At 67.2% G+C, this 229292-nt stretch carries 201 protein-coding genes and 3 pseudogenes (2 of these 204 cut by a window edge); 84 read left to right on the forward strand and 120 right to left on the reverse strand.

Annotation, left to right across the window (positions count from 1 at the left end):
* The 8 genes from AC04MD_RS13305 to aceE all read right to left on the reverse strand — a co-directional run.
* On the reverse strand, positions 1–547 hold the 5' portion of the coding sequence (locus tag AC04MD_RS13305; protein ID WP_475498160.1) for a DUF4231 domain-containing protein. The gene continues 329 nt to the left of window position 1, outside the view; the window shows 547 of its 876 coding nt (coding positions 1–547); its start codon is at positions 545–547; the stop codon falls past the left edge of the window.
* On the reverse strand, positions 547–957 hold the full coding sequence (locus AC04MD_RS13310; RefSeq protein ID WP_475497763.1) for a TIR domain-containing protein: 411 nt from the start codon (positions 955–957) through the stop codon (positions 547–549). The genes AC04MD_RS13305 and AC04MD_RS13310 overlap by 1 nt, the downstream gene beginning before the upstream one ends.
* A 158-nt stretch (positions 958–1115) precedes the next feature.
* Entirely contained in the window at positions 1116–2225 is a 1110-nt protein-coding gene (locus AC04MD_RS13315) for a DNA glycosylase AlkZ-like family protein (protein ID WP_475497764.1), read from the reverse strand.
* A 34-nt stretch (positions 2226–2259) separates the two neighbouring features.
* A complete protein-coding gene (locus AC04MD_RS13320; protein WP_475497765.1) occupies positions 2260–2646 on the reverse strand; it encodes an addiction module antidote protein in 387 nt (128 codons plus the stop codon).
* A 1-nt stretch (position 2647) separates the two neighbouring features.
* Entirely contained in the window at positions 2648–2944 is a 297-nt protein-coding gene (locus AC04MD_RS13325) for a type II toxin-antitoxin system RelE/ParE family toxin (protein WP_475497766.1), read from the reverse strand.
* 160 nt (positions 2945–3104) lie between these two features.
* A complete protein-coding gene (locus AC04MD_RS13330; RefSeq protein ID WP_475497767.1) occupies positions 3105–3317 on the reverse strand; it encodes a type II toxin-antitoxin system HicB family antitoxin in 213 nt (70 codons plus the stop codon).
* Between the two features lie 5 nt (positions 3318–3322).
* Positions 3323–3517 carry a type II toxin-antitoxin system HicA family toxin gene (locus tag AC04MD_RS13335; protein ID WP_284448672.1) on the reverse strand — a complete coding sequence of 65 codons (195 nt, stop codon included), beginning with the start codon at positions 3515–3517 and terminating at the stop codon, positions 3323–3325.
* A 91-nt stretch (positions 3518–3608) separates the two neighbouring features.
* Positions 3609–6302, reverse strand: coding sequence for a pyruvate dehydrogenase (acetyl-transferring), homodimeric type (gene aceE / locus AC04MD_RS13340; protein WP_475497768.1), 2694 nt, complete (start codon positions 6300–6302; stop codon positions 3609–3611).
* A 232-nt stretch (positions 6303–6534) separates the two neighbouring features.
* Between aceE and AC04MD_RS13345 the strand changes: the two genes are divergently transcribed.
* From AC04MD_RS13345 to AC04MD_RS13360, 4 genes are all read left to right on the forward strand, one after another.
* Positions 6535–8562: a SpoIIE family protein phosphatase gene (locus AC04MD_RS13345; protein ID WP_475497769.1), complete on the forward strand. Its 2028-nt coding sequence runs from the start codon at positions 6535–6537 to the stop codon at positions 8560–8562.
* Positions 8534–8971, forward strand: coding sequence for an ATP-binding protein (locus AC04MD_RS13350; protein WP_475497770.1), 438 nt, complete (start codon positions 8534–8536; stop codon positions 8969–8971). Before AC04MD_RS13345 ends, AC04MD_RS13350 begins: the two co-directional genes overlap by 29 nt.
* Positions 8968–9354: an STAS domain-containing protein gene (locus AC04MD_RS13355; protein WP_475497771.1), complete on the forward strand. Its 387-nt coding sequence runs from the start codon at positions 8968–8970 to the stop codon at positions 9352–9354. Before AC04MD_RS13350 ends, AC04MD_RS13355 begins: the two co-directional genes overlap by 4 nt.
* 111 nt (positions 9355–9465) lie before the next feature.
* Positions 9466–9849 (forward strand): STAS domain-containing protein, encoded by a 384-nt coding sequence (locus tag AC04MD_RS13360; protein WP_475497772.1) that lies wholly within the window; start codon positions 9466–9468, stop codon positions 9847–9849.
* 150 nt (positions 9850–9999) lie between these two features.
* Here the strand turns inward: AC04MD_RS13360 and AC04MD_RS13365 are convergent, their stop codons facing one another.
* The 4 genes from AC04MD_RS13365 to AC04MD_RS13380 form a co-directional block, all read right to left on the reverse strand.
* Positions 10000–12297 (reverse strand): NADP-dependent malic enzyme, encoded by a 2298-nt coding sequence (locus AC04MD_RS13365; protein WP_475497773.1) that lies wholly within the window; start codon positions 12295–12297, stop codon positions 10000–10002.
* A gap of 115 nt (positions 12298–12412) precedes the next feature.
* Positions 12413–13705: a hypothetical protein gene (locus AC04MD_RS13370; RefSeq protein WP_475497774.1), complete on the reverse strand. Its 1293-nt coding sequence runs from the start codon at positions 13703–13705 to the stop codon at positions 12413–12415.
* 25 nt (positions 13706–13730) lie between these two features.
* On the reverse strand, positions 13731–16808 hold the full coding sequence (locus AC04MD_RS13375; protein ID WP_475497775.1) for a TonB-dependent receptor domain-containing protein: 3078 nt from the start codon (positions 16806–16808) through the stop codon (positions 13731–13733).
* Between the two features lie 38 nt (positions 16809–16846).
* Positions 16847–18202 carry a dicarboxylate/amino acid:cation symporter gene (locus AC04MD_RS13380; RefSeq protein ID WP_475497776.1) on the reverse strand — a complete coding sequence of 452 codons (1356 nt, stop codon included), beginning with the start codon at positions 18200–18202 and terminating at the stop codon, positions 16847–16849.
* A 139-nt stretch (positions 18203–18341) separates the two neighbouring features.
* On the opposite strand from AC04MD_RS13380, the gene AC04MD_RS13385 reads away from it, so the two are divergent.
* Both AC04MD_RS13385 and AC04MD_RS13390 read left to right on the forward strand, forming a co-directional pair.
* Positions 18342–20984 (forward strand): PAS-domain containing protein, encoded by a 2643-nt coding sequence (locus AC04MD_RS13385; protein WP_475498161.1) that lies wholly within the window; start codon positions 18342–18344, stop codon positions 20982–20984.
* 22 nt (positions 20985–21006) lie between these two features.
* Entirely contained in the window at positions 21007–21921 is a 915-nt protein-coding gene (locus AC04MD_RS13390) for an AEC family transporter (protein ID WP_475497777.1), read from the forward strand.
* A 1-nt stretch (position 21922) separates the two neighbouring features.
* On the opposite strand, the gene AC04MD_RS13395 is transcribed toward AC04MD_RS13390, so the two are convergent.
* Positions 21923–22564: a response regulator gene (locus AC04MD_RS13395; RefSeq protein ID WP_475497778.1), complete on the reverse strand. Its 642-nt coding sequence runs from the start codon at positions 22562–22564 to the stop codon at positions 21923–21925.
* Positions 22565–22674: 110 nt separating this feature from the next.
* On the opposite strand from AC04MD_RS13395, the gene AC04MD_RS13400 reads away from it, so the two are divergent.
* Positions 22675–23928: an amino acid deaminase gene (locus tag AC04MD_RS13400; RefSeq protein WP_475497779.1), complete on the forward strand. Its 1254-nt coding sequence runs from the start codon at positions 22675–22677 to the stop codon at positions 23926–23928.
* A 48-nt stretch (positions 23929–23976) separates the two neighbouring features.
* Here the strand turns inward: AC04MD_RS13400 and AC04MD_RS13405 are convergent, their stop codons facing one another.
* Positions 23977–25218 carry a flavohemoglobin expression-modulating QEGLA motif protein gene (locus AC04MD_RS13405; RefSeq protein WP_475497780.1) on the reverse strand — a complete coding sequence of 414 codons (1242 nt, stop codon included), beginning with the start codon at positions 25216–25218 and terminating at the stop codon, positions 23977–23979.
* An 83-nt stretch (positions 25219–25301) separates the two neighbouring features.
* Here AC04MD_RS13405 and gltS point away from each other — a divergent pair, with 83 nt between their 5' ends.
* Both gltS and AC04MD_RS13415 read left to right on the forward strand, forming a co-directional pair.
* On the forward strand, positions 25302–26504 hold the full coding sequence (gene gltS / locus AC04MD_RS13410; RefSeq protein WP_475497781.1) for a sodium/glutamate symporter: 1203 nt from the start codon (positions 25302–25304) through the stop codon (positions 26502–26504).
* A gap of 9 nt (positions 26505–26513) precedes the next feature.
* Complete coding sequence (locus tag AC04MD_RS13415) at positions 26514–26828, forward strand: hypothetical protein (protein WP_475497782.1); 315 nt, start codon at positions 26514–26516, stop codon at positions 26826–26828.
* A 184-nt stretch (positions 26829–27012) separates the two neighbouring features.
* Here the strand turns inward: AC04MD_RS13415 and rsgA are convergent, their stop codons facing one another.
* Complete coding sequence (gene rsgA, locus AC04MD_RS13420; protein WP_475497783.1) at positions 27013–28137, reverse strand: ribosome small subunit-dependent GTPase A; 1125 nt, start codon at positions 28135–28137, stop codon at positions 27013–27015.
* Positions 28138–28239: 102 nt separating this feature from the next.
* Here rsgA and AC04MD_RS13425 point away from each other — a divergent pair, with 102 nt between their 5' ends.
* The 3 genes from AC04MD_RS13425 (at position 28240) to AC04MD_RS13435 (ending at position 30835) form a co-directional block, all read left to right on the forward strand.
* Positions 28240–29520, forward strand: coding sequence for a pyridoxal phosphate-dependent aminotransferase (locus AC04MD_RS13425; protein ID WP_475497784.1), 1281 nt, complete (start codon positions 28240–28242; stop codon positions 29518–29520).
* Positions 29521–29778: 258 nt separating this feature from the next.
* On the forward strand, positions 29779–30027 hold the full coding sequence (locus tag AC04MD_RS13430) for a DUF4926 domain-containing protein (protein WP_475497785.1): 249 nt from the start codon (positions 29779–29781) through the stop codon (positions 30025–30027).
* Between the two features lie 160 nt (positions 30028–30187).
* Positions 30188–30835, forward strand: a complete 648-nt coding sequence (locus AC04MD_RS13435; protein ID WP_475497786.1) for an SGNH/GDSL hydrolase family protein — start codon at positions 30188–30190, stop codon at positions 30833–30835.
* Between the two features lie 275 nt (positions 30836–31110).
* Here the strand turns inward: AC04MD_RS13435 and AC04MD_RS13440 are convergent, their stop codons facing one another.
* Positions 31111–31938 (reverse strand): polysaccharide deacetylase family protein, encoded by an 828-nt coding sequence (locus AC04MD_RS13440; RefSeq protein WP_475497787.1) that lies wholly within the window; start codon positions 31936–31938, stop codon positions 31111–31113.
* 39 nt (positions 31939–31977) lie between these two features.
* Here AC04MD_RS13440 and grxD point away from each other — a divergent pair, with 39 nt between their 5' ends.
* The gene (grxD, locus tag AC04MD_RS13445; RefSeq protein WP_475497788.1) at positions 31978–32907 is read left to right on the forward strand and encodes a Grx4 family monothiol glutaredoxin; all 930 of its coding nucleotides are present in this window, start codon (positions 31978–31980) and stop codon (positions 32905–32907) included.
* A gap of 182 nt (positions 32908–33089) precedes the next feature.
* On the opposite strand, the gene AC04MD_RS13450 is transcribed toward grxD, so the two are convergent.
* The 6 genes from AC04MD_RS13450 to AC04MD_RS13475 are packed head-to-tail and all read right to left on the reverse strand — an operon-like array spanning position 33090 to position 36964.
* Positions 33090–33629, reverse strand: coding sequence for a DUF924 family protein (locus AC04MD_RS13450; protein ID WP_475497789.1), 540 nt, complete (start codon positions 33627–33629; stop codon positions 33090–33092).
* Positions 33626–33886 carry a hypothetical protein gene (locus AC04MD_RS13455; protein WP_475497790.1) on the reverse strand — a complete coding sequence of 87 codons (261 nt, stop codon included), beginning with the start codon at positions 33884–33886 and terminating at the stop codon, positions 33626–33628. The genes AC04MD_RS13450 and AC04MD_RS13455 overlap by 4 nt, the downstream gene beginning before the upstream one ends.
* Positions 33887–33915: 29 nt before the next feature.
* Positions 33916–34287: a VOC family protein gene (locus AC04MD_RS13460; protein ID WP_475497791.1), complete on the reverse strand. Its 372-nt coding sequence runs from the start codon at positions 34285–34287 to the stop codon at positions 33916–33918.
* A gap of 47 nt (positions 34288–34334) precedes the next feature.
* Positions 34335–34856 carry a hypothetical protein gene (locus tag AC04MD_RS13465; RefSeq protein ID WP_475497792.1) on the reverse strand — a complete coding sequence of 174 codons (522 nt, stop codon included), beginning with the start codon at positions 34854–34856 and terminating at the stop codon, positions 34335–34337.
* 10 nt (positions 34857–34866) lie between these two features.
* A complete protein-coding gene (locus AC04MD_RS13470) occupies positions 34867–36183 on the reverse strand; it encodes a hypothetical protein (protein WP_475497793.1) in 1317 nt (438 codons plus the stop codon).
* Positions 36184–36187: 4 nt separating this feature from the next.
* Positions 36188–36964 (reverse strand): AMP nucleosidase, encoded by a 777-nt coding sequence (locus AC04MD_RS13475; protein ID WP_475497794.1) that lies wholly within the window; start codon positions 36962–36964, stop codon positions 36188–36190.
* 115 nt (positions 36965–37079) lie between these two features.
* Here AC04MD_RS13475 and AC04MD_RS13480 point away from each other — a divergent pair, with 115 nt between their 5' ends.
* Together AC04MD_RS13480 and AC04MD_RS13485 are read left to right on the forward strand one after the other, a co-directional pair.
* The gene (locus AC04MD_RS13480; protein ID WP_475497795.1) at positions 37080–38501 is read left to right on the forward strand and encodes an amidohydrolase; all 1422 of its coding nucleotides are present in this window, start codon (positions 37080–37082) and stop codon (positions 38499–38501) included.
* A 128-nt stretch (positions 38502–38629) separates the two neighbouring features.
* Complete coding sequence (locus AC04MD_RS13485) at positions 38630–39880, forward strand: amidohydrolase family protein (RefSeq protein ID WP_475497796.1); 1251 nt, start codon at positions 38630–38632, stop codon at positions 39878–39880.
* Positions 39881–39893: 13 nt separating this feature from the next.
* On the opposite strand, the gene AC04MD_RS13490 is transcribed toward AC04MD_RS13485, so the two are convergent.
* Positions 39894–41570: a sensor domain-containing diguanylate cyclase gene (locus AC04MD_RS13490; protein WP_475497797.1), complete on the reverse strand. Its 1677-nt coding sequence runs from the start codon at positions 41568–41570 to the stop codon at positions 39894–39896.
* 262 nt (positions 41571–41832) lie between these two features.
* On the opposite strand from AC04MD_RS13490, the gene AC04MD_RS13495 reads away from it, so the two are divergent.
* From AC04MD_RS13495 to AC04MD_RS13505, 3 genes are read left to right on the forward strand one after another with little or no spacing between them, the layout of a single operon-like run.
* Positions 41833–42780: a DegV family protein gene (locus AC04MD_RS13495; protein ID WP_475497798.1), complete on the forward strand. Its 948-nt coding sequence runs from the start codon at positions 41833–41835 to the stop codon at positions 42778–42780.
* A gap of 56 nt (positions 42781–42836) precedes the next feature.
* Complete coding sequence (locus AC04MD_RS13500; protein ID WP_475497799.1) at positions 42837–43181, forward strand: hypothetical protein; 345 nt, start codon at positions 42837–42839, stop codon at positions 43179–43181.
* On the forward strand, positions 43178–43864 hold the full coding sequence (locus tag AC04MD_RS13505) for a Dph6-related ATP pyrophosphatase (RefSeq protein WP_475497800.1): 687 nt from the start codon (positions 43178–43180) through the stop codon (positions 43862–43864). Before AC04MD_RS13500 ends, AC04MD_RS13505 begins: the two co-directional genes overlap by 4 nt.
* Here the strand turns inward: AC04MD_RS13505 and AC04MD_RS13510 are convergent.
* From AC04MD_RS13510 to frmR, 5 genes are read right to left on the reverse strand one after another with little or no spacing between them, the layout of a single operon-like run.
* Positions 43846–44208: a putative quinol monooxygenase gene (locus AC04MD_RS13510; protein ID WP_475497801.1), complete on the reverse strand. Its 363-nt coding sequence runs from the start codon at positions 44206–44208 to the stop codon at positions 43846–43848. The genes AC04MD_RS13505 and AC04MD_RS13510 overlap by 19 nt on opposite strands.
* Positions 44205–45035: an S-formylglutathione hydrolase gene (gene fghA / locus AC04MD_RS13515; protein WP_475498162.1), complete on the reverse strand. Its 831-nt coding sequence runs from the start codon at positions 45033–45035 to the stop codon at positions 44205–44207. Before fghA ends, AC04MD_RS13510 begins: the two co-directional genes overlap by 4 nt.
* A gap of 7 nt (positions 45036–45042) precedes the next feature.
* Positions 45043–45357 (reverse strand): DUF3658 domain-containing protein, encoded by a 315-nt coding sequence (locus tag AC04MD_RS13520; RefSeq protein WP_475498163.1) that lies wholly within the window; start codon positions 45355–45357, stop codon positions 45043–45045.
* A 37-nt stretch (positions 45358–45394) separates the two neighbouring features.
* Positions 45395–46504, reverse strand: coding sequence for an S-(hydroxymethyl)glutathione dehydrogenase/class III alcohol dehydrogenase (locus AC04MD_RS13525; RefSeq protein WP_475497802.1), 1110 nt, complete (start codon positions 46502–46504; stop codon positions 45395–45397).
* 30 nt (positions 46505–46534) lie between these two features.
* The gene (frmR, locus tag AC04MD_RS13530; protein ID WP_475497803.1) at positions 46535–46810 is read right to left on the reverse strand and encodes a formaldehyde-responsive transcriptional repressor FrmR; all 276 of its coding nucleotides are present in this window, start codon (positions 46808–46810) and stop codon (positions 46535–46537) included.
* Between the two features lie 159 nt (positions 46811–46969).
* On the opposite strand from frmR, the gene AC04MD_RS13535 reads away from it, so the two are divergent.
* On the forward strand, positions 46970–48223 hold the full coding sequence (locus AC04MD_RS13535; protein ID WP_475497804.1) for a hypothetical protein: 1254 nt from the start codon (positions 46970–46972) through the stop codon (positions 48221–48223).
* 271 nt (positions 48224–48494) lie between these two features.
* Here AC04MD_RS13535 and AC04MD_RS13540 read toward each other — a convergent pair whose 3' ends face one another.
* Together AC04MD_RS13540 and AC04MD_RS13545 are read right to left on the reverse strand one after the other, a co-directional pair.
* The gene (locus tag AC04MD_RS13540; protein WP_475497805.1) at positions 48495–48983 is read right to left on the reverse strand and encodes an ECF-type sigma factor; all 489 of its coding nucleotides are present in this window, start codon (positions 48981–48983) and stop codon (positions 48495–48497) included.
* Positions 48984–49185: 202 nt separating this feature from the next.
* Positions 49186–50661 (reverse strand): glutamate--cysteine ligase, encoded by a 1476-nt coding sequence (locus AC04MD_RS13545; protein WP_475497806.1) that lies wholly within the window; start codon positions 50659–50661, stop codon positions 49186–49188.
* 55 nt (positions 50662–50716) lie between these two features.
* Between AC04MD_RS13545 and AC04MD_RS13550 the strand changes: the two are divergent.
* Positions 50717–51432: pseudogene (locus AC04MD_RS13550) on the forward strand (VIT1/CCC1 transporter family protein).
* Between the two features lie 8 nt (positions 51433–51440).
* On the opposite strand, the gene yihA reads toward AC04MD_RS13550, so the two are convergent.
* The gene (yihA, locus tag AC04MD_RS13555; RefSeq protein ID WP_475497807.1) at positions 51441–52043 is read right to left on the reverse strand and encodes a ribosome biogenesis GTP-binding protein YihA/YsxC; all 603 of its coding nucleotides are present in this window, start codon (positions 52041–52043) and stop codon (positions 51441–51443) included.
* A 129-nt stretch (positions 52044–52172) separates the two neighbouring features.
* On the opposite strand from yihA, the gene AC04MD_RS13560 reads away from it, so the two are divergent.
* The 4 genes from AC04MD_RS13560 to AC04MD_RS13575 all read left to right on the forward strand — a co-directional run bounded on the left by AC04MD_RS13560 (position 52173) and on the right by AC04MD_RS13575 (position 55453).
* Positions 52173–52955 carry a c-type cytochrome gene (locus AC04MD_RS13560; protein WP_475497808.1) on the forward strand — a complete coding sequence of 261 codons (783 nt, stop codon included), beginning with the start codon at positions 52173–52175 and terminating at the stop codon, positions 52953–52955.
* 131 nt (positions 52956–53086) lie between these two features.
* A complete protein-coding gene (locus AC04MD_RS13565; protein WP_475497809.1) occupies positions 53087–53737 on the forward strand; it encodes a thiol:disulfide interchange protein DsbA/DsbL in 651 nt (216 codons plus the stop codon).
* 98 nt (positions 53738–53835) lie between these two features.
* Entirely contained in the window at positions 53836–54660 is an 825-nt protein-coding gene (locus AC04MD_RS13570; RefSeq protein WP_475497810.1) for a thiol:disulfide interchange protein DsbA/DsbL, read from the forward strand.
* A 22-nt stretch (positions 54661–54682) separates the two neighbouring features.
* Positions 54683–55453 carry an endonuclease/exonuclease/phosphatase family protein gene (locus tag AC04MD_RS13575; protein ID WP_475497811.1) on the forward strand — a complete coding sequence of 257 codons (771 nt, stop codon included), beginning with the start codon at positions 54683–54685 and terminating at the stop codon, positions 55451–55453.
* Between the two features lie 10 nt (positions 55454–55463).
* Here the strand turns inward: AC04MD_RS13575 and AC04MD_RS13580 are convergent, their stop codons facing one another.
* The 7 genes from AC04MD_RS13580 to AC04MD_RS13610 all read right to left on the reverse strand — a co-directional run bounded on the left by AC04MD_RS13580 (position 55464) and on the right by AC04MD_RS13610 (position 65583).
* Positions 55464–56813: an EAL domain-containing protein gene (locus AC04MD_RS13580; protein WP_475497812.1), complete on the reverse strand. Its 1350-nt coding sequence runs from the start codon at positions 56811–56813 to the stop codon at positions 55464–55466.
* Between the two features lie 137 nt (positions 56814–56950).
* Positions 56951–57292 (reverse strand): DUF3325 domain-containing protein, encoded by a 342-nt coding sequence (locus AC04MD_RS13585; RefSeq protein WP_475497813.1) that lies wholly within the window; start codon positions 57290–57292, stop codon positions 56951–56953.
* Positions 57285–58955, reverse strand: coding sequence for a PepSY-associated TM helix domain-containing protein (locus AC04MD_RS13590; RefSeq protein WP_475497814.1), 1671 nt, complete (start codon positions 58953–58955; stop codon positions 57285–57287). Before AC04MD_RS13590 ends, AC04MD_RS13585 begins: the two co-directional genes overlap by 8 nt.
* Before the next feature lie 16 nt (positions 58956–58971).
* On the reverse strand, positions 58972–59286 hold the full coding sequence (locus AC04MD_RS13595; protein ID WP_475497815.1) for an iron uptake protein: 315 nt from the start codon (positions 59284–59286) through the stop codon (positions 58972–58974).
* Between the two features lie 40 nt (positions 59287–59326).
* On the reverse strand, positions 59327–61501 hold the full coding sequence (locus tag AC04MD_RS13600; protein WP_475497816.1) for a TonB-dependent siderophore receptor: 2175 nt from the start codon (positions 61499–61501) through the stop codon (positions 59327–59329).
* Positions 61502–61754: 253 nt separating this feature from the next.
* The gene (locus tag AC04MD_RS13605) at positions 61755–64595 is read right to left on the reverse strand and encodes a TonB-dependent receptor plug domain-containing protein (RefSeq protein ID WP_475497817.1); all 2841 of its coding nucleotides are present in this window, start codon (positions 64593–64595) and stop codon (positions 61755–61757) included.
* A 214-nt stretch (positions 64596–64809) separates the two neighbouring features.
* Positions 64810–65583, reverse strand: coding sequence for a sulfite exporter TauE/SafE family protein (locus AC04MD_RS13610; protein ID WP_475497818.1), 774 nt, complete (start codon positions 65581–65583; stop codon positions 64810–64812).
* 87 nt (positions 65584–65670) lie between these two features.
* On the opposite strand from AC04MD_RS13610, the gene AC04MD_RS13615 reads away from it, so the two are divergent.
* From AC04MD_RS13615 to AC04MD_RS13625, 3 genes are all read left to right on the forward strand, one after another.
* Entirely contained in the window at positions 65671–67647 is a 1977-nt protein-coding gene (locus AC04MD_RS13615; RefSeq protein ID WP_475497819.1) for a transglycosylase SLT domain-containing protein, read from the forward strand.
* A 142-nt stretch (positions 67648–67789) separates the two neighbouring features.
* Positions 67790–69019: a multifunctional CCA addition/repair protein gene (locus AC04MD_RS13620; RefSeq protein ID WP_475497820.1), complete on the forward strand. Its 1230-nt coding sequence runs from the start codon at positions 67790–67792 to the stop codon at positions 69017–69019.
* An 84-nt stretch (positions 69020–69103) separates the two neighbouring features.
* A complete protein-coding gene (locus AC04MD_RS13625; RefSeq protein ID WP_475497821.1) occupies positions 69104–69766 on the forward strand; it encodes a DUF3011 domain-containing protein in 663 nt (220 codons plus the stop codon).
* Between the two features lie 58 nt (positions 69767–69824).
* Here AC04MD_RS13625 and AC04MD_RS13630 read toward each other — a convergent pair whose 3' ends face one another.
* The 3 genes from AC04MD_RS13630 to AC04MD_RS13640 are packed head-to-tail and all read right to left on the reverse strand — an operon-like array spanning position 69825 to position 72488.
* Positions 69825–70481, reverse strand: a complete 657-nt coding sequence (locus AC04MD_RS13630) for an MliC family protein (RefSeq protein WP_475497822.1) — start codon at positions 70479–70481, stop codon at positions 69825–69827.
* Between the two features lie 59 nt (positions 70482–70540).
* Positions 70541–71800: a sensor histidine kinase gene (locus tag AC04MD_RS13635; protein ID WP_475497823.1), complete on the reverse strand. Its 1260-nt coding sequence runs from the start codon at positions 71798–71800 to the stop codon at positions 70541–70543.
* Positions 71784–72488, reverse strand: coding sequence for a response regulator transcription factor (locus AC04MD_RS13640; RefSeq protein WP_475497824.1), 705 nt, complete (start codon positions 72486–72488; stop codon positions 71784–71786). The genes AC04MD_RS13635 and AC04MD_RS13640 overlap by 17 nt, the downstream gene beginning before the upstream one ends.
* 134 nt (positions 72489–72622) lie before the next feature.
* On the opposite strand from AC04MD_RS13640, the gene AC04MD_RS13645 reads away from it, so the two are divergent.
* The 5 genes from AC04MD_RS13645 to AC04MD_RS13665 all read left to right on the forward strand — a co-directional run bounded on the left by AC04MD_RS13645 (position 72623) and on the right by AC04MD_RS13665 (position 77957).
* A complete protein-coding gene (locus AC04MD_RS13645; RefSeq protein WP_475497825.1) occupies positions 72623–74329 on the forward strand; it encodes an ArnT family glycosyltransferase in 1707 nt (568 codons plus the stop codon).
* A 127-nt stretch (positions 74330–74456) separates the two neighbouring features.
* Entirely contained in the window at positions 74457–75182 is a 726-nt protein-coding gene (locus tag AC04MD_RS13650; RefSeq protein ID WP_475497826.1) for a phosphatase PAP2 family protein, read from the forward strand.
* Positions 75179–76846, forward strand: coding sequence for a phosphoethanolamine transferase (locus AC04MD_RS13655; protein WP_475497827.1), 1668 nt, complete (start codon positions 75179–75181; stop codon positions 76844–76846). Before AC04MD_RS13650 ends, AC04MD_RS13655 begins: the two co-directional genes overlap by 4 nt.
* A 2-nt stretch (positions 76847–76848) precedes the next feature.
* The gene (locus tag AC04MD_RS13660; RefSeq protein ID WP_475497828.1) at positions 76849–77604 is read left to right on the forward strand and encodes a glycosyltransferase family 2 protein; all 756 of its coding nucleotides are present in this window, start codon (positions 76849–76851) and stop codon (positions 77602–77604) included.
* Positions 77605–77609: 5 nt separating this feature from the next.
* Positions 77610–77957, forward strand: coding sequence for a lipid-A-disaccharide synthase N-terminal domain-containing protein (locus AC04MD_RS13665; RefSeq protein ID WP_475498164.1), 348 nt, complete (start codon positions 77610–77612; stop codon positions 77955–77957).
* Here the strand turns inward: AC04MD_RS13665 and AC04MD_RS13670 are convergent, their stop codons facing one another.
* From AC04MD_RS13670 to AC04MD_RS13695, 6 genes are all read right to left on the reverse strand, one after another.
* Positions 77958–79037 carry a PQQ-dependent sugar dehydrogenase gene (locus tag AC04MD_RS13670; RefSeq protein WP_475498165.1) on the reverse strand — a complete coding sequence of 360 codons (1080 nt, stop codon included), beginning with the start codon at positions 79035–79037 and terminating at the stop codon, positions 77958–77960.
* Positions 79038–79299: 262 nt separating this feature from the next.
* Positions 79300–80370: an acyltransferase family protein gene (locus tag AC04MD_RS13675; protein WP_475497829.1), complete on the reverse strand. Its 1071-nt coding sequence runs from the start codon at positions 80368–80370 to the stop codon at positions 79300–79302.
* A 7-nt stretch (positions 80371–80377) separates the two neighbouring features.
* Complete coding sequence (gene nagA / locus AC04MD_RS13680) at positions 80378–81523, reverse strand: N-acetylglucosamine-6-phosphate deacetylase (protein WP_475497830.1); 1146 nt, start codon at positions 81521–81523, stop codon at positions 80378–80380.
* Positions 81520–82578, reverse strand: coding sequence for an SIS domain-containing protein (locus tag AC04MD_RS13685; RefSeq protein WP_475497831.1), 1059 nt, complete (start codon positions 82576–82578; stop codon positions 81520–81522). Before AC04MD_RS13685 ends, nagA begins: the two co-directional genes overlap by 4 nt.
* Positions 82575–83642, reverse strand: a complete 1068-nt coding sequence (locus AC04MD_RS13690) for a LacI family DNA-binding transcriptional regulator (protein ID WP_475497832.1) — start codon at positions 83640–83642, stop codon at positions 82575–82577. Before AC04MD_RS13690 ends, AC04MD_RS13685 begins: the two co-directional genes overlap by 4 nt.
* An 11-nt stretch (positions 83643–83653) precedes the next feature.
* Positions 83654–84973, reverse strand: a complete 1320-nt coding sequence (locus AC04MD_RS13695) for a sugar MFS transporter (protein ID WP_475497833.1) — start codon at positions 84971–84973, stop codon at positions 83654–83656.
* A 396-nt stretch (positions 84974–85369) separates the two neighbouring features.
* Here AC04MD_RS13695 and AC04MD_RS13700 point away from each other — a divergent pair, with 396 nt between their 5' ends.
* The 3 genes from AC04MD_RS13700 (at position 85370) to AC04MD_RS13710 (ending at position 91694) form a co-directional block, all read left to right on the forward strand.
* A complete protein-coding gene (locus tag AC04MD_RS13700; RefSeq protein WP_475497834.1) occupies positions 85370–86383 on the forward strand; it encodes a glucokinase family protein in 1014 nt (337 codons plus the stop codon).
* Between the two features lie 144 nt (positions 86384–86527).
* Entirely contained in the window at positions 86528–89254 is a 2727-nt protein-coding gene (locus AC04MD_RS13705) for a TonB-dependent receptor (RefSeq protein ID WP_475497835.1), read from the forward strand.
* 100 nt (positions 89255–89354) lie between these two features.
* The gene (locus AC04MD_RS13710) at positions 89355–91694 is read left to right on the forward strand and encodes a beta-N-acetylhexosaminidase (RefSeq protein ID WP_475497836.1); all 2340 of its coding nucleotides are present in this window, start codon (positions 89355–89357) and stop codon (positions 91692–91694) included.
* A 61-nt stretch (positions 91695–91755) separates the two neighbouring features.
* On the opposite strand, the gene AC04MD_RS13715 is transcribed toward AC04MD_RS13710, so the two are convergent.
* Together AC04MD_RS13715 and AC04MD_RS13720 are read right to left on the reverse strand one after the other, a co-directional pair.
* Positions 91756–92178, reverse strand: coding sequence for a VanZ family protein (locus AC04MD_RS13715; RefSeq protein ID WP_475498166.1), 423 nt, complete (start codon positions 92176–92178; stop codon positions 91756–91758).
* Positions 92166–93350, reverse strand: a complete 1185-nt coding sequence (locus AC04MD_RS13720; protein ID WP_475497837.1) for a class I SAM-dependent methyltransferase — start codon at positions 93348–93350, stop codon at positions 92166–92168. Before AC04MD_RS13720 ends, AC04MD_RS13715 begins: the two co-directional genes overlap by 13 nt.
* Before the next feature lie 120 nt (positions 93351–93470).
* On the opposite strand from AC04MD_RS13720, the gene AC04MD_RS13725 reads away from it, so the two are divergent.
* Positions 93471–94301 carry a proteasome-type protease gene (locus AC04MD_RS13725; RefSeq protein WP_475497838.1) on the forward strand — a complete coding sequence of 277 codons (831 nt, stop codon included), beginning with the start codon at positions 93471–93473 and terminating at the stop codon, positions 94299–94301.
* A gap of 169 nt (positions 94302–94470) precedes the next feature.
* On the opposite strand, the gene AC04MD_RS13730 is transcribed toward AC04MD_RS13725, so the two are convergent.
* Together AC04MD_RS13730 and AC04MD_RS13735 are read right to left on the reverse strand one after the other, a co-directional pair.
* A complete protein-coding gene (locus tag AC04MD_RS13730) occupies positions 94471–95412 on the reverse strand; it encodes an alpha-E domain-containing protein (protein WP_475497839.1) in 942 nt (313 codons plus the stop codon).
* Positions 95412–96866 carry a circularly permuted type 2 ATP-grasp protein gene (locus AC04MD_RS13735; protein ID WP_475497840.1) on the reverse strand — a complete coding sequence of 485 codons (1455 nt, stop codon included), beginning with the start codon at positions 96864–96866 and terminating at the stop codon, positions 95412–95414. The genes AC04MD_RS13730 and AC04MD_RS13735 overlap by 1 nt, the downstream gene beginning before the upstream one ends.
* A gap of 182 nt (positions 96867–97048) precedes the next feature.
* Between AC04MD_RS13735 and AC04MD_RS13740 the strand changes: the two genes are divergently transcribed.
* Positions 97049–97789: a pteridine reductase gene (locus tag AC04MD_RS13740; RefSeq protein ID WP_475497841.1), complete on the forward strand. Its 741-nt coding sequence runs from the start codon at positions 97049–97051 to the stop codon at positions 97787–97789.
* Between the two features lie 6 nt (positions 97790–97795).
* Here the strand turns inward: AC04MD_RS13740 and folK are convergent, their stop codons facing one another.
* The 4 genes from folK to tsaD all read right to left on the reverse strand — a co-directional run bounded on the left by folK (position 97796) and on the right by tsaD (position 101134).
* Entirely contained in the window at positions 97796–98287 is a 492-nt protein-coding gene (folK, locus tag AC04MD_RS13745) for a 2-amino-4-hydroxy-6-hydroxymethyldihydropteridine diphosphokinase (RefSeq protein ID WP_475497842.1), read from the reverse strand.
* A gap of 4 nt (positions 98288–98291) precedes the next feature.
* Positions 98292–98651, reverse strand: coding sequence for a dihydroneopterin aldolase (gene folB, locus AC04MD_RS13750; protein WP_475497843.1), 360 nt, complete (start codon positions 98649–98651; stop codon positions 98292–98294).
* Positions 98652–98703: 52 nt separating this feature from the next.
* The gene (locus AC04MD_RS13755; RefSeq protein ID WP_475497844.1) at positions 98704–99966 is read right to left on the reverse strand and encodes a mechanosensitive ion channel family protein; all 1263 of its coding nucleotides are present in this window, start codon (positions 99964–99966) and stop codon (positions 98704–98706) included.
* Between the two features lie 124 nt (positions 99967–100090).
* Positions 100091–101134, reverse strand: a complete 1044-nt coding sequence (gene tsaD, locus AC04MD_RS13760; protein ID WP_475497845.1) for a tRNA (adenosine(37)-N6)-threonylcarbamoyltransferase complex transferase subunit TsaD — start codon at positions 101132–101134, stop codon at positions 100091–100093.
* Between the two features lie 135 nt (positions 101135–101269).
* Here tsaD and rpsU point away from each other — a divergent pair, with 135 nt between their 5' ends.
* The 4 genes from rpsU (at position 101270) to AC04MD_RS13780 (ending at position 103611) form a co-directional block, all read left to right on the forward strand.
* The gene (rpsU, locus tag AC04MD_RS13765; protein WP_002808376.1) at positions 101270–101485 is read left to right on the forward strand and encodes a 30S ribosomal protein S21; all 216 of its coding nucleotides are present in this window, start codon (positions 101270–101272) and stop codon (positions 101483–101485) included.
* A 108-nt stretch (positions 101486–101593) separates the two neighbouring features.
* Positions 101594–102040: a GatB/YqeY domain-containing protein gene (locus tag AC04MD_RS13770; protein ID WP_475497846.1), complete on the forward strand. Its 447-nt coding sequence runs from the start codon at positions 101594–101596 to the stop codon at positions 102038–102040.
* A 61-nt stretch (positions 102041–102101) separates the two neighbouring features.
* A complete protein-coding gene (locus AC04MD_RS13775; RefSeq protein ID WP_475497847.1) occupies positions 102102–102596 on the forward strand; it encodes an N-acetyltransferase family protein in 495 nt (164 codons plus the stop codon).
* Positions 102597–102654: 58 nt separating this feature from the next.
* Positions 102655–103611, forward strand: a complete 957-nt coding sequence (locus tag AC04MD_RS13780; RefSeq protein ID WP_475497848.1) for a YihY/virulence factor BrkB family protein — start codon at positions 102655–102657, stop codon at positions 103609–103611.
* On the opposite strand, the gene dld is transcribed toward AC04MD_RS13780, so the two are convergent.
* Entirely contained in the window at positions 103532–105262 is a 1731-nt protein-coding gene (dld, locus tag AC04MD_RS13785; RefSeq protein ID WP_475497849.1) for a D-lactate dehydrogenase, read from the reverse strand. The two genes, AC04MD_RS13780 and dld, sit on opposite strands and share 80 nt — an antisense overlap.
* A 53-nt stretch (positions 105263–105315) precedes the next feature.
* Here dld and dnaG point away from each other — a divergent pair, with 53 nt between their 5' ends.
* A complete protein-coding gene (gene dnaG, locus AC04MD_RS13790) occupies positions 105316–107055 on the forward strand; it encodes a DNA primase (protein ID WP_475497850.1) in 1740 nt (579 codons plus the stop codon).
* Positions 107056–107065: 10 nt separating this feature from the next.
* On the forward strand, positions 107066–107566 hold the full coding sequence (locus AC04MD_RS13795; RefSeq protein ID WP_475497851.1) for a protein tyrosine phosphatase family protein: 501 nt from the start codon (positions 107066–107068) through the stop codon (positions 107564–107566).
* 141 nt (positions 107567–107707) lie between these two features.
* On the opposite strand, the gene cyoE is transcribed toward AC04MD_RS13795, so the two are convergent.
* From cyoE to AC04MD_RS13815, 4 genes are read right to left on the reverse strand one after another with little or no spacing between them, the layout of a single operon-like run.
* Positions 107708–108646: a heme o synthase gene (gene cyoE, locus AC04MD_RS13800; protein WP_475497852.1), complete on the reverse strand. Its 939-nt coding sequence runs from the start codon at positions 108644–108646 to the stop codon at positions 107708–107710.
* Positions 108646–109791 (reverse strand): COX15/CtaA family protein, encoded by a 1146-nt coding sequence (locus AC04MD_RS13805; protein ID WP_475498167.1) that lies wholly within the window; start codon positions 109789–109791, stop codon positions 108646–108648. The genes cyoE and AC04MD_RS13805 overlap by 1 nt, the downstream gene beginning before the upstream one ends.
* A gap of 25 nt (positions 109792–109816) precedes the next feature.
* Entirely contained in the window at positions 109817–110389 is a 573-nt protein-coding gene (locus AC04MD_RS13810) for a hypothetical protein (RefSeq protein ID WP_475497853.1), read from the reverse strand.
* 26 nt (positions 110390–110415) lie between these two features.
* Complete coding sequence (locus AC04MD_RS13815) at positions 110416–111147, reverse strand: SURF1 family protein (RefSeq protein ID WP_475497854.1); 732 nt, start codon at positions 111145–111147, stop codon at positions 110416–110418.
* A gap of 86 nt (positions 111148–111233) precedes the next feature.
* Between AC04MD_RS13815 and AC04MD_RS13820 the strand changes: the two genes are divergently transcribed.
* Positions 111234–111455, forward strand: coding sequence for a twin transmembrane helix small protein (locus AC04MD_RS13820; protein WP_192274268.1), 222 nt, complete (start codon positions 111234–111236; stop codon positions 111453–111455).
* A 95-nt stretch (positions 111456–111550) separates the two neighbouring features.
* Here AC04MD_RS13820 and AC04MD_RS13825 read toward each other — a convergent pair whose 3' ends face one another.
* From AC04MD_RS13825 to AC04MD_RS13850, 6 genes are read right to left on the reverse strand one after another with little or no spacing between them, the layout of a single operon-like run.
* Positions 111551–112429 (reverse strand): cytochrome c oxidase subunit 3, encoded by an 879-nt coding sequence (locus AC04MD_RS13825; RefSeq protein WP_475497855.1) that lies wholly within the window; start codon positions 112427–112429, stop codon positions 111551–111553.
* Between the two features lie 28 nt (positions 112430–112457).
* Positions 112458–113036 (reverse strand): cytochrome c oxidase assembly protein, encoded by a 579-nt coding sequence (locus AC04MD_RS13830; RefSeq protein ID WP_475497856.1) that lies wholly within the window; start codon positions 113034–113036, stop codon positions 112458–112460.
* Positions 113033–113167 (reverse strand): hypothetical protein, encoded by a 135-nt coding sequence (locus tag AC04MD_RS13835; RefSeq protein ID WP_475497857.1) that lies wholly within the window; start codon positions 113165–113167, stop codon positions 113033–113035. The genes AC04MD_RS13830 and AC04MD_RS13835 overlap by 4 nt, the downstream gene beginning before the upstream one ends.
* Positions 113168–113186: 19 nt before the next feature.
* The gene (ctaD, locus tag AC04MD_RS13840; protein WP_475497858.1) at positions 113187–114818 is read right to left on the reverse strand and encodes a cytochrome c oxidase subunit I; all 1632 of its coding nucleotides are present in this window, start codon (positions 114816–114818) and stop codon (positions 113187–113189) included.
* Between the two features lie 34 nt (positions 114819–114852).
* The gene (gene coxB, locus AC04MD_RS13845) at positions 114853–115797 is read right to left on the reverse strand and encodes a cytochrome c oxidase subunit II (RefSeq protein WP_475497859.1); all 945 of its coding nucleotides are present in this window, start codon (positions 115795–115797) and stop codon (positions 114853–114855) included.
* A gap of 18 nt (positions 115798–115815) precedes the next feature.
* Complete coding sequence (locus AC04MD_RS13850) at positions 115816–116292, reverse strand: DUF2244 domain-containing protein (RefSeq protein WP_475497860.1); 477 nt, start codon at positions 116290–116292, stop codon at positions 115816–115818.
* A 262-nt stretch (positions 116293–116554) separates the two neighbouring features.
* Between AC04MD_RS13850 and putA the strand changes: the two genes are divergently transcribed.
* The 3 genes from putA to AC04MD_RS13865 all read left to right on the forward strand — a co-directional run bounded on the left by putA (position 116555) and on the right by AC04MD_RS13865 (position 122147).
* Entirely contained in the window at positions 116555–119770 is a 3216-nt protein-coding gene (gene putA / locus AC04MD_RS13855; protein WP_475497861.1) for a bifunctional proline dehydrogenase/L-glutamate gamma-semialdehyde dehydrogenase PutA, read from the forward strand.
* A 249-nt stretch (positions 119771–120019) separates the two neighbouring features.
* Positions 120020–121180 carry a GGDEF domain-containing protein gene (locus tag AC04MD_RS13860; RefSeq protein WP_475497862.1) on the forward strand — a complete coding sequence of 387 codons (1161 nt, stop codon included), beginning with the start codon at positions 120020–120022 and terminating at the stop codon, positions 121178–121180.
* 13 nt (positions 121181–121193) lie between these two features.
* Positions 121194–122147, forward strand: coding sequence for an SMP-30/gluconolactonase/LRE family protein (locus AC04MD_RS13865; RefSeq protein WP_475497863.1), 954 nt, complete (start codon positions 121194–121196; stop codon positions 122145–122147).
* Between the two features lie 134 nt (positions 122148–122281).
* Here AC04MD_RS13865 and AC04MD_RS13870 read toward each other — a convergent pair whose 3' ends face one another.
* Positions 122282–123661, reverse strand: a complete 1380-nt coding sequence (locus tag AC04MD_RS13870; protein ID WP_475497864.1) for an OmpP1/FadL family transporter — start codon at positions 123659–123661, stop codon at positions 122282–122284.
* A 350-nt stretch (positions 123662–124011) separates the two neighbouring features.
* Between AC04MD_RS13870 and AC04MD_RS13875 the strand changes: the two are divergent.
* The 3 genes and pseudogenes from AC04MD_RS13875 to AC04MD_RS13885 form a co-directional block, all read left to right on the forward strand.
* Positions 124012–124575, forward strand: a pseudogene (locus tag AC04MD_RS13875) (rhomboid family intramembrane serine protease); the annotation flags it as partial.
* Positions 124576–124593: 18 nt separating this feature from the next.
* Positions 124594–124914: a DUF1820 family protein gene (locus tag AC04MD_RS13880; RefSeq protein WP_475497865.1), complete on the forward strand. Its 321-nt coding sequence runs from the start codon at positions 124594–124596 to the stop codon at positions 124912–124914.
* 84 nt (positions 124915–124998) lie between these two features.
* The gene (locus AC04MD_RS13885) at positions 124999–126264 is read left to right on the forward strand and encodes a cation:proton antiporter (protein ID WP_475497866.1); all 1266 of its coding nucleotides are present in this window, start codon (positions 124999–125001) and stop codon (positions 126262–126264) included.
* Between the two features lie 24 nt (positions 126265–126288).
* Here AC04MD_RS13885 and AC04MD_RS13890 read toward each other — a convergent pair.
* From AC04MD_RS13890 to gpmI, 3 genes and pseudogenes are all read right to left on the reverse strand, one after another.
* A pseudogene (locus AC04MD_RS13890) lies at positions 126289–127620 on the reverse strand (S41 family peptidase); the annotation flags it as partial.
* A 117-nt stretch (positions 127621–127737) separates the two neighbouring features.
* Positions 127738–128988, reverse strand: coding sequence for a murein hydrolase activator EnvC family protein (locus AC04MD_RS13895; RefSeq protein ID WP_475497867.1), 1251 nt, complete (start codon positions 128986–128988; stop codon positions 127738–127740).
* On the reverse strand, positions 128988–130544 hold the full coding sequence (gpmI, locus tag AC04MD_RS13900; RefSeq protein ID WP_475497868.1) for a 2,3-bisphosphoglycerate-independent phosphoglycerate mutase: 1557 nt from the start codon (positions 130542–130544) through the stop codon (positions 128988–128990). Before gpmI ends, AC04MD_RS13895 begins: the two co-directional genes overlap by 1 nt.
* 138 nt (positions 130545–130682) lie before the next feature.
* Here gpmI and AC04MD_RS13905 point away from each other — a divergent pair, with 138 nt between their 5' ends.
* From AC04MD_RS13905 to AC04MD_RS13915, 3 genes are all read left to right on the forward strand, one after another.
* Positions 130683–131342: a DUF4097 family beta strand repeat-containing protein gene (locus AC04MD_RS13905; protein ID WP_475498168.1), complete on the forward strand. Its 660-nt coding sequence runs from the start codon at positions 130683–130685 to the stop codon at positions 131340–131342.
* 115 nt (positions 131343–131457) lie between these two features.
* On the forward strand, positions 131458–133158 hold the full coding sequence (locus AC04MD_RS13910) for a M28 family metallopeptidase (RefSeq protein ID WP_475497869.1): 1701 nt from the start codon (positions 131458–131460) through the stop codon (positions 133156–133158).
* 330 nt (positions 133159–133488) lie between these two features.
* Positions 133489–133881 (forward strand): MAPEG family protein, encoded by a 393-nt coding sequence (locus tag AC04MD_RS13915; RefSeq protein WP_475497870.1) that lies wholly within the window; start codon positions 133489–133491, stop codon positions 133879–133881.
* 175 nt (positions 133882–134056) lie between these two features.
* On the opposite strand, the gene AC04MD_RS13920 is transcribed toward AC04MD_RS13915, so the two are convergent.
* Entirely contained in the window at positions 134057–134785 is a 729-nt protein-coding gene (locus tag AC04MD_RS13920; RefSeq protein ID WP_475497871.1) for a pseudouridine synthase, read from the reverse strand.
* Positions 134786–134867: 82 nt separating this feature from the next.
* Between AC04MD_RS13920 and AC04MD_RS13925 the strand changes: the two genes are divergently transcribed.
* Positions 134868–137660, forward strand: a complete 2793-nt coding sequence (locus AC04MD_RS13925) for a M16 family metallopeptidase (protein ID WP_475497872.1) — start codon at positions 134868–134870, stop codon at positions 137658–137660.
* On the forward strand, positions 137657–137923 hold the full coding sequence (locus tag AC04MD_RS13930) for a hypothetical protein (protein ID WP_475497873.1): 267 nt from the start codon (positions 137657–137659) through the stop codon (positions 137921–137923). The genes AC04MD_RS13925 and AC04MD_RS13930 overlap by 4 nt, the downstream gene beginning before the upstream one ends.
* A gap of 1018 nt (positions 137924–138941) precedes the next feature.
* On the opposite strand, the gene AC04MD_RS13935 is transcribed toward AC04MD_RS13930, so the two are convergent.
* A complete protein-coding gene (locus tag AC04MD_RS13935; protein WP_475497874.1) occupies positions 138942–139790 on the reverse strand; it encodes an endonuclease/exonuclease/phosphatase family protein in 849 nt (282 codons plus the stop codon).
* Between the two features lie 75 nt (positions 139791–139865).
* Between AC04MD_RS13935 and AC04MD_RS13940 the strand changes: the two genes are divergently transcribed.
* Entirely contained in the window at positions 139866–140180 is a 315-nt protein-coding gene (locus AC04MD_RS13940; protein WP_475497875.1) for a hypothetical protein, read from the forward strand.
* A 3-nt stretch (positions 140181–140183) separates the two neighbouring features.
* Positions 140184–140561 (forward strand): hypothetical protein, encoded by a 378-nt coding sequence (locus AC04MD_RS13945; RefSeq protein ID WP_475497876.1) that lies wholly within the window; start codon positions 140184–140186, stop codon positions 140559–140561.
* Positions 140562–140585: 24 nt separating this feature from the next.
* Here the strand turns inward: AC04MD_RS13945 and AC04MD_RS13950 are convergent, their stop codons facing one another.
* Positions 140586–141152 (reverse strand): type 1 glutamine amidotransferase domain-containing protein, encoded by a 567-nt coding sequence (locus AC04MD_RS13950; protein WP_475497877.1) that lies wholly within the window; start codon positions 141150–141152, stop codon positions 140586–140588.
* Between the two features lie 132 nt (positions 141153–141284).
* Here AC04MD_RS13950 and AC04MD_RS13955 point away from each other — a divergent pair, with 132 nt between their 5' ends.
* The gene (locus tag AC04MD_RS13955; protein WP_475497878.1) at positions 141285–141683 is read left to right on the forward strand and encodes a hypothetical protein; all 399 of its coding nucleotides are present in this window, start codon (positions 141285–141287) and stop codon (positions 141681–141683) included.
* Here AC04MD_RS13955 and AC04MD_RS13960 read toward each other — a convergent pair.
* The 6 genes from AC04MD_RS13960 to oleC form a co-directional block, all read right to left on the reverse strand.
* Complete coding sequence (locus AC04MD_RS13960) at positions 141666–141983, reverse strand: hypothetical protein (RefSeq protein WP_475497879.1); 318 nt, start codon at positions 141981–141983, stop codon at positions 141666–141668. The two genes, AC04MD_RS13955 and AC04MD_RS13960, sit on opposite strands and share 18 nt — an antisense overlap.
* A 16-nt stretch (positions 141984–141999) precedes the next feature.
* A complete protein-coding gene (gene ubiB / locus AC04MD_RS13965; RefSeq protein WP_475497880.1) occupies positions 142000–143652 on the reverse strand; it encodes a ubiquinone biosynthesis regulatory protein kinase UbiB in 1653 nt (550 codons plus the stop codon).
* Positions 143649–144290 (reverse strand): ubiquinone biosynthesis accessory factor UbiJ, encoded by a 642-nt coding sequence (locus AC04MD_RS13970; RefSeq protein ID WP_475497881.1) that lies wholly within the window; start codon positions 144288–144290, stop codon positions 143649–143651. The genes ubiB and AC04MD_RS13970 overlap by 4 nt, the downstream gene beginning before the upstream one ends.
* Positions 144291–144406: 116 nt before the next feature.
* The gene (locus tag AC04MD_RS13975; protein WP_146388387.1) at positions 144407–144565 is read right to left on the reverse strand and encodes a DUF1328 domain-containing protein; all 159 of its coding nucleotides are present in this window, start codon (positions 144563–144565) and stop codon (positions 144407–144409) included.
* Positions 144566–144855: 290 nt separating this feature from the next.
* Positions 144856–145857 (reverse strand): 2-alkyl-3-oxoalkanoate reductase, encoded by a 1002-nt coding sequence (gene oleD, locus AC04MD_RS13980; RefSeq protein WP_475497882.1) that lies wholly within the window; start codon positions 145855–145857, stop codon positions 144856–144858.
* On the reverse strand, positions 145854–147497 hold the full coding sequence (gene oleC, locus AC04MD_RS13985) for an olefin beta-lactone synthetase (protein WP_475497883.1): 1644 nt from the start codon (positions 147495–147497) through the stop codon (positions 145854–145856). Before oleC ends, oleD begins: the two co-directional genes overlap by 4 nt.
* Positions 147498–147589: 92 nt before the next feature.
* Here oleC and AC04MD_RS13990 point away from each other — a divergent pair, with 92 nt between their 5' ends.
* Positions 147590–147970, forward strand: a complete 381-nt coding sequence (locus tag AC04MD_RS13990) for a YkgJ family cysteine cluster protein (RefSeq protein WP_475498169.1) — start codon at positions 147590–147592, stop codon at positions 147968–147970.
* 164 nt (positions 147971–148134) lie between these two features.
* Here AC04MD_RS13990 and AC04MD_RS13995 read toward each other — a convergent pair whose 3' ends face one another.
* From AC04MD_RS13995 to AC04MD_RS14015, 5 genes are all read right to left on the reverse strand, one after another.
* A complete protein-coding gene (locus AC04MD_RS13995; RefSeq protein ID WP_475497884.1) occupies positions 148135–149025 on the reverse strand; it encodes an alpha/beta fold hydrolase in 891 nt (296 codons plus the stop codon).
* A 121-nt stretch (positions 149026–149146) separates the two neighbouring features.
* Complete coding sequence (fic, locus tag AC04MD_RS14000) at positions 149147–150268, reverse strand: protein adenylyltransferase Fic (RefSeq protein WP_475498170.1); 1122 nt, start codon at positions 150266–150268, stop codon at positions 149147–149149.
* A 120-nt stretch (positions 150269–150388) separates the two neighbouring features.
* Positions 150389–151405 carry a 3-oxoacyl-ACP synthase III gene (locus tag AC04MD_RS14005; RefSeq protein ID WP_475497885.1) on the reverse strand — a complete coding sequence of 339 codons (1017 nt, stop codon included), beginning with the start codon at positions 151403–151405 and terminating at the stop codon, positions 150389–150391.
* 123 nt (positions 151406–151528) lie between these two features.
* On the reverse strand, positions 151529–151846 hold the full coding sequence (locus AC04MD_RS14010; RefSeq protein ID WP_475497886.1) for a DUF4156 domain-containing protein: 318 nt from the start codon (positions 151844–151846) through the stop codon (positions 151529–151531).
* A 105-nt stretch (positions 151847–151951) separates the two neighbouring features.
* Positions 151952–154816 (reverse strand): M16 family metallopeptidase, encoded by a 2865-nt coding sequence (locus tag AC04MD_RS14015; protein WP_475497887.1) that lies wholly within the window; start codon positions 154814–154816, stop codon positions 151952–151954.
* A gap of 142 nt (positions 154817–154958) precedes the next feature.
* On the opposite strand from AC04MD_RS14015, the gene AC04MD_RS14020 reads away from it, so the two are divergent.
* The 4 genes from AC04MD_RS14020 (at position 154959) to AC04MD_RS14035 (ending at position 157270) form a co-directional block, all read left to right on the forward strand.
* The gene (locus tag AC04MD_RS14020; protein WP_475497888.1) at positions 154959–155663 is read left to right on the forward strand and encodes an SDR family oxidoreductase; all 705 of its coding nucleotides are present in this window, start codon (positions 154959–154961) and stop codon (positions 155661–155663) included.
* A gap of 399 nt (positions 155664–156062) precedes the next feature.
* Positions 156063–156443 carry a hypothetical protein gene (locus AC04MD_RS14025; RefSeq protein ID WP_475497889.1) on the forward strand — a complete coding sequence of 127 codons (381 nt, stop codon included), beginning with the start codon at positions 156063–156065 and terminating at the stop codon, positions 156441–156443.
* A 110-nt stretch (positions 156444–156553) separates the two neighbouring features.
* Positions 156554–157033, forward strand: coding sequence for a tRNA (uridine(34)/cytosine(34)/5-carboxymethylaminomethyluridine(34)-2'-O)-methyltransferase TrmL (gene trmL / locus AC04MD_RS14030; RefSeq protein ID WP_475497890.1), 480 nt, complete (start codon positions 156554–156556; stop codon positions 157031–157033).
* Positions 157034–157108: 75 nt separating this feature from the next.
* The gene (locus AC04MD_RS14035) at positions 157109–157270 is read left to right on the forward strand and encodes a DUF8066 domain-containing protein (protein ID WP_475497891.1); all 162 of its coding nucleotides are present in this window, start codon (positions 157109–157111) and stop codon (positions 157268–157270) included.
* A 3-nt stretch (positions 157271–157273) separates the two neighbouring features.
* Here AC04MD_RS14035 and AC04MD_RS14040 read toward each other — a convergent pair whose 3' ends face one another.
* The 7 genes from AC04MD_RS14040 to AC04MD_RS14070 all read right to left on the reverse strand — a co-directional run bounded on the left by AC04MD_RS14040 (position 157274) and on the right by AC04MD_RS14070 (position 169509).
* A complete protein-coding gene (locus AC04MD_RS14040) occupies positions 157274–158533 on the reverse strand; it encodes an NAD(P)/FAD-dependent oxidoreductase (protein WP_475497892.1) in 1260 nt (419 codons plus the stop codon).
* On the reverse strand, positions 158530–159234 hold the full coding sequence (locus tag AC04MD_RS14045) for a M15 family metallopeptidase (RefSeq protein ID WP_475497893.1): 705 nt from the start codon (positions 159232–159234) through the stop codon (positions 158530–158532). Before AC04MD_RS14045 ends, AC04MD_RS14040 begins: the two co-directional genes overlap by 4 nt.
* Position 159235: 1 nt before the next feature.
* Positions 159236–160780 carry a serine hydrolase gene (locus tag AC04MD_RS14050; protein ID WP_475497894.1) on the reverse strand — a complete coding sequence of 515 codons (1545 nt, stop codon included), beginning with the start codon at positions 160778–160780 and terminating at the stop codon, positions 159236–159238.
* Between the two features lie 110 nt (positions 160781–160890).
* Positions 160891–163782, reverse strand: coding sequence for a TonB-dependent receptor plug domain-containing protein (locus AC04MD_RS14055; protein WP_475497895.1), 2892 nt, complete (start codon positions 163780–163782; stop codon positions 160891–160893).
* Positions 163783–164104: 322 nt separating this feature from the next.
* Positions 164105–164866 carry an N-acetylmuramoyl-L-alanine amidase gene (locus AC04MD_RS14060; protein ID WP_475497896.1) on the reverse strand — a complete coding sequence of 254 codons (762 nt, stop codon included), beginning with the start codon at positions 164864–164866 and terminating at the stop codon, positions 164105–164107.
* A 136-nt stretch (positions 164867–165002) separates the two neighbouring features.
* On the reverse strand, positions 165003–168038 hold the full coding sequence (locus AC04MD_RS14065) for a TonB-dependent receptor (RefSeq protein ID WP_475497897.1): 3036 nt from the start codon (positions 168036–168038) through the stop codon (positions 165003–165005).
* A gap of 49 nt (positions 168039–168087) precedes the next feature.
* On the reverse strand, positions 168088–169509 hold the full coding sequence (locus AC04MD_RS14070) for a transglutaminase-like domain-containing protein (protein ID WP_475498171.1): 1422 nt from the start codon (positions 169507–169509) through the stop codon (positions 168088–168090).
* Positions 169510–169808: 299 nt separating this feature from the next.
* On the opposite strand from AC04MD_RS14070, the gene AC04MD_RS14075 reads away from it, so the two are divergent.
* The 5 genes from AC04MD_RS14075 to AC04MD_RS14095 are packed head-to-tail and all read left to right on the forward strand — an operon-like array spanning position 169809 to position 175289.
* Positions 169809–171233, forward strand: a complete 1425-nt coding sequence (locus AC04MD_RS14075; protein WP_475497898.1) for a C40 family peptidase — start codon at positions 169809–169811, stop codon at positions 171231–171233.
* Complete coding sequence (locus AC04MD_RS14080; protein WP_475497899.1) at positions 171230–172327, forward strand: dipeptide epimerase; 1098 nt, start codon at positions 171230–171232, stop codon at positions 172325–172327. The genes AC04MD_RS14075 and AC04MD_RS14080 overlap by 4 nt, the downstream gene beginning before the upstream one ends.
* Positions 172328–172381: 54 nt before the next feature.
* On the forward strand, positions 172382–173239 hold the full coding sequence (locus AC04MD_RS14085) for a MurR/RpiR family transcriptional regulator (RefSeq protein ID WP_475497900.1): 858 nt from the start codon (positions 172382–172384) through the stop codon (positions 173237–173239).
* Positions 173239–174030, forward strand: a complete 792-nt coding sequence (locus AC04MD_RS14090; RefSeq protein WP_475497901.1) for a L,D-transpeptidase family protein — start codon at positions 173239–173241, stop codon at positions 174028–174030. The genes AC04MD_RS14085 and AC04MD_RS14090 overlap by 1 nt, the downstream gene beginning before the upstream one ends.
* Entirely contained in the window at positions 174027–175289 is a 1263-nt protein-coding gene (locus AC04MD_RS14095; protein ID WP_475497902.1) for a dicarboxylate/amino acid:cation symporter, read from the forward strand. Before AC04MD_RS14090 ends, AC04MD_RS14095 begins: the two co-directional genes overlap by 4 nt.
* 10 nt (positions 175290–175299) lie before the next feature.
* Here the strand turns inward: AC04MD_RS14095 and AC04MD_RS14100 are convergent, their stop codons facing one another.
* The 7 genes from AC04MD_RS14100 to AC04MD_RS14130 all read right to left on the reverse strand — a co-directional run bounded on the left by AC04MD_RS14100 (position 175300) and on the right by AC04MD_RS14130 (position 184082).
* On the reverse strand, positions 175300–175497 hold the full coding sequence (locus AC04MD_RS14100) for a hypothetical protein (protein WP_475497903.1): 198 nt from the start codon (positions 175495–175497) through the stop codon (positions 175300–175302).
* Between the two features lie 48 nt (positions 175498–175545).
* Positions 175546–175968 (reverse strand): transposase, encoded by a 423-nt coding sequence (locus AC04MD_RS14105; protein WP_475497904.1) that lies wholly within the window; start codon positions 175966–175968, stop codon positions 175546–175548.
* Between the two features lie 899 nt (positions 175969–176867).
* Positions 176868–177953, reverse strand: a complete 1086-nt coding sequence (locus tag AC04MD_RS14110; protein WP_475497905.1) for a hypothetical protein — start codon at positions 177951–177953, stop codon at positions 176868–176870.
* Positions 177954–177984: 31 nt separating this feature from the next.
* Entirely contained in the window at positions 177985–179655 is a 1671-nt protein-coding gene (locus AC04MD_RS14115; RefSeq protein ID WP_475497906.1) for an N-acetylmuramoyl-L-alanine amidase, read from the reverse strand.
* A gap of 852 nt (positions 179656–180507) precedes the next feature.
* Positions 180508–181494, reverse strand: a complete 987-nt coding sequence (locus AC04MD_RS14120; RefSeq protein WP_475497907.1) for a M23 family metallopeptidase — start codon at positions 181492–181494, stop codon at positions 180508–180510.
* A 525-nt stretch (positions 181495–182019) separates the two neighbouring features.
* Positions 182020–183036, reverse strand: a complete 1017-nt coding sequence (locus AC04MD_RS14125; protein WP_475497908.1) for a DUF6896 domain-containing protein — start codon at positions 183034–183036, stop codon at positions 182020–182022.
* Between the two features lie 134 nt (positions 183037–183170).
* Positions 183171–184082, reverse strand: coding sequence for a hypothetical protein (locus AC04MD_RS14130; protein ID WP_475497909.1), 912 nt, complete (start codon positions 184080–184082; stop codon positions 183171–183173).
* A gap of 556 nt (positions 184083–184638) precedes the next feature.
* On the opposite strand from AC04MD_RS14130, the gene AC04MD_RS14135 reads away from it, so the two are divergent.
* The 3 genes from AC04MD_RS14135 (at position 184639) to AC04MD_RS14145 (ending at position 189447) form a co-directional block, all read left to right on the forward strand.
* Positions 184639–187059, forward strand: a complete 2421-nt coding sequence (locus tag AC04MD_RS14135) for an integrase catalytic domain-containing protein (protein ID WP_475497910.1) — start codon at positions 184639–184641, stop codon at positions 187057–187059.
* On the forward strand, positions 187059–188084 hold the full coding sequence (locus AC04MD_RS14140; protein WP_475497911.1) for an ATP-binding protein: 1026 nt from the start codon (positions 187059–187061) through the stop codon (positions 188082–188084). Before AC04MD_RS14135 ends, AC04MD_RS14140 begins: the two co-directional genes overlap by 1 nt.
* A 127-nt stretch (positions 188085–188211) precedes the next feature.
* The gene (locus tag AC04MD_RS14145; protein WP_475498172.1) at positions 188212–189447 is read left to right on the forward strand and encodes a TniQ family protein; all 1236 of its coding nucleotides are present in this window, start codon (positions 188212–188214) and stop codon (positions 189445–189447) included.
* Positions 189448–189628: 181 nt separating this feature from the next.
* Here AC04MD_RS14145 and AC04MD_RS14150 read toward each other — a convergent pair whose 3' ends face one another.
* Together AC04MD_RS14150 and AC04MD_RS14155 are read right to left on the reverse strand one after the other, a co-directional pair.
* The gene (locus AC04MD_RS14150; protein ID WP_475497912.1) at positions 189629–190591 is read right to left on the reverse strand and encodes an O-methyltransferase; all 963 of its coding nucleotides are present in this window, start codon (positions 190589–190591) and stop codon (positions 189629–189631) included.
* Complete coding sequence (locus tag AC04MD_RS14155; protein ID WP_475497913.1) at positions 190591–191928, reverse strand: ATP-binding protein; 1338 nt, start codon at positions 191926–191928, stop codon at positions 190591–190593. The genes AC04MD_RS14150 and AC04MD_RS14155 overlap by 1 nt, the downstream gene beginning before the upstream one ends.
* Before the next feature lie 165 nt (positions 191929–192093).
* Here AC04MD_RS14155 and AC04MD_RS14160 point away from each other — a divergent pair, with 165 nt between their 5' ends.
* The gene (locus AC04MD_RS14160; RefSeq protein ID WP_475497914.1) at positions 192094–193011 is read left to right on the forward strand and encodes a DNA-methyltransferase; all 918 of its coding nucleotides are present in this window, start codon (positions 192094–192096) and stop codon (positions 193009–193011) included.
* A 421-nt stretch (positions 193012–193432) separates the two neighbouring features.
* Positions 193433–194020 (forward strand): OmpO family porin, encoded by a 588-nt coding sequence (locus tag AC04MD_RS14165; RefSeq protein ID WP_475497915.1) that lies wholly within the window; start codon positions 193433–193435, stop codon positions 194018–194020.
* Positions 194021–194174: 154 nt separating this feature from the next.
* On the opposite strand, the gene AC04MD_RS14170 is transcribed toward AC04MD_RS14165, so the two are convergent.
* From AC04MD_RS14170 to AC04MD_RS14190, 5 genes are all read right to left on the reverse strand, one after another.
* Entirely contained in the window at positions 194175–195212 is a 1038-nt protein-coding gene (locus AC04MD_RS14170) for an NAD(P)H-dependent glycerol-3-phosphate dehydrogenase (RefSeq protein WP_475497916.1), read from the reverse strand.
* Between the two features lie 52 nt (positions 195213–195264).
* Positions 195265–195783 (reverse strand): protein-export chaperone SecB, encoded by a 519-nt coding sequence (secB, locus tag AC04MD_RS14175; protein ID WP_475497917.1) that lies wholly within the window; start codon positions 195781–195783, stop codon positions 195265–195267.
* Between the two features lie 99 nt (positions 195784–195882).
* On the reverse strand, positions 195883–196326 hold the full coding sequence (locus AC04MD_RS14180; protein WP_475497918.1) for a rhodanese-like domain-containing protein: 444 nt from the start codon (positions 196324–196326) through the stop codon (positions 195883–195885).
* A 63-nt stretch (positions 196327–196389) separates the two neighbouring features.
* Positions 196390–196812: a hypothetical protein gene (locus tag AC04MD_RS14185; RefSeq protein WP_475497919.1), complete on the reverse strand. Its 423-nt coding sequence runs from the start codon at positions 196810–196812 to the stop codon at positions 196390–196392.
* 26 nt (positions 196813–196838) lie between these two features.
* Positions 196839–197297, reverse strand: a complete 459-nt coding sequence (locus tag AC04MD_RS14190) for a YiiD C-terminal domain-containing protein (RefSeq protein ID WP_475497920.1) — start codon at positions 197295–197297, stop codon at positions 196839–196841.
* A gap of 16 nt (positions 197298–197313) precedes the next feature.
* Between AC04MD_RS14190 and AC04MD_RS14195 the strand changes: the two genes are divergently transcribed.
* Genes AC04MD_RS14195 through AC04MD_RS14205 form a run of 3 tightly spaced genes read left to right on the forward strand, consistent with a single transcriptional unit; the run spans position 197314 to position 200413 of the window.
* Positions 197314–198084: a uroporphyrinogen-III synthase gene (locus AC04MD_RS14195; RefSeq protein WP_475497921.1), complete on the forward strand. Its 771-nt coding sequence runs from the start codon at positions 197314–197316 to the stop codon at positions 198082–198084.
* Positions 198085–198128: 44 nt separating this feature from the next.
* Positions 198129–199157 (forward strand): uroporphyrinogen-III C-methyltransferase, encoded by a 1029-nt coding sequence (locus tag AC04MD_RS14200; RefSeq protein WP_475497922.1) that lies wholly within the window; start codon positions 198129–198131, stop codon positions 199155–199157.
* The gene (locus tag AC04MD_RS14205) at positions 199154–200413 is read left to right on the forward strand and encodes a heme biosynthesis HemY N-terminal domain-containing protein (RefSeq protein ID WP_475497923.1); all 1260 of its coding nucleotides are present in this window, start codon (positions 199154–199156) and stop codon (positions 200411–200413) included. Before AC04MD_RS14200 ends, AC04MD_RS14205 begins: the two co-directional genes overlap by 4 nt.
* A gap of 2 nt (positions 200414–200415) precedes the next feature.
* On the opposite strand, the gene AC04MD_RS14210 is transcribed toward AC04MD_RS14205, so the two are convergent.
* Positions 200416–201411, reverse strand: a complete 996-nt coding sequence (locus AC04MD_RS14210) for a DUF4349 domain-containing protein (RefSeq protein WP_475497924.1) — start codon at positions 201409–201411, stop codon at positions 200416–200418.
* Positions 201412–201499: 88 nt separating this feature from the next.
* Positions 201500–202399: a hypothetical protein gene (locus tag AC04MD_RS14215; protein ID WP_475497925.1), complete on the reverse strand. Its 900-nt coding sequence runs from the start codon at positions 202397–202399 to the stop codon at positions 201500–201502.
* A 120-nt stretch (positions 202400–202519) separates the two neighbouring features.
* Here AC04MD_RS14215 and ggt point away from each other — a divergent pair, with 120 nt between their 5' ends.
* Positions 202520–204265, forward strand: coding sequence for a gamma-glutamyltransferase (gene ggt, locus AC04MD_RS14220; protein WP_475497926.1), 1746 nt, complete (start codon positions 202520–202522; stop codon positions 204263–204265).
* A gap of 316 nt (positions 204266–204581) precedes the next feature.
* Here ggt and AC04MD_RS14225 read toward each other — a convergent pair whose 3' ends face one another.
* Positions 204582–205862 (reverse strand): acetyl-CoA C-acetyltransferase, encoded by a 1281-nt coding sequence (locus AC04MD_RS14225; RefSeq protein ID WP_475497927.1) that lies wholly within the window; start codon positions 205860–205862, stop codon positions 204582–204584.
* Positions 205863–205968: 106 nt separating this feature from the next.
* Here AC04MD_RS14225 and AC04MD_RS14230 point away from each other — a divergent pair, with 106 nt between their 5' ends.
* Positions 205969–206853, forward strand: coding sequence for a hypothetical protein (locus tag AC04MD_RS14230; protein WP_475497928.1), 885 nt, complete (start codon positions 205969–205971; stop codon positions 206851–206853).
* 76 nt (positions 206854–206929) lie between these two features.
* Here the strand turns inward: AC04MD_RS14230 and AC04MD_RS14235 are convergent, their stop codons facing one another.
* From AC04MD_RS14235 to glnA, 6 genes are all read right to left on the reverse strand, one after another.
* Positions 206930–207502: a superoxide dismutase family protein gene (locus AC04MD_RS14235; protein WP_475497929.1), complete on the reverse strand. Its 573-nt coding sequence runs from the start codon at positions 207500–207502 to the stop codon at positions 206930–206932.
* Between the two features lie 79 nt (positions 207503–207581).
* Entirely contained in the window at positions 207582–209015 is a 1434-nt protein-coding gene (gene ntrC / locus AC04MD_RS14240; protein ID WP_475497930.1) for a nitrogen regulation protein NR(I), read from the reverse strand.
* Positions 209005–210057: a two-component system sensor histidine kinase NtrB gene (locus AC04MD_RS14245; protein ID WP_475497931.1), complete on the reverse strand. Its 1053-nt coding sequence runs from the start codon at positions 210055–210057 to the stop codon at positions 209005–209007. Before AC04MD_RS14245 ends, ntrC begins: the two co-directional genes overlap by 11 nt.
* Positions 210058–210118: 61 nt before the next feature.
* A complete protein-coding gene (locus AC04MD_RS14250) occupies positions 210119–211516 on the reverse strand; it encodes an ammonium transporter (RefSeq protein WP_475498173.1) in 1398 nt (465 codons plus the stop codon).
* Positions 211517–211604: 88 nt separating this feature from the next.
* Positions 211605–211943 carry a P-II family nitrogen regulator gene (locus AC04MD_RS14255; RefSeq protein ID WP_055941078.1) on the reverse strand — a complete coding sequence of 113 codons (339 nt, stop codon included), beginning with the start codon at positions 211941–211943 and terminating at the stop codon, positions 211605–211607.
* A gap of 561 nt (positions 211944–212504) precedes the next feature.
* Entirely contained in the window at positions 212505–213914 is a 1410-nt protein-coding gene (gene glnA, locus AC04MD_RS14260) for a type I glutamate--ammonia ligase (RefSeq protein ID WP_475497932.1), read from the reverse strand.
* A gap of 246 nt (positions 213915–214160) precedes the next feature.
* On the opposite strand from glnA, the gene AC04MD_RS14265 reads away from it, so the two are divergent.
* The gene (locus AC04MD_RS14265) at positions 214161–214451 is read left to right on the forward strand and encodes a DUF6916 family protein (RefSeq protein WP_475497933.1); all 291 of its coding nucleotides are present in this window, start codon (positions 214161–214163) and stop codon (positions 214449–214451) included.
* Here AC04MD_RS14265 and AC04MD_RS14270 read toward each other — a convergent pair.
* The 4 genes from AC04MD_RS14270 to AC04MD_RS14285 form a co-directional block, all read right to left on the reverse strand.
* On the reverse strand, positions 214444–214956 hold the full coding sequence (locus AC04MD_RS14270) for an N-acetyltransferase family protein (protein WP_475497934.1): 513 nt from the start codon (positions 214954–214956) through the stop codon (positions 214444–214446). The two genes, AC04MD_RS14265 and AC04MD_RS14270, sit on opposite strands and share 8 nt — an antisense overlap.
* Positions 214957–214999: 43 nt before the next feature.
* Positions 215000–215539 carry a phage tail protein gene (locus tag AC04MD_RS14275; protein ID WP_475497935.1) on the reverse strand — a complete coding sequence of 180 codons (540 nt, stop codon included), beginning with the start codon at positions 215537–215539 and terminating at the stop codon, positions 215000–215002.
* A 65-nt stretch (positions 215540–215604) separates the two neighbouring features.
* Positions 215605–216141, reverse strand: a complete 537-nt coding sequence (locus AC04MD_RS14280) for a phage tail protein (RefSeq protein WP_475497936.1) — start codon at positions 216139–216141, stop codon at positions 215605–215607.
* A 36-nt stretch (positions 216142–216177) separates the two neighbouring features.
* Entirely contained in the window at positions 216178–216720 is a 543-nt protein-coding gene (locus AC04MD_RS14285) for a phage tail protein (protein WP_475497937.1), read from the reverse strand.
* 278 nt (positions 216721–216998) lie between these two features.
* Here AC04MD_RS14285 and AC04MD_RS14290 point away from each other — a divergent pair, with 278 nt between their 5' ends.
* The 5 genes from AC04MD_RS14290 (at position 216999) to AC04MD_RS14310 (ending at position 228546) form a co-directional block, all read left to right on the forward strand.
* Positions 216999–223424: a putative Ig domain-containing protein gene (locus AC04MD_RS14290; RefSeq protein ID WP_475497938.1), complete on the forward strand. Its 6426-nt coding sequence runs from the start codon at positions 216999–217001 to the stop codon at positions 223422–223424.
* 45 nt (positions 223425–223469) lie between these two features.
* On the forward strand, positions 223470–225089 hold the full coding sequence (locus AC04MD_RS14295; protein ID WP_475497939.1) for a flavin monoamine oxidase family protein: 1620 nt from the start codon (positions 223470–223472) through the stop codon (positions 225087–225089).
* A gap of 81 nt (positions 225090–225170) precedes the next feature.
* Entirely contained in the window at positions 225171–225968 is a 798-nt protein-coding gene (locus AC04MD_RS14300) for an undecaprenyl-diphosphate phosphatase (RefSeq protein WP_475497940.1), read from the forward strand.
* Positions 225969–226208: 240 nt separating this feature from the next.
* The gene (locus tag AC04MD_RS14305; protein ID WP_475497941.1) at positions 226209–227030 is read left to right on the forward strand and encodes a DUF4377 domain-containing protein; all 822 of its coding nucleotides are present in this window, start codon (positions 226209–226211) and stop codon (positions 227028–227030) included.
* 94 nt (positions 227031–227124) lie between these two features.
* Positions 227125–228546, forward strand: a complete 1422-nt coding sequence (locus AC04MD_RS14310; RefSeq protein ID WP_475497942.1) for a hypothetical protein — start codon at positions 227125–227127, stop codon at positions 228544–228546.
* Between the two features lie 6 nt (positions 228547–228552).
* Here AC04MD_RS14310 and AC04MD_RS14315 read toward each other — a convergent pair whose 3' ends face one another.
* Together AC04MD_RS14315 and AC04MD_RS14320 are read right to left on the reverse strand one after the other, a co-directional pair.
* Positions 228553–228870, reverse strand: a complete 318-nt coding sequence (locus AC04MD_RS14315) for an RDD family protein (RefSeq protein WP_475497943.1) — start codon at positions 228868–228870, stop codon at positions 228553–228555.
* 61 nt (positions 228871–228931) lie between these two features.
* On the reverse strand, positions 228932–229292 hold the 3' portion of the coding sequence (locus tag AC04MD_RS14320) for a YbhB/YbcL family Raf kinase inhibitor-like protein (protein ID WP_475497944.1). 254 nt of this gene lie beyond the right edge of the window; the window shows 361 of its 615 coding nt (coding positions 255–615); its start codon lies beyond the right edge, outside the window — the gene reads right to left on this strand; the stop codon is at positions 228932–228934.

A 229292-nucleotide genomic window follows, 5' to 3' on the forward strand; every position in this document is an offset into this window, starting at 1 on the left:
GCCGGTTCTTTCCAGCCTTCATCGCATACCAGCCGCGCTGCTCAACGATACGATACCGGCTGTAGTAGTCCCTTCGCTCTGCGAGAGAGAGTGCGCGAGCATCCTCCATCGACTGAGTTATCTGATCTTCCGCAGCGGAAGTCGGAGGAATTCTCTCACCGATATGTCTATTTGCTTCCAATATCGATCTGAGATGATTTCTGAACTCTTTTCTCGTGACCTGATCGGGATCCTGGCCGCCAAATGGCTCCGCGCGCATGCAATAGCGCCAACACGAAGTCTTTATCGACTCAGCGAGTGCTCGGCCCTTGTACCAATCTTGTTCCGGCTTGGTCCAGGCCCTCAAAATCAGAATGGCTAGAGATGCGATAACAACGACGGCACAAAAGACAAGATACCCTCTATCGACGAGCTGAAACATCGACAACACTGATGCCAGAAGCAGAAGAAGGTACTCAAATCGCATCAAAGAGTAGTACTTAGACTGCGAAATGCGCGAGAGCTCGCTAGCAGATGTATACAAGGCGGGATACTCGAAGGGCCGCATCACGGAACGAGCCGCCTAATCGCCGAAACAATCGATGCGGAATTCCAGCTAACCATTTCGTCAGCACAATCGACTATTGCTTGCGGCGTGCGCTGCTCTCCCCAACGCCGAATCCCCAGAATCGGCTTTCCTATCCTCTTCGCGAAATCCATCTCGTACTGGATCCAATCGCTGTGGTTAACGTACATCCCGGAGACGATGACAACACACTGCACTGGCCTGATTTGCCTTTGCATCGCCTCTCCCAGCGCCATCGAGCTCATGCGAGGAAAAGCGTCATCTACCGGCACCGAGTAATTAGTCCATTGAAAATTTGGCGCAGCATTCAAGAACTGAACTGCTCTCGTGTATCGCTCGCTGTAACTCCACGCATGACTAATGAATAGTCGATAGTTGTGCAGATATGGCATCCCGATACCCCATCCATAGTGAGAACAGCGACGTAAGTTTGCTGCTTTATTGCCAGATTTGAATCTAAAACTCAAACTCCAAGGAGGCTTTCCTTGTATCAATCCTGCATTACTCGATCACGGAGCTAGCTATCCTGAGAGGCCAACTGGCTGCCCCCTCAACGAGGCACCGATATCGCTTCCAGCCCAAGGAAGGCGCGAACATTATCCAACTCGACCTTAAGCAAAGTACGAAATGCGGCATCCTTTGGCCCACGGCCATCTACATACCCAAACGTCGATCGCAGTTCCCCGTCGACCACACTGAGATTCGCCCACCCGATCACCCGGTCACCCCATAGCACCGGTAACGCGTAATACCCCAGCTTCCGCTTCGGTGCCGGCGTGTACGCCTCGAAGCGGTACGTCCAGCCCCAGAACATCTCGAAGCGGCGCCGGTCCCATACCACCGGATCGAACGGCGTCAGCAGGCGCACCTGGTCGTCCAGCTTCCAACGACGCGAGCGCGGATCCTCGTCCGCCGGCCAGTACCAGTCCACCCCGTCGACCCGCGCCGTGCCCAAGCGCTGGCGCGCACGCTTCAGCGCCGCCGCACGCAGGCCCGTCCACTGCGGCACGCCACTGCGCAGATAGCCCAGCAACTGGCCCAGGCTGGCCGCCGGCAACGGCGCGTACGTGTTGACGATGATGTCGAGCAACGCATCCAGCCGCGCCTCCGCATCGGACACCGCGACCGGCGTCGCATCGCCGATGCGCGGCGCATAGACCCGCGTGCCGCCCTCGCGGCGCGCCACCCGCAACAGCCCGCGGTAATGCATGCCGTCCAGCAACTGCGTGCTCGCGTTCGACGAACCACCGAACCAATTGGTCGTCTTGCCATGCCCGAAATGCGCATCCACCTCGCGCGGATGCGCCGTGCCGCGCTCGCTGACGAAGTCCAGTACCGCGCACGCCTGCTTCCAGCGCGCCGGCGTCCACGCCTCGCGGGCCGTGCGCGGATGCATCAGCTGGTGATGCGCGCGCGGCAGGAAACCGTAGTTGACGAAGAAGTCTTCTTCCAGCGGCAGGCGTGGATACCGCCGCTCCAGGTCGCCGGCGCGATAGCCGGCGACGCGGTGGCGCAGGGTCAGGTCCTGCGCGCGTGCCGGCGCCCGGATCGGGTCGGCCTGCACGAACCCCAGCCGCTGGATCGCCCGCGGCAGCGTGGTCGGCTTGAACAGGCTGCGCGCGACGGCATAGCGGCGCAGGTGGTCGAGGGTCAGTGTCATGCCGACGCAGCACGACGCCGGGCGATGCGCGTACTCATCGCGGCCTGGCCTGCGCGACACGCCGCTTGCCTGCGCCGCCCGGCGCGGCCGGTGCCGCCGCACGCGTGCCCGCCCTGCCGCTCGGCTTGGCCTGCTTGCTGACCAGCGCGAACCGGTAACCCATCGCATCGGCCACCTTCAACACCGTGCCGAAGCTGGGATTGCCGCTGCTGGACAGCGCCTTGTACAGGCCCTCGCGGGTCAGGCCGGTATCGCGCGCCAGCTGGCTCATGTTGCGCGCGCGCGCCGCCACACCCAGCGCATGCACCAGGAACGCCGGATCATCGCCGCCTTCCTCGAAGCAGGCATCCAGATAGGCGCTGATGTCCGCCTCCGACTTCAGGTATTCCGCCGAATCCCACGGCGTGGTCTTCAGTGCCATGTCAGTCCTCCAACGCGTTCGCCAACGCCAATGCCGCCTTGATATCCGCACGCTGCGATGCCTTGTCGCCACCACACAGCAGCACGACCCAGGCATCGCCGTGGCGGGTGAAGTAGACGCGGTAGCCCGGGCCGCAGTCGATCTTCATCTCGCACACCCCGCCGGTCAGCACGCGGTGTTGTCCGGGGTTGGCGAACGCCAGCCGATCGATCCGGGCCTGGATGCGCATCCTCGCCTGCCGGTCGCGCAGTGCGACGAACCAGTCCTCGAACAGTCGCGTCTTCCTGACCTCGATCATGCAGCGTCATCCATGACGTCGATGCGGCCTGAACTGTGAACCTTGGTTCACGGGCCGTCAATCGATCGGTCAACAAAAAAGCGGCCGAGGCCGCTTGCATGATCGTGGGCGCACTGGTCGTGCCGGTTGTCTTGCCCTGCTTCACCTCGTCAGCGCGCACTCACGCCGCGACGTCGATGTACTCCACCTGGCTCGACGGCATCGGTATCGCCAACCCATCCTCGCGCATTCCTGCGAGATGCAAGGCAATGGCATCGTGGATCAGCACTTCCACCTCGGCCTTGGTTTCACCGGTGGCCACACAGCCGGGCAAGTCCGGCACATAGGCGGAGAACGCATTGCCTGCCTGCTCGATGACGATGGCGTAGCGCATGGAAGTCACCTCTTGATCCCGGCCTGTTTCAGGATGCTGCCCAACGTGCCGGGCGCCACATCATCACCCGGCTTGCCGGCGACTGTCACCCGGCCCGGAAGCGTCGGATGCTTGAACTGACGGTGGCTGCCTGTCTGGCCGACCTGCTGCCAGCCTGCATCCTTGAGCTGCTGCAAGACATCGCGGATCTTCGGCGGCACGTTCGCATTCCTTGCGAAGGATTTTTTATCGTCCTGACGGACCAGCGTCCACTGCTCCCTCTCCCGCACGCGGGAGAGGGAGTGCGCGACATCACACGGTCACCGGGTTCGCCTTGTCCACGTCGATCTTGTACTGCTTGATCGCGCGAGCGACGTCCTTGCCGGTCATCTTGCCTTCCTTCGCCAGCGCCGCGATGGCGGCGTGGGCGATGTAATAGCGGTCCACCTCGAAGTGGCGGCGCAGGTTGGCACGCGTATCGCTGCGGCCGAAGCCGTCGGTGCCCAGCACCGTGTACGACGCCGGCACGAACGCGCGGATCTGGTCGGTGTAGGCGCGCACGTAGTCGGTCGCGGCGATCACCGGACCCTGGCGGCCTTCCAGCAGTTCCGTCACGTACGCCTTGCGCGGCGTCTTCGCTTCCGGGTTCAGGCGGTTCCAGCGCTCCGCGTCGAAACCGTCGCGACGCAGCTCGTTGAAGCTCGGGCACGACCAGATGTCGGCGGTGACGCCGAAATCCTTGTCCAGCAGCTCGGCCGCCGCGATCGCCTCGCGCAGGATGGTGCCGCTGCCCAGCAGCTGCACGCGCAGCTCGCCCTTCTTCGGCTTGCCGGCGTCGGTCAGCAGGTACATGCCCTTGATGATGCCGTCGGCCGCGCCTTCCGGCATTTCCGGATGGCTGTAGTTCTCGTTCATCAGGGTGACGTAGTAGTACTCGTCCACCTGCTCCTGCAGCATCTTCTGCATGCCGTGCTGCAGGACCACCGCGACCTCGAAACCGAAGGTCGGGTCGTAGCTGCGCACGTTGGGGATGCTGCCGGCGATGACGTGGCTGAAGCCGTCCTCGTGCTGCAGGCCTTCACCGTTGAGCGTGGTGCGGCCGGCGGTGCCGCCCAGCAGGAAGCCGCGCGTACGCATGTCCGCCGCCTGCCACGCGATATCGCCGATACGCTGGAAGCCGAACATCGAGTAGTAGATGTAGAACGGCAGCATCGGCACGTTGCTGACCGAATAGCTGGTGCCCGCCGCCATCCACGACGACATCGCACCCGGCTCGCTGATGCCCTGCTGCAGCACCTGGCCGGACTGGTCCTCGCGGTAGTACATCAGCTGGTCGGCGTCGACCGGCTTGTACTTCTGGCCGAACGGCGCGTAGATGCCGATCTGGCGGAACATGCCCTCCATGCCGAACGTGCGCGCCTCGTCGGCGACGATCGGCACCAGCCGCGGGCCCACCTGCTTGTCGCGCAGCGCGATGTTCAGGCCCTGCACGAACGCCATGGTGGTGGAGATCTCGCGCTCGCCGGTGCTCTTCAGCAGGCGGTCGAAGGCTTCCAGCTTCGGCGTCTCGAACGACTCGCTGGCCTTGCGGCGGCGCTGCGGCAGGTAACCGCCGAGCGCGGCGCGGCGCGCCTTCAGGTACTGCACCTCCGGCGAGTCCTCGCCCGGGTGGTAGAACGGCACCTGCGCCGACTCTTCCAGCTGCTTGTCGCTGACCGGGATGTTGAAGCGGTCGCGGAACGTGCGGATGGCTTCGTCGTCCAGCTTCTTGGTCTGGTGGGTCGGGTTGAGCGATTCGCCCGCCGAGCCCATGCCGTAGCCCTTCACCGTCTTGGCCAGGATCACCGTAGGCATGCCCTTCGTGTTCACCGCCTCGTGGTAGGCCGCATAGACCTTGTGCGGGTCGTGGCCGCCGCGGTTGAGGCGCCAGATGTCGTCGTCGGACAGGTTGGCGACCATGGCCGCCGTCTCCGGGTACTTGCCGAAGAAGTTGTCGCGCGTGTACTTGCCGCCGAACGCCTTGCAGTTCTGGTACTCGCCGTCGACGGTTTCCATCATCAGCTTCTTCAGCACGCCGCTGGTGTCGCGCGCGATGAGCGGATCCCAGTAGCTGCCCCACAGCAGCTTGATGACGTTCCAGCCGCCGCCGCGGAACACGCCTTCCAGCTCCTGGATGATCTTGCCGTTGCCGCGCACCGGGCCGTCCAGGCGCTGCAGGTTGCAGTTGACGACGAAGATCAGGTTGTCCAGGCCTTCGCGGCCGGCCAGCGCGATGGCGCCGAGGGTTTCCGGCTCGTCGCTCTCGCCGTCGCCGATGAAGCACCACACCTTGCGGTCGGACTTCTCGATCAGGCCGCGGTGCTCCAGGTACTTCATGAACTGCGCCTGGTAGATCGCGGCCAGCGGGCCCAGGCCCATCGACACGGTCGGCGTCTGCCAGTAGTCGGGCATCAGCCACGGGTGCGGGTAGGACGAGATGCCCTGGCCGTCGACTTCCATGCGGAAGTTGTCGAGCTGCTGCTCGCTGATGCGGCCTTCCAGGAAGGAGCGCGCATAGATGCCCGGCGCGCTGTGGCCCTGGATGAACAGCAGGTCGCCCGGATGGCTGTCGCTCGGCGCGCGCCAGAAGTGGTTGAAGCCGACGTCGTACAGCGTCGCACCGGAGGCGAAGCTGGCGATGTGGCCGCCGAGGTCGCCGGGCTTGCGGTTGGCGCGCACGACGGTGGCCATCGCGTTCCAGCGGATGATCGAGCGGATGCGCCATTCCAGCGCGGCGTCACCGGGGCTCTTGGCCTCGTTCTGCGGCGCGATGGTGTTGACGTATTCGGTGGTGGGCGAGAACGGCAGGTAGGCACCGGCGCGGCGGGTGACTTCGACCATGCCTTCGAGCAACTGGTGAGCACGCAGGGCGCCGTTCTTCTCGATCACCGCCTGCATGGAATCGATCCATTCGCGGGATTCCTGCGGATCCGGATCGCTCTGCAACATCTCGTTCAACCAGTTCATTCCCACTCCTGTTGCGCCACGCGTGGGGCGCGGCGTGCCGTTTCTTGTAGAGCCTTGAAGTGTAACGCACGCACCCCGCGCGGCACCTGGCTACGCAGGCGTATGGAGAGGACATTGCGTGCCTGTCCCGGGACAGTGGCAACACCAAAATCAGACCTTTGGCTTATTGCGATGCAGCACGCGGCGCGGGCGTATGATCGGCGTCCAGGGGAAGGCAGCGATCGGGATCGGCATGCGCAACGCAGTGCCCAACGATGTCGTGCCAATGCAGGATGCCGGTGCTGCGCACTGGCGCAGCAGCCTGCGCACGCGCATCGCCCTGTGGGCCGGCCTGGTCAACGTGGTGCTGCTGGTGCTGCTGGTGCTGGCGCTGGCGTGGTTCGCGCGCCGCATGATCCTGGACGACGCGCGCCGCGACACCCATGCGACCGCGCAGGAAGCCGCCAAGCGCCTCGACGGCGCGCTGCACGTGGTGACCATCACCACCCACGGCATTTCCGACCTGGTCGGCAGCGCGCAACTGTCACACGACGAACTGGTCACCACCCTGCGCGCGATGGTGAAGGCCACGCCCGGCTGCGCCGGTGGACTGCTGGTGCTGGAACCGCGCGAGCGCGGCGATGCGCCGTTCGCACGCTATGTGGCCGCGGCCGGCAACGATCGCGACTTCATCGCCGACGGCTACCCGTTCCGCGACCAGGGCTGGTACCAGCGCACGGTGGCCTCGCCCGCCGGCTGGTGGTCCGAGCCCTACCTCAACCAGACCGCCGGCCGCGTGTGGATGGTCACCTACAACATGCCGCTGCGCGAACCCGGCCGCGGTGCGCGCACGCGCGGCATGGTCAGCCTGGACCTGCCGCTGGCCAGCCTGATCGACCCGGTCGAGTCGCTGGCCCACCTGCCCGGCTGGCGCGTGTCGCTGGTGGCGCCTGCCGGCACGCTGGCGATGAATCCCGAGGTGGGGATCGAACGGCGCGAGACGCTGGACGAGTACATCGCCCGCGCCGGCCGCACCGACCTGCAGCAGGCCGCGCAGGCGGTACGCCTGCGCCAGCACCTGCAGTACGTGCACGTGGACGCGATCAGCGGCGAGCGCCGCTACACCGTGGTCGAACCGATCGGCGACAGCGGCTGGAACCTGCTGGTCGCGCAGTCGTACGACCTGATCACCGACCGCCTGGCGCAGGCGCTGTGGCTGCTGGTCGCGATCGGCACGCTGCTGGCGCTGGTCTGCATGCTGGTGGTGCGCCGGCTGGCGCAGCACATCAGCCAGCCCGTGGAAGGCCTGTCGTCGGCGGCCGCGCGCCTGGCGCACGGCGACTACGAGATGCCGGTGCCGCACGTGCAGCGCGCCGACGAGGTCGGCCAGATGGCGCGCACGCTGGAACACGCGCGCGGGTCGATCCGCCAGCAGCTGCGCGAGATCGAGGACATGACCGCAGCGCGGCAGAAACTGGAGAGCGAGCTGTCGATCGCGCGCGAGATCCAGCAGGCGATGCTGCCGCCCGGCCGCGTGATCGACCGCGAACACGCGCACCTTGAAGCCTATGCGCGGCTGGAGCCGGCGAAGGCGGTCGGCGGCGACTTCTACTGCTTCATCCAGACCGATCCCGACTGCCTGTGGTTCGCCATCGGCGACGTGTCCGACAAGGGCGTGCCGGCGGCGCTGTTCATGGCGCGCACCGTGACGGTGCTGGAAGTCGCGGCCAGCACTCATCCGTCGCCGGAGCGCGTGCTGGCCGAGGCCTCGCGACGGCTGGTGCAGGGCAACGACGCCTGCATGTTCGCCACCGTGCTGTGCGGCCGCGTCGACGTGCGCAGCGGCGCCTGCGTGCTGGCCAGCGCCGGCCATGACGCGCCATTGCTGCTGCACGCCGACGGCCGCCACGAGCTGCTGCCGGTGCAGCCGGGGCCGCCGCTGGGCTTCGAGGTGGGCGACGCGTTCCCGCTGTGGTCGGGGCAGCTGCCCGCCGGCGCCACCCTGCTGGCCTGGACCGACGGCATCACCGAGGCCTTCGACAGCGGCAACGTCGCCTTCGGTGCCGAGCGCATTCCGGAGGCGCTGCAGCCCGGCGCGACCGCACGCGAACAGTGCGAGGGCCTGATCGCACGGGTTCATGCGTTTACCGATCCGGCACCGCAGTCCGACGACATCACCGCCCTCGCCATCCGCCGCCGGCTGGACAGTGCCGGCGCTTCGCCCGAAGCTCCGCCAACCCAGGAGAACGCCTATGCAGATGCGACTGTTCATCCCGCGTGAGCACGCCCGCGTGGATGACCTCAATGCCTCGCTGGAAGCCGTGCTGGCCAACAACGGCGTCAGCCGCGCGATCCAGGGCGACGTGCGGCTGATCGTCGAGGAACTGGCCAGCAATGCCATCGAGCATGGCGACCTGGCGCGGGTCGATGCCGAGGAGCACGAGCTGTGCGTGGACATCGCCATCCGCGACCACCTGCTGACGCTGGAATTCCGCGAGAGCGGTGCGCCGTTCAACCCGCTCGAACAGCCCGCCCCCGACCTGGACGCCGACATCCTGGACCGGCCGACCGGCGGCCTGGGCCTGCACCTGGTCCGCCAGGTGGCCGAAATGGCCTCGTATCAGCGAATGGGTAACTACAACATCCTGCGCCTGTCGCTGCGCATCCCCACCGAGGAGACCGCCACATGAGCCTCGAGATCGAACTCCACCCGCCGGGCAAGGGCAGCCAGCGCGCGAGCCTCCGCGGACGGTTGGACACGCACACCTACGAGGACCTGGACGAGGCGCTGGCGCCGCTGCTCACCCGCCAGCTGCATTCGCTGGTGCTGGACCTGTCGGGGCTGGAATACATCAGCAGCGCCGGCATCCGCTCGGTCTTCAAGGCGCGCAAGGCGCTGGCGCCGCACGGTGGCAAGGTGCTGCTGGTCAATCCGCAGCCGCAGATCCAGAAGGTGCTGGACATGGTCAAGGCGGTGCCGTTGAACGAGATCTTCTCGTCCACCGCCGAAGCGGATGCCTACCTGGACCTGATGCAGCGGAGAGTCCTCGATGCGGCGGAGGACGAGGATTGAGGTGCCACCCCGACACTGCACGTTCGTCTCACAATTGATTTACGATCCAGCGTCGCCTCCCTGCCTCCCCGGGCTCCCCCACCCGGCAGATCCGCTTCACCGAGATGCCCGATGACACTGGAGATTGAGGTCTACCCGCCGGTCAACGGCAACCAGTACGTGCTGCTGTCCGGCCGGCTGGACACGCAGAGCTACGCGCAACTGGACGACGCGCTGGCGCCGATGCTGGCCGCGCGCCCGCAGGCGCTGGTGCTGGACCTGGCGCACCTGGACTACATCAGCAGCGCCGGCGTGCGCAGCATCCTCAAGGCGCGCAAGGCGCTGGCCCCGCACGAGGGCCGCCTGCTGGTCGTGCACCCGCAGGAACAGATCCGCAAGGTCATCGAGATCGTGCAGGCCGTGCCGATGGACGAGATCTTCGAATCCAGTGCAGATGCGGATGCCTACCTGGATGCGCTGCAGCGGCGGATCCTGGATGGCGAGGATGAGGGCTGACGCTTTTGTAGGAGCGACGTAAGTCGCGACCGCACGCCATCGGACGCCCTGGAGCCTTGATCCACGCGGTCGCGACTCACGTCGCTCCTACAGGGACCCACAACGAAAACGCCCCGCATGCGGGGCGTTTTCTTTTACTGGCGCGACCGCTCAACCCGGCCCGTTGCGCTCGGCTTCGCGCTGCAGGCGGATCTGCGCGTCGACCGCGGCGATGGCGGTCATGTTGATCACGCGTCGCGGCGTGGCGCTGGTGGTCAGGATATGCACCGGCCTGGAGATGCCCATCAGGATGGGGCCGATCGCCACGCCGTCGGTCACCACGCGCACCATGTTGTAGGCGATGTTGGCCGCGTCCAGGTTCGGCAGCACGAACAGGTTGGCGCGCCCGGTCAGCGTGCTGCCCGGCATGATGCGGTTGCGTAGCACTTCGTCCCATGCGGTATCGCCCTGCATCTCGCCATCGACGTTGAGGTCGGGCTTGCGCTTGAGCAAGAGCTCGCGGACCTTGCGCATCTTCAGCGAGCCGGGTGTCTCGTGGCTGCCGAAGTTGGAGTGCGACAGCAGCGCGATGCGCGGCTCGATGCCGAACAGCTTCAGGCGGTACGCCGCCTGCAGCGTGGCCTCGGCGATCTGCTCGGCGGTCGGGTCGTCCTGCACGTGCGTGTCCAGGAAGAAGTACGCGCCCTGGTGGTTGATCACGCCGGTCATCGCCGAGGTCGACTGCACGCCCGGGTCCAGCGGGATCACGCTGCGCACGTAGCCCAGCTTCTTGTGGAAGCGGCCGACGATGCCGGTGATCATCGCGTCGGCTTCGCCGCGCGCCACCATCACCGCCGCGATCAGCGTGGGCCGCGAGCGCATCAGGTTCTTCGCCGCCGACGGCGTCACGCCGCGGCGCGAGGTCAGCGCGTGGTAGTGCTGCCAGTAATCGTTGAAGCGCGGATCGTCGTCCTGGTTGGTGATCTCGAAATCGACGCCGGCGCGCATGCGCAGGCTGAGGCGCTGGATGCGCGCCTCGATCACGTCCGGGCGGCCGATCAGGATCGGGAACGCCAGGCCTTCGTCGATCACCGTCTGCACGGCGCGCAGCACGGTCTCTTCCTCGCCCTCGGCGTAGACCACGCGCTTCTTGTCGGCGCGCGCACGGTCGTAGACCGGCTTCATCATCAGGCTGGTGCGGTAGACGAACTGGCCCAGCTTCTCGCGGTAGGCCCACATGTCGTCGATCGGACGCAACGCCACGCCGGAGTCCATCGCCGCCTGCGCCACCGCCGCCGCCACCTCGACCAGCAGGCGCGGGTCGAACGGACGCGGGATCAGGTATTCGGGGCCGAAACACGGCACGTCGTCGCCGTAGGCACTGCCGAGATCGGAGGCCTCGCGACGCGCCAGCTTGGCGATGGCGTGCACGCAGGCGACCTTCATCGCCTCGTTGATGACCGTCGCGCCCACGTCCAGCGCACCGCGGAAGATGTAGGGGAAGCAGAGCGCGTTGTTGACCTGGTTCGGGTAGTCGCTGCGGCCGGTGCCGATGATGACGTCCGGGCGCACGGCCTTGGCGTCGGCGGGCAGGATTTCCGGATTCGGGTTCGCCAGCGCCAGGATGATCGGCTTGTCCGCCATCGTGGCGACCATCTCCGGCTTCAGGATGCCGCCGGCCGACAGGCCCAGGAAGATGTCCGCGCCGGCGACGATCTCGGCCAGCGAGCGCTTGTCGGTATCGCGTGCGTAACGCGCCTTGTCCGGGTCCAGGTGCGGCCGGCCGGTGTAGATCACGCCGTCGCGGTCGAAGGCCAGGATGTTTTCCGGCTTCAGGCCCAGCGCCACCAGCATGTCCAGGCAGGCGATGCCGGCCGCGCCGGCGCCGCTGGTGGCCAGCTTCACGTCCTCGATCTTCTTGCCGATCACTTCCAGCGCGTTCACCACCGCGGCGCCGACGATGATCGCCGTGCCGTGCTGGTCGTCGTGGAAGACCGGGATCTTCATCCGCTCGCGCAGCTTGCGCTCGACGATGAAGCACTCCGGCGCCTTGATGTCTTCCAGGTTGATGCCGCCGAAGGTCGGCTCCAGCGAGGCGATGATGTCGACCAGCTTGTCCGGGTCGGTCTCGTCGATCTCGATGTCGAACACGTCGATGCCGGCGAACTTCTGGAACAGCACGCCCTTGCCTTCCATCACCGGCTTGCCGGCCAGCGCGCCGATGTTGCCCAGACCGAGCACGGCGGTGCCGTTGGTGACCACCGCCACCAGGTTGCCGCGCGCGGTCAGCTCGCTGGCGGCCTTGGGATCTTCGACGATCGCCTCGCAGGCGTAGGCCACGCCCGGCGAGTACGCCAGCGCCAGGTCGCGCTGGGTCAGCATCGGCTTGGTGGGGGCGACCTTGATCTTGCCCGGCGGAGACAGGCGGTGGTATTCCAGCGCGGCCTGCTTGAAATCGTCGTTCGTCATTGCGGAAACGGTGCCTGTGATGAAGGCGGGGGAGCGGCGATTCTACCCCTTCCCCGCCGGGGCCGGACCCGGCCGATTGCGGCGATGCGTCACGCCACGGTCATGCGTTGCGTGCTCACGGCGCGATGAAGCGGCACGCGGTGCGTGCCTGCGACACGCGGCCGCAGGTATCCGCGAACGCCGTGGCGGCAGGCCGCGTGCCGCTGTCCAGCCACTGCTCGAGCACCTGCAGTGCGCTGGCGTACGTCGCGTCCTGCAGGCGGCTGTGGTCGCTTTCGTCGGTCAGTGCCTGCAGCAGCAGATGGCCGCGCCCGGCCGCGTCCACGGTGGCCTTGTAGACCGCCTCGGCCTGGTACGACACGGTGGGATCGTGGCGCGCATGCACGGTGACGGTCGGCCGCACGATCAGGCCGGACAGGTCGGCGTCGTAGGCCAACTGGGCGACGGCGGCGGGATCGGCGCTGAAGCGCTCGACGCCCGCGTTGAGTGCGGCGTCATCGCGCGAGCCGCGGTACTGCGTCGTCGCGTTGTCGAACGGATTGCGCCCGCCCAGCCGCTTCTGCACCACATCCTGGAAATGGAACGTGCCCCAGGCGAGGTGCGCGACCAGTTGCTTCTCGGCTACGCCGGTGACGGCGAGGATGTCGCGCAGCTTTGCCGCCTGCGCCGGCGTACGCTTCGCCGCGGGCTGGTCGACGCCGGTGCAGGCATCGACGCGCATGCGCAACGCGTCGCGCGTCATCTTCGCGCCGGCCGGCAGCCCCTGCCACACCGGATACTGCGCTTCATCGGCGGCGGGATGGTTGCGGCAGTAGTACTGGTAGACCGCGCGCAGGTCGGCGCGGAAGCCGTAGCCACGCGTGCCGCCAGTCAGCAGTCCGTTGGTGGTCAGCACGCCGTCGTAGTTGGCGCGCCCGTCGAGGTCGAGCGCGTACAGCTCGGCCGCTTTCGCCGCTACGTTGCCGCCCCAGGACTGGCCGTGCAGCAGCGTGCGCTCCGGACGGCCCCAGCGGGACCAGAACACCCGACGGCTGACGTCCACGTCCGCCGCCGCCATGCGCACGCCGTAGCCGCCACGGCGGTAGGTGCTGCCGATCCATGCGTAGCCGCCGCGCACCATCACTGCGAAACGATCGAGATCCTCGGCCGAATCGCCCGCTTCCGGCGCACCCAACCGGGGCCCACCGTGCGCATGCACGATGAGCCGGCGGTTCCACCTCTTCGGCATCGCCACCAGCAGCCAGGCGCCGTTGGCATCACGCGCTTCGTGGCAGTCGACCTGCGGACCGACCGAGGCCGGACAGGCGACCGGTGCGAACGCCGCCTCGTCGTCGGCCGTGGCCGCAGTGGCCGGCAGCGCCGCCGTGCCCAGCACGGCGACCACGGTGGCGATCCAGCGGCGGCTCATGCTCCGCATCGTGCCTGTGTCCTCCTCAGAACGAACGGCTGATGTTGACGTACCAGTAGCGGCCCCACGGATTGTGCAACGAACCGCGGTAACCGCCATCGGCCAGCGACGGACCTTCGTCGGTCAGGTCGCGCACGCCCAGGCGCACGGCCGTGCCATCGGGGAAGCGGTACTGGCCGTACAGGTTGTGGGTCAGGCGCTGGTCGACCACCCACGGGTTGCCCGACAGGCCGAGCAGCTGCGGCTGTTCGAACGAGCTCATGTACTGCGCCGAATAGCCCACGCGCCATGCCGCCTTGTTCCAGGTCAGCGAACCGCTGGCGCGCCATTCCGGGCGGCCGTTCTGGCCGATCAGCTGGGTGGAATCCGGCAGCGGGGTCAGCGGATCGATGGTGCCGGCCGCGCGTGCCGCGTACAGCGCGTTGACGATGTCGCCCGGATCGCGGGTGAACTCCAGCAGGCGGGTCGCGTTGAGGTTGACCGAGAACGAGCCGAAGCGCGTGCGGCGCAGCGACCAGTCCATGCCGAAGTCCAGGCCGCCGGCCGTCTGCGGCTGCAGGTTGATGAAGCGGTCGTTGATGGCGATGACCTGGCCGACCGGCGCGATCCCGGTGCCGGCGAAGAAGTCGATGTCCTCCTGCGTCGGCGCGGAACGCACCACCAGCGCATTGCTGCCGCCGTCGACGCGGTTGAGGTAGTCCAGCGTCAGCGCGGTCTGCGCGCCGAGCAGGCCGACGATCTGCTCCTGCTTGATCTTCCAGCGGTCGACGGTGAAGGTGAAGCTGCCGAGGCGTTCCGGGATGAAGGTCGGCTGGAACACCACGCCGAACGAGGTGTTGGTGCTTTCTTCCGGTTCCAGGTCGGGATTGCCGGCCACCAGCAGCGAAGCGCCCGAGATGCTCTGGCCGCAGGCACTGAACGAGGCGATGCGGCCAGCGCGCAGGTCGGCTTCGCAGCGGATGTGGTCGGTGCCGCTGGCCAGGCGCGCGTACTGGGTCGCGTTGGTCTGTTCCAGGTTCGGCGCGCGGAAGCCTTCCGAGTACGAACCGCGCAGGCGCACGCCTTCCACCAGGTCCCACGCCAGCGCCACCTTGGGCTTGGCGACGGAGCCGAAGTCGGAGTAGTGCTCGTAGCGGCCGGCCAGCTGCATGTCGAGGCGATGCACCAGCGGGATGCCCATGTCTTCCGATACCAGCGGCACCGCGAATTCGACATACGCCGAGCCGACGTTGCGCGAGCCGCGCGTATCCGGGTTCGGGCTGACGGCCGCGACGTTGCTGAGGTTGGTCGCGCCGGTGACCATGTCGGTGAAGGTGTACGTACCGTCGAGGTTGGCATCGCGGTCGTCGCGCTGCGTCTCGCGGCGCGCTTCCGCGCCGAAGGCCATGCCGACATTGCCGGCCGGCAGCGAGAACAGGTCGCCGCGGCTCATCTTGAAGTCCGCCATCGTCAGCGTGGTGCGCGACTCGCGCACCAGGTCGAACACGATGCCGTCGATCGCCGCCTGCGAACTCGGCGAGCAGTCGCCGTAGGTCGGGGTGGACACGCAGCCGCCACTGAACGGGTTGTAGGCGTCCGGCGTGGCCAGTGCCAGCTGCTGCTGCAGCTTGGTCATGTTGATGTTGGGCGAACGGTCCTCGGCTTCGGCTTCGGAGTACAGCAGGGCGGTTTCCCAGCTCCAGCCGTTCCATTCGCCGCGCAGGCCGGCGAGGAAGCGCGCCTGGTAGTTCTCCACGCGCACGCGCTGGAAGCCGGTGTCGACATAGCGGTAGTTGCTCATCTGCACCGGCAGGCCGGCGGCGGGCACGTTGGTCAGGCCGGGCAGGCGGTTCGGGTTGGGCGTGCCGTCGGGCAGCGTGGCGGCGCCGAACGGATTCCAATAGTTGCTGGCGGGAATCCAGAGGCTGTTGAGGTTGACCACCGGCGGCTGGGTCGCTTCGCTGACCGCGTGGTAGAAGCCGACTTCACCGAAGGCCTCGACGTTGTCGCTGAGGTCGTGGTGGCCGGTCAGGTACAGGTTGATGCGCTCCACCGACGGCCGCACGCTGGTGCCGTGTCGCGTGTCGTAGCGCATCTCGCGGTTGGTGGTGTTGAAGTTGTGGTTGCCGCTGGCCAGGCACAGGTCGTTGCCCAGGCTGACGCCGCAGCCGAAGCTCGACGGCTGCACGCGGAACGCACCGGCGGTGTTCGTCACCGCCGTGCCGTTGGAGCGGATCACGGCGCGCGGGCCGACCGTCAGGCGCGCCCACGGCGTATGCGAGGAACGGCCGTCCAGCGAGGCCAGGCCGGCGAAGTCCGGATAGTCGGCGAACAGCGCGCGCAGGTCGTCGGTCGCGGTGTAGTCCTGCTCGTCCGCCATCAGCTCCGAGCGGTCGGTGTAGTTCAGGAACAGCGACACGTTGCCGCGGTCGTAGTTGTGACCGGCGAACAGGTTCACTTCGAACTCGTTCATGCCCGTGCCTTCGGCACCGCCGTAGCGCGTGCTGGCGCTGACGCCGTCGAAGTCGCTCTGCAGCACGGTGTTCACCACGCCGGCCACGGCGTCGGCGCCGTAGATCGCGGCCGCGCCGTCGAGCAGGATCTCCATGCGGTCCAGGCCGGAGACCGGCACTGCATTCGAATTGAAGCTCTGCACCGGCACCGTGCCGGTGTCCGACGTGCCCTGGCTGGTCGGGTGCTGCACCAGCCGGCGGCCGTTGAGCAGCACCAGCGTGTTGCCGACACCCAGCGAGCGCAGGTTGACCGAGTTGACGTCGCCGCGCGCCGCGTTGCTGGTCTGCGGATTGTTGGACGCATCGAACAGCACGTCGCCCATCTGCGGGATGGTGCGCATCAGCTCGTCGCCGGAGATCGCACCGGCGGCGTCGATCTGCTCCGCGCCCACCACCATCACCGGCAGCGCGTCGGTCGTCGACGCGCCCTGGATGTGCGAGCCGACCACGGTGACCTTGTCGAGCGTGGTGGGTTCCTCGGCGGGCGCCGACTGCGGCGCCGGTTCGGCCGGCGGCGTGGTGTCCTGCGCCGCGGCGGCGTGGATCACCGCCAGCAAGGCCAGGGTCAGGCTGCTCCGCAACGGCGCGGTGCGTCGGTTATGGGTATGCATCGTTCAGTCCCTCCTCTGAAGACGTGGTGTGGCCGGCGTCAGTCGGCCGTGAGTCGTGTCGGGTCGCCCGGGCCTGCGGCCGGATCGGGCGCAGCAGCGATCGGCGCGGACGGTCCGCCCAGCGCGCGCGCCAGCGCGTCGCGGTCGAGCGCGTTCTCCCAGCGCGCGACCACCAGCGTAGCCACCGCGTTGCCGGTGAAATTGGTCAGCGAGCGGCACTCGCTCATGAAACGGTCGATGCCGAGGATCAGCGCCATGCCGGCGACCGGCACTTCCGGGACGACGGCGAGCGTGGCGGCCAGCGTGATGAAGCCGGCGCCGGTGACGCCGGCGGCGCCCTTCGAGCTCAGCATCGCCACCAGCAGCAGCATGATCTGGTGACCCAGGCTCAGCTCGGTGTTGGTGGCCTGCGCGATGAACAGCGCGGCCAGCGTCATGTAGATGTTGGTGCCGTCCAGGTTGAACGAGTAGCCGGTCGGCACGACCAGGCCGACCACCGACTTCGACGCGCCGGCGCGCTCCATCTTCTCCATCAGCGACGGCAGCGCGGACTCGGACGACGAGGTGCCCAGCACCAGCAGCAGCTCGGCCTTGAGGTAGCGGATCAGCCGGAAGATCGAGAAGCCGCACCACCACGACACCAGGCCGAGGATGACGATCACGAACAGCAGCGAGGTCAGGTAGAACGAGCCGACCAGCCACGCCAGGTTGACCAGCATGCCGACGCCGTACTTGCCGATGGTGAAGGCGATGGCGCCGAACGCACCGATCGGCGCGGCGCGCATCAGGATGTGCACCAGGCGGAACACCGGGGCGGTCAGCGCTTCCAGCAGGTTCAGCACCGGCCGGCCCTTCTCGCCGACCAGCGCCAGCGACAGGCCGAACAGCACGGCGACGAACAGCACCTGCAGGATGTTGTCGCCCACCAGCGGGCTGACCAGCGTCTTCGGAATGATGTCCATGAGGAAGCCGACCAGCGACAGCTCGTGCGACTTCTGCACGTAGTCGTTGACCGCGGACTGGTCCAGGTCGGCCGGGTTGATGTTCATGCCGGCGCCGGGCTGCACCACGTGCGCCACGATCATGCCGACGACCAGCGCCAGCGTGGAGAAGAACAGGAAGTACGCCATCGCCTTGGCGAACACGCGGCCGACCGTGCGCAGGTGGGTCATGCCGGCGATGCCGGTGACGATGGTCAGGAAGATCACCGGCGCGATGATCATCTTCACCAGCTTGATGAAGGCATCGCCCAGCGGCTTCATCGATTCGGCCAGCGCCGGTTCGAAATGGCCGAGCGTGGCGCCCAGCACGATGGCCACGATCACCTGGACGTACAGCTGCTTGTACAGCGGCTGCTTCGGCGGCGGCAGGACGGGCGCGTCGGCCAGATGCATGGGAAGACTCCGGAAACGGACAGGGCGCCGCCCGGTGCGGCGGCCGGCATGTTGTACCCCCGCATCGCCGCCGCACCGATAACCTATTGGTACTAGCCGCCACGGATGCGGCAGCGCACCCGTAGACTGGGCGCCCATGCTGCGCACCCGCCGCCTCCGCCAGACCCTGCTGGTCCTGCTGTCGATCCTCGGCGGCGCGGCGCTGGTGATGGCGCTGGCCTACCACTGGGCGGGCACGCGCGCGCAGCAGGCGGAAACCGCGCAGCTGGAACGCCAGCTCGACCTGCACGCGCAGGCGCTGCAGCAGCGCATCGACCGCTACCGCACGCTGCCGCAGGTGCTGGCGCAGGATCCCGACCTGCGCGCCGCATTGACCTCGCCGGTCGACGACGTGCGCCGCAACGCGCTCAACCAGCGGCTGGAAGACGCCAACAGCGTCACCCGCTCGTCGACGCTGACGCTGATCGACCGCCACGGCATCGCGCTGGCGGCGAGCAACTGGCGCGAGCCGACCAGCAACGTCGGCGAGGACTACAGCTTCCGCCCCTACGTGAAGCAGGCGCTGCGCGACGGCCAGGGCCAGTTCTACGGCATCGGCCTGACCACCGGCGAGCCGGGCTATTTCCTGTCGCAGGCAATCACCGGCGACGGCCGCGACGTCATCGGGCTGATCGTCATCAAGATCGAGCTGGACGCGCTGGAACAGGAATGGCTGCAGACGCCGGACATCGTGCTGGTCAGCGATGCGCACGGAGTGATCTTCCTCGCCAGCCAGGATGCGTGGCGCTACCGCACGTTGCGTGCGCTGACCGACGCCGACCGCCGCGAGCTCGACGCCACCCGCCAGTACGCGCGCCAGACACTCGTGCCGCTGCGCTGGCAGGACCAGTCGGCGGCGGGCGACGGCGCGCGCCGCGTGCAGCTGCGCGACCCCGCCCTGCCCGCGCCGGTGCTGTGGCCATCGATGGCGCTGCCCGAGGAAGGCTGGCAGCTGCACCTGCTGCACGATGCGTCCGCGATCACGGCTGCGGGCCGCACCGCCGCCATCGCCGCCGGCGGTGGCTGGCTGGCGCTGGCGTTCCTCGCCCTGTTCGTGCAGCAGCGCCGTCGCACCGCGCTGCTGCAGCGGCGCAGCCGCGAGGAACTGGAGGCCGTGCTGCAGCAGCATGCGCAGGAACTGCGCACCGCCCAGGACGGCATCGTCGAGGCCGCGCGCTCGGCCGACGCCGGTTTGAGCCGAAGCCTCGAACACCTGCCGCAGGGCGTGGTCATCATTGACGCCGACCTGCGTCTGGTCGCCTGGAACTCGCGCTATATGGAACTGTTCCGCTTCCCGCCGGACCTGATCCACGTCGGCCGGCCGATCGAGGACGTGTTCCGCCACAACGCGCGCCGCGGCCTGCTCGGCCCCGGCCCGGTGGAAGAGGCGATCCAGCGCCGGCTCGAGCACCTGCGCAGCGGCAAGCCGCACATGCGCGAGAGCGAGAAGGACGACGGCGTGGTGCTGGAGATCCGCGGCAACCCGCTGCCAGACGGCGGCTTCGTCACCAGCTACGCCGACATCACCAGCTACAAGCACGCCGCGCGCGACCTGCGCTCGCTGGCCGACGCGCTGGAACACCGCGTAGAGGAACGCACCCGCGCGCTCGCCGCGGCGACGCAGGCCGCCGAGAACGCCAACCGCTACAAGACGCGCTTCGTCGCCTCCGCCGTGCACGACCTGCTGCAACCGTTGAACGCGGCGCGCATGTTCGTGTCGGCGCTGCGCGGGCGCCTGCACGAGGACGAAGCGCGCCGCATCGCCGACCACGTCGACAACGCGCTGGCGGCGCAGGACGCCATCCTCAACAGCCTGCTCGATATCGCCCGGCTGGAATCCGGCGCGCTGCCCCCGCGCGTGCGCGACTTCGCGCTGGCGCCGCTGCTGGAGGCGCTGGCGCGCGAGTTCGGCATGGTCGCGACGGAACGCGGGCTGGTGCTGGACAACGTGCGCACGCGCGCCATCGTACGCAGCGACGAAGCACTGCTGCGCCGCATCCTGCAGAACTTCCTGTCCAACGCGATCCGCTATACGCCGCGCGGGCGCGTGCTGCTGGGCGTGCGCCGCACCGGCGACGGCGTGCGCATCGAGGTGCACGACCAGGGCCCCGGCATTCCCGACAGCCTGCAGACTGAGATCTTCGAGGAGTTCCGCCGCCTCAATGACGGCGTCGCCAGCGACCGCGGCGCCGGCCTGGGTCTGGCGATCGTGGAACGGATCGGCCGCCTGCTGGGGCACCGCATCGGCCTGCGCTCGCAGCTGGGACGCGGCAGCGTGTTCTGGGTGGAACTGCCGCGTGGCGTGGCCGGCGCCGTCATCACGGACGCCACGCCGATGCCGGCGGACATCGACGACGGCTCGCCGTTGCGTGGCCGCCAGGTGTGGTGCGTGGACGACGACCCGCGCGTCTGCGAGGCCACGCGCGCACTGCTGCAGCGCTGGGAGTGCGAGGTCGGACTGGCGGCCGGGCCGGGCGAGGCGATGGCGACGGCCGCGCCGGGCCAGCCGCCCGACCTGCTGCTGCTCGACGTGCGACTGGGCGACACCGACGGACCGACGCTATACGCCCGTCTGTGCGAACGCTGGGGCAGCGCGCCGCCGGTGATCCTGGTCACCGCCGAGCGCGACGACGCCCTGCGTGCGCTGGCGCTGCAGCACGGCTGGGGCTTCCTGGCCAAGCCGGTGAAACCCGCGGCGCTGCGTGCGCTGATGACCCAACTCCACGTGCGCCGCGCGCGCTGAGGACCGACCCGATGCCGTGCCGATGCTGACCCATGTCATTCCCGTGCTCGCCATCGTGCTGCTCGGCGCGGTGCTGCGGCGGATGCGCCGCGTACCCGACGGCCTGTTCCCGGCGATGGAGTGGTTCTCCTTCTACATCGCGTTCCCCGCGCTGCTGTTCGTCGGCGCGGCACGGTTGAAGCTGTCCGCCGCCGATGCGCTCGACCTGTCGCTGGCCTCGCTGCTGCCCACCCTGCTGCTGACCGCCATCGTGCTGCTGGCGCTGCGCGTCGTGCCGCGGTTTCCCGGCCCCAGCCGTTCCTCCGTCGTGCAGGGCGCGGTGCGGCCGAGCAGTTACTTCGGCCTGGCGGTGGCGGCGCTGCTGTTCCCGCCCGAGACCACCGCGATGGTGATGCTGGCGCTGGCGATCTGCCTGCCGGTGGTGAACGTCATCGCCGTCGTCGCGCTGGCGGTGTGGGGCAGCGGCGATGCCAGCGCGCGCGGCATCGCGCTGGCACTGGCGCGCAATCCCATCATCGTGTCGACGCTGGCCGGCCTGCTCTACAACCTCGGCGGCCTGCCGCTGCCGGTACCGCTGGCCGCGGCGCTCGACATCCTCGCCGACGCCGCGCTGGCGCTGGGCCTGCTGTGCGTGGGCGGCGGCCTGCAGTTCAGCCGCGACCACGTGCGTCCGCTGCCGATCGCCGCCACCTCCGCGCTCAAGCTGCTCGCGCTGCCGCTGCTCGCGATGCTGGTCTGCCGCTGGCTGGAAGCGAGCGACGCGGTGACGGTCGCGGCCTGCTTCTACGCCGCGCTGCCGACCGCGTCGAACGCCTACATCATGGCGCGGCAGATGGGCGGCGATGCGCCACTGATGGCGTCGCTGGTGACCTGGCAGACGCTGTTCGCCGCCGCGACGGTCCCGTTGGCGATGCAGCTGCCGGCCTGGCTGGGCTGAGTCACTCGACCGGCGGGCCTTCCGGTTCCAGCGACTTCACCAGCACCGCCGCCTGCGTGCGGCTGTGGCATTCCAGCTTCTTCAGGATCGCGGTAACGTGCACCTTCACCGTGTTCTCGGCCAGGCCGAGTTCGTGCGCGATCTGCTTGTTGAGCAGGCCGTCGGCCAGGCACAGCAGCACGCGGAACTGCTGCGGCGTCAGCTGCGCCAGGCGCGCGGCGAGCGCGGCGTCCTGCTCCGAGCGCTCGACGGTCAGCGGCGGGAACCACGCGCCGCCGTCGAGCACCGCCGCCACCGCCTCGCCGATGGTCTCGGCCGGCGAGGACTTGGGAATGAAGCCGGCCGCACCGAACTGCTGCGCGCGCCGGATCACCCGCGGGTGTTCGTTCGACGAGATGACGACCACGGGCACCTCGGGGTGTTCACCGCGCACGTGCAGCAGCGCCGAGAAGCCGTGCGCCCCCGGCATGGTCAGGTCGAGCAGCACCAGGTCGGTGTCCGGCCGCGCATCCAGCGCCTGGCCCAGACTGGCCGCGCTGGCGGCCTCGGCCACGGCGGCACCGGGCAGCGCCTCGCGCAGCGCATGGATCACCGCGGTGCGGAACAGCGGATGGTCGTCGGCCACCAGGATCGTCGTGCTCATGCGCGGCAGTCTCGCATGCACCCGGCATGCCGTGCCGACCCTAGTACGAAAGCATCAGCCGAGGCGATGCCGTGGTAGAACGTCGCCATCGCGTCCGCATCGGCAGGCACATGACCGAACAAGCAGTTCTTACGACTTCCACCGGCAAGGGTCTTGGTGAAGGGGCGACCTCGGCAGAGGCGGTGGCGGCTGCCGGCTGGTCGATTCTCGACGGCGACGTCAGCCTGCCGGTGGCGGTACTGAAGGACACGGCCCTGCGCCACAACCTGGACTGGATGGCGCGCTTCATCGCCGCCTACGGCGTGGACCTCGCGCCGCACGGCAAGACCACGATGAGCCCGGAGCTGTTCGCCATGCAGCTCGAGGCCGGCGCCTGGGGCATCACCCTGGCGACCGCGCCGCAGGTACGTGACGCTCACCGGCACGGCGCGCGCCGCGTGCTGATGGCCAACCAGCTGGTCGACCGCGCCAACATGGCGATCGTTGCCGACCTGCTGCGCGACCCCGCGTTCGATTTCTGCTGCCTGGTCGATTCCGCCACCAATGCCGACGCGCTGGGCGCGTTCTTCGCCGAACGCGGGCAGCGCCTGCGCCTGCTGCTGGAAATCGGCGTGGCCGGCGGCCGCACCGGCGTGCGCGACGACGCGCAGATCGCCGACGTGGTGGCCGCGATCGGCCGCTGGCCGCAGTCGCTGGCGCTGGTCGGCGTGGAGACCTACGAAGGCGTGCTGAAGGACGAAGCCGGCGTGCGCGCGCTGCTGCGCCGGACGGTGGCGACGCTGCAGGCGTTGCGTGCGGAAGCTGCGTTCGCCGAACCCCGCGTGCTGCTGTCCGGCGCAGGCTCGGCCTGGTACGACGTGGTGGCGGAGGAATTCGCCGAGGCCGCGCAGGATGCCGCCGTGCACGTGCTGCTGCGCCCCGGCTGCTACCTGACCCACGACGTCGGCGCCTACCGCGAGGCCGCCGCCCGCATCCATGCGTCGAATCCCGTCGCGCGCCGGATGGCCGAAGGCCTGCAGCCGGCGCTGCAGCTGTGGGCCTGCGTGCAGTCGCGACCGGAGGCCACACGCGCCATCGTCGGCCTGGGCAAGCGCGATGCCGCCTTCGATGCCGGCCTGCCGGTGCCGGCGCTGCGCTACCGCGATGGCGACACCGCGCCGACTGCCGTACCGGCACACTGGCGGCTGGACGCGATCATGGACCAGCACTCGTTCCTCAGCGTGGAAGCGGACGACGACGTGCAGGTCGGCGACCTGCTGTGCTTCGACATCAGCCACCCCTGCCTCACCTTCGACAAATGGCGGCACCTGCTGCGCGTGGACGACGACCTGCGCGTGACCGGCCTGGTGCACACGTGCTTCTGACCCCACCGGACCGGAACCGGCGTCGGCACGCCAAACGTCGCCGCGGCATCAGCTGGCGACCGGATCCAGCTTGTCCAGGCGGATCCGGTTGGCGAACAGCGAGAACGCCAGCATGCCGGCCAGGCCGTTGGCGCGGCTGACCCAGCTCGGCAGCCAGCGCGGTGGCGCCAGCACACCGCTGTCGAACAGGGGCTCGAACATGCCCACGTCCTCCAGCGTCATCTTGCCGGCGAACAGGCGGCGGCACAGGCGCAGCCGGTCCTGCTGCAGTGAACGGCGGAAGAAGGTATGCACGCCGATCAGCCCACGCAGGTAGACCGTATCCTTGGTGAACGCCGCGCCACCCGACGTCGGCACGCCGCGGAACACGCGCTGCGCCGAGGAGAAGCTTTCCGCCGGATTCTGTCCCGCATCGGTGAAGTAGCGGAACACCTCGATGAAGTCGGCGCCGGCCAGCGCCATCGCCACCGCTTCGATGCGCAGGCTGATGCGCTTCATCCGCTCGATGTCGATGCTGCCGGTGATCTGCTCGGCGAACGTCGCCAGCCCTTCCTGCGTGGCGGTCACGCGCGGCGACGCCAGCGCCAGGCTCGGCAGCACCGCCTGCTCGCGCCCGTTCAAGGCGGTCAGCGAATGCACCAGCGCCTCGTGCTGCAGCAGCTGGCGACGGTCGTAGTCGCTGAAGGCGGCGCCGTGGCGCAGGCGGATGCGGGCGGCGCCGGCGGCGGCCTTGGCGATCAGCTGGCGATCCAGTTCCACCGTGATGACGCGGCCGTCGAAGAAATCGTCCAGATCCGCCTGCAGCTGCAACTGCAGCGCGGTCGCCGACACCGGGATCTGCTCCTCCGGCGCCAGCAGCTCGTGGTCGAGGTCGTTGGCGATGGCGATGAAGTGGCCGGCGGCGTCGCGCGTGGTCGGCCCGTCGCCCGGCAGACATTCCTCCGGCGTGCCGAACAGCGCGATCGAATGCGTCGTCACCGCCGGCGTGCCCAGCGATTCCAGCAGCTGCGCGGCGATGTCCCAGCTGTGCACCGACTCGCGCAGATAGCGGCCGAGCGGATGCGTGTCGTCGGCCGCAGCGGCGATGTCGGCGAGCTCGCGTCGTGCCTCGCTGAAATCCAGCCGTGGATAGTCGATGACCGGCAACACCGGCTGCCCGCGCGCGACGCCATCGAGGAACGGCGCCTGCACGTCGGCCGGCCAGCTGGCCAGGCTGAGCAGTTTGATGCCGCGCACGGCCTTGACCAGGCGCGCGTCGAGCGCGGCGTGATGGGCGATATCAGGCTGCATGGCGTTCCTCCCTGGCGCCACTGTAGCCCACGCGGCCCGCTACTCGACTATGCTCGGGGTTCTTCAACGGTTGCGGGGGCAGCATGCTGGAGCTCGATGCGGTGCAGACCCTGGCCTTCGCCGGCCTGGCGCTCTTCCTCGGCTATGCGCTGTGCCGCGTGGTCCCGCTGTTCTCGAAGTACAACCTGCCCGCGCCGGTGATCGGCGGCCTGGTGGTGGCGCTGGCCGTGCTGATCGCGCGCCGCTACGAGGTGACGCTGTTCACCCTCGACACCAGCCTGCAGACGCCGCTGATGATCGCCTTCTTCACCACCATCGGCGTCAACGCCAGCGTGGCGCTGCTGAAGCTCAGCGGACGCCAGGTCGTCATTTTCCTGCTGCTCGCCACCGCCTTCGCGGTCGCGCAGAACCTGCTCGGCATGGCGGTCGCGATGGGCTTCGGCCTGCATCCGCTGTTCGGCGTGCTGGCCGGGTCCACCACGCTCACCGGCGGGCCGGCGACCGGCCTCGCGTTCGCGCCGCTGTTCGAGCAGGCCGGCGTGGAAGGCGCCGCCACGATCGCGGTGGCCGCGGCGATGGCCGGCATCCTCTGCGGCGGCCTGATCGGCGGACCGGTGGCGACGGTGCTGATCCGCCGGCACAAGCTGTACGGCGGTGTGCGCCTGGGCGCACCCGACGAATCGGCGGCCGAACCGACCGGCGCGCGCGAAACGCTCGACTTCGCCGCGCGCGAGGCCAGCGCGCTGAAGAGCGTGGTGGTGATCCTGGTGGCGATGTGGCTGGGCGCCGGCGTCAGCCAGGGACTGGCCGCGCTCGGCCTGACTCTGCCGGCCACGGTGGGCGCGATGATGGTCGGCGCGGCGATCCGCTACCTGGACGACCGCACCGGCTGGATCGGCCTGCCGGTGGCGACGACCGACCTGATCGGCAACATCTGCCTCGCGCTGTTCCTGGCGGTGGCGCTGATGAACCTCAAGCTGTGGGAACTGGCCGGGCTGGCTGCACCGCTGTTGGTCAACCTGGCGCTGCAGGTGGTGATGGTGGCGCTGTTCTGCGGGGTGATCTTCCGCGTGATGGGCCGCGACTACGACGCGGCGGTGATGGGCGGCGGCTTCATCGGCTTCATGCTCGGCACCACCGCGAACGCGATGGCGGTGATGCGTACCCTGGTCGAACGCTACGGCATGGCCCCGCGCGCCTTCCTCGTCGCCCCGCTGGTCGGCGCGTTCTTCATCGACTTCACCAATGCGCTGATCATCACCGGCTTCATCAACCTCTGGGATTAGGCACGCGACATGGATGTTCCGCGCGGTTCCATCCTGGTTCTCGTCGGCCTGCTGCTGACGGGATGCATCGGATACCACGCCTCCAAAGGCCGGTACGCTCCCGGGTATTCGGAGGAGCAGGTCGCCAAGGACGCGTTCCGGATCACGTACAACGGCCCCGGACGGACGCGCGAGTCGCTGTTACGCGCCAACGTGGAGCGACGCGCGACAGAGGTCTGCCCTTCGGGATTCTCCCTGACGGACTACCGCTACGATGAAGTCGCCGTCATGCACGGCGACCCGCCGGTCTATAACGTCGCCACCGCGATCGCTCACTGCCGATGAGCCGGGGCTGGCGATCGCAGAAGCGTCGGGGCTAAAGCCCCTCCTACAACGGGCGTGTGCATCCCCTGTAGGAGGGGCCTTCAGGCCCGACCGGCAACCTTCCGACTGGGATCGTTGCTACGAAGCAGAAGCGTCGGGGCTAAAGCCCCTCCTACGAAGCTGGCCATGCCTCCTGCAGGAAGCCTCAGCGCTTGCCGTACTTGTCGGTGAGCCGCTTGTTCAATGCTTTGTTCTGCACCTTGGCATTGGCCTTGTCGGCCAGGCGCGAGGCGAGCTTGTCTGCGGCGGCGGCGACTTCGTCGCGCAGCTTGAGGTAGTTGAGGAAGCGGCCTTCGTCCAGCTCTTCGCGCTCGATCGCCGCGCGCACCGCGCAGCCCGGCTCGCGGTCGTGCGAGCAGTCGCGGAACTTGCACTGCTCCGCCAGCGCTTCGATGTCGGCGAAACCGCCGTCGGCCAGGTCTTCCTCGCCGGTCGGCTTCAGCTCGCGCATGCCGGGCGTGTCGATCAGGCAGGCGCCCGCCGGCAATGGAATCAGCGCGCGGAACGTCGTGGTGTGGCGCCCGCGCGAATCGCTCTCGCGCACTTCGCCGGTCTTCATGCGCTCGTCGCCGAGCAGCGTATTGGTCAGCGTCGACTTGCCCGCACCCGACGAGCCGACCAGCACCACCGTGTGACCCGGCTCCAGCCACGGCGCCAGCTGCGCGACGCTCTGCGGATCCTTCGCGTTGACGGTGAACACCGGCACGCTCTGGGCGGTGAGGTCGGCCAGCACCTCGACCGCATCGTCGGCGTACTCGGTGCGGTCGGCCTTCGTCAGCACGACCACCGGCTGCGCGCCACCGCCGCCGACCAGCAGCAGGTAACGCTCGATGCGGCGCGGATTGAAGTCGGCATCCAGGCCGCAGACGATGAACACCGTATCGATGTTCGCCGCGATCACCTGCTGGTGGTAATGCTCGCCGGCCGCACCGCGCTTGATGCCGGTGTGGCGCGGCAGCAGCGCGACGATGCGCGGGCGCTTGGAGGTCGCGTCTTCCAGCAGCACCCAGTCGCCGACGGCGGGGCGCTCATGGGCGGGAAAGCGCGGACGCTGCCACTCCGGCAGCGACTCGGCCTTCACCCCGACGTCGGGAGCATCGGCGACCACATAGCCGGAGCGGTGCTGCTCGCTGACCCGCGCCGGGGTGGCGGTCGGGTGCGCGGCCATGGCCTCGCGCCACACGGGGTCGGTCGGCTCGCCCGTGTACGGCCAGCCGATGGCGCGCAGAAGGGTGACGTCGGACACGCTGGGAGCAGGGGTTTCGGGCATGGCGCGCATTCTAGACGCGGGCTGAAGCCGGCGGGGCCGGGCAGGCTAAATATCCGTTAAGCTGGCCCTCCTCCCACTTCCAGCCCTGTTGCGGTCGCCGCCATGTCCACCCCGCCCGTCAAACCGCTCGCCACGCGCGAACGCCTGTCCGAAGTCCGCTACGAGATCCGGGGCGAACTGGCACGGCGAGCCAGGGAGCTGGAAGCGCAGGGGCAGAAGCTGATCAAGCTCAACATCGGCAACCCGGGCGCGTTCGGTTTCCGTGCGCCGGAACACCTGCAGCGCGCGATCGCCGACGACATGGGCCGCACCGATCCGTACACCCACCAGCAGGGCCTGCCCTCGGCGCGCGAGGCCATCGCCGCCGCGTACGCCAAGCGCGGCACGCCGGACGCGCATCCGGACCGCGTGTTCGTCGGCAACGGCGTATCGGAACTGATCGACCTGTCGCTGCGTGCGTTGCTCAACCCCGGCGACGAAGTGCTGGTGCCGTCGCCTGACTACCCGCTGTGGTCGGCCGCCACCATCCTCAACGACGGCCGCCCGGTGTATTACCGCTGCGATCCGGACAACGACTTCCTGCCCGATCCGAACGAGATCGAACAACTGATCAGCTCGCGCACGCGCGCTATCGTGCTGATCAACCCGAACAACCCGACCGGCGCGACCTATCCGCGCGAGCTGCTGGAGCGCATCGTGGCGATCGCCGCGAAGCACCGACTGCTGCTGATGGTCGACGAGATCTACGACCAGGTGCTGTACGACGGCGCCACCTTCGTGCCGGTCGCACCGCTGGCCGACGACGTGCCGTGCATCACCTTCAGCGGCCTGAGCAAGGTGCACCGCGCCTGCGGCTGGCGCGTGGGCTGGGGCGTGGTGTCCGGCCACGGCGACGTGGTGCGCGACTTCCTGCATGCGATGGACCTGCTCAGCGCACTGCGCCTGTGCGCCAACGTGCCGGGCCAGTACGCGATCGACGCCGCGGTCAACGGCCCCGACACCATCAGCGCGTTGTGCGCACCGGGCGGACGCCTGTACGAAACCCGCCGCGCAGTGATCGAGGCCTGCGAGGCCAGCACGCACCTGGAGCTGGTCAACCCGGCCGGCGCGCTGTACGCGTTCCCGGCGGTGGTCGGCGACGCGGCGAAGAACTTCGACGACCACGCGTTCGCACTGGAACTGATGGAAACCGAAGGCGTGCTGGTCGTGCCGGGCTCCAGCTTCAACGTGCCCTACCGCCACCACTTCCGCGTCACCTTGCTGCCGGAAGCGGCCACGATGCGCGAAGTCTTCGCCCGCATCGACCGCGCCCTGTCGCGCCGCGCCGAAGCGGCCACCAAGGTCGTGCCGATCAAGGGCAAGCCGCGGCCCGCGGCGGCGTAGGCGGCAGCTTGTTGTAGGAGGGGCTTCAGCCCCGACCGTCAGTCGCCAGGAAGGTCGGGGCTGAAGCCCCTCCTACCGCATCGCTCATGGTCCGAGCGGGCGAGATGATGCGGACGTTCCTGGCGACGTGATCGACGCAGGCCGGGGTCGATCATCGTGGGAGCGACGTAAGTCGCGAAGCGGTATCAGGAAGGCCCATCGCGACTTACGTCGCTCCCACGGGTAGGCTGCATCGCTCAGACAGGCAGGGGAGTGTCCATGGCATGGGATGTCTATGACGTCGTCCGCGTGATCGCACAGATGCCCGCTGACCGGATCGACGCGGGCATGTCCGGAGCGAAGGACATCCGCGTGGGCGACATGGGGACGATCGTGATGGTGCTGGCAGCGCCCGGTGCACGCACCGCGTATGAGGTCGAGTGTGTCGATCATGATGGTCATACGCGCTGGCTGGCGGCGCTGTTCGCAGACGAGATCGAGCGGGTATCCCCTGTAGGAGCGACGTAAGTCGCGACCGCACGCTTAGACGCATCCTTGCTCCTCGATCGGACGGAAGCGCGCCGCCATCGGCAGTGTTCCCGAGGATCGACATCGTCCTGCCTACCCAGGTTCACGGTCGCGACTTACGTCGCTCCTACAACAGGCGGGAAGGGCGCATGATGTCGCCATGACGACCACCACCCGCCTCCACACCACCGCCCTCACCACCGAGCTGCGCTACCTCGCGCTCGGCGATTCCTACACCATCGGCGAAGCGGTGGACGACGCCGGCCGCTGGCCGATGCAACTGGCGCGGCTGTTGCGCATGGAAGGCATCCTGCTCGGCGATCCGCGCATCATCGCCACCACCGGCTGGACCACCGACGAACTGGACGCCGCGATCACCGCTGCCGAGCCGCTGGGCGAGCACGACTTCGTCACCCTGCTGATCGGCGTGAACAACCAGTACCGCGGTCGCGACGTGGAGGAATACCGCACGCAGTTCGCCGCGCTGCTGTGGCGCGCGATCGGCTTCGCCCGCAACCGCCCGGACCGCGTGCTGGTGCTGTCGATCCCCGACTGGGGCGTCACCCCGTTCGCCGCGCAGTCCGGCCGCGACCTCGCGCAGATCGCGCGCGAACTGGATGCCTACAACCTCGCCGCGCGCGAGGTCTGCGCACAGCGTGGCGTCGCCTTCGTCGACATCACCCCGGTCAGCCGCGCGCGTGGTGGCGAAGCGGCAATGCTCGCCGACGACGGCCTGCATCCCTCCGCCGCGATGTACACCGAATGGACACGGCTGGCATTCCCGGTCGCGTACCACTTGCTCGCCTGAGCCCCTCTCCCATCGGGAGAGGGGCTGGGGTGAGGGGCCGGCGGCACCATCGGCGGTGAACCATCCCGATGTCGCCGCACCCTCATCCGGCGCTGCGCGCCACCTTCTCCCGCAGGGAGAAGGATTCAAACCATCAAGATCTCGCTTGAGTCCCTCTCCCATCGGGAGAGGGGTTGGGGTGAGGGGCCGGCGACACCATCGGCGGTGAACCATCCCGATGCCGCCGCACCTTCATCCGGCGCCGTGCGCCAGCTTCTCCCTGAGGGAGAAGGAACTCACGCCGTCACGATCGCCGCATCGCCGATGGAATCGGATTCCGGCACCACCGTGCGATAGCCCTGCGCGTCCAGCCACGCCAGCAGCTGCGACAGGATCGCCACGTTGTGGCCGTGCTTCGCGCCTTCATGCAGCAGCACGATGGCGCCGGGCGCGATGTCGCGGGTGATGCGCGCCAGCACCTGCTGCGGCTGGCAGTCGACGCCGTCGAAGCCGCGCGCGCTCCACGCCACGCGCGCCAGCGCATGCCGCTTCAGCGACAGGCCGACGAAGGGATTGGTCATGCCCACCACGCTGCGGTACCAGCGCGGGGTGTCGCCGGTGATGGCGGTCAGGATGGACTGGTTGCGGCCAATCTCGTCTTCCATCGCACCCGGGCCCAGCCGCCAGAAGCGCAGGTCCGGATGCGTGGCGCTGTGGTTGCCGATGCCGTGGCCGCGGTCGCGGATGGCCTGCACGACGTCCGGCTGCGCCGCCGCGCGCTCGCCGACCAGGAAGAAGGTCGCCTTCGCGCCATGCCGGTCCAGCAGGTCCAGCATTGCCGGGGTATCGGCCGAGGGGCCGTCGTCGATGGTCAGCCACACCACGCGCTCGCTGGTGGGCAGCCGCGACAGCGCGGGGCAGAACAGCGTCGCGCGCGGGTGGAGCGTGGCCCAGACCACCGACAGGTGGGTGGCGACCATGGCCGGCAGGCCGACCGAGCCACCGAACCGCCACCACAACCACGCCACGCCCACTTGCGACAGCGCCAGCAGGCCCAATATCAGGCCGGGACGGCGCGGCGGACGATGCAGTGTTCCTGTCGTGCTCATGCCCCATGATGCCACGGGGCGTAAAATCCCCTTCCCGCTTACCGGTAGCCGTTCATGTCCCTCGACCCCGCCCTGCGCTCGCGCATCGAATCCCTCCTGCAGTCCAACCGCGTGGTGCTCTTCATGAAGGGCCAGCCGACCATGCCGCAGTGCGGCTTCTCGGCCAAGGCGGTGGGCGCGCTGTCGGCGCTGGGCGTGGACTACGCCCATGTCAACGTGCTGGCCGACCAGGAGATCCGCGAGGGCATCAAGGTCTACGGCGACTGGCCGACCATCCCGCAGCTGTACATCGACGGCGAACTGGTCGGCGGCAGCGACATCATCGAGCAGATGACCAACTCCGGCGAACTGGCCACGCTGCTGGGCCTGGAAGCGCCCGACCGCACGCCGCCGGCGATCACCATTACCGCGGCCGCCGCCGAGATGCTGCAGAACGCCGTGGCCGACGCCGGCCCGGGCGCCGCGCTGGCCCTGTCGATCAACGCGCAGTTCCAGCCCAACTTTCAGCTGGCGCAGTTCGACGCCAATGCCATCGCCAGCGAATCCAACGGCGTGCGCGTCCAGTTCGACCTGGCCAGCGCGCGCCGCGCCGACGGCATCACCATCGACTGGGTCGACGACATCCGCGGCAAGGGCCTGGCGATCGACAACCCCAACGCGCCCAAGCCCGTACAGGCGCTGTCGCCGACGGACGCCGATGCGAAGGTCCGCGCCAGCGAGGTGCTGCTGGTCGACGTGCGCCCGGCCGACGAACGCGCCATCGCCTCGGTGAAGCTGCCTTTCAAGACCTTCGACGGCCAAGGCCGCGCCGAACTGGAAGCGCTGCCGAAGGACACCGCGCTTGCCTTCCTCTGCCGTAGCGGCGGCCGCAGCCAGCAGGCCGCGGAAGAATTCCGCGCGCTCGGCTTCTCGAACGTTCACAACATCACCGGCGGCATCAATGCCTGGGCCGATGACGTGGACGGCACGCTCAGCAAGTACTGATCCGACGCGTCAGCGGCAATCCACGGAAAGCGGGCTTCGGCTCGCTTTCTTTTTTGCTTCTGCACAAACGCATCGCACCCATGGGGCGCTCCTACAAAGCGGGGCTCTCTGCAGGAGCGCCCCATGGGCGCGATGCGTTTCCTTCATCACCTGCGACGCATCCGCAAGCCACCGCCACCTGCCTATCCCGAGAAGCCTCCGCCCGCCAGGTAGTCGCGCTCTTCCTGCGTGGAGATGCGGCCCACCGCGTCGTTGCGGTGGGGGAAGCGGCCGAAGCGGGCGATCAGGTCGTAGTGGAGTTGTGCGTACTTGATGTAGTTGGCGTCGCCGGTGGCGTGGAACAGATCCAGCGACCGCTGCTGGTCCTCCAGCGCTTCCGAGTGTTCGTAGGGCATGTAGAAGAAGATCTTCAGCGCCGGATCGACCTGCGCGTCGAAGCTGGCCTCGATCGCGCGCCCGGCGTAGTGCCGCGCCAATCCATCGGTGGCGTAGGAATGCGCGCTCTGGCGGAAGCAGTTGCGCGGGAACTGGTCCAGCAACAGGATCAACGCCAGCGCGCCCTCGGCATCGCCCATCCAGCCTTCAAGCTCGCGCCGCGCCGCACGGAAGTGCAATCCACGGAAACGCTGGTCGAAGTCGGCGTCGAACGCATCGTCGTTGGCGAACCACTTCTCGTAGCCCGCGTTCTTCCAGAAGGTGATGACGTCGTTGGATTCGTTCATGGCGTGACCTTCGGTTCGGTTGAAATATCAGCAGGCGTCGACCTGCGTAGTCGGCCCGCAAACCAGAGGACGATGCTGCCGACCACCAGCAAGGGAAGGCCGTAGACAAAGCCAACGTGGACCGCCGCCATCTGGGCCGTGCCTTCGAAGTCCTCCGGCGAGCGATCGAAAAACAGGATGGCGCAGAGGGCACAGACCAGCACCGCCGTCGACACGGTCATCCATCCGATGACGCGCAGGGCGATGACCAGCCTCATGCGCCACCTCGGCGCGTCGCTGGATGCGTTCATCGATCCGGAATGACATGCCCGATGCGCCACAGCACACCGGTCGGGTCGATCAGGGTGAAGTCGCGGAGGCCCCAGGGCCTGTCATCCGCTGTACTGAGGCGGACGGAGAACCGTTCGACGACACCCGAGGCTTCGACGTTGCGGTGCCAGTCGTCCGCGTTCTCGACCAGCAGGTGCATCACGAAATTCTCCGCGTGCTCGCGCAGGTAGAACTGCGACAGCAGGAAGGCGGTCTTGCCGTGGCGGACAAAGGCCAGGTCGTCCGACTCCATCGTCACCTCGAAGCCGATCGCCTGGTAGAAGGCGATGGACTCGGCCAGATCGCGCGCGGGCACGAAGGCCTTCATCTCGATCGTTTCAAGGTTCATGCGATCTCTCCCGTGGGATGCAGTATCGACGACTCGCTTCTCGCCGATCACTTTCGTGCGCCGGCCTGTTTCATGGCCTGCAGGGTCGGAAAGAACTCCGCGTGCTGGCGGTAATCATAGGCGCCACCTGCGGTCGCACTCGCGATCCGCGCGCAAGCAGCCGTGGTCACTTCGCCTTCGGGGAACATCGCGCGCAACGCCGTGGTGGCGGCGCCGGTGAACTCGGCCTCGCGTGCATCGGCGAACGCCTTGCCTTCCGCCTCGCCCGCCGTCGCGGTGACGGCATCGGTCAGCATGAGCACGCGCTGCAGCGAGGGCTCCAGGTAGCGGTGGTTGCGCTGCTGCCAGCCCTGCAGCGCCGCCCGCGCCTGGCTGCCGGCCTCGCCTTCGTAAGTGCCGCACTGCTTGCCCAGCGATTCCAGCAACGTGAGGCTGACGGTGATGGCGAATCCGGCGGCTGCGTTGCGGGCTTGGGTGTCCGCGGGCGTTTCCGCGGCGGTCGCCGTACCTGCCAACGACATGGCCAAGGCCATGGCGATCCATCGCTTGCACATGATGTAGTGCCGCATCCTTGCCTCCTCAGGGGTCTTCCAGCGCGTCCATCTGAGCGAAGGCCTGATGAAGCTCGCGTGCACGGCCTTCCCTCGGCCAACCCGTGACGGTCGCCACCACGCGTCCTTCGCGCATGAAATAGAACACCGGCGTGGCCCAGCTGTCGAACTGCGGCCAGTCGCGCATGGCGACCGCGTAACTGAGCCGCGCGTCGGGATGCGCGCGGTTCCACGCCTGGACATCGCCCAGGTCGAGCGATCCATTGGGCGGCGCGAGCCACAGTGCATCGCCCAGCCGTGCGGACAACACGGCGTCCGCCTCGATCGCGGCAATGGCGCGTTGCGAGAAGCCACAACGGGGGTGCGACAGCACGACCACGCGCGTCGGCACATCCTGTTCGACGACCTGCGCGGACAACGCCTCGGCATCGTCCGCCGGCCGCCACACCACGACGCGGCCCACCCCGGGAGCATCGGCAGTGGGGACCGGAGGCAATGCCTGCAGCTGCAAGCCGGGATGCCTGCGCGCCAAGGCATTGGCATTGTCGAACTGACGCGTCACCCCCCAGGCGCGGTACAGGTCGCGGCGATGCTCGTCGGTCAGTTTCGACCGCGTGTCTAGGGACTGCGCGGTCCGCTGCAGCAGTACCGCATGCGCCGGTCCATGCCCGTAGAAGACGACGCGGTTGGCAGCCTTGAACAGTTCCTCCAGTTCCTCGTCGGAGGCGGTCGCCAGACGCTCCGGTGCATAGGCCGCTGCGAGGTCGCGATCAAACGCCTCCGTCATCCGGCGGGCGCGCGCGCGGGCGTCGTCTGCCGTCTGCTTCTCCACTTCCTTCAGCCGGGCGTGAGCCACTGCGATCGGCGACAGTGGACGATCGTTCCCGATCATGGCGCTCCACGATGCCCTGGCAGGCACCAGCCAATAGTCCCCGCATTCCCGGACTTTGTTGTCCCAGCACACATGGATGGCAGGATGCTCACGTCGCGTCGCGCCCATCGCGGGAGTGACCATGTACTCGCGTGACTGCCCGGCACCAAGACGTGAATCGTGCGTCAACACGATGGCGTTGTCGCCGAAATCGAGGTCAGGCCGCGGCACGCGCCGGATGGTGGCGTCTTCCTGCCACACCAGGTCGTTGGTGCGTATCAGCACACGCCTGCGGGAATGGTTGGTGACGACCACCGTTCCGCTGCCGGCCACCGCATCGACCTTGATGGCGCTTATCCCGATGTCGGGCGGCACCGTGTCGCCGTGCCGCAGCGACGTGCACCCTGCGAGCACCATGGCACCGACGAACAGCATCATCCGCGGCACCGCCGGCACACGCATGGTCGCGACCATAACGCTATTCGTCGAACCGCAGATGCCGCACCGACTTGCCGTTGCGGCGGATCAGCTTCAGCGCTTCGATGCCGACGGTGATGTGGTTCTCGACGAACGAGGAGCTGACCTTGGCGTCGCTGGCTTCGGTCTTCACCCCTTCCGGGATCATCGGCTGGTCGCTGACCAGCAGCAGCGCGCCGCAAGGAATACGGTTGGCGAAGCCGGCGGCGAAGACGGTGGCCGTTTCCATGTCGATGGCCATGCAGCGCATCGCGCGCAGGCGCTCCTTGAAGGCGACGTCGTGTTCCCACACCCGGCGGTTGGTCGTGTAGACCGTGCCCGTCCAGTAGTCGTGGCCGAGGTCGCGGATCATCGTCGACACCGCACGTTGCAGCGCGAACGCCGGCAGCGCCGGCACCTCCGGCAGCAGGTAGTCGTTGCTGGTGCCCTCGCCGCGGATCGCCGCGATCGGCAGCACCAGGTCGCCCAGCTGGTTCTTGCGCTTCAGCCCGCCGCACTTGCCGAGGAACAGCACCGCCTTTGGCATGATCGCCGACAGCAGGTCCATCATCGTCGCCGCGTTGGGGCTGCCCATGCCGAAGTTGATCATGGTGATGCCGTCGGCGGTGGCGCTGGCCATCGGCCGGTCCAGGCCGACGATGGGCGCGCCGGTTAGCTGCGAAAACACGTTGAGGTAGCCGCCGAAGTTGGTCAGCAGCACATGCTCGCCGAACTGGTCCAGGGGCACGCCGGTGTAGCGCGGCAGCCAGTTATCGACGATCTCGTTCTTGTCCTTCATGCCTAGCCTCTTTTTCTTGTTGTTGTACCGGCGATTCTGGCACGACTGCGACGCACGCACTTGGCAAGGCGCGCCGTGGCCGGTTAGGTTTCGGCTCTCTTCCAGGGGATACACGATGCGAACGACCTTGCTGGCCGGGCTGATCCTGGCCTCGCTGGGCGGCAGCGCGCTTGCCGCCACACCCACCTCCCGCTTCACCCAGGACCCGTACCCGAGCACCTACCAGGCACTCGCGTCCGGCCCCGTGCTGCTGGCCAACGCCACCGTGCTGACCGGCACCGGCGAACGCCTGGACGGCGCCGACGTGCTGCTGGCCGACGGCAAGGTGGTGGCGGTGGGCCGCGGCCTGTCCGCACCCGCGGGCGCCACGCGCGTGGACGCGACCGGCAAGTGGGTGACGCCGGGACTGATCGACGTGCACTCGCACCTGGGCGTGTACCCCAGCCCGGGCGTCAAGGCGCACAGCGACGGCAACGAGGCGACCGCGCCGGTGACCGCGAACGTGTGGGCCGAGCATTCGATCTGGGCGCAGGACCCGGGCTTCCATACCGCGCTGGCCGGCGGCGTGACCTCGATGCAGATCCTGCCCGGCTCGGCCAACCTGGTCGGCGGCCGCGGGGTGACGCTGAAGAACGTGCCGTCCACCAGCTACCAGGGCATGAAGTTCCCGGGTGCGCCGTGGGGCCTGAAGATGGCCTGCGGCGAGAACCCCAAGCGCGTCTACGGCGGCAAGGCCGGCCCGGCCACGCGCATGGGCAACGTGGCCGGCTACCGCGCGGCCTTCATCGATGCCAGCGAGTACCTGAAGAAGAACGCGCCCAAGCCGCAGCAGCCGAAGAAGAAGCGCTGGTGGGAACGCGCCAGCGGCGACGACAGGGCCGACAGCGGCGGCGACAGCGGCGGCAAGCGCGACCTGAAGCTGGACACGCTGGCCGGTGCCATCAACGGCGAGATCCTGGTGCACATCCACTGCTACCGCGCCGACGAGATGACCACGATGCTGGACCTGGCGAAGGAGTTCGGCTTCAAGGTCGCCGCGTTCCACCACGGCGTGGAGGCCTACAAGCTGGCCGACCGGCTGGCGCAGGACGGCGTGTGCGGTGCGCTCTGGGCCGACTGGTGGGGCTTCAAGATGGAGGCCTTCGACGGCATCCAGGAGAACATCGCCCTGGTCGACCGTCCCGCCAACAGCTGCGCGATCGTGCATTCGGATTCGGACGAAGGCATCCAGCGCCTCAACCAGGAAGCGGCCAAGGTGATGGCGAACGCACGCCGCGCCGGCATGGCCGAGATCGCGCCGGAGCGCGCGATCCGCTGGGTGACCAGCAACGCGGCGAAGTCGCTGGGCATCGCCGAGCGCACCGGCACGCTGGAGGCCGGCAAGATGGCCGACGTGGTGGTGTGGAACCAGAACCCCTTCAGCGTGTACGCCAAGGCCGAGCAGGTCTACATCGACGGCGCACGCATCTACGACCGCAATGACCGCAGCAGGCAACCGGTCTCCGACTTCATGCTGGGCCAGGAGGTGCTGCCATGAGCCGCGCCCGTCGTACATCCCTGCCGTCATCCCAGCGCACGCTGGGATCCACGTTGCGTTCGGGTTTGAAGCCGGAAGCAAAGACAGACGCAACGTCAGCATGGGTCCCAGCGTTCGCTGGGACGACGGTGAGGGTTCTGGCGCTGGCCATTGCACTGGCGTCCACGTCGTTTGCGGCCTTCGCCCAGGACGTGCTGATCCGCAACGCCACCGTGCATACCGCCGGCGCGCAGGGCACGCTGAAGAACGCCGACGTGCTGGTGCGCAACGGCGTGGTGCAGGCGGTGGGCAGCGGGCTGGCCGCGCCGGGCGCGTCGGTGGTGGAGGCCAACGGCCGTCCGCTGACGCCGGCGTTCTTCGGCGGCATCACCGAGATCGGACTGGAGGAAGTGTCGGGCGAGTCGTCCACCGTCGATGCGGCGGTGACGCTGGAAGACCAGCCGATGCGGCCCGAGTTCGACGTGACGCTGGCGTACAACCCGGCGTCGGTGGTGATCCCGGTGACGCGCGTGGAAGGCATCGGCTTCACCCTGCTGGCGGCGTCGACCGGCGGTTCGTTCATCGCCGGCCAGGGCGGCGTGATGCGGCTGGACGGCAGCGCCGATCCGGTCGGTCCGCGTGCGCTGTTCGTGCGCCTGGGCAGTGGTGGCGCGGAGCTTGCCGGCAAGTCGCGGGCGGCGCAGTGGATGCTGCTGGACCAGATGGTGGCCGAGGCGCGCGGCCGCGTGCCGGCGGATTCGCCGCATGCGCTGCTGACGCCGGCCGGGCGCGCGACGCTCGCACGCTATCTCGCGGGCAACGGCCGCATCGTGGTACAGGTGAACCGCGCCGCCGACATCCGCCAGCTGCTGCGCTGGGCGCAGCGCGAGAACGTGCGCATCGCCATCGCCGGCGGTGCCGAAGGCTGGAAGCTGGCGCCGCAGCTGGCGCAGGCGAAGGTGCCGGTGTTCGTGGATGCGTTGGCGGACCTGCCGGCGGACTTCGACCAGATCGGCGCGACGCTGGAGAACGCCGCACGGCTGGATGCCGCCGGCGTCAGCGTCAGCTTCTCGCAGGCCGGCGACGCCTCGCACAACGCGCGCAAGATCCGCCAGCTGGCCGGCAATGCGGTGGCCAACGGGCTGCCGTGGGAAGACGGCCTGGCCGGACTGACGCGCGTGCCGGCGGAGACGTTCGGCGTCGGCGACCGCGTGGGCACCATCGCGCCGGGCAAGCTGGCCGACCTGGTCCTGTGGACCGCCGACCCGCTGGATGTGTCGAGCACGGCGGAGCAGGTCTGGCTGGGCGGTCGCGCGATGCCGATGCGCTCACGCCAGACCGACCTGCGCGACCGCTACCTGCAGCCGGCCGGTCCGCTGCCGCGCGCGTATTCGAAGTAAGCGCGCGGCGGTATCAGTCCACGGAGGCGCCTGCGGGCGCCTTCGTGCTGTCGGCGGCCTGGCAGGGCGCGTCTTCGGCGACCACGCGGTCGCCACCGGCGCGCTTGGCCGCGTACATGGCCTGGTCCGCGCGCGCGATCAGCGACGCGACGGTGTCGCCTGCGCGCGCCTGCGCCGCGCCGATGCTGGCAGTGACATCGACCGTCACCCCTTCCACGCGCGCGCAGTCGTGCCGGATGCGCGCGCCGGCCTCTTTGGCGATGCGCAGGGCCGCAGGGAGTTCCACGCCGGACAGCACCAGCACGAATTCCTCGCCGCCCAGCCGGCCCAGCTGGTCGCCGTATTGGAACTGCTGGCTGACCACGCGCGTCACCGCGCGCAGGCAGGCGTCGCCCAGCGCGTGGCCGTGGCGGTCGTTGACCTGCTTGAAGTGGTCGAGGTCGATGAAGAGCAGCGAGACCGGGATGTGTTCGCGCTGGCGCTCGATGAGTGCCCAGTCGAGGCGGTGTTCGATGGCGCCGCGATTGAGGACGCCGGTCAGCGCGTCGCGTTCGGCATGCGCCTTGGCGCGGTCGCGCTCGCGGCGGAAGGTCAGCATGCGGTGTGCCAGGCCCAGGCCCAAGGCCACTGCCGTGAACGCCAGCCACCAGGGAATGCCGTATTCCAGCCACGGGCCCGCGCGCTCGCCCGCGCTGAAGCGCAGGGCACGCACCATGGTGAAGACCAGCAGCGGCAACCAGGACAGCAGCACGATGCTGGCGTGGCGCTCGCCACGCCACCACGCCACGAGCAGCGTGGCCAGCGTGATGACGTTGGTCAGCAGGAACAGGCCATTGGCGACGTTCGGGAACCAGCGGTTGTCGGCCGGCCATGGCGAGGCGAGCAACAGCAGCGTCAGCAGGCAGCCGTACACGCCGACCAGCCGCATCAGCCACGCCAGTCGCGGCGCTGCGCGGCGCAGGTTGGCGTAGTCCTGCCACAGGTACACCATGAAGATGGTCGCGAGCGTGCCGATGGTCCAGATGCCCTGGGCACCGAAATGACGCAGCAGCGACAGGCCCGGCCACGCGTAGGCTTCGCCGTAGGAGCACAGCACGTACAACAGCTGCAGCAGCATGGCGCCGGCATAGAGCAGGTAGACGCGCTCGCGCAGCACCAGCCAGAAGAGCAGCACCGCCAGGGCGACACCCAGCGTCATTCCGACCGCCGGAAGCAGCAGGCGCACATGCCAGAGATCGGCGGCGGCATAGTCCGAGCGCGCTTCGACCGCCACCTGCATCGGGTAACGGGCGCCTTCCACCGAGACGTCGACGGGACCTTCATGCGGCAGTGGAAACACCAGCGCGCGGCGGCTGTACTGCGGGTCGAGTCCGGGCTGGAACAGGTCCTGCGTGCGCGGCGCGGCATCCCCGGGCGCACGCACGGTCACCCGAGCGTTGTACGGGTGGTAGACCACCAGCAGCGGATCGGCGACGCCTGCGCGCGGATGGATGCGCCAGTGCCCATTGCCGATCACGCGCACGGACGCGTCGCCGCTGTCGAAGCGACGTTCCGAGAACAATCCGGCGCGCTGTCCGGCCTGCTGTTCCAGCGCCAGTGGCTGGAGGCGGTCGATCCGCGCGATGTTTTCCCCGTGCGCGGCGGCCGGCAGCAGGGCCAACAGCAGCCAACACCACCACCGCTGCGTCATGTCACCCCTTCCCTTGGCGCGAGTGTCGGGCCGGGCCTGACCCGGGACAAGCCCGGCCCGACCACTTCTGTGACTCAATTCACACAATTTATGGGCCCAGCGCTCTACCGGCATCCGACGCGCGACCCGTTTTCGCCCATGGCTCAAGTCACAAAAGGGTGACGCAACGCACACTTCATTCGTTTATCCAGCGACTTGCCTGCCGTTCTCCGCTAGTTTTCCGGAGATAGGTACAAATGCGACGAATGCCGGGAGGGGCTAGATGCGCATTGGGATAGTCGTCGACTCCGCGTGCGACCTGCCGCTGGAGTACCTCGAACAACACAACATCGTCATCCTGCCGATCACGGTGCGGATCGGCGAGGCCGTGCTTGCGGACCATCGCGACGAACAGGCCACGCTGAGCTTCCTGCACGCGCACGTGGCCGAGCGCGGCCACGAGGCCGAGACCACGCCGTTCACCGTCAACCAGATCCGCGACCTGTTCCTGGGCCGGCTGGTGATCGACTACGACCACGTGCTCTGCATGACGATCACCAAGACGCGCTCGCCGATCCACGAGAACGCGATGCAGGCGAGCTTCGCGATCCTCAACGATTACAAGCCGGTGCGCCAGGCCGCGGGCCACAACTCGCCGTTCGCGCTGCGCGTGATCGACACGCAGAACCTGTTCGCCGCGCAGGGCATCACCGCGGTGGAAGCCGTGCGCATGCGCGACGCCGGTGCCAGCGTGCAGCAGATCCGCGTGCGCCTGGAGGAACTGGCGCAGAACACGCACGGCTACATGATCCCACGCGACCTGTACTACCTGCGCAACCGCGCGCGCACCAAGGGCGACCGCAGCGTCGGCCTGCTCAGCGCCGCGCTGGGCAGCGCGCTGGACATCAAGCCGGTGCTGTACGGCCACGCCGGCAACACCGAGCCGGTGGCCAAGATCAAGGGCTTCGAGAACGCGGTGGAGCAGATGTTCAAGTTCACCGGCAACCGGGTGATGGCCGGCCTGATGACGCCGACCGTGTGCCTGAGCTACGGCGGCGAGCTGTCGGAACTGCGCGCCCTGCCCGGCTACCAGCGCCTGCGCGACATCTGCGAGAACAACAAGGTCGAGGTGTTCGAGAGCGTGATGAGCCTCACCGGCATGGTCAACGTGGGCAAGGGCGCCGTGGTGGCCGCCTTCGCCGCGCCGCCGGCCCCGTTCAAGGCGGCATAACGGCGGGCTAACGCGCCGTGGATGACGCTATGCCCCAGGTTTCCACCGGGGGTGCCATGGCCGTCCGTTACTACATCAGCCTGCCGGATCCCGGCCGCGCACGCGGCGGCGATCCGGCTTTCAGTTTCGACGCGCACGGCGCGGAGGAATTCGCCGCGCAACTGCAGCACGCGTTGCGCACCAGCCACCTGTTCGACCGCTGGCGCGCACGCCAGGAAGAACCGGACGAAGTCGATCCCGGCCTGGGCGTGGTCGACGACGGCGCGACGGTGAACGGACGGCAGGACGACCTCAGCATCCTGCTGGTGGCCACCTCCTCGATTCCCGGGCAGGTGCTGAAGCATCGCCTGCGCCTGCTGGCGGGGCATGCGTGGGAGCTTCGTGACGTCTCGGCCGCGTGAGTGGCACGCGCCTGCCGGTGCTGCTCGCCTGGAGCGGCGGTAAGGATGCGGCGTGGACGCTGCACACGCTGCGCCAGCGCGATGATGTCGAGGTGGTCGGCCTGCTGACCACGGTGACCGAAGACTACGATCGCGTCTCGATGCAGGGCATCCGTCGCAGCGTGCTGCATGCACAGGCGCGCGCGACCGGTCTGCCATTGGTGGAGGCGATGATCGCCGCCCACTGCACCAACGACGACTACGAACGCGCGATGGCGGAGGCGCTCGGCCGTGCGGCGCACCGCTGGCCGGCGCTGCGCACGATGGCCTTCGGCGACCTGTTTCTGGAGGACATCCGCGCCTACCGGGTGCACAACCTGGCGAAGATCGGCTGGGACGTGATGACGCCGCTGTTCGCTGCGGATACCGCCGCGCTGGCGCGGGCGATGCTGGCGGGCGGGTTGCGTGCCGACCTGTGTTGCGTGGATACGCAACAGCTCGATGCGGCGTTCGCAGGCCGCGCCTTCGACGAAACACTGCTTCGCGACCTGCCCGAGGGCGTCGATCCCTGCGGCGAGAACGGCGAGTTCCACACCTGTGTCTCGGCCGGGCCGATATTCGATGCGCCGCTCACGCTGGTGCAGGGCGATACCGAACTGCGCGACGGGCGTTTCGCCTTTACCGACTACGCGCCGCCGACGTGATCCGCCTGCGGCCAGCGGGCCAACGGCACCAGTACCTGCGGTTCGCGCGGCCCCTGCAGCAGGTCGGGCAAGCGAGCCTCGTAGTCGCGCCGGTAGGGCCGGTCCTGGCGCGTGAGGAAGGTGGCCACGTCCGGCTCGGCCCAGCGCTCGTACAGGGTGAACAGCGTCGGATCGTTCGCATCGCGATGCAGGTCGCACGACAGGAACGTATCCTCCTTCGACATCGCATCGACGATGTCGTGCACCGCCCGCAGCCATTCGTCGACCCGCTCCGGCTTCACCCGCAGGCGTACGTAGAACACCAGCGGCACGGGTGAGGTTGCAGCGGGATGGTCGGCGGTCATCGGGTCAGGGCCTTGGCGTGGTGCGCGATGTGCTCGCCGATGAAGCTGGCGATGAAGTAGTAGCTGTGGTCGTAGCCGGGCTGCAGGCGCAGCGTCAGCGGATGGCCCGCGGCGTCCGCGGCCGCCTGCAGCAGCTCCGGCTTGAGCTGCGTGTGCAGGAACTCGTCAGCATCGCCCTGGTCGACGAGCAGCGGCAGGCGTTCCTGTGCGTCCGCGATCAGCGCGACGGTGTCGTACGCCTTCCAAGCTCCGCGGTCTTCGCCGAGATAGGCGCCGAACGCCTTCTCGCCCCACGGCACCTGCGACGGCGCGACGATCGGCGAGAACGCCGAGACGCTGCGATAGCGGCCCGGATTCTTCAGCGCAATGGTCAATGCGCCGTGTCCACCCATCGAATGTCCACTGATCGAACGCGCATCGGTCACCGGGAAGTTCGCTTCGATCAGCGCCGGCAACTCGTCGACGATGTAGTCGTACATGCGGTAGTGGGCCGCCCACGGCGCCTGCGTCGCGTTGACGTAGAACCCTGCGCCCTTGCCCAGGTCGTAACCGTCGGCATCGGCCACGTCGTCGCCGCGCGGACTGGTGTCCGGCGCGACCAGGATCACCCCGTGCTCGGCGGCGTAGCGCTGCGCGCCGGCCTTGGTGATGAAGTTCTGTTCGGTGCAGGTCAGGCCGGAGAGCCAGTACAGGACCGGCAGCTTCTGTGTCTCGGCTTGCGGGGGCAGGTAGACAGCGAAGCGCATGGTGCAGCCGAGCGTGCTGGATGCGTGTTCGTAGACGTCCTGCCAGCCGCCGAAGCAGGCGCGGTGCTCAATGCGCTCGATTGTCATGTCAGGCAACTCCCGTTGCGGGTGCGAGGCGGATCTCGAACGTCTTCAATGCGGACGCATCGCCTTTCGTCTCGATGCGCGATGCCTCGGCAAGCAGCCGAATCCGGGATGCGTAGAACATCTCCGGCAGATCCTCGTACTCGTCCGGGGCCGCGATCATCACGCCCGCGGTGATGAACCCCGCCTTCTTCCACTCGTGACCCAGCGACGACAGGATCGTCCGATCGATCTTCTGCAGGTCGTCTTCGCCGAGGCGCGCAATCGCATCGCGCGCATCCTGGTCGAAGGCGACGCTATCCATCATGGCGTCGGGCATCGCGCCCAACACCGTCTTCTGCAAGGACATCGTCATCTCAGTAGTGCACCACGCTGCGGATCGACTTGCCTTCATGCATCAGGTCGAACGCTTCGTTGATGCCGTCCAGCGGCATGGTGTGGGTCACGAACGGGGCGAGTTCGATATCGCCCTTCATCGCGTCCTCGACCATGCCCGGCAGCTGCGAGCGGCCCTTCACGCCGCCGAACGCGGTGCCCATCCACTTGCGGCCGGTCACCAGCTGGAACGGACGCGTGCCGATCTCCTGGCCCGCGCCGGCGACGCCGATGATCACGCTCTGGCCCCAGCCGCGGTGCGCGCATTCCAGCGCCGCGCGCATGACGTTGACGTTGCCGATGCATTCGAACGAATGGTCCACGCCCCAGCCGGTCATCTCGACGACGACCTGCTGGATCGGCTTGTCGAAGTCCTTCGGGTTGACGCAGTCGGTGGCGCCGAACTGACGGGCCATCTCGAACTTCGACGGATTGGTGTCGATGGCGATGATGCGGCCGGCCTTCGCCTGGCGTGCGCCCTGGATCACCGCCAGGCCGATGCCGCCGAGGCCGAACACGGCGACCGAATCGCCTTCCTGCACCTTGGCGGTGTTGTGCACGGCGCCGATGCCGGTGGTGACGCCGCAGCCGAGCAGGCAGACGTGCTCCGGGTTCGCGTCGGGATTGATCTTCGCCAGCGACACCTCGGCGACCACGGTGTACTCGCTGAAAGTCGAGCAGCCCATGTAGTGGTACAGCGGCTGGCCTTCGTAGGAGAAGCGCGAGGTGCCGTCCGGCATCACGCCCTTGCCCTGCGTGGCGCGCACCGACGTGCACAGGTTGGTCTTGCCGCTCTTGCAGAACAGGCACTCGCCGCACTCGGCGGTGTACAGCGGGATCACGTGGTCGCCCGGCTTCACGCTGGTCACGCCTTCGCCGACTTCGACCACGATGCCGGCGCCCTCATGGCCCAGCACGACGGGGAACAGGCCTTCCGGATCGTCGCCCGACAGCGTGAACGCGTCGGTGTGGCAGACGCCGGTGTGGGTGATCTTCACCAGCACCTCGCCGGCTTTCGGCGGCGCGACGTCGATCTCGACGATCTTCAGCGGTTCGCCTGCGGCGAAGGCGACGGCGGCACGGGATTTCATGAACGGCACTCCTGCTTGCTTGAGAGAGGACTACTTGAGGTAAGAGCGGACCAGCGCGACGGCGGCATCGATGCCGGCCTCGCGCTGTTCGGGAGTCGACGACGGATGCGCGAATTCCTCGCGCAGGTGGCTTTCCAGGATTTCCGACATCAACCCGTTGACGGCACCACGCACCGCCGCAAGCTGCTGCAGCACGGGCGCGCAGTCGGCGCCTTCTTCCAGCGCGCGCTCCAGCGCATCCAGCTGGCCGCGGATGCGCTTCACGCGCGTGAGCGCTTTCTTCTTGTCGGCGGGCGAATGCGGCACAAGGGGGATGTCGGATTCTGATAGTGGGGGGGAGTATAGGGCGATCCGCCTGTCGGGGCAAAACCGGACGGCGGCCGATGCGGCGTGCCGGGCGCGTGTTCCCCTGTGGATGCCGTCCTTCGCATACCACCCCATCCCCTTCACCAGGAGCTTCCCGCCATGCGCAGACCGCCGCTGACCCTCGCCCTCGCCCTCGCCATGCTCATCGCCCTGCCGGCGAGCAGCGCACCGCCCGTCGGGCCTGAAACGCAGGTCTGGATCGACGTCGCCACCCACTCCATGGCCGGCATGCCCGACATGGGCATGCTGGGCGGACTGGCCGGCAGGATGATGGGCGGCGAGAAGGGTCCGCAGGGCTACCCGCAGTCGCGCAACATTCCGGCCACGCAGGGCCACGTACTCGACATCGCCCTGCACAACCGCCTCAAGCCTGGCGTGCCCGCCGAGCAGGCGGTGCCCGCGGGACTGGGCGTGGGCAAGTCGCTGTCGCTGCTGCCGCCGCCTCCCGGCAAGAACGTGGAGGAGCCGAAAGAACACGAGATGCACGACATCGAAGTGACCATCCGCCAGTACTGGGGCTGCAGCGCCAGCGTGCGCCCGGGCCAGCCGAAGGTGATGACACTGAAGATCAGGAACGGGCAGTTCCAGCAGAACGGAGCGATCGCGTCCGGCCTGTTCGTTCCCGACCGGGACATCGACGTCAATCCCAGCTACGCACTGTGGCCCAACCTCAAGAACAACCGGCGCGTCGGCGAGCGCTCATCGATGGTGGGCCAGCACCGTATCACCGGCGACGGCGTGCCGGCGTCGCTGCAGTTCGAGCTGGGGCAGAACGCGGACTTCATGCCGAAGATCGCGCTGCAGACCCGCGGCGACCTGACCGACAGCATCGGCCTGAGCTGGCAACCGGTGGATCGCGCCAAGGCCTACTTCCTCAACGCGATCGCCATGCAGGACGAACGCAACTTCACCACGTGGAGCAGCGCCGAAGTGCCCGGCGCCGGCCACGAACTGGTCAACTACCTGACCGGCTCCTACATCGATCATTGGCTGAAGCAGAAGGTGCTGCTGCCGCCAGGCACGACCAGCTGCGCGATCCCGCAGGGCATCTTCAAGAACACCGCCAAGGGCGGCGAGCAGGGTGGCTTCGCCTCGCTCAACATGATCGCCTACGGCCCGGAGACCAACATCACCTGGCCGCCGAAGCCCACGGACCCGAAGCAGCCGTGGGATCCGGAATGGAACGTGCGCGTGCGCACCAAGGCCACCACGGTGGCGATGCTGGGCATGGATTTCGGCGACATGGGCGGCATGCCTGCCGACGAAGGCGATGGCGACGGCAAGCAGGATCCCGAGAAAAAGGAAGAAGGCGGCGCGAAGAAACTGCTGCGCGGCCTGATGCGGAACTTCTGATCCCCGTGGCGGGCAGGCCGCACGCCCGCCCGCACGGCCATGGATGACCTCTCGTGAAGCTCATCCTGCTCCTGCTGTTCGCCTGCTCCCTCCTGTCGCTCGCGTTGCCGGCCAGCGCCACCGATCCGTGTCCGCGGCTGCGCACGCAGCTCGCGTCGACCGACGTCGCCACGCGCACGTGCCAGCCACGCATCGCGTTCCGCGGGCGCGATCTCGACCGCCTCGCGGAACAGCGCCAATGCCTGCCGCCGGCGTTCGATGCCGTCGTCGCTCACTTGCCCAGCTCCGCCAGCAGGAACGCACGCGCGGTGCGCCAGTCGCGGCGCACGGTGCGATCGCTGACGACCAGCATCTGCGCGATCTCGGCTTCCTCGTAGCCGCCTAAGTAGCGCAACTCGACGATCTGCGCCGCGCGCGCGTCGGCCTGCTGCAGCGCGTTCAACAGCTCGTCCAGCGCCAGCACTTCGACCACCGCGCGTTCGCCGCCACCCAATCTCGCGGTCAGCGTCAGCGCGTGCGCGATGCGCGCGTGGTCGACCAGCACCTGCCGCATCGCGCGCGCCGACATCGCCAGCAGGTGCGCGCGGTCGTTGGCGGCCAGGCGTTCGCCCGTCGCCAGCTTCAGGTACGTCTCGTGCACCCGCACGGGGGTGTCGAGGTTGTCGTGGTGCCGGCGCAGCTGCAGGTGGGCGGCCCGCTTGAGCTCGTCGTAGCGACTGGCGAACACGGCATCGGCGGCGCGGACATCGCCCTCGCGCACGCTTCAGCAACTGGGTGACCGGAACCTGATCGATGCGTCGCTCGCCGAATCCGACACGCACCACGGCGGCGCTCCGCCCCGCCTCCCCCTGTCGCCGGAGTGCAGATCGCCTGCCGGTCCGGCCCATCACGGGAATGAACGCGAAGAGCCCGGCGGCGAGGACAGTGCCGGCCCGGCCCGGCGGCCACGCACCGATCTGGTGCTAGTAGGCGAACTCGCGGAACACGCGGTCGATGTCGCCGTTCCACTCGCCATGGAACAGGGCGAGCTTGCGTTCGGCCGGCGTTTCGTTCGCCTCGACGATCTCGACCAGCGCATCGAGGAAGCCGCTTTCGTCCACGCCCTTGCTGTTGAGGCGCGCACGCCGCTGCAGGCCACCGATGGCGATCTTCACCGCCTCGCGCGCGAGGTCGCGTACGGTGCCACCACGGAGCGGCAGCTTCAGCGCATGCTTCGGCACGCCATCGCGCAGGGCGTGGCGTTCCTGCAGCGAGAAGTCCTTGACCAGGTCCCAGGCCGCATCCAGCGCGGCATCGTCGTACAGCAGGCCCACCCAGAACGCGGGCAGCGCGCACAGGCGATTCCACGGGCCGCCATCGGCGCCGCGCATCTCCAGGAACTTCTTCATCCGCACTTCGGGGAAGGCGGTGGTCAGGTGGTCGGACCAGTCGCGCAGCGTCGGCAGCGCGCCGGGCAGCACGTCCAGCCTGCCCTGCATGAAGTCACGGAACGACTTGCCGCTGGCGTCGTGGTAGATGCCGTCGCGGTAGGAGAAGTACATCGGCACGTCGAGGATGTAGTCGACGTAACGCTCGTAGCCGAAGCCGTCCTCGAACACGAAATCGAGCATGCCGGTGCGGTCACCGTCGGTATCGGTCCAGATGTGCGAACGGTAGCTCTGGTAGCCGTTCGGCTTGCCCTCGGTGAACGGCGAATCGGCGAACAGCGCGGTGGCCACCGGTTGCAGTGCCAGCGACACGCGGAACTTCTTCACCATGTCCGCTTCGGTGGCGTAGTCGAGGTTGACCTGCACGGTGCAGGTGCGCGTCATCATGTCCAGGCCGAGCCGGCCGACCTTGGGCATGTACGCCTTCATGATCTGGTAGCGGCCCTTCGGCATCCACGGCATCTCGTCGCGACGCCACTTGGGCTGGAAGCCCATGCCGAGGAAGCCGAGCTGCAGTTCGTCGGCGACCTGCTTCACTTCCTTCAGGTGCGTACCGACCTCGACGCAGGTCTGGTGGATGGTCTCCACCGCCGCGCCGGACAGTTCCAGCTGGCCGGCCGGCTCCAGCGTGACCGAGGCGCCGTCCTTGGTCAGGGCGATGACGCGGCCTTTCTCGTCGACCGGCTCCCAGCCGAAACGCGTCAGTCCCTTCAACAGCGCCTCGATGCCACGGTCGCCGTCGAAGGTCGGCGGGCGCAGGTCGTCGAGGCGGAAGCCGAACTTCTCGTGCTCGGTGCCGATGCGCCAGTCCTGCGCGGGCTTCTCGCCGGATGCGATGTAGTCGACCAGTTGCGTGCGGTCGGTGATCAGCGTGTCGGCGACGTGGCTGGGGCTGGACAAGGGCGGGACTCGCAGAGGGAACGCGGCACCGACGGGTGGCGCCGCAAGGCCGGCACTATAACGTGACCACCCTCGCGCGTTCATCGCCACCGGAACGCCGCAGCATCCCATCCGTGGACGCGATGGGCGGATCGACGCCCGACCTCACCAGGCTTACGCTACGCGCATGACGCGCACAGCCCGCGACCCCGCACCACGCCATCGCGAACGCCATCGCACCGACCGCGTTGGCTGGCTGCGTGCTTCGTGCTGGGCGCCAACGACGGCATCGTCTCCGTCGCCGGCCTGGTGGTCGGTGTCGCCGCCAGCGGGGCCAGCGCGTCGACTGTCCTCGTGACCGGGGTAGCCGGGCTGGTCGCAGGCGCGATGTCGATGGCGGCCGGCGAATATGTGTCGGTGCAATCGCAGGCCGACGCCGAGGCCGCCGCGCTGGCCGTCGAAACCCGCGAACTGCGCGAGATGCCGGAAGGCGAGCTGGCGGAGCTGGCGCAGATCTATGTCAAGCGCGGGCTGGACCCGGTGCTGGCGCGGCAGGTCGCCGAGCAACTTACCGCGCACGACGCGCTGGCGTCGCACATGCGCGACGAACTCGGCATCACCGAGGCGTTGCGTGCACGTCCCGTCCAGGCGGCCCTGGCATCGGCAGCCGCCTTCACGGTCGGCGCGCTGCTGCCCATCGCGGCCACGCTGCTGGCGCCGCCGGATCGCGTCGCTCTGGTCACGACAGCGGCCACGCTGGCGGGCCTGCTGGTGTCAGGTGGATGGGCCGCCAGGGTGGGCGGTGCCCCTGTCCTTCGCGGCGCGTGGCGGGTCGGCTTCTGGGGTGCTATGGCGATGACGGCGTCGGCAGCCGTTGGTCGCCTGTTCCACGTCAGCGTCTGAGCGTCTGCTCAGGACAGCCCCAGCCAGTTGCCCACGACCAGGCGGGCTTCGTCCACGCCCTGCTTCGACTCGGCCGAGAAGGTCTGCACGCTGACGGTGTCGCCGAAGGACGAAAACAGGTCCTTCTTCACCGCCTGCAACGCCTGGGCCTGCTGACCGCGGCCCAGCTTGTCGGCCTTGGTCAGCAGCGCATGCGCCGGCAGACCGCGCTGGACGGCATAGCCCAGCATCTGGCGGTCGTAGTCCTTCAGCGGGTGGCGGATGTCCATCACCACCACCAGCCCCTTCAGCGCCTCGCGGGTTCGGAAGTAGCGGTCGATGAAGGCCTGCCAGTGGGCCTGCAGGTCCTGCGGCACCTTGGCATAGCCGTAGCCCGGCAGGTCGACCAGGTAGCGCTCCGTCTGGACCTGGAAGAACACCAACTGCTGGGTGCGACCGGGGGTCTTGGACACCCTCGCCAGACGGTTGTGGTTGACCAGCGCATTCAGAGCGCTGGACTTGCCGGCATTGGAGCGGCCGGCGAAGGCCACCTCGAATCCCCCATCCTCCGGCAACTGGCGCGGGGTGTGGGCGGAAAGCAGGTAACTGGCGGAATTCAGGGGGTTCGACATGCCACTAGGATCGCACGGGCGGGGCCGCCCGCCATGCTGAATTGACCGCAACCGGCCGCCGCGACGATAATTCGGCGGTTTCGCGGCCCCTGCGGGTGCCGCCTCAATCAAGGGTTTCGGAGCTTTAGCATGCGCCACGCTCGCGTTATGGGACTTGCCGGATTGGCCGTACTGGCCGTGGGCGCAGTCGCTTTTGCACAGACCACGGTCGTTCCCGTGCCGGACAACGCCCCGGTCGAGACCGCTCCGCTGGACGTCAACCTCGCCAAGACCACGTGGGGCGACGCCAAGGCCGGCCAGTCCAAGGCCGCCGCGTGTGCGGCCTGCCATGGTGCCGACGGCAACCCCAGCGACCCGCAGTACCCGCGCATCGCCGGCCAGAGCGAGCGCTATGTCGCCCAACAGCTGGCGCTGTTCGCCTCGGGCGAGCGCAACACCGGCATGGCGGCCGTGATGGCCCCGTTCGCCCAGACCCTCAGCGCGCAGGACATGCGCGACGTGGGCGCCTACTTCGCCACCCAGAAGTCCGGTGCCGGCCTGGCCGACGACAGCGTCGTCGCCGATGGTCCGTACAAGGACATGAAGTTCTACGAAGTGGGCCAGCAGCTGTACCGCAACGGCGACGCCAAGCGCGGCGTGCCGGCCTGCATGGCGTGCCACGGCCCGACCGGCGCCGGCAACCCGGGCCCGGCCTACCCGCACATCGGCGGCCAGATGCAGGACTACACCGTGCGCCGCCTGACCGAATACAAGGCCGGCACCACCACGCTGAAGGACGCCGCCCACTTCAACATCATGGCGCAGGTCGCCGGCCCGCTGACCGAGCAGGAGATCCAGGCGCTCGCCAGCTACCTGCAGGGCCTGCACGCCCGTGCCGACGACGCTGCGGTCGCCAAGGCCGGCGGCAAGTAACCCCGTGCTTCCGTCGCCTCGCGCGACCGGAAGTTCAAGCTCCTGTTCATCGCGCCGGCCCCACCATGGCCGGCGTTTCTTTTTTCCGCGATGCCCGGGCGCCGGGCGCCGCCCATAGAGGAAGAGTCCCGATGGTGTCGCGTCTGCTGCCCGTGCTGATCACCCTGCTGGCCCTGCTGCCGGCCGCCACGCTCGCCGCACCGCCGGCACCGGCCCCGCTGGTCGAAGGCGAGGACTACGTGGTGATCCCGGACGGCAAACCGTTTGCGCCGGCCAAGGGCAAGATCGAGGTGGCCGAAGTGTTCGGCTACACCTGCATCCACTGCGCTCACCTGGAACCCATCCTGGCCACGTGGAAGAAAACCCTGCCGCGCGACGTGCAGCTGACGCCCGTCCCGGCCGCGTTCGGCGGCTACTGGATCCCGTATGCGCGCGCCTTCTATGCCGCCAGGCAGCTGGGCGTGCAGGAGCGCACCCACCAGACCGTGTTCGACGCCCTCCATAAGGTCGGCTCCCTGCCCATCCAGAACGCGACGGCCGACGAGATCGCCGGCTTCTACGCCAGCCAGGGCGTGGACCGGGCGAAGTTCATGGCCGCCCTGCGTGGCCCCGAGGTCGATGCGCAGCTGGCGAAGGCGCGCGACTGGGTCGGCGCCGCCGGCGTGGAGGGCACGCCGACGATCATCGTCGCCGGCAAGTACCGCGTCATCGGCGGCCGCAACTACAGCGACATGCTGAAGATCGCCGACCGCCTGGTCGCCCGCGAGCGCACCCGCAAGTGACGATTGCGTCATGGCGACCGCTCCGGGCGCCATGCAGAATGTGTCTTGTCCCCGGCGCTGCCGGCACCCCTTTCTTCTGATCCGTTGGAGTTAGCGCGATGAAATCCCGCCACGTCCTGATGCTGTCCCTGCTGCTGCCCGTGCTGGCGGCCTGTGGTCCCAAGCCCTCCACCGACACCACGCCGACCCAGGAAGCCGCCGCCGCGCCGGCGGCCGATGCCAGCGCGACGCCCGCCACCGATGCCGCGGCGACGCCTGCCGATGCCGCCACGGCCGCGCCGGCGGAAGGTGCCGATGCCGCCGCCGCGCCGAACACCAATCCGGTGGTGCCGCCGCAGGGCCCGGCGCCGGTCGCGGGCACGGACTACGTCGTGATCCAGGGCGGCCAGCCGTACGCGCCGCTCAACGGCCAGGTCGAAGTGGTCGAAGTGTTCGGCTACGTCTGCCCGGCCTGTGCCCGCTTCGCGCCGGAAGTCTCCGCGTGGAAGAAGAAGCAGCCCGCCGATGTGCGCGTGACCTACGTGCCGGTCGTGTTCGGCCCGGTCTGGAAGCCCTACGCCCACGCGTTCTACGCGGCCCAAGCCAAGGGCGTGGCAGACAAGAGCCACGACGCGGTGTTCAGCGCCATCCACCTGCAGCGCACGCTGCCGGGCGAAGGTCAGCCGCCGACCGATGCCGCCACCATCGCCGCCTGGTACGCGCAGCAGTACGGTGTCAACGCGACGGAGTTCGTGTCGCTGATGAACAGCTTCGGCACCAACTCGCAGGTCGCCCGCGGCATGCAGTTCGCCAAGAACAGCGGCGTGGAAGCCACGCCGACGATCATCGTCAACGGCAAGTACCGCGTCACCGGCGGCCGGACCTACGCCGACGTGCTGCGCATCGCTGATCACCTGGTCGCGATGGAACGCGCGCAGCGCTGAGCCCTCGGAAGCCCCCACTTCCATGACTGCTTCCCCCGCCACGCGGCGGCTGCGGCTGCTCAGCGCCAACATCCAGGCCGGCTCCAGCACCCGCCGGTACAGCGACTATGTGACCCGCAGCTGGTCGCATGCGCTGCCGGCAGGCAACAAGCGCGGCAGCCTGGATGCGATCGCGCAGCTGGCCGGCGGGCACGACATCGTCGGCCTGCAGGAAGCCGATCCCGGCAGCCTGCGCTCGGGCTTCACCAACCAGACGCACTATCTGGCCGAGCGCGCCGGGTTCGACTACTGGACGCACCAGCCCAACCGCAACGTCGCCCGCGTCGCGGGCAGCGCCAACGGCCTGCTCAGCAAGCTGGAGCCGGTGGAAGTGAGCGACCACAGCCTGCCCGGCCGCATTGGCGGCCGCGGCGTGCTGGTGGCGCGTTTCGGCGATGGCGACGAAGGCCTGACCGTCGCCGTCGCCCATCTGTCGCTGGGCGCCAACTCGCGCCGCTCGCAGCTGGCCTTCATCGGCGAGCTGCTGTCGGACCATCCGCACGCGGTGCTGATGGGCGACTTCAACTGCGTACCGGACACGCCGGAAATGGAACTGCTCTACAAGCGCACCCGCCTGCGTCCGCCGGCGTTCTGCGTACCCACGTTCCCCAGCTGGCGCCCGCAGCGCGCGATCGACCACATCCTGCTCAGCGAAGGCCTGCGCGGCGACAATGCCCGCGCCATGCCCGCCGCCAACTCGGATCACCTGGCGCTGGCGATGGACATCGACGTGCCGGACGGCGCGCTGCGCTGAAGCCCGCGCTTCACGGTGCCGACAGCAGGCGCTGATTGAACGTACCCACGTCCATCGGGCGTCCGAACAGATAGCCCTGGAACAGGCAGGACCCCTGCTCGCGCAGCAGAGCGAACTGGTCGTCCTGCTCGACACCCTCGGCGATCACGTCGATACCCAGTTCGCGCCCCATCTGCAGCAGGTTGCGGGAGATCGTGGCGGCGTGCGGGTCGCGCACGATTTCGCGGGTGAACGCACGGTCGATCTTCATTTCGGCGAACGGCAGTTCCCGCAGGTACGACAGTGAGGAGTAGCCCGCGCCGAAGTCGTCGAGCGACAGCCGCACGCCCATCGCGTGCAGCGCGCGCATCTTGCCGACGGCATCGTTCATGTCCTGCACCAGCACGCTTTCGGTGAGTTCCAGTGTCAGCCGCTCGGCATCCACGCCGCTGCGCCGGATCGCGTCGTCCACCTGCTGCACGAAGTCCGGCTGCTGCAACTGCAATCCGCTGATGTTCACCGACAGCCGAAGGTGGCGGAGCGCGGGCTCTGCCTGCCATGCGGAGAGCTGTCGGCACGCCTCCTGCAGCACCCAGTGCCCCAGCGGCAGGATGAAGCCGGTGTCTTCGGCGGCCTGCATGAAGTCGGCCGGCCCGACCAGCCCGCGCCGCTCGTCCTGCCAGCGCAACAGCGCTTCGGCGCCGACGACCCGGCCCTGCACATCGACCTGCGGCTGGTACAGCAGCAGGAAGCGGCGTTGCGACAGCGCATCGCGCAAGGCCCGATGCAGCGCACGATGTTCGGCGATGTCGGTTTCGGCCAGGCGAAGCACGATCAGCAGGCTCGCCACGACGGTCGCCAGATTCACCCAGATGCCGGTCCGCCGCACGTCGTCGGCGATCGCGAACGCATGCGGCGCGCGCACCGGCGTTGCCGCGAAAACCGCGAACACCAGCAGCAGTGCGACCACCAGTCCGTAGCGCAGCCACGGCGTCTCGTCGCGGAACACATGGTGCGCGCAGAGCGCCAGCACCAGCAGGAACAGATGGCTGGTCCGCGGAACCGCGTCCGTCGATACATCGAGGAACGCCGAGAAGAAGCAGAGCAGCGCGGCCAGACCCACGAAGGCCACCCACGACGCGGCGCGTGGACGGCGCAGGCGCGCCATCACGATGACGCCGAGGCCCAGCACCGCCATCGCCAGTTCCACCAGGGCCACGGCCCAGGCACCACGCCACGCGAAGAACGCACCCCAACCCAGTCCCAGCGACATCATGATCAGGCCGGTCGCCAACAGCAGATAGAAGGCACGTCGCCGACGGCGGCGCGCCATCATCCCCGGCCATCCCGTGACCTGCGCGTTGTCGACTGGCGCGTCCATCCCCAGAGCGTCCTCCCGCTTGCCCGCATCGTACTCCTGCGGTGACGGAAGTCACGGCGAGGACCATCGCAGGCGGACCAGGCCTTCCCGCAGGCGCCCGTGCATGGCGGACGGTGAACCCCGACCCCGACCCCGTGTCAGCGCCCGGCGGCGCGCCTGCGTATCCAGGGCGCCAGCAAGCGCAGCCAATGCGGTCGCCAGGCGAGCGTCATCGCAACACCGACCGCAGCGGCGGTCAGGCCCATCACCCAGACCAGGCTGGCCATGGTGGCGTGGTCGACAGCGAGGCAGAGCACCAGCGACACCGCCATCGCGATCGCGCCCGCGAGCTTCAGCGCACGACACGCAGAGGCGGACAGCGGCACGGCCCATACCTGATGCGCGTGGACGGGCATCGACAGGGCCAGCCATCCCATGCCGGCCACGCTGGCCAGCAGCGCCGCCAGCAACAGGAGCGCGGCGGATGCATGCTCATGCATGGGTCGTCTCCACGTCCGCGATCCGCGAAGCCGAGGCCGCGACGGCACGACGCGTCAGCGTACGCGCCGTCACCGCAGCGATCGTGCCGCCCGCCAGCAACGTCAGGTCCACGCCTGCGACAGGCCAGTAGCCCGCACCGAGCGTGCGCAGCAGATGGTCGCCGGTGGTGATCCAGTTCAACAGCACGGCGCTCAGGGCCATCACCGCGATCATGCCGCACTGCTCGCGCCACGCCGGATTGGAAAGCCCGCGGGCGACGGGCGCGCTGCGCCACGCGGCGTGCAGCAACGCCAGCGACCACATGCCCCAGAATGCATAGCGTTCCCAGTCGCCGCGCGCCGGCAGGTCCTCCGGCAGCAACCGGTTGGCGATCAGGATGCCCAGCGCCGCCAGCACCATGCCGGTCACCGTGGTCACCGCCAGCGCATCGACCACACGCGCACCCTGCTGGCCCTGCCGCGCGTGCTGGCGCTTGCGCTTCTCGACGAAGAACAGGAAGCCGGTCGCAATGCACACCGCGCCGAGCAGTCCGCCCAGCACGTACATCCAGCGCAGCAGCCAGTGGCGGAAATGCTGCAGATGCAGGCCGGTGAGGAATTCGGCGATGCGGCCCGCCGCGCTCGGCGGTGGATCCTCGCGGATAAGTTCGCCCGTGGACGCCTTGTAGTGGATGCCATCGCCAACCAGCGCGATGCGGTCGGTGCCGGCGCGGTACACGCTGACGTAGCCGTTCGCATCGCCGACATGCTGCAGCACCAGGAAGCCGACATCGCCGGCCTTGTCCTGCGCCTGCCAGCGCCGCTGGGCATCCGCGACCATCGCATCTACGTTGGCCAGGCCGGCGGGTACGCCCGCGCGCTGGTGCGGCAGGCCGGTCTCGCGCGCCTCCACTTCCGCGTGCAGGTCGTGCAGGTCGTGCAGCTGCGTGTGGCCGACCGGGAAGTAGTACGTCGCCGCGAAGATCAGCAGGCCGGTGAAGGCGAAGAAGAAGTGGAACGGCAACGCCACCACGCCGGTCAGGTTGTGCAGGTCCAGCACGCTGCGTAGGCCGCCCTTGCCCGGCCGGAAGGTGAAGAACTCACGGAAGATCTTGCGATGCATCACCACGCCGGTGACCAGCGCCACCAGCATCATCAGCGCGGAAAATCCGACGATCCAGATGCCCAGGTTCTTCCAGTCCAGCGTCAGCCCGTAGTGCATCGGATAGAAGAAGCCGCTGCCGACCTTCAGGCGGTCGTTCGGCAAGGGCGTGCCGTCGCGCGGATCGATGGTGGCATCGGCCCAGATGGCCTCTTCCGGATCCTTCGCGTTCGGCACCTCGTAGCCGGCGAACAGCTGCAGCACCGGATCACGGTGGGTGGTGTACGCACTCCAGCTGACCACAGTATCGAAGCGCTCGGGCATCGGCCCGTTCACGCGCGGGCGCATCGCATCCACGGTGGCCGGCAGCGGCTGCATGCGCTCGAACGCCGGCCGCAGGATCTGCTCGTACGACGGCATCGGCTGCGGCTCGAAACGCGTGGACGGAATCGCCCAGCGGTCGATCTCGCGGTCGAACACCGACAGCGCGCCGAAGAAGAAGGCGGCCATCAGCACGAACCCGAGCACCAGCCCGAACCAGGTATGCAGCCAGGCCATCGCCTGGCGGAAGCTCTGCATCATGATGACGTCCTCGGCCTCAGACCAGCCGCGACTGCACGAACGACGCGACCGCCGCCAACACCGCGCCACCGCCCACGAGCACCGTGCATACCACCCACAACCGGCGCGCCGCGAACGTCCACAGGAACACCGCCAGGAACGCCAGCACGCCGAACAGGCTGGCGAGGAATTCCGCATCGTGGAAGTCCATGCCGGCGGCGTACATCAGGCTGGCGCCGGCGGCGACGATGCCCCAGGCGAAGCCATAGCCGCCGAAGATGGCGGCAACAATGCGGGCCGCCACGTGCGGGCGTGGCGAACGGGGAGCGACGGGATGCGGGATCGTGGACATGGTGGCGGCGGCTACCGGGAGAGCACGTGGCGGGGCGGCATCAGAACCGGTATTCCAGGCTCAGCGACCAATGGCGCGGCGCGCCGTAGTAGCCGATCTGGTACAGCGTATTGATGTACTTCTCGTCGGTCAGGTTGCCGACGTTGGCGCGCAGCGTCGCGTTCTCCACGAAATCCCATGCGGCGAACGCGTTCACCACCGCATAACTGCCCTGCCGCACGGTCTGGCCGCTGTAGCTCTCGGTGTTGGAGATGGCGCTCTGCCAGCGGCCGCCGATGCCGAACGACACGGCCTTGTACGACGGCAGGCGCGCGCTGAGCATCAGATTGGCGGTGCGGCGCGGCACCCAGTTGTAGGTCAGCGTACCTTCCTCGCCCTCCATCTTCAGGTGCGTGTAGCCCAACACCAGGTCGGTGTAGTCGTTGAGCCGGCCGGTGGCTTCGAACTCCCAGCCCTTCGACTCGACGTCCCTGGGCACGTAATAGTTCATCAGCGTGTCAGCGCTGTAACCGGCGAACGTCGCCAGCCCTTCCTGCTCGGCGGTAAAGTAGGCCAGCGTGGTCAGCAGGCGCTTGTCGAACCACTCGGCCTTGACGCCCACTTCGTAGTTCACGCCCTTGGACGGCGCCAGGTAGAAGCCGTCGAAGTCGCGCTGGTCCTGCGGCTGGTAGATGTCCGAGTAGCTGACGTAGGCCAGCAGGTCGTCGCTGACGTCGTAGGTCAGGCCGGCGTACGGGCTGGTGTTGCTCTCGGTTTCATCGAACGGATCGACGCCGTTGGCGCCGTCGCGGTGGTACTCGGCGTAGTTGACGCCCAGCACCGCCTTGAAGTCTTCCGTCAGCGACAGGCGGGTGGCGCCGAACGCGCGGCGCAAGCGCTGGTTGAAGAAGCTCGACCGTTCGCGGGCACCCCAGGTGGGTTCCGGTACGGCGTCGCCCGCGTACGGGAAACCGGGAAGCGCACCGAACGCCGGCGAATCCGAGGGCGCCGGATTGATCCAGTATTCCTGCTCGCTCTCGGCCTGGCTGAGGCCGAACATCGCCTCGTGCTCGCGACCGAACAGCTGGAAGCGGCCGTTGACGCTAAGGTCCACCAGGTCCGAGGTCAGCTCGTCCCGTCCCTTGTAGGCCCAGCCCAGCAGACCCGTGCCGGTGACCGGATCGAGACCCGTGAGGGAGTACGCGAAGAACAGCTCGTCGTCGTTCTCGCCCTTGCGCCGGTTGTAGGTCGCCTTCAGTCGCCAGTCGTCGCCTAGCTGGTGCGTGTATTCGACGAAGGCGGCCTGCGTGTTGGTATCCCAATAGGTCCAGTCCACCGTGGTCGACGCACCCACGTCCCACGACGGCTGGGTGCCGTCGGTGTTCACGAACGGCAGCGCGCCCCACATGTTGCCGGTGGTGTCGGCCTGCTGCCACGAGTAGCCGAACGTCAGCGTGCCGTTCTCGCCCACCTGGCCATCGATCACCGCGTAACCGAAGGTGCGCTCGTTCTCCAGGTCGCGCAGGTAGGAGTCGCCCTCCTCCCGCGCGAACACCACGCGACCGGCCCAGGTACCGTTGTCGGTGAACGGCGTGGAGTAGTCGAACTCCACGCGGCGCTCGCCCCAGGAACCGACCTTCACGCCCACCGAGCCTTCGGCGTCGTTGGTCGGGCGCTTGCGCACGTAGTTGATGGTGCCGGCCGAGTTGCCGACGCCGGTCAGCAGGCCGTTCGCGCCGCGGATGACTTCCAGCTTCTCGTAACCGAAGGCGTCCATCGCGCCGGTGGCGATGCCCCAGTCGTTGGGCATGCCGACGCCGTCGATCTGCGCGCTCTTGATCTCGAAGCCGCGCGCCAGGTAGTTGGTACGGTTGGTTTCCCACTCCTCCACCTGGATACCGGTGGCCAAGCGCAACGCGTCGTTGAGGCTGTCGGCACCGAACTGCTGCATCTGCTCGCCGCTGACCACGCTGATCGACTGCGGGGTCTCCTTGATGGCCAGGTCCAGGTTGGTCGCGCCGTTGCTGACGCGGTTTGCGCGCTGGCCGACCACCAGTACCTTGTCCAGGTCGGTGGCATCGTTCCCGCCGCCCGCCGGCGCGCTGTCCTGCGGCGCCGCCAGCGCCATGCCGGACAGGCAGGCGAGTGCCAGGCCGATGGCCGACGTCAGCGCACGGGGCGCCACGCGGTGCGTGGGAGAAACGGTGAGCGGAATGGACGGACGCAGACGACGCATGAAGTGACCTGGGGGAACGTGGGAGAGGAATCGGCGCGCACCCGATCGCGGAAGGAGGGCGGCCGGACGGCGGGGCTGTCGCCAGATCGCTATTAAATGCGAATGATTCTTGTTTTTCAAGCCGCAGGGCATTGCGCACCCGCGACCGATCGTTGCGCCCTCGCTCCGCGGCACGGCGCCAGGCGCCGATGCTGGACCCGGACACAAAGAAGCCGGCTCGCGCCGGCTTCCTCGTCGACTCCTGCGTTGCGGATCAGAACCGCAGGTTCGCCCGCACGTAGAAGAAGCGGCCGCCGGGTATGTCGTAGGTCGACGCCTCGTAGCCGTTCAGCGAGCACGAGGTGCAGACCGGCGGATCTTCGTCGAACAGGTTATTGACGCCGCCGGTCAGCTGCAGGCCCTTGAACCACTCGAACTCGTAGCCCAGCTGCAGGTCGTGATACGTCGTTGCGGCCAGCGTATTGGTCGTGGCCGTGGAGCAGAACGCGGCCGGATCAGCGGCCAGGCAGGCCTCTTCCATCTCGGACAGGTGACGGACGCTCCACGCGGCATTCCAGTTGCCGAGCGTCCAGTCGAGCGTGGCGGTCGAGGTCCATTCGGGGATGGCGGTGTCGTTCACCACGATGCCGGGCCCCTGCGGCTGCGCCTGGCCGCCGGCACCACGCGCCTCGTAGCGGGTGACGAAGGTGTTCTGCCAGCCCAGCTTGAAGCGGCCGAGGTTCGATTCCGGCAGGGTCCAGAACACGTCCGCGTCCCAGCCGTCGGTCTTGATCGAGCCCAGGTTGATCAGGAAGTTGGCGAAGGTATCGATCTCGCCCGACGCCAGACGATTGATGCCGGTGCAGTACTGCGGATCCTGCGTGGTCGCGCACAGGTCGAGCTGGGTCTGCGCGTCGATGGCCTGGATGGCGCCTTCGAGGTTGTGGCGGTAGTAGGTGACCTCGATGTCGAACTTGTCCGACCACGCCGCGTTCTCGGCGAACGAGGGGCTGAACACCAGCCCCGCACTGAAGCTGCGCGCGGTCTCGGGCTGCAGCGCGGGGTTGCCGCCGGTCAGTACGGGAATCTGCGGATCGTTCTGTCGCGCACCAGCCGGTACGCCCGGGCAGGAGACGGGCGCGAGCGAGCCGGCAGGAGCGCTCGGCGGTACCAGGCAGGGATCGACCAGCAAGGCATCGAAGCGGCTCTGCGAGCCGTAAAGCTCGCCGATCGACGGCGCGCGGAAGCCCTCTGCATAGGTCGCGCGCAGCAGCAGGTCTTCGGCGACCTGCCAGCGCAGGCCGTATTTGGGCGTGAACTCACCGCCGAAGGTGGAATAGTCCGAGTAGCGACCCGCCAGGCTGAGGTCGAACTTGCCCGGCCCATCCTGCTGCGCGTACAGCGGCACGTTCAATTCGAGATAGGCCTCGTTGACGTCGTACTCGCCGGACGTCGGCAGCGACGGCACGCCGTTGTACTCGCCGGCGACCGTCTGCGGATCCGGGTTGTAGCTGCCTTCGTACTTGCGGTACTCGTAGCCGGCGGCGAATTCGATGTCGCCGGCCCACGCCTCGAACAACGCACCGCTCAGGTTGGCGGTGACCTGGGTCAGCTTCTGCTCGCTGCGGTCGCGGAACAGCGGGCTGATGTAGGCCAGCATCGCCGGCGTGATGGTGTCGAAGCCGAAGATGTCCAGCGGTGTGCAGCCCGCTGTCGTCGCGCACACGGCGGGGTCGCCCAGCGCGATGGCGATGTTGCGCGCGTTGTAGCTGCCGCGGTTGGTCTGGTCGGCCTCGTTCTTGCTGAAGGCCGCGTTGACGTCCCAGAAGAACTGGCGCTCGCCGCCGAACGATCCTTCCAGGCCGGCCGCGACGTACTGCGTGTCGACCTCCTGCTCGAAGATGCGCGGACCGCCCTCGATCGGACGACGGCGGATCGTGCCGATGTTGCCGCCGGGACCGCCCGTCAATGCGAAGCCGAACGGGTTGAACGGATGGTTGGCCGGGATCGTCAGGTCGGCGGTATAGCTGGTGCCCGCGCCCGGCCCGAGATCGATGGGCTCAGGCGCGGCCTGGTTGGTCGATTCGCGGCGGTTGTACAGCGCCTTGGCGTAGAAGTTCAGCTGTTCGGTGATCGAGAAGCGGTATTGCGCGAACGCGCCCATGCGCTTGGACGGCGTCATCAGCAGGTTGTAGGGCGCGTAGTTGAACGCGTCACGCCCGAAGTCGAAGCACTGGAAGCCATCGGTGCGCGCGACACCCGAATCGCAGTCCGGCAGGTTCGGCGTGTAGACCGGATTGGTCTGTCCCGGCTTCACCGACAGGTCGTAACTGTTGCCATTCGGATCGGTGAACGCGTAGCGGCCACCGAGGATGCGCGAGCTGCCGCCCTGGATCGGAATGGACGAGATAGAACGGTCGGCAGAGCTCACTTCCTTCTGCTCGGTGTAACTCAGGCTGAGGAACAGGTTGCTGCGTTCGTTGTCGAAGCCCCAGGCGACGTCCGCGCCGGTGACTTCGCCATCGCCCTTGTCGAACTGGCCGTAGTTCAGCGTGACCTGGCCACCGTCGAAGTTGCGGCGCGTGATGATGTTGACCACGCCGGCGATCGCATCGGAGCCGTACAGCGAGGAAGCACCGTCTTCCAGCACCTCGATGCGCTCGACCAGCGCGAGCGGAATGGTGTTGAGGTCGACCGCCGCACTGACGCCCGACGCGGACGACTCGTTGACCCAGCGCATGCCGTCGACCAGCACCAGCACGCGCTTCGGCCCGAGGTTGCGCAGGTCGACCTGGGCAGAACCCGCACCGACGCCGTCGCCGTTCGGCGAGAAGCCGAAGTTGCCCGACGAGTTGAACTTGGTGTTGAGCGCCGAACCGGAACCGGTCAGCTCCTGCAGAATGTCGCCGATCGAGGTGAGGCCGGTGCGCTCGATCTCCTCGCGCGACAGCGTCTGGACCGGCACGCGCCCTTCCATCTCGGCGCGCTTGATGCGGCTGCCGGTCACGGTGAGCGTGTCGAGCGTGGTGGCCTCCTGCGCCACCGCGGTCGCGGGCAGGGTGAGGAGCACGGCAAGTCGAATGGCCGAAGCCAGGGTACGGCGGCGCGCGTTCATGATTCTCTCTCTCCGAAAGGGTGTGCGGCCGCACGGCTGTCGCCTAAAGCGGCTCGTCCCTCGTTGTAAAGAATCGGTAAAACGCCGACAACGGAAACAAGTCACCATTCTGAAAATGGTAACGGCGATTATCTGCGAGTAAATGCAATTACCGCGAGTTTCTACACGTGCTCGTCACGAGGATTAACAACTAAACGGGTGTAGCGCGCCGTACTCAGCCACTGGCGATGATGGCGATGCCCATGACCACCATGAACACGGCGAACACGCGCTTCAACGCCTTGCCGCCGATCCGGTGCGCGAGCTTGGTGCCGTACGGCGCGGCGATCACGGAGGCGATCGCGACGCCGATCGCGGCGGGCAGGTAGATGTAACCGACCGCGTGCGACGGCAACGCGCCTGCCGGCGCGTGCAGCGCATAGCCGAACGCACTGGCGAGACCGATGGCGACGCCGCAGGCACTCGAGGTACCGACGGCGCGCACGGGTTGCACGCCCCGGGCCACCAGCAGCGGCACGGTCATGCTGCCGCCGCCGATGCCGACGACGGCGGATACCGCCCCGATCACCGAGCCCGCCACGCTCATCACGGGCCCGCGTGGCGCGGGCACGCCGCGACCTTCCGGATGCGCGTTGCCCCCGAACACCATCTGCGCGCCGGCGATGAAGCAGTAGCCCGCGACGATCCAGCGCAGCACGTCGTCGTCGAGGTAGACCGCCAGGCCACTGCCGAGCCAGCCACCCAGCAACAGGCCCGGCACCATCCACGTCACCGTCGGCCACAACACGCTGCCGCGACGATGGTGCGAGTATGCGGAAGACGTCGCCGTCAGCACGATGCTCGCCAGCGAACTCGCGAGTGCCGCGTGCATCGCGGCCTCTTTCGGAATGCCGTGCAGCGGCAGGATCCACGCCAGCGCGGCGACCAGTACCAGGCCACCGCCGATACCCAGCAGGCCGGCGAGAATGCCGGCCAACACACCAAGCACCGGAAAAATCCACACACTTTCCAATCAGCACCTCATCGTCATGGCTCGTCTACAGAGAGGTTCAGGCGGCTTGGGTATAGTCCCCGCATGATCCGCATTCCCCCCGTCATCGTACTCGCAGCCTTCGCGAGCCTGTGTGCCGCACCGGTCCTGCACGCCCAGTCGCTCGACGCGCAACGCCCCGCGATGCGCGATGCGCTTGCGGCGGCGGAGGCAGGCCGCTTCGACGCCGCCGCTTCCTCATCCCTGGCCCGCCACCCGCTGTACGGCTGGGTCGAGTTCGCCGCGCTGCGTCGCGACCCCGATACGATATCGACCGCACAGGCGCAGGCCTTCCTCGCGCGGTACGACGGCCAGGCCGTCGCCGGACAGTTCCGCAGCCTGTGGCTCGCGGCACTCGCGCGACGCCAGGACTGGCCGACCTTCCTCGCCGCGTGGAAGCCGACCGACAGCGTTGCCCTGCAGTGCGCGCACCTGCAGGCGCGCCAGGCCACGGGCCGTACCGATGCGGCATGGACGGAGCAGGCGCAAGCCCTCTGGCGAAAGGGCGCCAAGTCGCTGCCCGATGGGTGCGACCGAGTGTTCGAGGTGCTCGCCAGCCAGGGCGGACTGACGCCGGCCGTGCGCTGGGAACGCATCGAGGCCGCCGCGGCAGAGCGCCAGACCGGGGTCATGCGCAGTGCCGCGCGCGGGCTGCCGGCCGACGAAGCCGCCATCGCCAACGACTACGCCGCCTTCATCGATGCGGTCCATCCGCGCGCAATGAACTGGCCGAAGACCGAACGCAGCCGCCGGATGGCGGCGTACGGACTGGCCAGGCTCGCGCAGAACGATCCCGATGCCGCCGAGCGCGCGCTGCCGCGGTACGCGGACGCACTGGGCATGGGCGAGCGCGAGCGTGGTCAGGTGCTGTACCAGATCGCACTGTGGACCGTGGCGTCGTACGGGCCCGATTCCGCACGCCGGCTGGGCAACGTGCCGGCGTCCGCCTACGACGAGCGCCTGCACGAGTGGCGCGTACGCGAGGCGCTGTCGCGCGGCGACTGGCCGGCGGCGCTCGCGGCATTGCGGAAGATGCCGACCGCGCAACGCAACGACTCGCGCTGGCGCTACTTCGAAGCGCGCATGAGCGAGAAGACCGGTGATGCCGCCGGCGCTCAGCGCCTGTTCCGCGAGACGGCGTCCAGCCCCACCTTCCATGGCTTCCTCGCCGCCGACCGGCTCGAACAGCCGTACGCCCTGTGCGCATGGATCCCCAATGATCCCGCCACGGCAAAGCAGGCCATCGCACGCGATCCCGCGATCGTGCGCGCGATGGAGCTGTGGCAGCTCGAGCGTCCGGGCTGGGCCACCGCCGAATGGACTGACGCGTTGTCGCGCTTCGACGATACCCAGCGCCGCATCGCGGTGGAGGTGGCACAGGACAACGGCTGGTTCGACCGCGCGGTGTTCTCGCTGGGCAGCGCGCGCGGCGAGAGCCGGCCCGACGAGCAGCGCCTGTACCGGCTGCGTTTCCCGCTGCATCACGGCGACACCATCAAGCGCGAAGCGGCGAAGCACGACATCGATCCCGCCTGGGTCGCCGCCGAGATCCGTGCCGAGAGCATCTTCAATCCGAAGGCGCGCTCGGGCGCCAATGCGATGGGGCTGATGCAGGTGTTGCCGTCCACCGGCGCGGGTGTCGCCAGGCGGCTCGGCATTCCGTATGCCGGTGCGGCGAGCCTGTACGACTCCGACACCAACATCGCCATCGGCACGGCCTACCTGCGCGAGATGGAGGACAAATACGGCGTGCCCTATGTCGCCATCGCCGCCTACAACGCCGGTCCGGCGCCGACGGCGCGCTGGCAGTCGCAGCGCCCCGGCTTCGATCCGGACGTCTGGATCGAGACGATCAGCTACAAGGAAACGCGCGAGTACGTGGCGCGCGTGCTGGCCTTCAGCGTGATCTACGACTGGCGCCTCAACGGTACGGCACTGCCGGTCAGCGATCGCCTGATGGGTCGCGTGCAGGCCAAGCGCAAGGCCTTCACCTGCCCGACCGCGCAGATGCCGAAGAGCTGACACCGGATTTCGTAGGAGGGGCTTCAGCCCCGACAGGAACGCCACAACCGGCGCTGCCCTTTCACCGCTCCCGCACGCCGAGGCGCGCGGTCGGGGCTGTAGCCCCTCCTACATCCCACCACCATTCCGGCATCATGTCGCCATGAATACCTATCTCGTCGGCGGCGCGGTACGCGACCGCTTGCTCGGCCTCGAACCCGGCGACCGCGACTGGGTCGTGGTCGGCGCCACCCAGGCGCAGATGGAAGCGCAGGGGTTCAAGGCGGTCGGGCGCGACTTTCCGGTATTCCTGCATCCCGACACTGCGGAGGAATACGCACTCGCGCGGACCGAGCGCAAGAGCGGCCGGGGTTATCGCGGCTTCGTCGTCGATGCCGATCCCTCGGTGACGCTGGAGGAAGACCTGCAGCGGCGCGACTTCACCCTCAATGCCATCGCCCAGGACGGGGAAGGCACGCTGATCGATCCCTACGGCGGCGCGCGCGACATCGAAGCCCGCGTGCTCCGCCACGTCGGCGAGGCCTTCGTCGAGGATCCGCTGCGCGTCCTGCGCGCGGCCCGCTTCATGGCCCGCTTCGCGTCGCTCGGGTTTACCGTCGCGCCCGAGACGATGGCGCTGATGCGCGACATGGTCGCCAGCGGCGAGCTGGATGCCCTGGTGCCCGAGCGCGTCTGGCAGGAACTGCGCCGTGCGCTGGCCTCGCCTACCCCGTCCGCCTTCCTCGCCACGCTGCGCGCCTGCGGCGCGTTGGCGGTGGTGTTGCCGGAACTGGACGCGCTGTACGGCGTGCCGCAGCGCGCGGAGTACCACCCGGAAATCGACACCGGCATCCACCAGCAGATGGTCAGCGACATGGCGGCGCGGCTGGCGCCGGGGGACGCACTGATCGGCTTCGCCGCGCTGGTCCACGACCTGGGCAAGGCGCTGACGCCCACCGACGTCCTGCCCAAGCACATCGGGCACGAACATGCCGGCGTGAAGCCGGTGATGGCACTGTGCGAACGGCTCAAGGTGCCCGCCGACCATCGCGAGCTGGCGGTGATGGCATGCCGCGAGCACCTCAACGTCCACCGCCTGGCGGAATTGCGCGACGCGACGGTGATCGAGCTGCTCACGCGCTGCGATGCGTTCCGTCGGCCGGAGCGCATTCCTTGGCTCGCCACCGTCTGCGAGGCGGACAAGCGGGGTCGCGGCGGCAACGAAGAGGCCGACTATCCGCAGGGCCGGGAGCTGGTGCGCCTGCACCACGCCGCGCTGCAGGTCAGCGCCCGCGACGTGGTCGGCGACGGCCTGAAGGGGCCGGAGGTCGGGGCGGCCTTGCAGGCTGCGCGGGTGTCAGCCGTGCATCGCGCCCGTCGGACGGACGGCTGATCCACGCGCGCCATCGCGACTGCAGACGGGGTATCGTCGCGTTCGCGGCGTCGGGGCCGCCCACCACCAATGCAGGGGAACGACATGGAACGCGTGCGCACGCTGCTTTGCCTATGTATGGCCGGCGCCGGCCTGTGGGGCTTCGACGCCCGGGCCGACGACTACGTCACCTGCGAAAGCCGCAGCGACCGCTACCAGAGCTGTCCGATCGGTACCGCCGGCTACGTGACGCTGGACCGCCAGCTGTCCGGCACGGCCTGTACGCAGGGCCGCACCTGGGACTACAACCGGCGCGAGATCTGGGTCGACGACGGCTGCCGCGCGAGTTTCCGCGTGCACACCAGTTCGTCGGGCCACCACGACGATAACCACGATGCCAAGGTCGCCGCCGGCGTGCTGATCGGCGCGGCCATCCTCGGCGCCATCGCCCACAACGCCAACAAGAACGACGACAAGTACGATGACGACCGCTACCAGGGCGCACGGCACAGCTCCTACGTGCCGTCGTGGATGATCGGCACGTTCGAGGGCTACAACCCGGTCTACGACCGCGACGTCACCCTGACCGTCGGCGCCGATGGGCGCGCCACGGCGCGCACGCGCGACCAGACGGTCAATGGCTGGATCAACGACGGCCGGCTCAACGTGGGCAACACCTCGTTCGACATCGACCAGTCGCGCGACGGACTGGTGACCACCCAGGTCGGCGACCGCCACAACGAAGTGCGCTACCGCCGCGTCCGCTGAGACGCAAGCGCATCGTTGGCCTGGCCGCCATCACGGTGACCACGCCAGCCGCCCGGCCTCACGGAACCGGCGTGCAGCTCAGCTTGTTGCCGAAGAAGTCCACGCTCGCCTCGCCCTGGTGCTCCCAGTACTCGACGCCGATGCGGCCGTACTTGGCGCCGCTGGCCGCCGGTTGCGGAAACACGATGGCCCGGTCGTTGCCGAACGCCATCACCGCCGCCTGCGGATCGATGTCGTTGTAGTACGTCATGGTGAACGGCTCACGGTTGTTGCTGCAGCGGTACTCCACCGTCTTCGGAACGGCGGCACCGGGCGCGGCGATCGCCAGTTCGACCAGGCGCGTGCGATACGCATCGAATACGCACAGGCGGAGATCCGCTTGCTTCCAGCAGTCGTCGCGTCCCTTGGCCCAGCCACGCTGCACGGCAGGATCCTCGTCCTTCGCCGCCGCATGGCGGGCGGCCAGCTGGCGATCCAGCGCGGCGAGTTCACCATCGCGGCAGACCAGTTTTTCGGCCTCGCTCTGCGCCTTGGCGCAATCGAACGACGGCGGCACCACTGCGGGTGCCGTGCTGGCGTCGGCCGGCTCGGCAGGTACCGCGGCCGTCGCCGCACCGGCGTCGGCCGGCGCGAGCCCATCGGATGCGGGCGGGACGACGTCGGGCGTGCATGCGGCAAGCAGCAGCACGGCGATGCAGGACAGGGGCGCTTTCATCGACAGGCTCCGGCAGGGGCGGGAGCCCGATGCTAGTGCCGCAGGCGTGATGACGGCCTTCAGCGCGCCAGGCGCAGGCGACTGATCGTGCCGCGTCCCGGCGCCGACTGGATCGACAGGGTCCAGCCCAGGTGTTCGCACAGCCGCGCCAGCAGGTCGAGGCCGATGCCGCCGCCCTCGCGACCGCCACCGCGCGCCATCTGTGCATAGAGGCGGCTGATGTCCTCCGGCGTCATGCCGTGGCCTGGGTCCTGAACGGTGACCGTGGCGTCACCGTCCAGACCCACATGGATTTCGCCACTGTCGCTGTTCTCGATGGCATTGCGCAGCAGGTTGCCGATCGCCGCCTGCACGATGTGCAGGGGCGCGGAGACGCTGCAGGGCACCAGGTCGTCGATGACGATGGACAGGTCCTTGTCGGCCATCAGGTGCCGATGGTCGTCGATGATGTCGGGCAGGAGTTCGTGCAGAGGCACAGTTTCGCTGCTGCGCGACAGGCGGGCCGGGTCCTTCGCCAGCGTCAGCAACAGCGCGATGAGTCGCTCGACATCGCGCGCGGTGCGGTGGATGCGTTGCACCTGCTGGCGTGCGGCGGGCGGCAGCGCGGGCTGGTCGAGCGCGAGCTCGCTGGCGCCGGCCATGATGGCGATGGGCGTGCGCAACTCGTGGCTGGCGGTATCGATGAAGATCCGCTCGCGCTCGACGAATGCGTCCTGGCGACGCAGATAGTCGTTCAGCGCATTGGTGATGACATGCAGCTCCGAGCTGGCGCCATCCGCCACGACGACACGCTGGCCCGCATGATCGGGGGACAGCGTGCCGATGTCGTCGGCCAGGTCGGACAAGGGGCGCAGCGCCTTGCGCACGCCGCGCGCGACCATCACACCGATCACCACCAGCGCGACGAACGCGAGGCACAGCGATCCGAGGAGCAGCGCGTCCTCGATCGTCTCGATCCCGGTGATGTCGCGCACCACGAAGTAGTCCACGCCCTGCACGCGCTGGACCAGCACCACGTTCTCGCGTCCCCCGAACCAGAAATCATCGTGCACGCCCTGCGGCAGCATCGACAGGCCGGGCGGCGGCGCACGACCGGGCACGCGGTACAGCTGCAGCTCCTCGGTGTCCTGCCATTCATGCTCGGGATCCACGGCCCTGCGCTGGACGTAGTGGGAGATCTCCTGCTGGAGCAAGGACTTCCAGACCCGGTCCTCGAGGAAGTCATCGGCGATCACCAGCATGATGATGACGGCCAGCAGCACGGCATAGCCGCCCAGCAGACGCCTGATCTGCGCATGCAGGCTACGGCGCTTTGCCATCGGGCCCCTCCGGATGCGGCAGCGCCAGCCGGTAACCGGTGCGCGGCAGAGTCTGGATCAGCTTGACCGGGAACGGACCATCGACGCTGCGCCGCAGTTCGTAGATATGCGAACGGAGCATGTCGCCGTCCGGCGGATCGTCGCCCCACAGCGCGTGCTCCAGCTGCTGCCGGGTGACCGCCGCGGGACTGGCCTGCATCAGCGTGTGCAGCAACTTGCGGCAGGCGGGGTAGAGATGCAGTGGCTGGCCACCGCGCGTGACTTCCAGCGTCGCCAGGTCCAGCTTCAGGTCGTGCACTTCCAGCACCTTGCGCCGCTGGCGGCCGTGCATGCGCGCCATCAGGGCCTCCAGGCGCACTTCCAGTTCCGGCAGGGCGAAGGGCTTGGTCAGGTAATCGTCGGCGCCGGCGCGGAAGCCGGCGATCTTGTCGGGCAGCTCATCGCGCGCGGTCAGCATGATCACCGGCACGCTGGAATCCTGCTCTTCGCGCAGACGCCGCAGTACTTCCGGCCCCTCCAGTCGGGGCAGCATCCAGTCCAGCACGATGGCGTCGTAGGCCTGGGTACTCGCCAGGTGCAGGCCGGTCACGCCGTCGGGCGCCGCGTCCAGCGTGTGGCCGCGCGCCTCGAGGTAGTCGAACAGGTTCGCCACCAGGTTCCGGTTGTCTTCGATCACCAGCAGCCGCATCGCACGCATCCGCGCCAGGAGTGGACCGGCAGCATCGCAGGCCGGACGTCGAAGCGCCGTCGGAATTCCGACGGTTCTCTTACGCGCCATGATCCACCATCGGGCGCTCCGCCGCAGACTGGCCAACGCCGCCGATGCCCTCCACGCCGTTCCGACCCGCTCCCCGCTGGCAGATGCCCCTGCTGGCCGTGCTGATGGTGTGGGCGTTGCTGGCCGGGCTGGGCCTGCGCGAGCCGATGCCGGCCGACGAACCCCGTTTCGTGCTCGCCGCACGCACCATGGTGGAAACGGGCCAGTGGCTTTTCCCCCATCGCGGCCTCGAGCTGTACGCGGAGAAGCCGCCGACCTTCATGTGGCTGCAGGCGGCGAGTTACGTGGTGGTGCGCGACTGGCACGTGGCCTTCCTGCTGCCGTCGCTGCTGGCGGCGCTGCTGACGTTGTGGCTGTCCGGCGACCTCGCGCGACGCCTGTGGGGACGCCGTGCCGTGCCCTACGCGGTGTTCGGCCTGTTCGTCTGCCTGCAGTTCGCCCTGCAGGCCAAGCGTGCGCAGATCGACATGGTGCTGGTCTGCATGACCACGCTGTCGCTGTGGGCCCTGCTGCGCTACCTGCTGGAGAAACCGAGCCCGTGGCTGCTCGCGCTCGGTACGTTTGCCGCGGGGCTGGGCACGGTGACCAAGGGCGTCGGCTTCCTGCCCTTGCTGGTGTTCGTTCCCTGGCTGTGGGTACGCTGGACGTCGCCACGGCCTCTGCCCGCGCACCGGGGCGTGCATGCACTGACAGGCGTGACCGGCTTCCTGCTGGGCGCGGGCGTCTGGCTGGTGCCGATGCTGTCCGTCGTGCTGTCATCGTCGGACCCTGCGTTGCACAGCTATGCGCGCGAGATGCTGCTCAAGCAGACCGGTACCCGCTACGCCAACGCCTGGCACCACGTGAAGCCGGCCTGGTACTACCTGCAGACCATGCTGACGCTGTGGCTGCCGGGCGTGTTGCTGGTCCCGTGGCTGCTGCCCGCCTGGTGGCGCCGCCTGAAGCGCATCGACGCACGCTACACGCTGTTGCTGGGCTGGGCGTTGCTGGTGCTGGTGTTCTTCAGTGCCAGCCCCGGCAAGCGCGAGGTCTACATCTTCCCGATGCTGCCGGCGCTCGCGGTCGCGGCCGCGCCCCTGCTGCCCGGCCTGCTGTGCTTCCGCGGCGTGCGCGCCACGTTGTGGGCCTATGTGTCGGTATTGATCCTGGTGACCGGCGCGCTGGGACTGTGGCTGATGACCGCCCCACCCGAGCGACTTCACGCCCTGGTCGATGGTCGTGGCATGGACATGACCACGGTGGCGCAGTTCAGCCGATGGCTGCTCGGATTCGCCGTCGTGGCCGCGCTGGTCGCGATCGTCGCGCGGCGGCGCATGGCGGTGGCCTTGGTCACGGTAACGGCAGCATTGTGGACGGCGTACGGCATGGGCTTCATGCCGGCGATCAGCCTCGACAGTTCCGCGCGCGCACTGATGCAACGCGTCGGCGAACGCATCGGGCCGGACGCGGAACTGGCGATGCTGGGCTGGCGCGAACAGCACCTGCTGCAGGCGGACAGGCCGGTCACCGACTTCGGCTTCAAGCAGCCGTGGGTGGAACAGTGGCAGCACGCGCATGCATGGCTGCTCGAGGCGCCGGACAGGCGCTGGCTGTTCCTGCGCAAGGACGCGATCGGTCCCTGCCTGGACCCTGCGCGCGTCATCGACATCGGTGCGTCCAACCGGCGCGAATGGATCCTGGCGCCCGGGCGTGCCTGGATCGCGGGCTGCGACGTACCGGCCACCTGGTCGGCCGACGTCAGCGAAGACTGAACATCCAGCAACAACGCTGACGCGAAACGCCGGCATGCGCGGCGTTTAACGCGACTCCGACAACGGTCCGACCGCGTTACGACATCGCGGCGACCAGCATGCGCGCACCCCACTTTGTCCGCGCCGCATGTCCGCTCCTTCGTCCTCTTTCTCCGTCATGCCGGAGCAGCGCCTGCCCGGACTGCTGCCGGTCTCGATGATCCTGCTGCTCGCGGCCTGGATGGCGGCGCAATCGCTCGACCAACCCTGGGCATCGTGGTTGTTCCACCAGCAGGGAAATGCGTGGTCGATGAAGGGCAGCCTCCTGCTGGAGACCGTGCTGCACCGGGGTGGCCGCCTGCTGAGCCAGGCGGCCTGGGCCGGCCTGCTGGCCACGACGTTGTGGCATTGGCGCACCCGCTCGGCAGAGCGCTGGACACGCCCCGCCGCACGTCTGCTGCTGGCCGTCCTCGTATCCACCGCCTGCGTGGCCGTGCTGAAGGCCACCACGCACATGGATTGCCCGTGGGATCTCGCCGGCTTCGGCGGGCAGCGTCCGCTCATCCCGCTGTTCGCACACCATCCTGCCGAACTCGGCACGCCTGGCTGCTTCCCTGCCGCGCATGCGGCCAGCGGCTACGCCTGGGTCGCGCTGTACTTCTTCTTCCTGCAGGCCGCGCCGCGCCGGCGACACCTCGGGCTGGCCGTCGGGCTGCTGGCCGGCGCCGTATTCGGGCTGGCGCAACAGGTGCGCGGTGCGCACTTCCTCTCGCACGACGTCGCCAGCCTGGCCGTCTGCTGGGCCGTCGCCTGCAGCGTCGACCGCATCGGCGCATGGCGCAGCGCACGGAACGTCGCGGAGGCCCGCACGTGAGCGTCTCCGTCCTCGACCACGCGGCGATACCGTCGCGCTGGCAGCGCGTGCGCGCGCTGGTGCAGGCACGCCCGCTGGTGTCGTCGGAGAGCCTGATCCTGCTCGCCTGCCTGTACTTCAGCCTGTTCGCCAACACGATGTTCTGGCACGCCGCCGCGCCGCAGCCGTGGCTGCAGGGACGCTGGGCGTTGTCGCTGTTCCTGCTGGTCAGCGCCGTGCACGGCGTATGGCTGTCGCTGCTGGTGTGGCGCCGTACCGCCCGCGTCGTGCTGTCGACACTGGTGGTGACGGCTGCACTTGCGGGCCACTACATGGCGTCCTACGGCATCTACATCGATGCCGACATGATCCGCAACGTGCTGCATACCGACTGGCGCGAGGCCAGCGATCTGCTCGGCGTCGATGCTTTGCTGCCGCTGCTCGCCGCGCTGCCGGCGCTGATTGTTATCTGGCGCGTGCGCCTGCGCGAACGCACCTGGCCGCGGACGTTCGGCGTTCGCATCGCGTTCCTTGCGGGCATGGTCGTGGTCGGCGTGGTCGGCGTGCTGCCGTCGACCCAGCAATTGACCGCGTTCCTGCGCAACCAGCGCGAAGTGCGCTACCTGGTGACGCCGGCGAACGTGCTGGTGTCGCTGGCCAAGGTGGTCAGCGAGGATCCGCCCGGGCACAAGCGCGCCCTGCTGCCGATCGGCGACGACGCCGTGCAGTCGCCCGCCGCCACCATGCGCCGGCCGCGCCTGCTGGTGCTGGTGGTCGGCGAGACCGCACGCGCGGCCAACTGGGGCCTCAACGGTTACGCGCGCCAGACCACGCCGGAGCTGGCGACGCGCGACGTGCTGAACTTCCCGCACGTCAGCGCCTGCGGCAGCAGCACCGAAGTGTCGCTGCCGTGCATGTTCTCGCCGCAGGGCCGCGAACACTACGACGAAGGCGAGATCCGCAGCCACCAGTCGCTGCTGCACGTGTTGCAGCGCGCCGGCGTGGCCACGCTGTGGCGCGACAACCAGTCCGGCTGCAAGGGCGCGTGCGACGGCCTGCCCGTGGAGGACCTGCATGCACGTACCGATGCCGGCCTGTGCAACAGCAAGCGCTGCTACGACGGCATCCTGCTGTCCGGCCTGGCCGATGCCGCGCGTCGCCAGAAAGGCGACCAGGTCATCGTGCTGCACATGCTGGGCAACCACGGGCCCACCTATTCCGAGCGCTACCCGCAGGAGTTCGCTGCCTATACGCCCGTCTGCACCACGTCCGACCTGGGCCGCTGCACCCGCGCGCAGATCACCAACGCCTACGACAACGCGCTGCGCTACACCGACCACGTGCTGGCGTCCGCCATCGACCAGCTGAAGGGCCTGGAGGACTACGACACCGCCCTGCTGTACGTCTCCGACCACGGCGAGTCGCTCGGCGAGAGCGGCCTGTACCTGCACGGGATGCCGTACTCGATCGCGCCGCGCGAGCAGCTCGAGGTGCCGATGGTCGCGTGGTTCTCGGATCGCTGGCGCCACGCCATGCGCCTCGACGATCGCTGCCTGCGGCAGCAGGCGAACGGCGAGCACTCCCACGACGACCTGTTCCACACCGTACTCGGCCTTACGGATGTGAAGACGTCGCTCTATCGCCCCGAGCACGACATTTTTCTGACCTGCAGGAGCGCACGCTGACCATGACTCCCCTGTCTCCCTCCACCATGAGCCTGTCCGTCGTCATTCCCGTCTTCAACGAAAGCGGCAATATCGGCCCGCTGGTGCACGAAGTGGTGCGCCACCTGCGGGGCCGCGTGCCCTTCGACGTGATCTGCGTGGACGACCATTCCGACGACGATACGCGCGACGTGCTCGCGGCGTTGAAGGCCGGCGTGCCCGAGTTGCGCGTGCTGCTGCACCAACAGCGCAGCGGCCAGAGCGCTGCGATCCGCACCGGCGCCAAGCAGGCGCTGTCGCCGTGGATCGCGACGCTCGACGGCGACGGGCAGAACGATCCGGCCGATATCCTCAAGCTGCTGGCCGCGCGCGATGCCGGCGATGCGCAGACCAAACTCTTCGCCGGCTGGCGCGTCGACCGCAAGGACACGGCCAGCAAGCGCTGGGCCTCGCGCTGGGCCAACCGCATCCGCCAGCGACTGCTGCACGACGACACGCCCGACACCGGCTGCGGCATCAAGCTGTTCGAGCGCGCCGCGTTCCTCGAGCTGCCCTATTTCGACCACATGCACCGCTACCTGCCTGCGCTGATGCAGCGCGCGGGATGGAAGACGGTCAGCGTTCCGGTCTCGCACCGGCCACGCGGCTCGGGTCAATCCAAGTACACCAACCTCGGTCGCGCGCTGGTCGGCATCCGCGACCTGATGGGCGTGTCCTGGTTGATCCAGCGCAGCCATGTCACGCCCATCAGCGAGCTCAATGCGGGACGCAAGCCGTGAGCGCAATGGACCAGGAAATCCTGTGGCTGGCCTGGACTGGCCTGCACATGACGCCGTGGAAACTGATCGGCCTGACCGGCGCGGCCCTGTTCGGCGCACGCTGGCTGGTGCAGTTCGTCGCATCGCGACGCGCGCGGCGCCCGGTGATCCCGCGCCTGTTCTGGTACATGAGCCTGGCGGGCAGCCTGATGGCGCTCAGCTACTTCGTCTTCTCGTCGAAGCAGGACGCGGTCGGCGTGCTGCAGAACCTGCTGCCGGCGTTCACCGCGGCCTACAGCCTGTATCTCGACGTGCGGCATGGACGCGAGCAACGGCTCGCAGCGAGCGATACGCCGCCGCACCCGGCGCGATGATCAGCTGCGGTTCGGCGTGAGCTTCAACAAGCGCCCGCTGCCGCCGTCCTCCAGCAGCCACAGCGCGCCATCCGGGCCCTGCTCCACTTCGCGGATGCGCCTGCCCATCGCGTAGCGTCGTGCTTCGCGTGCCCCGGTGCCGGTGAACTCGATCTCGATCAGCGCTTGCGACGCCAGGCCGCCGATGAATCCTTTTCCGCGGAACCACGGGAACAGGTTGCCGGAATAGATGACGAACCCGGCCGGTGCGATGACCGGCGTCCACCACGTTTCCGGCGCATTGAAGTCCGGTCGCGTCGGATGGTCGGGGATCGGCGTGCCGCCGTAGTGGTCGCCATTGGACACGATCGGCCAGCCGTAGTTGGTGCCGCGCTCGATCAGGTTCAGTTCGTCGCCGCCCGCCGGCCCCATCTCGTGCGTCCACAGGCGGCCCGCATTGTCGAAGGCGATGCCGAGCATGTTGCGATGGCCCAGCGTCCACACTTGGGCGGCGATGCCACCCTGCGCGGCGAACGGGTTGTCCGGCGGCACGCTGCCGTCGTCGTTGAGGCGGATCAGCTTGCCCAGCGAGGACTGCAGGTCCTGCGCCGGCGACATCGCCTGGCGATCGCTGGAGGTGATCCACAACTTGCCGTCCGCACCGAACGCGAGCCGATGCCCGTAATGCGCATCGCCGCTGACCTTGGGCATTTGCCGCCAGATCACCTGCAGGTTCGACAGGCTGCCGCCGTTGCCGCTGGCGTCGAGTTGCAGGGTCGCCCGCGCGACCGCCGCGCCGCGCGTCCCGCCGGTACCGGATTCCGCATAGCTGATGTAGACCAGCCGGTTGTCGGCGAAGCGCGGATGCAGCAGCACGTCGCCAAATCCGCCCTGCCCGCCGTAAGCGACCGCAGGCACGCCGATGACTTCGCCCACCTGGCCCGTGGCGACGTTCGCCAGGCGCAGCTTGCCGGATTTCTCCGTCACCAGCAGGCGACCATCGGGCAGGAACGTCATTGCCCACGGCTCGTTGAACGTGGCCACCGGCGTGCTGGTGAACGGCGGATCGGGCACCGCGCGTGCCCGCGACAGGCCCGCCATCACCCGTCCCGTCTCGGGTGTGGTGGCAGGCGTCGTCGACGGCGTTGCGAGAACGCCTGTCGAGGACGCGACGACCGCACTTGCAGGCTTCGACGCCACGACGATTTCCGCGCCGTCCTCGTTGATGGTCGCCCTCTGGCAGGCGGTCAGGCACAGGCAGCAGGCGAGCAGCAGCGGCATCTTCATGCGGGCGGCATCCGGCGGGAGACTGGCTGCCGTTGTACCGCCGCAGAACGAAGAAAAGCGTGACGACGGCGGTGCTTCAGACCTTCAGGTACCAGCCACGCCGATCCATCGCCCAGACCACCACCCACCACACGCCGACGAAGGCGAGCGCGAACGCCAGCGAAGGCACGTAGGCACCGAAGCGGGGCGTCATCCAGCCGGCGAAGCCGTACTCGTACAGCGGCCCCATCCAGCCCAGCCCGAGCACCACGTACGTCATCAGCGCGGCACCGACGTAGGCGGCGATCGCGTTGGCGCCGAAACGGCGGCCGATCGCCGGCCAGCCGCGCCTGTCCACCAGCCCATGCGCCACCGCCAGGGCGAGCGCCGCGCAGCCTGCCGTGAACAGCACATAGGACGACGTCCACAGCGCCTTGTTCAACGGAAAGACCAGCGACCACGCCAGGCCCAGCAGGAGCATGGCCACACCGGAAGCGCCGATCGCGCGCGATGCGCCCGCACGCAGCCAGGCGCCGGTACGCACGCCGAGCAGCGTGGTGGCGATGGCGGGCAGCGTGCTCAGCAGTCCTTCCGGATCCTGTCCGCGCGCCAGGGACGTATCCCACTGGTACAGCCATGGCCCGAACAGCGCGGTATCCACGCGGGCGGCGAGGTTCGTAAAAGCGTCGTAGCCCCACGGCGCCATCAACGCCCAGTAACCCGACAGCAACGCGACGATCAGTGCCCATTGCAGGCGCGGCTTCACGTACAGCGCGACCAGCCCGGCGACGGCGAAGCACAGCCCGATCCGCTGCAACACACCCCAGAGCCGGAACGACGGCCTGTCCAGCAGCAGGAACGCCAGCAGGTGCAACGCCAGGCCGAGCGCGACGATCTTCGCGGCGCGCCACAGCACGGCGCGCACCAGCGCCGGCCGGGGAACGCCGGCGTCCGCACGCGGCACCACGCCGAGCGCGATCGAGACGCCGACGATGAAGAGGAAGAACGGGAACACAAGGTCGGTCGGCGTGACGCCATGCCATTCCGCATGCATCAACGGCGCGTACACGTGCGACCAGTCGCCCGGCGTGTTGACCAGCAGCATCGCGGCGACCGTCAGGCCGCGCAGCGCGTCGACCGACGCGAACCGGGCCGGCGCAGCGGTCATGCCAACGTCACTCGCCACCTATCCAGGTACCGACCACCTGCAGGTCCGCATCCAGGGCAACCAGGTCGGCGCGCCAGCCGGGCACGATCCTCCCGTGGGTGTCGCCCAGGCCGAGGAACTCGGCCGGATAGGTCGACGCCATCCGCGCGGCTTCCTCCAGCGGCAGGCCGACCAGGTGCACGCTGTTGCGCACGGCGGTCGCCATGTCCAGCGCGGAACCGGCCAGCGAGCCGGCGGCATTGCGCACCACGCCATCGACGGCGGTGATGGTTTCGCCATAGAGATCGAAGGACGGATCGTCGGAGCCGACCATCGGCATCGCATCCGTCACCAGGAACACCTTGCCGCGTGGCTTGGCCGCCAGCGCCACGCGCAGGCTGGCCGGATGCACGTGCACGCCATCGACGATCACGCCGCACCAGCAGCCATCGTCTTCCAGCGCCGCGCCCACCGCGCCGGGCTCGCGCCCCTGCAGCGGCGACATCGCGTTGTACAGATGAGTGAAGCCCGACACGCCGGCGTCGATGCCGGCGCGGATCTGTTCGTACGTGGCCGCCGTATGGCCGGCGACGACGATGGCGCCGCGCGCCACCATCGCGCGGATGGTATCGGCGGGCACCTGTTCCGGCGCCAGCGTCAGCAGCGTCACGCCATTGTCGAGCGAGGTCGCCATGGCGACTTCGCTATCGTCGGGTACACGGAACTTCGCCGCGTTGTGCGTGCCCTTGCGTGCCGGTGCGATATACGGCCCTTCCAGGTGGATGCCGAGCACGCCCGGCACGCCCGCCTCGATGGCGGCACGCGTCGCCTCGACCGCACGCGACATCACCTCGGCATCGTCGCTGATCAGCGTCGGCAGCAGGCCGGTGGTGCCGAAGCGACGGTGCGCCTGCGCGATGGTGCGGATCGCATCGACGCTGGTGTCGTTGTTGAACAGCGCGCCGCCGCCGCCGTTGACCTGCGCGTCGATGAATCCGGGCAACAGGGCTGCGCCGTCCAGGTCCTGCCGGACGGTGTCGGCAGGCAGCGCCTCGTCGGCGATGAGGTCGACGATCAGGCCATCCTGCATCAACACGGCCAGCCCCTCGACGAAGCCGTCAGGCGTCAGCACGCGGGCATTGCAGAGGGCGGTGGCGGGACGCTTCGCGTTCATACCGTTTCGGTGACCTTGTTGAGGTGCGGCGGCACGTCGGGATTGTGGCCGCGACGCAGCGCCAGCGCATTGATCGCGCGGTAGAAGCTCTGGATGGTCAGCAGCGGCGCGCACGCCGGATGCGGCGCATCCACCAGCGGCAGAGCCTGCCCCGGACCCGCTCCGGGGTCGCCCTGGCGCGAGGCCACCCAGACCTGGGCGCCACGGCCGCGGAACTCCTGCGCCAGCGCGAGCGTACCGGCCTCGGTTTCATCGGGCTGCGCGAAGCACAGCACGGGGAAGCCGGGACCGACCAGCGCCATCGGCCCGTGCTTCACCTCGGCAGAACTGTAGGCCTCGGCATGCAGGCCGCAGGTCTCCTTGAACTTCAGTGCCGCTTCCTGCGCGGCGGCAAGGCCGAGGCCACGACCGAGCACGAACAGGTTGTGCGCACCCACCAGGCCTTCGGTCAGCGGCGACCAGTCGGCCTGCCAGGCACGCTGCAGCGCCTCCGGCAGGGCGAGCGTGGCGTCGTGCAGCGGCGCTTCGTCCTTCCAGTACGCCGCCAGTTGCAGGATCGCCGCCAGCGAACCGAGATAGCTCTTGGTCGCGGCGACGCTGCGTTCCGGTCCGGCATGCATCGGCAGCACGGTATCCGCGAGTTGCGCGAGCGGCGAATCGGCCACGTTGACGATCGCGACCACGCGCGCGCCCGCCTCCTTGGCCGCCGTGGCATTGCGCAACAGGTCCGGGCTCTTGCCCGACTGCGAGATCACCACATACAGGGCGCCGGCCAACCGCTGCTTCGCTTCGTACACCGAACCGACCGAGGGCGACGCCGAGGCCGTCACCACGCCGAGCTGCGTTTCGAACAGGTACTTCGCGTACGTGGCGGCATGGTCGGAACTGCCGCGCGCGCAGGTGACGACGAACGGCGGCGGCGTGCGGCGCAGGTCGGCGGCCAGCGCCTTCACCGTGTCGGCGTTGCGCGCGTACTGGTCGGCGATGATCGCGGACGCCTGGGCGGCTTCCTGGTGCATCAGGGTGTCGGCGGGAGCGGGAAGCGGAGTCGTCATGGCGAGGCGGGTTCGGGTCGGTCGGCGCGCGGTCGTACCGGCGCGGTGGAGCCGCGCACGACCAGTTGCGGCACGAAGCCCTGGTTGTGCACCGGCGTGGGATGGTCGTCGTAGGCATCGGTGCGCAGGCCCGCGATCAGCAGGCGGGCCGCTTGTTTCGCGATGTCCTGCGTCGCCTGTTTGGCGGTGGTCAGCGGCGGCCACGACTGCTTGGAGAACGGACTGTCCTCGAAGCCGGCGATGGACAGGTCGTAGGGCACGTTCATGCCGGCCGACTTGGCGGCGGCGAGCACGCCAGCCGCGATCTCGTCGTTGGAGCCGAAGATCGCCGTCGGCGGTTCGCGCAATGCGAGCAGGCGGCGTGCGCCGCGGAAACCGTCGTCGAAGGTGTAGTCGCCAGGCACCACGAGGTGCTTGTCGAGCGTGATGCCGTAGTCCTTCAGCGCCTTCTCGTAACCGGCATAGCGTTCGGTACTGGAGCGATGCGCCAACCCGCCCCACAGGAAGCCGATGCGCTGGTGGCCGAGCTGGATCAGGTGCTCGGTGATCTCGTAGGCCGCGTCGCGGTCGTCGACGTAGACGCAGGGCAGGCCATCGTCGGGATCTTCCGTCGCGGCGATGATGCGCACCAGCTTCACGCCACGTGCGGCCAGCGTCGTCACCAGGTCGGCACGCTCCGACATCGGCGCGGTCAGCACCAGGCCGGCCAGGCGCGAGCGCTGCACGAACTCCACCAGTTCCTCCGCCAGCAGCGGCGAGGTGGAATCGACCGGATGGATCTGCAGGCCGAAGCCGGTTTCCTTGCACGCCGCCAGCACCCCGTTCTGCACGCCGATGATGTGGTACGGGTTGGGGTTGTCGTAGACCAGTCCGATCACGAACGGCGTGCCGCTGCGCAGGTTGCGCGCGGACTGGTCCGGTTCGTAGTCCAGCTCGGCGATGGCGTGCAGCACGCGCGCGCGGGTGCCCTGCAGCACCGACGGCTCGTTGTTGATGACCCGGGACACGGTCTTCAGCGAGACCTTCGCGCGTTCGGCGACGTCCTTGATGGTGGGTCGGCGCATGGGCGTTTCCGTCATGGAGGCGAGTCCGCCATGATGCCGCGTTCCGGCACCGCCGTCGCCGCCCGGTTCGGCGAGCCCACCCGGTGGCCGGCCAGTGCGTAGTACAGGATGTAGAGATAACCCGGGATCGCCAGTCCGGCGAACACCAGCTGGAAGTCGTAGTGCTGTTTCAGTACCGCGAAGGCCTGCGGCAGGATGGCGCCACCCGCGATGCCCATGATCAGCAGCGCCGAGCCGGCTTCGGTATGCCGGCCCAGTCCCTTGATCGCCAGCGGGAAGATCGCCGGCCACATCATGGCGTTGGCGAAGCCCAGTGCCGCGACGAAGCCGACCGACACGTAGCCATGGGTCAGCAACGCGCCGCACGAGAACAGCACGCCAAGCGTGGCTGAGATGGCCAGGTAGCGTTGCTGCGACACGATGCGCGGGATCAGTGCCAGACCGACCAGATATCCCGCCAGCATCGCGAACAGCGTGTAGGTGGTGAACAGCTTGGTCTGGTCCAGTGGCAGCCCAAAGCCCCTTCCGTACGTCCCGATCGCATCGCCCGCCAACACCTCCACGCCTACATAGAGGAACAGGCACAGCACGCCAAGCCAAAGGTGCGGGAACTGCGACAGGCAGCGTTCGCTGTCGGTCGCGTCGGCCGCGGGCGCGGCGTTGGCTTCCGACGGCTTCACTTCCGGCAGCGGCGAAAACAGGATGCCGATGGCGACGACCACCAGCACGCCCGCCATCGCCAGGTACGGGAGATGGATCTTCGCGGCGAACGCATCCAGCAGCACCGCCTTGCCGGCCGCATCGGCGGCCCCTACTTGCACGGCCAGGTCGCCCACGCCATGCAGGACCAGCGTGCCGAGCACAAGCGGCGCCAGCATGCCTGCGACCTTGTTGCAGATGCCCATCAGCGCGATGCGCTGGGCGGCGCTGTCGATGGGACCGAGGATGCTGACGTACGGATTCACCGCGGTCTGCAGCAACGCCAGCCCTCCACCGATCACGAACAGGCCGGACAGTGCGCCGGGATACCAGCGCTGGGTGGAGAACTCACCGAACATCGCCGCGCCGACCGCCATCACGAACAGGCTGGCGGCCAGGCCCTTCTTCATGCCGGTGCGCTTGAGCAGCGCCGCTGCCGGCAAGGCCAGGAAGAAGTACGACAGGTAGAACACCATCAATACGAGGAAGGCATTCACCTCGTCCAGGTCGAAGGCGAGTTGCACGAACGTGATCAGCGGCCCGTTGATCCAGGTGAAGAAGCCGATGATGAAGAACAGCACGCCGACGATGGCGAGCGAGCGGTACGGGCTGGAGCCGGCAGTGCTGGTCATGCAATCCCTCGGGCTGGCGATGCCAGGCGCCAGAGCGTCGGGCATCGGGAACAACGTTGTCAAAGCCAATCGGACGAACTGGGAAAAGCGTGAGTGCGGGTAGCTCCGGAACCCTGGATGTGACTCCAGTGACGTCGTGCACTGCAGCATCAAGTCCTATCGGACTTGCCCGGATTCCCCCTTCCAATTCAATGATTAACGCTACTACTGAAAACAATCGCTCGCTGAATACGACGATTGTTTCTGTTTCATGACGTCCTCCGGCGTGCCGGACGGCTATTTCATGACAGAGTCTTGACAACGTTGTCAAACACTTTTCACACTCCGGCCATATCGGGATGCGGGCGTCCCGGCCGCGAACATGTGGGGAGACGTGTGGTCGCCATAGCGAATCCAATGCCGACGGATGCCATCAGCGGGGCGCACGACGCCTTCATCGCGGCGGACGTCGGCGGCACCCATGTCCGCATCGGCCTGGTCCGCGGCGGCAGCGACCCCGGCACACCCGTCAGCGTGCTGGAGTACCGCAAGTACGCCTGCGCCGAGCACGCCGGCCTCGGCGACATCGTGGCCGACTTCATCGCCCGCCTGGGCGCGACGCGGGTGGCGCGCGCGGTGATCGCCAGCGCCGGCTACGCGCTGGAAGACGGCACCGTCATCACCAACAACCTGCCGTGGCGGCTGTCGCCGGCCGAGCTGCGCACGCAGCTGGGCTTCGACGACGTCCGCCTGGTCAACGATTTCGAGGCCGTGGCGCACGCCGCCGCGCAGATGGACGCCAGCGAAGTGATGCAGCTCACCGGCCCGGCCATCGCGCCGAAGCACGGACCGACGCTGATCCTCGGACCTGGCACCGGACTGGGCGCCGCCGTCTGGATTCCTGCCGGCCCGCGCGCCGTGGTGCTCGCCACCGAAGCCGGCCAGGCCGCACTGACCGCGGGCAACGCGCTCGAAATGGCGCTGCTCGCCGAGATGCTGAAGACCCGTACGCACGTGCCGGTCGAACACGCACTGTCCGGCCCCGGCCTGATGAACCTCTACACCGCGCTGTGCGCCGTGCGCGGCGTGGCGCCGTCGCCCTACGCGCACCCAGGGCAGATCACCGCCGCGGCGCAGTCGGGCGAAGACGCGCTGGCGCGCGAAAGCCTGGATGTGTTCTGCGGCCTGCTCGGCAGCGTGGTCGGCGACATGGCGCTGCTGTACGGCGTGCAGGGCGGCGTGTACCTCGCCGGCGGCATCCTGCCGAAGATCCGCGACGTCCTGATCGACAGCAGCTTCGTGTCCCGCTTCCTCAACAAGGGATCGATGCGCGAGGCGCTGGAACGCATTCCCGTGAAGCTGGTGGAACACGGGCAGTTGGGGGTGATCGGCGCGGCACGGTGGTACCTCGACCGCGACGAAGACAGATGAGGGAAGCGCCGGGACAGGCGCAGGCATCAAGGGGCGGGGTGCAGGGGATACGTGCAACGCCAGGCAACACCGAAGTACCAGGCACGGCGGAACAGCGCGAGCGATGGCTGCCGGAACTCAAAAAACAGTGATGGGAGAGACATCATGAAGTACCGCACCTCGATCCTTTCGGCCTCGATCGCCGCAGGACTCGCGTTTTCCATGCAGGTCAGCGCACAGGAATCCACCGCCACACCCGACGCGACGGATCTCGATACCGTAGTCGTCACCGGCATCCGCGGCAGCATCGAGAAGGCGCTCGACGCCAAGCGCGATGCCGCCACGCATGTCGAAGTCGTCACCGCCGAAGACGTCGGCAAGCTGCCCGCCAAGAACGTGGCCGACACGCTGCGCCAGTTGCCTGGCGTCAACATCGCCTCGTCCAGCGCCAGCGAAGGCGGCTTCGACGAAGCCGATCGCGTCAGCCTGCGCGGCACCAATCCCAGCCTCACGCAGACGCTGGTCAACGGCCACACCATCGGCACCGGCGACTGGTTCGTGCTCAGCCAGGTGGGCAACGTCGGCCGCAGCGTGAGCTATTCGCTGTACCCGTCCGAGATCGTCGACCGCGTCGTCGTCCACAAGACCTCCGAAGCGAAGCTGGTCGAAGGCGGCACCGCCGGTTCGGTCAACATCATCACCCGCCGTCCGCTGCAGTTCGCCGAGCCGCTCACGATCCAGGGCTCGATCGGCGCCGTGCACTCCGACCTGCCGGGCGACACCAAGCCGCAGCTCGACGCGCTGCTGAACTGGCGTAACGACGAGAGCACCGCCGGCTTCCTGGTGCAGGTGTTCAACGAGGAGCGCAGCCTGCGCCGCGACGGCCAGGAAGTGGTGGGCGGCTACGGTGCGATCCCAAGGTTCGAGGCGGATGGCGTCACTCCGACACCGGTATCGATAAGCAATCCGGAACTGGTAGGCGTGCTGTATCCCAACCTCCTCGGTGCCGCGCTGTTCGAGCAGGTCCGCAAGCGCAAGGGCGGCGTGGCCAACATTGAGGCCAAGGTCACCGACAACCTGACCCTGAACGTCAATGCGTTCTACTCCAAGCTGGAAGCGGACAATTACAACCGCAACTACATGATGTGGGCCAGCCGGTTCGTCAACCAGACGCCCGCCAGCTACACGGTGAACAACGGCGTGCTGACCAGCGCCACCTACGCGCCGGTCACCACCGGCACGGCCGTCACCCCGTACGGCGTTTACGACATGATCTCGCGGCCGGGCGCGGAGTCGACCTCCAAGTACATCGCGCTGGATGCCGAATGGAATGCCAGCGACGCGTTGAAGTTCGTCTTCCAACTAGGCACCACCAAGGGCAACGGCAGCAGCCCCACCCAGGACGTGCTGGAAACCGGCATCGCCGGCAACGCCGGCGCCAGCTGGAGCATGAACGGTGTAAGCAACCCCATCGACTGGTCGCTGGGCGGCACCAACACGGCGGCGAACCACCGCCCGCAGGATGGCTGGATCTTCGGCGCGCAGGGCATCGACGTGCTGGACAAGGAAGATTGGGCCCAGGCCGATGGCCAGTTCTTCTTCGACAATGACACGCTGTCCTCGCTGGACTTCGGCTACCGCTATGCCACGCACGAGCGCAGCAACGACTTCTCGCTCGCGCAGGGACCGAACTGGGCGACCAACTGGACCGACATCACGGCCTATCCGGCCGGCGGCGGCAACTATCCGGGCGACTTCGGCGTGGGCGGCAACGTGCCGTCGAACATCTGGTACTACACGCCGGGCCAGCTGGCGGAGATCAACGCCCGCTTCGCCAATCGGAACAATCCCGAACGCTTCTACTTCTCCGACGTGTACGGCGTGAAGGAAGACATCAATGCGGTGTACGCGCAGCTGAACTTCCGCGGCGATCGCTGGAGCGGCAACGCCGGCCTGCGCTACGTCCGGACGCAGACGGACGTGAACTACAACCAGGCACTTGCGGTCAACTCCGGCATTCCCGGTGCGATCACGGGCTCGGCCTTCGGCGACTACCTGCCGGTCGTGGTCAACAACGACTACAACGAACTGCTGCCCAGCGTGAACTTCAAGTTCGAGCTGACCGACAATCTGGTGGCGCGCGTGTCGGGAAGCAAGACCATGACCCGCCCGGACTTCTCCGCACTGGCCGGCTCGCTGACGCTGAACGACCTGACGCACGAGGGCAGCGGCGGCAACCCGAACCTGGATCCGCTGGTGTCGACCAACTTCGACGCTTCGCTGGAGTGGTACTTCGCGCCGCGCGCACTGCTCGCTGCCAGCGTGTTCTCGATGGACATGGACGGCTACGTCGATTTCGGCAACGTCATCGTCCAGTACAAGGACCAGCAGGCCAGCCAAGCCGCCGGCACCGACGTCTACAGCGACTACCTGGTGTCGATCCCGGTCAACTCGAACGGCAAGGCCAGGGGCGTGGAACTGACCTACGAGCAGCCGATCGGCGAGAACTTCGGCATCAACGCCAACTACACCTATGTGGATGGCAAGGCGGACGGCGGCAAGCCGCTCAACGGCACCTCCGAGAACACCTACAACTTCTCGGCCTGGTACGAGAACACGCGCTTCAACGCCCGCGTGAACTACAGCTACCGCAGCTCGTTCTATGCCGGCGTCAGCCGCGCCGACAACTTCTACCAGGACGACTTCGCCACGGTGTCGGCATCGCTCGGCTTCAAGGCGACCGACTGGCTGACGATCAGCCTGGATGGCCTGAACCTCAACGATCCCAAGCTGAAGTACTACACCGAGAACGATGCGGTGCCGGGCTACCTGCCGCACGCCTTCTACAGCAACGGCCGCCAGTACTACCTGAATTTCCGCTTCAAGTTCTAAGCACCACGATGTAAGGGAACACTCTCCCTCTGCGGGCCCGGATCCGTCCTGGCCCGCTTTTTTTTGGGGCATGCTGTGCCCACCGCTACCGAGGACACCGATGAAACGACCCATCGCCCATCGCGCCCTGGCCGGACTGGCCTTCACCCTGCTGGTGCTGTCTGGTTGCAAGCAGCCGGCCGGCGACACGGCCGCGGACACCGCCGCGTCCGCACCGATCACCCCCTCGCTGATCCCGGCGCCCGCCGAGCTGCGGACGGGTGAAGGCGCCTTCGCCGTCAACGCGGATACGAAGCTGGCCGCCAGCGGCGAGGCGGCGACGCGCGTCGCGCAACAGTTCGCGGCCTACCTGCAATCGGCAGGCGGCCCCGCGTTGGCCACCACGCAGGAAGAAGGCAAGGGCATGATCCGCTTCGTGCTGGAAGCGGCAGCCGCCGCGACGAAGAACCCGGAGGCTTACACGCTCGACGTCACGCCCGACGGCGTGACCGTGAAGGCGCACGACGAACGCGGCCTGTTCTACGGCGCGGTGACGCTGTGGCAGCTGGTCACGCAAGGCGACAAGGGCCGCGTCACGCTGCCCGCGCTGCATATCGAGGACGCACCCCGCTTCGGCTGGCGCGGCTTCATGCTGGACCCGGCGCGCCACTTCCAGCAGGTCGAGGACGTCAAGAAGATCATTGACGCGATGGCCCTGCACAAGCTCAACACGCTGCACTGGCACCTCACCGACGACCAGGGCTGGCGCATCGAGATCAAGCAGTATCCCAAGCTCACCGAGATCGGCGGCTGCCGCATTCCCGCCGGCGACGGCGGCAAGGACCCGAAGACCGGCGAGCCGCGCCCGTATTGCGGCTTCTATACGCAGGACCAGATCCGCGACGTGGTGAAGTACGCCGCCGAACGCCACATCACCGTCGTGCCCGAGATCAACGTACCGGGCCACGCGACGGCGGCGATCTCGGCGTATCCGGAGCTCGGCTCGATCGCCACGCCGCTGGTGCCGTCGAACGAGTGGGGCGTGTTCCCCAACCTGGTCAACGTCGAGGAAGGCACCATCACCTTCCTCGAGAACGTGCTGGGCGAAGTGGTCACGTTGTTCCCCGGCACCTACGTGCACGTTGGTGGCGACGAGGCGGTCAAAGACCAGTGGGAAGCCTCCGCGCGCGAGCAGGCGCGCATGCGCCAGGTCGGCGCGAAGACCGAGATGGACCTGCAGGGGTACCTGGTCGAACGCCTGGAGAAGTACCTGTCCACGTACGGCAAGCGGCTGATCGGCTGGGACGAGATCCTGGAAGCCAAACTGCCGCCCGAGGCCACGGTGATGTCATGGCGCGGTATCGAAGGCGGCCTCCAGGCCGCGCGCCAGGGCCATGACGTGGTGATGTCGCCGTCCAACAAGACCTACCTCGATTACCTGCAGACCGCGTCGCCGAACGAGCCGCCCGGCCGCCCGGCGCTGATCACGCTGCAGGACGTCTACGGCTTCGAACCCGTGCCGGCGGAACTGGAAGAGAGCCAGCGCCACCACATCCTCGGCATCCAGGCCAATCTGTGGACCGAGCACACGCGCACCTTCGCCCGCCTGCAGCACAACGCGTTCCCGCGCCTGGCAGCGGTCGCGGAGACCGGCTGGACGCCGGCCGCGAAGAAGGACTTCGCCAGCTTCACCGCCCGCCTGCCCACGCAGCTGAAGCGTTACGACGCCATCGGCCTGGGCTACGCGAAGACGCCGTTCGAACCGCTGATCGCCACCGAGGACGACCGCAAGGCCGGCACCGCCAAGGTCACGCTGTCCAATCCGCTCGACTACCCGGTGCACTACACCACCGACGGCAGCGAGCCGACGCAGGCCTCGTCGACCTTCGCCACGCCACTGGACGTGAAGCTGCCGGCCACCGTGCGTGCAGCCGCGTTCGCCGACGGCCGTGCGCTGGCACCGGCGTCGACGTTCGAGCTGACGCCGGCGGCGATGCTGACGCGTACCGACGAAGCGATGGGCGTGTGCCCGGATGCCGGACGCCTGCTGCTGCGCCTGGAAGACGATGGCCCGCTGGAAGGCGAGCGCGCGATCTTCAACGCGACGATCTTCTATCCGTGCTGGCAGTGGAACCAGGCCGACCTGGACGGCATCGCGTCGATCAAGGTACGCGCCGGCCGTATCCCGTACTACTTCCAGTTGGCCCACGACGAGCCGGCCCGCACCTTCGAACCGGCGAAATCGCCGCTGGGCGAACTGGAAATCCTGGGCGGCGGCTGCAAGGGAAAGATGCTGGCGACGGTCGCCCTGCCGGCCGCGCCGAACGCGGATGGCTTCCTCGACCTCGACGCACCGCTGCCGGCCGGCACCACCGGCAAGCAGGACCTGTGCGTGCGCTTCACCGGCGACACGCGTCCGCAGATGTGGGTGCTGGACCGCATCACGCTGCAGCCGCGCTGAACCGCGCCGTCATCGGCCATGCGTAACAAGGAAAGCCGGGCATGTCCCGGCTTTCCTTTTGCTAGGCGCGCACGGGCCGCCAGCGGGCATCCAGCGCAAGCAGCAGGCCGCGCAACGGTGTCGGCAGCGTCGCCAGTCCCGCCAGCACGCCCAGCGTGTTGGCGAGCGCGTCATGCGGATCCGCCATGCGCGTGGTGGTCAGCGCGCCCTGCGCGAACTCCAGGCCGATACCCAGCGCGACCAGCAGCGCGGCCACGAGCAGGCAGCCGCGCCGCCTGGCGAACAACTGCATGGCCGATGCCGACAGCAGCCCGTAGGCGAGGAAATGCTCGACCTTGTCGCCCCCTTCCGGCACCGGCGGCAACCTGCTCAGGTTGACCAGCGACAACACCGCGACCACCGCAACCGCGAGCAACCACAGGCCCAGCCACAACCGCGGACGGTGGAACGGTTTCAACGCCAGGATGCCGCTCACAGGCGCCAGCTCAGGTCGTTGAACAGGAAGGCCGTGCCGAATTCCACCTCGCTGGAAAAGCCCATCACCTGGAAGCGCTCGCCCATCTCGCTGGGCAGGGTCAATCGCTTGGCTTCGTTGCGCAGGCGCAGCAGCGTGATCTCGTCGGCCCGCGCTTCGGCTTCGTTCAAGCGCTCCTGCAGCCCGTTGCCGAGCAGGAAGTTGGCCTGCGTGGTGTAGCCGGCGAGGTCGAAGCCCGCCTGCGTGCCGGCTTCGGCCAGCGCAGTGAAATCCACCGACGCCGTGATGTCCTGCAGGCCCGGCCACAGATAGGGATCGTTGTGCACGCGGTGGCGGTAGTACGCACGCAGCGTGCCGTCATCGCGGTCGTCCTGGTAGAACTCGCGGCGCGTGTAGCCGTAGTCGGCGAACAGCATGGCGCCGCGATCCAGCCCGCCCATCACCGCCTGGATCCAGTACGGCAGCTGCGGCAGCAGCTCGGAGCGATAGCCATCGGGAAACGGACGCTCCAGATAGCGTTCGACATGGCGCACCGCTGCGGCCAGCAAGGCATCGGCCGGCCGGTCCGTACGGACGAAGCGCCCCTCGCCGTCCAGCGCCACGCCCTCCTCGAATACCTCGCCGTCGCGCAGCGTGAAGCGCGGCGTCGGCAGCGCATCGATGACCTCGTTGGCGAACAGTACACCATTCCATGCCTCCGACGGCGGACCGTCGAGCCATTCCACCAGATCGAACACCGGCGGGATCAGGCACTGGCCCAGCCGTTCGCGCTGGCGTTCGCGCAGATCCGCGCTGGGCTCGAGGATGGCGTAGCGCGCGGGCAGCGCATCGAGTTCGAGCAGCCGCTTGAGCATGATTTCGGCGAACGCGCCGCTGCCGCCGCCGATCTCGACGAACGCCGCCTCCGGCCCCAGTTGCTGCAACACCGGCGCGACCGCCTGCGCCACACAGCTGGCGAACAGCGGCCCCAGTTCGGGCGCCGTGGTGAAATCGCCGGCTTCGCCGAACTTCGTGCTGCCCGCACTGTAGTAACCCAGGCCCGGCGCATACAGGCTGCGCTCCATGAACCGCGAGAACGGCAGACTGCCGCCCTCGGCCGCGATCTCGGCGCGGATCAGGGCCGCGAGTTGCGCGCTGTGTGCCTGCGCAGCGTCGTCGGGAAGGGGAAGATCGGCGTGCATGGCGCACCAGAAGCGGGAGTCCGCACCATTGTACGGGCCGTTTCACACTGCCGCGCCAAGCCCTAGCCAACCCCGGAGGCCACGCATAGAATCGTGATGCACAGCAGCAGCGGACACGCCATGACCTATTGCGTCGGCATCGAAGTCAACGAAGGCCTGGTCTTCGCCGCGGATACCCGCACCAGCGCTTCCTTCGACGATGTGCGCGTGTACCGCAAGATGCACGTGTTCGAATGGCCCGGCGACCGCGTGTTCGTCATCATGTCGGCCGGCAACCTGGCCACTACGCAACTGACCATCTCGCGGCTGCAGCGCGATGCCGACGATCCGAATGCGAAGCACAGCCTGCGCACGTTCTCGCACCTGTACGAAGTGGCGGAATACGTCGGCGACACGCTGGTCGCCAGCCAGGTGAAGATGAGCGACGAAGCGCAGCAGAGTGGCGTCAACGTCCAGTCCACGCTGATCCTGGGCGGGCAGATCGCCGGCGAGCGCCCGGGCCTGTATATGGTGTACCCGCTCGGCAACTGCATCGCGACCTCGCCGGAAACGCCCTATCTTCAGATCGGCGAATCCAAGTACGGCAAGCCGATCCTGGACCGCATCATCCGCCCCGAGACCCCGCTGGAAGACGCCGCGCGCTGCGCGCTGGTGTCGCTGGATTCCACCATCCGTTCCAACCTGTCGGTCGGCATGCCGGTGGACATGGCGCTGCTGCGCAATGGCGATCTGAAGGTCAGCCAGCGGATGCGGCTTGAGGCGGACACGCCGCTGTATGCCGAGATCCACGACACGTGGTCGCGCAGGCTGGAAGCCGCCGTACACAGCCTGCCGAGGTTCCCGTGGGAACCGCAACGCGAGGCCGAACCATCGGCCGGCCCGCTGCCGGTGATGCCGCCCCGTCGCGCCCCGTCGCGGCAGGATCCCGGCGACGCGCAAGGGCAGCAGTAACCGTCCCGCTTTCTGTAGGAGCGACGTCAGTCGCGACCGTACCCCTGACGAATCATGGCGCCGCCATCATGCGCACCATCTGCGACGGCATGTTGTGCTCGCGATGCGGGTCGTTGGACGTGTCGGCCGCGCGGTCGCGACTGACGTCGCTCCTACAGAAGAGCGGGCCTCAACCGTGGAAGTACCCTTCCGCGATCGCATCGTGCAGCGCACCCAGGTGTACCTGGATCTCGTCCATGAACTGCGCGGGATTGCGTGTCGCGAGGACGGCAGGATCAGCGTTGCGGGTCAGGCCGATCACCCGGTTGAGGTGGCGGTCCACGCCGGGCCGTGGCGGCATCGTGGGCAGCACGCTCTGCATGCGCGACAGGCAGAAGTGCACGCTGCGCGGGAACTCGTTGTTCTGTAACAGGAAGCGCAGCGCCAGTTCGGCGGTGACGCGCTGGCGCACGTGCCGGCGGAACATCTGGTAGCCGGCCAGCGAGCGCAGCACGCTCATCCACTGCATGTTCTGGAACGCCTCGCGGTCGTCCTCGTTGCGCGGCGTCACCAGTCCCGATGCACCGGCATCCATGATGCGCGTCGTCATGTCGGCCTGCTCCAGGGCGGTGCCCAGGCGCAGGAACTGGTAGCCGATGTCGCGGCTGACGTTGGCGCTCAACAGCCCCGATACCTTCAGGCAACCGTCGACGATGCGTTGCAGGAACTCCAGCCGGTAACGCCTGCTGAGGCTGCGCTCGCCCTGCGCGCCGATGTAGAGGTGCAGGTCGTTGATCGCCTCCCATACGTCCTGCGGCAGCGTATCGCGGATGCTGCGCAGGATCTCGCGGGCCGAATCGACCGACGTGCGCAGCGACGAGGGGTTGCGCTCGTCCAGCAGCAGGAAGCGGATCACGTCCGTGTCGCCGGCGGCCTCCGCCGTGGCCGGATAGCACTGTTCGAAGCACTCGCCGGCACCGACCGTATCGATCATCGGCCGCCACGCGAACCGCACCGACCGCGGCATGTCGAGCTGCAGCTGGCTGCCCACGCCGACCAGGCGGGCGGTGTTCTCGGCACGCCGCACGTAGCGGCTGAACCAGTAGAGGTTGTCGGCGACGCGCGAGAGCATCAGGCCGCTCCCTCGTCGTCGGACAGGTCGACCACCCACGTATCCTTGGCACCGCCGCCCTGCGACGAATTGACCACCAGCGAGCCCCTCACCATCGCCACGCGCGTCAGGCCGCCGGTGGTCACATACGTGTCCTGGCGCGACAGCACGAACGGACGCAGGTCGATGTGGCGCGGCGACGGCCCCTGCTTGGTGACGATGGGCGCGGTGGACAACGCCAGCGTCGGCTGCGCCATGTAGTTGCGCGGATTCGCTTCGATCAGCGCCTTGAACTTCTCGCGCTGACGCCTGGTCGAGCGCGGCCCGATCAGCATGCCGTAGCCGCCGGATTCGTTGGCCGGCTTCACCACCAGCTTTTCGATGTTCTCCAGCACGTACTTGCGCTCCTTCGCGTTGTGGCAGAGGTAGCTCGGCACGTTGGGCAGGATGGGATCCTCGTCAAGGTAGTACCTGATCATCTTCGGCACGTAGGCGAACACGACCTTGTCGTCGGCGACGCCAGCGCCCGGCGCGTTGGCCAGCGCCACCTTGCCGGCGCGCCAGCTGCGGATCAGGCCGGGCACGCCCAGCACGGAATCCGGATGGAACACCTCGGGGTCGATGAACAGGTCGTCGACGCGGCGGTAGACGACATCGACGCGCTTGGGTCCGTAGACCGTGCGCATGTAGGTGCAGTCGTCGTCGGCGACGAACAGGTCGCTGCCTTCGACCAGTTCGATGCCCATCGCCTGCGCCAAGTAGGCGTGCTCGAAGTACGCGCTGTTGAACACGCCCGGCGTCAGCAGCGCGATCACCGGCGTGTCGCCGGGACGCGGCGACAGCGCGGCGAGCGTGTCGTACAGCTGGCTGGGGTACTCGTCCACCGGCAGGATCGAGCTGGTCTCGAACAGTTCCGGGAACACGCGCTTGGCCACCATGCGGTTTTCCAGCATGTAGCTGACGCCGCTGGGGATGCGCAGGTTGTCTTCCAGTGCGTAGAGCGTGCCGTCGCCATCGCGCACCAGGTCGGAACCACAGATGTGCGCCCACACGCCCAGCGGCGGGGTGACGCCCACGCACTGCGCGCGGAAGTTCACCGAATCCTTCAGCAGCATCGCCGGGAACACCTTGTCCTTGACGATCTGCTGCCTGCCGTAGATGTCGCCGATGAACAGGTTGAGCGCGCGCATGCGCTGCTTCAGGCCGGCTTCGGTGCGCTGCCATTCGCTGAGCGGAATGATGCGCGGGATCAGGTCGAACGGCAGTGTGCGGTCGACGTTGCGGCCGTCGGAATACACGGTGAAGGTGATGCCCTGCACGCGCGCCACCACGTCGGCGGCGAGTTGCCGTTCGGCGAGTTCGCGGCCAGACAGGCCCGCAAGGTATTCGACCAGGCGACGCGCGGCCGGTCGGGGCCGTCCATCGGCCTGGATCAGTTCGTCAAAGGTCGTGGTGCGGTACTTCGCCCAGTCCATTCGCCTTCCTGCTGTCCCCGGCCGGCACATCCGGCGAGGGCTGATGCGTCGCAACATGCACGGTGCGTGTGCGCGCCGTCAAGCATCCGCACGCCGTGCACGTCGACTCACCTTTTTGACGTCGGCGTGCGCCATTTCGGTGCAAAGCAGGGACAATGCGGGCTCATGTCCCGGAGTCCGCCATGTCCACGCCGCGCCGTGTCGTCCTGATCACCGGCGCTGCCCGCCGCATCGGCGCGGCGATCGCGCGCAGGCTGCACGCCGAGGGCAACGACCTGGCGCTGCACTACCGCGGCTCGGCGGGCGACATGCAGTCGCTGGTCGACGAACTGGAAGCCGCGCGTGCGGGCAGCACGCTGGCGCTGCAGGCCGACCTCGCGGTCTTCGACCGGCTGCCGGAGCTGGTGGCGAAGACCGTCGGCCACTTCGGTCGCCTGGATGCGCTGGTCAACAACGCATCGGCGTTCTATCCCACGCCCGCAGGCAGCGCTACACCGGCGCAGTGGGAGGAGCTGTTCGCGGTCAATGCCCGTGCTCCCTTCTTCCTGGCGCAGGCGGCCGCATCGCACCTGCGCGCCGCGCGCGGCGCCATCGTCAACATCGCGGATATCTACGCCGACACACCACGCGCGGATCTTGCGGTGTACGCGGCATCGAAGGCCGCCCTGCTCGCGGTGTCGCGCGGACTGGCGGTCTCGCTGGCGCCCGACGTGCGGGTGAACGCGGTGTCGCCCGGCGCCATCCTGTGGCCCGACGGCGGCATCGATGCGGACGTGCAGGCCGGCCTATTGGCGCAGACACCGCTCGGGCGCGTCGGCGAGCCCGACGATATCGCCGGCACGGTGGCCTGGCTGCTGGGCGATGCGGCGGCTTACGTCACCGGCCAGGTGATCCGCGTGGACGGCGGACGCGGGATCGGCTGATCCCGCTCAGCCGAAATCGATCGCCACGGCTTCCGGTGGCGCATCGCGATCGGGATGCGCCTGCCACAGCGCATCCAGCCGCAGGCCACTGCGCGGATCGACCATGTTGGGTGCGATGTCGGCCAGCGGCAGCAGCACGAACGCGTGCTTCAATTCGTCGCGCGGCAGGCGCAGGTTGCCCGGCCCCTGCATCACCCGGTCGTCGTAGAACACGATGTCGATGTCGAGCGTGCGGTCCGAGAACCGCGGGCCGCTGCGGTCGCGGCCGTGCGCGTCTTCCAGCGCATGCAGCCAGTCGTTCAACGCGAGCGGATCCAGGTCGCTGTCGATCACGGCGGCGGAATTCAGGAAATCGGTGCCGTCGAAACCGACCGAGCGCGTGCGATAGACCGGCGACAGCAGCACGTCGCCGAAGCGTTCGCGCAGCGCCATGACCGCGGCGCGCAGATGCCGTTCGGGCTCGACGTTGCTGCCCAGGCTGAGATAGGCCATTCCCATGGCGTCAGGCCGGGCGCACGCCGCGTTCGATCAGCACGCCGACATTGCGCGCACCAGTGACGGCGCCAGGCTTGCTGAGCTTCAGTCGCACCCAGGCCACGCCGAAGTCCTCGCGGATGATCTCGGCGCAGCGCTCGGCGAGCGTCTCGACCAGCCCGAAGTTAGCCTCCTCGACGAAGGCGATCAGCCGCTTCGACACCGCCTTGTAGTCCAACGTGTGAGCAATGTCGTCGCTCGCGGCCGGCACGCGGTTGTCGAACGCCATCTCCACGTCGAGCGCCACGGTCTGGCGGATTCCGCGCTCCCAGTCGTAGATGCCGATGACGGTCTCGATGCGCAGGTCTTCGATGAAAACGATGTCCATGTGGGGCTCGGGATTCGGGAGCGGGAATGGTACGCGGAATCGTCGTACCTGCTCATCCGGTGACCGCAAGAGCGGCACTCGGCAGGGCCTGAAGCCGGCGCACGTCGGCACCGCCCGGCTGCTGGAACACCTGCAACCCGAACTCCGGCAGGATCGCCAGCAGGTGGTCGAAGAGGTCGGACTGGATGGCTTCGTACGGCCCCCATGCCACGGTGCGGGTGAAGCAGTAGATCTCCAGCGGCAGCCCGGTCGGGCCAGGTGGCAGCTGGCGCACCAGCAGCGTCATGCCGTCGTGGATGTCCCCGTGCGCGCGCAGGTAGGCCTCCACGTACGCGCGGAACGTGCCCAGGTTGGTGATGCGGCGCTGGTTGACCGGCTCGCGGCCGTGGTCGGCCAGGCGCGCATTCCACGCGTCCAGCTCGCCGTCCTTGCGCTGCAGGTAGTCGCCCAGCAGGCGGAACCGGCGCAACCGCGCCTGCTCCTCGCCACACAGGAATCGCACGCTGTTCTGGTCCAGGTACAGCGCGCGCTTGATGCGCCGGCCGCCGGATTCGCTCATGCCGCGCCAGTTCTTGAACGAGTCGCTGATCAGCTTCTTGGTGGGGATCGTGGTGATGGTCTTGTCCCAGTTCTGCACCTTCACCGTGTGCAGGGCGATATCGATGACGTCGCCGTCGGCGTTCTGGCTGGGCATCTCGATCCAGTCGCCCACCCGCACCATGTCGTTGGAACTGATGGTCACGCTGGCCACCAGCGACAGCAGCGTGTCCTGGAACACCAGGATCAGCACGGCCATCATCGCGCCCAGGCCGGACAGCAGGATCACCGGCGAGCGGTCGATCAACGCGGCGACCATCAGCACTGCCGCAATGACGAACACGATGATCTTCAGCAGCTGCAGGTAGCCCTTGATCGGTTTGTCGGCCGCATCGGGCCGCCGCTGGTAGACCTCATTGGCCAGGTCGAGCGCGGCGGCGATGGCCAGCGCCACCGTCAGGATGATGAAGGCGAAGCAGACGTTGCGGACGACCGCCACCAGCAACGGCGGCAGGTCGGGAACGAACGCGACGCCGGCCGCGAGCACCACGGCGGGTACGACATTGGCAAGACGCGGAATGACGCGCAGGCGCACCTGATGATCGCCCTGTCCCACCGGCAGCGTGGCCAGCAATCGGCGCAGGCCACGCAGCAATACGCGCTTGGTGAGCCAGTTCGCCGTCCATGCCAGCAGCACGAGCGCGCTGGCGACAACGACGGTGTAAGCCCATGGATACGGCGCAAGATTCATGCGCAGGGCGTCCAGGTGTTCGGTCATTCCGTTACCCCTTGAGGCGTTCATGCGCGCCTGGTCGTCCTGCATTGCGCAGGGAGGCACGTCGGTTGGCGGAGCAGGCACCCTACCGGCATCGCCTTGAACCTGAACGGAATTTGCCGGCCCGCTACGGTGAATCGACCACGGCGACCTCAGGCAGCGACGCCATGTCCCAGCGTGGCGTGACCTTCACCTCCGCCGTCTCGTGCTGTCCCGCTTCCAGCCGCAATGCACCGGCGAAGGCGATCATCGCGCCGTTGTCGGTGCATAGCGAAGGCCGCGGGAAGCAGGCACGGCCGCCGCGCTTCGCCGCCATGTCCTGCAGCTTCGCGCGCAGCCGCTTGTTGGCGCCCACGCCACCGGCGATGACGATGACATCGCTGCCGGCTTCGTCCAGCGCGCGCTCGCACTTGATGGCCAGCGTATCGACCACCGCATCCTCGAACCCGCGCGCGATGTCGGCCCGGGTCTGCTCCGACTGGTCGCTGTCGCGCCAGGCCAGCAGCACCTGCGTCTTCAGGCCGCTGAAACTGAAATCCAGGCCAGGCCGGTCGGTCATGGGCCGGGCGAACTTGAACCGGCCGGGCGTGCCCTTCTCGGCCAATGCGGCCAGCTGCGGGCCGCCGGGGTACGGCAGGCCCATCATCTTGGCGGTCTTGTCGAAGGCCTCGCCGGCGGCGTCGTCCAGCGTCTCGCCGAGCAGGCGGTAGCGGCCGATGGCCTCCACGGCCACCAGTTGAGTGTGGCCACCGGACACCAGCAGGGCCACGAAGGGCGCGTCCGGCGGATCGTCTTCCATCAGTGGCGCCAGCAGATGGCCCTCCATGTGGTGGACCGCCACGGCGGGCACGTCCAGCGCCCAGGCCAGCGACCGGGCCACGCCGGCGCCGACCAGCAGGGCACCGACCAGCCCCGGGCCGGCGGTGTAAGCCACGCCATCCAGGTCGTCAGTGGTCAGCTCCGCCTCGGCCAGGGTCTGGCGGATCAGCGGCAGCAGCTTGCGGACGTGGTCTCGGCTGGCCAGTTCGGGCACCACCCCGCCGTATTCGGCGTGCAGGGCGATCTGGCTGTAGACCGCATGGGCGCGCAGGCCGGCGGCGCCGGACAGGCCGGTGTCATAGACCGCCACGCCGGTCTCGTCGCAGCTGGTTTCGATGCCGAGGACTTTCATGACGGGGATCTGGGGTTCCTGGAGGGCGGGGACAAGCCGGGGACACGCCGGGGGTGGGTTGCAGCGCCGGAGACTGCCGCTATAATACGCGGCTCACCCGGTCTGACCGGGCCGTTTACTTCACCGAGATTACGTATGCCCAGCGTCAAAGTCCGCGAAAACGAGCCGTTTGAGTTTGCGCTGCGTCGCTTCAAGCGCACCTGCGAAAAGGCCGGCGTCCTGGCCGAAACCCGCAAGCGCGAGTTCTACGAGAAGCCGACCCAAGAGCGCAAGCGCAAGGCTGCTGCTGCGGTGAAGCGTCAGCTGCGTCGCAGCTCGCGCGACGTCACCAAGCGCCAGCGCCTGTACTGAGCCGCGTCGCTTCGCACGAAGCCGGCACGCGCGAGCGTCGCCGGCTTTTTGTGTTTTTGGCGTCTCACGACCTGTGCCACGCCCACCCTTGTTCCCCCGGAGCCCACCATGTCCCTGAAACAGCAGCTCACCGATGACATGAAGACCGCCATGAAGGCCGGCGAGAAGGACCGCCTGGCGGTCATCCGCCTGATCAACGCCGCCATCAAGCAGCGGGAAGTCGACGAGCGCATCGAGCTGGACGACGCCGCCGTGCTGGCCGTGCTGGAAAAGATGGTCAAGCAGCGCAAGGACTCGGTGAGCCAGTTCGAGGCCGCCAACCGCGAGGACCTGGCCGCCATCGAGCGCGCCGAACTGGTCGTCATCGACACCTACCTGCCGGCCAAGCTGGGCGAGGCCGAGATCCTGGCCGCCATCGAAGCCGCCGTGGCCGAGACCGGTGCCACCGGCCCGGCCGACATGGGCAAGCTGATGGGCGTGCTGAAGCCGCGCCTCGCCGGCCAGGCCGACATGGGCCAGGTCTCCGCGCTGATCAAGAAGAAGCTCGCGGGCTGAGCCCGCCACGCGGCGCCGGATACACTCCGGCGCCGTGCCTGATCCGTGGCATCCTCGCGCCATGGACACCCCCGCCATCACCCTGCGCCCGGCCACCCGCGCCGACATTCCGCAGATTCTCGATTTCATCCGTGGCCTGGCCGAGTACGAAAAGCTCGCCCACGAAGCCGTCGCCACGCCGGCGCTGCTGGAAACCCACCTGTTCGGTGAGCGTCCTGCCGCCGAGGTCGTCATCGCGGAAGTTGACGGCGTACCCGCCGGCTTCGCGCTGTTCTTCCACTCGTTCTCGACCTTCCTCGGCCAGCCCGGCCTGTATCTGGAAGACCTGTTCGTGCTGCCCCGCCATCGCGGACTGGGAATCGGCAAGCGGCTGATGGTGCATCTGGCGCAGCTGGCCGTGGCGCGCGGCTGCGGCCGCTTCGAGTGGTCGGTGCTGGACTGGAATGCGCCCGCCCTCCGTCTTTACCGCAGCCTCGGCGCCGTGGGCCTGGACGAATGGACCGTGCAACGCGTCACCGCCGATGCGCTGCAGGCGCTCGCGCGCGCAGATGCGTGAACAGCATGACCACGTCGTCGTAACGAACTGCTGACGCCATCCTTGGCACGCTCGGCGCATGGATCGTCGAGCCCGCTTCAGCACCCTGCGCGCACGGGCGCGCATCGCAGGCGAACGCGCCAGCCGCAGCCTTCCGGCGGCGCTGGTGCGGCGCTTCGTGGAAACCGACCTGATGACGCAGGCGGCGTCGCTGTCCTTCTATGCACTGCTGTCGCTGGCGCCGCTGTTGATCCTGCTGCTGTGGCTGACCGCGTCGCTCTATCCGCCGGCGCAACAATCGCTGCTCGACCAGATCCAGCAGCTCGCCGGCCGCAGTGCCGGCACGGTCGCCGAAACTGTCATCCGCAACGCCAGCGATCGTCCCGACGTCGGCTCGCTGGCCGGATGGTGGAGCACCGCCCTGCTCTTCATCGGTGCGACGGTGGTGTTCGCGCAGCTGCAGGGCGCGCTCAACCTGATCTTCCGCACGGATGCGCAGCGGCTCAACGGCGTGATGGCCTGGCTGAAGAAGCGCGTGTTCTCGCTCGGCGTCGTGCTGGCCATCGGCTTCCTGCTGGTCGTGTCGATGGTCGCCACCACCGCCCTGCAGGTGGTGTTCGCGCGGCTGCCGTCGCTGCTGCCTGCGCTGGGCTATACGACCACCCTGCTGCTGTACGCGCTCGCCTTCGCGTTCTTCTACCACTACCTGCCGGACCGGCGCGTGGCGTGGAAGCAGGCCTTCCTCGGTGGCGCCATCACGGCGTTGCTGTTCGCCGCGGGCCGTTACCTCATCGGCCTGTATCTGGCGGAAGCCGCGCCAGGCAGTGCCTACGGCTCGATGGGCGCGCTGGTGCTGCTGCTGGTGTGGATCTACTACGCCAGCGTGGTGTTCTTCGTCGGAGCGCTGATCACGGCCGTGATCGACGAGCGCCTGCACGTGCGGCGGCCGCTGTCGCCTACGCCTTCCGAGGATCTGGCGGCGGTGCAGCCTCCGCCCAGTGATGGCACTTCGACGTCTGGCCGATCCCCGGATTGAACGTATTGGTGGGATCGAGCGCGCGATAGAACGCGGCCAGCGCCGGCTTGGCGCGATAGAGATGGCCGACGTTGTGCTCGGCGGGATACTCGGCACCACGCGCATCGAGCAGGTCCCACAGCCGATGCTCCACCGCCAGCGGATCGACACCCTTCCTCACGATGTAATCCTGGTGGAACACGTGGCAGAAGAAGTGCCCGTAGTAGAGCCGCGCTACCATCGTCGTGGCGATCTCGGCCGGCAACGTCTCCACCCAGGCACGGTCGTCGCGGCGCAGGGCGATGTCCAGGGCCACGATGTCCTGCACCTGCGCTGCATGCACGGCGCGATAGCGCACCGCGGCACCGGCGACCGCGAAGCGCAGCAGGAAGGCCTTGCGCCCCTCGTCCGCATCGCAGGCGAAGAACCCACCGTCGCGGTCATCGAAGAAGCTGTCGAGGAAGGCGCGGGTCACCTCCGCATCGCGGGTCGACACCTTCAGCAGCAGATGGTGCTCGTAGCGGTCGCGGTACGCGCGCAGCCGCGGCGGCAGGTGATCCGGCAGCAACGCGGTCAGCGACTGCAGCGCACGGTCCGCCAGTCCCGGCAGGCCGAACCGCTCGCACCAGCCATCCATGCGGCTCTTCAGCGCGAACGCCGCCGGCACTTTGTCGGTGCCGAAGCGGTCGATCAGCAGGAACGTGTCCTTGCCGTAGCGGTCGCCGATGTCGAACGCGTCGCGATGCAGGTATTCGCCCGCGATCGGCAGGCGCTCGAACGCAGTCAGCAGATGGCGGCGCACCCCGGTGAGATCGTCCGGATCGTTGCTGCCGATATAGAAAACCGAGGCATCCTCCTTTTCGAACGTATCCAGGCGCACGGCGAACACCGCCAAACGTCCCGCGCAACCCGAGGCCTCGTGCAGGCGCGACGGGTCGGCGTTGTAGCGCGCGGGCGTAGGCGCGTCTACCTGGCGCACGTGGTCGGCATAGTGCGGATCCGACGCCGCTTGCGCCGGATCGTGTGCGACGTCGTCCGCGCCGTAATCGGCGGCCTGCAACCGCGACAGGATCTCGTCCGGCGTGTCGCCCAGCGCGATGCCGAGGTGGTTCACCAGCCGCAGCACGCCGTCGCCATCCAGCTGCGCGTACAGCGCCAGCTCGGTATAGGCCGGCCCGCGCCGCACCAGCGCGCCGCCGGAGCTGTTGCAGACGCCGCCCAGCACGGACGCGCCGATGCACGAGGAGCCGATGACCGAATGCGGTTCGCGTCCCAGCGGCGCGAGCCGCTTCTCCAGCACGTCCAGGGTCGCGCCCGGCAGGCAGACGACCTGGCGCCCGCCGTCCAGCAGTTGCACACCGATGAGGCGCCGCGTGCTGACCAGCACGATGCCGCGGTCGTAGCCTTCGCCATCCGGGGTGGAGCCCCCCGTCAGGCCGGTGTTCGCGGCCTGCATCAGCACGATCCGTCCCGCCTCCACCGTGGCCTGCAGCACCCGCCACAGTTCCAGCAGCGTGCCGGGACACGCCACCGCCAGCACCGGGCCGTCGCCGAAGCGGTAGCCCTTGCGGTAGCGCCGCGTCGCGCGCTCGCCCGTCAGCACGTGCGCACGGCCGACCACCTCGCGCAGCTTCGCCAGCAGGACATCGTCGGAAGGGACATGAACGGACATGGCCGCATGGTAGCGCGGCGGCTCCGTGGCCCGCATGGCATCCTATGCGTCCCATGGCCCGCATCCCCGACGCCTTCATCGACGAACTGCTCGCCCGGACGGATATCGTCGAGGTGGTGGGCGGGCGCGTGCCGCTGAAGCGGCAGGGCAAGGAATACTCGGCCTGCTGCCCGTTCCACGATGAACGCTCGCCGTCGTTCACGGTGTCGCCGACCAAACAGTTCTACCACTGCTTCGGCTGCGGCGCGCACGGCACGGCGCTATCGTTCCTGATGAACTACGACCGCCTCGAGTTCCTCGACGCGGTGGAAGAGCTAGCGCGCCGCACCGGCATGGACGTGCCGCGCGAAACGCAGCAGCGCAACGAGAACAACGACACCAAAGACCTGTTCAATGCCCTGGAAGCGGCGGCGCGTTTCTTCCAGCGCAACCTGGACGGCAGCGACAAGGCGAAGGTCTACCTGGATGGCCGCGGCGTGGATGCGGCGATCCGCACGCAGTTCATGATCGGCTACGCGCCGGACGGGTTCTCGGCCCTTAAGGATGCGCTGGGCACGGACGAGCGGCGGATGAAGCTGCTGGACCGCGCCGGCCTGTTCTCCAAGAACGACCGCGGCCATGTCTACGACAAGTTCCGCGACCGGGTGATGTTCCCCATCCACGACCGGCGCGGCCGGGTGATCGCCTTCGGCGGCCGCGTACTGCAGAAGGACGACGGCCCGAAGTACCTCAACTCGCCCGAGACCGCGCTGTTCCACAAGGGCCGCGAGCTGTACGGCCTGTGGCAGGTGAAGCAGGCCAACCAGAAGATCGCGCGGCTGGTCGTCGTCGAGGGCTACATGGACGTGGTCTCGCTGTTCCAGTTCGGCGTGAAGGAAGCGGTCGCCACACTGGGCACGGCGACCACGCCGGAACACGCCGAGCTGCTGTTCCGCAACGCACCCGATGTCTACTTCTGCTTCGACGGCGATGCCGCCGGCCAGCGCGCCGCCTGGCGCGCGCTCGAGTCGGTGCTGCCGCGCATGAAGGACGGGCGGCAGGCGTTCTTTCTGTTCCTGCCTGACGGCGAAGATCCCGACACCATCGTGCGGCAGGAAGGCGCGGCCGGGTTCGACGCGCGCCTGCAGCAGGCGATGCCGCTGTCGCAGTTCTTCTTCGACGAACTGGCCAAGGACATTAAGCTGTCGACGCTCGACGGCAAGGCGCGCCTGGCCGAGCGTGCGCGCCCGCTGCTCGCACAGATTCCCGACGGCGCGTTCGGCGACCTGATGCGCCAGCGCCTGACCGAGATCACCGGCGTCGGCGCCGGCACTGCGAACACGGCCCCCGCCGCGCCGCCCGCGCCCACGCGTCGCGCGACGTCGTCGCAGGCGGGACACACCAAACCCAGCCTGGTCCGCAGCATCATCGTGCGCCTGCTGCACAAGCCAGCGCTGGCGCTGGCCATCGAATCGACGCACGGTTTTTCCGCGCTGCGGCTGGCCGGCATGGAGCTGCTGCTGGAGCTGATCGACCTGGTGCACGCGCGCCCGGACATCACCACCGGCGTCCTGCTGGAACATTTCGCCGAACGCGACGAGGCCGCCGCGCTGCAGAAGCTGGCGATGCAGGACCTGCCCGGCGACGAGGACAGCTGGCGCCAAGAAATGCTCGATGCCGCCGTGCAGCTGGAAAAGCAGATGCTGCAGCAGCGGCTGGACGAACTGCAGGCCAAGCAGCGCAGCATGGGCCTGGACGAAACCGACAAGTACGAACTGCGCACCCTGCTGCAGGCCCGCATCGGCCGCCACTGAGGAGTCCGTCATGAACCGTTTCGCCTTTCTGCTATCGACCTTGCTGGTGGGCTGCGCATCGTTTGCCGCACATGCCACCGACTTCACCCAGCCCCAGCCCGGCCTCCATAGCGGCGGCCAGCCGTCGCAGGACGATCTCGCCCGGCTGAAATCCGAGGGTGTGCGCACGGTGATCGACCTGCGCGGCGCGCAGGAAGACCGCGGCTATGATGAAGCCGCCGAAGCCCGCCGCCTGGGCCTGACCTACATCGCCCTGCCGATCACCGGCAAGGACGACGTCACGCCGGCCAACGCGAAGGCACTGGGCGAGCTGCTGAGGGCGCAGGACGGCGATGTGCTGCTGCACTGCGCCTCCGGCAACCGCGTCGGTGCGCTGCTGGCACTGGACGCGGCGGCGCGGGGTATCCCGCGCGAGGAAGCGCTGGAGCTGGGCCGCAAGGCAGGATTGAAATCGCTGGAGCCTGTGGTGGTGGAGCAGTTGGGCAAGCCGAGCGCAGCCAAGCCCTTGTAGGAGCGACGTCAGTCGCGACCGCGCGAAGGGAATTGCGTGGACCTCGGATGCTGATAACGGACGCTGAGAGACCAAGCACATCGCCACTGCAATGCATGTTGGTGGCGTGCGGTCGCGACTGACGTCGCTCCTACAGGGTTTTCATCCCGCCGGCACGAACTCGATACCGGCCGCGGACGCAGCGGGCCGCAGCAGCGGCATCACCCAGTGGTCGACCAGCAGGAAGGCGAACAGCGCCATCAGGTAGACGATGGAGTAGTTGAACACGCGCATCGAGAAGAACTCGTCCGGCGGATCCAGCAGCCGCCATGCGTACCAGAGGAACACCGCGCCCAGCACCAGCGCGCCGCCCAGGTAGAAGAAGCCGCTCATGCCGAACACCACCGGCAGCACCGTCACTTCGACCAGCAGCACGGTGTAGAACAGGATCTGCCAGCGCGTGTAGATCACGCCATGCGTCACCGGCAGCATCGGCACCAGCGCGCGCGCGTAGTCCTCGCGGCGGAAGATCGCCAGCGCCCAGAAATGCGGCGGCGTCCACACGAAGATGATGAGCACCAGCAGCAGCGCATGCGGCCAGTCCCACTCGCCCTGCATGCCGGTCATTGTAGCCCAGCCCAGCAGCGGCGGCGCCGCACCGGCGATGCCCCCGATGACGATGTTCTGCGGCGTGGCCCGCTTCAGGAACACGGTGTAGATCACAGCGTAGCCGATCAGCGAGGCGAACGTCAGGATCGCGGTGATCGTGTTGACCCACAGCACCAGGATGCCCATCGACAGCGCCGCCAGCACCAGCGCGAACACCAGCGCCTGCCAGGGCTTCACCTGGCCCTGCACCAGCGGACGCCACGAGGTGCGCGCCATCTTGGCGTCGATGCGCGCATCCAGCAGCTGGTTGATCGCGGCGGCGCTGGAGGCGGCCAGCCAGATGCCGAGGAAGCCGAGCGCGCCGCGCAGCAGCTCCGCGCCGTCCGGCAGGCCGTCGATGGCGAGGAACATGCCGACGATCGCGGTGAACACGATCAGCGCCACCACGCGCGGCTTGGTGAGGTCCCAGTACTGGCGGAACGTCGAGGCCATCAGTCGGGCCTGCGCAGGCGGGCGGTCAGCGAGACCAGGGTGAACAGCAGCAGCACCGCGCCGGCGTTGTGCGCGACGGCGACCGGCAGCGGCAGGTTGAGCTTGACGTTGAGGATGCCCAGCGTGACTTGCGCGACGATCAGCACGATCAGCGTCAGCGACCAGCTGCGCATGCCCGGCGTGCGGAACAGGCGCAGCGCCAGCGCCAGCACGTAGAGCGACACCACCACCGCCATGACGCGGTGGGTCAGCTGGATCGCGATGCGCGCCGCGCCGTCGAGCACGCCGCCTTCGTAGTCCACGCCGATGCCACGCCACAGCACGAACGCCTCGCTGAAGTCCGCCGGCGGCGCCCACTGGCCGACACATGTCGGGAAGTCGAGACCGCAGGCCAGCGCCGCGTAGTTCGCGCTGACCCAGCCGCCGAGCGCGATCTGGATGCCGAGCAACACCAGCGCGCCGATCAGCCAGCGGCGCAGCACGGTCGCATCGGCCAGCGTGATCGGCCGGTCGGTGGCGCGCCACGCCATCCACACCAGCAGCGAGAACGTGGTCAGGCCACCGAGCAGGTGGCCCATCACCACGATCGGCTTCAGCAGCCACGTCACCGTCCACATGCCGAGCAGCGCCTGGAAGATGATCACCGCCAGCGTCAATGCGCCAGCGCGCGCGAGATCGATGTTCGACCAGCGCAACGCGGCGAACAGCAGCACTGCTTCGCCCAGGATCGCGAGCACCGACGCTTCCACATGCTCGCCGTGCATGTAGAGCGGAATCGCCGCGCCCACGAGACCGGCGGCGACCAGGATCTGCGCAATGCCCCAGCGCCGGCGACGCGCGGCGAGCAGTGCCAGCACCAGCACCAGCACGCCCAGCGACGCGGCGAGGTGGCGGTGCACCTGCTCGCGCCAGGCCTTGTGCGTCTCGAACGGACGGATCTCGCTGGCGACATGCGAGGCCGCCTCATCGACCGCCTTCGGCCATGCCGCGCGGCCGTAGCAGGTCGGCCAGTCGGGGCAGCTGAGGCCGGCATCGGACAGGCGCACGAAGGCGCCGAACACGACGACGCACAGCGTCAGCGCGACCGCCAGCCAGGCGATGCGGTGGAAGTGCCGATAGATCACGGGGCGCGCAACAACGTTCATCATCATCCGTACTTCTGGCGGTGGCTCAGATGAGCTTGATCAGCTTGGCGACATCGGTGCGCAGATGGCCGGGATCGAAGCCCGGGGCATAGCGCAGGATGATGAAGCCGTGGGGATCGATCACGTAGACCGGCGTACCGGCCGCGTCGTCCACCTGCGGCAGGCGCGCGCGCAGCGGATCGTCGGCGCGCACCAGGCGCAGCGCCGAATGCCGCGGCGCGTCCTTCGGATAGTCGCCGATCCACAGGATGTCGACGTCGGTGGCGTTATGGCCGAACAACTGCCACACGGTATCGAGGTCGGTCGCCAGCTTCGTGCAGGCCTGCGCGCAGCCCGGCGCGGGTGCGGCGACGATGCGCCAGCGACGTTCGGCCGGCTTCCAGTCGTAGGTGCCGCCTCCGGCGAGCGACGGCGCGAGGTCGCGCGCATCCGCGGGGGGTTGCAACATCAGTCCGTGGTTCTTGTGGCCGGCCGGCTGCCAGCCGGAGAAGCGCAGGAGGCCGGCACCGAACACGGTGCCGAAGAACAGGGCGAACAGGCCGACGAGCATCCACCGCCCGCGACGCCGCTGGGCGGGATCGAATGGTTTTGAGTCCATGGGCGCATTTTCTCACGCCCGGGCGATCATTGCCCCTGCCGCGTCCGGCGCCGGCTGCGCCAGGTCAGCACCAGCGCCGTGACGAACACCGCACCCGCCAGCCCGAACCACTGCACCGCGTAGCCCACGTGCCGCTCCGGCGGCAGCGTATTGGGCAGGATGTCGAGGTCGCGGGCATAGCCCAGCGGCAAGTCAGGGTCCAGCTTCAGCACGCGCGGTGCCAGCGAAGACAGGCCCAGTGCCTGTGCGATCTCGTCCCGCTGCAGCGCGATCACCAAGAGGCTGCCGTCCGCCTGCGCCGTCGGTGGCGCCTTTGCGATGCCTTCGGACGGCGGCGGCACCAGCAGGCCCGCCACGCGATGCTGGCCCGACAGCGGCGCCACGGCCGGCATCACGCGATCCCCCGGCACCGGCAGCCAGCCCAGCTCCAGCAGCAGCGGCGCTCCCGCATTGGGCTGGAAGACACGGTAAACACGTATGCCAGGCTGGCGATCACGCGTCTGGTTGTCGAGCAGGATCGCCGGCGCGGGCAGGAATTCACCCTCGCCCGCCGCCCAGTCGTAGGCCTGCGATCGCGCCTTGTCCGCGGCCAACCCCAGCGGCTGCGCCTGGCGCTCGGCCAGCACGCGTGCGGTCTCCGCCAGCATCGCTTCCTTCTGTTCGGCCCGGCCCCACTGCCAGGCGCCCAGGCTGCCGAACAGCGACATGGCGAGCACCGCGAGAGTCCAGCCGACCGGCAGCGGCATGCGCCGGCTCACGGGCTGCGTCCGAATGTCGCACCCGCCCAGCCCTGCGGATGGCGCGATAATGCGCGCCTCACCGCCGAGCTCCCGTCGAGGACGCCATGAACGATTCGCTGAAAACCCTGCTGATCATCGCCTTCCTCATCCTCATCGTGTGGAACCTGGGCGCAGGCCTGTACTACATGCTGGTCGACAAGGGCGAGAGCAAGCGCACGGTGAACGCGCTGACCCGCCGCATCGCACTGTCCGTGGGGCTGATCCTGCTGGTGGTGCTGGCCATCAAGATGGGCTGGATCCAGCCGCACGGCATCAACCGGGGCTGAGCCCGCATTGTCCCGCGCGCGGAGCGCCGCGCCAACCGGGCAAAAGGAAAGGGCCGGCATTGCCGGCCCTTTCTTCGTTGCGGTGTCGCCTGCGCTTACAGCACGTAGACGAACAGGAACAGGCCCAGCCACACCACATCGACGAAGTGCCAGTACCACGCGACGGCCTCGAAGCCGAAGTGGTCGTCCTTGGTGAAATGGCCCTTGGCGCAGCGGAACCAGATGATCGCCAGCATCAGCGTACCCAGCGTCACGTGCAGGCCATGGAAACCGGTCAGCATGAAGAACGTGGAGCCGTAGATGCCCGAGCCCAGCGTCAGGTTCAGTTCCTTGTAGGCGTGGATGTATTCCTCGGCCTGGAAGAACAGGAACACGCAGCCCAGCAACACGGTCGCGCCCAGCCAGACGAGCAGCTGGCTGCGGTTGCCGGCCTTCAGCGCATGGTGCGCGATGGTGATGGTCACGCCCGAGGTCAGCAGGATCAGCGTGTTGAGCAGCGGCAGGCCCCACGCCGGGATGGTCTGGAACTGGCCGCCCACCTGGCCCGGGCCCGCGCTCGGCCATGCGGCCGAGAAGCCTTCCCACAGCAGGCTGTTGGTCATCACGCCGTCGCCTTCGCCGCCGAGCCACGGCAGCGACAGCGTGCGCGCGTAGAACAGCGCGCCGAAGAACGCGGCGAAGAACATCACTTCCGAGAAGATGAACCACACCATGCCCATGCGGAACGACACGTCCACCTGGCGGTTGTACTGGCCGCTCACCGACTCGCGGATCACGTCGCCGAACCACATGAACAGCGTGGCGCACAGGCCAGCGACGCCGGCGTAGAACGTCCACATGCCCCACGAGATGTCGTTGAGCCAGCTGGCCACGCCCACCATCGTGATGAACATGGCGATGGAGCCCACGAACGGCCACTTGGAGCTGTGCGGCACGAAGTAGATGTTGGCGTCTGGCGATGGGGCGTTTGCCATGGCGATGCTTCCGGTTGCTAAGGCGTGATCAGGGTGCCGCGAGCGGCGAAGGCGACGCCGTGCCCGTGCCGATCTGCGCGGTCAGGGCGTCGTTCTTGAAGAAGGTATACGACAGGGTGATCGTCTTCACTTCCGCCGGCAGGTCCTGGTCCACGATGAAGCGGACCGGCATGTCGCGGCTCTCGCCGGGCTGCAGCGTCTGGGCGGTGAAGCAGAAGCACTCGGTCTTGGTGAAGTAGCCCGACGCGCGCGCCGGCGCGACCGACGGCACCGCGCTGCCGACCACGGCGCGCTCGCTTTCGTTGCGGGCGAAATACTTGGCTTCGTAGAGCTCGCCGGGCACGACCTGCATGGTCAGCTGCTCCGGATGGAACGCCCACGGCAGCTTGGAATTCACGCCGCCATCGAACTGCACGGTGACGGTGCGCTTGGCCTTGGCGGCGGCGACCGCCGCGGCCTGGCCGGGGCCCTGCTCCAGGCGGATGCCGAACACCTTCTCGCAGGCGATGCGGTACAGCGGCACCAGCGAGAACGTCAGCACGAACACGGCCAGCGCCACGCCCACCAGCTTGAACAGGCCCGCCGAGTTGGACGTGGCGGCCGTCATGCGCTCAGCACCGCGCGGCCGATGAAGGCCACGAAGATCGCGAAGGCGATGCCACCGATCACCCACGCGGTCCGCAGCACCGCCTTGCGGCGGCGTGCGAGCTCTTCGGGGGTGAAGGCGGGGGCGTTCATGCGACCGGGCTCAGGCGTCTCAGTGCGTCACGTCGCCGTGCGCCAGGTCGCCGTCCTTGATGACCGGCGGCGTGGTGAAGGTGTGGTGCGGTGCCGGCGACGGCACGGTCCACTCCAGGCCCTTCGCGTTTTCCCAGGCGCGCGCCTCGGCCTTCTTGCCGCTGCGCAGCGAGGACCACAGGATCGCCGCCATGATGAACGGCGTGGCGAACATGCCGAACGCGCCGATCGAGCTGATGAAGTTCCAGTCCGCGAACACCGGGTTGTAGTCCGGGATGCGGCGCGGCATGCCGGCCAGGCCCAGGAAGTGCTGCGGGAAGAACAGCAGGTTGACGAACACGATCGTCCACCAGAAATGGAACTTGCCCCAGAACTCGTTGTACATGCGGCCGGTCCACTTCGGCCACCAGTAGTAGGTGGCGGCGATGATGGAGAACAGCGCGCCGGTCACCAGCACGTAGTGGAAGTGCGCCACCACGAAGTAGGTGTCGTGGTACTGGAAGTCGGCCGGCACGATGGCCAGCATCAGGCCGGAGAAGCCGCCGATGGTGAACAGGATGACGAAGCCCACGGCCCACAGCATCGGCGTCTCGAAGGACAGCGAGCCCTTCCACATCGTGCTGACCCAGTTGAACACCTTCACGCCGGTCGGGATCGCGATCAGCATGGTGGCGAACATGAAGTAGATCTCGCCGCCCAGCGGCATGCCGACCGTGAACATGTGGTGCGCCCACACGATGAACGACAGGAACGCGATCGAGGCGGTCGCGTACACCATGGCCTGGTAGCCGAACAGCGGCTTGCGGCTGAAGGTCGGGATGATTTCCGACACTACGCCGAACGCCGGCAGGATCATGATGTAGACCTCGGGGTGACCGAAGAACCAGAAGATGTGCTGGTACATCACCGGGTCGCCGCCGCCGGCCGCGTTGAAGAAGCTGGTGCCGAAGAACTTGTCGGTCAGCAGCATGGTCACGGCGCCGGCGAGCACCGGCATCACCGCGATCAGCAGGAACGCGGTGATCAGCCAGGTCCAGCAGAAGATCGGCATCTTCAGCAGGTCGATGCCCGGCGCGCGCATGTTCAGCACGGTGGCGATGATGTTGATGGCGCCCATGATCGAGCTGACGCCCATCATGTGGATCGCGAAGATGGTGAACGCGACGTTGTAGCCGCCCTGCAGCGACAGCGGCGGGTACAGCGTCCAGCCGCCGGCAGGCGCGCCGCCCGGCAGGAACAGCGACATCAGCAGCAGCGTGAAGGCGAACGGCATGATCCAGAAGGACCAGTTGTTCATGCGCGGCAGCGCCATGTCCGGCGCGCCGACCTGCAGCGGGATCATCCAGTTGGCCAGGCCGACGAAGGCCGGCATCACGCCGCCGAAGATCATGACCAGCGCATGCACCGTGGTCATCTGGTTGAAGAACTCGGGGCTGACCCACTGCAGGCCCGGCACCATCAGCTCGGCACGGATGATCACCGACATGCCCGCGCCGATGATGAACATGATGAAGCTGAAGATCAGGTAGAGGGTACCGATGTCCTTGTGGTTCGTGGAGAAGAACCACCGGTCGATGAAGCCCTGCTGGTGACCGTGATGATCGTCGTGCCCGTCGTGATGAGAATCGTGGGCGACGTTGGAGTTGGCCATGTGCTTACTCTCTTGAAGCTAAATCGGCGATCGATCAGCCCTGCGCCGACGGCGCGGGGGTCTCGGCGGTGGGGGCGGAGTCAACGGCCGGGGCCGTCGTGGCGTCGGCCGGCGCGGCCTGTTCCACCGGGGCGGCCGGAGCGGGCTCGACAACGGGCGCGGGCTTCTTCGACGCCAGCCACTGCTCGAACTCGGCCTTCGGCACCGCCTTCACCACGATCGGCATGAAGCCGTGGTCCTTGCCGCACAGCTCGGCGCACTGGCCACGGTAGATGCCCGGTTCCTTGATGTCGGTCCAGGCCTCGTTGACGATGCCCGGGATCGCGTCCTGCTTCCAGCCCAGCGCCGGCACCCACCATGCGTGGATGACGTCGTCGGCGGTGATCACGAAGCGGATCTTGGTATCGATCGGCAGCACCAGCTGGTTGTCGACGTCCAGCAGGTAGTGCGGGTGCGCCTTGATCTCTTCCTGCGTGGCCTGCTTGTTCTGGCGCAGGCGGTCGGACTCGCGGTCAAGGCGGCTGGTGAAGGACACGTCCTCACCGAGGTACTCGTACTTCCACATCCACTGGTAGCCCGTGACCTTAACGGTCATCTCGGCGTCGCGGGTGTCGTACATGGCGATCAGCTTGGCGGTCGCCGGCCAGGCCATGACCACCAGGATCAGCACCGGGATGACGGTCCAGATGATCTCGGCCGTGGTGTTGTGGCTGAACTGCGCGGCCACCGCACCCTTGGACTTGCGGAACTTGAACATCGCGTAGCCCATCGCGCCGAACACGATGATGCCGATCACGATGCAGACCCACAGCGCGATCATGTGCGCGTCGTAGGCGTGCTGCGAGGACGCGGTGACGCCCTTGCCCATGTTCAGCTGCCACCGGTGCGGGTCAGCCGACTGCGCCCAGGCCAGCGCCGGCATCGCCAGCAGCGTGCACGCCATCGCCAACCGCTTCCACAACCCATTCACTTGCGTCATTGCCTAGACCCCAATGCGTCATCGGTTGCGGCCGCTAGCGGCCGCCAGTAAATCCTGCAACGTGTCCGCCAGCTCCCGCCGCTCGGCCGGTCCAAGGAAGTCGCCCACCCTGACCCGCCTGCCGCTGGACGCCAGCGAAATCCTTTCGCCTCCCCGCTCGATGTCCAGGCGGACCCAGTACGGGTGCGCACGGAACACCATCCCTCCGCCGGAGGTGACCACCTCCACCGCATCGGAACCGACGCGGATCTCCTCGCCCCGTTCGCCACTCCGCCACAGCGCACGCAGCGCGGCGGCCAGGATGGCCGAATGGAGCAACGCAAAGGCCGGCGCGAAGGCATTGCCTCCCCACCAGCCCAGCATGGCGACGATCCACATCGCACCCGACAGCGCCGCGAACAACATCACGAACTGGCGGCACGTCAGCGCCCGCGGCGGCCGCAGCCGGAGCTGTGCGCCGTGTCCGTCCCACGATGACGGCACCATTTCGATCATGTCGTCCGCCACACGATCCAGGCTGCGGAAAACCGTTAAATGGTAGCCCCGAGCACCCGGTGCGGCAAGTTGCATTGATCGAGGACAAGGCGCGGAGCCTGTCCGCGCGGGCCGCACGGCGCCGTCCAGGGACGATTCCGGGACCGGGTTCACCGCTTCGCCGATGCCTGCCCTGGATGCCCGTCGAGACGGCACGGCGGGCATATCCGGGTCGCCCGCGCGGCCCTAAACTAATGGACTGCCTTTGGACTGCCCTGCCGTCATGTCGACCCCTTCGCCCGTCCCGTCGCCCGCCGCCCAGGTGCCCGGCGCCATCGTCTCCCCCGAGCTGCCCGCGCCGCCGGCCGCCCTGCGGGCCGCCATCACCGCCGCCTGGCTGCGCGACGAGACCGCGCATGTCCGCGAGCTGCTGGAGCAGGCCCGCCTGCCGGCGGACGAGCAGATCCAGGCGCAGAAGCTGGCCATGGACCTGGTGAAGCGGGTCCGCGCCCGCGCCCAGGACCAGGGCGCCATCGAAGCCTTCATGCGCCAGTACGACCTGGGCAGCGAGGAAGGCGTGCTGCTGATGTGCGTGGCCGAGGCGCTGCTGCGCATCCCGGACCAGGAGACCGCCGACAAGCTGATCCGCGACAAGCTGGGCGATGCCGACTGGGAAAAGCACCTGGGCCAGAGCGACTCGGTGCTGGTGAACGCCTCCACTTGGGGCCTGATGCTGACCGGCAAGCTGGTCAACCTGAACGACCTGACCCGCGCCGACGTGCCGGGCGCCTTCAAGCGCCTGGTCGGCCGCGTCGGCGAACCGGTCATCCGTCTGGCCGTGCGCCAGGCCATGCGCATCATGGGCCACCAGTTCGTCATGGGCCGCACCATCGACGAGGCGCTGGCGCGCAGCCGCAAGGGCGAGAACGCCGACTACCGCTACTCGTTCGACATGCTGGGCGAGGGCGCACTGACCACCCGGGACGCCGCCCGCTACCTGGAAGCCTACCGCCAGGCGATCCACGCGATCGGCCGGACCGGTCCGTTCAAGGACGTATTCGCCGCACCCAGCATCTCGATCAAGCTGTCCGCGCTGCACCCGCGCTACGAGCACGCCAAGCGCGCCCGGGTGATGAAGGACCTGGCCCCGGCCATCCTCGAACTGGCGCAACTGGCCAAGTGCTACGGCATCGGCTTCACCATCGACGCCGAGGAAGCCGACCGCCTGGAGCTGTCGCTGGACCTGATCGAAGCGACCTTCTCCGACGCCTCGCTCGATGGCTGGGAGGGCTACGGCCTGGCGGTGCAGGCCTACCAGAAGCGCACGCCGTACGTGATCGACTTCCTCGCCGACCTCGCCCGCCGCGTCGGCCGCCGCATGCCGGTGCGCCTGGTGAAAGGCGCGTACTGGGACGCCGAGATCAAGCGCGCGCAGATCGACGGCCATCCGGGCTATCCGGTGTTCACCCGCAAGCCGAACACCGACGTGTCGTATCTCGCCAACGCGCGCCGCATGCTCGACCACGGCGAAGCGCTGTACCCGATGTTCGCCACCCACAACGCGCAGACCATCGCCGCGATCCGCTTCATCGCCGACGGCCGCCCCTACGAGCACCAAAAGCTGCACGGCATGGGCGACGACCTGTACGCCGAAGTGGTGCCGAAGCACCGCCTCGACACGCCGTGCCGCGTGTACGCGCCGGTCGGCTCGCACGAGGACCTGCTGCCCTACCTGGTGCGCCGCCTGCTCGAGAACGGCGCCAACAGCAGCTTCGTCAACCGCATCACCGACGAGGACGTCGCCATCGAGGATCTGGTGCGCGACCCGGTGCAGACGGTGTCCGAGTTCGAGTCCATCCCGCACCCGCGCATCCCGCTGCCGGTCGATCTTTTCCGGAGCCAGCCGGCTCCCATCGCCTCTTCTGACAGGAACAACTCCATGGGCGCCAACCTCGCCAACGACAACGACCTGCGCGCGCTGGCCGAGCGCATCAACGCGGCGGTCAAGCCGTGGCGCGCGGCGCCGCTGGTGCCGGGCGCAGTCGTCGCCAGCGCGGCGCTGCCGGTGACCAATCCCGCCGACCGCCGCCAGACCGTCGGCGAATGGCAGCCGGCCGACAGCGCCGCCGTCGAGAAGGCGCTGGCCAACGCCGTCGCCGCACAGCCCGCCTGGGACCGCACGCCGGCCGCCAGCCGCGCCGCGATCCTCGAGCACGCCGCCACCCTGCTGGAACAGCGCCTGCCCGACTACATCGCGCTGTGCGTGAAGGAAGCCGGCAAGACCATCCCCGACGGCGTCGCCGAAGTGCGCGAAGCCGTCGATTTCCTGCGCTACTACGCCGCGCAGGCGCGCACGCAGTTCGGCGCGCCGGAACACCTGCCCGGCCCGACCGGCGAATCCAACCAGCTGCAGCTGCAGGGCCGCGGCGTGTTCGTCTGCATCAGCCCGTGGAACTTCCCGCTGGCGATCTTCCTGGGCCAGGTGAGCGCCGCGCTCGCCGCCGGCAACAGCGTGATCGCCAAGCCGGCCGAGCAGACCAACCTGATCGGCCACGCCGCGGTGAAGCTGCTGCACGAAGCCGGCATCCCCGAGGCGGTGCTGCAGTTCCTGCCCGGCGACGGCGCCACCGTCGGCGCCGCGCTGACGAAAGACCCGCGCGTCGCCGGCGTCGCCTTCACCGGCTCCACCGAGACCGCGCGCGCGATCAACCGCGCGCTCGCCAGCCGCGACGCGGGCCCGATCGCCACGCTGATCGCCGAGACCGGTGGCCAGAATGCCTTCATCGCCGACTCGTCCGCGCTGCCGGAGCAGCTGGTGAAGGACGCGATGGGTTCGGCGTTCACCTCGGCCGGCCAGCGCTGCTCGGCCGCGCGCGTGCTGTTCGTGCAGGACGACATCGCCGACAAGGTCATGACGATGCTCGCCGGCGCGATGGACGAACTGAAGGTCGGCGACCCGGGCCTGCTGTCGACCGACGTCGGTCCGGTGATCGATGCCGACGCGCTGAAGATCCTCGACGACCACGCCGTGCGCATGGCGAGTGAGGCGCGCCTGATCAAGCAGGCGAACGCCGGCGACGACACCGCGCACGGCACGTTCTTCGCGCCGCGCGCATGGGAACTGAAGTCGCTCGACCAGTTGCACAAGGAGATCTTCGGGCCGGCCCTGCACGTGGTGCGCTGGAAAGCCGACCAGCTGGACGCGGTGATCGACGCGATCAACGCCACCGGCTATGGCCTGACGCTCGGCGTGCATTCGCGCATCGACGAGACCATCGACCGCATCGCCGCGCGGGTGAAGGTGGGCAATGTCTACGTCAACCGCAATCAGATCGGCGCGGTGGTCGGCGTGCAGCCGTTCGGCGGCCAGGGTCTGTCCGGCACCGGCCCCAAGGCCGGCGGCCCGCACTACCTGCCGCGCTTCGCCACCGAGAAGACCGTCACCGTCAACACCACGGCGGCGGGCGGCAATGCGTCGCTGCTCACGCTGGGCGAGTGACGCCGTAGCCGCGCTCGCCTCACGGACGACGCACCACGAAGCCCCGCTCCGGCGGGGCTTTTTCGTTGAGCGTGACCCACGGCACTGACACCCCGGGCAGCGCGCGGCGATGCTGCGGATCCGTGGTCGCCGTCGCTGAAGCCCTACCGCACGTGCGCCAGCATCGGGGCGATGCCACTGCCGGATTGCACCGTATCCTGCGTTTCGGCATCGACGGGATTGCCACCGCACGCAAGGCTCCAACGACGCATGACGACCGATTTCTACAACCTGCTGCTCAGCGACTGCGCGCTCGCCGCCGTGCTGCTGGCGCTGTTCTTCTACGTGGGCAAGGTGTCGCGCGGCGTGCGCGGCATCGCCACGTGGGGCCTGGCGCACTTCCTGTACTCGCTGGGCGCGGCGATGCTGGACGGCACCGCGCAGACGCTGGTGCGCGCAGGCAATGAGTCCTTCGCCGATGCCATCGCCGGTGCCGGTGGCCTGCTCGCCTGCGCCGGACTGGTGGGACTCGCATGGTCGATCATCCAGTTCGTGCAGCAACGGCCGTTGGCGCTGTGGGAACGCGCGCTGCTGCCGCTGTGCCTCGGTTTTTCGCTGGTCGGCGTGGCCATGGGCGGCGGCGTAGATGCGCAGGGCGCGGCGATGAGCGCCACCGAAGTGATCGTGCTGCTGGTGATGCTGCGCCATCTGTTCGCCCTGAACAGCGCGCCCGACCACGTGCCGGCACGCCTGATGATCGTGGGCTGCGTGGTGCTGCTGTGGCTGTACGGTGGCGACCTGCTGGCGGCGCTGACCGGCCGCTACGGCCCCAATCCGATGTGGGTGAACCTGGATCTGTCGATCTGGTTCATGCTCAATTTCTGCATGCTGATGCTGGCCAGCTTCCGTGCCGCGGAGCCGCTGCGGCGCAGCGCATTGTTCGATCCGCTCACCGGCGCGTTGAACCGGCGCGGACTGGACAACGAACTGGAATCGCTGGGCGCGCGTTCGGCGGCCGAACACGGCTTGGCGGTGATCGTGCTCGACCTGGACCACTTCAAGGCCGTCAACGACGACCACGGCCACGAGACCGGCGACCTGGTACTGCAGCGATTCTCCGACGTGGTGCGCAGCTGCATCCGCAGCGAAGACGTGTTCGCGCGGCTGGGCGGCGAGGAATTCATGCTGGTGCTGCGCAATACCCAGGCCGAGACCGCGCACGCGCTGGCCGAGCGCATCCGCCAGCAGGTGATGGCGCTGGAGTTCGCACCGGTCAACCGCAACATCCGCGTCACGGTCAGCCTGGGCATCTCGTTCACCGCCGACCGCCACGCGCCGTACGACACGCTGATCCGGCTCGCCGACGAAGCGCTGTACGAGGCCAAGCACCAGGGACGCAACCGGATCGGGGTACGCTGGCACCCCGCCTGATCCCGAGACCGCCATGCCGCGTCGCCACCGCCTCGCCTTCGCCCTGCTCCTGTGCGCCGCCGCACCGCTCGCCCAGGCCTCGGCCTACCGTTCGGTCTGCCCTGCCGAGCCCGGTCATGCACCCGCGGGCGAACTGACGGCCACGCGCGTGGCCGTCGCCAAGCCCGGTGACGACCAGGACCGCCTCTACGAAGGCGCGGTGTGGAAGGACGGCGCGCTGTACCTGTCCGACTTTGTGCACAACGGCACGTTTCCTTCGCGCATCCGCCGCTTCACGCCGCCGGACCGCTGGGAGACCGTGGTCGAGGACAGCGGCAGCAACGGCCTGGCACTAGACCTGGACGGGAACCTCATCGCCGCCACCCACGACCGCAAGCAGGTGGCGCGCGTCGACCTGGACGACGGCTCGCGCACGGCACTGGTATCAAGCTTCGAGGATGCGCCGTTCAATTCGCCGAACGACCTGGTGATGGCTGCCGACGGCACCCTGTTCTTCACCGATCCGGACTACCAGCGCAAGGCCGCGCCCGGCGGCCAGCCACGCACGCGCGTGTACCGTCATCACAAAGGGAAGACGACCGCGGTGGATGACACGCTGCGCAATCCCAACGGCATCGCGCTGTCGCCGGACGGCGGGACGCTGTACGTCGCGGGCGGCACCGACGATGGCGACGTGCTGCGCGCCTATCCGCTGCACGGCGGCGTCCCCGGCGAGGGACGCGATCTGGCCCGCATCAGCGGCGGCGACGGCCTGGCCATCGACTGCCTGGGCAATGTGTACGTCACGGAACACGGCGAACAGCGCGTACGCGTGTTTTCGCCCGCCGGCGAGGTGCTGGCGACCATCCGCGTGGATGCGAACATCACCAACGCGGCCTTCGGGAGCGAGGACCGGCGCACGCTGTTCCTCACCGGCGCGGCCAGCCTGTGGTCGATCGACCTGCCGGTCGCTGGCCTGCCCTATTGATCCCTCTGTAGGAGGGGCTTTAGCCCCGATGCTTTTCGCGCAGAAGCATCGGGGCTAAAGCCCCTCCTACAACAGCACACAAAAGAAAAACCCCGCCTAAGCGGGGTTTTTCGTCGTTGCTGTCCGCGCCGCGATCAGAACTTGTACTGCATCGACACGCCGAACAGGTTGGCGCCGCCGTCGTACTCGCCCACCAGGCGCGAACCGCTGGACGAGACCAGGTCGATCTGCGGCTCGTCGGCCAGTTCCAGACGCACGTAGCTGGCGTTGAGCTCCAGGTTGTCGCTGACGTTCCAGCTCAGGCCCAGCGAGTACCAGTTGCGGTCTTCGTCGGGCATGCGCGGGGTGCGGTGCGCACGGGCGACCGGCGACTCGTCGCGCGCGATACCGGCGCGCAGGGTGAACTTGTCGTTGAGCGCGAACTCGCCGCCCAGCGAATAGAACCAGCTGTCGTGCCAGTCGTAGTTCTCCACCGCGTCGGCCTGCAGCGGGTTGTCGAACTCGATGCGGATTTCCTTCAGCGAATCCCAACCGGTGTGCACGCCTTCGGCCATGATCGCGAAGCGCTCGGTGGCCTGGTAGGTGGCGCTGAAGGTGTGGGTCGCCGGGGTGGTCAGCTTGGCGCCACCGCCGTCGGTCGCCTTGTAGATCGCGCTGCCCAGCACGCCGCGCACGTTGGCCGGCACGTCGAAGGTCGCGGTACCACGCAGTTCGTGGTCGATCTCGGAACGGTAGGCATAACCCAGCGACAGCTTGTCGGTCGGACGCAGGCTGATGCCGGCCAGCCAGCCGAAGCTGTTGTCGGTGCCGGAGATGCCGGCCACGCCGTCGTTCTTCTGCGGGCCGAACGGAGCGGCGACCGGGTTCGGGGTGACGCACAGCGCCACGGCGACGCGGCAGACGCCGGCGCCGAAGTCCACGGCGTTGGTCAGGGTGACGTCGGCGTGCTCGTAGATCACGCCGAGGCCCACCGAGGCGCGGTCGCTCAGTTCCAGCGAGGCGGCCAGCGTCAGGTCGACGATCTTCACGTCGGATTCCAGCGCGTGGTAGCGGCCGACCCAGTCGGACTCGTAATCGGTCTTCAGGCCGAACGGCGCGCTGATCATGGCGCCCAGGGTGACGTACTCGAACTGGTCGCTCAGCGGCAGGATGAACGACATGGCCGGCACAGCGGCGATGTCGCCGGCGTCTCCGCCGTCACCACCACGCAGCGGCTGCTGCAGGGCGGTGCCGGCCGCGGCGGTGCCGCCACCGGTGAACTCGAACGACAGGTCGATCGCGGTGACGTCGGCCTGGAAGGTCTTGTCGGTAAAGGTCGACATCATGGCGGGGTTGTTGACCACCACCGAAGCGTCGCCCTTGGCCGAGGCCGAACCGGCCATCGCGCGGCCCTGGGCCTTGACGCTGTTTTCCTTCAGCTGGAAGGCGGCGGCGTGGACATCGCCGTAGGCGAGCACGCCGGCAATGCCGAGGGCCAGCGCCGTAACGCGGGACAGGTTCTTGGTGAGTTCCATCTGTATCTCTCCGGAGACGTGGGTAAGAGTCATCTGCGTCGCTCAGGGCCGCGGTGTGTGTCCACCTTTCGGCCTGCCGGAAGCCCCTCCCGACATACGACGCCGTATGCAGTATACCTGCTAACTAAACTCTAACAATCCGCTGTAAGTCATTGCCCCTATTCAGTTTCGTTGCGGCGCACCATGGGCAGTCCGGCGGCGACCCGGTACAGTGCGGCCGCATGTTCGTTTCGCTGCCCTCCCGCCGGAAGCCGCCCGTCCGCTGGGCCACGCCCGCCCTGCTGGTACTGCTGTCCGCGGCCTTCTGCTGGGCGCTGACGCTGGGGGATGCGGCGCAGGGCCATCTGCTCACCCGCTGGGGCGCGCTGACCGGCGGCATGGTGGAGCCGGAGGTCTGGCTGGCGTCGCTGCAGAGCGGCACGGTACTGCGGCTGTTCACCGCACTCTTCCTGCATGCGGACTGGGCGCACCTGCTGGGCAACCTGGTGTTCCTGCTGATCTTCGGCCTGCCGTCTGAGCGGGCGATGGGCCCGTGGCGGTTCCTGCTGCTGTTCCTGGTCGGCGGCGCGGTGGCCAACGTCGCCGCCGTGTTGAGCATCGGCACGCCCGACCGCGTCATCATCGGCGCCAGCGGCGCCATCTCCGCGGTCATCGGCGCCTACCTGGCGCTGTTCCCCACCGCCAAGCTCGGCGTGGTGCTGCCGCTGGGCCTGTTCCTCGAATTCGTGAAGGCGCCCGCGTCGCTGTTGATCGGCATCTGGGCGCTGCTGCAGGTGGTGTTCGCCTACACCGGCCCGGCCTTCGGCGCGGTAGCGTGGTGGGCACATATCGCCGGCTTCCTGTTCGGCGTGGTATTCGCATTGTTCGTGCGCGCCGCGATCGCACGGCGCATGCGCAAGCGGCAGGGGTATTGAGGCTCCTATAATCCCGGCATGAAGACCACGCTCTACAAGATCAGCTTCCACAACCACACCAAGGTCTACGAGCTGTACGCGCGCAACGTGGCGGCCAGCGGCCTGTGGGGTTTCACCGAGGTGTCGGAGCTGGTGTTCGACGTCCACGAAGGCCTGGTGGTCGACCCCACCGAAGAGCGCCTGCGCGACGAGTTCGGCGGCACCAGGGTGCTGCACCTGCCGATGCAGAGCATCATCCGGGTGGAGGAAGTGGAACGGAAAGGCCAGTCGGCCATCCGCGATGCGGCCACCGGCGAGAAGGTGGTGACGCCGTTCCCGATGCCCGCCAAGCCGCGCTGAGCGCGGCGTCGCCGGCCCGCCGGCCTGCGGTTCTCAGGCGCGCACCGTCGCCTCTATGATGGTGCATCACGCAGGGGCGTCGGGATGTCCACCTCACAGCTGTCCGTCTATTTCTTCCTGCAGGCGGGCCTGATCATCCTCGCGTGCCGCCTGGTCGGGAAGCTCGCCCAGCGCATCGGCCAGCCGCAGGTCGTCGGCGAGATGATCGCCGGCGTGATGCTCGGCCCGTCGCTGTTCGGCGCCGTGCTGCCGGATGCGCAGGCGGCGCTGTTCCCGAAGGACACCCTGGACATGCTGTACGTCGGCGGCCAGGTGGGCGTGGGCATGTACATGTTCCTGGTCGGCACCGAGTTCCAGGCCGACCACATCCGCACGCGCTACCGCAGCGCAATGGCGGTGTCGTGGGCCGGCATCGCGGTGCCGTTCGTGCTGGCGTTCGCGCTGGCGCCGTGGCTGCAGCACGTGCCGGGGCTGTTCGCGGACCATGCGCGCTTCCTCGAGATCGCCCTCTTCCTCGGCGCCGCCATCGCCATCACCGCCTTCCCGATGCTGGCGCGGATCATCCACGAGCGCGGCCTGGCCGGCACCCCGCTGGGCACGCTGGCGCTCACCGCGGGCGCGATGGACGACGCCGCCGCGTGGTGCATCCTGGCGATCGTGCTGGCGAGCTTCGGCGGCAGCTGGAACCAGGCCTGGATCGCGATCGGCGGCGGCATCGCCTACGTGGCGTTCATGCTGTTGGCCGGTCGCCGCCTGCTGGCGCCGCTGGGCGCACAGGTCCCGGCGGAAGGGCCGTTGCCGACGCCGGTGTTCGCCTGGGTGATGGCAGCCTTCTTCCTCTGCGCATGGGCGATGGACGCGATCGGCATCCATGCGGTGTTCGGGGGCTTCATCCTCGGCATCTGCCTGCCGCGCGGTGCGCTGACCGCGCGCCTGCGCGAGCGCCTGCAGGGCATGGTCGTGGTCGTGCTGCTGCCGCTGTTCTTCACCTATTCCGGGTTGAAGACCCAGCTTTCCGTGCTGCTCGACCCCGCCATCCTGCTGCCGGCGGTCGCGATCCTGCTGGCCTCGTTCGGCGGCAAGGCGATCGCGTGCTGGGCCGCCGCGCGCCTGTCTGGCGAGTCGCCGCGCGATGCGAAGGCGATCGGCGCACTGATGAATGCGCGTGGCCTGATGGAACTCATCATCATCAACATCGGCCTGCAGGCGGGCATCATCAAGCCCGGCCTGTTCACCATCCTCGTGATCATGGCCATCCTGACCACGCTGATGGCGACGCCGTTGTTCAACCGCATCATGCGCGACCGCGGCATGCCGCAGGTCGCGACCGGCACGCCGCCGGCGTCGTGAGGCGCGCGCTCAGCGCGGCGTCGATGCCGGCGTCGCGCGCGCGGTGACCGCGATCTTCTTGAGTTCGACGAGCGCCGCGTTGATCGGCGCATCGCCATCCAGCACGTCGCCCGGCACGTAGCCGGCGGCGCCTTCCTCGTCACCGCGCAGATGGCCCGGCAACGTCGCTTCGGTGATGTAGAGCTGGCCGTCCTGTTCGACCACCGAGCCCGGCTTTGCGTCGGCGATGTCCGGCTTCACCACCACGTCCGGCACGATGCCGCTGGCCTGGATCGACTTGCCGCTGGGCGTGTAATAGCGCGCCGTCGTCAGCTTGACCGAGTCGCCGTTGTCCAGTGGCAGCACGGTCTGCACCGAGCCCTTGCCGAAGGTGCGGCTGCCGACCACGCGTGCACGGTTGTTGTCGCGCAGCGCGCCGGCCAGCACTTCCGAGGCGCTGGCCGAACCGGCGTCGACCAGCACCACCACCGGCGCGCCGTTGAGGCGGTCGCCCGGCGTGGCGTCGAACTTGGAATCGCTGATCGACATGCGCCCGCGCGTGCTGACGATGTTGCCCTTGTCGAGCAGGTCGTCCGCCACCTGCACGGCGGCGAGCAGCAGGCCGCCGGGATTGCTGCGCAGGTCCAGCACCAGGCCACGCAGCTTGCCGCCCTGCTGCAGCTTGTCGATCTGCCGCTGGAATTCGGCGGCGGTATCGGTCTGGAACGCCTTGATCCGCACGTAGCCATAGCCCGGCTCGAGCACGCGGCTGGCGACGCTGTTCACGCGGATGGTCTCGCGGGTCAGGGGCACGTCGAACGGCTTCGGGGTGCCCTCGCGCACGATGGTCAGCACGATCTTGCTGCCCGGCGCACCGCGCAGCGGCTCCATGCCGTCTTCGGCGCTGATCGGTTTGCCGTCGATCGCGGTGATGAGGTCGCCGGACTTGATGCCGGCCTTCGCGGCAGGCGTGTCGTCGATCGGGGACACCACCAGCAACGTGCGGTCGGGCTGCTGCATCAGCTCCACGCCGATGCCTTCGTAGGCGCCGTTGGCCTGCTCGTCGAAGGCTTCGGAATCGGCCTTGTCGAAATAGGTGCTGTGCGGATCCAGGTCGAGCAGCAGGCCACGGATCGCGGACTGCATCAGCTTCTTGTCCTCGACCGGTTCTACATACGCTTCCTTGACCGCATTGAACACGGCCACGTACCGGCGGATCTCCTCGAGCGGCACCTTCGGCGCGTTCTCGGCCGCGTCGGGATCGTCGCTGGGCGCGACCACCGGCGGCGTGTCCGGCGATGGCGCCTGCTGCTGCGCCCACGCCGGCAGTGCGGCGAGCAGGGCGACGGTCAGGATGGCCAGGGGGAAACGCGGCATGCGGACGCTCCAGATGAGGCTCGGATGGTACTTCGCGCGCATGCGCGAAGTTCACCGGATTATGCGCGAAGCCGTGAAGGCCAGATGTTCAAGGCGGGTTAGGATCCGCCGCCCCGTTCATCGCCGCTGCAGCCACGAGGACGGGTCCACCGGCTGGCCGTTGCGGCGCAGTTCGAAGTACAGCGCCGCCTGGCCCTGCCCGCCCGAGGTACCGACGCGCGCGACCGCATCGCCGCGCTTCACCCGGTCGCCGCTGTCCTTCAGCAGGCTGTCGTTGTGCGCGTACAGGCTCATGTAGCCGTTGCCGTGGTCGAGGATCAGGATCAGGCCGTAGCCGGTCATCCATTCCGAGAACACCACCGTGCCGTCCGCCACCGCAGTGACCGGTGTACCCGACGGCGCACCGATCAGCACGCCGGTACTGGCACGACCATCCGGCAGGCGGCCGCCATAGCGCGCCAGCAGGTTGCCCGACACCGGCCAGCCCAGGCCGCCGACCTTCAGTGCGGGCGCGGACGCGACCGCCGGGCGCGGCGGTGCGATGCGGGTGCTGCGCGTCGCCGTGCCGTTGTTCTCGCGCTTCTGTGCGGCGGCTGCCGCGGCGGCTTCGCGACGCGCGGCGGCACGACGCTCGGCTTCCGCACGTGCCGCCGCCGCACGCAGGCTCTTCAGCAGCGTCTCGAGCGAACGGGCGTCCTGGCCGAGCGCTTTTTCCTTCGCGGCACGGTCCTGGTAGCGCTGGTCGAGGTCGGCCATCAGGCTGGCGCGTGCCTTGCGGTCCTTCTCGAGTTGCGCGACCTGGCCGCGCTGCTTCACGCGCGCCGCATCCAGCTCGGCCTGGCGGGCGACGATGTCGCGCTCGACCTGGTCCAGCGCCGCGAGCTCGGTATTGAGGGATTCGATGCGCCGCGCCTGGTCGCGCTGCACGTAGCGGTGATAGGCGAGCAGGCGGTTGACATCCGCCACGCGGTCCTGCGACAGCAGCACTTTCAGCGGCGCATCGTCGCCGCGCTGGTAGGCCGAACGCACCAGCGCGGTCAGCTGCCTGCGCTGCGCCGCCTGCTGGCCCTGCATGGCATCGCGCTTCCGCTGCAGTTCCTCCAGCGCCGCGGCCTCGCGACGCAACGCGGCTTCGGTGTCGGACAGCGAGCGCGTGGTGCGGCCGACCTGTTCGTCGGCATCGCGCAACTGGCGCGACGCGGCACCGCGTTCGCTTTCCAGCTTGCGCCGTTCCTGCCCGATCGACTTCAACTCGCTGCGCACGCGCTCCAGCTTGCGCTCGGTCTCGCGCGAATTCTGCGCCGATGCCACCAGCGACAGTCCTGCGAGCAGGACGACCGCGCATGCGAGCCGGACGCGGTGCGGCATCAGGCGTCGATCAGGCTGCGGCCGCTCATGTCGGCCGGCTGCGGCAGGCCGAGCAGTTGCAGCAGGGTCGGCGACACATCGCGCAATGCACCGCCGCTACGCAGCGTGACGGCCGGTGCGCCTTCCGGCTGCACCAGCACCAGCGGCACCGGGCCGACCGTGTGCGCGGTGTGCGGCTGGCCGGTGGCGGGGTCGCGCATCATCTCCAGGTTGCCGTGATCCGCAGTGATGATCATCGCACCGCCAGCCGCGCGTACGGCGGCATCGACCGCACCCACCGCCTTGTCCACCGCCTGCGCGGCCAGGATCGCCGCCTGCAGGTCGCCGCTGTGGCCGACCATGTCGGGATTGGCGATGTTGCAGACGATGGCATCGAAGCGGCCCGCGCCGATCGCCTCGACCAGCTTCTCGGTCAGCTCGGGACAACTCATTTCCGGCTGCAGGTCGTAGGTGGCGACCTTTGGGCTGGGAATCAGGATGCGCTCCTCGCCGTCGAACACGTCCTCGCGACCACCGCTGAAGAAGAACGTCACGTGCGCGTACTTTTCGGTCTCGGCGATGCGCAGCTGGGTCAGGCCGTGCTCGGCCAGCAGTTCACCGAAGGTCTCGCGCAGGTCGTCGGGACCGAACGCCACCGGCGCTGGCAGCCTGGCGTCGTACTCGGTCAGGCAGACGTAGCGCGCGAGCTTGGGCACGCGCCGTTCGAAGCCGTCGAACGCCGGCGACACGAACGCCGCGCTCAGCTGGCGCGCGCGGTCGGCGCGGAAATTCATGAACACCACCGCGTCGCCATCGGCCATCGGCTGCGCTCCGTCGATGACGGTGGGCAGCACGAACTCGTCGTTCTCGCCGCGCGCATAGGCGGCTTCGAGCGCCGCGACGCTGCTGCCGGCGTGGTGTTCGCTCTTCGCCTCGACGATGGCGTCCCACGCCCGCCGCACGCGGTCCCAGCGCTTGTCGCGGTCCATCGCGTAGTAGCGGCCGCTGACCGAGGCGATATGCGCATTGCCGAGCGTCGCGCACAGGTCCTGCAACGCGCGCAGGCTGGGCTCGGCCGATTTCGGCGGCGTGTCGCGGCCGTCGAGGAAGGCGTGCACCGCCACGCGCGGCACGCCCTGGCGCCTGGCCAGTTCCAGCATCGCGAAGAGGTGCAGTTCATGGCTGTGCACGCCGCCCGGCGACAGCAGGCCGAACACGTGCAGGGTCTTGCCGTCGGCCTTGGCGGCGTCGCAGGCCGCGACCAGTTCGGCGTTGGTATAGAAGCTGCCGTCCTCGATGGCGGCATCGATGCGGGTCAGGTCCTGGTAGACGATGCGGCCCGCACCGAGGTTCATGTGGCCCACTTCCGAATTGCCCATCTGCCCGTCCGGCAGGCCGACGTGGCGGCCTTCGGTGTGGATCAGCGTGTGCGGCGCGGTGGCCAGCAGGCGGCGCCAGTTCGGCAGTTCGGCCTGCGCCAGCGCGTTGTCGGTGGGGTCTTCGCGATGCCCCCAGCCATCCAGGATCAGCAGCACGACGGGCTTGGGACGCTTCACGGACGCAGGGGATGCGGACACGGCAGGATTCCAGTGACTTCAGGCAGATGACGATTGTAGCGAAGCATGGTGCCATCCTTGCCCGCACGCCGGCGTTTAAACCTTCGCGACCACCGGCGCATCAGACCGATACGAGACCACCCGAGAGGCAACCCCATGATCCGTCCCCGTACCGCCCTGCTGCTGACGCTGGCCCTGGCCACCACCCCTGCGCTGGCCCAGCAGGAAATCTCCAAGGTCAACGGCAGCATCACCGCCGACGCCGGCCAGACCTATGGCGACCTGAACACCGTCAACGGCAGCATCCGCATCGGCGACGGCGTGACCGCCGAAGACGCCAGCACCGTCAACGGCGGCATCACCGTCGGCGACAAGGCGGTGGTGGAATCGCTGGAAACCGTCAACGGCGCCATCCGCGCCGGCAAGGACGTGAACGTCCGCAAGGACGTCGAAACCGTCAACGGCAGCATCTTCATCGACCGCGGCGGCGTGGTCGGCGGCGACGTCGAGACCGTCAACGGCGCCATCGGCCTGGTGGCCACGCAGGTGGGCGGCAGCATCGAAACCGTCCGCGGCGACGTCACCGTCGGCGTCGGTTCGAAGGTCCGCGGCGGCCTGCGCGTGCAGAAGTCCACCGGCTTCTTCAACACCGACAGCAAGAAGCCGCCGCGCATCGTGATCGGCCCGAACGCCGAGGTGAACGGCCCGCTGGTGTTCGAGCGCCCCGTCGTGCTGTACGTCCACACCAGCGCCAAGATCGGCCCCGTGACCGGCGCCACCGCCAAGTCCTTCAGCACCGACACCGCGCCGGCCGAGTAAGCGGTTCTGCCCCCTCCCCCGCCTGCGGGGGAGGGTCGGGTGGGGGCGCGCTTCCAGCAAAGCCTGTCCCGCCCTTTGTAGCTAGAATCGGGGTTCCGTTCGTTGAGGAATCCCGATGTCCCGCAAGTTGATGCTGGTGCTCGCCACCGCGGCCGCCCTGGCCGCGTGCAAGCAAGAAACCCCGGCGCCCGCGCCCGAGGCGGCCACGCCGCCGCCCGCCGCCGCCCACGCCTTCACCGCCGACATCACCGAAGGCGACTTCGCCGACCTGGTGAAGACGCTGTCCTCGGACGAATTCGAAGGCCGCGCGCCCGGCTCGGTGGGCGAAGAGAAGACCGCCGCCTACCTCGAAGCGCAGATGAAGCGCATCGGCCTGCAGCCCGGCAACAACGGCAGCTACTTCCAGGACGTGCCGATGGTGGAGACCACCGCGGACGAAACCGCCACCTCGCTGAAGCTGACCACCGCAGCCGGCGCGCGCGACCTGACGTTCGGCACCGACTACGTCATCGGCACCCGCACCGGCCAGACCGACGTCACGCTGGATGCCAGCGACCTGGTCTTCGTCGGCTACGGCGTGGACGCGCCGGAGCAGAAGTGGAACGACTACGCCGGCCAGGACTGGACCGGCAAGACCGTGGTGATCTTCGTCAACGATCCCGGCTTCCACGCCAAGGACGAGACGCTGTTCGGCGGCAACCGCATGACCTATTACGGGCGCTGGACGTACAAGTTCGAAGAGGCCGCGCGCAAGGGTGCCGCCGCCGCGCTGATCGTGCACGACACGGCCGGCGCCAGCTACGGCTGGGACGTGGTGAAGAACTCCTGGTCCGGCGCGCAGTACGACCTGCCGGCCAAGGACGACCCGGAGAAGCGCATCCCGCTGCAGGGCTGGCTGAGCGCCGAGGCCGCCAAGCAGCTGTTCGCCGACGCCGGCCTGAGCCTCGACGAGGCCTACGCCAACGCCGGCAAGCGCGGCTTCAAGCCGGTGTCGCTGAAGGCCAAGGTGTCCGCCACGCTGAAGAGCAGCATCACCGAGAAGACCTCGCGCAACGTCATCGGCTTGCTGCCGGGCGCCAGCAAGCCCGACGAGGCCGTGCTGTACATGGCGCACTGGGACCACCTGGGCAAGCACGAGGGCGAGGAAGGCGACAACATCTACAACGGTGCCGTCGACAACGCGACCGGCGTGGCCGGCATCCTCGAGATCGCCGAAGCCTTCGCCCACCAGGATCCGAAGCCCGCGCGCTCGGTGGTGTTCGTCGCGGTGACGCTGGAAGAGTCCGGCCTGCTCGGCTCCAAGTACTACGTCGCCCACCCGACCTTCCCGCTGAACAAGATCGCCGGCGTGATCAACCTCGACGCGATGAGCGTCGGCGGCAAGTCGCGCGACTTCGTCGTCACCGGCAAGGGCAACTCCGAGCTGGAAGACATGCTGAAGGTCTATGCCGACCAGCAGGGCCGCGTGCTCGCCGAGGAAGGCAACCCGGCCGGCGGCTACTACTTCCGCAGCGACCACTTCAACTTCGCCAAGGCCGGCGTGCCGGCGCTGTACGCCAAGGGCGGCAACGACCTGCTGGACGGCGGCGTCGACGCGGGCAAGGCGGCGAGCGAGGAATACGCCAAGCGCTACCACCAGGCCAGCGACGAAATGCACGACGGCTGGAAGCTGGACGGCGTGGTGCAGGACCTGCAGGCGCTGTACGGCGTGGGCAAGGACCTGGCCGTCGCCGACAAGTGGCCGAACTGGTACGAAGGCAACCCCTTCAAGGCCGCACGCGACACCATGATGAAAGCGGAACCGGCGAAGAAGTAATTCGCAACTTCCGATGCAGGACGAAAACGGCGCCGAAGGGCGCCGTTTTCTTTTCTGTATCCGCAATACCCCTCTCCCCCGCCCGCGGGGGAGAGGGCGGCGCGCCGAAGGCGCGACGGGTGAGGGGCGATCGCGGCCTAGCCCTGTGGGAACGACGTCAGTCGCGATGAGGCTTTACCAGTGGACCATCGCGACTGACGTCGCTCCCACAAGGCAGGACAACCTCACATCACGCACTCCCCCTCACCCCCGGGGGAGAGGGGGCTTTCGGCGATGGACGCCGACGGAGTCCGCGCACTACCCTGCCGCATCTCCGGAGGGAAACCGCTCATGGCCATCGCGTACTGGTGCATCCTGGTCACCGCCCTGCTGCCTTACCTGTGGGTCTTCATCGCCAAGCGCTCCGGCGAGCGCTACAACAACCGCAACCCGCGCGCGTGGCTGGCCAAGCAGGACGGCAACTACAAGGTGCAGCGCGCCAATGCCGCGCACCTCAACGGCTTCGAGGCGTTCCCCGCCTTCGTCGCCGGCGTGCTGATGGCGCAATTGGCCGGCGTGCCGGCGGACACCATCACGCCGCTGGCCATCGCCTTCGTCATCGCGCGCGTCCTGCATGGCGTCTTCTACCTGGCCGACAAGCAGTCGCTGCGCAGCCTCGTATGGCTGCTCGGCATGCTGTGCGCCGTGGCGCTGATGGTGCTGGCGGCGATGCGGGTGGCGTGACGCAGTCTTCTATGGGAGCGACTGTAGGAGCGACGTAAGTCGCGACCGCACGTCATGAAAGTCCGCTGACGTTTCTTGGCAAGGAGTCTCGCCCATAAGACTGCGTTGGGTCAGGCCATCCCGACGTTTCGCTTCTGCGGTCGCGACTTACGTCGCTCCTACAGGAAGAGCATGGCTAGCGCAGATCTTCTTGCCACCCGAACAGCGCGAACGCCTTGAGGAACTCCGCATCCAGCGGCGCGACCGCCTCGATGCGTTCGCCGGTCGACGGGTGCGGGAACGACAGCCGTACCGCATGCAGCAGCATGCGGTGCACGCCCTGCATGCGGAAGTGGCGGTTGTGGCGGCCATCGCCGTGGCTGGTGTCGCCGATCAGATGATGGAACGCGTGCTTCAGGTGCCGGCGGATCTGGCGGAAGCGGCCGGTTTCCGGCTGGCAACGCAGCAGCGCATAGCGTGAGGTCTCGAACTCGCCCGACGGCAGCGGCAGTTCGCCGGTCGCCAGCCGCACGAAGCGCGTCAGCGCCGGCTTCTTCTCCGGCTTGCCCGGGCCGCCATCGATGGGATGGTCGACGACGAAGTCCGGCTCCGGCCAACCGCGGCATACGGCCAGGTAATCCTTCTCCACCTCGCGCGACATCAGCACCTTGCCCAGCGTTGAGGCGCTGTCGCGGTCGAAGGCGACCAGCAGGCAGCCGCTGGTGGCGCGATCCAACCGGTGGATCAGGAAGATCGGCTTGCCGAACTGCACGCGCAGGCGGTCGGCAACGAAGTCGGTCTCGCCGCGCGCCAGCTTGCTGTCGTGCGCCATCACGCCCGCGGGCTTGTTCACCACCGCGATCTGCGCATCGGCGTACAGCACGGGCAATGCGCCGTCATCGTTCGTGGTCTCACCGTAATCCATGAATCAACCTGCCTTGCAAATCTGCGAAACTCGGGGTTCGCCGCACGCACTGGACGCCCGCGGCCCCGATGGAGGATTGTGGATGAAGTCACCCCGTTTCATTGTCGCACTCGGCCTGGCCGTCTCGCTCGCCCTGGGCACGCCGCTGTCGCTGCAGGCGCAGGGCACGCTGCCGAAAGGCGTCGTCGCCGGCCCCAGCATCGAAGGCATCAGCGAGTACACCCTGGCCAACGGCCTGCGCGTGCTGCTGTTCCCCGACGCCACCAAGCCCACCGTCACGGTGAACCTGGTCTACCAGGTGGGTTCGGTGCACGAGAACTACGGCGAGACCGGCATGGCGCACCTGCTGGAACACCTGCTGTTCAAGGGCACGCCCACGCAGTCCGACATCAGCGGCGAGATGAAGAAGCGCGGCATCGACTTCAACGCCACCACCGGCCTGGACCGCACCAACTACTTCGCCTCGTTCCCGGCCAACACCGACACCCTGGAGTGGGTGCTGACGATGGAAGCCGACCGCATGGTCCACTCGAACGTCGCCAGGAAGGACCTCGACAGCGAGATGACCGTGGTGCGCAACGAGCTGGAAGCCGGCGAGAACAATCCCGGCGGCGTGCTGTTCCAGCGCATCCGCTCCACCGCCTTCCTCTGGCACAACTACGGCAACACCACCATCGGCGCGCGCAGCGACGTGGAAGGCGTGCCGATCGACAAGCTGCAGGCGTTCTACCGCCAGTGGTACCAGCCGGACAACGCCACGCTGATCGTCGCCGGCCGCGTCGACACCGCCGACGTGCTGGCGCGCATCGCGCGCCACTTCGGCCCGGTGAAGAAGCCCACCCGTCCGCTGCCGCGCTTCTACACCATCGAACCCGCACAGGACGGCGAGCGCGAGGTCACCGTGCGCCGCGTCGGCAACCTGCGCCTGGTCGCGGCCGCCTACCACGTGCCCGCTGTCGCGCATGCCGACAACGCGCCCCTCAGCGTGCTGGCCAACGTCCTGGGCCATACGCCCGGTGGTCGCCTGCACAAGGCGCTGGTCGAGGGCAAGCTGGCCGCCGGCAGCGGCGCCAACAGCGAATCGATGCGCGACCCCGGCCTGATGACGGTCGTGGCGGTCGTCCCGAACGACGGCGATGCTCAGAAGACCGAAGCCGAACTGCTGAAGCAGGTCGAGCAGATCGCCGCGCGTCCGATCACCGAACAGGAAGTGGACGAAGCGAAGCAGCGCATCGGCAACGCCTACGACCTGTACTTCACCGACGTCAACGCGGTCGGCATGGGCCTGTCGGAATTCCAGGCCGCCGGTGACTGGCGCCTGCTGTTCACCAGCCGCGACGCCATCGAGAAGGTCACCGCCGCCGACGTCAACCGCGTCGCCGCCGCCTACCTGAAGTCGAGCAACCGCACGCTGGGTCGCTTCATCCCCAGCGAGACGCCGGAGCGCGTGGAGATTCCCGCCGCGCCGGCCGTCGCCACCGTGGTGGACGGCTACACCGGTCGTGCCGCGGTCAGCGCGGGCGAGCAGTTCGACCCCTCGCCGCAGAACATCGAATCGCGCACGCAGACCTTCACCCTGGGCAAGGCGCTGCGCGTGTCGTTGCTGCCGAAGAAGACGCGCGGCGGCACGGTGATCGTCGACGCCAACTTCCGCTTCGCCGACGAAGCCGCGCTGACCGGCCGCGAAGGCGCCGCCGGCATGGCCGGCGCGATGCTGATGCGCGGCAGCACGACGATGACGCGCACGCAGATCGACCAGCGCCTGGAACAGCTGAAGACGCAGGGCAACATCAGCGGCAGCCTGCAGGGCGCGGCCATCGGCCTGCAGACACGGCGCGAGTACCTGGCCGATGCGCTGGCGCTGGCCGCCGACGTGCTGCGCCACCCGGCGTTCCCGCAGGATGAGTTCGAACAGCTGCGCGTGCAGGCGATGACCGGCATGGAAGCCTCGCGGCAGGAGCCGGGTGCCATCGCCGGCCGCGCGCTCGCGCAATACTTCGATCCGTGGCCGGCCGGCCATCCGCTGCACAACCGCACACTGGACGAGTCCATCGCGTTGATGAAGGCGCTGAAGCTGGACGACGTGCGCGCCTTCCACCGCGATATCTACGGCACCTCCGAAGGCGAGATCGCCATCGTCGGCGACTTCGATCCCGTCGCCGTGCGCGCGCAGCTGGAACAGCTGTTCGCCGGCTGGCAGGCCGGCACGCCGTACGCGTCCATCGACACGCGCTACACCCGCGTCGCGGCCAAGCAGCAGCGCTTCGAAACGCCGGACAAGCCCAACGCCGTGCTGCTGGCACGGCAGAACCTGTCGCTGCGCGTGACCGACGCCGACTACCCCGCGCTGATCGTCGCCAACCGCATCTTCGGCGGCGGCGCGCTGAAGTCGCGCCTGGGCGACCGCATCCGCCAGCAGGAAGGCCTCAGCTACGGCGTCTCCAGCGGCATGCGCGCCGACGACAGCCGCAGCGGCCAGGACGACGCCGGCAGCTTCACCGTGCAGGCGATCGCCGCGCCGGAAAACATGGCGAAGGTGGAAGCGCTGGTGCGCGAGGAACTGGACAAGCTGCTGAAGGACGGCGTCACCGCCGACGAGCTGAAGGACGCCGTCGCCGGCACGCTGACCGAGCGCCAGCAGGCCCGCGCCGAGGACGGCACCATCGCCGGCATGCTCACCGACCAGCTCTACTTCGGCCGCACCATGCAGTTCACCGCCGACCTGGACGCGAAGTACGCGGCGCTGACGCGCGAGCAGGTCAATGCGGCCATCCGCAAGCACCTGAAGCCCGACGCGCTGAGCGTATTCGTCGCCGGCGACTTCGCCAAGAAGGCGGGCGCGCCCGCGGCGGCGGCACCCGGAGCGACGCCATGAGCGATGCGAAGCAGGACGCCGCCCTCGCCCGCTCGCAGAAGATCCGTGAGCAGGGACCGCTGCGCTTCATCGTCTACCGCGGCATGCTCGGCTGGGGCCTCACCACGGCCGTGCCGTGGTGCGGATTGATGATGGTGTTCACCGACAGGGAGTTCGTGCCGCTGCTGATCGCTGCGCTGATCGGGTTTCCCGTCTGCGGACTGGTATGGGGTGGTGCGATGTGGTTCTTCGCGGAGAAGCGACGCGAGCGGGCGGAACGCTGACCAAGCTCGCGCGCGACGACGCACCGCATCGACAACGGCTCCGCGAGGGGCCGTTGTCGTTTGTGGACTCGGACGCCGATGCGGTGCGCTCCCCCTCACCCCAGCCCTCTCCCCCGCAGGCGGGGGAGAGGGGGTTGTCCGCTGAATGGTCAGAGGTTCCAGGCTTCATCGCACAGCGGAGCGCTACTTTCCGCCTGCCTCCGGCAGGTTGTGATCCTTGCGAACGTGGGGGCTACCGACATGTCCACCTCGCATCGACGCTGCCCCCTCTCCCCCGCCAGCGGGGGAGAGGGGTTGTCCGCTGAATGGTGGGAGGTTCTGGGCTTCGTCGCACAGTGGAGCGCTACTTTCCGCCTGCCTCCGGCAGGTTGTGATCCTCGCGGACGTGGAGGCTCCTGACATGTCCACCCCGCACCGAAGCTGCCCCCTCTCCCCCGCCAGCGGGGCAGAGGGGTTGTCCGCTGAATGGTGGGAGGTTCCGGCTTCGTCGCACAGGGGAGCGCTACTTTCCGCCTGCCTGCAGCAGGTTGTGATCCTCGCGGACGTGGAGGCTCCTGACATGTCCACCCCGCACCGAAGCTGCCCCCTCTCCCCCGCTCGCGGGGGAGAGGGTTGGGGTGAGGGGGCGCCGCCTCAACCCATCGCACCCTGCCCCCAAACACCATCAATCGCGTTCAGAGCCCCATCGCTCTCACATTGAGCCCCGCACACAAGGCTCGGAGCCCCTCGGATGGAGCATCGAATCCCAATGATGGCCGTCGGAAAACGATCGATGGCTCTCGGAAAGCCATCGATGGGGCTCCCGTGCTCCATCTTTCTCACATTGAGAGCCATCGATGGCGCGCCCCATGCGATCGATGGCCTTCCGAATGCCATCGATGCGTCTTTGGATGTCATCCCATCGCTTTCCGAGCCCCATTGATCGGGCTGAACGTGCCATCGATGGCACATTGAGCTCGGCGTATGACAGTCCGGACTCGATCGTCGGGATTCCGGGCTCCATCACAGGCCTGCAGCCTTACGGCAAGCGCAGCGTCACCACCACCGGGAAGTGATCCGACGGATAGCGCTGGTTCCAGCGCGTCGTCACCGAGGCGACCGACTCCAGCTGCACGCCGCGCACGAAGATCCAGTCGATGCGCTTGTCGGCCCGACCGGTGAAGCCATGGAACGTCGCGTCGATGCCATCCACGCGCGGCGCGGTGGTCCACGCGTCCTGCAGCGTGCGCGCCAGCACCGCATGCACCTCGCTGTCGGGCGTGGTGTTGAAGTCGCCGGTCAGCACCACCGGTACGTCGGTCGGCAACGTGGCCAGATACGCGGCGATCGCGTTCGCGCCCTTCACGCGCGCGGCTTCGTCCTGGTCGCGATACGGCAGGTGGGTGTTGAGCAGGTAGAAGCGCTTGCCGTCGCGGCGCTCGAACAGCGCCCACGTCACCATGCGCGGATGCAGGTGGTGCCAGGTGATGCTGCCCGGCACGTCCGGCGTATCCGACAGCCAGAAATCGCCGGACGCCAGGACCTTCAACCGGTCCTGCCGGTAGAACACGCCCATGTGCTCGCCGCCGCCGCCTGCCTCGCGGCCACGGCCGAACCAGGCGTACTGCGGCAGTTCATGCGCGAGGTACTCGGCCTGCGTCTTCATCAGTTCCTGCAGGCCGATCACGTCCGGCGCCTGCTCGCGAAGCATGCGCACCGCCAGCGGCTTGCGCCTCTCCCAGTAGTCCACGCCATCGCTCTCGGCAGGCAGGCGGATGTTGAAGCTCATCACGGAAAGCGGCACGTCGTCCGCCGCGGCTAAACCGGTACTGAAGCCGGACGCCATCATCAGCGCCAGCCACGCCATGCCGCGTGCCATCCTCTTCATGCGCACCTCGTTCGCAGGACCGGGCCGCAGTATAGGACCCGCGCATTGCCATCACGTCATCAGGGAGAGATCGCCATGTCGCTGTTCGCCGCTGTCCTCTTCGCGTTCGCCGGCCAGGCCGGCGCCCACGATCCGCAGTACCTCGACCGCACCATCAACAGCGCCAACGACCTGGTGGGCTGGTGCCGCGCCGAAGCCGAAGCGCGCTATGCCGGGCGCGGTATGGCGACCTATCAGTGGACGTCGTCGCAAGTCGATCGCGGCAATACGATTTTCGTCGAGGGAAAACTGCGCGCGGACGGGCAGGACATCGCCGTCCGCTGCAGCGTCACCCGCGGCGCGCAGCTGCGTTACGCCAGCATCCAGATCGACGATCCGCGGATCCGCTGAGCGATGCATGCCCTCGCCTTGCTGCTGGCCATGGCGCCCGCCTCCGATCAGGAGGCGCAACCCGTCCCCCGGAATGACGCAGCTACCGTCTGCGTAACGCAGCGGCTGAAACCCTTCGTCAGTCCTTACGGTATCCAGCAGGCGTGGCCGGTGATGGCCGCGCCGCCGCCCAAGCTGCTCGACACGCTGGGCACGCCCCTGTCGAACATGGGCCATATCGCCGACGGCTACCAGCAGTTCCTGCACATCGACATGCAGGCGCGTGCGGTCTATGTGGTGGAACAGGGCGGGTTCGCGGGCACCACGAAAGTGTTCGGACCGTTGCCGCTGCCACGCTGCACGACACCGCCCATGCCCTCACCCTCGACGACGCCACGCTGAACCGCGTGGCGCTTTGAAGTTGGCTTACGCCGAGCGGCGCTGGCCGCTGTGCGTGCCTTCCGCGATCTCCTCCACCAGCTTGGCGCAGAACGCGGGCAGGTCCTTCGGCGTGCGGCTGGTGACCAGGCCCTTGTCGACGATGACCTCGTCGTCCTTCCAGGTCGCGCCGGCGTTCTCCAGGTCCTTGCGGATGTTCGGCACCGAGGTGATCGTGCGGCCTTTCAGTACATCGGCGTTGGCGAGCACCCACGGACCGTGGCAGATCGCGCCGACCGGCTTGCCGGCCTCGAAGAAGCCGCGGGTGAAGGCGAGCGCCTGGTCGTCCACGCGCAGCGTGTCCGGATTGAACAGGCCACCGGGAATGACGAGGGCATCGTAGTCCTGCGCGCTGACGTCGGACAGCACGTGGTCGACCGGAATCTCGTCGCCCTTGTCGAAGTGCTTGAAGCCCTGGATGCGGCCGGCATCGAGCGAGACGACGTCGACCTGCGCGTTGTGCTCCTTCAGCGCGCGCATCGGCTCGGTCAGCTCGGACTGCTCGAAGCCGTCGGTGGCGAGGATGGCGACGCGTTTGCCGGTGAGGTGGCTCATGGGGAACTCCCGTGCGAATGAGGCCTCAGCGTAGTTCCACCGCCGCGTACGGCATGCGAAGGAATCGTTGCCATCGCGTCAACGCGCGCAACAGGCGTGCTTCAATGCGTCCATGCACATGGGGACGGACACATGAAGAACCGCGCGGTCGTCGCGTTGCGCAGCGTGGTCGCCTTCATCGCGGCGCTGTACGCATTGCCGTTGGTGAACCAGATCGGCGGAGAACTCGCGCCTCTCCTGTCCCTGCCGCGGGGCAGCGATGTGCGCCTGGCCTACGACCTTGCGTGGGTGATCCTGGCCGGCATCACGGGCAGTGCACTCATGGTGGCCCTGGCCGCCGTGGCCAAGACCGCGCATGCGTGGGCGTTCTTCGCGCTGTACATGACGCTGGGCGCGGTCGTGACATGGATCGCGTGGGACGACTTCCCCCGCTGGTTCACCCTCGCCTGCCTGCTGACCCTGCCGCTGCAGGTATGGCTGGGCTGGTGGCTGATGTGGGGCCGCAAGCGAGGCTTACCCCGCAGGGGATGAGGACGAAGCGTCCACCTGCGATGCGCCCACGACAAAGCGGCTCACGCCTTCGTCGCTATCGATCCCCCAAGGCGAGGTGTCGACCTCGGTACAGTCGCCTTTCGCACCGTGTGCCAGCGTGCGAACCACGAGGCATGCAATCCATAGGTCGCAGGGCAGAGACTGCCCCTGATAACCGACCACCGGCGCCTTGTCGACGCATCGGTGCCGATGCCCCGCCGCATCCTGGATATCGAACTCGACCCGACAGGGAAAGCCATCATCGATCACGCTAACCACGGCGACGCGCAGCAAGGACACCGTGGGGCTCGTTCGCCTAGCGCCTGGGCCACGCCGCCAGCAGCGCCCACAGGCCGCCGATGCCGGCGATCCATGCAGCAGCGGGCACGTCGAACAGGCTCGGCCCACCCGCTTCCAGCGCGTACAGCACGGCCGCGACGATCAGCAGGCCGACGCCGAGGATCGCGGCGACGACGCGTCGCTGCATGCCCTTCATCGTCTGCGCCAGGTCGGCCAGGTCCTTCGAACGCAGCGCCAGCTCGTGCCGGCCTTCGACCTGCTGACTGAGCCACGCATGCACCAGCCGCGGCATGTCCGGCGCGTGGGTCATGATCTCCGGCAGGCGCTTGCGGAATTCCTGCGCGGCGCGCTGCGGGCTGTAGCGTTCCAGCAGGATGCGCTCCAGCACCGGGCGCGCCACCGCCCAGATGTCGATCTGCGGATCCAGCTGGCGGCCCACGCCTTCGATGTTGAGCAAGGTCTTCTGCAGCAGGATCAGCTGCGGCTGCAGCGTCAGCTCGTAGCGCTGCGCGGTGCGGAACAGCTTGGCCAGCACCTCGGCCAGCGAGATCTCGCTGAGCGGGCGGGTGAAGTACGGCTCGCACACCGCACGCGCGGCCGCTTCCAGTTCGTCGATGCGGATATGCGACGGCATCCAGCCGGCCTGCACGTGCAGTTCGGCGATGCGGCGGTAGTCGCGGTTGAAGATCGCCATGAAGTTCTCGGCGAGCCAGTACTGGTCGTCGCGCGACAGCTGCCCCATGATGCCGAAGTCCAGCGCGATGAAGCGCGGATCGGTCTTGCGTTCCGGATCGACCCAGATGTTGCCGGCATGCGCGTCCGCGTGGAAGAAATTGTCGCGGAACACCTGCTGGTAGAACACGCGCACGCCCTTGGCGGCGAGCGCCCTGCGGTCGATGCCGGCGGCGTCGAGCGCGGCGATGTCGTCGGACGGAATGCCGCGCACGCGCTCCATCGTCATCGCGCGTTCGGCGGTGTGCGACCAGATCACCTCGGGCACGTACAGGTCCGGCGAGTCCGACCAGTTGCGTCGCAGCAGGCTGGCGTTGCCGGCCTCGCGCTGCAGGTCGAGCTCGGCCGCCAGCGTGTTTTCGATCTCGGCCACGATCTCGCGCGGGCGGATCTTGTCGGCATTCGGATGCGCTCGCTCGACGATGGCCGCAATGCTCTCCAGCAGCGCGATGTCGCCGGCGATCTGCTTGCGGATGTCGGGGCGCAGTACCTTGACCACCACCTCGCGCCCGCCGGGCAGCGTCGCCGCGTGCACCTGCGCGATGGACGCCGAGGCCAGCGGCGTGGTGTCGAACTGCTCGAACGCCTCATGGATCGGCCGGCCGAGTTCTTCCTCGACCAGCGCGCGCGCGCGATCGCCGTCGAACGGGGCGACGCGGTCCTGCAGCAGGGTCAGTTCTTCCGCGATATCGGGCGGGATCAGGTCGCGTCGCGTGGACAGGATCTGCCCGAACTTGACGAAGATCGGGCCGAGCTCCTGCAGCGCCAGGCGCAGACGCGCACCGCGCGGCTGCGCAGCGATCTCGGCCGAGGCGCGCGGCACGAACGGACGGCCGAGCTTCAACCAGCGTTCGACCGGCGTACCATCGAGCAGGTCGTCGAGGCGGTAGCGGAGCAGGACGCGGCCGATGCGGCTGGCCCGGAGCACCGACTTCATGCGCGGTGCTCCACGCGCGCGGCGAGGCGGCCGACACGCACGGCCATGCGCTCGACGTCGTCGCGGATGGCATCGACGTCGTCGTGGAAGGCGTTGAGCTCGTCGCGACCGACCACGTCGCGCGATTCCTCGGTGACGTACTCGGCCGCGCTTTCGGCGAGGTTGCCGGCGGCGCTGCGCGCCTGCTGCAGGCCAGCGCGCACCGCATTCGCGACCTGCACGCCGACCACGTCGCCGAACACGCGGGTGAACGGCAGCGACCAGTCGGGATCGAAGCGGGTGGCCAGCGTCTGCAGGCGGCGCGCGAGATCGGCATCGCCCGATACCTTGACCTTGCCGACGGGCGTGGCGTGGTCGCGGCGGAAGAACGGCAGTTGTCCGAGCAGGCCGCCGAGCGTGCTGCGCACGGCAAGGTCGGCTTCCAGCACTTCGCTGGCAGGACCCACCTGCAGGCGACCGCCGCCGACCATGATGTCCATCGCCAGCGGCGGGACATCGACCTTCAACTGGATGCGACGGCCTTCGAGCGGCAACAGGGCCGCGGAGGTGTCGGGATCAAGCGCGAGCGCCTGGTTGAGCGCGGCTTCCAGCGCGCGGCCGGCGAGGGGCTTGAGAGCGTCGAACGGAGACAGGTCCATGCCGCCATTCTAGCGGCAAAGCCTGGATGCCCCGCCCGCCCTTCCGCCTGCGTCGTGCGGGCTCGGGGCGGGCTCGATGGCATCCTGCCATCCCGGCGGGGAGAGACGGTGTGGCGTCAGACGCGTTTGCCGCGCAGGAGCGAGATGATCGCCAGGATCACGAAGACGACGAACAGCACCCACGCGATGTTGGTGGCGGCGCCAGCGATGCCGCTGAAACCCAGCACGGCGGCGATGAGCGCGATGACGAAGAAAATGACGGCGTAGCGCAGCATGGAAACTCCTTTTGTTGGCATCTGGCCAGTGGTACAGCCGGAAGTGGCGTGGGCCATGCTGGAATGCGGGGAGTCACGGGCGCGTGAGCGTCGCGCGGCGCCATATGGACGGGCTTAAGCGTCGTGATCCGTGCGTGAAGGCGGCTTGCAGGTTGTAGGAGGGACTTTAGCCCCGACGCACTCCACCATGGAGTTCGACGCAACCGATGCGACTAGGCGCTCTCCGGAGCGTGACCCGCCTGATGACGGTTCACCGTGTGTCGACGATACGGTCGGGGCTGAAGCCCCTCCTACACAGGGTTGTTACGCAACCACGTCCGCAGGCGTTCGAAGCCCTCGTCCATCGACACGCGCGGCACGTAGCCGAAGTCGCGTTGCGCCGGTGCCATGTCGTACCAGTGCGCGGTGCTGAGCTGTTCGGCCAGGAAACGCGTCATCGGCGGCTCGCCCTTCAGCGGCAGCACGGTCCACAGGGTCTCGCAGACCGCGCCGATGCGGTACGCGGCGGTGAACGACAGCTGCTTGTCGGCACGCGGCGCGCCTGCGGTTTCCAGCAGCGCGTTGAGCAGCTTGCGCATCGGCCACGGCTCGCCGTTGGAAATGAAGTAGGCCTTGCCGGCGCAGGCCGCGCCGGGCGCGAGATGATCGAACGCATCGAAGTGCGCCTGCGCGGCATTGTCGATGTAGGTGGTGTCGACGTGGTTCTCGCCGCTGCCGACGATGCGCAGGCGGCCGGCGCGTGCGCGCGCCACCAGCCGCGGCAGGATCTGGTGGTCGCCCGGGCCCCAGATCAGCCGCGGACGCAGCGCCACCGTCGCCAGCGTGGCGTCGTTGGCGGCCAGCACCGCCTTCTCTGCGATCATCTTGGTGGTGGCGTACGGCGCCTTGAAACCTTCGCCGTACGGCACGTCCGCCGCGCTGCCGCCTTCCACCGGATGCGTCGCACGATGCGTCACGCTGGGTGTGGAGGTGTAGACGAGCCGGCCGATGCCGTGCGCGCGGCAGGCGTCCAGCACGTTCTGCGTGCCGACGACGTTGGCATCGTGATAGCTCTTGTAGCTGCCCCATGCGCCGGCCTTGGCCGCGTTGTGGAAGATCGCGTGCATGCCGGCGGCGGCATGCATCACCGCGTGCCCGTCGGCAAGATCGCCCTGCACCTGGCCAACGCCCAGCTCGCGCAGCACCGGATAATGTCCGCGATTGAAGCTGATGACCTCGTGTCCGCGCTCGACCAGGCCACGGCACAGCGCCTGCCCGAGGAAACCACCGCCGCCGGTGACGAGGATCTTCATGCGTGTTGCTCCAATTGCGTGGTCGCCCACACGGCCAGCTTCTCGCGGCCGATCTTGGCGTTGTGGCGGATATCGACCGGGAAGCCGGGATGCGGCAGGTAGGCGGTGATGCGGGCGGTGTGCGGATGGCGCGCCGCGATCGCACGCAACTCGGCCTCGAGGTGAGCAGGCTCGGCGGTGATGCCGGGCTGCAGTTCGTAGCAGAGCACGGGCTGCTGGCGTCCCGCTTCGCCGATACCGACCAGCGCGGTGCGGCGCACCTGCGGATGGGTGTTGAAGACGGGCTCCACCTGTTCGGTGTAGAGCGGGCCGTCGGCGGTTTCCACGCGCTGCGTCTTGCGCCCGCAGAACCACAGCCGGCCTTCGCCGTCGAACCAGCCGACGTCGCCCATGCGATGCACGATGCGCTCACTGCCGTCGGCCTGCGTTTCGCGGATCTTGGCGATGCGGGTGGCCGCGTCGCGGCGGAAATAGGTATCGGTGGCGGTGGGACCGGCGACGGTGATCTCGCCCACCTCGCCATCCGTCAGCACGTCGACGGTGGCCCAGTCGGCGATGGCATCGTCGGTGATGCGGATGATGCGGACCTCGTTCGGCGGCACCGCGCGACCGACGCAGGTGCCGGCACCGGCTTCGGTCGCCGCGCGCGTGGCTTCCAGTTCGCGTCCTTCGATGACGGCGACCGGCAGGCATTCGGTGGCGCCGTACGGCGTCCAGAACTGACCCGTCTCGGGCAACAGCGTGCGGATCTTCGCGACGACCTCCGGCGGCACCGGCGCGCCGGCCGAGGTCACGCGCTGCACCGTGGGCAGTGGCTGGCCATGGTCGGCGAGCACCTTCATCAAGGCGGGCGAGCCGAACAGCTGGGTGACACCGAAGCGCGCGATGGCGGCGTGCAGTTTTTCCGGATCGGCGCTGGCCGGCCGGGTGGGATCCATGTCGGGGATCACCGAGGTCAGCCCGAGTGCGGGGTCGAACAATGCGAACGGCGGGAACGTCGGCAGGTCGACGCCGCCGGGCTGCATGCCGAACGCGTTGCGTAGCAACTCGATCTGCGCGACGAAATGGCGATGGCGGTAGACCACGCCCTTCGGCACGCCGGTGGAGCCGCTGGTGAACAGGATGCCGGCGACATCGTCGGGCGACGTACCCGCCAGCTGCGGCCCCGCACCGGCACCGCGCGCCTCGATCTTCGCCAGCGTGGTGCCGCCCCAGGCCCAGCGCGTGCCGACGGTGACGATCTTCGTCGCCGACCTGGCCCAGCCGAGCACGCAACGCGCGACCTGCGCCAGCGGGATGCCGATGAACGCGTCGGGCTCGGCTTCGTCCAGGCACTGCTTCAGCGCGCGGCGGTCGATGCCGGGGTCGACCAGCACCGGCACGGCGCCGGCCTTGAACAGCGCGAACATCAGCAGGAAGAACTCGGGCGTGGGCCGCACCATCACCACGGTGCGCGTGCCACGGCCGATGCCGTACGCGCCCAGGCCGGCGGCGATGGCGTCGCTGCGCGCATCCAGCTGCGCGTAGGTGAGCTCGCGGGTGTAACGGCCGGCGCGGTCGGGACAGCGCATGGCCACGCGGTCTGGCTGCTCGCGGGCCAGTCGCGGAAGACTGGCGGCGATGTTGCACGGATCGGTCATGCGGCCATTGTCGCCGCTGGACGGTACTTGCGTCAGCCGCCGGCGTTGGCAGAATGCGCGTCCCGCCCGCGCCCCGACGCCAGCCCACGCCGATGCACCCCTGCCTGACCTGCGGCGCCTGCTGCGCCCACTTCCGCGTCAGCTTCCACTGGAGCGAGGCGGACCCCGACCAGGGCGGCGTGGTGCCGATCGAGCTGACCGAGCCGCTGCGCGTGCACGAGCGCGTGATGCGCGGCACCTCGCAGAAGAGCCCGTGGTGCGTGGCGCTGGACGCCGACATCGGCCGCTACAGCCGCTGCACCATCCACGACCGGCGCCCGTCGGTATGCGCGCTGGTGCCGGCGTCGCTGGAGTTCGGCGAGCGCAGCGCGCAATGCGACAAGGCAAGGCTGGCGCATGGCCTGCCGCTGCTGATCGAGGCGGACTGGGTGGGCGTGGTGGAGGCCGAGAAGAACCCGTTGCCCGAGTTTTGACCCTTCGCTCCTTGTGGGAGAAGGTGGCGCGAAGCGCCGGATGAGGGGAGGCGTGCGCAGCGAGCCCCTCGCCATGCAACAGCAAGAGCGCCCCTCATCCGCCCCCGTATCAAATACGGGGCAGGCTTTCGGCACCTTCTCCCCGCTTTCGCAGGGAGAAGGGATCACGCCAGCGGATGACGGTCCAGGAAGTCGCGGATCAGCGGCACCAGGATCTCGTGCTTGTCTTCCAGCACGTAGTGGCCGGCATCCTCGTACGCATGCACTTCCGCGTTCGGCAGCGCGGCGCGGAAACCGTCGAGGAAATGCTGGTCGAACACGAAGTCCTTCAGGCCCCAGCCCAGGAACACCGGGCGATCGGCGAACGACGGCAGCGCCTTGCCGGCTGCGTCGAGCAGCGGCCACGCCTTGTCCTGCGGGCCGAGCGGGATGTCCTGCATGAAGCGGATGGTGGCGATCCGGTTGGCCCAGGTGTCGTACGGCGACACGTAGGCGCGGCGGACGTCGGCCGGCATGCGCCGCTCCACGCCGATCCACGAGGCGCCGGCGGAGAACGCATTGAAGCCGCGGACGATCCATTCGCCGACCGCCCAGTCGCGGCCGAGTGCGATCCGCCACGGCATCGCCTTCGCCGCGGGCATCGGGAAGGCGGCGGTGTTGGTCACGACCAGACGCTTCACCTGCGTGGCGTGCGACAGCGCCCAGCCGAAGCCGATCATGCCGCCCCAGTCGTGCACGGCCAGCGTCACCGGACCGGTGATGCCCAGATGACGCAGCAGCGCGGCGACATCGTCCACGCGCGACTTCAGGGTGTACTCGTAGCGGCTGTCGTCCGGCTTGTCCGACAGGCCCATGCCGATGTGGTCGGGCACGATGCAGCGGTACTTGTCTGAAAGACCGGCCACCAGCTTGCGCCAGTAATAGCTCCACGACGGATTGCCGTGCAGCATCACCACCACCTCGCCATCGCGCGGGCCTTCGTCAAGGTAATTCATCGACAGGCCCGGACGGACCTCGAAGCGCTTCGGATGTGAGGGATAGCCGGGAAGGTTCATGGGAATCGTAATCTGTCGTTACTGAAGGCGTCTGCGCTCTGAAGCTTGCTGCGGAGCGCGGGCGGGTACGTGAAGTTGGCGTCGAAGCGCTTGCGAACCACTGAAAAGACAGCGTGACCCGTCACCAGGAAGGCGTCCCCGCCGGCAACGCGTATTGCTTCAGGTCGTGGCTATTGCTGGAAAGCAGGCTCAAATACGCCGGGTGCAGGAACAGCTTCTCTTTCCCCATCCGGCGCTCCTGCAACACGCCGATGTCGACCAGTTCGCGCAGGTAACGCGCTGCGGTTTCGCGCTTGGCGATGCCGGCATCGACCACGTTCTGGATGCGGCAATAGGGCTGGTTGAACAGCACGTCCGCCAGTTCACGGCTGTAGACCTTGGGACGTTGCGTCCGGATCCATTCGCAGGCGTCCTCGTAGAGCCGACGGATGGCATCGATCTTGGCCGTGGTCCAGCGTGCGGTATCGGCGACAGCATCCAGCATGTAGGCCACCCATTCCACCCAGGCGCCATCGCGCGTCACCGCCAGCAGCAGCCGGTAGTAGTCGGCCTTGCGCTCGATGATGTACTTGGACAGGTACAGGACCGGTTGGTCCAGAAGGTCCTGCTCTACCAGCATCAGCAGGTTGAGTACGCGCCCGGTACGGCCGTTTCCGTCGGTGAAGGGATGGATAGCTTCGAACTGGTAGTGCGCCACCGCCATGCGGATCAGCGGGTCGATGTCGCGCTGTTCATGGATGTAGCGTTCCCACTCGGCGAGCTTTTCGCGCAACAGGGGCTCGCCCACGGGCGGGGTGTAGATCACGTCCTGGGTCTGCGCGTTGGCGAGTGCTGTGCCTGGCACCTTTCGCACCTGCATCTGCACGCCCTTGATGCGCGTGCAGACCACTTCTGCGGTGGTGGTGGACAGTGGACGCTGCGTCAGGGAATGGAAGCCTTCGTACAGGGCGCTGCGATACCGCAGGGCTTCCTTTGTCGCGCTGCTGGCTGCGTCCATATGTTCCGCGTACCGGAACAGCTCGTCGGTCGTGGTGACGATGTTCTCGATCTCCGAGCTGGCCTGGGCTTCGAGAATCGGGATGGTATTGATCAGCACTGCCGGATTCGGCAGATGCCCCGTTGCCTGCCTCAACCCTGCCAATGCTTTGTGAGCATCGATGCAGGCCTTCAAGAGATCGCGCGTCTCCAGCTCTACCGGAGGAGGAAGCGGCGGCAGATCGTTGTAAGGCGTCCTCGGATCCATGGCCGCTAGCGTTTCATGTCGACGGTATCGACATGATGCTTCACTCATGTCCAAAAATAAATAAAATTTCTACATGAATGCCCGTTCACTCTCGAGAACGGGTTGCGCGGCCTTGCCGACCTACCACTCCACCTCGGCCATCGTGCAGTTCAGGCCCGAGCCGATGCCGAGCAGGGCGATGCGGTCGCCCTTCTTCAACTTGCCCAGTTCCTTGAGCTTGCTCAGCACGATCGGCACGCTGGCCGGGCCGATGTTGCCGTGCTCGGTAAAGATGGTCATGACCTTTTTCGGGTCGATGCCGAAGGACTTCACGAACGCCTGCGTGTGCGGACGGCTGACCTGGTGGATGACGAACTGATCCAGTTCGTCCACCGCCCAGCCCAGCGCGACCTTGGCGGCGGCGAAGGTCTTGGTGGCCAGCTTCATGCCCTCGATCAGCAGCATGCGGGTGTCGGTGACCATGCGGTCCAGGTTGCCGCGGCAGAGCTTGTTCCACTCCGTCGCCGAGCGGGTCACGCCGCCCTTGTAGCGCGGGGCTTCCGGGGCCAGCGCGCGGCGCGTCAGCACCATCGCCACGGCACCGCAGCCCAGGGTCAGCGCGGCCAGTTCGTCGCGGAACTGCTGCTCGGTGACGTCGGGCGCGTTGAGGCGCTCGATGGTCTTCTCGTAGACCAGGTTGGCGGTCTCGCCGTCGACGACCAGCGCGTAGTCGATCTCGTCGCGCTCCAGCATGCGGGCGGCGATGTCCATGCCGTTGATGAAGGCAAGGCAGGCGTTGGCCACGTCGAAGGTCTGGCAGTGGTCGCCCACGCCCAGGTTGCCGCAGACGATGCTGGCCGTGGACGGCTCCAGGTAGTCGCGGCTGACCGAGGTGTTGACCACCAGGCCGATCTTGTCGGCGCCGATGCCGGCGTCGAGCAGCGCCTTCTTCGCGGCCAGCGTGGCGGCGTCGGAGGCCTGCACGTCGGCATCCCACAGGCGGCGCGCATGCACGCCGGCCACGTCGTTCAGCACGTCGGTCTTGATGCCCAGGCGGTCGAGCGTGGGCTGCAGACGGGCGTTGATTTCGGCGGACGTCAGCGTGTGCGGCGCATCGATATGCGCCAGTCCCGCGATGGAGACATTCTTGAAGAGCATCGAGGTTAGCGCCAAGGCTCAGGCGAGGGGGCCGACAAGGGTAACGGCTTCCCGCCTTCACCGCATCTTTACGGGCGCAGGGGGCCAGCTGCGCCTAACCTCAAATGTGACTCAAATCACACTTCAGCGGCCGCAGCGATAGGCCGCGAACCGCTGCTCACCGTTGGCCGGATCGCCCAGCGGCTGCAGGGTGTCGGCCTGCAGGCCGGGCGCTTCGTTACGGGCCAGGGTTTCCAGCTCGTCCCGGACACGCAGGGTGTTGCGGTCATAGAACGCCACGCTGTCCTTGACCGACACCGACACCTCGCCGCGCTTCTCGCAGCCGGAGGGCATGGCGCCGGCCGCCACGACCCGCACGTTCTTCGCGCTGGGCGCCAGGTGCACCCAAGTGCAGGCGGAGAGCAGAGCGGTGGAGGCAGCGGCCAACAGGACAAGACGCATCGGGGTCACCTAGAAGTGTGAGTCGGAGCCATTCTGGCCGATCCCGGATGAATCGCTCCGGGCCATGCGCCGCCCCTCCGGAAAGGGGCGGCGTCAAGGACACGCTTACTTCTTGATCTTGCCGTCGGCATCCAGCTCGACCGCTTCGCCCAGCTGCAGCGCGCGGACGGACTCGCCCACCTTCGACAGGTCGCCCACCACCACCCAGGTCAGCGCGGACGGCGACAGCGTGCCGGCGGCCTTGGCGACATCGGCGGCGCCGATGGCCTCGTTGCGGGCCTTGTACTGGACGATGTAGTCGTCCGGCCGGCCGTAGCGCTGGTTGGAGGCGATCTGGCCGAGCACGGCGGACGCGGTCTCATAGGCGCCCGGCAGTTCGAGTGTGTTGGCGGCGCGGACCTTGGTGATCTCGTCCGGCGTGGCCGGCGCCTGGCCGGTAGCGAACTGGCTGATCTCCTTTTGCAGTTCCTTCATCGAGTCGGCCGTGCGGTCGCTCTGCACCGCGGCGCTGGCCCACCACGGGCGCTGGCCCAGGCTGTTGCGCGCGCCGCTGTAGGAGCCGTACGCCCAGTGCTTGTCCTCGCGCAGGTTCGAATTCAGGCGCGAGGTGAACTGGCCACCGAGCACGCCATTGGCGAAGTCGAAATCGATCGTGCCGGCATCGCCGGTCGGCGGCACCAGCTGCGCGGCGTAGACGTTCGACTGGATGGCGCCCGGCTGGTCGATCAGGAACACCCGCGGCTTGGTGGCGTTGGCGACCTTGGGCACGGCGGCCAGCTTGGGCGCGTTGGGTGCGGCCTTCCAGTCGCCAAGGCGGGCTTCCAGCAGCGGCACGATCTCGGCCAGCGTGGTGTCGCCGACGATGGTGATGCGGGCCTGGTCCGGCTGCAGCCAGTCGCGGTGGAAGGCGACCAGGTCGTCGCGGCTCAGCGAGGCGATCGACGCTTCCGTACCCGAACCGGTGAACGGGATCGCGTACGGATGGCCCGTGCCGTACAGCAGCGGCGGCAGCGTGCGCAGCGCGGCGGTCTGCGGACGCGCCTTCTCCTGCTTGATGCCGGCGATCCAAGTGGCGCGGACGCGCTCGATTTCCGCCGGGGCGAAGGTCGGACGGCGCAGCACGTCGGCCAGCAGGTCCAGCGAGGGTGCGAGCTTGTCGGTCAGCGCCGACAGGCCGACCGAGGCCGAATCCAGCCCGGCGCCGGTGGTCAGTTCCGCACCCAGCGCCTCCTTGCGGGCACCGAACTCCAGCGCGCTGTAGTCACCGGCGCCCTCGTCCATCATCTGCAGCGCGAAGCTGGCGGTGCCGAGCTTCTTGCCGACGTCGGCGGCATAGCCACCGGGGAACTCGACGTTGAACTGCACGACCGGCGTCTCATGGCGCTCGGCCAGGGCGACCTGCATGCCGTTGGACAGCGTGGCGCGCTGCACGGCGGGGAACTTGAGGTCGGGGAAGGTCGTGGTCTTCGGCACACCGGCGCTGCGATCGACCGTGCTGGCGATGGTCTTGAACTTCGGATCCACCTTCGGCGTGGCGGCCGGCGTGGTGGCGGGTGCCGCGAACACGGTCTCGGGCAGCGCCGACGCCGGCGTCTCGCTGGGCTGGACCAGGATGGTGTGCGAGCCACCACTCAGCCACTTCTTCGCCGCGGCCTGCACTTCGGCCGGCGTGGCGCTGTTGTAGATGGCGAGGTCTTCCTTGTAGCAGTCGGGCTTGGTCTGGTAGACGGCGCACGAGGCCAGCACGTCGGACTTGCCACCGAAACCGCCGATGCGCTCGATGCCGCGGACGAAGCCGGCGACGCCGGATACGCGGGCGCGCTCCAGCTCCTCGGCCGTCGGCCCCTGCGTGATCAGACGCTTCAGTTCCTCGTCCAGCGCCGCCTCGACCTTGGCCGGGTCGACGCCTTCCTTCACCGTGGACATCAGGAAGAAGGTGCCGCTGATCTCGCTGCTCCACTGGTAGGCGGTCGCCTGGTCGGCGATCTTGTCGCCATGCACGAGGCGGGTGTCGAAGCGTGAGGCGGCGCTGCCGCCGAGCACCTGCGCGAACAGGTCCAGCAGCGTGGCGTCCTTCGTGCCCATCTCGGCCACCGGCCAGGCGCGGTAGACGCGTACCTGCGGCACGCGGTCGGGGATGGTTTCGCGGGTGTCCTTGGCGTGGGTCGGGATGTTGGTCTTCATGTCCGCCAGCGTGGCGCTGGCCGGGATGTCGCCGAAGTAGCGGGCGACCTTGTCCTTGGCGGTGGCGACGTCGATGTCGCCGGCCAGCACCAGCACCGCGTTGTTGGGGCCGTACCAGCTGCGGAACCAGGTCTTCACGTCGTCGAGCGTGGCGGCGTCGAGGTCGGCCATCGAGCCGATGGTCTGCCAGCTGTACGGATGCCCGGCCGGGTACAGGGCCTCGAACATGCGCGCGCTGATGCGGCGGCCGTAGGGCTGGTTCTCGCCCTGGCGCTTCTCGTTCTGCACCACGCCGCGCTGCTCGTCGAGCGCCTTCTGGTCGATCGCGCCGAGCAGGTGGCCCATGCGGTCGGATTCCATCCACAGCGCCATGTCGAGCGCGGTGGTCGGCACGTTCTGGAAGTAGTTGGTGCGGTCCTGGTTGGTGGTGCCGTTCTGGTCGGTGGCACCGACCAGCTCGAACGGGGTGAAGAACTCGCCGTCGTGGTTCTCGCTGCCCTGGAACATCAGGTGCTCGAACAGGTGCGCGAAGCCGGTGCGGCCCGGGGTCTCGTTCTTGCTGCCCACGTGGTACCAGATGTTCACCGCCACGATCGGCGCCTTGCGGTCGGTGTGCACGATCACCCGCAGGCCGTTGGGCAGGGTGAACTCCTCGTAGGGGATCACGATGTCCGCACCGACGGCCGGCTTCGCGTACGTGGCAGCCGGGGCGTACGCCAGGCCTCCGACAGCGGCGGACAGGGCGACGGTAAGCAGGGCGGCACGGGGCCGGCGGGACACGGACATCGGAGACTCCTTTGAATACTTAATGGGCCTGCAGAACCCGCGATGCTAGCCGCCGTCCGCGGTCATTACACTAGGCCACAAGCCATGACCAACGGCCTATACGCCGCTCCGCCATGGCCACCGACCCCCACGTGGAGGTGACATGGACCGCAAGCACTGCCTGGTGACCGGCGCGAACCGTGGCCTGGGACTGGAACTGGCGTCCCAGCTGCTGTCCCGCCAACGGCACGTGGTGGCGACCTGCCGCCACCCCGGTAAGGCGACGGCGCTGAACCGCCTGGCCGGCGAGCACCCGGGCCGCCTGCATGTGCTGCCGCTGGACGTGGCCGATGCCCGCAGCCGTGATGCCCTGCTGCGCGAGTTGCCCCTGGTCACCGACGAGGCGCCGCTGCACCTGCTCATCAACAATGCCGGCGTGCTCCGTGGCGGCGAGCGCTTCGGCCAGGTCGCCGCCGGTGACCTGGACACCAGCTTCCACACACATGCCGCAGGTCCTTTCCTGCTGACCCAGGCGCTGGCGCCGCAGCTCGTCGACGGCGCGGTGGTGGCGAACCTCTCGTCCGAGATCGGCTCGATCGCGCTGCGCCAGGAATTCCGCACACCGAGCTATGCGATCGGCAAGGCGGCGCAGAACATGGCCACGTCGCTGCTGTCGCAGGCGCTGGCGTCGCGCGGCATCAAGGTCGTCGCCCTGCATCCGGGCTGGGTGCGCACCGACATGGGCGGCGACAACGCAGCACTTTCCGTAGCGGAATCCGCCGCCGGCCTGCTGCACGTGATCGACCACCTCGTGCCCGAGGACAGCGGGCGCTTCCTGGACTGGCAAGGCGAGCCGCTGCCCTGGTGAAACTGAACGCTGGCCGCGCCGATCCGCAGGCGACGCAACCGTTTCGAGTTGAACAGCATCCAAATACTTGCGCACCGGACTGACCGGATGCGGGGCGAAGCGGCGTGTTCCCAGTCACAACGGACACGTCCGCCCGTCCTGATACATGCAGACGGACACCGGGACGGACAGTCGACCCGGACAGCGGACACGCAGGAAGCGGCAAGAACTATTGATGGATCAATGATTTAAGGTTGGCATGGTTTCTGCGTCCCCAAGAACAAGAAAGCGCAGCGCCAGACGAAACCTGACTGAATCCTGAATCAACTCACCGAAACGAAAAGTTTTGCTTGATCGCTCCGTCTAGGTGTACTACTTTACTACCACACCACCCAACAACATCACTACAGAGGCATGACAATGAACGCCAAGAACCTCCTCCCCCTGACTGCCGCCGCCGTGTTCGCCCTGTGCGCCGGTGCCATGGTCGTCTCCGCCACCCACGCCGACAACAACCACAACGTCGCCGCCCCGGCTGCCCGTGTCGTCGACCTGGCCACCGTCACCGTCGCGCCGGATGCCGCCGACCTGGCCCACTACAACACCTACAAGGACACCAAGATCGTCGACCTGGCCACGGTCACCGTAACGCCGGCCGCCGAGGACCTGGCCCAGTTCGTCGCCCAGCAGGCGGTCCGCGTCGTCGACATGCCGGTGGTCACCGTGCGTCCGTCGGCCGAGGACATGCAGCAGATCGCCGTGCAGGCGGGCGTCCTGGCCGGCCAGCTGGCTTCGCGCTGATTCGCAGGCAACACACGTTCCACCTGCGTCATCGCGCAAGCCGGCTGCGGCCGGAGCAACACCGCAACACCCGCCCGTGAGGTCGTGCAGCGCCGCGTAGAATGCGCGCCATGACCGACACCCTGGACATCGACGTCCTGCTGTACCAGCCGGAAATTCCCCCGAATACCGGCAATGCCATCCGCCTCTGCGCGAACACCGGGGCGCGGCTGCACCTGATCGAACCACTCGGGTTCGCATTGGAAGACAAGCAGCTCAAGCGCGCCGGCCTGGATTACCACGAATACGCCACGCTGCAGGTCCACGCCTCGCTCGATGCGGCCCTGCAGCGCATCCGTCCCGCGCGCCTGTTCGCACTGAGTACGCGCGGCACCGTGCGCCACGACCAGCCCGCCTACGCGCCCGGCGATGCCTTCCTGTTCGGCCCCGAAACGCGCGGCCTGCCGCAGGAGCTGCTGGACGGCTTGCCGGAAGACCGGCGCATCCGCCTGCCGATGCGGCCCGACAACCGCAGCCTCAACCTGTCCAACACGGTCGCGGTCGTGGTGTTCGAAGCGTGGCGGCAGGCCGGGTTCGCGGGCGGCGCATGACCGGCGGCGTGGACGCTCGCGGGCGCGTCCCCTAACCTCGCCGGACCGTATCGGCACAGCCAAGGACCCTGCGACATGACGCCCACGATCGTCTTCATGACCCTCTACGTACTGACGCTCATCGGCATCGCGATCTACCTGATCGTGCTGGCGACGCGTCTGGTCAAGGCGCAGGAGCGCAGCGCGCTGGCGCTGCTGGAGATCGCCAGGAAAATGAAGGATTCCCTCGACCGGTAGCGGTCAGCCGAAACGTGCGAGTCCGTAAGGCGCCAGCGGAATATCCGTCGTGTCGCCGGCCATCATCTGATCGACCAGCCTGCCGGTGACCGGGCCCTGGGTCAGGCCGAGATGGCCGTGACCCGTCGCGACGAAGATGCCTTCGCCCGGCACGCGGTCGATGATCGGCAGTGAATCCGGCGTGCACGGACGGTTGCCCGCCCATTCCGAGACCGGTCCGCCTGTAATGCCCGGGAACAGCTTGCGTGCTTCCGGATCGAGCCGGTGGATCAGCGCGTAGTGCGGATCGCGGCCGAGCGCGGTCAGTTCCTTGATGCTGGTCATGCGGATGCCGGCCTGCATCGGCGACACCACCATGTAGCGCTCGGCCCACAGGGTCGGACGCTGCACCACCGCCGGGGCCTGCGGGTACATCAGGTGATAGCCGCGTGCCGGGATCACCGGGATCTTCAGGCCGAACGGCCGCAGCAGCGCATTGCTCCACGCACCGGCGGCCACGACCACGCGGCCGGCATGCACGGGACCACGGTCGGTATCGATGCGGTACGCGTCGTCCCGTTTCGCGATGGCCGATACGCTGGCGATCAGCGATGACGCGCCCCGCGCGCGCTGGTCGTCGAACAGCCGGCGGCAGAATTCACCCGGATCGCGCATCGCCAGCGATTCTCGCTGGAACACCGCGCGCTGGAAGCCCGCGCCGATGCCGGGTTCGAGATCGCGCAGCTGCGCCGCATCGAGCACGTCGAAGGCGACGCCGCGCTCGCGCATCAGTCCGCGCTCCCATTCGCCCTTCGCGAACGTGGCGTCCTCGCTGTAGACGTGCAGGTAGCCCGTGTGGCCGATCAGTTCGCTCGCGCCGATCCGGTCGCCCAGGTCCAGCCACGCGCCGCGCGAGGCGGTGTTGATCGCGTTGAGGGCATCGATGATCGGCAGCACGTGCTGCAACCGGCCCTGGTTGAGAAACTGCAGCAGCCAGCGTGCGTAGGACGGACTGACGGCCCAGTCCAGTTTGAGCGGCGCCAGCGGGTTGGCGAGCATGCGCAGCGCCTTGGTGACGATGCCCGGCGTGGACTGCGGCATGACATTGCCGACCGAGATCGAGCCGGCGTTGCCGAACGATGTCTCGCCGGCCGGTCCCCTGGCGTCGATCAGTACGCAGGACAGCCCGCGATCCAGCAGGTGGTGGGCCGTCGACAGGCCGACGATGCCGCTGCCGATCACCGCGACATCGGCCGTCAAGGGGGAAGAAGGAGAAGGACTCATCGGATCGGAACGTCGTAGGCGGTGCGTGGGGTAGGTTCTGGACGGAAGGTGAAGTGCCACCACTCCATCGCGTAGTTCTGGAAGCCGTGCCGCGCCATCGCCTGCACCAGCCGGTCGCGATGGCGCCGCTGGTCGTCGGTGATCGAGACATGCGCGGTGTTGGCGCGCGGATCGAAGAAGTCGAACGGCGTGCCCATGTCGAGTTCCACGCAGGCGTCGCCTTCGCAGCGGACCAGGGTCAGGTCGAGCGTCGCGCCGCGACTATGTCCGGAGGTTTCCGCGATATACCCGTCCAGCAGGCTCGCCTTCTCCAGGTTCGGGTAGTACGCGGCCTTGGTGCGCTGGTCGGCCGGATCGCGGGCCCAGCGGACGAAGTGCTGCACGGCGCGCACGGGGCGGTAGCAATCGAACACCTTCAGCAACAGGCCGTCGCGCGCTACGTCCTGTTGCACGCGCGCCAACGCCTGCGCGACCGGCGCCAGCAGCAGGCATTTCGGCGCCTCGTAACCGGTGACGGGGGTGCCGACGAAGTTATTGCCACCGGCATAGCGGATCTCCTGCCGCAGCCCGGGCACGACGCTGGCGGCGTCGACCAGATCCACCTCGGCAGCGTCCTGCGCCGGAGAGACCTGCACGCCCGGCGTGGAAGCGCAGGCACCCAGCCACGGCAGCACGCACAGCAGCAGCCAGGCGCACCGCATGTCAGCGGCATGCCTGCGTGCGATGGAAATCGAGATCGGCATAGTCGTAGCTGAAGTCCGCGTCCGGATCGACGTGCGACAGTGTAAGTCCGGCGTCGCCGTCCACCGTCGTGGCGGCGAAGTGCAGCCACGGCTCCGCATCCACGCTGTCGTCGTCCCAGTCCACCAGCCAGCGTTCGCCCACGCGCATCACCGTGCCCGTCAGCATCGGCGAACGTGCGGCCGCGAAGCGCACGCGATCGCCGTCCGGACACAGCGATACGTCGCCGAACCAGGGATCGCGGTAATGCCCGGTCCACGCCGCCAGGGACCGCGCGCTGGCAATCGCGCGCTGGCGCGTATCCGGCTTCGGTTCGGCAGCTCGCTCACTGGCGCGCTCCTGTTCCAGCAGGGTGGCGTAGTGCACCACCGTGGGCGAGGACTGGGGTGCGGTGAACTGCTTGGTCAGTACCTGCCCCAGCACCGTGCGCGCCGCTTCGCCTTCGCCGTTGAGCAGGATGACGATGCCGGTGCGCCGGTCGGGCAACAGGATGACCGACGAGTACATCCCCGCCAGCGTGCCGGTGTGCGCGACCTTCCACACGCCATCGACATCCGACAGGCGCCAGCCGTAGCCGTACGCGGAGACGTGGCTGTTGTCCCAGGCGCGCATGCGCGCGCTGACCGGCATCGGCATGTGCGCCGTCCACACCGCCTTGCGCTGCGCCGGCGACAGCCATGCCGGCGTCGCGTCCGGCGAGAGCCACATGCGCATCCAGGCGAGCATGTCGTCCAGGCTGCAGCGGATGCCGCCGGCCGCCATCGAGGTGACGTTCGGCACGACGTCCGCGTCCTCGCGAATGACGCGGTTGCCCTGCGCCGTGCGCATGTGCGGCTGCGCCACGTTGCCGACGTCCGCGCGGTTCCATTCGCCTACCTGGCAGCGCGACAGGCCGAGCGGCTGGAACAGTTCGCGCTTCACCAGTTCCTCGTAAGGGGCGCCACCGGCAGCGGCCGCGACTTCACCCGCGACCACGTACAGCAGGTTGTCGTAGGCATAGCTGGCACGGAAGCTGTGCGTCGGCTTGAGGTGCTGCAGCCCGGCGATGATGTCGGCGCGGGTGAACCGGTTCGGTTCCGGCCACAGCATCAGGTCGCCCGCACCCAGGCCCAGGCCGCTGTTGTGGATCAGCAAGTCGCGCACCTGCATCTGCTGGGTGACCCATGGGTCGTGCATGCGGAACTGCGGCAGATACTTCGTGACCGGGTCGTCCCACTTCAGTTTGCCGGCATCGACCAGGCGCGCCAGCACACCAGCCGTCATCGCCTTGCTGTTGGAGGCGATTTTGAACAGCGTGTCGTTGTCGATCTTCTCGCCGCTGCCGGCCCGCAGCTCACCGAGCGTGCGCGTGTACGCGACCTCGCCATCACGGATGACGCCGACTGCGAGTCCCGGGAGCCGATAGTGCTCGAACGTCTGCTCGACGGCCGCATCGATGGCATCGCGATCCGTCGCGGCATGCGCGACGGGCGCCAGCAGGGCGAGACAGGCGAGAAGGTGTTTCATGGCAAGGCTCGGGTATTCGCGGGATCGCGAAAGCGGCGCCCCGCATGAAGGCGGGTCTCCGCCGCTGTGGCGGAGACCCGGTTCCTCGATCGATCCGAAAGCGGATCAGGTCAGTCGAACTTGTACTCGACCATCAGCGCGAACGAACGGCCGCGCGGATCGGCGACGCGCGGTTCCCAGGCGGCACCGGACGCGAAGTCGTTCTGGTGCGCGGTGAACGGAGGATCTTCGTTGAGCAGGTTGCGCACGATGAAGGTGAACTTGGCGTTCTCCAGGCCGGTCCAGCCCAGGCTGTAGTTGTAGGTGATGTAGTCGTCGACATCCGGATTCCAGTCCTCCGGGATGAAGCTGCCGTTGACCACGCTCACCGGCAACTCGTCCTTGTAGCCGTCGCGGTAGATCTGCGTCAGCGTATGCGACCAGTCACCCTTGGCCCACGCGAAGCTCAGCATGTGCTTCCACTTCAGCGGCAGATTGTAATAACGGATGTACTTGCCGACCTGGTTCGGGCCATACGGACGGCTTTCCAGCGGCTTCTCCTGGAAGCTGTCGATGTAGCTGCCGTTGAGATTGACGCGGAAGGTGCCGCCGGCCAAGTCGCCGATCAGGTTGGCGTCCAGCTCGACGCCGCTGATCAGCGTGCCACCGGAGTTGATGAAGCGGCGATCGATGGCGACCACCTGGCCGCTGCTGTCGCGGATCCAGTTGGCAGCGAAGAGGTCGTAATTCGCGACCAGCGTGGCCTGGTTGGGCACGCGGATGGTGTTGGTGCGCTCGATCTCCCACCAGTCGAGGCTGACATTGAAGTGCTCGTTGGGCGCGAACACCACACCGAAGCTCTTCTGGTCGGAGGTTTCCGGCTTCAGGTCGGCCTTGCCGCCGGTGAGGATGTCGGGCTGGATGGCCGCGCAACCCGGCACCGTCGTACTGGCCACGCCGCTCGGGCAGCTGGCCGGATCGACCAGGTCGAAACCGGTGTACGGGCTGGAGGTGACGCCGCTGAAGAGCTTGGTGAACTCGGGCACCTTGAAGCCGTCGCTGATCGCGCCGCGGAAGGCCAGCGAATCGATCGGCTGCCACTTGAACGAGAACTTCGGATTGATGGTGCTGCCGAAGCCGTCGTAATCGTCGCGGCGCACCGCCAGGCTCACCTCCAGGCTGTCCACGATCGGCAGGAAGGCTTCGGCGTAGACCGCCTTCACGTCGCGCGACACCTTGGGCAGGTTGTTGGTGGCGTCGAAGGGCGCACCGAAGATGTAGCTGTTGTCGAGGACGATGCCGTCCTTGGTCGAGCCGAACTCGAACTCTTCGCGGCGCAGGTCGACACCGACCGCCGCCATCACTTCGCCACCCCACAGGTTGAAGCCCAGGCCGCCGGAGAACGCGGCATCCAGCGTCGTGACCGTGGACTCGCCGCCGTACAGGCGCACGCCGGCGGCCGAGGCGGCTCGCAGCATCTCGACGCCCCGCGGATCGTGCTGCTGGCCCGGCATCAGGAACGGATTCAGGAAACCGCTGCCCAGTGCCGTCTTGAAGCCCGGCGTGAAGTAGTAGCCGCTACCCAGCACGGACTCGGCCTCGCTCGCGGCACGCGACAGGCCGACGTCGTAGTCCCAGCTGCCGATCGTGCCGTCCATGCCTACCAGGAAGCGATACGCCTTGGTGGTCGTCTCGATCTGGCGCGGACCGCAGACTTCGCAGCGCCACCGGTACGGGATCGGGCGACCGTAGACCAGGTTCGTGGGGCCGAAGTAACTGGCGAGCGCGTTGTAGACCATGTTGTAGGTGGCCAGCGATTGCGCGTTGCCGGGCTGGTACGGGAACCAGGTGCTCGGACCGAGTGCGGACGCCGCCGTCGAGGTGCTGGAGGTGATCTGCTGCGCCTCGAACTGGCGGTTGGATTCTGACCGCGACGCCATCGCCTCCGCGTAGAAGCGATGGTTCTCGCCGATCTTGAAGGTGGCGCGGCCCAGCGCCTGCAGGCTTTCCTGCGGCTGCTGCATGACCTGCGCGGCCGGATAGTCCCAGGCACACGCGTACTTGGAATTGGGAACGCCCCACAGCCGGTAGGCGTACGGACCCATCATGTCGCCGCCCGCTTCGCACCCTGCGGCACCGGGCAGGTTGAGGATGTTGATCAGCGCCTGTCCGCCACCGCCGGCCGGATCGGCCAGCGTGCCGTTGATGATGCCGCCGGCGATGTTGGACACCGTGGCGAATGGCGTACCGCGCGTGTCCGGCGACAGGCCGCGGTTGAGCTGGAACGTGTTCGAGTAGTCGCGATCGCTGCCCAGCAGGATCTCGTTCTCGCGGTAGTTCATCGTGCCCCAGACGTTCCAGCCGTCGTTGTCGATGTCGCCCGCACCACCCAGCACGCTGTAGGTGTAGATGTTGCCGCCACCCTCCTGCGTGATGTCGAAGCCCGCGTTGACCGTGATGCCCTGGTAGTCGCTGCGGGTGATGAAGTTGATCACGCCGCCGATGGCGTCGGTGCCGTAGACCGCGGATGCACCGTCGCGCAGGACTTCCACGCGGTCGATGGCGGCGAAGGGAATCGAGTTCAGGTCGACCGCCTGGCCGCGCAGGCCGTGCGTTGCGACGCGGCGACCGTTGAGCAGCACCAGCGTGGCGTCGGCGCCCTGGCCGCGCAGGTTGGCGCCCGACACACCGTTGTTGCCGCGCAGATCGGCCGGCGCGATGCCGGCGTTGGAAGCAAGACTGTCCGAAGCGTTACTGGCGACGTTGAGGAACTGCAGCAGCTGTTCCGCCGAGGTGATGCCCTGCGCCTCGATCTCCGCTTTCTGGATGATGGTGACGGGCAGCGCCGCCTCCACGTCGGTGCGCTTGATGCGCGAACCGGTCACGGTGACGGTGTCGAGGGTGCGGGCGCTCCCGGAAGGGGCGGCCGTCTCCTGCGCGAACACGACGCCCGGAACGGCCAGACCCAGCAGGATGGCGGTGGCAAGGTGAGTGGGCCGGAGCGAAGGACGTCGAGCGGGCATGCGGATCTCCTCTGAATGTCTGTACGCGCGGTGCGCGCGACCGATGTGATGGGCTGCGATACGCCTGACGCGCGGTACGGGAGCCGACACCGGCAGCCGATGCAGGCTGCGTTGCGGTCGTTCGTCGATCCCCGGCCCGGATGGCTCCCCATTCGCGCCTTGCCGCGCATCCCATCCCGGGTGCGCACCACAGATTGCTTTTGAAACGGACCACACCGGCACCCCTGCCGGCAAACCCCTGTGATGGCGGTGTAGCACGCACCATGACCGCAGTCAATAAATTATTCTTGCATTGCAAAAAAACCGACTTGAATATTCCTGTTCATGGCGGTGGCGTGGCGGTTGGCGCCGTCAACGCGTGCAGGATGCGCAGGTCTTCCGCATCCAGTTCGGTGCCGTCCATGCCGCGGAAGCGGTGGTGGAACGCGCGCACCGTATCGGCGCGGTTGTCGACGGAATACCCGATCGCCTGAAGCGCCAGCCACGGGTCGAAACCGGGCGGCGGATCACCGGCGCCGGCGGCCGGCCAGATGCCGAAGCCCGCCTCCGCAAGCCGCTTCCACGGGAACAGCGGGCCCGGATCGATCTTGCGGGACGGCGCCAGATCCGAGTGACCGATGATCTGCGCAGGTGGAATGCGCAGTCGCTGCGTCAGGTCGCGCAGCAGCACGATCAGGCTGTCGATCTGCACGTCGGGAAACGGGCTCTTGCCGTCGTTGTCGATCTCGATGCCGATGGAGGCGTTGTTGACGTCGGTGATCGCGCCCCAGCGACCGGCGCCGGCATGCCAGGCACGGCGCGAATCGCTGACCAGCTGGTAGATCTTGCCGTCCTTGCCCAGCAGATAGTGCGAACTCACACGCCCACCACTGTTGCGGCTGCGGAGGGTATCCAGCGACTGCTCCACCGAATCCTGTTCGGTGTAGTGCAGCACGATGACTACCGGCCGCCGTTCGTCGAAGTTCTTCGACGGCACCCAGGTGGCAAGCGGATTGCGCGGCCCGGAGTGCGCGCATGCACCCAGCAGCAGGATGAGCGCGGCGAGCGCCGCGGATCGGCATGCGGACGGAACGTGCTTCGTCATGATGGAACCCTCGATGAGCCGCCGTGCATAGGAATAGCACGGACGATGCGGTCGGACGCGGACGACCGCGACAAAGAAAGGCCTGCCGCGAACGGCAGGCCACCGGAGAAACACGAAAGGGGCAGGCGTGCCGCGATCAGAAGTTCCAGGTCACGACCAGTTGGGCGTAGCGCGGGGATTGCCAGCGCGTGCCGGTACCGAAGGTGGTGCGATAGTCGCCGGGGCCCCGTTCATAGCGTTGCCGCACGTTGATGACTTCCTGGTCGTTGAGCAGGTTGTAGACTGACAAGCGCGCCTTCAGGTCGATGCCTTCCACCGGCAGTGTCCAGGCAACGCTCGCACCCACGTTGTACGTCCAAGGCATACGGCCGAATGCGCCGCGTTCGGAGAACTGGTAGACACGCTGGCTGTAGGCGCCACCGCAATTCTGCACGCAGATCCAGCCCGAGCCGCCACCACTGCCTTCGGAGGTGAAGCTGCCGACGGCGAAGTTCTCGTCAGGCCAGCTCACGCCGAATGCCGTGATGGGCGCACCCGACTGTGCGGTCAACGTTGCGCCGACGCTCCACATGTCGCTCAGCTTGTAGCTGCCGCGAAGCTTGATCTGATGCCGGTGATCGTTGAACAGATCGCCATAGCGCTCGTTCACCGCCGGATGGTCCCAGTGCTGGACCATGCCGGTGTCACCGTAGTTGGTATCCGAGTTCACCGGTCCTTCGTGGTTGCCGTCCAGCTTCGACCAGAGATAGGACGCGTTGAAGGCCCACTTGTCGTCCCACGCGCGGTCTATCTGGAACTCGACGGCCTTGTACGTGCGGCGTGGCTCCTTGTACCCGATGATGCGATTGCTTCCGACGGTGATGTAGCCCTCCTTCGACGTATCGATGGTGACCCAGCCGTCCTGTGCACAGCCCATCGCGGTGGTTCCCCACAGGGTCAGCTCGTCACCCGGGTTCGCGATCGGGAACAGCGTGCCATGGCGTACACCGCAGAGCGCATTGATGCGGACGTCGTCGAGCGCACGCTCCATCTTGCGGTAGGTCGCATTGACGCCCCACGACCATGTCTGGCTAAGCACACTCTGGAAACCGAGGATGAATTCGTCCTGATACACCGCCTCCAGATCGCGATCGACGCTCTGCCTCAGGTCACCGACCGTGACGTTCATGTCGTCGTCCACCGGTCCGATCTGCGCGCCGAGCACCGGCGCCATGTAGGCGGAGCCCGTGACCGGATTGGTGGCGGGAGTAAAACCGTTGAGCGCCCAATAGGTGTACTCATCGGTCAGGCCGCCGGCGAACGTGTAGTTGATGTTGTTGGTGACCGGCAGGTAGTAGCGCCCAGCATTGCCGAACAACTTCATCCGGCCATCATTGCGCATGTCCCACGAGAAGCCCACGCGGGGCGAGACCAGATCGTCCATCTTGATGAAGCTGCCACCGGCGGCCGTCTTGTTGTCGAAGGCGTCCACGCGCAGACCAAGGTTGAGGATCAGCCCCGGTGCGACGCTCCAGATGTCTTCGACATAGAACGCATTGGCCGTGGTCTCGAATACACCGCCGTCGGCGCGCTTGCGGCCCATGACGATCGCCGTTACCCCCGCAGGCACGGTCGCCCCGTTGTCCAACGGCGTACCCGGAACGCGCGAGTAGATCGTGTAACGCGTCGCATCGGGTCCGGGATAGAACGTGGTCCGGTCGGTGGTCATCTCTTCCCGGTCCAGACCGAACCTCAACAGGTGGTCGCCCAGTGTCCACTCGAAGTCGAAGCGGCCGACCTTGCGTTCGTCCTGATGGTCTACCACGGCCGTGCCCGTCGTAGGATGGCAGCTGACGGGCGGACGCCCCATCCCGTTGTAGACGTTGTTGTAGCTGGAATCGATGATCACCTGCGAACACAGGTCATCGGCGGCGGAAAACGCCACCGCCTGACTGCGATTGAAACCATACAGCGCCTTGGCCGTGAAGTTGTCGCCGAAGTGTCCCGTATAGGTGGCCGATCCGCTGGTGCCGCCACCGCGCGACGTGTTGAACCCGGTGAAGGCGCCCAGCGTGGCGGCATCCCAGTTGTAACCATAGACGTCGGTAATCGTCTCCGCCTCGTCGGAGAACGCCATCAGTTCGAGCAGATGATCGTCGTTGATGTTCCAGTCCAGCTTCGCGCCCCAGAAGCCATTGTCGCTGGCACCCTCGTTCCAGCTCGAGTTGCTTCCCAGGTAATACTCGGAATCCGTCTTTCGCTGCTCGTACATCGCAAACAGGAACAGCTTGTCCTTGACCAGCGGTCCTGATGCCCAGACGTTGCCCTTCATGAAGCTGCTGTCGTCGCGGCTGTTGCGGTAATACACCGGCGAAGGCCGTCCCAGCGAGTCGACGTCCGTGAACTGGTGGTCGTCGGCGCTCGACTTCCAGGCACTGGGCTCGAAGGTGAAGGTCACGCCGCCTTCGAACTCGTTGCTGCCCCGCCGGGTCACGGCATTGATGACGCCGCCCGTACTGCGGCCGAACTCGACCGAGTATCCGCCCGTCTTGACCTGGAATGCCTGGAAGAAGTCGAACGGGGCGGACGAGAAGCTCTGCCTCCGGTAGAAGTCGGTGACGTTCAGTCCGTTGATGAAGACCGAATTCTCGGCCACGGAAGAGCCGCCGAAGGAAATTCCGCCGAACGAGGAATTGCCCCCGATCACGCCCGGCGCGACCAGCGCCACGGCACTCAGGCTCTGCTCGACCGGGAGGCGTGCGATCTCCTGGCGGTCGATGTTGGTCGCCACTTCGGTCGAGTACACATCGACCCGATTGATGACGCGCGATCCTTTCACCTCGACTGCGTCCAGATTGGTGAGATTGCCCTCCGCACCCAGATTGACGGTGGTGGTACCGCCGAGCGCCACATTGACCGAAACGCTCTGGCCGACCTGCTCGCCAGCGCGCTTCACCTGCAGGCTGTAGTCGCCGATCGGCAGCTGGGTCAGCCGATAGCTGCCGTTGCCTTCGACCGTGACGGTACGCGTGGCGCCCGTCGCCGTGTTGACGATGGTGATCTGATCGCCCGCGTTCGCGCGGCCCGCGACCGCGCCGGTCGCGCTCTGCGCCATCGCCAGCGGCGCCATCGTGGCGATGCACGCGCCCAGCGCGATACCCAGCGCCGCTTTCTTCAGAACCTTGCCTTTCATCCCCGCTCTCTCCTGCTAAAGATGGTGGTGGAAACGTGTGGTGGTGGCGTCAGCCGCGCCCGTCCCGCGGCAACACAGTCCAGTCGAACCGGTAATCCCATTGGTCGAAGTAGAGGTTTCCGCCCCTCCATTCGACTTCGCCGCGCTGCAGGTCCACGGTTTCGGACCGCACGTGCCGCTTGGCGGGGATGAACTCTCGCGAGTAGTCGTCGTTGAACGCGACGCGGTAGGCGTCCAGCCCGCCGAGGTAGAACCAGCGGAGCGCCGGGTCGTCCGACGCGAGCTGGCCGGTGGTCACGTCCATCGGCACCCAGCCGTACGGCGCGAGGTACAGCGCGCCCCAGTCGTGCATGGTGTCGTGGCCTTCGGCGTCTTCGGAGTACGCCCAGCCTGACTGCCAGCGCGCGGGAATGCCGTTCATCCGCAGCAGCGTGATCAGCAGCAGCGTCTGCTGCCCGCAGTCGGCATGGCCCGCACGGAACGCGTAGTCGCTGAGGTTGCTGATCGTGGAGTACTCGCGTGCGCCGGCCCAGGGGATGCGGTCCACCGCCGCGAACAGTTTCTGGGCGATGCGGTACGGATTCTTCTCGTCGCCAACGACCTGCTCGCTGAAACGGCGCAGGTCGTCGCCGAAGACAACATGCGGCGCGCGCTCGTCGAGGAAGGGCGCGAGCTCCGGCGTGGCCACCACCGGCGCCACGCGGGCCGCATCGATCGCCACGTGCCGCGCATGCACGGTGACTTCGTATGTCACCGAGAAGGTCGTCGGCTGGCCGGCCACCGCCGGTCGCTCGAGATAGGCGGTGCGCTGCAGCGCGCGTTCCGGCGCCACCTGCGGACGCTCTGGTTCGCTCGCCACCAGTGCGATCGCTTCCTGCTGTCCCGCGATCGCACGGGGATACGGTAGCCACGCACGCACGGTCTCGCCCGCCGGCACCGCGTCGGGCTTCACGCTGACGCTGTGGGTGATGCGCACGCGACGCGGCAGCGTGCTGGTCGCGCCCGTCGCTTTCGCGACCTGTACGACGTCGCGATGATGGCGATGGAGCGTTTCGTAGGGCCCCTGGACGAAGGGCAGCACCGGCGGCGCGCGGCGCGCGGCGGCCTCCGCACTCAGCCGGAACAGGTTGGAGGCCGAGCGGTTGAAGTAGCGCGGCTCGCCATCGATATCCAGCCGCTCGATCAGTCCGTCACGGTCCCAACGCTGGAATTCGTCTTCGTGCAGGTCGGGCACCTGCGCTCGGATGCGCTCTCGTACGGCTGCGGCGTCGAGGGAGAAGTCGAGGCGGATACGGCGCATGCGCTCGCGCTGGAACAGCAGCGCTTGACGGCCGGCGGTATCGGCATCCCGGCTCGCCAAGGCACGTGCGATGGCGGCTTCCGCGTCGCCGAAACGTCCCTGGTCGATGTCCGCGACGATGGCGGCCAGGGGGTCGTCCGCCTCGGCCAGGGCAGGCAGCGGGAGTACCATCGGCCACCCGAGCAGGGACAGCCACGCGGCCAGCCGGCGTCCGGCGCGCCTGCCGCGTCCTGTCACCACGTGCTGGCTCCTGCTGGCATCCACGTCGCACATCCCCACGCCGACCGGTCACGGCTGTGTAACACGGCATAAACACAAGGGTCAATAATTTATTCTTGATTTTTATGAAGGAAGAAATAAATATTCTTGTGGAAACCGCCCCCGACATGGCGTCATCGTTGGAGGGCGGGCCTGACAGAGGGGAGTGGATGAACGCATCGATGCCGTATCGGCCCCCGGGCCGGCCACGCGTGACCGCCCGATCCACGTCGGCGGGGCGCTGGAAAGCCTTCGCCCTGCTTGGCCTGTTGGCTACCGGCCTGCCCGCCCAGGCGCGCGGCCCCCTGCCGGTTCCCGCCCATGCCGTCATCGGCGTGCAGGACCGGCATCTCCAGGCCGAGGACTGGATCCGCCGGCTGGCCACGCCGGACCGCCTGCGACTGGATGCCGCCGGCGTGGCGAAGCAGAACGCCGGTCTGTGGCAGAGCGACCGCCACGCCCATGTGCTGCAGCACCTGCCCACGGAGCTCACCCGGGCTCAGGTACGCGGTTGGCTGGATCCGCTGTCCGCTCCCCCGACCCGCACGCTGTACGACGAGCAGGGCCGCGAGATCGCGAAGCCGCAACTGGCAGCCATCGCGGCCAATGCGGCGGTCGATGCCGTCGCCGCGACTGCCCCGGCGCGCTATGGCCTGGTCGTGCATCGTGCCGACCTCCGCACCTTCCCGACCCGGCAACGCGTCTTCAGCAGTCAGGGCGACACCGACATCGACCGCTTCCAGGAAAGCGCGCTGTTCCCGGGCACGCCGGTCGTGATCGCGCACACCAGCGCCGATGGCGACTGGTACTTCGTGGTGAGCCCGCTGTATGCCGCGTGGATCGAGAAGCGGTTCGTCGGCGAAGGCACCCGCGACACCGTGCTCGGCTACGGCGCCGATACACCCGCGCTGGTCGTGACCGGCGCCACCGCGCGCACGGTCTACAACCCGGAAGAGCCGGGCCTGTCGGCGCTGCAACTCGACATGGGCGTGCGCGTTCCCGTGCTGGCCGATTGGCCGGCCGACAAACCGGTGAACGGGCAGCACCCCTACACCTCCCACGTCATCCAGCTGCCGGTACGCCGCGCCGACGGCGCGCTCGCGCTGCTGCCGGCGCTGCTGCCGCGGACCGCCGATGTCGCACCGGACTACCTGCCCTACACCGCCGCCAACCTGCTCCGCCAGAGCTTCAAGTTCCTTGGCGAGCGCTACGGGTGGGGCCACAGCTACGACAGCCGCGACTGCAGCGGCTTCGTGTCCGAGGTGTACCGCAGCATGGGCATCGTCCTGCCGCGCAACACCAGTGCGCAGGCGGTCAGCCCGGCGTTGGAGCGCGTCGGCTTCGAGGCTGGCGACAGCCACGAGAAGCGCCTGGCCGTGCTGCGCACGCTGCAGGTCGGCGACCTGGTCTATATCCCCGGGCACGTGATGATGGTGATCGGCCACGACAACGGCACCACCTACACCATCCACGACACCACCGGCATCACCTACCGCGGCGCCGACGGGCAGGTCGTTCGCACGCGCCTCAATTCGGTGGCGGTCACTCCGCTGGAGCCCTTGCTGTTCAACAGCGAGCAGTCCACCGTCGACCGCATCACCGCCATCCAGCGCATCCGTCCCCAAGGGGCTCCATGAAGATCACCGACATCACCTTCGGCATGCTGCGCGTGCCGCTGAAGACTCCGTTCAAGACCGCGCTGCGCACCGTCGACACGGTGGAAGACATCGTGGTGATCGTGAAGACCGACACCGGCCACGTCGGTTACGGCGAGGCGCCGGCCACGGCGGTGATCACCGGCGACACGCACGGGTCGATCATCGAGGCCATCGGCAAGTTCATCCGCCCGCGCCTGATCGGCCAGGACGTCGCCAACCTCAACCGCATCACCGACCTCATCCAGACCGCGCTCGAGCGCAACACCAGCGCCAAGGCCGCAGTCGAGATCGCGGTGTACGACCTGTGGGCGCAGCTCTACGACGCGCCGCTGTACAAGATGCTGGGCGGCGGCGACCCCGTCATTACCACCGACATCACCATCAGCGTGGACTACATCGACAAGATGGTGGCCGATTCGATCAGCGCGGTGGAGCGCGGCTTCGAGTCGCTGAAGATCAAGGTCGGCAAGGACATCGGCCTGGACATCGAACGCGTCAAGGCCATCTATTCCGCCGTCGAAGGCCGCGCCCTGCTGCGGCTGGACGCCAACCAGGGCTGGACCGCCAAGCAGGCGGTGTTCGCCATGCAACACCTGGAGGACGCCGGCGTCGTGCTGGAGTTGCTGGAGCAGCCGGTAAGGGCGCGGGACCTGGACGGCCTGAAGTACGTCACCGACCGCGTGCACACGCCGGTGATGGCGGATGAGAGCGTCTTCGGCCCGACCGAGGTCATCGACCTGATCAAGATGCGCGCCGCCGACATCATCAACATCAAGCTGATGAAGACCGGCGGCATCTCCAACGCCATCCGCATCGCCGACATCGCGTCGCTGTACGGCGTGGAATGCATGATCGGCTGCATGATCGAGACCAGCATCAGCGTGGCCGCCGCCGTGCACGTGGCCGCGGCGAAGGCCAACGTCATCACCAAGGTGGATCTGGACGGCCCGTCGCTGGGGCAGTTCAACCCGGTCGAGGGCGGGGTGATCTTCAACGAGTCGGAAATCACCATTACCGACGCGCCCGGCCTGGGCATCCGCGAGATCCGTGGCCTGGAGTTGCTGCCGGGCTGAGCCCGGTGGCGATGGCCCGTTGTCAGCACCGTCCACCGCCATCACACTCATGCCATGACAACATCCCTGGTGAAGATCCGCTCCGAACGCGACCAGATGTCGGCCATCGAGCGCCGCATCGCCGACTTCATCCTCGACAACGCGCACCTGCTCCGCGACTACTCGTCGCAGCAGCTGGCCAGCGCGCTCGGCATCAGCCAGTCGAGCGTGGTGAAGTTCGCGCAGAAGTTCGGCTTCAAGGGCTATCCGGACCTCAAGTACACCATCGGCGAAGCGGTCGCCCGCAATGGCAATGGTCAGACGCAACCGCCGGATGCGGAGAAAGCGGAGGCCGGCGATGCCTACCAGCAGCTGCAGGAAGGGCTTCGCCGCAGCAAGATGGCGGCCGAGGAGGAGACGCGCAGCCTCAATCCGCGCACGCACATCGAACCGATCGTCGAACTGATCGACCATGCCGGCAAGGTGTTCGTCTGCGGCCTGGGCGACGACGGCTTGTTCGCGCGCGAGTTCGCCATGCGGCTTTCTCTGCTGGGCCTGCTGACGGTGCACCACGCCGACCCCATCCTGATGATGGCCAACCTGTCGGCGGCACGTCCGGGCGACGTGCTGCTGATGTTCTCCGAGTTCGGCAAGCTGCCCGAACTGTCGCAGGTCAGCCGCCAGTTCCAGGCCTGCGAGGGCAAAGTCATCTCGATCACCCGCCACACCGCCAACCCGCTGCGCGCGCATGCGGACGCGGCGCTGGTGATCTCGGCGCACGACCCGGCGCCGCACGTGGAACAGCTGCTGTACCGCTCGTCGCTGCAGTCGCTGCTGGACTTCGTCTTCGTGCTGCTGTGCCAGACCAATCCGGACCGCAACCGCCAGCTCGCCATCAATCTCGAGCGTATCCATCACCTGCTGGAGTCGTGATGCCCCTGCCTTCGTTGTTGTCTCCCCGCATTCGCTCGCTCGTGCTCGGCGCCGTCCTGTTCGGCACCGGCGTCCACGCCGCTGCCCAGGCACCGGCGCCGGCCTCGCAATCTTGGCGCGACGCACGCCAGCTGGTGCTGGTGGTGACCGACGGCTGGGACGCGACGACCGGCACGCTGCAACGCTTCGAGCTGCGCGACGGACGCTGGCAGGCGGTCGCCGCAGCGGCCCCGATCTCGGTAGGACGCAAGGGTGCAGCGTGGGGGCTCGGCCTGCATCCCGCGCAGGCGCAGGGACCACAGAAACAGGAGGGCGATGGCCGCGCTCCGGCGGGCGTGTTCACGCTCGGCGAAGCGTTCGGTTATGCGGCCAAGACCGACACCGCCATGCCCTACCGCGCGATGCAGGCGACCAGCTACTGCATCGATGTTCCTGATTCGCCGCTGTACAACCGCATCATCGATACGCGCATGGAAGGCGAGGCGGCCGCGAAGGGCTCGACCGAGCCCATGCGGCTGGACCTGCACAACCAGGGCGACGAACGTTATCGCGAAGGCCTGGTGATCGGCCACAACCCCAAGGCCACGCCACGCGCCGGCAGCTGCATCTTCGCGCACCTGTGGCGTACGCCGGGCGAACCAACCGCCGGTTGCACCGCGATGGCGGCGGGGACGATGGACGACCTGCTGGCCTGGCTGCGTCCGGATGCACGTCCTGTCTTCGTGCTGCTGCCCCGTGCCGAGTACGCCCGCCTCACCCACGAATGGCAGTTGCCGGAGGCGGCACGATGAGGTGGCCGGGCGCCACTGCGCGCGTTCTCCTCGGGTTGGCGGCCGGCGCCGTCGTGGGGCTGGCGTTGGCCCACTGGTCGCCGACGAGTGCGGCCACCGCGGTCGCCATCGCCCAGCCGATCGGCAAGCTGTGGCTCAGCGGCCTGCAGATGACCGTGGTGCCGCTGGTGCTGTCGCTGGTGATCCTGGGGGTCGCGACCGCCAGCGACGCCGCTGCGTCCGGTCGCGTCGCGCGTCGGGCGATGGTGGTGTTCATCTTGCTGCTGTCGCTGTTCGCCGCCTACGCCGCCATCGTCGCGCCGCTGGTGCTGGCGATGGTGCCACCGAGCGAGGCGCTGACGGCCACGCTGCACGGCACGCTGCCGACGTCCGGCGACGTCGCCGCGCCGGCGCTGGCCGACTGGATCGGATCGATCGTGCCGAGCAACGCCATCATGGCGGCGGCGCAGGGCGCGATGCTGCCGGTGGTCGTGTTCGCGCTGTTCTTCGGTTTCGCGCTCACCCGCGTGCAGGAAGACCGCCGCGCCCAGATCATCGGGTTCTGCCACGGCATCGCCGACACCATGATCGTGATCGTGCGATGGATGCTGCTGGCCGCGCCGATCGGCGTGTTCGCGCTGGTGCTCGCAGTGTGCGCACAGGCCGGCATCGGCGTGATCGGCGCGCTGGCGGGCTATATCGCCCTGCAGTGCGGCATGTACCTGGGCGCGACGTTGATCTGTTACGTACTGGTCGCGGTGTTCGCGCGCCAGTCGCCGCTCGCCTTCGCGAAAGCCATCCTGCCGGCGCAGGTGGTGGCGGCCAGCACGCAATCCTCGCTCGCCTCCTTGCCTGCCATGGTCGAGAGCGCGCGCTTCCGCCTGGGACATCCGCGCGCGGTGGCCGCGCTGGTGCTGCCGATGGCGGTCACGCTGTTCCGCATCACCAGCCCGATCCAGTACGTCGTCGCCGCCTGCTTCGTGGCATGGGCGTACGGCATCGACATCAACGCGGTGACGCTCGCCGCCGGCGCGGCGCTCGCCGTGGTGATCAGCCTCGGTTCGATCGGACTGCCGGGACAGGTGAGCTTCATGGCGACCGTCATGCCGGTGACGCAGTCGATGGGCCTGCCGATCGAACCGCTCGGCCTGTTGCTGGCGGTGGACACCATCCCCGACGTGTTCGCCACCACCGGCAATGTCACCGGTGACCTGACCGCCACCAGCATCGTGGCGCGCCAGTCGCCCGACGCCCGCGACAGTGACGCGGACGCCGGCTGACCGGCGGCGCTCAGTGCGCGCTTTCGTCTGCGTTCTTCGGCTCGCTCTCGGGCAACCTGATCGTCTCGATGGCGCCACGCAGCGCGTTGAGACAGATGCGGTGGATATGATGTGTTGATCGCTCATCGTCGCCGTGGACGATGAGCGTGATGTCGGCCATCTGATGGCCCGTGGTTTCGATGACGACGACGCTGTTCTCGTTGGGCATTCGCTCAACTGTTGGTCGATGAGCCACGAGGCCCGGGGCCGATGACGGTCAGAAGGGCGTGAATCGGGGCGCCGCACGTCGTGCGATCGATGCTGGATGACGCGACATCCGATAGTCGTTGACGAGTCGTTTGAGGGGTTCGGCGATATCGACCTGCGATTGCAGCGAGGCGATCACTTCGTCCCAGATGCCGTCCTGTGCCCAGCGGGTAAACCGCACATAGACGCTGTGCCAAGGCCCCCAGGCCCGCGGCAGTCTGCCCCACGGTTGCCGTGTGACCGCAATCCACAGCACCGCCTCGAGGAATGCCCGGGTTCTTACGCCATTGACGGCGCGCGCACGCACGAGCGGTGGCAAGGTCGCCACGATCGCACGCCAGCGCGCCTCATCGAGTCGCCCTGCGGCGGTCGTATCGGTCTTGTCCGTGCGCTCATCATCCAGCGCTTCTCCCCAGCTACGTTCTTCCATCATCGCGCTCTCCTGACGCTCCGAAAAAACCCGCGCGGTTGACCGCGCCGCGAACTCCTTCCGCTCGTCCTTCCATTCGTGTCGCTAGCACGGAAGCGGACACGCGTTGCGCTCGCCGCCTTGATGCGCACTCATGAGCTGAATGGCATAGTTTGTGCGTCAGGAACGGCATAGTTGATACACATCGAAGAATCCCCAGCGAACAGCACTCCGCTCAGGACTACAATTAGCCGATCTAGCCGTACGGATGTTCCCGAGTGATTCCGCCCACACACGCTGATCTCTATGACTTGGCCCGGCATCTAATCTCAAGCCAGATAGGTCGACTTTCACAGCAAAGGCGTGAGGAGCGCAGCCGGCTCAGCTCAACCACAGCTGTCGCAGAAATTGAAGTCCGGATCGACGAACTTCTGGCAGAGCGCGAAGCGCTTTCTATAACGGATCGCTCATCTCTTGAAGAGAGCATCCGCAGATACGCTCGCTCGTCTAAGGGAGCGGAGTGCGCTATCGAGTCAATAAATGAGTTCTATCGCAGCACGTAGGGCCTGAACTGCGCACCCTTTTGCCGGCGACCCTTGACAGAGAGTGTCAGCGGAACGCCGCTTCGCGCCGCACGCTTTGTAGGGGTCAGGGCGGATACTCCGATCACGCACGATCCCAGAGGACGAGCGGGACTGATGTGCACATAGCGTCAGCTCGACCGTTAGAGACTCGTTGTCCCCCTAGACGCGGACAAGCCGATAGGCGGGCGACGTCGCGCCGAAATCAGCGCTCAGTCGCCGGGTAAGGCGCAGTTCAACCTGTCCAGACCGGCGCTTCCCTCGGTCCCCACCATACCCGAGGGCGTTGTCACATTTCACTTCACCCATTTGACAGCCAAACATTGAGCAGCGAATACACTCTCACTGAACGCTTATCGAAACCCTCGAGCCTGCTACAGGTTCTGATTCAGGCGCAAGCTCAAACAGCTCACCTGCTGGGGGAGCACCCGCGCCACCGGCAAGTAGATTCTCGCGGATGGCCTTTATTTGCTCGTCAAACCTCGCGCGAGTCTCCGATCTAAGAGACATGATCGCTGATTGAATAGCCGCTTGATGAGGGATAGGGCTCTTGAGTTGACCAGTGGAATCGAAGGGGTTTCCGGCGTCCGGCAAGTCCTTAAGTGCCGACCTGATCAGATTCGATCTCTCATTGCTACTTGCAGAACCATAGAAGAGCCAGTACATGGCGCCTGCCTGTTCGACACTGACAGAACCGGGCGGGTTCAGCAGACCTCCGAGCTCTTTTAGGATCCTCAAGTCTTGAACCCTACCGAGTCTCGCAAGTGCCTCACTACTCTCTGCCCCAGTTGTCGTCGAGACCACGGTGCCGGCTTGAATTGCCTGACGTGCCAGGAGAGCGATTCTGCGCGGGGTGCATATCGCCTGATTGTCGAGAATATGGAGCGTTACAGACTGATAGGTCGAAGGACGCAGTGCACGGGCACTGTCCGCATGGGCCACCAATGCGTTCAATGTTAGCTCCCTTACTGCGTCAATGTTGTCAGCACCAAAAAGGTATCGCTGCGTGTAGACATCGATCCCAGCCATGGCACTCGACGTACCGAAAGCGATTAGCGCAAGCGAATCCGCATCATTTCTACCACTTCGGTTTCCGATCGCCAGCGCCGTGCCGGCGAGTGTTCCGAGCGTAGTCACGACATCACGCGCAATCAGCAGACGCTCCTGTCGGGTACCGGACTCCCGGAAGAAGTCACTGCAATGCGCATACACCAGCCCAAGGCCGTCACCCAGCATTGCATTGAGCTTGGCCTGGCCTGGATTATCAACGCTAGCATCTCTCGCAGAGCTGATAAATCTATCAACGAGGCCACCGCTTATACCTGGCGGCTGGTAGGGACCGGTGGCCTTCATGACGGTCGGAGAAGCGGGCACGGAGGCGCAACCCACGAGGAGGAGTAGCAGGATTGTGGAAACTGATTGGCGCATCACGTTATCCCCAGAAGTGTTCATTCTCAAGCTACTTCCGCCCGCCTGATTCACAGTCATCTACTCCATGACCCAGAATCGCCTCTCCGAAGGCTCTCAACGGAAAAGCCGGTCCTGGATCAGCACGCTGTCGCGAAGATATGCTGCAATGTCCGACGATATCGTCAATCGAATGGGCTGAAGTGATCGCTCTCGAGAGCGACTCGATCGACAGCATCTGCTCAGTCGTGAATCGATGCCAGTATCGAGCACCTTTGCCTTCACCAATGACTACCACCTCATTCTCGGGATGCCTCACGTCATCTACGGAGTTGCCATACAACCCATCTGGCCTGCGATACAGCTCACCAGCACCAACGAGCTGAATCGAAATTGAGCGCTCATCAATCCGACCAGATCCACGCCATACCGACGGACCCGCATGCCGAGCAGCCATAGATGTCGGGACCATCTGCACAATGGATCCATCTCGGTCGATGACAAAGTGCGTTGATGTCCTCCGACCGCCTCGAGTCATTAGCTTGACAACTTGGTCCAGGTTGGTCGTGGCTGTGTAGTGGATAACAATCAGGTTCGGTGATATTGCGTTCTTGTACTTCGCACCGCTTAGAAACATCGACCTGTCATCACAAGTAAGGAGACCCTGCGTGATTCGCACATCCCCTTCCCAGCAGTACGACCTCTCTCGAACCGCGCTGCTACGAAGTACCTGCGCGATCTCTCCGCGGCTTCTCGATGTAACCGCCTGCACAATCTGTGAGGTGACGCGCTCCTCCTCCGTTGCGGCTCTCTGTGGAAGATTTGCGATAAGTCGCCGTTCCTCCGCAGTCACCTTCCTTCCCCTGAGCTCCTGCCATGCGGGAACGCGGCTTGGCATTGCCACGAAGGCCAATGCTTGGAGATCGCCGACACTTAGGTCTCGAATGATGCGATCGACAGATGGAGGCGGGGTCGGCTGCGGATCTGCTACAACATCAATCGCACCAACTACCGACTCCAATGTGCCCTTCGCCTTTTCTACCCGAGTGAAGTGGGCATACATAGGACTAAAGGGAAGTCCGCCGCGATGGAATCCCACGACGTTACCATCCTCCCAGAGGTACGGCCCGCCACTCATCCCTGGAGCCGAGGGTATGTGCGCGATTCCAAGCTCATCTGGTGGGTCCGTGAACTGACCTACGAGGCCACTACCAATCGTGTCGAGAGAGGCCCAGCCATTGGCATACCCAGCTAGATAGACACGATCCCGTTTACGGAGCGCGCGGGCAACAATGCGGAGTGAAGGGTATCCCCCCGGACGCATCGCGAGGGGGATCAATGAGATGTCGCGCTCGCGATGGATTGCGCAGTTGTCATGCTGAAGCACGTCATTGGCGAGATCCCCGCGCTTGAGCACCAGCGACATCATGCCCTCCAATGGCAAGCACTGTGTGTCAGGACCGCTCTCACCCGGCTGTTTGAACGTTAAGTCACGCGGTGTCTCATTGTGAAGTCCATGTGTCGATACCACAGCGTAGTAGCGCCCCGGCGTCGCGACAATAAAGCCAGTGCTAACGCCGGGTTTTTCGTAACCGGGATATGTGACTTCCACCCTCACCACTGCCGCAATGCGCTCCTGCGTCCACGGCAGAGGCTCATCTGCTGGAGCCGCTCTTGCGATACCTGCGAGCAGGAGAACAAGGATGGCTAAGATATGGCGCATTACTTCCTCCTGTCCTATCAGTACTTTGGATAGAAGTGATTTATAGCGAGGATGTCGTAGTTGCTCAGCTTCGTCGGTGGCATGGGTCGCTGAAATACTGCACGGCAGTAGTTCGTAATGCTCTGATGGTCAAACTGCATGGATACCCGAACAGGTTCGTATCCCGGATCGTCGGGGTCATGCTTAAAATTCTCTTTACAGACCGACGGGGCATCTTCCCGCAGATGCTCGTGTAGAAATCCAATGGCATGCGCGAACTCGTGGACGGCGATGTACGCTATGCACTCCCTTCGCTGTCCCTCACAGACGGACTTATATCTTCCTGTACCGAAGTTCAATCGCATTCGTGTCGGCTTCTCTACCCGAGTGCCCTCGCTGTCAACCGCCCATTGCTGCCCCACTTCGCTGCGCGGTTGGCTGGTCGAAACACCTATGCGTATACCAATTGACCCTTCGCTGCATGTTGGCCAGCGCGTGGGAGAGCTCGGTATGCCGATGAAGCGGACAGAAGATGCTTTTTCTATGACCTCGTGGACGGCGAACTCGACCCAAGCCACCTCATCAGAGAATGAAAGTGCACTTGTCTCCCAGCAAACCGGAATGGGTTTACGCTTCCATATTCGGGATTTATCGACGTAGGACTCTGGGCTTAGTGGAAGAATTCCTGAGGAACGCTTAGGTGACACATTCTGTGCAAGAGGTATGGCCGACTCTTCCCGGTTCTTCGCAGGCACATCCATGACGGAAGAGCGCCCATCTTTCAGCGGACCCTCTTCGACAGGAGTGCTCCCGGAGAAGGGTACGAATGCAACGAGGCAGATCATCAATGCGAGCCGTCGCATGTTAGAAACTTCAGTCGAACGACTGATACGCTTTAACAAGTGATGAGTACGGCGGCACATGAACCAGGCCCCGTCCCTTCACATTCTGCAGTATCTCGAAATGCAGATGCACAGGAGTCGGGGTGCCACCGAAGTCGTTGGAGATGAGGCCAATACGTTGGCCGCGCTCAATGACGTCGCCCTGTTTGACGGAAAGGCGAGCCATCTCCAAATGCAAGTAGCGATACTGAATGCCGGAACTGGCCGTCAGATAGACCGAGTACAGCCCCACACTAGTTATCTTTCCATCTTCAGCCGCTACCGCCCAATACTTCTGATCTTCTGGTCCCCCGGGCCGGATGTCGACGCCCTGATGACCGGAGCCACTTGGACAAGCTGGCGTCGCACGACTGCGTATCTCACAGAAGTTGTCTCGCCATGGGTATGCATAGTTGCCTACATCCTTCCAACTCCCCGGCGGTCCCTTGTTTCCACCAATACCGTACACCTGGGAGTTCAAGTATGCCTTGGGGCGCTCGACAGGAAAGCGAATGCCTGCAGCGTGAATCGCTGAGCTGGTGACTCCCGTCCCACTACCTTGAACAAGCTCACCTGGGGGGCGAAATGTAAACTGACTATCCGCCGGTCGACCTACTGGCAGTGGCGCACCAGCGCCCAACTGAAGCAAGGAGTGGTCGGGCTCGCCCCGTGCTCCTCCAACAATCGCAAGCTCGTCTACAAGGCCGCGAATGTAAGCTTCTTCCGAGCAGCGCTTGTCCTCCTCTGTGCGACACTCCACCGTGATGATATACGCGGCGCCGTGACGCTTGAAAGACGCATATATTGACTGCTCGGCTATGCCGACATCGAGCACTGACGATTGAGGGAGCGGCCCAGGCTCTTGGGGAACAGTAAACGATACACGGGTTCCTGAAATAGTCTGCTTCGCATTTGTCGATAGGATTGAGGCGGTGTACGACAACGGGTCGCCCACGAAATCGAGCGACTTGAATTCCAAGAAGCGGTCCGGCACTAGCACTGGCAGGTACGTTTGCCGCGCGGACGATAGTGGTCCGTCAGGGAGTGGCGCCCCTGCACCCATTTCGGTAGGCCATTCGACAACATCGACAACCCTGACCAATGGAGCGCTTTCCTGAGCGAGGACCGACACAGGCGTAAGCCAAGCAGCCAGGAAGAGACCCAGAATGTCGAGGCAGACAATCCGAAAGTGCATAGCGCCCTCGCCGTCTAATCAGATTTGCTTCAGCCAACGCCCCAGCCAGACCGGACCGGCCAACCGCCTGTCAAATACATGTATTTACTTTTGAGCAACGACGAGCGTAAGCGCAGCTACGGAAATCCACTCGCAGCTACGCGAAGTCCGAGCTCGAGCGTCAGTTAAATGCGTTTACCACATCGACCAAACGAACGGCCGCAGTAAGTGGTCCGCAACTGGTGCAGACCGGTGAGCGCAACGCATTGGCCGGGGGCTGTGACAAGCAATCGGGCCTCTCGATCGAGCTAAGACATGCTCGCCCGGAGCTTATCGGCCAAGGTTGTCAGACTTGCCAGCTTTCCATCTCCTTCGACGTACTTCCTGTTCCGCCCTGAACTGACTTTCACCAAAGCGTCCAGTATGAAAGTAATGCACTTCTGCAAGAATTCTGTAGCTTGAGAAGAATGAGCCATAGGCGGCATGCAGCCTTCTTGCCCAGTCAAGTCGCTCACCATCATCGGAGAAGAACCGCTTTATAGACTCCCCATCAACGCGGAGATGAAAGGTGTCGTTTCTTAGAATTCGGAGATCATCTGCGTACGTCTTTTCCAAGCTCCCGAGCTCGTCACATTGAGAGATCAATTCAACAAACTCCGGCGGACGCTTGCTCCTTAGTAGACGCCGCACTCTTAGACTCTTGAATCCCTCGGATGTCGTATGGAGATATCCGAGCCAAGAGAGCAGATAGACCCTGAACTTCACTACGTTGCCAGAACTGAGGCCTCTCTGCTTACGCCAAAGCTCATCAAGAGGGATGAAATGTCGAAGCATGAGATTCGCAGAATCGAAACACTGCGAGCTAAGCCTTTGCACACTATCCCTCGAATAGTGCGGAAGCGGACATCCCTCCGCCAAAATGCAAGCATCCGACTCGCTAAGTAACCTCATTGAATCGGCAACGAAGTACATTCTGCTTTCGGCTTTTACCAACACCTTCTTCTGAACCGCCTCGTCGAACAAACCTGCAAGCTCTGCATCATCCATTCCATATGGATCGGATTTAGCCCGGCGAAACTCTGATAACCGCCACTCATCAAACTCGTCGGTCTCACCTCGCTCACCGAAGTCGAAATCGACATCTCCGCCCGGCAGTTTAACCAGGCATCCGGAGCCGTGCTTCTCGTACTTGACGCCTCCATTCAACTCTCCATTGGCAGCGATGGGTAACTCAAACCACCCTCGGTTAGTAGACGGCAGCCGGATGCCAGAGTCAGACATTAGCTTGACCGCATTCCCCACGGCTCTCTGATAGTCCGAGATTAGTTTCACAAGACGCATATCCATGCGTAAGTCCTCCATCTGCGCCCGTCGAGATGATCGCGACCCCGTAGCCGCACGAGACTGAAGCTTGCGGAACGGCGATCAACGGCTTGCTAATTCAGTGTGAAGCTTAGAGTAGGGCAGATGACTGAGCACACTCACAGCCCTTCCAATTGCTCGCTTACAGAGGCCCCTCGCGAGCCAGCGAGAAGCATTGGCCGCTCCTCCGGCTGGCATCTTCGATATGTGTAGGGAACAATGGGGTCTGGCGGTTCTTCAATCCTTGCCCCCTTAGCGAGAGAGGCAAGCCGCATATCGCGGCACGGCTCATGCATGGCTGCGAATATCTGTCGGCGCATCTCTTCACGATCGATCTCCAACACAAAGCTCGTATCCGGTAGCAGGACGAGTAGATGATCAATCAGATCAATGAGCGACTCCGAGAATGGCCTGACGAAACTTAAGCGACAGAGGCCAGGAGCTGCCTTGATGAGGTATTTTGCGGCGTGCCACTGTTGATCGCGCTCCTTCTCAAAGCCAAACAACCGGAACGCCGCTAGGATTGTAAAGAATCCATAGTCATCGCCACGCTCGAAGAGACGTTCCAAGTCAAGGTACCCAACAGGCCGTCGATTCAACGCGCCTATCGCATCCTCATCGCCTGGGAATACATGCCGAGGCCGGATGAATGCTTCCTCAAAGCTCGATTTCAGATACTTCTGTGCCGGCTTCTGATCCATAGAATCTATATCGAAGAGCTTCATCGGCCACTCCATCACGCGCCTCAGTGATGGGTAACGCAGTCCAAGCACCGCCCTTCGTTCTCCGGACAGGCTTCGCCGACCAGCCCTGTAGCTGCCCAGCTCATCACTTCGGAAAGCTAGATCATGATCACCGCCGTCACGCCGGCTGCGATATTTCGCATAGAGCGCTGCTTCACCACCTTCAATCTCGCACCAGGCGGCCCATACGATCATTGAGTGCAGCACTTCTGGCCCGCTTCTGATGCGGCGGCCCATTTTTGCGCCGGGTGAGTCGATATCGCGCATTGCTTCGAAGAAATCGCCCATCGCGACCTCCAATGAATGTATCGATTCCTCGGCCACTTTTGCTGGATGCAAAGCCGATCAACCAAGCATAAGGTGATGGCGTACCTGGCGCCACTTGGTGACACGTGAAGCAACTAAGCCACGAGCTCGACAGTGCTTGGATCGCAAGAACCTACGGCGCATTCGTGCCAGTGAAATCCCTTGCCAAACTTCTCGGGTTTCCCACGCCAGCGGCGTTGCGACGCGCACGTGCTACTGGACGCCTGCCGCTTCCTCTCTTTGAACTGGAGGGCCGCCGTGGCTTATTCGCTCACGCAAGCGACGTGGGCGGCTACCTTCGGCAAAAGGCCCCGTATCCCCAGGAGGACCCGATGAGCTGATTCGGCTTCGATTCCCGCCGGAGGTCGGATAAAAAGAAAGTCCCGAGCGCGAACTCTGGGACTTTCCGGGTGAAGCAAAGGCGTGCTGCCGTTGTCGAACTCTCCCCCTTCTTGACCATTCTGTCAAGCCTCTTCGGCCTGGCACGGGCGCTTTTGGCTCGTCGTCGCCGTAGGCTTGGACTGGGAAGGGATACGTCATGTTCGAAGGTTTCAAAGTCGGCGCTGCTGATCAGGTCGCTAGGCAGCAGATCTACGCCCACATGGGGCTGCCTGACCGAAGCATTCGCCAGTTGGAGGTAATGGCTTCAACCAGCGGTAGAAGGAAGGTGGGCGGTGCAGCGCTCACAAATGTTCGCGTTCGCCATGCGTCGATGAAGAACCGCGATTCTCGCGTGCTCGAAAGCCATATGTGCGAGCTGATCTTTGCATACGAACTCGAGTTCGATCCCGACGTGCTGGGATACGAAGTACAGGTGCCGTGCCGCGGGGTGCAAAGAAGAACCTCGCTTGGACGCAAACACGTTTCCAACGCAAACATTGACTTCCTGGTCTTTCGCCACGAGACGGTGGAGCTCGTCGAGTGCAAAACGCTTGCTTGGATCGAAGAGCGAGCAAGCATCGATCAAGGATGGGAGCCGTCGGGCGACCACTGGACATATCTTCCATACGAGAATTTGGCGAACGAGCTGGGAATTCCATTCTCCGTGTGGTCTCCGCCTCAACCTTCCGGGGTTTACCAGCAGAATCTCGAAGCCTGCTATTCGCTCCTCAGATCACAACTAGATCCGATGGGCAGCCTAGCTGCCTTCCAAGCAAGCGATCTACTGCGAGGTTCATCACTGAGCATCGACGAACTCTGCAGGCTCATTGATGGATTCAATTATCGGTTTGCGCTCTGGATGCTCGCGAACGGCAAAGCCTTCGGTCCGTGGATGAGCACTCCCATCTCTCTGGGAGATCGATTCAACCTCTACCTGGATCATCGCCACGCGCGCTCGGAGGACGCTAACCTCCTGCAGCACGCGTGGATCCATATGCAGCAACCAGAGACCGTAGACCCACTAAGTTCTGCGTCACCAACTGATCGTCGCAAGGCCGGAGAACGTCTATCACGACTGAAACTCATGTCGGCAGGCGAACTGCAATGGACAAGACGAATGCAAGATCTAGCCGCCCATGTAGATAGGGAGGTCGCTAAAGGCCGTTCCGCTCTGGCGGCGTGCTTGACCCACTACTACAAGAGTGGAAACCGCGTATCGCGCCTCCACTTGGAGCAGGAACAGACTATAGAGAATGTCGTGCGAGATTTCTGGCTGCCCGGCAAAGTACAGTCCGCCGGCGAGCTCTACCAGGTGTTTCTTGACGAGTGCGAGCGCCGAGGGATTGAGCCTTGTGGCCGTTGGCGCTTAGATGAGCTCAGACGTGAACAGAGCCCCCTCCGCCGCGCCCTCTCAACTGGTGGATTCCGGGCATATCACGCCCTTCGACCCAGCACAGACCCGCGAATGCGATCCCTTCCCCCGCTCGGCTACGGCCAGGTCCTCCACGTCGACTCTTCGGATCTAGATGTTCGGTGCGCTCCGAATCTGATGAATGGAATGCCCGCAATCAAGGCTAAGTTCTACATCGGCATCGATGGTGCGACGGGAGACACGATGGCGCATTCCCTCATATTTGGGGCTGCGCGAACTGACGGGCTAGCGCTGCTGATACGCGAGTATGTCAGGCGACATGGAATGCTCCCCAGAATGATCCATCTCGATAGGGGTTCTGAGAACACTTCGCGCTGGCTGGAGGAGTTCGCCGAGGGACGCATTTCTTTGCGGCACTCTCCTACCGCAGCAAGCGCGTGGAATGGATTGGCTGAGAATGCAATCAAGCAGGTGAACGACCAGGTTGCGCACAAGTTGGACGGAAGCACGGCTCCGGATCAGAAGGGCCGTAAAGTGGACGGCCGCTTCAAGAGCTACAGCAATGCGAAAACCTCTTTCGTCATGGTTGTCAATCACTTTGTCTCGTACATCTACGGCGATCTGCCGTCCACTCCCAGGTCTGATGGATTCTCGCCCATTGAGAAGAGAAAGGAATCGATTGCCATGTTTGGCAAGCTCGGGGCTCCTTGTGAATTCAATGATGACCTGCTGATCCAGACTTCTGTGCGTGTTTCCAGGCGCTTGAAACCAGATCCACGGCGGGGCATTCGCACAGCGGATGGTTGGTTCTCCAGTGATGAACTTCTGCTCCACATGCGAGGACACGCGGTGGAAGAGGTCCGTAGCGACTGCTGCGACCCGAGCATTCTTCACGTGAAGATTGTAGACCGGTGGCTTAGAGCGTTTCACAAGAAAGTGCAGAGCATGGCGGTGCTTTCTGATTCGGAGCGGCTCTTCGAGCTTCTCTACGCCCCGACAAGGCGGCGGGAGGCGAGGGAGAAACGCGAAGACCTCAGTAGACGCCGTCATACCCGGATGCAGAACGCCATTTTTGCTATGCCTGCAATAGAGCACTTGAAGCCAGAAAGTGAGGAGCAGACGCCTCTTCAAGACACTTTCACCGAGGCAACGTCTTTCGATTCCTACGCTGAAGTCCTCCCATTCGAAGAGCGGGAGAGCTTCTGATGTACTGCTTACGCCATCTTGCCTACGAGAACTCTCGCGCTCAGCTTCGCAGAGCGCTTGACGACCACCGGCCAGGACACATGGTGTTCTTGATAGGGCCGTCTGGCGCTGGAAAGACGACAATGCGAACTTCGGTCATGCAGGAGATGTTTGGTGATCCTGCTTACTGGGGGCGAGGCAAGATCCCTGCGATAGAACAGTTTGCGCTTTTGGTGAACCAGTCCTACTTCAGTTCCAAGGACTTTGTTCGAGAGCTTTTATCAGAACTCCATGATCCTTCGCTGGAGTGGCTGCTTCGCGACAGCTCGATTTCCGCTGCTAAGTTGTCTCAGATTCAATCGCAGCTGAAGATTACCCACGAACTATGGGACAACCTCCGACCACTTAAGGGTACCGAAGGGGAGATGTGGTCCGCCCTCAGGCGAGGTCTCATAGCGAGGGGATGTAAGTACGTCTCAATCGATCAGGTCACGGCTCTCCTTAAAAACCACAGGGACACGTCTCCAGCAGATCACACTTTGCATCTGATGGCACTGGCAGAGTCGTGCGGAATCATGTTCATCATGACTGGTGTCCACGATGCGGCGCGCCTGTGGAACGTGCACTCGGAATTGCGTCGACGCGTTGTTGTGGTTTGGGCCCCACCTTACAGCGATCGAAGACCAGCGGATAAGGTACCCTTTCTCAGGGTGCTTAGGTCGCTTGAATCAAAGTTCCGGTTTTCTCAGCGGGACATGCTTCTCAGGATGTCTAGCGACCTTCTTGCTGCCACAGGAGGAATATTTGGGCAGCTGTTCGAACTACTCATTCGAGCCGAGCGCCGCGCTCAGGACGAAGGTTCAAGCAGAATTCTGAAGCGCCACGTCGAAGCAGCATATATGTCTGACAAGGATCTGGCGGCGATGTGGCGGGACATCGAAGCGTTCGAAGAAGCAATGTGCGCCGGGGATGTCTCACAGCGATCATCGTTGGTCAGATCCCGTTGGAGCTTGCCTTCGAGCGACAAACCCGATCGGTCCTCCTGATGGCTACCAGGGAGCAGAGCGCGAACCCTCTTGGGAGTAGCGCGATTGTCCGCTTGCCGCAGGCGTCGGCGCTTCCATGAACTCACAAGACAGATTCGAGTGGACGGCTCTTCCCCCGCTTCCCATCATGGGTGTTGGCACGTCCTTAGTGGAGTCCGCAGAGCACTACGCATGTCGCCTCGCTTGGACGAGCGGGATCACAATGTTTCAGCTCGGACTCCTGTTTCCAAGTGATGGCAGACGAAGCAGCCTTGGAACCAGTGGATTCTGTGGACCCGGAAGATTGTTCGAGGAGCGGGTATCTCGGCTGGAGCAGCTATCTGGTGTTGAGAGTATTCGCTGCGGTACGTTCTCTGTCCTTAACTCGGTGCTCTCATCGAGAGCCCTCAACAAGTCATCCGCGCGGCACAGGTGGTGTCCTAAATGCTACCTTGAGTGGGATGAGCAGACCTCATATGAGCCGCTCCTGTGGCGTGTCAATCTATCCGTTTTTTGCCCGATTCACCTCTGTGCACTCGAGACGTCCTGTGAGTCTTGCGACTCCCCGCAAGCGATCTCCAAGTCGTACGAAGAGAGACGAATCTGCAGCTCTTGTGGCGTCCCTTTGGGTGGACAGGGCAGGATTTTTACGCCATCCGTTTACGCAAGCTGGGCTCAGAAGCAGGTCACGGAGCTGATTGAGTTGTGTGCTGTCCCCCGTCAAAGGCCCATAGAGCATGACGCGTACGTTCAGTTTGTAAGAGGAATCGCCAGTTGGCTTGAGCGCCCCAGCTTGCTACCCAGACAGCTACGCCTTTCCTACTCGGACGTGCTCGCAGGCAGGAAGAGTCGTGCCGGGCTAAACATAATCATTGGCTTTGCGGCCTTTCAAGGTGTCTCGGCAGTGGAGCTGTTGACGAATCCTAGAGCTGCTGCATCACCTTCACTCCTTCCCGGTGTCACCGCCTTTACGGAGATTGACGCCCACCCTCGACACCATGTTCTGCGGGTCGCGGCTTTTGATAGCTGCGTAGCAAAGATCTATCGAAGGTGCCGGTACATTTTCTTGCCTCCGCTACAGCTTCTTGTTGAGGCGGCCCGCACTAACGTGGAGATAACGTTCGACGATATAGGTGTTCGATCCCGTTACCAACGTGCTTTCGCTCAACAAGATGAGTTTTTCTTGCAGCCATCAGCTGGTGTGGTTTTCAGGCAAGCTGTCAAGGCCATCGCCAACAGTCGGCGGGTGACCGGAGCTCGGACCAAGAGAATTTCTAGGTCTTTGTCTGAGACTCACGGTCTTCCGAAAGATGAGGTCGATGCCATCGTCGTCGCCGCTTTGGTTTGTTGGGCCGAGTTGAGTAAGTTCAAGCACTGGCGATAGCCTGAGTTTGGATGGCCATCGCCCACTGGGATTCGTTTCATATCTCTCCATGAGGTAGGTGATCTGATCGCCCGAATGGCGACCATCGACCCCAGGCGAACATGTTGCCGGCCAGACATGAGCAATAGGTGTAGGAGTTGCCTGTGCGTCAGTGGATTCCATTACGCCTACCCGCTATGACCTAGACAACGGTCTCCACATACCTCGGGAGGTAGCGAATCAGGTCATCGTAGGCGTCAAAGTCATCTTCGCCAAACCCCATCCTCTTCAATGTTTTCCGCTCACTACATCGAGCAGACTTCGCAGTTGCTGCGTGGTCAAAGAGACCCCGCTCTCGTTCCGTAAGGTTGAAAGAGCGAATCGCATACATGCCCTCTTTCCCCACCGTGAGGAAAGGCAAAGCCACCTTGAGCCGTTTGGTCAATTCTAGTGCAGTACCATCAGCGACAAATGCGCCTCCTACCGTGACCATCTCCATGCTGTCTTTGTAAACAACTTGAAGCAGCAAAATGAACTTGCCATCTGTGCGCGGAGCGAACGCATTGCGGAACGCAGCAACAAGCATTTTGTGAACCGCAACTGGAAAGCTGGAGTCCTGCATGTCGTCCACGGTCAAGGACCCGGCAACATCACCCATTACATCCTTTACGGAGACAAGACGATCACCGTCATTCCCTGCATCGAGGGCGGGCGGCACTAGTCCTCCAACGGTGACGAAGCAGAAGTCCCCCAACTTCGCTCGGGTTGCCATCGAGCCTATGTCCTGGGTGACCTCGGGACCAATTCCTCCGTCGTAATCCAGCCATAGGATCTCATCCCGCTCCTTCTTATCTTGAGCTAGAAAGTCCACAGTTGTCGTGTTTCTTACATCAATGAATTTATAGGGCACGTTGAATACTGCGCGCTCGTACATTTTCGGGTCGTGTTCGAGACTGACCATGTCTCGTACCCCGAGGTATCTATGGAGCAGCAGGAAGTCGTAGAAGCGGTTAGCCCCCATCCCGATGTATCGATACTGGCGCACTGGCAGGCCGCAATCCCCCGCCACCTTCAGAACATCGATCAGTATCCTCCTCTCAGACTGCTTGGCGGGCCTCAAGTCGTAAGAGATGAACTTCGCGGTGGAATTCCTCCTCCTAGCCATCAGGATTCACCGACTTCGTTGCGAAGGAAATAGCTAAATGTGTGTCGGCCAGCATCCGAGGCAGACATTCCCGGACGCTTGAGATACTTCGCAATTCGCTTGACGTCGGTTACTTGAGCGTCAAACTGGATTTTGACGGTGTCGGAGACTTTTGCCTTCGGAGGCGTGAAAGCTCGGGCCTGACTTACAGCGGCAGCGACGACACCAAGTCTCTCTGGCCCGGTCGCCTCTTCGAGCTCTTTCGGCGCGATCTCCGTGCCTTCGTCCGAGTACCGACTATCAAGGAAAGTAATGACAACACGACCTATCGATGCCATGTGACGCTTCGCCTGCTGCCACAACAAGCTATCCTCATCGATCGCGGCCTTCGTCGTTGTCCACGGTAGCGCCTCCGGGTTCTCTGAGACGAAGAAGACAATGCCCAAGAATGGCCTGTGCTTGGGTTGAAATGTGGGTAGTCCACTGCCCCAGCCGGTGAGCGGCGTCTTGTCAGCGGTGATCACGCCGCGGCCGTTGCAGAACACGTACCAGCCCGCGACAGAAGCTCTGAAACTTCCGGCCTGCGGTAGACCTAGCCCTGCCGAGATTGCGCAAGTGACCTTGCCGAAGTTCTCTGTCTTCGATTCGCGATTGGAGCCGAGTTCAATGTTCAGCCCTTCGACCTCGACGCCGTTGACCGAAATTCGTACCAGCTTGGCTAGGTAGAATGCATATGTTCTCGCAATCGCGTCACGAAGTTGACCCTCGAATACACCATCTGTCATCCGTCGCAGAGCGTCCTGGTGTAGCTCTCCAACTCTAATCAAAGTTCCTGTCTTCGCCTCGTCTAGCTCAGGCGCGCGAGGTATGAGCTTGAATGTCCAAGGGAGCTCTGAGCTTCTAGACCACTCCTCGACGTCGAGCTTCATGTCGAAGCCGCCGTCCTTGTGGTCTGATCGCATAGCGATCTTGTTACCCAGCTTGAAGATTGCTCTCTTCAAACCGATGCCGTACACCGAAAGACGATCCGATGACTCTCCGTCGTTGAGAGATCGTCCAAACTTGAATACGCCTTTCGCTGCCGTGTCTGCCGATATGCCACCGGCGGTATCGCTGATCTCGACCTTGTCTGGCCCGATGTTCAAGTCGATCGAAACCCCCGGCTCTATCGTTTCGTCCAAGAGGAATCTTTCGTAGTCCTCGGCCGTCTTCAGACGGTCTGCGTAAGGTTCGACAGCCGCATTTATTGAATTGTCGATTAGATCCAAGAAGGCCGCGAGTAACGGGATATCGCGGGTGAGCAGCGATATGAACAGCCTCTTCTCCGGGCTCGCCTCAGCCTCAATAACCTTCGCCATGTTCCACCCCTCGATTGCCCCGGGACAACTATATCTCTATGGAAGCGCTAAGAACTGCGCGCCTGCTAGGTAAACGGATTTCCCAGCCAGGGAGCCCGGCGATAGATGGGGGTTGCGGGGCCACGGCGTGGATCTATAATTTCGGCGGATCCTCAGGAGATGGACATGCTGTATCGACGCGCACCCTCGGCTTGGTCACATGTGGCCGATGGGCGGGGAACGGCAGCTTTGCTGCATGGCGACTGCATGGACTTGCTCCGGTCGCTCCCGGACGGTTCCGTAGGTCTTGTCGTTACATCCCCCCCGTACTGCATGGGTAAGGAGTACGAGGAGGGGAATGACGTCGCCGATTTCAAGCGTGCTCACGCGGAGGTCCTGCCCGAAATCATGCGAGTGGTTCGCGCCGGGGGAAGCATCTGCTGGCAGGTCGGATATCACGTGGATCGCAACAGCTTGATTCCGTTGGACTACCTAGTGTTCGATGCCATGCGGGCGCTCCCAGCGCCCCCGGTCCTGCGAAATCGGATCGTGTGGACTTTTGGCCACGGCCACCACTGCGAGAAGCGTTTCAGTGGTCGGCATGAGACGGCGCTTTGGTTCACCAAGGGTGACAAGTACACGTTCAACTTAGATGCAGTTCGCGTGCCACAGAAGTATCCCGGCAAGACTGCAAATCGTGGTCCATCTAAGGGGCAGCCCAGCGGAAACCCACTCGGCAAGAATCCCGCGGACGTCTGGGATATTCCCAACGTGAAAGCGAATCATGTGGAGAAGTTGGTTCACCCCTGCCAGTTCCCTGTTGCCTTGGTGCGCCGATTCGTGGCTGCTTTAACCAACCCTGACGACATCGTCCTCGACCCTTATGCTGGCGTCGCAAGCAGCGGTGTGGCCGCGCTGCTGGAAGGACGGCGCTTCATCGGCGCTGAGCTTGAACGCGCGTACGCTGAAGCTGCGACGAGCCGACTTCGCGATGCTCTAGCGGGCAACGTGAAGGTGCGGGCGGATCAGCCGGTCGCTGCGCCGAATCCGCGCAGCAAAGTGGCGACTCGCCCCCATCACTTCCGAGAGTTCCACCACTCCTGAGGCCCGCGCGTGATCTCTTGCGGGGAGTAGGGAGAGTGGGTGGTGGATTAGGGACTAATGAGAGAGCTGCTTGCTTTCGGAAACCCGTGTAGGCAACTGGCTGATATTGCCGCGTTGATCATGGTAGCTGGGCTGAGCCGCCAACCACTGTCCCTAGACAAAGGGCCCACACCCCAAGCGCTGATTGAACGGGCCGCTACCGTCTAATGCGTCCAGATGGTTCTCAGCCAGCATAGTTTGTACATATGCACACACTTTGCCCTTGCGCCCACTCACAAGTGACTAAGTTCCCGTCACGGCCACCTAATTTATGTACTGGTCAGTTTTATATTCAGGAGTTGTTGTGAGCTGAAGCGGATACTTCGCCCACCGCCGCTCTCGACAGCGACGGACAAACAACAACAAGAGAGAAAGACGTCCCATGAAGAAGTCCTTGCTTGCCCTGACCCTGCTGGCTGCCACCCCTTTCGCCGCTTCTGCCGCTGAAGGCGTTTCCTACAACTATGTGGAAGGCGGTTACACCGCGACGAACATCGATGGCCCCGATGCCGATGGCTGGGCGCTGAAAGGTTCGGTCGCGCTGCACCCGAACTTCCATGTCTTCGCCGACTACAGCACGCAGGAAATCGACAACATCAATGTCGATTTCGACCAATGGCGCGTCGGCCTTGGCTACAACCACGAGCTGTCGCAGCGCGTCGACCTGCTGACCCGCGTCGCCTATGAAAAGGCGAAGACCGACAGTTTCAACGCCGGCAGCGTGCGCGTTCCGAGCTTCAGCGCTGACGGTTACAGCGTCGAAGTCGGCGTGAACAGCGCGCTCATCAGCAACCGCCTCAATGGCTACGCGCTGGCGGGTTACGAAGACGGCGGCAGCGACTACGACGGCGAGTTCTACGGCCGCTTGGGCGCGCAGGTGAAGTTCAACCCGAACTGGAGCGCAGCGGCCGACGTCAAGTTCGTGGACGGCGACACCCAGTGGTTCGTGGGTCCGCGCTTCAGCTGGTAATCCGTTACAGCGTTCCCCGCGACGCGTCCCCCTCTCTCCCCGCGTCGCACCCCAAAGCCCGGCCTCCACGGCCGGGCTTTTCTTTGCGTGCCCAATAGGCGAAAAAGAAAAAGCCCGGCATGGCCGGGCTCTTCTCATTGCTTGCTGGCGCTGCTTACTTGAACAGCGTCTCCGGATACTCCGGCTTCTGTTCGCGCGAGAGCAGCTGCTGCAGGCCGTCGCGCGGGGTCAGGTCACCGTGCAGCACGGCACGCACGGCGCTGGAGATCGGCAGGTCGATGCCGTGGCGATCCGCCTGGCGCATGACCTCGTCGGCGGTCTGCACCGACTCGACCACCTGACCGATCTCGCGCACCGCATCCTGCAGCGATTGCCCGCGGCCGAGGGCCAGGCCAAGACGGCGATTGCGCGACAAGTCGCCGGTACAGGTCAGCACCAGGTCGCCAAGGCCAGCCAACCCCATCAGGGTCTCCGGCTTGGCGCCGATGGCGGCGGACAGGCGCAGCATCTCGTTGAGTCCGCGTGTGATCAGGCCGGCACGGGCGTTGAGTCCCAGCTGCATGCCGTCCGACACGCCGGTCGCCACGGCCAGCACGTTCTTCATCGCGCCGCCGAGCTCGGCACCGACCATGTCGTCGCCGGTGTAGGCGCGGAAGGCCGGACCATGCATCACGTCGGCGACCGATTGCGCGAACGCCGCGTCGGCGCCATGTACGGTGACCGCCGTGGGCAGGCCAAGCGCGACCTCCTTGGCGAACGAGGGGCCGGTGACGACGGCGATTGGCACGTCGGGGCCGAGGACTTCTTCGGCGACCTCGTGCAGGAAGCGGCCGGAGCCGGTTTCGAACCCTTTCGTCGCCCACGCCACGCCCGCCTTGGCCGGACGCAGAGGCGCCAGCGTGCGGAGGGTTTCGGTGAAGGCGTGCGACGGTACGACCACCAGCACCTGGTCGGCATCGGCGAGCGATGCGGCCAGGTCGTTGGTGGCGCGCAGGGTATCCGGCAACGGAATGCCGGGCAGGTAGCGGGTGTTCTCGTGCTGGCCGTCGATGGCGGCCGCGACCACCGGGTCGCGACCCCACAACGTCACCTGGTGCCCGTGCCGCGCCATCAGCGCGGCCAGGGCGGTGCCCCAGGACCCGGCACCGAGCACCGCGATCTTCAGCACGTCGGCGGATTTCAGGTCAGACATCCGTCACCCCTGTGTGCGGCGTCGCCGCCCTGACGGGACCGTGCACCGGCGATCAGGCGTTGCCGACCGGTTCCGAGTTGGCCAGGCCGGCGTCACCGCCCTGGGCGGCGCGCTGGCGCAGCGATTCGGCGTACAGCGCCTCGAAGTTGATCGGCTGCAGGAAGAACGGCGGGAAGCCGCCGGCCTGCACCAGGTCGCTGACCAGCTGGCGCACGTACGGGAACAGGATGTTCGGGCACTGCGTGCCGAGCAGCACGTCGACGGCCTGCGCTTCCAGCCCGATCAGGCCGAAGATGCCGGCCTGCTGCACTTCCGCCACGTAGGCGGTCTTGTCGCCGGCCTTGCAGGTCAGGGTCACGCCCAGCACGACTTCGAAGGCGTTCTCGCCCAGGCGCTGCACGCGCTGGTTGAGGTTGAGCTGCAGCTCCGGCTGCACGTTCTCGGCGAACACGGCCGGGGCGCCCGGGGCTTCGAAAGAAACGTCCTTGACGTAGATCTTCTCGACAGTGAAAGCGGGGCCAGCGGCTTCGGCGGCAGGCGCGACCGCGCCGTTGGTGGTCTCGTCGGACATTTCTTTGACTCCGGAATCTGGATTGCAGCGGTGAATGGAAATTATCTCATGGCGGCACGCGGGCCCCGGTTCAAGGGCGGGTCCGCGGCCACCGGGGAATCAGCGGCCCTTGATCAGCGGCAGGTCGGCCTGCTGCCAGGCGGCGATGCCGCCCTCCAGCGCGTAGACCTTCTCGAAACCGGCCTTCTTCAGGCGCTTGGCAGCGCCGCCGGAGGCCTGCCCGGTGCGGCAGACCAGCACCACCGGCTGGGACTTGGCCCCGGCCAGCAGTTTGTTCTCGGGGTCGAAGTTGCTGGGCAGCACGTTGCGGCTGCCCGCGATGTGGCCCTTCTCGAAGTCGTTGCTCGCCGACAGGTCCACCACGAGGGCGTTTTCGCTGTTCACCAGCTGGGTCAGCTCTGCCGGGCGCAGCGTCTTGTAGCCGCGGAACAGGCGGGAGATCTCGGTGTAAACGATGGCCACCGTCAGGCCGACGAGGGCCAGCGACAGCATCTGGTTGTAGGGAGAACGGGTGGCGAAAGCCAGGATTTCTTCGAAATTCACGGGGTTGGCGATCTTCGAGCGGGCGGCGATTGTCGCACAGGACGCCGTCCGGGCGCCGGACGCCTACTCCCCGTTCCAGAGGTCCGGCAGGCCGACGACCAGCCACCAGCGCTTGGCGTCCGGGTCCCAGCGCCAGCGCTCGCGGTAGCGCATCGTCCGCTCGGCCATGGTGTGCTTGTTGATGACGCGCAGCTCGACGGCGCGCTCGACGGTGCCGTCCGGCCCGCCGCTGGTCATCAGGTCGCGGTAGCCGGAAATCTGCACCTGCTGGTAGCGCTCGAATTCCAGCTCGGTCATCGGGTGCTCGGCCTTGTAGGCGGGGTCGACCGCCTGCCAGGCGTTCTCGAAGTCGCCCCAGCGGATCGCCGCCGCATAGGCCTCCTGCACCTGCTGCAGCTTGCCGCGCTGCAGCCGGCTCTGCGCAGCCGCAGGCAAAAGCACCAGCAGGAGGCCCACCACCAGCAACAGCTTTCCGATCACACGCATGGCATCTCCCCGGTCATGAACGCATGCTACCGCTTCGTGATGGCGACGAAACGCCCGCTCAGCGTGGTGGCCATGCCGCCTTCAGGCAAGCGCACGCAGGCCTCCACCTGGATGCGCGCCCGGCCACGCTGCACCAGCGTATCGACGAAGGTTTCCAGCGACTGGCCTTCCGTGAAGGACGCATCGGCGACGAGGTCGCCATACAGGGGGGCGAGATAGCGGATCTGGCTGTCGGCCACATAGACGTCGGCCTTCAGCCCGGCCAGCCGCAGCTTCAGCGTCACCAGGCCCCAGCCCGCCACCGTCATCAGCGAGGTCAGGCTGCCGCCGAACGCGTTGCCCTTGTCGTTGACATTGGCCGACAGCGGCGCGGTCAGTCGCAGGGCCCCGTCGTGGAAACCCGCCACCTCCACGCCCATCGCCGCCACCGGCGGCATGCCGCGGCAATAGTCACGCAGTTCCTGCAGGGCTTCTTCCGGACTCATCGCTCATAATCCGCGCATGGGACATCCAACGCCGCCGGCATGGTACGTCATCTCGCTGCGGCCCCAGGGTGGCCACGACGCGCTCAGGCGCGCCGCCTCGCGGCACGGTGCCGCCTTGCTGGCGCTCTCGCCCTGGCGCATCCGGACCCACGACGACGATGCCACCCGAGACGCATTGGGTGCGGCACTGGCGAGTCCTGTCGTCGTATTCACCAGCCCCGCCGCCGTCGCCTCCGCACAGTCGCTGCAGCCGCTGCGGGCGCATGCCGGCCAAGCGTGGCTCGCGGTGGGGGAAGGCACCGCGCGTGCGCTGCAGCGTGCCGGCATCGCCCGCGTCGCGTTCCCGACCCGCATGGACAGCGAAGGCCTGCTGGCACTGGACGAACTGGCCGATGTGCGCGGTACCGACATCGGCTTTATCACCGCACCGGACGGCCGCAACCTGCTGGCCCCCACCCTGGAGGCTCGCGGTGCGCGCGTGCGTCGGGCGGAGGTCTACCGGCGCGAATCCATCGCACTGACGGCCCGCTCGCTGGACGCACTTGCGCAGCGCAAGGCGCCCGCCGTCCTGCTGTTGAGCAGCGGGGGCGCACTGGAGCAGGTTCTCGCGCAGCTAACCCCATCGCTCGCGGCGCACCTGAAGACAGCGGTCGTCGTGGCGGCCAGCGAACGCCTGGCCGACGCCGCACGCCTCGCCGGTTTCCCGCGCGTCGTCGTGGCCGAAGGCCCGCGACCCGCGCAACTGATGAAAGCCGCGTGCACGGTAAGGCCCGCCGGCATCCGGTAGCATCTGTGGCATCCATCACGTTCTGCCGGTAGTCCAGGATGCAAGTGAACGACGATCCACCCTCTCCATCCCGTGCCGGCGGCAACGGGCGGCTTGTCGTGCTGGCGGTGGTGGTGCTCGTCGTCGGCCTCGGCGTCTGGCGCGGCTGGACATGGTGGCAGGCGCGCATTGCACAGGAACAGACCGCGCTGTCGGCGGCGGAACAGCGCCTGGAAGCCCTGGAGTCGCGGATGGACACGTTGCGCGGCGAACAACGCAAGCAAGCGCAGCGCCTGCTCGACGCCGCGGCCACCAACCGCGTGCTGCGCGATGAAGTCCTCGGCCTCGGCCAACGCGGCGCGCTGCTCGAAGAAAGCGTGGCCAAGCTCACCGATCCCGCGCGCCATGGTGCACAGGCGCTGCGGCTGGACGAGGTGGAACTGCTGCTCTCGCAGGCGGCGCAGCGCCTGGACATCGCCCACGACCTCGCGGGCGCGCGTCGCGCCTACGCGCTGGCCGCCGGGACGCTCGATGGCATCGACGACCACCGCCTGCTCAACCTGAAGCAGGCGCTCGCGCAGGAACGCAGCGCGCTGGATGCGCTGGGCGAAGGTCCGCAAGCGCAGGCCCTGAAGCAGCTGGATACGTTCGCGGCCGCGTTGTCCGGCCTGCCCCGCGGCGTCTCCGCGAGCGCGGATGCGCCCACGCGGCCGCCGTGGCAGCGCTGGCTCGCGCCGCTGGTCGACGTCCGCCCGACGCGCGACACCACCCTGATCACGCCGGATGAACGCGCCACCGCCGATGCAGCGCTGCAGGTAGACATCAGCCTGGCCCGCGCCGCGCTGGAGCGCGACGACGACGCGGCCTATCGCGCCGCCCTTGCACGTCTTGATGTGTGGCTGCCGCGGTTGTGGCCGGATTCACCCGAACGACGGCAGGTTCATGCGCGATTGCGCACATTGCGATCGACGTCGGCACCGGCCCGTCCCACCGAACTGGGCAGCACGCTGCAGCAACTGCGCGCGCTGCGCAACGCGGGACTGCGGTTGCAGGTACCGACGACGCCCGTAGAGACGCCGGAGGTCACGCCATGAAACCGTTACGAACCGTGGTGATATTGCTGCTGCTGTTGCTGGCCGGCGTGCTGGCGGCGCAGTGGATGGCCGGCACCGACCGCGACCTGGGCGAGGTCTTCGTCCGCTTCGCCGGTTACGACCTGCACACCAACGTGCCACGCGCCCTGCTCGCACTGCTGCTGATCGGTGCGGCGGCCTGGCTGCTGTGGCGCCTGATGACGCTGCCGTTCCGAGCCTGGGGCCGTCATCGCCGCAAGCAGGCGCGGGCGCGACTCATCGACGGCCTGGACGCGCTGCATGCCGGGCACTGGCAGAAGGCCGAAAAGCAGCTGGAGCGCGCATCGGAGGATGACGAAGTGGGCGCCATCGCGCGGACCGCAGCGGTACGCGCGGCCCAGGCGCGTGGCGACGAGGCGGCCGTGCAACGCCATCTGTCCGCCCTGCGCGAACGCTCCGCGCAGGCGCATGCGATCACTGCGGCGCAGATCGCGCTCGATGCCGGTCGCCCGCATGACGCGCTGGCAGTGCTCGATGCGGCCGACGTACAGCCGCTGCCACCGCGCGGCCTGTCGCTGCGCGCCGACGCCCTCGCCGGCAGCGCCCGCGCGGGCGAAGCCTATGGGTTGCTGGGCGCAATGAAGCAGCAGCAGGCGTTGGCGCCCGCCGACTTCGATGCGCTCGAGATCCGCCTTGCCACGCAGTCCTTGCGCGAAGCGGCCGATCCGAACGTGCTCGCCGAACGCTGGGAGGCGCTGACCAAACCGCTGCGCCTACAGCCGCCGGTCGTGGCGGCCTACGCCGAGCGCGCCGCGGCGTTGCGCTGGGAAGACGCGGCGACGCGCAGCATCGAACAAGCACTGGAAGCACGATGGGACGAAAGCCTGGTGACGCTGTACGGCCGCCTGCCGGTCGGCAAGCTCGACTCGCGCCGTTCCAGCGCGCAGCACTGGCTACATGCGCATCCGGCCAGCCCCGCCCTGCTGGTGACGCTGGGACGGCTTGCGCGCCAGCAAGGCCAGTGGACGGCGGCGCAGGAATTCCTGCACCGGGCCGTCGCACAGGGGGCGGGCGCAGAGGCGTGGGAAGAACTGGCGACCGGCTTCAACGAGGCTGGTGATACCGCATCGGCACAGCACTGCCACGCCAATGCGGTGAAGGCGGCACGCGGCGACGTGCCGGTGAAGCTGCCGGTCCGCGACATCCGGCAGGAGATCCACGATGCCGCCGTCGTCGAGGAACGCGACGCGCACGGCGTGCCGCGCCTCAAGGACTGATGTCAGCCGGCGGCCGGTTTCCTGGGCCAGCGCCGCCAGCCGATCGCGCCCGCCAGCAGGAGGAGCCACAACGGCCACAGCGTGGCCAATGCGACGACCGCGTGCAGGCAGACGCGCCAGCCCGCCGCCAACGATTCGCCCAGCTGGCTGAAGAAGCCCGGGCCGTTGTCGCGGAACACCGCATCCACGTCGACGCGCTCGCGGCTGCGCACCTGCACGTCCTGGTGCAGCGACAGCGTGATGGTGCTGAAGGCCACGCGGTCTTCGAATTCCTTCTGCGCGATCAGCGCCTCGTCGCGGCTGCTGCGGGCTTCGCCGCGCGCCTGGATGGCATCGGCCTTGTCGCCGAGCTTGCCGCCGGCCTGCACCGCGTCGCCGAGTTCCTGCTGCTGGTCCTGCGCGCGCTCCCGCGCCAGCTGCTGCCGCAGCAATTCGAATTGCGCGTCGCGCGCGCTGAAGTTGCGGCGGTCCAGGAACTCCATCTGCGACGCGATGGCGCGCAGGAACACCTGCGTGCGCTCGCTCGGCACGCGAACGGTCAGCTCGCCCTGCAGCCGGTACTCGGCCAGCTCCAACCGCTTGCCGTTGCCGATCGGCCGGCTCTGCACGCGCTGCTCCTGTGCCTGGATGTCGTTGTCGACGACAAAGCCGCCCTGCTTCACCACCTCGTCCTCGATCGCCAGTGCGCTGCGGTAGACATCCTTGACCTGGAAGTCCGCTGCGGCGGTGCGGATGAAACGTCGCTGCGGATCGGTCTGCACCAGCACGTCGGAGGCCAGCAGCGACGCGGCGACGCCGGGCCCCTGCGGCACCGGCGCTTCAAGGCTCTTCTGCGGGGCTGCCGCCGCGGCGGCATCGGCCGCCATTTCTTCCATCGCGGGCGCCGAGGCCGCGGCGACGTCGGAATCGGCCGGGGCCATTTCGTGCTTGCTGCACGACACCGCCAGCACCGAGACGATCAGAAGGGGGACAACGCGATGGATCCTTGGCATGCGCATGGAAGCTCCGGGAGGTGGGAGAGACGCGACGTGAAACGGTGCTGGACTCCAACGCGTGGTGAAGTCCAGTGGGGTCGAAGGACGGGCGTTATGGGGCCTTCGTTGCGGTTCCGGGCACACAGATCACGCACCGCCCGCCGTAGCGGTCCGTCCGGCTGGCGGACGCCAGTACGCGGCGAGCCTCTGCACGACGCCGGGCAATGGTGGCGGTTTCCTCGGCGCCGTAGCGCGTCGCCAGCGCATACAGCACCACGACGTTCTCCATGGGCCCGCCCGCCATGTTCAACGCCGCCCAGTCGGACAGCAGGTTGGCCACCACGGGATCCGTTGGCGCGACGAACTGCATGCGTTCGCCCAACTGGTAGGCGAAGGCGTGGTTGAGGGCATAGGCGTCGACGGGCCGGCCGTCGTTGCCTGCGGGCAAGGAGGCCGGCAGTGGCGGGACCGTTGCGTCGCCGAACTGCAGGCCCGCGATCGAATGCTGGGCCGGCAGGATGCCGTTCGCCGCCGCAAGCTTGCTCTCGAGGATCCTCGCATGCAGCCATTCGGTACCGAAGTGCTCCGCGGCATTGCGCTGGATGCCCAGGCGTATCCAGGCCAGCGCGGGGCCGTCGTGGCCGGACAACTCCAAGGCCGTGCCCAGATTGGCGGCGGTCTCGTGGCGACCGGGCCAGCGACGCTCAAGGGACAGCAGCAGCTGCACGGCCTGCGTGTTCTGCCCCTGGTACATCAGCAGGATGGCCAGCTCGGTCAGGTTGCGCAGATCCGGTGTCGTCCGGGCCTCGGCGGTGATGCGGCGTGCGTCGCGCAGATAGTGCGTCCTGGTGGCGCCCGAGGTCAGTCTTGCTTCCAGTTGCTCGCCGACCTCATCGTGGGCATCGAACTGCCGCCCGTGATGATCGGTCCCCACCGCGTTGATGCACGCCTGTGCCGGACTCGCGACGGCGACGGCCAGCACCGCCGGCAACACCCATTGCCTGATCCCCATTCCCCTGCTCCCGGCGTCCATCCCGAAGCGCAACGCTATCCGATGACGGGCCCGACGGGAACGGGTGGCGCCGCGGGGAGCGTGTGACAATCGGCCCGCCTGCCCCCTCGGTGATCCGCGATGACCCGACTCCTGCGCGCCGCCCTTCTCGCCTTCCTGCTGGCCACGACCGCCCACGCCAAGACGCCGGTCGCCACGGGTCGCGGAGGCGCCTCCGCCACGATCAGCGAGCAGGCCACGCACTCGGCGATCACGGTCCTGGACCGGGGCGGCAACGCGATCGATGCCGCGGTCGCGGCGGCGGCCACGCTCGGCGTGACCGATCCCTTCAGCTGCGGCATCGGCGGTGGCGGTTTCATGGTCGTGTACCTGGCGAAGGACCAGCGTGTGATCACGATCGACCATCGCGAGACCGCGCCGGCCGCCACCACACCGACCCTCTTCATCGAAGACGGCAAGGAGATGGATTTCGACACGGCCGTCGCCAGCGGGCTTTCCATCGGCGTGCCCGGCACGGTGCGCGGCTGGGACGAAGCGCTGCGGCGCTACGGCACGATGTCGCTGGGACAGGTGCTGGCGCCGGCGATCAAGGTCGCGGACGAAGGTTTTACGGTCGACGCCAACTTCTCGCACCTGGTGGAACGGAACGAACGCAAGTTCACCCGCTTCCCGGCAACGGCATCGCTGTACCTGCGGGACGGCAAGGCGATCCCCGCCGGCACCCGGCTGCGCAATCCCGATCTCGCACGCACGTATCGCCTGCTGTCACGCGACGGAGCGGATGCGTTCTACAAAGGGCCGCTCGCGCGCGCCATCATCGACACGGTCAACCAGCCACCGACCGCGCCCGGTGTGTCGGTGCGCGGCAGCCGCATGACGCTGGCGGACCTCGCCAACTACGAAGCACGCCTGCGCCTGCCGGTGCATTCCACCTACCGCGGTTACGACCTGTACGGCATGCCGTTGCCGAGCAGCGGCGGCGTGACGGTGTTCGAAGCGCTGAACATCCTGGAGGGCTACGACCTGGCGTCGATGTCGCGCGCGCAGGTCGAGCATCTCTATCTGGAAGCGAGCCGCCTCGCGTTCGCCGACCGTGACGCCTACCTGGCCGATCCGGAGTTCGTCGACGCACCGGTCGCCGGTCTGCTGAGCAAGGACTACGCCGCGCACCGCCGTTCGCTGATCGATGCGGCCCGCGCTGCATCAGGCGCCGTATCGGCTGGCGCCCCCTATCCGTTCCAGCAGGACCCCAGCCAGCCGCTGCGGCCGACAACGCGCCTGCTGCAACCGGAGAGTGCGCATACCACGCATCTCACCGTCTCCGACAGGGACGGCAACGTCGTCGCGTACACCTTCACCATCGAAGACTGGGGCGGCAGCGGCATGGTCGTGCCGGGCTACGGTTTCCTGCTCAACAACGAACTGACCGACTTCGACTTCACGGCACCGCATCCGAACGTTCCAGAGGCCGGAAAGCGTCCGCGCAGCAGCATGACACCGACGATCGCATTGAAGAACGGCAAGCCCGCGTTCTCGATCGGCAGCCCGGGCGGCTCGACGATCATCACGACGGTGCTGCAGACCATCGTCAACCACGTCGACCTCGGCATGCCGATGGACCAGGCCATCGATGCGCCACGGCTGTCGCAGCGCAATGGCGCGGTCACCGATATCGAACCCGGCTTCGCCGGCAGCACGCAAGCGAAGGCCTTGGCGCATCTCGGGCAACGCTGGTCGGATCAACCCGAAGAGATCGGCGCCGCGAACGCGCTGGTGTTCAATGCGGATGGCACGGTGACCGCGGTGAGCGAGGGCCACCGGCATGGCGTGGGGAGTGCGCAGGTGCAGGACCAACGCGAGCGTTGACGCGAGGCTATCTCCACGAAAACGACCAGCGGCACGCCTATGCGTTGGCCGCGCGAACACTCAGCTCTGGAAAAGTAGCGCGCAGTCTTGCCTCGTAGTGTGCTTGCTCGGCGGCTAGATCGCTGCTTATCCACGCCGCTGGGGGGTGATCACGTGAAGAGAGATACTTTTCGATGGTAGTTGCCAGTGCCTCTCCACGAGGGCCGTAGGTTGCAATCAGGCGTGTCTCGCCAGAGCCGATGGGGTTGTATCCGCCGCTCGGCCCGGCTCCCAAGTACGTGCAAATGACGTCATTGAGATCAGCTTCCATTGCCGTCTACCGCTCGATGATGGCGACCACACCCATGCCGCCAGCCGTGCAGATGGACACCAGCGCGCGGCCGCCGCCGCGCTGCTTCAGTTCCTTCGCCACGGTGGCGACGATGCGCGCACCGGTGGCGGCGAACGGATGGCCGGTCGCCAGCGAGGAGCCGTTGGGATTCATCTTCGCCGGGTCGATCCTGCCGAGCGGTGCGTCCAGGCCCAGGCGGTTGCGGCAGTAGTCTTCGCTTTCCCACGCACGCAGCGTGCACAGCACCTGCGCGGCGAAGGCTTCGTGGATCTCGTAGATGTCGAAGTCCTGCAGCGTCAGCCCGTGACGCTTGAGCATCTCCGGCACGGCGACGGTCGGCGCCATCAGCAGGCCTTCGCCGTGGACGAAATCGACCGCGGACACCTGCGCATCCTTCAGATACGCCAGCGGCTCATGGCCATGCGCCGCAGCCCACTCGTCGCTGGCGAGCAGCACGGCGGCCGCGCCATCGGTCAGCGGCGTGGAGTTGGCCGCGGTCAGGGTGCCGCGGCCCGACGTCTTGTCGAACGCCGGCTTCAGCGTGGCCAGCTTCTCCAGCGAGGTATCGGCACGCAGGATGTTGTCGCGCTCCAGGCCGCGGAACGGGGCGATCAGGTCGTCGAAGAAGCCGCGCTCATAGGCGGCGGCCAGCTTCTTGTGCGAGGCCACCGCGAGTTCGTCCTGCGAATCGCGCGAGATGCTCCACTCCTTCGCCATGTCCTCGCAGTGCTCGCCCATGCTCTTGCCGGTGCGCGGCTCGGCCACGCCGGGGAACTCGGGCTTCAGCTCGCTGAACTTGAAGCCGCTGACCAGCGCCTTCAGCTTGTCCTGCGCGGTCTTGGCGCGGTTGGCGGCCAGCAGGCGCGCGCGCAGCTTCTTGCCGTACACGATCGGCACTTCGGACGTCGTGTCGGAACCGCCGCCGATGCCGGACTCGATCTGGCCCAGCGCGATCTTGTTGCCGATGTGGATGATGGTGTCGAGGCTGGTGCCGCAGGCGCGCTGCAGGGTGATGCCCGGCGTCAGCGGCGACAGGCCCGACGACAGCGCGGCTTCGCGGCCCAGGTTCCAGTCGGACGAATGCTTGATCACCGCGCCCATCGCCACTTCGCCCAGCTGCTGGCCGTGCAGGCCGAAGCGCTCGACCAGCGCGCCCAGCGTGCGCACCGACATGCCCAGGTTCCCCACATCCGCGTAGGCCGTGTTCTGGCGGCAGAACGGAATGCGGACGCCGCCGAGGATGGCGACGGGGCGGGAAGCGGGCATGGGGACCTCGGTGCGATGTGAAGGATGGATTGGTGAAGATGCGCCTGCGTACGGCAGGCATAATGGGGGAGTGTAATGCGACCCTCCACCGCCTCCAACCGCTGACATGACTCGATCCACAACCAGCCCTGTCGTCATGGGCGTAATGGCCCTGGAGCTGGCCGCCGGCCACGCGCCACAGCGCGCGGCGCTCAGTGCCGCCGACGCCAGCGAGCTGGCGGAGAAGCTGGGCCGCGACCTCGCCGTGCATGCGCCGCAGGTGCGTGACCTGGATCTCGTCTTCGCCGCGGCGCATTTCGATCCCGCCGAAGCACTGCGGCCCGGCTGGTCGCTGCACCAGCGTCTGCGCGAGCTGCACCAGCGCGCGCCGGGACGCGGTGAAGGCGCGCGCCTGATCGCCTTCGGTGCTGATGAAGCCGGTGACATCCCGATGCCGCTGCAGGCGGACGACGGCCTGCGCGGTGGCCTGCTGCGCGTGCTGCCGTTCCTGCTCAGCGGCGACGACCATACGGTCGATGCCGTGGGCGAACGGCTGGAGAGCGTCCTGCTGGAAACCGGCATGGCCCAGGCCGATACCGCGCTGCTCGCGCAGAACGCCTTCGGTGCGCAGGTCGAACACGCGCGCTACATGACGCTGCACGACCTGGCCGCGATGACGGCGATGCAGTACGAGCATGGCGGCCTGGGTCTGCTGTGGCCGGTGATCGAGACCGCGCTGATGGCGCCCACGGAAGAGTATTGGCTGGATGCCGTGCCGGAGCCGCTGCTGCGCTATGCGGGTGGCGACGTGCACATCGCCCTGTTCGAACCGGCGGCCTGGCGCGCGCGCTACGCCTCTCAGGAGGCCACCGACGAGCGCCTGGAGCGCGCCTACCAGCATTTCCAGGCACGCCAGCAACAGATCGCCGCCGTGCTGGAAGCGCATGGCATCCCGGTGACGTTCGCGCACTGCCCGGGCAACACGGACGCACGGGAAGCACTGCAGTCGTAGCGTGCGCCGCGCGCACGACCACGGGAATGACCCATCGTGCGGTCGTGCGCATAGCGCACGCTACGTATCGGTCGTGTTACTGGGTGACCTTGATGATGCCGCAGGCGACACGCGCACCGGCGTTGCCGGCCGGCTGGCTGGCGTAATCGTCCGGCGCGGCGTGCACGATCAGCGCGCGACCGGCCACGTCGTTAACGGCACCGCCGCCCAGGGTGACGCCTTCCAGGTGCACATCGACCTTCGCCACGCCATCCGCATTGGCGGTGAGGTTGTTCATGTCGCCGGCGTGGTGCGCGCCGCTGCCGGCCTTGCCGTGCGCGGCGTTGAACGGATTGAAGTGCGGACCGGCGCTGCTGGCGTCGGCGGCGCTGCAGTCGCCCTTCTCATGGATGTGGAAGGCATGCGTGCCGTTGGCGGGCAGGCCGCCGAGTTCACCGGTCAGATGCAGACCCTTGCCCATCGGCGTGAGGGTGACGCTGCCGCTGACCAGGCTGCCGGAGGCCGAGGCCAGCACGGCAACCGCCTGCCTGGCGGTGCTGGTGGTGGGCACGACGGTCGTCGCTGACGAGGAAGGCGACGACGGAGACGGCGTGGTGCCGCAGGCGGCGAGCGCGAGGGCGGAAGCGGCGGCCAGCAAGGCGATACGCATGGGAAGCTCCGGTTGCAGGGTGTGGCCGGCTACCGTAACGATCGATACCTTCATGTTCAATGAAAGCGCCGGTAGGCGATCAGCCGCGCTTGCGGCCCGGCCCCAGCTTGCGCGTCACCGTGTTGCGTCCCACGCCGAGCTTCGCCGCGGCTTCGGCACGGCGGCCATGGGTCAGTTCCAGTGCCACCTCGAGCAGCGTGCGGTCCAGGCGTTCGCGTGCTTCGGCGTGCAGCGCCTCCGCGCCTTCCAGCAGGCGACGGCGCGCCCATTCGCCGAGGGCGTGGTCCCATTCGCCGCGCCCGCCGGCGATCGGCGCATGCGATAGCGCACCCTGCAGGTCGGTGGTGTTGATGACGTCGGCCGGCGCCAGGGCAGCCAGCCGCCAGCACACGTTTTCCAGCTCGCGCACGTTGCCGGGCCAGTCGTGGGCCTGCAGCAGGTCCAGCGCCGGATTGCTGAAACGTTTGGGCGCGATGTCCAGCTTGCGCGTGGCCATGGCGAGGAAGTTCTCGGCCAGCTGCGGCACGTCGGCGCGCCGTTCGCGCAGCGGCGGCAGCTGCAGCCGGACCACGTTGAGGCGGTGCAGCAGGTCGGCACGGAAGCGGCCTTCCGCGACCAGCCCGTCCAGGTCCTGGTGGGTGGCGGCGATCACGCGCACGTCGACGCGGATCAGCTCGCGCCCGCCGACGCGGAAGAACTCGCCCTCCGCCAGCACGCGCAGCAGGCGCGTCTGCAACGGCAGCGGCATGTCGCCGATCTCGTCGAGGAACAGCGTGCCGCCATCGGCCTGCTCGAAGCGGCCGACATGCCGCTTCTGCGCCCCGGTAAATGCGCCGGCCTCGTGGCCGAACAGCTCGCTCTCCAGCAGTTCCGAGGGGATCGCCGCGGTATTCAGCGCCACGAACGGTTTGCGCGCGCGCGGCGACTCGTGGTGCAGCGCATGCGCGACCAGTTCCTTGCCGGTGCCGGTTTCGCCGGTGATCAGCACCGACAGCGGCGCCTGCGCCAGCCGGCCGATCGCGCGGAACAGCGCGCGCATCGCCGGCGTGTCGCCGATCAGTTGCGGGGTGGGCGTGGCGTCGCTCTCCTGCGTCACCTCCGCCGTCTCTTCGGCGTCGGGCAGCGTGCGCGCAGCCAGCGCTACCGCGTCGTCGAGATCGAAGGGCTTGGACAGGAATTCGTGCGCGCCGCCGCGGAAGGCACCTGCGGTGCTGGCGACGTCGGTGTAGGCCGACATCACGATGACCGGCAGCTGCGGATGCGTGGCCTTCAACTTGTCCAGCAGCACCAGGCCGTCGTCGCCAGGCATGCGCACGTCGGTGAACAACAGGTCGGGCGCACCGCGCGCACCGAGCGCACTCAGGGCGGCGGCGGCGCTGTCGAAGCCGTCCACCGCGTAGCCGGCGTCGCGCAGCGCGGTCGCCAGCACGAAGCGCACCGAACGGTCGTCGTCGACCACCCAGATGCGGCGCGCATCGGAGGAGATGGCGGTGGCCAGGCGATCAATGGACATGACGTTCCTCGTCGGTGTCGTGCAGCGATTGCGGCAGCAGCAGGGTGAAGACCGTGTGGCCGGGGCGCGAGCGATAGGTCAGCGACCCCCGGTGTTCGCGTGCCACCTGTTGCGACAGCGCCAGGCCCAGGCCGCTGCCTTCGGCGCGGCCACTGACCAGCGGCAGGAACAGGTGCTCGGCGAGCGCTTCGGGCACGCCGCGGCCGTCGTCGACGATCTCCACCCGCAGCGCCATCGCGTGCAGGTGGTCGTGGATGCGCGCCCCGTGTTCGACCCGGGTGCGCAGGATGATGTTGGCGGCGCCCGCCTGCAGGGCGTTGCGCACCAGGTTCCAGACCGCCTGGGTCAGGCGGTCGGCGTCGCCGGACAGCTCCGGCAGGCTGGGGTCGTAATCGCGCTGCAGGCGCACCGACCAGCCACCCTCGTTCTCGGCCAGGCGCAGCACGCGCTCCAGCACGGTATGGATGTTCAACGGCGCATGCGGCCGCTGCGGCGACGGCGACAGCAGTTGCTCCAGCAGGGTGTTGAGGCGGTTGATCTCGGACTCGATCAGCTCGATCAGTTCGCGCTCGTCGTCGTTGTCGTTGCGGTGCGCGGCCCGGCGGGCCAGCAACTGGGCGGCGCCCTTCAGTCCCGCCAGCGGATTGCGCAGCTCGTGCGCCAGCCCCTTCAGGGCCGCACTCAGGGCATTGGGCAGCACGTGGGTGGGATCGAGCGCGGGGAACTCGTCGACGGGATGGGCTTCCAGCAGCCAGCCGCCGCCGTCCAGCCGCGACAGCCAGCCTTCGGCGAAGCAGGGCGACTCGCCGGGCATGCCCAGCGCCAGCCGGTGCAGGCGCAGGACGTCGCGGTCGGTGTTGTCCAGGAAGCGCGCCATGGCGTCGCCTTCGATCTCCAAGGCCGCCAGCGGTTGCCCGATCAGGCGGCGGGTACTGACGCCCAGCCAGCGGGCGAAGGCGGGGTTCACGCCGCGGATCAGGCCGGCGGCATCCGCCCAGGCCACCGGCGTGCTCAGCGCGTCGGTGGTGGGTTCGAAACGCATAGGGGACGGGGCCGGAGACGACACTGCACCAGTTTAGTGCAAAGCCGTCCCCGGCAATCCATCAGGCCTCGTAGGCCGATTCACCGTGCGAGGCGATGTCCAGGCCCTCGCGTTCAGCATCCTCGGCCACGCGCAGGCCAAACACGAGCTTGGCGATCAGGAAGCCGACCACCGACACCACGCCGATCCAGACGATGGTCAGGCCCACGCCGGTCGCCTGCTTGATGACCTGCGCGGCCATGTCGAAGTCCTCGCCACCCTGGCCGCCCAGCGACGGCGCGTAGAAGACGCCGGTCAGGAGGGCACCGACGATGCCGCCGACCGCATGCACGCCGAACACGTCGGCGGTGTCGTCGACCTTCAGCAGGCGCTTCAGGCCGGTGACGCCCCACACGCAGGCGATGGCCGCGATGAAGCCGATGGCGACGGCGCCGAACGGACCCACCAGGCCGGCGGCCGGGGTGATGCCGACCAGGCCGGCGACCGCACCCGACGCCACGCCCAGCGCGGACGACTTGCCCTTGAAGATCTTCTCGGCCAGCGCCCAGGCGATCACGGCGGCGGCGGTGGCGACCAGCGTGTTGATGAAGGCGAGCGCGGCGCCCGCGTTGGCTTCCAGGTTGGAGCCGGCGTTGAAGCCGAACCAGCCCACCCACAGCAGCGAGGCGCCCACATAGGTCAGCGTCACGTTGTGCGGCTTCAGTGCGGTCTGGCCGTAGCCCAGGCGCTTGCCGACGAAGTACGCGCCGATCAGGCCGGCCACGCCTGCGTTGATGTGCACCACAGTGCCGCCGGCGAAATCCAGCGCGCCCAGCTCGAACAGGTAACCACCGGTGGCCCACACGATGTGCGCGATCGGTAGGTAGCCGATGGTGAACCAGATCACCGAGAACAGGATGACCGCCGCGAACTTCATGCGCTCGGCGAACGCACCGACGATCAGCGCACCGGTGATGCCGGCGAACGTCGACTGGAACGCCACGAACACGTACTCCGGCAGGCTGATGCCGTCGCTGAACGTGGCCGCCAGCGTGTCGACGGAGACCCCCTTCAGGAACAGCTTGTCCAGATTGCCGATCCACGCGCCTTCGCCCGAGAACGCCAGGCTGTAGCCGTAGACGATCCACAGCACCACCAGCAGCGAGAACACGGTGATCACCTGGACCAGCACGGACAGCACGTTCTTCGCACGCACCATGCCGCCGTAGAACAGCGCCAGGCCCGGCACCACCATCAGCAGCACCAGCAGCGTGGACGTCAGCATCCACGCCACGTCGCCCTTCTCCACCACCGGTTCGGCGGCGGCGGCTTCAGCCGGAGCAGCCTCGGGCGCCGGGGTGTCGGTCTCGGTGACGGTTTCGGTAACCACGTCCGCCGCAGGCGCGGGTTCGGCGGTCGTTTCGGTCGCGGGCGGCGTGGTGTCCTGCGCGATGGCGGTCGCCGCCACGCCCACGGTCATCAGGCCGCACAGCGCGGCCAGGCAAAGCACGTGCGCACGGGTCTTCCACCCGGACAACAGTCGAGTCTTCATGTGGGGGCTCCGAGTGTTAGAGCGCGTCCGCGCCGACTTCGCCGGTGCGGATGCGGATGACCTGGTCGATGGTGGTGACGAAGATCTTGCCGTCGCCGATCTTGCCGGTGCCGGCGGCCTGCTGGATGGCCTCGATGACGGCCTCCAGGCGCTCGTCGGTCACGACGGTCTCGATCTTGATCTTGGGCAGGAAATCGACGACGTACTCGGCGCCGCGGTACAGCTCGGTGTGGCCCTTCTGCCGGCCGAAGCCTTTGACTTCGGTCACGGTGATGCCGGACACGCCCGCTTGCGACAAGGACTCTCGGACCTCGTCGAGCTTGAACGGCCGGATGATGGCGGTGATCAGTTTCATGCGCATACCCCGATGGTGGATGGAACCGGCCGACCGGAGCCGGCCGGCGGTTTCAGGTCACCGGTGCGCGCAACCCCCTGGCCGCGTGCACGTGATCGGTGCGGAGCGATGCATGAACCGCACCCGTGCCTGCCGCGATCGTCTGCGGCAGGAACGGATGACGTGGGAGGGAGCTGCGGTTCATGGACCTCTCCTGTGTTTCCCCAGTTACAGCGTTGGTGCGATCTCCAGGAATCGAAGACGGGTGGTGCCCCGGTTCCCCAACCGGTCGGACGCAGCGCAAGGCGATGCGTCCAATAAGGTGCGGCGATGGCGACGGGTGGGAGGGGAGATCCGTCGCCATCGCCGCGGTAACTCAGTGCGCGCCCGCTGCGCCGCGGAGGACCGGCGTGCGGCCCTCCGCATGCATCGCGATGTGCGCGTGCGACGGCATCAGCTGGCGTAGGTGAGGGCCGGACGCTTGCGCGGCACTGCCGCGCGTCCTGCCCGAACGCCCGCCGTGCTTCGGCGGGCCGTGCCGGAAGGCTTCGCAAGCCTTGTGATGGCTGCGCTCCGATCGCATCAGCTGGCGTAGTACAGCTGGTATTCCAGCGGGTGCGTGGCCGCGCGGAACTTGGTCACTTCCTGCATCTTCAGCGCGATGTAGGCATCGATGAAGTCGTCCGACATCACGCCGCCGGCCTTGAGGAAGTCGCGGTCCTTGTCCAGCGCGTCCAGCGCCTGGTCGAGGCTGGAACAGACCTGCGGGATGTTCTTCTCTTCTTCCGGCGGCAGGTCGTACAGGTCCTTGTCGCTCGGCGCGCCCGGGTCGATCTGGTTCTTGATGCCGTCCAGGCCGGCCATCATCAGCGCGGTGAAGGTCAGGTAGCCGGACTGCAGCGGATCGGGGAAGCGGATCTCGATGCGGCGCGCCTTCGGATTGGCGACCCACGGAATGCGGCACGAGGCGGAACGGTTGCGCGCCGAATAGGCCAGCATCACCGGCGCTTCGAAGCCCGGCACCAGGCGCTTGTAGCTGTTGGTGCCCGAGTTGGCGAACGCATTGATCGCCTTGGCGTGCTTGAAGATGCCGCCGATGTACCACAGCGCCAGCTGCGACAGCCCGCCGTAGCCGTCGCCGGAGAACAGGTTCTGGCCGCCCTTGGCCAGCGACTGGTGCACGTGCATGCCGCTGCCGTTGTCGCCGACGATCGGCTTCGGCATGAAGGTGACGGTCTTGCCGTTGCGGTGGGCGACGTTGCGCACCACGTACTTCATGCGCTGCAGTTCGTCGGCCTTCTGCACCAGCGTGTTGAACTTGGCGCCGATCTCGCACTGGCCGGCGGTGGCGACTTCGTGGTGGTGTACTTCGACTTCGATGCCGACCTGTTCCAGCGTCTTGCACATCTCGGCGCGCAGGTCGTGCAGCGAGTCGGTCGGCGGGACCGGGAAGTAGCCGCCCTTGATGCCCGGACGGTAGCCGCTGTTGGCGCCGTCGTAGCTCTTGCCGCTGTTCCAGGCGCCTTCTTCCGAGTTGATCTTGAAGAAGGTGTTGCCCATGTCGTTGGCGAACTGCACCGAGTCGAAGATGAAGAACTCGGGCTCCGGACCGAAGAACGCCAGGTCGGCGACGCCGCTGGCCTTCAGGTGGGCCTCGGCGCGCTTGGCGATGCCGCGCGGATCGCGCGTATAGCCCTGCATGGTGGCCGGGTCGAGGATGTCGCAGACCAGCACCAGGGTCGGGTCGGCGTAGAACGGATCCAGGTAGGCGGTGCTGGGATCGGGCAGGAGCACCATGTCCGACTCGTTGATGCCCTTCCAGCCCGAGATCGAGGAACCGTCGAACATCTTGCCGTCTTCGAACAGCGACGCGTCCACGATGCTGACCGGGAAGGTGACGTGCTGCTCGACACCACGCATGTCGACGAAGCGCAGGTCGACGAACTCGACCTTGTGCTCCTTGATCAACTTCTCAACGTTGTCCAGGGACATCTTCGGAACCTCGGGTTGGATAAAGGGTTGTGCCTGACTAGAGCAATCGCCGTGCCAACCTTCCGAAAGGGCTAAGTCACTGATGTGAAAGGCGCGTGCAGGTCGTCGCAGGACGATCAAGCCCCAGTATGGGGCGACATGAAGGCGACTCGCGCCATTATGGTGCGTGCATGATTCGCCAACACGGGGTTGCCTCGGGATCGGGTTGCGTCGAGGATGCCCAGCCGCTCCCCAGACCCTGACGCCATGGACCTGCTGTCGCTAGACCACTTCGCCGGCTGCCTCAACGAGACCTTCTCGGCGGACCTGCAGGGCATGCAACTCGCTTTCGTGCTCGTGGAAGCGCTCCCGTTGCCGGCCAAAGCTACAGACGGGCAGCGCGCGCCGTTCTCGCTGGTGTTCCACAATGGTTCGGCCCTGCTGTTTCCCCAGCAGACATACCGGATGCACCATCCGCGCGTGGGCGGCGTGGACATCTTCCTGGTGCCCGTTGCCCAGGACAAAACCGGCTTCCTTTACCAGGCCGTCTTCAACTGACGGCCGAGGGCGTCCAGTCCATCCGCAGATAGGGCGAGGCGCCCTGCTCGCCAACCACGAAGCCGAGGCGATCATAGAGTCGGCGGGCGCGAGGATTGTGTTGGAGCACATGCAGCATGACGCCGCAACCCTGCGCCGCCGCTTGGCGCTGTACGTCGGCGATCAACGCCGTTCCCAGGCCATGACCGCGCGCGGCGGGAAACAGGCTGACGTCGATGATCAGATGGGCGGGCGCGCTGCGCTGCAGGTAGAGACGGCCCAGCGGCCGGCCGTCGGGATCGCATACGGCCAGGAAGTCCGCGCTGCCATAGGCCTGTTGGTAGTGCCGGTGCTGGGCATCGAACTGCTGGTCGAGGAAGTGGCGCTTCTGCGCCGGCGTCCATGGCACTGGCGCCATTTCGTCTGCGCGTGTGCTGGCATAGAGCTCGCGCAGCCAGGGCATGTCCCGCGCGGTGAGCCAGCGCAGGCGGGCGCCCGCCGGCGTCAGCACGTCGGACACCCGCATAGGCGCTGCAGGTTCCGGCGGAAAGCCTGGACTCATGGCGGACTCAGGGGAAGGAGGGGTAGATGCCCTCCAGGGCGATGCAGAAATTGATGCCGAGATACGGCTGCTGGTTCTGATGCGGCTGCCCGCCACCGGCGGACGGCTGCAGCATGCCGGGCGCGAACGTGGTATTCGGCGTGCCGGCGAAGAACGGCTTGTTGGCGGTATTGCCGGGCTGCGAGAGACCGCCGTTGGCGACGGGCGTGCCCGCGCGCTTGCCGGTATCACTCTGCAGGTAGGCGTTGAGCCCGTGCGAGTGCTGGGGAATCTGGTTGCTGGTCAGCGTCACGGTGTTCACACCGAAACTCTCCGCCAGGCTGCGCGGCGACAGGCCTGGCCCGTTGCCCTGCTGGCACCCCGCGCGTGCCGCGAAATTGGGCAGCTGGAAGGTCGTCTGCCCGTTGCCGCCGTACAACGTGCCGATCAGCGAGAAGAGCGCGGTGTTCTGCGAAATGGGCAGCGTGGCCCCATTGCAGAATGCCCAGCCGCGGGGGTTGAAGTTGAAACCGAACAGCTGGATCTCGCCGATGTAAGGCTGGGTCATGGTGCAGCTCCAGGAAGAACGTGGCGCGTGCGCGCATGCGCGCTGAAGAAGGAGAAACGGATGCTCTACCCCTGACTGGGGAAGATGCCCTGGGTGGCGATGCAGTACTGCACCGTCAAGGTCGGCATGCAGTTCTCGTGCGGCTGGCTTCCGCCGGCCAGCGACACCGACTGGGCGGACATCGCAACGGCCGTGGCGCCCGTGATGTCGGATGTATAGAACGTTTCGCCGCTCAGCGCACCCGGCATCACACTGTTCCCGGGGGACGCCGCAGTCGCCGCCGCCGAGGTGACCGCCAGCGTATGCGTATGCGCGGGCATCTGCGTCGGCAGCACGGTGACCGTTTCCGTGCCGGCGCGCTGGCCGATGACGTAGTTGCTCAGGCCCGGGCCCTGCCCCTGGTGGATCGGCACGCGGCCCCGCAGGTCGGGCACGGCGAAGGTGGTCTGTCCGTCGCCGCCGTAGATGGTTCCCACCAAGGCGAACAGAGCGTCGTACTGCGAGATGGGCAGCAGGCTGCCATCGCAGGCCTGCCAGCCGTTCGGCGCACCGCGTGTGCCGAAGCCGAACATGCGGATCTCGCCGATGTAGGGAGTACTCATGAAAGCTCCAATGCCAAAGGACGCATCGCGCCCGGCTCAGTTGCGCGAGGGGAAAATGCCGCTCAGCGCAATGCAGAAATTGATGACGCTGTAGGGCTGCAGGTTGGGATGCGGCTGGTTGCCGCCAGACGGTGCCACGGTCTGCGGATTCTCCGGCACGAGCGTACCGGGCGCCGCATACAGATTGGGGGGCGTGCCGGTGCTCGAGCTGGCGCCGAACAATCGGCCAGCCGGCGAGCGGTTGTTGCCGGCAGTGGTGGTGCCGTTGACCGTGTGCGCATGGCTGGGCAGGTTGGTGCTCAGCAGGGTGACATTCTCCACACCGGCGGATTGGCCGATCTGGACCGACGGCGGCTGCCAGTTGGGGTCCACCGAGGATGCGTAACCGATCGGCGTGCGGCTGCGCAGGTCGGGCAGCGCGAAGTTGGTGGTGCCGTTGCCGCCGTACTGGGTGCCCAGCAGCGAGAACAATGCCTGGTTCTGGTTGATCGGCAGCAGCTGGCCGTTGGCCAGCGCCCAGAACTTGGGCGCGAAATTGAAACCGGCCATCATGATCTGGCCGATAAAGAACTCGCTCATGAACCTTCCCCGGGTGGTGAGCTCGACGCTCCGATGCGCCGCTGGCGCGTACTGTGAACGTGATCCGGCGACCGGGCAAGCCCTGTCAGTGACGGATTCCGCAACTTCCCCTTCCGCCGGTGGACGGGTTCTGCTCCAATAGGGTAGGGGAGAGGCCCGCCGCTGTCTTAGGGGACGCGGCGCACCAAGGCTCCGTGTCTTCATCGCAACGCATGCAATCGCACGCGCGCCCTGCCAGGGGCGATACCGCGGTCCGGGTTTTCTAGGGGAACAACATGATGTCGATCGTTCGAGCTGACGCCGTGCGCCGTGCGCGGCTGCTGGTGGCCACCTGCATGCTGGCCGGTTTGGGCCTGCTGGCGCCGGTCGTCGCCCTCGCACAACACTCCTCGGCGGAATGCCCCGCGCAGACAGCGACCGTCACCAGCGGCGGCTCGGTGACGATCAACGTCAGCGACTGCGAGTACGACAGCGGCTTTGGCGGCATCGGGCCCATCGATGGCGGCAGCTTCGGCCCTGCGGACTTCGAGGACCACGGCACCGCCACGCTGCGCCAGACCGCTGGCCAATGGTTCCTCGACTACAGCCACAACGGATCCACCGGCATCGGATCGACCGATGTGTTCGAGTTCGCCGACGGCTCGCTCACTGGCGATGGCGACGTGCAGGTAACGATCACGATCACGCCCTCGGCGTCGCCCATCACGGTTTCGCCCGCGTCCCTGCCCACGCTCACCGCGGGCACGGCGTTCTCGCAGACATTGTCGTCCAGCGGCGGCCTGGCCCCGTACACGTACAGCCTGCAGAGCGGTGTACTGCCCGTCGGCGTCAGCCTGACCAGCGGCGGCGTGCTCAGCGGCACACCGACCCAGCGCGGCGCCTATTCCTTCAGCGTCCGCTCGACCGATGCCACCACCCCCACGGCGCAATTCGTCGACAAGGGGTACACGGGAACGGTCCAGAACCCGACGCTGACGCTGGCGACGCCGTCCGGCACCGCCATCCAGGGCGCGTCCTTCTCGCAGACGCTGTCGACGAATGGCGGCGTGGCGCCCTACACCTACGCACTGGAGACCGGCAGTTTCCCCGCCGGCATCACGGTGTCCAGCGGCGGCGTGGTCAGCGGCACCACCTCGGCCGCTCCCGGCAACTATCCGGTCACGATCCGCGTCACGGACAGCAGCACCGGCCCGGGCAGCTATTTCGAAGTCGAGAACTACACGCTGACCGTCAGCCCGCCGCCGAGCGTGAGCATCGCGGTCTCACCGGCCAGCGTCAGCGAGGACGGCGCGACCAACCTGACGTACACGGTTACCCGCAGCCTGAACCTGTCGTCGCCCACGGTGGTCAACATCACCACCACCGGAACCGCGACGGCGGGTACCGACTACACGGGCAGCGTCGCCACCGTCACCATTCCGGCCGGCGCCACCACGGCGGCGATCGTGATCGATCCCTCCGTCGATGGCACCGTCGAACCCAATGAGACTGTCATCCTGACCGTCGCGGCCGGCACGGGTTACACCGTCGGCGCGCCGGCCTCGGCGACGGGCACCATCCTCAATGACGACGTGCCGAGCGCGACGGTTTCAGTCTCGCCGGCCGCAGTCGCCGAAGACGGTGCGCCGAACCTCATCTACACGTTCACGCTGAACCAGGCGGCCTTCTCGGCGACCTCGATCAACTACACGATCGGCGGCACCGCCACCAATGGCACCGACTACGCGACCATCGCCTCGCCGCTGGTCATCCCGGCCGGCAACACCACCGGCACCGTGACGGTCAATCCGACGGCCGACGCGACCATCGAAGCGGACGAGACCGTCACCCTGACCCTGGCCGCCGGTGCCGGCTACACGGTGGGCGTGCCGAACAGCGCCACGGGCACGATCCTCAACGACGACCTGCCCAATCTGACGATCAACGATGTCACGGCGAACGAAGGCAATGCAGGCACCACCAACTTCACCTTCACGGTCAGCCTGAGCGCCCCGGCCGGCCCCGGTGGCGTGACCTTCAGCATCGCCACCGCCAATGGCTCCGCCACGGGCGGCGTCGATTACGTCGCCCAGAGCCTGGCCGGCCAGACCATCCCCGCCGGGAGCAGCACCTACACCTTCACGGTGCAGGTCAATGGCGACACGCTCAACGAGCCGTCGGAAACCTTCTTCGTCAATGTCACCGGCGTGATCAATGCCGTCGTCGTCGACGGCCAGGGCGTGGGCACCATCGTCAACGACGATCCGCTGCCCAGTCTGTCGATCGACGATGTCAGCGTGGTGGAGGGCAATGCAGGCACCACCAACGCCGTCTTCACCGTCAGCCTGAGCGCGGCGAGCGGCCAGACCGTCACCGTGATCTACGCCACGGCGGACGGCACCGCCGTCGAGCCGGCCGACTACACGAGCACGGCCGGCAGCCTCACCTTCACCCCCGGGCAGACCACGCGCACCGTCACCGTCCCGGTGAACGGCGATACCGTTCCGGAGGCGAACGAAACCTTCTTCGTCAACCTGAGCGGCGCGACCAACGCGACGATCAGCGACAACCAGGGCGTGGGCACGATCACCAATGACGACGTCCCGGTGACCGTCAGTCCGGCCACGCTGCCCAATGGCACGGTGGCGGCGGCGTACAGCCAGACCGTCTCCGCCAGCGGTGGCACCGGCCCCTACACGTTCGCGGTCACCGCGGGCACGCTGCCGGCCGGCCTGACGCTGTCGTCCGGCGGCGTGCTCGCCGGCACGCCCACCGCCGGCGGCACGTTCAACGTCACCGTCACCGCGACGGACAACAGTCCGTTCCCGGGACCGTTCTCGGGCAGCCAGGCCTACACCCTGACGATCGTCCCGCCGACCCTGGTGCTGCCGGCGACCACACTGCCGGGCGGCACGTTGAATGTCGCGTATTCGGAGAGCATCGCGGCGGCCAGCGGGGGCACGGCGCCTTACGCCTATGCGGTCACCGCCGGTGCGCTGCCGGGTGGCTTAACGCTGAACCCGGCGAACGGCACCCTGACCGGCACGCCCACCGCGCTGGGCACCTTCAATTTCTCCATCACGGCAACCGACGGCAGCACGGGCACCGGTCCCTACACGGTCACCCAGAACTACAGCCTGCTGGTGATCGACGCGCCGCCGGTCGCGGGCAACTCCTCGCTGACGGTCGCCTACAACGGCGGCGCTGCCAGCGTGCCGCTCAGCCTGAGCGGCGGTGCCGCCACCTCGCTGAGCCTCGGCACCGCGCCGTCGAACGGCACCGTGGTCATCGCCGGCACCACGCTCACCTACCAGCCGAACGCGGGCTACGCCGGCGCCGACAGCTTCACCTACACCGCGACCAACAGCGGCGGCACCTCGGCGCCGGCGACGGTCTCGGTCACGGTGCAGGATGCGGTGATCACGATCAGCGCCAGCAGCGGGTTCGCAGCGTCCATCGCCACGTCCTACACCCAGACCTTCACCTTCAACGGCGGCGCGCAGCCCTGGAGCGGCTACCAGGTGACCAACCTGCCGACCGGCCTGAGCGTCACCGGCACGACCGCCAACAGCGTGACCGTGTCCGGCGCGCCGACGCAGGCGGGCAGCTTCACACTCAACGTGTCCGCGACCGACAGCAGCAGCGGCAACGGTCCCTACACCGTGGGCCAGGCCTTCACGCTGACGGTGGCCGGACCGACGCTGACGCTGGCGCCCACCACGGTCGCCACGCCGGTGTATGGTGCGCCCTACACGCAGGTGTTCACCGCCGGCGGCGGTATCGGACCGTACACATACGCGGCCACCGGTTCGCTGCCGCCGGGCGTGGTGCTGACCGGCGACACGCTGTCCGGCACGCCGACGGCACCCGGCAGCTACACCGCGACGATCACCGCGACCGATACCGGCTCGACCGGGACCGGCGCGCCGTTCACCGTGGCACGCAACTACACCTTCACCATCGCGGCGCCGACGATCGCGGTCACGCCGGGCACGTTGCCCAACCCGACCGCCGGTGCGGCCTATGCGCAGACCCTGTCGGCGACAGGCGGCGTCGGCCCGTACGGTTTCGCGGTCAGCGCCGGTGCCCTGCCGGCAGGCCTGTCCCTGTCCTCGGCCGGCAGTGTGTCGGGCACGCCGACCGAGGTGGGCACCTTCACCTTCACCATCACCGCGACCGACGCGAACGGTCAGACCGGCAGCACCGCGTACACGATGGCGCTGTCGGCGCCCACACTGACGCTGTCGCCGGGCTCCGGCACGTTGACCGCAACCTATGGCGCGGCCTACACGCAGGTGCTGACCGCCGGCGGCAGCCCCGGCCCGTACACGTACAGCCTGAGCGGCACGCTGCCGGCCGGCCTGAGCTTCTCCGGCAACACGCTGTCGGGCGTCCCGACGGCGCCGGGCAGCTACCCGGTGTCGATCACCGCCACCGATGCGGGCCTTACCGGCGCGGGTGCTCCGTTCTCGATCACGCAGGCCTACACGATCGAGGTGCCCTCACCGACACTGATGCTGACCCCGGCGACGCTGCCGGCGACCACGGCCGGCCTGGCATACAGCGAGACGTTGTCGGCCACCGGCGGCGTCGCGCCGTACACGTACACCGTCACCGCCGGCACCTTGCCGACCGGCCTCGCGCTGTCCAGCGCCGGCGTGCTGTCCGGCACGCCGACCGAGGCCGGTTCGTTCGCCGTCTCCGTCACCGCGACCGACACGTACGGCCAGGCCGTCACGCGTGCGTACACGCTGGTGGTCGCCACGCCTACACTGGCACTGTCGCCCGCGGCCGGCGCACTTCCGAACGCGAGTGCCGGCGTGGCGTACAGCCAGTCGCTGACGGTGAGCGGCGGCATCGCGCCGTATACGACCACGTTGGCCGGCACACTGCCGACCGGCCTGGTCTTCGACACCGCCACCCGCCAGTTCAGCGGCACGCCGACGCAGTCGGGCAGCTTCACGCTGACCGTCACGGTCACGGACAGCACCACCGGCATTCCCGCCACCCTGTCGGCCACCTACACCCTGGTGGTGCAGGTCCCGGCGCTGACGATGACGCCGGAGACGGTGCCGGGCGCGACGGCCGGTATCGCCTATACGCAGACGTTCGTGGCCTCGGGCGGCATCGCGCCTTACCAGTACGCCGTCACCGGGACGCTTCCCGCGGGACTGGCGCTGAATGCGACGACCGGCCAGCTGGCGGGAACGCCGACGCAGGCGGGCAGCTTCGACTTCAGCATCAGCGCCACCGACAGCACCACGGGCACGGCCGCCAGCTTCACCCGCGCCTATACGCTTGCCGTGTCCGCGCCGACGATCGTGGTGGACCCGGAAACGCTGCCGAGCGCGCTGCAGTCCGTGCCCTACAACGCCGCGCTGTCCGCGCGGGGCGGTACCGCGCCGTACACGTTCGCAGTGGATGCGGGCGCATTGCCGGCCGGTATCACCCTGACCACAGCCGGCGCCTTGTCGGGTACGCCGACCGGTACCGGCACGTTCAACGTGACCTTCCGCGCCACCGACGCGCTCGGCTTCAGCGGCACGCGCGCCTATACGATCAACGTGATCTCGCGGCCGGATCCCACGCAGGACCCGGAAGTGCGCGGTCTGCTGGATGCGCAGGCGGAAGCCACGCGACGTTTCGCCACCGGCCAGATCGCCAACTTCCAGCAGCGCCTCGAGCAGTTGCATGGCGGCACGAAGGCCGGCGGCGTACGCAACGGCGTGTCGTTCACCACGCGTCAGCGGTGCCCGGACAATCGTGCGTATTCCGCCCTGGATGTCTGCGGTACCACCGTGGACCCGGCCGGCGACGACCGTGAGGACCCGCGGCACGAGCAGCGCCTGTCGGGCGGCGCCAGCGCCGATGATCCCGACAGCGTCCCGGAACCCGGCGCATCCACGTTCGGCTTCTGGACCGGCGGTACGCTGCGCTCGGGCAACTTCGACGGGCGTGCAGGCCGCAACGGGCTCGACTTCGAAACCGAGGGCGTCAGCGCCGGCGCGGACCGTCGCGTCCATGCGGACGTGATCGCCGGCCTGGGGCTGGGCTATGGCCAGGACAGCACGTCGGTGGGCGACAACGGCACCGAGCTGGAAGGCCGTGCCTGGACGTTGGCGACGTACGCCAGCTATCAGCCGGGCGAGCGCCTGTTCGTCGATGGCCTGCTGGGCTACCAGCGCCTGACCTACGACATGGATCGGTTCGTCAGCGCCAACGATGGCCGGGTGCGCGGCTCGCGCGATGGCGACCAGTGGTTCGCATCGGTGTCGGTCGGTACCGACATCAGCCGTGGCATGGCGCAGCTGACGCCGTACGCGCGCCTTGACGTGATGCGCGCCACGCTGGATCCGTACACCGAACGCGGCGACGCCATCTACGCGCTGACGTACGAGGCGCAGGACGTGGATACGACCACCGGCAACGTCGGCCTGCGCGCGGCCTTCCGCCGCAACGCCACGTGGGGCGCGTTCACGCCGCAACTGCGCCTGGAGTACCAGCACGACTTAACGGCGGACAGCCGTGCGGTGATGCAGTACGCCGATCTGCTGGGTCCACGCTATGCGACGTCGGTGGGCGGCTACGACCGCAGCCGGTTCATGCTCGGACTCGGCGTGCTGTTCGACTTTGGCGCCTATTCGCTGCAGGTCGACTACCGCGGCACGATCGGCGAAGACCAGCGCGACAACGCCCTGCAGTTGATGTTCCAGGCGGGCCGGTGATCCGGACCGCCTCAGAGACCCCTGACCCGAGGAAGAAGAACGACGATGACGCGCTCTGACTGGATGGCACAGGTGCGACGGCTGGCCCGCATCGGGCAGGCATGCGCCCGCACGGGAGACGATGTCGGCGAAGCGGTAGGCCGCCAGGCGCCCGACAGCCACGACCGACGCCGGCTGATGCAGGCGGCCGTGGGTGGCGTCGCGGCCGCGGGTCTGGGGATCGTGACCCCGTCGCTGCTCGCGGCCACCGCACAGGATGCCCGCGGCATGTATGCGCGCCTGAACAACACGCGTGGCGTGGCGGTCATCGGTGCGGGCCTGGCCGGCCTGGCCTGTGCCACCGAGCTCATGCGGCTGGGCGTGCCCACGCACGTGTTCGAGGCCGCGCAACGCGTGGGGGGACGTTGCTGGTCCGCGCGCAACGTGTTCCCCGGACAGGTGGGCGAACGCGGGGCCGAGTTCATCGGCAGCTCGCACTACGCCATGCTCGGTTATGCGCGTGCGCTCGGCCTGCCGCTCGAAGCGGTCGACACCGGCGGCGGCCGGACGTTCCACCACTTCGCCGGCCAGCGCCATTCCGACGCGGAGATCGCGGACGAGTTCCGAGCGTTCGCCGCCTTCATCCGTGAGGACCTGACGCCGCTGGGCGCACCGCATGCGGAGCGGTACTGCGCACGCGCCGAGGCGCTCGATTTCATGACGCTGGACGAATACCTCACGCTGTACGGCGCCAGTGGCCTGCTGCGCAGCGTGCTGGGCAACGCGTTCCTGGGCGAGTTCGGCAGTGACCTGGATGAAGTCAGCGCGCTCGCGTTCCTGCGCTTCGTCTACGGCGACCGCCGCAGCAAGTTCGCGACCTGCGACAGCGGCGAGTCCCTGCGCGTGGTCGGCGGCAACGATCTGATCGCGACCGGGCTGGCGCAGAAGCTGCCGCAGCCGGTCCAGCTGGGCCATCGGCTGGTCGCGCTGTCGCGCAGGCTCGGCGGTACGGTGCGCCTGACGTTCGACCTGCGCGGCAAGTACGTGCAGCGCGATTACGACGCCGTGGTACTGGCGATGCCGTTCAGTGTGCTGCGCGAGGTGGAGATGCGCGGTGTGGACATGTCGTCGTGGAAGCGCCAGGCCATCGACAAGTCGGAAATGGGCGACAGCAGTCGGCTGCTGGTGGGCTTTTCGCGCCCCTACTGGCGCGAGTCCGGTGCCACCGGCAGCGGCAGGGCCGATCTGCCCAGCCTGCAGAACGCGTGGGAAACCAATCCGTCGCGCGCCGGTCGCAGCGGTGCCGTGATTGCGCACCAGGTGGGCGGCCACGCCGCCCGCAGCCTGCTGCCCGCCAGCACCCAGATGGACGCGGTGGGCTTTGTCGCCTCGCTCGAGGAAGTCCTGCCTGGCGCCATGGACAACGTCACCCGCGATCGCCGCGGAAAGATCCTGGCGACCACCCAGAACTGGAGCATCAACCCCAACAGCCGCGGCGCGTTCCCGCGACCGCAGCCGGGCTACTTCACCCGCATCGCCCATGCCGAGGCCACGCCGGTGGACAACCTGCTGTTCGCGGGCGACCACACCAGCAGCTTCTACGAGTGGCAGGGTTTCATGGAGGGCGCCGTGCTGTCGGGTCTGCGCGCCGCGAACGAAGCCAGCACGCTGTTCCGCGGCGGCTGAGCCGGGCGGACCGCGCGGACGTGCGACCAGGGGCAGGAGCGCTTTCCGCTATCCTGCCCGTCTCCCGCACGCTCCCTGCCCATGAACGACCTGCTCGCCGCGCTGCTGCTCGGCATCCTCGAAGGCCTGACCGAATTCCTGCCCGTCTCCAGCACCGGTCATCTGCTGATCGCGCAGCACTGGCTGGGCGAGCGCTCCGACTTCTTCAACATCGTCATCCAGGCGGGCGCGATCCTCGCGACCACGCTGGTGTTCCGCAAGCGCATCTGGGAGCTGACGACCGGCTGCTGGCGCGATGCCGCGGCGCGCGACTATTCGATGAAGCTGGCGGCCGCCTTCCTGGTCACCGCGCTGGTCGGCCTGCCCGTCCGCCTGGCCGGCTGGGAGCTGCCGGAGACGGTCACCCCGATCGCCTGGGCGCTGATCATCGGTGGCGTGTGGATGCTGATCGCCGAGCACTTCGCGGAGAAGCGCGGCGATGTCGCCACGATCACCTGGAAGGTGGCGATCCTGGTGGGCCTGGCGCAGGTGGTGGCCGGCGTGTTCCCCGGCACCTCGCGCTCGGCGGCGGCGATCTTCATGGCCATGCTGGCCGGCACCAGCCGGCGCTCGTCGGCGGCGGAATTCGTGTTCCTGCTGGGCATTCCCACCATGTTCGCGGCCAGCGGCTACGCCTTCCTGGAACTGGTGAAGGACGATGCGCTGGGCAGCGAGAACTGGGGCGAGGTGGCACTGGCCTTCGCTGCGGCGACCGTCACCGGTTTCGTCGTGGTGAAGTGGCTGCTCGGTTTCATCAAGGCGCACCGCTTCACCGGATTCGCGATCTACCGCATCGTGCTGGGCGCGTTGCTGCTGCTCTTGATGCCGGTCGGCAGCTGAGCCGCCGCGCTCCCTGCTCCCTGTAGGAGCGACGTCAGTCGCGACCGCACGGCCGGCCTGCCCTGAAGCGGCTGTTTGCCATCCGGGCGCGCTGCGGCGCGTTCATCCCAATGCACGGTGAATGGCTCTCGGGGCGCGGTCGCGACTGACGTCGCTCCTACAATCAAGCGCGATGCCCGGCCTTCACCCCATTCCAACCTCCCGCGCGTTTGCATTGGCCCACCTTCGACGGAAAACGCCATGAAACGACTGCTGCTGCTTGCCTTGCCACTGGCCCTTGCGGGCTGCCCCAAGCCGGCGGAACAGGCCGACGCGCCCGCGCGCACCGTGGTCACCACCCCGGATGCACCGGTTGCCGCGTCGGTCGGCGCCGCTGCCTTGCTCCCCCAGTACCACTGGCAACTCATGGACGCGACCGACGCGCAGGGCAAGCGCATCGAAGCCCTGTTCGCACGTGTCGACAAGCCCGTGCAGCTCGACTTCAAGGACGGCCGGCTGGGCGTGACCAATACCTGCAACCGCATGGGCGGCACCTACACGCTGTCGGACACCAGCCTCAGCATCGGCCGCCTGGCGTCCACCATGATGGCGTGCACCGACAACGCGCTGATGGCGCTGGACCAGGAGATCGGCAAGCGCCTGGAAGGCACGCTGACGCTGGCGACCACGGCAGGCGATGCGCCCACCCTGACCCTGACCACCGCCACCGGCGACGTACTCGCCCTCACCGGCGAACGCACCGCGGAAACCCGCTACGGCGGTGCCGGCGAGCGCGTGTTCCTGGAGGTCGCGGCGGAGACCAAGCCCTGCAACCACCCGCTGATCCCCGACAAGCAGTGCCTGCAGGTTCGCGAGATCACGTACGACGACCAGGGTCTGAAGGTCGGTACGCCCGGCGAGTTCCAGCACTTCTACGACAGCATCGAGGGCTACACGCACGAGCCCGGCATCCGCAACGTGCTGCGCGTGGACCGCTACACGGTGAAGAACCCGCCGGCGGACGGATCCTCGAAGGCCTACGTGCTGGACATGGTGGTGGAATCCGCCAGCGAGAAGAACTAGTACGGCGGCACGATGCGTGCCGTGCCCGCACGGCGCGCATCGATAACGTGGACCAGACGCTATAGTGGCGCGCCACCGTTTCGACGCGCGACTGATGGACTCCACCGCAAGGAACGCTTCTCCACTCCCCTGGATCGCGGCCGCCCTGCTCGCCGCTTCCGCGTTGCTGATGTGGTGGCCGGCGCTGCAGACGCCGCTCTGGGGCGACGACTACGTTTTCCTCCACGCCGCGCACGCGACCAATGCGGCGGGCATGCCGTGGTGGTCGGATTTCTGGCCGTCGTCGCCGCCGCGGTTCTGGCGACCGCTCTCGCAGGAAGGCTACTGGCGCTGGATCGATGCGGCACTGGGCGGCAGCGCCCATGCCGCACACGTGATCAGCCTGGTGCTGCATGTGCTGGCCACGCTCGGGGTCGCACTGTTCGGCTTCCGCCTGGCGCGCGCCTGCCGTTGGCCGCACGCCGGCCGCATCGCCGCGCTCGCCGGCGCCGTATACGGCGCACTGACCCTGCACCTGCTGCCGGTGCATTGGGCGGCGGCGGCGAACAATGCCATGCTGACCCTGTTCACCAGCCTGCTGCTGGCCGCGTGGGTCAGCGCGCGCGCCGACATCGGCGGCGTGCTGCGCAACGCGCTGCTGGCGCTATCGCCCGTATTGCTGGCGCTGGCGCTGCTGAGCAAGGAATCCGCAGCGCTGACGCCCGCGCTGATGCTGGTGGTGGCCGCGTTCGTCGTCGTGCGCCGGCTGGATCGCGGCGAACTCGTCGCCTGGCTGGCCTGCGTGGCCGTCGTCATGGTCTGGCTGTCGTTGCGCTCGCGCTTCACCGCCAACACCGATGCGTCCTATGACCTGAGCCTGGGCAGCAACGTGCTGCGCAATGCCGCCTCGTTCGTGGCGTGGCTGCTGAATGTGCCGCGCGAGGCAATGCGCATGGCGGTCGCGGGCGAACGCATGCAGGGCCTGGCCTGGATCGCCGCCACCGCCCTGCCGATGCTGGCCGCGTGGGCGATCGCCGGCTGGCGCGGCCGCGCCCTGCTGACCCGGCTGCAATGGGCATGCGTTGTCGTGTTCGCCGGCCTCGCCTACGCGCCCTACTTCCTGTTCGCCTGGAACAGCTACGAGTACTACGCGGCCATCGCCGCCATCCTGCCGGTGATCGTGCTGGCGCGCTGCGTCGCCGCCGATGGCGCAGCGCTGGTGGTCGCGGCGCTGATCGCGGTGTCGTCGTGGATCGCCGTGGAAGGCACGCGCCGGCTCGATCATCCCGGCCTCATCGGCCGTGCGTACTGGGCGGAAGCGACGCTGCAGGCACTGGAACGGCAACCGGTCGCCACGCCGCTGCACGTCAGCGTCGCGGACGAGCAGCGCTTCTACGCCATCGGCCAGATGGGCCTGGCATGGCGGCTGGGCATTGCGCCGGAACAGATCGCGGTGGCGCGCGAGTGTCCGCCGTCGGGCACGTGCCTGGTCATCGATGCCGATGGTCGTTGGCGCTGGCGGCCATCCGCCGACTGACGCGGATCACGCCGGCAGGACGACCGGCCGGCGTTTGAGCACGACGCGCGTCCGCGGCCAACGGTCGTGCCAGCCGCGCGGATCATCGTCATCGGCGAACAGGATCGAGAAGGCTTCGAACGGCACGATGCGGCTCAGGCTGCGCAGCACTGCCTGCCCGAAGGTGATCGGTCGACCGGCCTCGTCGACGACCCGCGTCCCCGTCAGCAGCTTGCCGATCGTCGTCCCCGTCGTGCTTTCCATCAGCGTGTAGTAGGCGATCATCACCGCGGCGCCGATCAACTGGTCCTGCCACCAGGGCAGCTGCTCCGCCCAGTCCAGCACCTCGTCGCCGCCTACGATGCCCGCCGGGGACTCTCGTAAGGATTGTCCCCGTCCGGCGGATTCATCCGCGGACCGCCGCGTTCAAGGTGTACGTTCCGTAGACGAGCGCTTCGCCCAACACATGTCCCTGCATCGCGCGCTCCACGTCGCCGGCGGTGAAGCGCGCCGGCAACTCGAGCGTGGCGACGTCCAGCGCGAACAGGCGGAAGAAATAGCGGTGCACGCGCAGGTCGTTGAACGGCGGATACGGGCCGTCGTAGCCGTGGTAGTCGCCGCCCATCTGCGCGTCGCCCGCGAACCAGCCGGTGTAGTCGTTCAGTCCCTGGCGTGCGCCGGCAGGTCCCGCCGGCTGTTGCTTGCCCTTGGCGGTAATGCCGTCGCTGCAGCTGCCCGCGGCGATCTCGCGGACGTCGGGCGCGATG

The organism is Pseudoxanthomonas sp. LjRoot206, from assembly GCF_056175725.1.

Coding starts and splice junctions, on each gene's coding strand:
- AC04MD_RS13570 (WP_475497810.1), top strand. CDS start 53,836: ATGAAATCCCGCCACGTCCTGATGCTGTCCCTGCTGCTGCCCGTGCTG.
- secB (WP_475497917.1), bottom strand. CDS start 195,783: ATGTCCGACGAGACCACCAACGGCGCGGTCGCGCCTGCCGCCGAAGCC.
- oleC (WP_475497883.1), bottom strand. CDS start 147,497: ATGACCGATCCGTGCAACATCGCCGCCAGTCTTCCGCGACTGGCCCGC.
- AC04MD_RS13730 (WP_475497839.1), bottom strand. CDS start 95,412: ATGCTCTCGCGCGTCGCCGACAACCTCTACTGGTTCAGCCGCTACGTG.
- AC04MD_RS13975 (WP_146388387.1), bottom strand. CDS start 144,565: ATGCTGCGCTACGCCGTCATTTTCTTCGTCATCGCGCTCATCGCCGCC.
- folK (WP_475497842.1), bottom strand. CDS start 98,287: ATGGGAATGGCCTATCTCAGCCTGGGCAGCAACGTCGAGCCCGAACGG.
- AC04MD_RS13370 (WP_475497774.1), bottom strand. CDS start 13,705: ATGAGCCGCCGCTGGATCGCCACCGTGGTCGCCGTGCTGGGCACGGCG.
- AC04MD_RS13860 (WP_475497862.1), top strand. CDS start 120,020: ATGACGACCGATTTCTACAACCTGCTGCTCAGCGACTGCGCGCTCGCC.
- AC04MD_RS14300 (WP_475497940.1), top strand. CDS start 225,171: ATGAACGACCTGCTCGCCGCGCTGCTGCTCGGCATCCTCGAAGGCCTG.
- AC04MD_RS14155 (WP_475497913.1), bottom strand. CDS start 191,928: ATGGCGAAGGTTATTGAGGCTGAGGCGAGCCCGGAGAAGAGGCTGTTC.
- AC04MD_RS13695 (WP_475497833.1), bottom strand. CDS start 84,973: ATGACCAGCACTGCCGGCTCCAGCCCGTACCGCTCGCTCGCCATCGTC.
- AC04MD_RS14145 (WP_475498172.1), top strand. CDS start 188,212: ATGGGTGTTGGCACGTCCTTAGTGGAGTCCGCAGAGCACTACGCATGT.
- AC04MD_RS13475 (WP_475497794.1), bottom strand. CDS start 36,964: ATGAAGGACAAGAACGAGATCGTCGATAACTGGCTGCCGCGCTACACC.
- AC04MD_RS14295 (WP_475497939.1), top strand. CDS start 223,470: ATGACGCGCTCTGACTGGATGGCACAGGTGCGACGGCTGGCCCGCATC.
- AC04MD_RS13645 (WP_475497825.1), top strand. CDS start 72,623: ATGCCCTCCACGCCGTTCCGACCCGCTCCCCGCTGGCAGATGCCCCTG.
- AC04MD_RS13820 (WP_192274268.1), top strand. CDS start 111,234: ATGAACGATTCGCTGAAAACCCTGCTGATCATCGCCTTCCTCATCCTC.
- dnaG (WP_475497850.1), top strand. CDS start 105,316: ATGGCCCGCATCCCCGACGCCTTCATCGACGAACTGCTCGCCCGGACG.
- rsgA (WP_475497783.1), bottom strand. CDS start 28,137: ATGCCCGAAACCCCTGCTCCCAGCGTGTCCGACGTCACCCTTCTGCGC.
- AC04MD_RS13755 (WP_475497844.1), bottom strand. CDS start 99,966: ATGACCGAACACCTGGACGCCCTGCGCATGAATCTTGCGCCGTATCCA.
- AC04MD_RS14185 (WP_475497919.1), bottom strand. CDS start 196,812: ATGCGTGTGATCGGAAAGCTGTTGCTGGTGGTGGGCCTCCTGCTGGTG.
- AC04MD_RS13350 (WP_475497770.1), top strand. CDS start 8,534: ATGCAGATGCGACTGTTCATCCCGCGTGAGCACGCCCGCGTGGATGAC.
- AC04MD_RS13435 (WP_475497786.1), top strand. CDS start 30,188: ATGACGACCACCACCCGCCTCCACACCACCGCCCTCACCACCGAGCTG.
- coxB (WP_475497859.1), bottom strand. CDS start 115,797: ATGACGCAAGTGAATGGGTTGTGGAAGCGGTTGGCGATGGCGTGCACG.
- AC04MD_RS14140 (WP_475497911.1), top strand. CDS start 187,059: ATGTACTGCTTACGCCATCTTGCCTACGAGAACTCTCGCGCTCAGCTT.
- AC04MD_RS13725 (WP_475497838.1), top strand. CDS start 93,471: ATGACCTATTGCGTCGGCATCGAAGTCAACGAAGGCCTGGTCTTCGCC.
- AC04MD_RS13575 (WP_475497811.1), top strand. CDS start 54,683: ATGACTGCTTCCCCCGCCACGCGGCGGCTGCGGCTGCTCAGCGCCAAC.
- AC04MD_RS14060 (WP_475497896.1), bottom strand. CDS start 164,866: ATGACGAAGCACGTTCCGTCCGCATGCCGATCCGCGGCGCTCGCCGCG.
- AC04MD_RS13770 (WP_475497846.1), top strand. CDS start 101,594: ATGTCCCTGAAACAGCAGCTCACCGATGACATGAAGACCGCCATGAAG.
- ctaD (WP_475497858.1), bottom strand. CDS start 114,818: ATGGCCAACTCCAACGTCGCCCACGATTCTCATCACGACGGGCACGAC.
- AC04MD_RS13345 (WP_475497769.1), top strand. CDS start 6,535: ATGCGCAACGCAGTGCCCAACGATGTCGTGCCAATGCAGGATGCCGGT.
- AC04MD_RS13895 (WP_475497867.1), bottom strand. CDS start 128,988: ATGCCGCACCGCGTCCGGCTCGCATGCGCGGTCGTCCTGCTCGCAGGA.
- AC04MD_RS13330 (WP_475497767.1), bottom strand. CDS start 3,317: ATGCGCTACGCCATCGTCATCGAGCAGGCAGGCAATGCGTTCTCCGCC.
- AC04MD_RS13450 (WP_475497789.1), bottom strand. CDS start 33,629: ATGAACGAATCCAACGACGTCATCACCTTCTGGAAGAACGCGGGCTAC.
- AC04MD_RS13650 (WP_475497826.1), top strand. CDS start 74,457: ATGTCCGCTCCTTCGTCCTCTTTCTCCGTCATGCCGGAGCAGCGCCTG.
- AC04MD_RS14100 (WP_475497903.1), bottom strand. CDS start 175,497: ATGCCCAACGAGAACAGCGTCGTCGTCATCGAAACCACGGGCCATCAG.
- AC04MD_RS13325 (WP_475497766.1), bottom strand. CDS start 2,944: ATGATCGAGGTCAGGAAGACGCGACTGTTCGAGGACTGGTTCGTCGCA.
- AC04MD_RS13375 (WP_475497775.1), bottom strand. CDS start 16,808: ATGCATACCCATAACCGACGCACCGCGCCGTTGCGGAGCAGCCTGACC.
- AC04MD_RS13595 (WP_475497815.1), bottom strand. CDS start 59,286: ATGTCCACGATCCCGCATCCCGTCGCTCCCCGTTCGCCACGCCCGCAC.
- AC04MD_RS14085 (WP_475497900.1), top strand. CDS start 172,382: ATGACAACATCCCTGGTGAAGATCCGCTCCGAACGCGACCAGATGTCG.
- AC04MD_RS13660 (WP_475497828.1), top strand. CDS start 76,849: ATGACTCCCCTGTCTCCCTCCACCATGAGCCTGTCCGTCGTCATTCCC.
- AC04MD_RS13675 (WP_475497829.1), bottom strand. CDS start 80,370: ATGACCGCTGCGCCGGCCCGGTTCGCGTCGGTCGACGCGCTGCGCGGC.
- AC04MD_RS13490 (WP_475497797.1), bottom strand. CDS start 41,570: ATGACGCAGCGGTGGTGGTGTTGGCTGCTGTTGGCCCTGCTGCCGGCC.
- AC04MD_RS14280 (WP_475497936.1), bottom strand. CDS start 216,141: ATGAGTACTCCCTACATCGGCGAGATCCGCATGTTCGGCTTCGGCACA.
- AC04MD_RS14105 (WP_475497904.1), bottom strand. CDS start 175,968: ATGATGGAAGAACGTAGCTGGGGAGAAGCGCTGGATGATGAGCGCACG.
- AC04MD_RS13670 (WP_475498165.1), bottom strand. CDS start 79,037: ATGGCGGGCCTGTCGCGGGCACGCGCGGTGCCCGATCCGCCGTTCACC.
- AC04MD_RS13535 (WP_475497804.1), top strand. CDS start 46,970: ATGCGCAGACCGCCGCTGACCCTCGCCCTCGCCCTCGCCATGCTCATC.
- AC04MD_RS13405 (WP_475497780.1), bottom strand. CDS start 25,218: ATGCAGCCTGATATCGCCCATCACGCCGCGCTCGACGCGCGCCTGGTC.
- AC04MD_RS13995 (WP_475497884.1), bottom strand. CDS start 149,025: ATGAACCTTCCCGGCTATCCCTCACATCCGAAGCGCTTCGAGGTCCGT.
- AC04MD_RS14045 (WP_475497893.1), bottom strand. CDS start 159,234: ATGCGGTGCGCCTGGCTGCTGCTGTGCGTGCTGCCGTGGCTGGGTGCC.
- folB (WP_475497843.1), bottom strand. CDS start 98,651: ATGGACATCGTTTTCATCGAAGACCTGCGCATCGAGACCGTCATCGGC.
- AC04MD_RS13590 (WP_475497814.1), bottom strand. CDS start 58,955: ATGATGCAGAGCTTCCGCCAGGCGATGGCCTGGCTGCATACCTGGTTC.
- AC04MD_RS13320 (WP_475497765.1), bottom strand. CDS start 2,646: ATGGCACTGAAGACCACGCCGTGGGATTCGGCGGAATACCTGAAGTCG.
- AC04MD_RS13685 (WP_475497831.1), bottom strand. CDS start 82,578: ATGACGACTCCGCTTCCCGCTCCCGCCGACACCCTGATGCACCAGGAA.
- AC04MD_RS13950 (WP_475497877.1), bottom strand. CDS start 141,152: ATGAGCCACCTCACCGGCAAACGCGTCGCCATCCTCGCCACCGACGGC.
- AC04MD_RS13825 (WP_475497855.1), bottom strand. CDS start 112,429: ATGGCAAACGCCCCATCGCCAGACGCCAACATCTACTTCGTGCCGCAC.
- AC04MD_RS14305 (WP_475497941.1), top strand. CDS start 226,209: ATGAAACGACTGCTGCTGCTTGCCTTGCCACTGGCCCTTGCGGGCTGC.
- AC04MD_RS13775 (WP_475497847.1), top strand. CDS start 102,102: ATGGACACCCCCGCCATCACCCTGCGCCCGGCCACCCGCGCCGACATT.
- AC04MD_RS14245 (WP_475497931.1), bottom strand. CDS start 210,057: ATGCGTTTCGAACCCACCACCGACGCGCTGAGCACGCCGGTGGCCTGG.
- AC04MD_RS13400 (WP_475497779.1), top strand. CDS start 22,675: ATGACCGAACAAGCAGTTCTTACGACTTCCACCGGCAAGGGTCTTGGT.
- AC04MD_RS13425 (WP_475497784.1), top strand. CDS start 28,240: ATGTCCACCCCGCCCGTCAAACCGCTCGCCACGCGCGAACGCCTGTCC.
- AC04MD_RS13735 (WP_475497840.1), bottom strand. CDS start 96,866: ATGGACTGGGCGAAGTACCGCACCACGACCTTTGACGAACTGATCCAG.
- AC04MD_RS13925 (WP_475497872.1), top strand. CDS start 134,868: ATGAAGTCACCCCGTTTCATTGTCGCACTCGGCCTGGCCGTCTCGCTC.
- AC04MD_RS13880 (WP_475497865.1), top strand. CDS start 124,594: ATGAAGACCACGCTCTACAAGATCAGCTTCCACAACCACACCAAGGTC.
- AC04MD_RS13690 (WP_475497832.1), bottom strand. CDS start 83,642: ATGCGCCGACCCACCATCAAGGACGTCGCCGAACGCGCGAAGGTCTCG.
- AC04MD_RS14160 (WP_475497914.1), top strand. CDS start 192,094: ATGCTGTATCGACGCGCACCCTCGGCTTGGTCACATGTGGCCGATGGG.
- AC04MD_RS13720 (WP_475497837.1), bottom strand. CDS start 93,350: ATGCACGCCGATCTTCCCCTTCCCGACGACGCTGCGCAGGCACACAGC.
- AC04MD_RS14110 (WP_475497905.1), bottom strand. CDS start 177,953: ATGCGCCAATCAGTTTCCACAATCCTGCTACTCCTCCTCGTGGGTTGC.
- AC04MD_RS14015 (WP_475497887.1), bottom strand. CDS start 154,816: ATGTCCGTGTCCCGCCGGCCCCGTGCCGCCCTGCTTACCGTCGCCCTG.
- AC04MD_RS13605 (WP_475497817.1), bottom strand. CDS start 64,595: ATGAACGCGCGCCGCCGTACCCTGGCTTCGGCCATTCGACTTGCCGTG.
- AC04MD_RS14090 (WP_475497901.1), top strand. CDS start 173,239: ATGCCCCTGCCTTCGTTGTTGTCTCCCCGCATTCGCTCGCTCGTGCTC.
- AC04MD_RS13415 (WP_475497782.1), top strand. CDS start 26,514: ATGGATGTTCCGCGCGGTTCCATCCTGGTTCTCGTCGGCCTGCTGCTG.
- putA (WP_475497861.1), top strand. CDS start 116,555: ATGTCGACCCCTTCGCCCGTCCCGTCGCCCGCCGCCCAGGTGCCCGGC.
- AC04MD_RS13920 (WP_475497871.1), bottom strand. CDS start 134,785: ATGGATTACGGTGAGACCACGAACGATGACGGCGCATTGCCCGTGCTG.
- AC04MD_RS13430 (WP_475497785.1), top strand. CDS start 29,779: ATGGCATGGGATGTCTATGACGTCGTCCGCGTGATCGCACAGATGCCC.
- AC04MD_RS13930 (WP_475497873.1), top strand. CDS start 137,657: ATGAGCGATGCGAAGCAGGACGCCGCCCTCGCCCGCTCGCAGAAGATC.
- AC04MD_RS13525 (WP_475497802.1), bottom strand. CDS start 46,504: ATGAAATCCCGTGCCGCCGTCGCCTTCGCCGCAGGCGAACCGCTGAAG.
- gltS (WP_475497781.1), top strand. CDS start 25,302: ATGCTGGAGCTCGATGCGGTGCAGACCCTGGCCTTCGCCGGCCTGGCG.
- AC04MD_RS13585 (WP_475497813.1), bottom strand. CDS start 57,292: ATGCATGAGCATGCATCCGCCGCGCTCCTGTTGCTGGCGGCGCTGCTG.
- AC04MD_RS14095 (WP_475497902.1), top strand. CDS start 174,027: ATGAGGTGGCCGGGCGCCACTGCGCGCGTTCTCCTCGGGTTGGCGGCC.
- AC04MD_RS14005 (WP_475497885.1), bottom strand. CDS start 151,405: ATGCTCTTCAAGAATGTCTCCATCGCGGGACTGGCGCATATCGATGCG.
- AC04MD_RS13390 (WP_475497777.1), top strand. CDS start 21,007: ATGCTGACCCATGTCATTCCCGTGCTCGCCATCGTGCTGCTCGGCGCG.
- AC04MD_RS14055 (WP_475497895.1), bottom strand. CDS start 163,782: ATGCCCGCTCGACGTCCTTCGCTCCGGCCCACTCACCTTGCCACCGCC.
- fic (WP_475498170.1), bottom strand. CDS start 150,268: ATGGATCCGAGGACGCCTTACAACGATCTGCCGCCGCTTCCTCCTCCG.
- AC04MD_RS13780 (WP_475497848.1), top strand. CDS start 102,655: ATGGATCGTCGAGCCCGCTTCAGCACCCTGCGCGCACGGGCGCGCATC.
- AC04MD_RS13620 (WP_475497820.1), top strand. CDS start 67,790: ATGAATACCTATCTCGTCGGCGGCGCGGTACGCGACCGCTTGCTCGGC.
- AC04MD_RS14190 (WP_475497920.1), bottom strand. CDS start 197,297: ATGAGTCCGGAAGAAGCCCTGCAGGAACTGCGTGACTATTGCCGCGGC.
- AC04MD_RS14225 (WP_475497927.1), bottom strand. CDS start 205,862: ATGCCCGCTTCCCGCCCCGTCGCCATCCTCGGCGGCGTCCGCATTCCG.
- AC04MD_RS13455 (WP_475497790.1), bottom strand. CDS start 33,886: ATGAGGCTGGTCATCGCCCTGCGCGTCATCGGATGGATGACCGTGTCG.
- nagA (WP_475497830.1), bottom strand. CDS start 81,523: ATGAACGCGAAGCGTCCCGCCACCGCCCTCTGCAATGCCCGCGTGCTG.
- AC04MD_RS13935 (WP_475497874.1), bottom strand. CDS start 139,790: ATGAAGAGGATGGCACGCGGCATGGCGTGGCTGGCGCTGATGATGGCG.
- AC04MD_RS13310 (WP_475497763.1), bottom strand. CDS start 957: ATGCCATATCTGCACAACTATCGACTATTCATTAGTCATGCGTGGAGT.
- AC04MD_RS13955 (WP_475497878.1), top strand. CDS start 141,285: ATGAAGAACCGCGCGGTCGTCGCGTTGCGCAGCGTGGTCGCCTTCATC.
- AC04MD_RS13635 (WP_475497823.1), bottom strand. CDS start 71,800: ATGGCAAAGCGCCGTAGCCTGCATGCGCAGATCAGGCGTCTGCTGGGC.
- AC04MD_RS13565 (WP_475497809.1), top strand. CDS start 53,087: ATGGTGTCGCGTCTGCTGCCCGTGCTGATCACCCTGCTGGCCCTGCTG.
- AC04MD_RS14035 (WP_475497891.1), top strand. CDS start 157,109: ATGACGCCCACGATCGTCTTCATGACCCTCTACGTACTGACGCTCATC.
- AC04MD_RS13805 (WP_475498167.1), bottom strand. CDS start 109,791: ATGAACGTTGTTGCGCGCCCCGTGATCTATCGGCACTTCCACCGCATC.
- AC04MD_RS13850 (WP_475497860.1), bottom strand. CDS start 116,292: ATGATCGAAATGGTGCCGTCATCGTGGGACGGACACGGCGCACAGCTC.
- AC04MD_RS14205 (WP_475497923.1), top strand. CDS start 199,154: ATGAAACCGTTACGAACCGTGGTGATATTGCTGCTGCTGTTGCTGGCC.
- AC04MD_RS13580 (WP_475497812.1), bottom strand. CDS start 56,813: ATGGACGCGCCAGTCGACAACGCGCAGGTCACGGGATGGCCGGGGATG.
- AC04MD_RS14115 (WP_475497906.1), bottom strand. CDS start 179,655: ATGCGCCATATCTTAGCCATCCTTGTTCTCCTGCTCGCAGGTATCGCA.
- AC04MD_RS14135 (WP_475497910.1), top strand. CDS start 184,639: ATGTTCGAAGGTTTCAAAGTCGGCGCTGCTGATCAGGTCGCTAGGCAG.
- AC04MD_RS13865 (WP_475497863.1), top strand. CDS start 121,194: ATGCCGCGTCGCCACCGCCTCGCCTTCGCCCTGCTCCTGTGCGCCGCC.
- AC04MD_RS14250 (WP_475498173.1), bottom strand. CDS start 211,516: ATGACCGTGGGCGTGGCGGCGACCGCCATCGCGCAGGACACCACGCCG.
- AC04MD_RS14230 (WP_475497928.1), top strand. CDS start 205,969: ATGACTCGATCCACAACCAGCCCTGTCGTCATGGGCGTAATGGCCCTG.
- AC04MD_RS14010 (WP_475497886.1), bottom strand. CDS start 151,846: ATGCGTCTTGTCCTGTTGGCCGCTGCCTCCACCGCTCTGCTCTCCGCC.
- AC04MD_RS13835 (WP_475497857.1), bottom strand. CDS start 113,167: ATGAACGCCCCCGCCTTCACCCCCGAAGAGCTCGCACGCCGCCGCAAG.
- rpsU (WP_002808376.1), top strand. CDS start 101,270: ATGCCCAGCGTCAAAGTCCGCGAAAACGAGCCGTTTGAGTTTGCGCTG.
- AC04MD_RS13625 (WP_475497821.1), top strand. CDS start 69,104: ATGGAACGCGTGCGCACGCTGCTTTGCCTATGTATGGCCGGCGCCGGC.
- glnA (WP_475497932.1), bottom strand. CDS start 213,914: ATGTCCCTGGACAACGTTGAGAAGTTGATCAAGGAGCACAAGGTCGAG.
- AC04MD_RS14275 (WP_475497935.1), bottom strand. CDS start 215,539: ATGACCCAGCCTTACATCGGCGAGATCCAGCTGTTCGGTTTCAACTTC.
- ubiB (WP_475497880.1), bottom strand. CDS start 143,652: ATGAAGTCGGTGCTCCGGGCCAGCCGCATCGGCCGCGTCCTGCTCCGC.
- AC04MD_RS13600 (WP_475497816.1), bottom strand. CDS start 61,501: ATGCGTCGTCTGCGTCCGTCCATTCCGCTCACCGTTTCTCCCACGCAC.
- dld (WP_475497849.1), bottom strand. CDS start 105,262: ATGTCCGTTCATGTCCCTTCCGACGATGTCCTGCTGGCGAAGCTGCGC.
- AC04MD_RS14070 (WP_475498171.1), bottom strand. CDS start 169,509: ATGGTACTCCCGCTGCCTGCCCTGGCCGAGGCGGACGACCCCCTGGCC.
- AC04MD_RS13630 (WP_475497822.1), bottom strand. CDS start 70,481: ATGAAAGCGCCCCTGTCCTGCATCGCCGTGCTGCTGCTTGCCGCATGC.
- AC04MD_RS13795 (WP_475497851.1), top strand. CDS start 107,066: ATGAACCGTTTCGCCTTTCTGCTATCGACCTTGCTGGTGGGCTGCGCA.
- AC04MD_RS13885 (WP_475497866.1), top strand. CDS start 124,999: ATGTCCACCTCACAGCTGTCCGTCTATTTCTTCCTGCAGGCGGGCCTG.
- AC04MD_RS13470 (WP_475497793.1), bottom strand. CDS start 36,183: ATGGTCGCGACCATGCGTGTGCCGGCGGTGCCGCGGATGATGCTGTTC.
- AC04MD_RS13520 (WP_475498163.1), bottom strand. CDS start 45,357: ATGCCCGACGCCATGATGGATAGCGTCGCCTTCGACCAGGATGCGCGC.
- AC04MD_RS13465 (WP_475497792.1), bottom strand. CDS start 34,856: ATGCGGCACTACATCATGTGCAAGCGATGGATCGCCATGGCCTTGGCC.
- ntrC (WP_475497930.1), bottom strand. CDS start 209,015: ATGTCCATTGATCGCCTGGCCACCGCCATCTCCTCCGATGCGCGCCGC.
- AC04MD_RS14025 (WP_475497889.1), top strand. CDS start 156,063: ATGAACGCCAAGAACCTCCTCCCCCTGACTGCCGCCGCCGTGTTCGCC.
- AC04MD_RS13870 (WP_475497864.1), bottom strand. CDS start 123,661: ATGGAACTCACCAAGAACCTGTCCCGCGTTACGGCGCTGGCCCTCGGC.
- AC04MD_RS13700 (WP_475497834.1), top strand. CDS start 85,370: ATGCCGACGGATGCCATCAGCGGGGCGCACGACGCCTTCATCGCGGCG.
- AC04MD_RS13315 (WP_475497764.1), bottom strand. CDS start 2,225: ATGACACTGACCCTCGACCACCTGCGCCGCTATGCCGTCGCGCGCAGC.
- AC04MD_RS14150 (WP_475497912.1), bottom strand. CDS start 190,591: ATGGCTAGGAGGAGGAATTCCACCGCGAAGTTCATCTCTTACGACTTG.
- AC04MD_RS13355 (WP_475497771.1), top strand. CDS start 8,968: ATGAGCCTCGAGATCGAACTCCACCCGCCGGGCAAGGGCAGCCAGCGC.
- oleD (WP_475497882.1), bottom strand. CDS start 145,857: ATGAAGATCCTCGTCACCGGCGGCGGTGGTTTCCTCGGGCAGGCGCTG.
- AC04MD_RS14270 (WP_475497934.1), bottom strand. CDS start 214,956: ATGCGGGTGTCCGACGTGCTGACGCCGGCGGGCGCCCGCCTGCGCTGG.
- AC04MD_RS14255 (WP_055941078.1), bottom strand. CDS start 211,943: ATGAAACTGATCACCGCCATCATCCGGCCGTTCAAGCTCGACGAGGTC.
- AC04MD_RS13910 (WP_475497869.1), top strand. CDS start 131,458: ATGTCCCGCAAGTTGATGCTGGTGCTCGCCACCGCGGCCGCCCTGGCC.
- AC04MD_RS13915 (WP_475497870.1), top strand. CDS start 133,489: ATGGCCATCGCGTACTGGTGCATCCTGGTCACCGCCCTGCTGCCTTAC.
- AC04MD_RS14265 (WP_475497933.1), top strand. CDS start 214,161: ATGGACCTGCTGTCGCTAGACCACTTCGCCGGCTGCCTCAACGAGACC.
- AC04MD_RS14065 (WP_475497897.1), bottom strand. CDS start 168,038: ATGAAAGGCAAGGTTCTGAAGAAAGCGGCGCTGGGTATCGCGCTGGGC.
- AC04MD_RS14285 (WP_475497937.1), bottom strand. CDS start 216,720: ATGAGCGAGTTCTTTATCGGCCAGATCATGATGGCCGGTTTCAATTTC.
- AC04MD_RS14080 (WP_475497899.1), top strand. CDS start 171,230: ATGAAGATCACCGACATCACCTTCGGCATGCTGCGCGTGCCGCTGAAG.
- grxD (WP_475497788.1), top strand. CDS start 31,978: ATGTCCCTCGACCCCGCCCTGCGCTCGCGCATCGAATCCCTCCTGCAG.
- AC04MD_RS13640 (WP_475497824.1), bottom strand. CDS start 72,488: ATGCGGCTGCTGGTGATCGAAGACAACCGGAACCTGGTGGCGAACCTG.
- AC04MD_RS13495 (WP_475497798.1), top strand. CDS start 41,833: ATGCGCATTGGGATAGTCGTCGACTCCGCGTGCGACCTGCCGCTGGAG.
- cyoE (WP_475497852.1), bottom strand. CDS start 108,646: ATGGCCTCGACGTTCCGCCAGTACTGGGACCTCACCAAGCCGCGCGTG.
- yihA (WP_475497807.1), bottom strand. CDS start 52,043: ATGTCGAACCCCCTGAATTCCGCCAGTTACCTGCTTTCCGCCCACACC.
- AC04MD_RS14040 (WP_475497892.1), bottom strand. CDS start 158,533: ATGAGTCCTTCTCCTTCTTCCCCCTTGACGGCCGATGTCGCGGTGATC.
- AC04MD_RS13710 (WP_475497836.1), top strand. CDS start 89,355: ATGAAACGACCCATCGCCCATCGCGCCCTGGCCGGACTGGCCTTCACC.
- AC04MD_RS13945 (WP_475497876.1), top strand. CDS start 140,184: ATGCATGCCCTCGCCTTGCTGCTGGCCATGGCGCCCGCCTCCGATCAG.
- AC04MD_RS13940 (WP_475497875.1), top strand. CDS start 139,866: ATGTCGCTGTTCGCCGCTGTCCTCTTCGCGTTCGCCGGCCAGGCCGGC.
- AC04MD_RS14020 (WP_475497888.1), top strand. CDS start 154,959: ATGGACCGCAAGCACTGCCTGGTGACCGGCGCGAACCGTGGCCTGGGA.
- AC04MD_RS13560 (WP_475497808.1), top strand. CDS start 52,173: ATGCGCCACGCTCGCGTTATGGGACTTGCCGGATTGGCCGTACTGGCC.
- AC04MD_RS14125 (WP_475497908.1), bottom strand. CDS start 183,036: ATGGATATGCGTCTTGTGAAACTAATCTCGGACTATCAGAGAGCCGTG.
- AC04MD_RS14130 (WP_475497909.1), bottom strand. CDS start 184,082: ATGGGCGATTTCTTCGAAGCAATGCGCGATATCGACTCACCCGGCGCA.
- AC04MD_RS13480 (WP_475497795.1), top strand. CDS start 37,080: ATGCGAACGACCTTGCTGGCCGGGCTGATCCTGGCCTCGCTGGGCGGC.
- AC04MD_RS13500 (WP_475497799.1), top strand. CDS start 42,837: ATGGCCGTCCGTTACTACATCAGCCTGCCGGATCCCGGCCGCGCACGC.
- AC04MD_RS13365 (WP_475497773.1), bottom strand. CDS start 12,297: ATGACGAACGACGATTTCAAGCAGGCCGCGCTGGAATACCACCGCCTG.
- AC04MD_RS13705 (WP_475497835.1), top strand. CDS start 86,528: ATGAAGTACCGCACCTCGATCCTTTCGGCCTCGATCGCCGCAGGACTC.
- AC04MD_RS14290 (WP_475497938.1), top strand. CDS start 216,999: ATGTCGATCGTTCGAGCTGACGCCGTGCGCCGTGCGCGGCTGCTGGTG.
- AC04MD_RS13460 (WP_475497791.1), bottom strand. CDS start 34,287: ATGAACCTTGAAACGATCGAGATGAAGGCCTTCGTGCCCGCGCGCGAT.
- AC04MD_RS14235 (WP_475497929.1), bottom strand. CDS start 207,502: ATGCGTATCGCCTTGCTGGCCGCCGCTTCCGCCCTCGCGCTCGCCGCC.
- AC04MD_RS13665 (WP_475498164.1), top strand. CDS start 77,610: ATGGACCAGGAAATCCTGTGGCTGGCCTGGACTGGCCTGCACATGACG.
- ggt (WP_475497926.1), top strand. CDS start 202,520: ATGACCCGACTCCTGCGCGCCGCCCTTCTCGCCTTCCTGCTGGCCACG.
- AC04MD_RS14195 (WP_475497921.1), top strand. CDS start 197,314: ATGGGACATCCAACGCCGCCGGCATGGTACGTCATCTCGCTGCGGCCC.
- AC04MD_RS14210 (WP_475497924.1), bottom strand. CDS start 201,411: ATGCGCATGCCAAGGATCCATCGCGTTGTCCCCCTTCTGATCGTCTCG.
- AC04MD_RS13510 (WP_475497801.1), bottom strand. CDS start 44,208: ATGACCGCCGACCATCCCGCTGCAACCTCACCCGTGCCGCTGGTGTTC.
- AC04MD_RS14050 (WP_475497894.1), bottom strand. CDS start 160,780: ATGAAACACCTTCTCGCCTGTCTCGCCCTGCTGGCGCCCGTCGCGCAT.
- AC04MD_RS13970 (WP_475497881.1), bottom strand. CDS start 144,290: ATGGACCTGTCTCCGTTCGACGCTCTCAAGCCCCTCGCCGGCCGCGCG.
- AC04MD_RS13380 (WP_475497776.1), bottom strand. CDS start 18,202: ATGCATCTGGCCGACGCGCCCGTCCTGCCGCCGCCGAAGCAGCCGCTG.
- AC04MD_RS13615 (WP_475497819.1), top strand. CDS start 65,671: ATGATCCGCATTCCCCCCGTCATCGTACTCGCAGCCTTCGCGAGCCTG.
- AC04MD_RS13990 (WP_475498169.1), top strand. CDS start 147,590: ATGCACCCCTGCCTGACCTGCGGCGCCTGCTGCGCCCACTTCCGCGTC.
- AC04MD_RS13360 (WP_475497772.1), top strand. CDS start 9,466: ATGACACTGGAGATTGAGGTCTACCCGCCGGTCAACGGCAACCAGTAC.
- AC04MD_RS13810 (WP_475497853.1), bottom strand. CDS start 110,389: ATGGACTCAAAACCATTCGATCCCGCCCAGCGGCGTCGCGGGCGGTGG.
- AC04MD_RS14310 (WP_475497942.1), top strand. CDS start 227,125: ATGGACTCCACCGCAAGGAACGCTTCTCCACTCCCCTGGATCGCGGCC.
- aceE (WP_475497768.1), bottom strand. CDS start 6,302: ATGAACTGGTTGAACGAGATGTTGCAGAGCGATCCGGATCCGCAGGAA.
- tsaD (WP_475497845.1), bottom strand. CDS start 101,134: ATGAAAGTCCTCGGCATCGAAACCAGCTGCGACGAGACCGGCGTGGCG.
- AC04MD_RS13830 (WP_475497856.1), bottom strand. CDS start 113,036: ATGACGGCCGCCACGTCCAACTCGGCGGGCCTGTTCAAGCTGGTGGGC.
- AC04MD_RS14170 (WP_475497916.1), bottom strand. CDS start 195,212: ATGTCTGACCTGAAATCCGCCGACGTGCTGAAGATCGCGGTGCTCGGT.
- trmL (WP_475497890.1), top strand. CDS start 156,554: ATGACCGACACCCTGGACATCGACGTCCTGCTGTACCAGCCGGAAATT.
- AC04MD_RS14165 (WP_475497915.1), top strand. CDS start 193,433: ATGAAGAAGTCCTTGCTTGCCCTGACCCTGCTGGCTGCCACCCCTTTC.
- AC04MD_RS14215 (WP_475497925.1), bottom strand. CDS start 202,399: ATGGGGATCAGGCAATGGGTGTTGCCGGCGGTGCTGGCCGTCGCCGTC.
- AC04MD_RS13395 (WP_475497778.1), bottom strand. CDS start 22,564: ATGAGCACGACGATCCTGGTGGCCGACGACCATCCGCTGTTCCGCACC.
- AC04MD_RS13740 (WP_475497841.1), top strand. CDS start 97,049: ATGTCCACGCCGCGCCGTGTCGTCCTGATCACCGGCGCTGCCCGCCGC.
- AC04MD_RS13545 (WP_475497806.1), bottom strand. CDS start 50,661: ATGGGATGCTGCGGCGTTCCGGTGGCGATGAACGCGCGAGGGTGGTCA.